This window comes from Paraburkholderia metrosideri (assembly GCF_904848625.1).
Classification (GTDB): Bacteria; Pseudomonadota; Gammaproteobacteria; order Burkholderiales; family Burkholderiaceae; genus Paraburkholderia; species Paraburkholderia metrosideri.
The window spans coordinates 288,358-461,819 of the sequence record NZ_CAJHCP010000008.1 but is presented as its reverse complement, the minus strand read 5'-3'; the positions used below and the strand labels follow the sequence as shown (position 1 = coordinate 461,819).

Here is a 173,462-nt window from a genome sequence, read left to right as displayed (position 1 = left end):
CCGCGGGCCGCTGCCTGAGAAGCGACAGTGCGTTTCTTCTTCATGATTGGCATATCCATGATCTTCATCCTTCATGATATGCCTCGCCCACGAAATTACGGATAGGCCCCCGCACAGGGGCAGTGCTAATAGACCACCGTGAACACAAGGAAAGGCCAACGCCCAAAGAACACACCCAAGGCGGCGCCCGACCAAAGCATCCAGCCATCGGGCAACTTGCCACGAACGCGGAGTGCGCGGGAGCACCGATTCCAGATGTACCACTGCCCCCTCCAAGCCAGGGGACCCACTTAAGAACTAGCGGGGTGAGCCCGCTTTCTTTGCTTACTTTCTTTGCGGCGGCAAAGAAAGTGAGTGCCGCCCCGCACAGGGGCAATGCTAATAGACCACCGTGAATTCAAGGAAAGGCCAACGCCCATGGAACACAAGCAAGGCGGCGCCCGACCAAAGCATCCAGCCATCGGGCAACTTGCCACGAATGCGGAGTGCGCGAAAGCACTGATTCCAGATGCACCACAGCCCCCTCCAAGCCAGGGGACCCACTTATGAGCTAGCGGTGTGAGCCCGCTTTCTTTGCTTACTTTCTTTGCGGCGGCAAAGAAAGTGAGTGCCGCCCCGCACAGGGGCAGTGCTAATAGACCACCGTGAACACAAGGAAAGGCCAACGCCCGTAGAACACAACCAAAACCAACTGCCGCCCTGCACAGGGGCAACGCCAATAGACCACCGTGAAAGCAAGGAGAGGCCAACGCCCAAAGAACACACCGAAGGCGGCTCCCAGCCAAAAAAACCACCCTCAAAACTCACCTCACGGTATACCCCCCATCAATCGCCAAAGCCACCCCACTAATCATCGAAGCCGCATCACTCAATAAAAACATAATCGGCGCAGCCACTTCGCCCGACTCAGCAAACCGCCCCAAAGGAATCGCCTTCAAAGCAGGATCACGCTTAACAGGATCACTCCACGCAAGCACCGCCATCGGCGTTAACGTCACCGTAGGATTAACGCTATTCACACGAATCCCAAACGGCCCCAACTCAATACAAAGAGCACGCGTCACCGCATCCATCGCCGCCTTGGAAGCCGAATAACTCAAATGATCATCCAGCGCGACTAGCGCAGCCTGACTCGACACATTCACAATACTGCCCGAGCGCCTGGCTTCGATCATCCCGCGCGCGACATGTTTGGCAACCAGCACCGCACCGCGCGCATTCACCGCCATCACCCGATCGAAACTCGCCGCCGTCGTATCCACCGCCCGCTCGAGCAGCGCAATGCCCGCGCAATTCACAAGGCCGTCGAACGCTTCGAGCGACCCCAACGCATCGTCAATCGCCGCTTCGTCACTAACGTCGAGCACCAACGGTTCGCAACCGGTTTCCTCCGCGAGCCGCGCGAGTTCGTTCACGTTACGCGCGGCCGCAACGACATTCGCGCCTGCAGCGCATAACGCTTCGACGGTCGCGCGCCCAATCCCGCTCGATGCGCCGGTGACGAGAATCGAGCGGCCAGAAAAATCGAAAGTAGCATTCATGATGATTGCAACCGATGCATGACCGGCTTCAAGGCCGGATAGAGATCCGTATAAACGCCGAAGCGCTGCTCGTATAACGTCATTCGCACAGCATCGGGTTGCGCGCGTTCGACCAGCGTCACCCAGCCGCGTTGCGCGTCTTCACGCGAAACCAGGCCGATGCCCACCGCTGCAAGTAACGCCGCACCCATCGCTGCTTCGACATCCTGCTCGATCGTGTAGACCGGATAGCCGGTGATGTCCGCGATAATCTGCATCCACAAATCGGAATGCGCGGCGCCGCCGACGACAATCAGTTTGTCATCGAGCGATTGCGCGCCTTTGCGTCCCGCTTCGATGTTGTGCTTCAACGCAAACGACACGCCCTCCAGCACCGCGCGATACAGATGCGCACGCGTATGAAACAGGCTCAAGCCAACGAATGCGCCGCTCGCTTTGGCGTCCCACACAGGACTGCGCTCGCCCATCAGATACGGCAGAAACATTACGCCATCCGAGCCGGCCGGCACCTTGTCCGCGGACTCTTCCAGCAAACGGTGTGCATCGCCATGCGGCGTCGCGCGCGCGGCTTCGATCTCGGCCTGGCAGAACTGCTCGCGATACCAGGTGACCGATGCACCCGCCGTAATCGCGCCGCCAAACACATAGATATCGTGCTGCCCGTTGAATACGTGCGGCATGCTGATCAACCCGTGCCGCGCGTCGACGGATTGATTGATGTAGCCCCAGCACATGCTCGTGCCGATCATCGCGACATGTTGCCCCGCTCGCGTGACGCCGGCCGCAAACGTGGCCATCGCCGCATCCACGCCGCCCGCGACGATCGCGGTGCCTGCATCGAGTCCGAGTTGCTCCGTCCATTGCGATAACAGGCCGCCTACGACATCCGATGATTCGACCAGCCGCTCCGGCATCATCGTCGCGGGAATGCCGAGCATGTCGAGCGCTTCGTCGGACCAGTCGCGTTTGCCAATGTCATAAACGCCGCCGATGTTGCCCGCCGAACTATGATCGACCGCGACCTCGCCGGTCAGCATGTAGATCACGTACGCATTCGGCGGCAGGAAATAGCGGGTTTTCGCCCACACGTCCGGCTCGTGATCGCGCAGCCACAACATCTTCGTGTAGCCGTAGTAACTGTCCACGCCGTTGCCGGTGATCGTATAGAGCCGTTCGAGATCGACGTTCTCGCGCACCCATTCGACCTCGCGCGTTGCACGGCGATCCATCCAGATCAGGCATGGCGCGAGCGGCCGCATTTCGCTGTCGACCGGAATGCCCGAGCCACCGTAAAGACTGCTCACGCATAAGGCCTTGATCGACTTCGCCGCGACGCCCGCCTGTTTCCCCTTGGAGACGCACGCGGCGATGCACTCCACCACCGCCTTCAGCCACACGGCCGGCCATTGTTCAGCCCATAGCGGCTTGGGCGTATCCGGCTGATAGCTCGACGCATGTTGCGCGATGATCGTGCCATGCTGATCGACCAGCAGCGCCTTGGTGCTCTGCGTGCCGATGTCGACGCCGATGACGTAGTCCATACAGTCTCCGTTTTATAGTCCGCTGATCCTCGTGCTGCGCACTGCGCAGAAAGCTCACCCGCGAGGCTTCAGCAGTACCTTGATCGAATCGAGCGAATTCGCGATGCTGATCGCCTCGTCCCACTCTTCCAGCGAAAAGCCATGCGTGACGATGCCTTTCGACGTGACGAGCCCGCGTGCCAGCAGATCGATTGCAATCGGATAGCAGTACGGCCCCAGATGCGCGCCGCGCACGTCGAGCTCCTTGCGGTCGCCGATCACCGACCAGTCGAGTGTCGTCTCCGCACCGAACACTGAAAACTCGACAAAGCGCCCGAGCTTGCGAATCAGGTCCATCCCCTGGTTGACGCCAATTGGCGCGCCGGTCGTTTCAATATACACATCGCAGCCGTAGCCGTCCGTCAGCGAGTGGATAATCGCCAACGCATCCTGCTCTTTCGGATTGATGGTCACGTCCGCACCGTATTCGCGCGCCAACGCAAGGCGCTCTTCCACCAGATCGATCACCACCAGTTTCTTCGGCGTTTTCAGATGCGCGACTTGCGTCATCATCAATCCGAGCGGTCCGGCGCCTGCAATCACCACCACGTCGTCGAGTTGCAGATCGCCGCGATTGACGGTGTGAATCGCGCACGCAAGCGGCTCGATAATCGCGGCGTCTTCGAGAGAAATGCCGTCGGGAATCTTGTGAACAATCGCGGTCGGCGGAATGCGCATGTATTCGGCCATGCCGCCGTCCGCCACTTCGCGCTGGAAGCCGAAGATGTTGTGCACTTCGCACATCCAGTATTTGCCGGATTTGCAATAACGGCACTTACCACACGGCACAATCTGTTCGGCGATCACACGGTCGCCCTTCTCGACGCCGAAATGTTCGGCTGCGCCTTCGCCGATTTCTTCGACATAGCCGAAGAATTCATGACCCGGAATCACCGGTGCTTTGACCCACGGGCTCGGGCCGCCCCAGAACATTTTTGCGCCCGAATGGCATTTGCAGTCGCTCGCGCAAATGCCGCACGCCGCGATGCGGATCACCAGTTCGTGCGCACGGGCCTTCGGTTTCGACACCTGTTCGACGCGATAATCTTTCGGCGCGTGACAGACGATGGCGGTCATGTTCTCTTTGTCGGATTGAGTCGTCATTGCATGGTCCTGCTAAAAAGAGTCGAGGGAAAATTACTTTCTACGGTCGCGGCTAATGTAGATCGCGAGCAGAATGATTCCGCCCTTGATCACGTTCTGCACATACGGATTCACGCCGACCATGTTCAGGCCGTTGTTCAGCACGCCGAGCAGCAACGCACCGATCAACGTGCCGATGATCGAACCACGGCCACCGGAGATCGACGTGCCGCCCATCACCACCGCGGCAATCGCGTCGAGTTCGAAGCCGACGCCCGCGTTCGGCTGGCCGCTCATCAAACGCGCGGTCAAGACGATCGAGGCGAACGCGGAAGTCAAACCGGCCAGCGTGTAGACGATCAGCTTCACCCGCGCTACTCGCACGCCGGATAAACGCGTCGCCTGTTCATTGCCGCCAATCGCATACACATAGCGGCCGAACGGCATGCGTTCGAGCAGCACCCACGCGATCACGTAGATCACCACCATGATCACGACCGGTGCCTGAATGCCGAGAATCTTGCCGCTGCCGAAGAAGCTGACCCAGTCGGGCAAGCCGTCGATCGGATAGCCGCCTGTGTAGATCAATGCAAGACCGCGGGCGATGCCCATGGTCGCCAGCGTGACGATGATCGGCGGCATGCCGGCGAACGCAACGAAGAAGCCATTGGCGGCGCCGAAGCCCAAACCGACTGCGATGCCCACTGCGAGCGCAGCCACCGAATTCATTCCGGCGACCATCAGACCGGCGGCAAGGGTGCCCGCCAATGCCATCACCGAGCCCACCGAGAGGTCGATACCGCCAGTGAGGATCACGCACGTCATGCCGACGGCAATGATCGCGTTGATCGACACCTGACGCAGCACGTTCTCGATATTCGCCGCCGAAAGAAAGCTGTCGCTCGCGAACACCATGACGATGCAAACCGCCAGCAGCCCGATGAACGGATAAAACAACGTGGAACGCTTTAACGCGGCCCACGTGAAGCGCACCGGCGCGCCTGGGGTATCACTACTGACCGTCGAAGTCTTCGGCGAAGAAGAAGGATTAGGCGTGTTCATGGGGTGCTCCAAGGGCGCCGGCAGTGGCATAAGTCATCACGGCGTTCGAGTCGATCGCGTCGCCTTCGAGCATCGCTTCGATGCGTCCCTGCCGGAACACGGCGACGCGGTCGCACATGCCGACGATCTCCGGCAATTCGGACGAGATCATGATGATCGAGTAGCCACGCTCGGTGAGTTCGCGCATCAGCAGATAGATTTCGGCTTTGGCGCCGACGTCGATGCCGCGTGTCGGTTCATCGAAGATCAGGATGTTGGTGTGGTGATTCAGCCAGCGCGCAATCACGACTTTCTGCTGATTGCCGCCGGAGAGCGTCGCGACTTCGGTGTGCATCGTCGGCGCTTTGACGCCGACGCGTTTCATGATGTCGGCGGTCGCGCGCGCTTCACTGCGCTGATCGATGAAAAAACGCAGCGACCGATATTTACCGAGGTTGTTGATCGAGATGTTCTGCTTGATCGAGAAGTCGGTAATCAGCCCTTCGGTCTTGCGGCTTTCAGGCAGGATGCCGACACCGGCGCGCAATGCATCGGCGGGATCGGAAAGCTTCGCGGACGCTCCGTTGACGCGAATCTCCTTCACGTGAGCCGGGTCTGCGCCGATCACCGCGAGCGCAGTTTCTGTGCGGCCCGAGCCGACCAGTCCCGCGAAGCCGAGAATTTCGCCTTCACGCAGCGTGAAACTCAACTCGGGACTGTCCTTGAGCAATTGCAGTTTCCTGACATCCAGCACGATCTTCGCGTCGGCCCGCAATGGCGGCTTCGGCGGAAAGCTGCTTTCGATCCTGCGTCCCACCATCATCTGCACGAGATGCCCGACGTCGGATTCCGCGACTTCGGTCATGCCGACGTACTGACCGTCGCGCAACACCGTAATGCGGTCGCACACTTCGAAAATCTCTTCGAGGTGATGCGAGATAAAGATCATCGCGACACCCTGCGTCTTGAGATCGCGCATGATCGCGAATAGATGCCCGGCCTCGGCGGGTGTCAGCGTCGCAGTCGGTTCGTCGAGAATCAGAATGCGCGCTTCGAGCGACAACGCCTTGCCGATTTCGACAAACTGCTGCTGTGCGACCGACAGTTCACGAATCGGTACCGACAGATCGACCGCCACGCCGAGCCGCTGAAAAATCGCCGCCGCCGCGCGCCGCATCTTGCCGCGTTCGAGCAGGCCCAGTCCGCTTTTCATTTCGCGGCCGAGGAAGATGTTCTCCACAGCGTTCAGATACGGAATCAGGCTGAACTCCTGAAACACAATGCCAACGCCCGCCGCGACAGCGTCGTGATAGTTCGTGAAGTGACGCGCGTCGCCGTCGATCGTGATCGTGCCTTCGTCCGGCTGATAGATGCCGCACAGGATTTTCATCAGCGTCGATTTGCCTGCGCCGTTTTCGCCGAGCAGCGCGTGAATCTCGCCGCGTGCAATTTCCAGGTGAATGCCTTGCAGCGCCTTCACACCCGGAAAGCTTTTGGTGATGTTGTCGAGTTTGAGAATGGTGTCCATCGGGTCCTCCTCTGCTGCCGGTTGCCGTGCGTGAAACGAAGCGCGGCAACCGGCCTTCGCGTTACCAGCTAAAGCCCTTGGCATTGCTCTTGTCGATCATCTTCACGTCGACCGGAATGGTCTTCGGCACATTGGCGCCCCACTTCTTGGCGAGTGCAATGCCGAGCGCGATCCGCACCTGGTCAGCCGGAAATTGTGCAGACGTCTCGACGAATTTCGAATTCGGCTTCTGGATCGCGGCGATGGCTTCCGGCGCTCCGTCGACGCTCGTCAGCTTGATGTCCTTACCCGACGATTCGATGGCAGACAACGCGCCCATCGATCCGCCGTCATTCACGCTGAAAATCCCCTTGAGGTTAGGATGCGCCTGAATCATGTTCTCGGTGACGGACAACGCGGTCGCACGTTCCTGCTTACCGTTCTGCGTATCCACGATCTTCACACCGGGCACTTTCGCGAGCGCCGCTTTGCAACCGCGTACGCGTTCGAGAATCGGCACCACCGGAATGCCGTCGAGAATCGCGACTTCACCGCTGCCGCCAATCGATTTCGCAAGGTAATCGCAGGCCATTTCACCGGCGTCGTAATTCTTCGAGCCGACGAACGAATCGACCGGACCATTTGCATTCGCATCGACTGCCACCACGATCACGCCCGCTTTTTTCGCCGATGTCACCGCCGATTGAATGCCGGTCGTGTCGGTCGGATTCACGAGCAGGATGTCGATCTTCTTCTGCAACATATCTTCGACGTCGCTGACCTGTTTGCTGACGTCGTGATGCGCATCGGTGACGACCACCGTCGCGCCGATCGATGCGGCCGCGTCGTTTAACGCCTTCTGCATGGTCACGAAGTACGGATTATTCAATTCCTGAAACGTCATGCCGATTTTCAGCGGCGCGGCCTGTGCAGCCGGCGCGGCGATAAACGACAGACCCAATGCGAGGGTCGCGAAAGCCGCCGTATTGCGTGCGAAACTCTTCATCGTGATCCGCTGTGAAGGCTGTTGAGGGAATTGCGTCATGGTTGTCTCCGTTATTAAGGTTGAACGCGTCCCTCACGCTGTCCTGGGACGGCGCGATACGTGTCGAACGCGGGGTGAAGTAAAGCGCTTCGGCTACAGGCCAGGCGCGCGAACTACGCTACATGGACTACATGAATCAGTTGGATGGCCGCTGATTAGCCGGGGCGCGCTTTAGCGGTGGATACGCGGCGGCAACATTGGGCGGCAAGCCAGGCGCAAGCACGATGGCCGGTGCATCGTCGATACCTGCGCCACGGGCGGCGGCTTCTTCGGACGCATCGCGGCTCGCGTCGTTCAGTTGCTGATAGCGGCGGAATTTCGACGGCGCCATGCCCTTCACCGCCAGAAATTGCCGGTTGAAATTCGACAGGTTGTTGAAGCCCGCCTTGAAACAGATATCGGTGACGCTGAGATCGTCGTCGGTCAGCAACTGACACGCGAGGTTGATGCGCATACGGTTCACGTATTGAACGAAGGGTAAGCCGGTATGCCGGCGGAAATATCGCGAGAACGCACTCACACTTTGGCCGGCGAGTTGCGCGAGATCGGACTCGCGCAATTCATTCGCGAGATTCTTGCCGATATACGACAGCACATGATTGATACGGGTCGATGCAAAACCCGTCGGGTCCGCCTGATACGCAGGACTTGCCAGCGTCTCGCGATCTTCCGCGTTCATCAGGATTTCGAGCATCGACATGAACAACACCAGACGCTGCAATCCACGCGCGGCCAGCAATTCATGGAACAGCGGAAAAATCGCCGCACTGGTCTGCGCACCGAACGACAGCCCGCGCCGCGAGTCCGCGAGCAGAGTTTCGACTTGCCGCCACTCAGGAAAACTGTCGATGCAACTCGACACGAACTCCTGTCCGAATTGCACGACCAGATTGCGTTGCGTGATCGACTCGCCTTGCGGCACGTCGCTGACCCAGTTGTGCGGCAGGTTTGGCCCCATCAGCACGAGATTGCCAGGCGCAAAGCTGCTGATGTGATCGCCGACGAACATCTTGCCCGTCGTCGCCACAATCAGATGAATTTCGTATTCCGGATGAAAGTGCCAGCGCACCGTCCGGTACGGATAACCATGCGACCACACTTTGAACGATTCGTCGCGGCGTACGGCCACGATCTCGAGATCGGGTTGCACTGTCTGCCTCCATGATGCGGTTCGCCGGGGCGCCGCAGAGCTTCATCTTGTATAGCGAAAAGTAACCCTCAACCGCGCGATCCACCACTAGAAATGAGACCGCGGACCAATACTTTTTTGCATTCGGGTTACTCCTGGCGACCTGAATGTCAAGTTTGGTGCAATGCAATACGGATAAAACCCGGCCGCGAAGCGCCTCCCGTCTGACGGCAAGCTCGGCCAGACCACGCTGCAAGCCCCGCCACGCCGCGCTGCGCCACAAAAAAGCCGATGCAGTCGCCTTGACATTCGTTTCAGCGGGTACGATCATTCGCTCACATGCAGAGCAAATGCTCCATATTAAGAAATCGCACGCTCCGTGCCGTGCGAATGAAGACTTTAGGAGACGCACATGAACAGCGGGCAAAGCAGCGGCGCGGCCGCACACGTGATCCTGCACATCGGCGCGGGATCGTTTCATCGCGCGCATCAGGCGTGGTATCTACATCGGCTGAACGAGGCAAAGGTGGCGGGCGAACCGCACTGGTCGCTCACGGTCGGCAATATTCGCAGCGACATGAACGCGGTGCTCGACGCGCTCGCCGCGCAAAAGGGTGTCTATACGCTGGAGACCGTCACGCCGCAGGGCGAGCGCGCGTATGAAACGATTCGCTCGATCGAGCGCGTGGTGCCGTGGACCGAAAGTCTCGACGGATTGATCGAGGCCGGCGCCGATCCGGCCTGCAAGATCATCGCGTTCACGGTCACCGAAGGCGGCTATTACCTCGACGAAGAGGACGAGCTCGATACCGCGAATCCCGACCTCGCCGCCGATCTGAAGGGCGGCCACACGACGATTTACGGCGCACTGGCCGCCATTCTCGATGCGCGGATGAAGCGCGGCGCTGGCCCCGTCACGCTGCAAACCTGCGACAACCTGCGCAGCAACGGCGAGCGTTTTCATGCGGGCATGAGCGAGTTTCTGGAGCGGCGCGGCACGGATGAACTGGCGCAATGGTTCGACGACAACACCGCCTGTCCGAGTTCGATGGTCGACCGGATTACGCCGCGCCCGACGCCGGACGTGAGCGAACGTGTCAAGGCCGCGACCAGGGTCGACGACGCGTGTCCGGTCATGGGCGAAGCGTTTATCCAGTGGGTGATCGAAGACCGTTTTATCGCCGGACGCCCCGCGTGGGAAAAGGTCGGCGCGGAACTGGTCGACTCCGTGATGCCGTACGAGGAAGCGAAAATCCGCATTCTCAACGCGACGCACAGTTGCATTGCGTGGGCGGGTACGCTGGTCGGGCTGAACTACATCCACGAAGGCACGCTCGACGCGGATATCCACAAATTCGCGTTCGATTACGTGAGCGAAGACGTGATTCCGTGCCTCACGCCGAGTCCGCTCGATCTCGAGCGTTATCGCGATGTGGTGCTGGAGCGCTTCGGCAATCCGTATATCCAGGACACGAATCAGCGCGTCGCCGCCGATGGCTTTTCGAAGTTGCCCGGTTTTATCGCGCCGACGCTGTCCGAATGCTTTGAACGCGGCGTCACACCGGCGGCGACGGCGATGTTGCCCGCGCTGTTCTTCCGCTTTCTCGAACGCTGGCATACCGGCAAGTTGCCGTATGCGTATCAGGACGGCGTAATGGACGACAGCGTCGCGCATGGCTTTTTCGCGGCGCCCGATCCGTTGCAGGCGTTTGCTGCCGACCGGCTGCTGTGGGGCAGCATGGCGCAGACCCCGGAGCTGGAATCGGCGCTGGGTGGCGCGCTGGCACGCGTCGACGTATGGCTCGCCAAACGCGGCGCGCTCTGAGCAACGCTTAAACTTCCCTCGATTCACGCGCGGTGCCAGGCTTAATGCGCATGGCACCGCGCGCCATGTGCAGCTAAAGTAGCGCATCTCTAACGACGAAGGTTCCGCGCCCATGTATCTCGGCATCGACCTCGGCACGTCCGAAGTGAAAGTCCTGCTGCTCGCGTCCGATGGACGCGTGATCGGCACCGCAGGCTCCCCGTTTACCGTTTCGCGTCCGCATCAGCGCTGGGCCGAACAGAATCCCGAAGACTGGTGGACCGGCACGCGCGCAGCGCTCGCCGCATTGCGCGCGAAGCATCCCGACGAATTCGCGCAGATTCGCGGCATTGGTCTGTCCGGGCAGATGCACGGCGCGGTGCTGCTCGACGCGCAAGACCGCGTGCTGCGGCCGGCGATCCTGTGGAACGACATGCGCAGCGACAAAGAGTGCGCCGAACTGACCGAGCGCGCGCCCGATCTGCACAGCGTCGCCGGCAATCTGGCCATGCCCGGTTTCACCGCGCCGAAGCTGTTATGGGTCGCGCGCCACGAGCCGGACATTTTCGCGCAGACCGCCTGCGTATTGCTGCCGAAAGATTATCTGCGCCTGCAACTGACTGGCGGCAAGGTATCCGATCCGTCCGATGCAGCCGGTACGTTATGGCTCGACGTCGCCAAACGCGACTGGTCCGACTCCCTGCTCGCCGCGTGCAATATGACGCGCGCGCAGATGCCGGGCCTCGCCGAAGGCAGCGCGCCGTCCGGCACTCTGCTGCCTGCCGTGGCGCGCGAATTCGGTTTGAGCGACGGCGTGGTCGTCGCGGCCGGCGGCGGCGATAACGCGACCAGCGCGATCGGCATCGGCGCGACGCAACCGGGCGACGGCTTCGTATCGCTCGGCACGTCGGGCGTGCTGTGCGTGGTCGGCGACAGTTTCCGGCCGAATCCGGCCTCCGCGGTGCACGCGTTCTGTCACGCGATTCCGGATCGCTGGCATCAGATGAGCGTGGTGTTGTCGGCGGCGAGTTGTTTGCGCTGGGTCTGCAAGCTCACGTCCACCGACGAACCTACGTTACTCGCCGAAATCGAGGCGCTCCCCGCCGATGCGCTGACCACCGCGCCACTGTTCCTGCCGTATCTATCCGGTGAACGCACGCCGCACAACGACCCGTATGCGCAAGGCGTGTTCTTCGGCATGAACCACGCAACCGATCGCGCGTTGCTCGGCTACGCGGTACTCGAAGGCGTGACGCTCGCGCTCACCGACGGCCTCGACGCGCTGCGTGCCGCCGGCACCGAAGCGAAGGCCCTGTCGCTGCTCGGCGGCGGTGCGCGCAGCGACTACTGGGCGCAGCTGCTGGCCGACGCACTCGACACTGCTACGCGCAAGCACGGCGGCGGCGAAACCGGCGCAGCGCTCGGCGCGGCCCGCCTCGGCTGGCTGGCCGCCGGCGGCGATCCGGCCATCGTGCTGACCAAACCGCCCATCGAAAAGGAATTCACGCCGAACCCGCGCCGCCATGCCGAACTGCGCGCGCGGCTCGAAGCGTATCGTGCGCTTTACCGCCACGTGCGCCCGTTGTTCGACCCGGCGCGAGCCCCGCTCGCCTGACCGGTCACTCGCAGCCGGCCCCGTTGAGAGTCGGGACCGGCTGCTATCGTCGGCGCACTTCAAGCGAACCGTTACCGTGCCCAAATCAACAGAAAAATTAGATCTTGCTACCCGTGCGGCGTGGCTGTACTACGTCGCCGGCAATACCCAGAATGAAATCGCCGAGAAGTTGCAGGTCTCACGCCCGGTCGCACAACGGCTGGTCGCCTTCGCTGTCGAAAAGAATCTGATCCGTGTGCGGGTCGATCACAAACTCGCCGACTGCCTGGCGCTCGCCGATCAACTGTCGAAGCGCTATGGACTCTCCATGTGCGAAATCGTCCCGATCGACGGCGACGCGTCGGACGAAGTCGACCGCAAACTGGCCGTGGCCGGCGCGCAGGTGATGGAGCGCTATCTCAATGCGGACAAGCCGATGGTGGTCGCCGTGAGCAGCGGCCGGACCCTGAAGGCCGCAGTCGACCAGATCGCGCAACTGGACCGTCCGCAGCACCGGTTGGTATCGATGGTCGGGGCGATCGCCCAGGACGGCTCCTCGAACCGCTATGACGTCGCGCTGCACATTTCCGAGAAGACCGGTGGCAAGCATTTTCTGCTGCCCGCGCCGCTGCTTGCCGATAGCGAAGCCGAGCGCGCGCAGTGGTGCAATCACCGGCTGTACCGGATCGTCGAATCGCTGTCGGCAGAGGCGGATGTCGCGTTCGTCGGCATCGGCAATATCGGCTTGAAATGTCCGCTGCACGAAGACGGCTTTATTACGTCGGCGGAAGTGAAGGAGTTGATGCAGAACGGCGCGGTGGCCGAAATGCTCGGCCTGCCGATCGACGCCGCGGGCGCGCACGTCGAATCGCCCACGGGCCGGCGCGTCACGAGCATTGCGCTCGACGCGCCGCCGCGTCGTCCGACGATCGGCTTTGCCGGCGGACAACGCAAACGTGAAGCGCTGATCGCGGTGCTGAAGGGCGGCTGGTTGTCGGGGCTGGTGACCGATGAACTCTGCGCACGGGCGGCGCTGGAAGCCTGAGCACCCCGCTGCTTACAAGCCCACTAAACACTAAACCAGCGGTAACCCTTCGGTGATGATGATCCGGTAGTCGCCGCCTTGCAGCCGCGTCTGACTCACCTTCTGATACGCCGGACTTCGGTACCACGCGAGCGCTTCGTCATAGCCGGTGAATTCGAGAATCAGGATCTCCTCGATGGCCGGGCCTTCCACCACTTCCTTGCGCCCGTGACTCGCGAGCATCATGACCGGATGCTGCTCGAAGACGGCGGGCGCGACCTGCTTGTACTCTTCGAGCTTGGCAGGGTCGAGCGTTTTCTCGCGTGTGATGACGACATAGGCGGGCATGAGCGTTTCCTGGTCAGGACAAGAAGGAAAGCTAAATAGAAAACTGCGCGCCCGCCGCTTACTCCATCGTCACGCGGCCAGCACCTCGACGATCTTACGCTGGAATGCTTTCCCTTCGCTGTCGAATAAATGGCAGTGTTCGGGCGTGGCGCCGAGCTTCTGGGTCTCACCTTTGGTATGACGTTCGAGCGGCGGAATCCGTGCGATCAGACCGTCCGGTGCGACGCCCGATTCGGCGTACAGATACGCAGCGTCGCCGAGCGATTCGATGGCCATCGTGCGCGCCGAGATGCCGTCGTCGGTCGTGCCCACGTGCAGATGCTCGGGACGAATGCCGACGGTCACCTTGTCGCCCTGCTTGACCGCGCCGGGTTCCACCGCGACGCGCTGCGTCTCGCCGGTTTCATAGCGAACCGTGACGCCGTCGTGGGTAACCGACTGCACTACGCCTTCCATGAAGTTCATTTTCGGCGAGCCGATAAAGCCCGCGACGAAGCGGTTGGCCGGTGCGTGGTACAGCATCGTCGGGCTCCCCACCTGTTCGAGATTGCCCGCCGACAACACGACGATCTTGTCGGCCAGCGTCATCGCCTCGACCTGATCGTGCGTCACGTAAATCATCGTGGTCTTCAGTTCGTCATGCAGACGCGCGAATTCGAGGCGCATTTTCACGCGCAGTGCGGCGTCGAGGTTCGACAGCGGTTCGTCGAACAGGAACACCTTCGGCTTGCGCGTGATCGCGCGGCCAATCGCTACGCGCTGGCGCTGCCCACCCGACAACTGCTTCGGCTTGCGATCGAGCAGATGGTCGATGTGCAGGATCTTCGCGGCATTGCGTACGGCCGCGTCGATTTCCGGCTTCTTGGTGCCCGCGAGTTTCAGGCCGAATGCCATGTTGTCGTACAGCGTCATGTGCGGATACAGCGCGTACGACTGGAACACCATCGCAATGCCGCGCTTGGCGGGTGCCACGTCGTTCACGCGCACGCCGTCGATGGTGAGATCGCCGCCGCTGATATCTTCGAGGCCGGCAATCATCCGCATCAAGGTCGATTTACCGCAACCGCTCGGGCCGACAAACACGACGAACTCGCCGTCCGCGATGTCGAGGTTGATGTCGCGCATGACTTCGTTGTCGTCGTACGCCTTTCTGATGTTGCGCAGAGTTACGCTTGCCATGATGTGTCTCCGTGTATTGCTGTGCTGTTCTGTGCTGTGTGCTGACTGTCTGTTGCTTCAGCCAGATCACGTACTTTGGTTGGCCCCGCCACCGTCTCGTTCTGCCTGCCGATGCGCCGCGCTCAGGGCGCAGCCGCCGTACTCAAGGTCCATTGTGCGACCAGATCGGGTAATTGACGCATATCGTCGAAAACGTGGCGCGCGCCCGCTGCATGCAGCTTGTCGATCTGCGCGTCACTCGCATGACCACCGCCGATAAATCCCAGCACCGTCATGCCCGCCGCCGTCGCCGCCGTCACGCCCGTCACGCTGTCCTCCACGACGAGACACGACGCAGGCGCAAGCCCCAACCCTTGCGCCGCCGCCAGATAGACATCGGGCGCCGGCTTCGGATTCGGCACTGCATCGGCACAAAACAGCCGGTCGCCGAAAAACTGCACGAGGCCGGTGCGCGCCAGCACGGTCTCCACATACGGACGAAAGCTGTTGCTCGCGCAGCTCTTGACCAGCGGTATCTGTGCCAGCGCGGCCTCGATCCCGTCGACCGCCGGCGCCTGCATCGCTGCGGTTTCCACCGCGCGGCGGATCGCCTCGATATCGTCGGCGCCAAGGCTTTTGCCAAGCTGTGCCGCCGTGCCTTCCAACACTTTCTCGATGCGTAGGCCCAGCAGCGGCAGCACCACCGGCTCGACATCGGTGTGGGGCCAGCGTGCTTCGAGTTCATGCACCAGCATCCGCGCCGCGACCGCTTCGCTGTCGATCAGCACGCCGTCGCAATCGCAGATCAACGCCAGATTACGCTCGTTCGTCCCTGCGGTCATTTCACCGCCCCGAACGTAAGACCGCGCACCAGTTGCTTCTGCGACAGCCAGCCGACGATCAGGATCGGCGCGACCGCCAGCAGCGAAGCAGCAGACAGCTTGGCCCAGAACAACCCCTCAGGACTCGAATACGACGCGATGAACACCGTCAGCGGCGCAGCATTCGAACTCGACAGGTTGATACTCCAGAATGCTTCGTTCCACGACAGGATCACCAGCAGCAACGCGGTCGAGGCGAGCCCCGGCAGCGACATCGGCATCAGCAGATAGACGATTTCCTGCCACGTCGCCGCACCGTCGATCCGCCCGGCTTCGAGAATGTCGCGTGGGATTTCCGCGAAATACGTGAACGACATCCACACCGCAATCGGCAGATTGATCAGCGTGTAGACGATCACGAGACCCGACACCGTGTCGAGCAGCCCGCTGTTTTTCCACAGCAGATAGATCGGCACCAGTACGCCGACCGACGGCATCATCTTGGTGGACAGCATCCACAGCAACACTTTTTGCGTGCGGCGCGTCGGGAAGAACGCCATCGCATACGCGGCGGGCACGGCCAGAATCAGGCAGAGCACCGTCACCCCGACCGAGATCAGGATCGAATTCCACGCGAACGAAAAGTAGTTGCTGCGCGCGAACACCTCGCGGAAGCTTTCGAGTGTCGGCGTGAAAAATAGCGACGATGCGTAGGCCTGCTGCTCGGTCTTGAATGCGGTAATCGTCATCCAGAAGATCGGGAAAAACAGCAGCAGCGCGACGAGCCACGCAATCACGCCAGGAATGCCACGGCGGATTACGTCGAACGGCGACTTGGCCGGCACGGTCATGGGCGTCGTCGACGACGCCGGGGTGGAGGCAACGTGGCTCATTTTTCGTACTCCCCTTTCAGGTTCTTCGCGAGCATCCGCACCAGGAAGAACGACACGATATTAGCCAGCACGACAGCGAGAATGCCGCCCGCCGATGCGAGACCGACGTCGAACTGCTGCAGGCCCAGCGAGAAAATCAGGTACGACAGATTGGTGGTCGCCGTGCCCGGACCGCCGCCCGTGGTCGTATAGATTTCGGCGAAGATCGACAGCAGGAAAATCGTTTCCATCATCACCACCACCGCGATCGCGCGCTTCAGGTGCGGCAGCGTGATGTAGAAGAACATCGAGAACGGACCTGCACCGTCTATCTTCGCGGCTTCCTTCTGCTCCTGGTCGAGCGACTGGATTGCCGTGAACAGGATCAGGAACGCGAACGGCAACCACTGCCACGCGACGATCATGATCACCGCCGTCAGTGGATAGTCGGCGAACCAGTCGATCGGCTGCATGCCCATCGCGCGCATGCCCTGCGCGATCAGGCCATACACCGGATGCAGGATCATGTTCTTCCAGATCAGCGCGCTGACGGTCGGCATCACGAAGAACGGCGCGATGGCGAGCAGTCGCGCGACGCCCTGGCCGTAAAACTTGCGGTCGAACAGAATCGACATCAGCACGCCGCCGACCACCGTGATCACCAGTACGGAGATGATCAACTCGAGCGTGTGCATGATCGACGGCAGGAACGACGGATCGGTGGCGAGATACCGATAGTTGTCGAGACCGGCGAAACCGCGAATGTCCGGATTCAGCAGGTTGTAGCGCGAGAACGAAAACCAGATCGTCATCGCGAGTGGAATCGCCATCCACAACACCAGCACGGCGACCGACGGCGTCGCTAGCCAGCGTGCTGAAGTGGCCTTGCGGGCTTCACGTTCTTGTTCAGTCTGGGGATGGGCATGCATGATAGGTAGGCGCAAAGGACGCATGATTGACCACCTGTTCGGTATTGCGCGGGTCGTTTGCCTGAGCCGTATAAACCGCCCGATCCGGCTGGACGGCATGAGCCACTGCGGCGCCTTCGGTGCCACAACGCCCGCTCGCGGCGGAACAGGTCCGCTGTGCTGCGTGGGCCGGCTGACGGGCGTCAGCCGGCGCGTGCCACATTAACCGTGTGGCTGGTTTCCCAGCGTGGGCGGCTTACTTCTGATAGCCGGCCTGCTTCACTGCGCGATCCGCAGTGGCATTGCCTGCTGCCAGCGCCTGGTCGACCGTCATCTGACCGGCAATCGCACCGGAGATGCTCTGACCGACCACCGTGCCGAACGACTGGAACTCAGGAATCCCGACAAACTGCACACCGGTGTACGGCACTGGCTTGAGCGTCGGATGATCCGGGTCAGCCGTTTCGATCGCTTTCAGCACGAAAGCGCCGAACGGTGCGGCCTTCTGGTACTCAGGACGCGCGTACGTGGATTGACGCGTTCCCGGCGGCACCGAGGCCCAGCCTTCGTCCTTCGCGACCAGTTCGATGTATTCCTTCGAGGTCGCCCACGCAATGAACTTCTTGGCCGAGTCCGCCTGCTTCGACGACTTCGGAATCGCCAGCGCCCAGGCCCACAGCCAGTGCGAACCCTTCGGCGTAACGGCGATCGGCGCCGCGGCGAAGCCGACCTTGTCCGCGATCTGCGACTGGCTCTTGTTGTAGAGCATGCCGGCTGCAACCGTCGCGTCGATCCACATCGCGCACTTGCCCGACGACATCAGCGTGAGGTTTTCGTTGAAGCCGTTCGAGCTGGCTCCCGGAGGGCCGTCTTTACGCAGCAGATCGACGTAGAACGTCATCGCCTTCTTCCATTCCGGCGAGGTGAGCTGCGCATTCCACTTTTCGTCGAACCAGCGGCCGCCGAACGTGTTCACGACCGTCGTGCCATACGCCATGTTCTCGCCCCAGCCCGCCTTGCCGCGCAGACAGATGCCGTACTGGCCGTTGGCCTTGTCGGTGAGCTTGTCGGCGAATTGCGCGATCTGGTCATAGGTCGGCTGATCGGGCATCTTCAGGCCGGCCTTGTCGAACAGGTCCTTGCGGTAGTACGTCATCGAGCTTTCGACGTAGAACGGCAGCGCGTACAACTGGCCGCCGCTGGACAGGCCGTCGCGGGCCGTCTTCACGACGTCGTTCAGATCGTAATCTGCCGGCAGGTTGGTGATCGGCGCGAGCCAGCCGCGCTTGCCCCATTGCGGGGTTTCATAAGCGCCGATCGTCATCACGTCGAACTGGCCGCTGCCGGTCGTGATGTCGGTCGTCGCGCGCTGACGCAGCACGTTTTCTTCGAGAATCACCCAGTTCAGCTTGATGTCCGGATTCGCTTTTTCGAATGCGGGCGAGAGCTTCTTCAACTCGATCATGTCCGGGTTGTTCAGCGTGGCGATCGTCACCGTCCCTGCCGATGCGCTCAGCGTGAAGCACGCGACAGCGCCGGCACTCGCCGCTTTCAGCGCGGATTTGAAGGCTGGTTTCATGTGTTGTCTCCTTTTCTCGTACGTTATGTGGTGCTGCGTCTGTTTTACGAAAATGACGGTGAACCGAGCATGGCTCGCGCCTGAGATCGGCTCATCCGCCTAGCTCATCCAGTTACCGCCGTCGACGTTCAGGGTTTGAGCCGTGATGTAATCGGCGTCCGCCGAAGCGAGAAACAAGGCGGCGCCGGTCAGGTCGTCGGGCACGCCCATGCGCCCGAGCGGCACCGCTTCGCCGACCAGGCGCTTCTTCTCGCCGAGCGGCCGGTTTTCATAACGGGCGAAGAGCGCGTCGACGTCTTTCCACATCGGCGTGTCGACGACCCCCGGCGCAATGCCGTTCACATTGATCTTGTGCGGCGCGAGCGCCAATGCCGCCGATTGCGTATAGCTGAGCACGGCCGCCTTGGTCGCGCAGTAGTGCGACACGAGTGCCTCGCCGCGCCGCCCGGCTTGCGATGACATATTGATGATCTTGCCGCCATGTCCCTGCTCGACCATTTTTCGCGCGACGGTTTGCATCAGGAAGAACATGCCCTTCACGTTGACCGCGAACAGGCGGTCGAACACGTCCCAGGACTCATCGAGGATCGGGCGCATGTCGAACAGCGCCGCGTTGTTGAACAGAATGTCGACCTGGCCGAACCGCTCCAGCGTGCTTGCCAGAATGCGTTCGATATCGTCGCGACGCGTGACATCGGCACTGACGCTCAGCACGCGCTCGCCGTGAGTGGCGCGCAGCGCGTCGCCGAAACTGTCGGCCGGTTTCACGTCGACCAGCACGCAGCGCGCGCCTTCGTCCAGATACCGTTTGGCCACGGCTTCACCGATTCCGCTTGCCGCGCCCGTCAGAATAGCCACCTTGTCTTGCAATCGTGCCGACACTGCCTGTCTCCGGTTCGTTCTGCTTCTTGAGATTCTTGCCGCGCAGTGAGCGAACGCTCGTTGCGTGATCAATTGCTCTGTTTGTGATCGAATGATCGGATACGGACCGGGTCATGTCAAGGCGCTCAATCAGATTTCGATGGTGCAGCGCGGCAGGAGCCTCGCGTGCATTGGCTACCCTCCCCAACCTTGGTACTGGAAGTTGCGGACATCCAATCCGCATTTCTGCACCGCCTGCTGACAAAAATTCGAGATACGTTATATCATTCCGACCTTGCTTCGATTCAGCTACGCGACGAAGCACGAGCGTCTGCTTGATCCGCCTGTTTGATAACCCCTGTTGCCACTGATCGCCACTTCGCGAGGAGGTCCACGCCATGGCTATGTCGATTGCTGAACAGCGCGCCGTGCGACTTGCGCACGCCGAAGCGCATGCGGTATTGCATGGGCTTGCGCTGACGCCGCTGCGTCGTCAGGTGTATGCGGCGATCGTGGCCAGCGAGCGGCCAGTTGGCGCTTATGAGTTGCTGGATACGCTCGAACCGCAGCGCGGCCGGATGCCGCCCACCACGGTTTATCGCGCGCTCGACTTTTTGCTGGCGCACGGCTTCGTCCACCGGATCGAGTCGAAAAATGCGTTCGTGGCCTGCTGCGAGATCGGCGTGCCGCATCGCAGCCAGTTTCTGATGTGCGACGGTTGCGGCGCGACCGTCGAGATTCCCGGCGACGACCTCGCCGATCAGTTGTCGCATAGCGCGCCCGCGCATGGCTTCGAGGTGCGTCGCCAGGTGATTGAACTGAGCGGGTTGTGCGCGTTGTGCGCTAGTGCGGAGCGGGCGGCGGGAGCGTCGGCATGACGTCGGCCTCGACGGGCAGTCTTGAGCGCGGCGGCATGCTTCGCGTTTTGCCGGAGGTTTGCCTGACGTTGGCAGCACGCCACGTCCAGCATCAAAGCCGTCGGCCCACGCCGTTTCGCGCCAGTCGCGAGGTCGCGCTTCAATCCACCCAGCCGGAACGTCTACACGTCAGGCGGCGCGTTCGATCACTCGCCTCAGCTCAACGTCAGTGATTCATTCAACTCTTACGCAGCAGGAAACAACGATGAAAAAAATCGGCTCGATGTGGATGGGCGCGCAGCGTGCGCTGAAGTTGTCGAAGTACCTGGCCGCAGGCGCTGCGGCGTTCGCGCTCGCGCACAGCGCGTTCGCCGCGGACGCGAAAATCCCCGTCGTCGCGGCGGAAAACTTCTATGGCGACGTGGTGCAGCAACTCGGCGGTGATCGCGTCGATGTCACCAGCATTCTCAGCAACCCGGATCAGGATCCGCATCTGTTCGAAGCCAGCCCGAAAACCGCACGCGCGTTGCAACATGCGAGCCTTGTGGTCTACAACGGCGCCGACTACGATCCGTGGATGGCAAAATTGCTGGCCGCGTCGAAGGGAGCGAAGCGCACGGTCATCGTCGCCGCCGACCTCACCGGCAGGAAAGGCGGCGATAATCCGCATCTCTGGTACGACCCGGCGACCATGCCGAAAGTAGCGCACGCAGTGAGCGAAGCACTCATTGCGGCTGACCCGGCGCACAAGTCGGCGTACGATGCGAACCTCGCGAAGTTTCTCGATTCGCTGAAGCCAATCGACGCCAAAGTCGCCGACCTGCATGGCCGCTACGCGGGCCTGCCGGTCACGGCGACCGAACCGGTGTTCGGCTATATGTCGGACGCGATCGGGCTGACCATGCGCAACCAGCGCTTCCAGCTCGCAGCGATGAACGACACCGAAGCCAGCGCGAGCGATATCGCCGCGTTCGAACGTGATCTGCGCGACAAGCAGGTGCGCGTTCTGATCTATAACAGCCAGGCAACCGAGGCCTTGACCCAACGCATGTTGAAACTCGCGCAGCAATCGAAGGTGCCGACCATGAGCGTCACTGAAACCGAACCAGCCGGCAAGACCTATCAGACGTGGATGCTGTCGCAGCTCGACGCGCTGAGCACGGCGCTGGCCGCAGGCGACGCGAACGGCGCGAAAGCAGCGGGTGTCACGTCGGGCGTAAAAGGAAAAACCCAATGACTTCGACTGGCCGCAACGCGCCAGCTAGTGCGCCTGCGGGCGCCTCCCACCCGGCCGCTAGCGGAGCGCCGGCGCCCGTGCTCGAACTCGACCGCGTGACGCTCGAACTCGGCGATCGCACGATTTTGCGCGACACCGGGTTTTCGGTGAATCAGGGCGAATTTATCGGCGTGCTGGGGCCGAACGGCGCGGGCAAGACCACGCTGATGCGCGCTGTACTCGGCCTTGTGCCGGCGGCGCAAGGCACGATCCGCGTGCTCGGGCAGCCAGTGGAGCGCGGTAACGCGTCGATCGGCTATATGCCGCAAACACGCAGCGCGCTCGCGGGCCGGCGCGTGCGTGGCCGCGATTTCGTCGCGATGGCCGCCGATGGGCACCGCTGGGGCTTGCCGCACGCGGACGCGAAAACCCGCGCGGATGTCGAGCGCGTGCTGGATCTGGTCGGCGGTCTGAAGCTGGCCGAACGGCCTTTGTCGGAACTGTCGGGCGGCGAGCGTCAGCGTCTGCTGCTCGCGCAATGCCTGCTCGGCAATCCGAAGCTGCTGCTTCTGGACGAACCGCTGATCAGTCTCGATCCGCATCATCAGAAGAGCGTGGTCGAACTGGTGCGGCGCGTGCAGCGGGAACTCGGCATCGCCGTGCTGTTTTCGGCGCATGAGTTGAATCCACTGCTGAACTCGCTCGACCGCGTGCTGTATCTCGGCAGCGGCGTGGCCGCGCTTGGCACCGTCGACGAAGTGATTACGCGCCCGGTGCTGTCGCGCCTGTACGGTTCGCCGATCGACGTGATGCGCGTGAATGGCCGCATCTTCGTGATGTCGGGCGACGTCGAAGTCGAGAAACACGATCACGAGCACGAACACGACGAAGCCGGCGGTCATTCACACTCACACTCGCACGGACATTCTCACGGGCATTCGCACGACCACGGCGGCGCGCACGGCCACTCACACCACGACTCACGCGACGGACACAAGCACGATGTTTGAATACGATTTCATGGTGAACGCATTCGCGGCGTCGGGGATCGTCGCGGTGCTGGCGGGCGTGGTGGGCTATTTTCTGGTGATGCGCGGACAGACCTTCGCAGGCCACGCGCTGTCGCACGTCGGCTTCACCGGTGCGACCGGCGCGGTGCTGATCGGCATCTCGCCGATCTGGGGGATGATCGGCTTCACGCTCGCGGCCGGCGTCGGCATGGGCGCGCTCGGCGAGCGTCTCGCGGGGCGCGACGTGGCGATCGGCGTGATTCTGTCGCTGTCGCTCGGCTTCGGCTTGCTGTTTCTGCACTTCTTCACCGCGTACGCGACGCAAGTCACGGCGCTGCTGTTCGGCAACGTGCTCGGCGTGAACTCGTCGACGCTGGTTGTGCTGGCCGCGTTGGGCGTGGTCAGCCTGGGCGCGTTGGCCGCGATCATGCGGCCATTGCTGTTTGCGTCGTTGCAGCCGGAACTGGCCGAAGCCAAAGGCGTATCGTTGCGCCGCGTGTCGGTGCTGTTTCTGGCTATTGCGGCGCTGGCTGTCGCCGCGTGTACGCAGATCGTCGGCGTATTGCTGGTGTTCACGCTGATGGTCGGTCCGGCTGCCGCCGCGCAAAACATGACGACGCGCCTGTCGACCGGACTCGTGCTCGCTGCGGTGTTTGCGCTGGTGCAGGCGTGGCTGGGTCTGACGCTGGCGTTCTATACGGACTGGCCGACGAGCTTCTGGATCACCGTGCTGTCGGCGGTGGTGTATGGCGGGAGTTTGTTGCGGCGGCGCTAAGCCGGGAGGTTGTTCGATGACGGCGGCGGGTGCGTCTGCGTACCACCGTCATCGAGACTACGCGATCAGCTGAGCAACACCTTCGCGTGATGCGCGAGATGATCCTCGATGAACGTCGAGATGAAGTAATAGCCGTGGTCGTAACCCGCGTGACGCCGTAACGACAGCGGTTGACCCGCGGCCTGGCAAGCGGCTTCGAACACATCCGGATTCAGTTGCTCAGCGAGGAATTGATCCGCCAGACCCTGATCCACCAGAATCCCTTCTGCGAACTTGCGCGACGCGCGTGCAACCAGCTCGCTCGCGTCGTACTGCTTCCACGCTTCGCGGTCGTCACCCAGATAGCCGCCGAACGCTTTCTCGCCCCACGGGCAACGCGTCGGTGCGGCAATCGGCGCGAACGCCGATACCGACCGATAAATCGCCGGATTGCGCAGCGCCAGCATCAACGCGCCGTGACCACCCATCGAATGCCCGAAGATGCCGAGCCGCGCGCCGTCCACCGGCAGATTCGCGAGCACCGTTTCGCGCAGTTCATCGCGCACATACGAGTACATCCGATAGTGCTGCGCCCACGGCTCCTGCGTCGCATCGACATAGAACCCGGCGCCCACGCCGAAGTCCCACGCCGCGCTTTCGCCCGGCACGCCCGCACCGCGCGGACTCGTATCGGGCGCGATCAGCGCGATGCCATGCTGCGCGGCGAAACGCTGCGCGCCGCCCTTCATCGGAAAGGTTTCTTCCGTGCAGGTCAGACCCGCGAGATAGAACAGCGCGGGCACGTTCGCGTTCGGCTGCAAAGCCTGCGGCGGCAGGTACACCGAGAAGCGCATCGGCAGACCGATGGTCTGCGACGCGTGCCGGTAAAAGCGCTGCTCGCCGCCGTGGCTCGCGTGCGACGACAATAGCTCAGGCGTGTTTTCAGGCATCGCGACGCTCCCCGTTTAGTACAACACGACCGAGCGGATCGATTCGCCCTTCTTCATCAGATCGAAGCCTTCGTTGATGCGTTCGAGCGGCAGACGGTGCGTGATCAGGTCGTCGATATTGATCTTGCCTTCCATGTACCAGTCGACGATCTTCGGCACGTCGGTGCGGCCACGTGCGCCGCCGAATGCCGAGCCCTTCCACTCGCGGCCCGTCACCAGCTGGAACGGCCGCGTGCTGATCTCCTCGCCCGCCGCCGCCACGCCGATGATGAACGACTGACCCCAGCCCTTATGCGTGCATTCGAGCGCCTGACGCATCACCTTCGTATTGCCGATGCATTCGAACGAGTAGTCGGCACCGCCATCGGTGAGTTGCACAATGTGATCGACCACGTTCTCGACTTCGTTCGGGTTGATGAAGTGCGTCATGCCGAATTTCTTCGCGAGTTCGACACGGCCCGGATTCAGGTCCACGCCGATAATCTTGTCCGCGCCCACCATCTTCGCGCCTTGAATCACGTTCAGCCCGATGCCGCCGAGACCGAACACCACGACGTTCGCACCGGCCTCGACCTTCGCCGAATACACGACCGCGCCGACGCCCGTCGTCACGCCGCAGCCGATGTAGCAGATCTTATCGAACGGTGCATCTTCACGCACTTTCGCGACCGCGATTTCCGGCACGACGATGTAGTTCGAGAACGTGGACGTGCCCATGTAGTGGAACAGCGGCTTGCCGTCGAGCGAGAAACGCGAGGTCGCGTCGGGCATCAGGCCCTTGCCTTGCGTCGAGCGGATGGCCTGGCACAGGTTGGTCTTACGCGACAGACAAAATTTGCACTGGCGGCACTCCGGCGTGTAGAGCGGAATCACGTGATCGCCCTTCTTCAGCGTGCCGACGCCCGGACCTGTATCGACGATCACGCCCGCACCTTCATGGCCGAGAATCGCCGGAAAGATGCCTTCAGGGTCCGCGCCCGACAGCGTGTAGTAGTCGGTATGGCAGATACCCGTTGCCTTCACTTCGATCAGGACTTCGCCGGCACGCGGCCCTTCGAGATCGACTTCTTCGATCGTCAACGGGGCGCCGGCTTTCCATGCAATTGCTGCTTTCGTTTTCATCGTGAGTGCTCCTGTGAGTCTGTGAATGCAACGCGTCGCGCTTGCTTTGCTTTGCTGCGCGGCGCGCGGGTGTCGGGCTGTTGCGTTGATGCGTTTTTGTGCTGTTGTGCTGTCGCTGCGTTGTGCTGTCGCTGCGTTGTGCGTCTGAGCTTCTCGCGCCGGTTTCGCATGCGGTGCGACGCTCGCGTACGGGCCTGGCGATTACGGCGCTCGCCTTACGGCTTACGGCAGGCAATCGACCCCGGCAACGCGCCGCCTCCATGCCGCCGGTACTTCCGCGTTCCCGCCTCGACGTTCGAACCTCGCGCTTCAACATAGCGCGCGAAAAGCGTAATGGTATTGCAAAGTGCGTCACGGCATTGTCCATCCCGGACATCGCGCAGGCTAGCGCGGCGTTGTGTCGCCGAACCAGCTTTCTACCCGGCCATAAAGATCGAGGAAACGTTCGTAACGTCCGGCAAGCGCGCCATCGCATCGCACAACGCACGCCACCATGTTTGCACCGCTGTTTCGGCCCAACCGGGACGGGGTGTTTCGAGCGCATACGCGACGCTCGCCACCGCCTGCTCGCGGCCGTGTTCGTCGACGATTGCCACTTTGACGGAACCGGTGCCGAGATCGATGCCGAGGAAACTCATGGGCGATTGCACGTGAAGTGACGGGGATCAGGAAAACGGAAGCCAACGAAAGACACGCGCAACATGCAAAAAAACACGCGAGTCTTCACACGAAAAACATCCGGAAACGCACCGGCAAAAAGCATCGATTTCTATGTTCTCGCGGTCTTGCGCAAACCCGCGCGAAAACGCGCCGAACATCCCAAATCGCGGGTTAACCCCGCCAGACAGCGAGCCATGTCAAAACAGGACTATGCGCTGAGCGGGATACACCTCATTGATTCTCACACATATCCCTTTCACCCGGGCACACCGGGCGCGCGTCGCTGAATCGCCGCTGCAAGGGGCTGAGCGCGTCGGCAGGATTCACACACCTTTAATTCTCCTTTCAATCGACGCCCACCCATATCGTCACCGGGAATGCCGGAATAGGCCCCAGTGGTCTTGTTGCACATTTTCGTCCCCGATACCTTGGAGTCATTCCCAAAACAGATTGGTGGAGACAGAGATATGCAATCGAACACGGTTCACCCGTGCGACGAGAGACTGCCCGCAGCCCAGTTGCTCACCCTCGGCATTCAGCACGTTCTGGTGATGTACGCCGGGGCGGTCGCGGTGCCGCTGATCATTGGCGCCGCGCTCAAGTTGCCGAAAGACCAGATCGCGTTCCTGATCAGCGCCGATTTGTTTTCCTGCGGTATTGCCACGCTGATCCAGACCCTCGGGCTGTGGATCTTCGGCATTCGCCTGCCGGTCATCATGGGCTGCACGTTCGCAGCCGTCGGTCCGATGGTCGCGATCGGCACCAATCCGTCGCTCGGCATTCTCGACATCTTCGGTTCGACCATCGCGGCCGGGGTGGTCGGCATTCTTCTCGCGCCAATGGTCGGAAAATTGCTGCGCTTCTTCCCGCCTGTGGTGATCGGCGTGGTGATCTCGGTGATCGGGTTGTCGCTGATGGAAGTCGGCATCAACTGGGCGGCCGGCGGCGTAGGCAATCCCGATTACGGCAATCCGATCTACCTGGGTCTGTCGCTGCTCGTGCTGATGCTGATCCTGCTGATCAACAAGTTCGCGAAAGGCTTCCTCGCCAACATCTCGGTGCTGCTCGGCATCGTCGCCGGTTTCCTGATTGCGCTGGCGCTCGGTCGAGTCAACATGGACGGCGTCACGCACGCGCCGTGGGTCGGCTTCGTGATGCCGTTCCACTTCGGGCTGCCGCACTTCGATCCGCTGTCGATCGCGACGATGGTCACCGTGATGTTCGTCACGTTCATCGAATCGACCGGCATGTTCCTCGCAGTCGGTGACATGGTCGATCGTCCGGTCGATCAGAAGGCGCTCGTGCGCGGTCTGCGTGTGGATGGTCTGGGCACGCTGATCGGCGGCATCTTCAACTCGTTCCCGCATACCTCGTTCTCGCAGAACGTCGGCTTGATCGGCGTGACCGGTGTGAAGAGCCGCTTTGTCTGCGCGATGGGCGGTGTGATCCTCGTGCTGCTCGGCCTGTTTCCGAAGATGGCGCAGGTGGTCGCGTCGGTGCCAGCCTTCGTGCTCGGCGGCGCGGGCATCGTGATGTTTGGGATGGTCGCGGCGAACGGCATCAAGGTGCTATCGAAGGTCGACTTCGTGAAGAACCACCACAACCTGTTCATCGTCGCGGTGAGTATCGGGCTCGGTCTGGTGCCGGTCGTGTCGCCGCACTTCTTCTCGAAACTGCCGCCGGCGCTGTCGCCGCTGCTGCATAGCGGGATTCTGCTGGCTTCGGTGTCGGCGGTGGTGCTGAACCTGATCTTCAACGGCGTGAAGAGCGAGAAGAAAGCGCGCTGCGAGATTCGTCATGCCGGACATGATTTCGACGGACGTGCGGGAAACGAAGCGCAGGGAGATCAGATGCTGCGCGCGGTGGATTTGCATTGAGGTGATGGAGCCTGCCGCGACGAGTGGCAGTGCGAATGACAGGCAACAAAGAAAAAGCCACGGCATGCCGTGGCTTTTTCTATTTCTCTCAGCTTCAGCGAACTGCGCAGAACGGTTTCGTTAAAACATAACCCGCTCCGCGCACCTGCCGATGCAAGACTCGACTCACCCCGCCGTCGCCGCCGAAGCCGCCACCGGTGCACTTGCTGCACCGTAGTCGACCGGTGCGTCAGCCGGACGCGGTTGATCGCCGGTATGCTCGATCCACCCACCGCCCAACGCCTGATACAGCGTGACCAGGTTCTGCAGGCGCTCCATGCGCGCCGTGATCAGCGATTGCTGCGACGTGTACAGATCCGTCTGCGCGGTCAGCACCGACAGATAGCTGTCGACCCCGTTCGTATAGCGCAGGTTCGACAAATCCAGCCGGCGCTGTTCCGCAAAGGTATTGCGCTCCAGCGACTGAATCTGCTGATCGTAGGTGCCGCGCGCCGCCAGTCCGTCGGCCACTTCGCGGAAGGCCGTCTGGATCGCCTTTTCATACGTGGCGATCTGCACGTTCTTCTGGATGTTGGCGACGTCGAGGCTGGCCTTCAACTGGCCGCCCTCGAAAATCGGCACCGTGATCGACGGTGCGAAACTCCACGCCGCCGAACCCGGCTTGAACAGACCACCCAGCGTCGGGCTCAGCGTACCGACACTGCCCGTCAGCGTGACCTGCGGGAAGAATGCCGCCCGCGCCGCGCCGATATTCGCGTTGGCCGCGAGCAGATTCTCCTCGGCCTCCATGATGTCCGGACGACGCGTCAGCAGATCGGACGGCAGACCGGCAGGGATATCCGTCAGCAGATTCTGATCGTTCAGCTTCAGACCCGGCGCCAGATCGGCCGGCAGCGGTTCACCGAGCAACAGCACCAGCGCGTTCTCGGCCTGAGCCCGCAAACGCGCCTGCGCCTGCAGATTCGCGGCGGCTTGCTCGACCACGGTCTGCGCCTGACGCAGATCGAGTTCCGAACCGGTGCCGTTGTCGAACTGCAGCTTGGTGATGCGGTACGAGTCCTGCGCGGTCTTCAACGTATCTTGCGTGACCTTCAGCAGGTCGTCGAGTTCGAGCACCGTCAGATACTGGTTCGCCACCTGCGAGACCAGCGCGATTTCCGCTGCCTTGCGCGCCTGGGTCGTGCCCAGGTAGGTCGCCAACGCCTGATCCTTCAGACTCTGAACCCGCCCGAAAAAGTCGATTTCCCACGACGCATTCAGACCGACCGAGTACGAGCTGGTGATCGTCTCAGGAACCGACGACAGATCCAGCGGCGTACGCTGCCGGGTTCCCGAGCCCGCGGCTTCGAGCGTCGGCAGCAGACCGGCGCGAACGATCCGATACTGCGCCTGTGACGACTGCATGTTCAGCACCGACACACGCAGATCGCGGTTGTTCTTCAGCGCGATCTCGATCAGCTGCTGCATGCGCGGATCGACGAAGAAATTGCGCCAGCCGATGTCGGCGGCGGCCTGGCCGTTCGCGCTGCGCGCCGCGCTGGTCGAGCCGGGCTGTTGCTGCTGACCCGGCTGGGTCGCGCCCGGCTGCGTGTCGTACACGCCGCCGGTCGGGAAGGTCGACGTCACGGGTGCGTCCGGACGCTGATAATGCGGCGCCATCGTGCAACCCGTGGCGAACAACGCGACCGCCACTGCAATCAAAGAGTGTTTTTGCATCTCAATGTCCGTCCTTGCCCGAACCCTCATCAGCCGCTGAGCCGCCAGCTTGCGGATCATGCGGATGGTGCTGGTTGTAGTGTGCGAGCGCCTCATCCGGGTCTTCCTTCTCACCGCCGAACTTCGCGCGGATCACGACGAAGAACATCGGGATCATGAAAATCGCGAGGAAGGTCGCCGTCAACATCCCGCCGATCACGCCGGTACCGATCGCGTGCTGGCTTGCCGAGCCCGCGCCGTTACTGATAGCGAGCGGCAGCACGCCGAGAATGAACGCGAGCGAGGTCATCAGAATTGGACGCAACCGCAGACGCGCCGCTTCCAGCGCGGCCTCGACCGGCCCCATTCCTTCACCCTGCTGCAACTCGCGGGCGAATTCCACGATCAGAATCGCGTTCTTCGCCGACAACCCGACCGTGGTCAACAGACCCACCTGGAAGAACACGTCGTTCTCGAGCCCACGCAGCGTAGCGGCCAGCAGTGCGCCGATCACGCCGAGCGGCACCACCATGATCACCGAGAACGGGATCGACCAGCTTTCATACAACGCCGCGAGACACAGGAACACGACGAGGATCGAGATGCCGTACAGAATCGGCGCCTGCGAACCCGACTGACGTTCCTGCAGCGACAGACCCGTCCATTCGTAGCCGATACCTGCCGGCAACTTGGTCACGAGTGCTTCCATCGCCGTCATGGCCTGACCGGTCGACTTGCCCGGTGCCGCCGCGCCCTGGATTTCGACCGACGAAATACCGTTGTAGCGTTCGAGCTTCGGCGAACCGTAGATCCACTCCGTGTTGGCGAAAGCCGAGAACGGCACCATCGCGCCCGCGCTGTTGCGCACGAACCAGGCACTCACGTCTTCCGGTTTCATCCGGAAAGGCGCGTCGCCTTGCAGGTAGACCTTCTTGATCCGGCCGTCGGTATCGAGGAAGTTGTTCACATACGCGGAAGCCCACGCAATCGAGAACGTCGTGTTGATGTCGGACACGGCAACGCCCAGCGCCTCAGCCTTCTCCCGATCGATATTCACCTTGAACTGCGGCGTATCGTTCAGGCCGTTCGGACGCACCTGAGCCAGCGTCGGATCTTTCGCGGCCATGCCCAGCAGCATGTTCCGTGCTTCCATCAGCTTTTCATGGCCGACACCCGCGCGGTCCTGCAACTGGAAGTCGAAGCCCGCTGCCGTACCGAGTTCAGGAATCGACGGCGGATTGACCGGGAACACGACGGCGTTCTTGTAGCCGGCAAAATGCATGTACAGCCGGCCCACCAGCGCCTGGACCTTCTGGTCCGAGTGCTGACGCTGCGCGTAGTCCTTCATCCGCACGAACACGAGACCCGCGTTCTGGCCACGACCGGCGAAGCTGAAGCCGTTCACCGTGAAGGTCGATTCGACAATCGCCTTCTCGTCGTTGAGCAGGTAGTCGGACACGTCCTTCAACGCGCGCGCGGTGGTTTCCTGGGTCGAACCCGACGGCGTCTGCACCAGCACGAACATCGTGCCCTGATCTTCATCAGGCAGGAACGACTTCGGCAGCTTCACGAACAGCAGACCCACCGCGAAGATCACCACCATGTAGATGATGAGCCAGCGGCCCGAGCGCTTGATCACGTGGTGCACGCCCGAGTGATACTTGTCGCGGCTCTTGTTGAACGTGCGGTTGAACCAGCCGAAGAACCCGGTGGATTTTTCGTGATGCCCCTTCGGAATCGGCTTGAGGATCGTCGCGCACAGTGCCGGCGTCAGAATCAACGCGACCAGCACGGACAGCACCATCGCCGCCACGATCGTCAGCGAGAACTGCCGGTAAATAGCGCCGACCGAGCCGCCCGAGAACGCGACCGGCACGAACACCGCCGACAGCACGAGCGCCACGCCGACCAGTGCGCCGGTGATCTGGTCCATCGCCTTGCGGGTTGCGTCGCGAGGGGATAAGCCCTCCTCCTGCATCACCCGCTCGACGTTTTCCACCACCACGATCGCATCGTCCACCAGCAGGCCGATCGCGAGCACCAGCCCGAACATGGACAGCGTGTTGATCGAGAAGCCCACCAGACCCATCACCGCGAACGTGCCCAGCAGCACCACCGGCACGGCGATCGTCGGGATCAGCGTGGCGCGCAGGTTCTGCAGGAACAGGTACATGACCAGGAACACCAGCACGATACCTTCGAGCAGCGTCTTGACCACTTCTTCGATCGACAGACGCACGAACGGCGTGGTGTCGTACGGATACTGGACGACCAGGCCGTGCGGGAAGTACTTCGACAGTTCAGCGACCTTCGCGCGGACCGCTTTCGCCGTAGCCAGCGCGTTCGCACCGGTGGCGAGCTGAATACCGAAGCCAGCCGTAGGCTGCCCGTTGTACTTGGTGTCGAAGTTGTAGTTTTCGCCACCCAGCTCGATGTGCGACACGTCGCGCAGACGCACTTGCGAGCCGTCCTGATTCACCTTCAGCAGGATGTTGCCGAACTGTTCAGGCGTGTTCAGCAGCGTGGCCTGCGTGATGGTGGCCTGCAGCACCTGACCCGGCACCGACGGCGTGCCGCCAAGCGAGCCGCCTGCAACCTGCACGTTCTGCGCGGTCAGTGCGGTTTGCACGTCGACAGGCGTCAGGCCGAAGTTATTCAGCTTGTTCGCGTCGAGCCAGATTCGCATCGCGTACTGCGAGCCGAACAGCGTCACCGTACCCACACCGTCGATCCGGCTGACCGGATCCTGAATGTTGGACGCGACGTAGTTCGCCAGGTCGTACTTGCTCATGCTGCCGTCTTCGGACACGAAAGCCATGACCAGCAAGAAGCTGCTGCTCGACTTCGTGACCTTGGTGCCCAACTGCTGCACGGCCTGCGGCAACAGCGGCGTGGCGAGTTGCAGCTTGTTCTGCACCTGCACCTGCGCGATGTCAGGGTTGGTGCCGGCCGCGAACGTCAGCGTGATGGTTGCGGTACCCGAGTCGTCCGAGGTGGACGCCAGATACAGCAAGTGGTCGAGACCACTCATCTGCTGCTCGATCACCTGCGTGACGGTGTTTTCCACCGTCTTCGCCGATGCGCCCGGGTAGGTTGCGCTGATCTGCACAGCCGGCGGCGCGATGGTCGGGTATTGCGCGATCGGCAACGTAAAGACCGACGCGATACCCGCGAGCATCAGAATAATGGCGATCACCCATGCAAAAATCGGGCGATCAATGAAGAACTTTGCCATGAGGCGGGCTCCCTGTTATTACGCGCCCGATGCAGCAGAGGCGGGTTGCGCCGTCTGAGCAGCACCGCTGGCGGCCGGCGCGCCCTGAGCGGCTGCGTCGGAAGCGGGGGTGGCGGGAAGTTGCGCGGCAACTGGCTTGACCTGCATGCCCGGGCGCGCCTTGTCGGTGCCCTGGACGATCACGCGGTCACCTGGCTTGAGGCCGCTTGCGACCACCCAGTTGTTGCCGTACGTGCCGTTGGTGACGAGCTGACGCAGCGTGACCTTGTTGTCGTCACCCACCACCAGTGCGGTCGGTTGACCCTTCTGGTCATGCGTGATGCCGACTTGCGGCACGACGATCGCGTTCTGGTTCACACCTTCGTCGATGCGCGCGCGCACGAACATGCCCGGCAGCAGCACCTTGTCGGCGTTCTTGAAGATTGCGCGAACCGTGACCGATCCCGTGCCCTGATCGACCGTCACGTCGGTGAACTGCAGCTTGCCCTTTTCGGAGTAAGTGCGGCCGTCTTCGAGAATCAGCGAGACTTGCGCCGCATCCGGACCGCTCGTCTTCAGACGCCCTTCCTGCACTTCACGGCGCAGCTTCAGACCGTCGAGGCTCGATTGCGTCAGGTCGACATAGACCGGGTCGAGTTGCTGGACGGTAGCCATCAATGTCGCGGCGCTTGCCTGCACATACGCGCCCGGCGTGACCTGCGACACACCGATCTGGCCGGTGACCGGCGAGGTCACATCCGTATAGCCGAGATTGATCTGCGCGGTGTCGACGGCTGCCTTGCCCGCTGCGACATCGGCAACGGCCTGCCCTTCTGAGGCGACCGCGTTGTCGTAGTCCTGCTTGCTGACCGCGTTCGCGGCGACCAGCACCTTATAGCGGTTGGCCTGCGCCGTCACCGACACGAGGTTCGCCTGCGCCTTCGCGAGCGTTGCCTTCGCATTGTTCAACGTGGCGATGTACGGTGCCGGGTCGATCTTGTACAGACGTTGACCCGCCTTGACCTGGCCACCTTCCGTGAACTCGCGGCGCAGCACGATGCCGTCGACCCGTGCGCGCACTTGCGCGACGAGGAAAGCACTGGTGCGGCCCGGCAGTTCGGTGACGACCGCTACGGTTGTCGGCTGGAGAGTGACGACGCCTACTTCGGGCGTTTGTGGCGGCGGGGCAGATTGTTTTTGTCCGCATGCTGCCAGCAATACGGCAGCCGTCGCGGCACTAATTAAGCGGAATGGAATCCGTTCGACGCGCATGGAGCGACCTCTGTCTAAGACTGAGAATGAAAAAGTGCGCGCATCCCTACCCCGGGGACGACAGCGCACACATGCGTCTTGCGACGCTTGACCGGAAGCCCGTGGATGCAAAGCAGCACCTGCAGAGGCACCCTGATGTAAATGCGCCAAACCGGGAAATGCCGCGCGGCGCCCCCCGTTCAGCGGCGGCGCAAAGCGTTTGAAAGGCAACAGTGACGGATATTAACCGGTCGTCACGGCTTGGGCTATCCGATCGTGGGGTGCTATTATATATACGTTCACGAATGCATGTAAAAGTGCATTTACTTCTCTTGCAGGCGGGGGGCCCGCAAGTTTGCTTCGCAATTTGGTTAAATTGCAGACAGATTGTCATCGGGCTGACTTAATAACGCCCGTGAAACCCCACAGTCAGGGCAGGTCTTACCAACATGGTCAGAAGAACCAAAGAAGAGGCGCTGGAGACGCGCACGAGCATTCTCGACGCAGCCGAGCAGGTCTTCTTCGAAAAAGGGGTATCTCGCACTTCCTTAGCCGACATCGCCCACGCTGCCGGCGTCACGCGCGGAGCCATTTACTGGCACTTCGCGCACAAAGGCGACCTCTTCACCGAAATGTTCGACCGCGTGCTGCTTCCGCTGGACGAACTCAAAGCGGCGTCGCTAGACCCTAACGAGCCCGATCCGCTTGGTCGATTAATGGAAATCTGCGTGGTGTGTCTGCGCGACACGGCTAACGACCCGCGTCGCCGGCGGGTTTTCGACATCCTGTTTCTGAAGTGCGAGTTCGTCGAAGAGATGGGGCCGGTGATGGTCCGCTATCAGACCAATATGCGCGAAGGCCTGGCGAAAATCGAAGGGGGTCTGCGCAACGCGATCTCCAAGAGCCAGTTGCCCGCCGATCTGAATACGAAGCTGGCCGCGGCGATGGTGCACGCGTTTGTCAGCGGGTCGCTGCGCGACATGCTGTTCCTGCCCGACGCAACCGATTTCGGCGCGCATGCGCAACAACTGCTTGAAGGTGTTTTCGACGCGATGCGCCTGAGCCCGGCGTTGCGGAACAAGGCGGCGTAAGCGGCAAGCGGTCCGGAAGCCGGGCTATCAGGTCAGCCTCACCGGGACTCATGCAACCAGGACGGAGGAGTGAGTGAATCCGCCCGTCCTGGTTTTATGCGCGACACTTTTCTCGGAACGCCCCGGCTGCAGTTATCCAGCATCTGAAGCCGCGCCGCTCATTCCGATGCGGCGTGTACAGCCGCCCTATGCAACCGTCTGGCGGGCCCGCGCCGCCTGATTCGACGCATAAATGTTGCCGCGCGCGAGCGGCTCCCCGCTCTTCACCGACGCCAGCCATGCTTCCGTGCTCGCCACCGCCGCGAAGCGCGACTGCATGACCACGCTGAACACGCGATGAATCTCCTCCGCGCTGGCAAAACCCGCGCTGTTTTCATACGGCACCGAACCCGTCGCGTCATCCAGGAACTCGACGGCAAGCCCCGCGTGAACCGCATGGTTGATGGTCGACGCGTCGCAGTTGTGGGTCATGTAGCCGGTGACGGTCAGCGTATCGACCTGCCGGGCGGCGAGCCAGTCTGCCAGATCGGTACCGGTGAATGCGCTCGGCAGCGACTTTTCGACGTAGTGATCGTGAGCACGTGAGCTCACCACGGTATGCAGTTCCGCCGTCGCGCTGCCGCGTGCGAATAGCGGCGAGGTAGCCGGCGCGAAATTCTGCACGACCACGATCGGGATGCCGGCGTCGCGCGCGGCATCCATTGCTCGGGCGATGTTGGCGAGCGAGGTCTGCACGTCCGGGAATTCGATGGGCAGATCGCCGGTCACGTATTCGTTCTGCACGTCGATAACGAGCAGCGCGCGGCGCGGGATGGTCATGGCAAGACTCCTGGCGTAAGGGATAGAGGCCGCACTGCACACTTCGACATGAAGATGCAGTGCTGTCTGGTAACGGGACGGAAGGCTCGGTTGGCCGGCGCTCCGCTCAGCATGAACAGGAACGTGGCATGGCAGAGATGGTACAGGTAGATAGAAGCATTCGAGCATCGTCGCAAACGACGCTTGCGCACCAGCGTTTCGTGGCTGATCAACGGAATTTCGTAGTCGCGCCGACGCGACAGCCGCGCGATTTACGCCGGATGCCCGGCAATCAGCGCGTCAATGTCATTGCTCGCTGATCCAGCGCGCCACATACAACAACAGCGCGACCACGAAAATCATCGCGGCCCAAGCCCAGTTCGGGACTGCGCCCGGACTGATCGAGCGGCGCGAGACGGCGGGCAGCACGCCACGCGGAACACCCGGTGACGCGCTCGCCGCCCGTCCTGCGAGCGCGTTGCTGTGGTCCGCTCGCGTGCGACGCGCAATCCCGCCGAGCGTGACCGGCCGCAAAAACACGTGCTGCCGACGCCCGCCCGACCCACGTGCGCGATTCGGACCATCCCCATGTTTTGCCCGCACCACCGCGTTGAACTCGGTGAAAAAGTCATCGGCCAATTGGCGCAGCGCGTTTTCCAACTGGCGCGCCGGCAGTTCCGCAAGCGGACCGGAGGCTGTCGCCCAGACCGTGTATTCGATCCGCGTGCTGCGCTCCCTACCCGCACCGTGCCCGCCCTCATCCGCGCGCAGCCGCACTTCGATCTGCCCGCGCAACGCGCCGACGCCCTCGGCGCGCGCCTTGAAATTGATGGTGCGGCGCTGCGCCTCCGCCGGCCCGGAATCCTGACCCGCCACATGAGCGCGGGCGTCGTAACGCGCACGCAACGGGCCGAGCGGCACGGTCATGGTCAGCGCATATTCGCCGTGGGAAAGACGGGTGAACGACTCGCAGTTGTCGAGGCTGGCGCGCAACAGCGCGAGATCCTGCAGCGCCTCCCACACGTCGGACGGCGCAAGCGGAATCCGTAACGCGTCGTTCAGCTCCATACCAGCCTCTCCGATGAACGCACGACCACGGGATCAGGACGTCTGATCGATGCGGTCGACGCGCGTTGAGTAAAACGCGAGGTAACCTTTAATTGGCATGGCCGGCTCGAGCGGCGCCTCGTAGCTCCATACAGCGTTTTCGATCAGACCGTCTTCGGTGCGCAGGTGAAAATACGCCGCGTCGCCTTTAAACGGGCAATGCGACGTGTGGGTCGAGCGTTCGAGCCGGGCCATGTTCACGTGCTCGCGCGGGAAATAGAACACGTCCGCCAGACCGGTTTCGGAAAGCGTCAGGCCGGCTTGCGTGTCGGCCATGGTGACGCCGCCGTGTATCACACGCACCCGGTGACTATTGCCGCTGATCGAGATGGAGTGGCCGCCCGTGCTCGCGCCGGTACTACCGTGAGGGGTCTGGGCATCGCTCATGTCTCGCTCCGTGATGGTGTGCGGCAGATTCGCGTGTGGACCAACAGTCAAGCCACGGGACGCGCCCGTGGCTTCATTATCGGCCAAACTTCCGCCACTTGCGCGGCATCGCTGCACCGCGTCCTGGCGCGAACCCGGTGTGACCGGTGCCGCTTGCACGGCATCGCTGCACCGCGTCCTGGCGGGCACCCGTGTGACCGGAGCGCAAAGTCGCTTACTTCCCACCCCAGTAGAACGCGAGTTTGGCCGACCCGTTGCCCGTGACCGTCACGGCTTTCGACTCGTCGTGATCCTTATATTGCGCGTGCACCGTGTAGTGCCCAGGGTGCAGCTTGACCAGCATATAAGGCCCGCGCGATGACGTATTCAATACCTCGTTGTTTTGCGCATCGACCACTCGCACTTTGACGTCGGCGAGAAATTCAGAACTGGGGCCCGTGAAGCGCAGCGACAGCGGCCAGTGGCTTTGCGCCTGCTGCAGTGCTTTCGATTCGTCGAGACCGACGCCGCCCGACACGAACGAGACGTCGCCTTGCTGCTGGGTTTGCGGCATGCCGCCGCCATTGTCGTTGCCCGCGCTGCTTTGGTCGGTGGTCGTGCCGCCAGTCGTGTCGTTTGCCTGTTGTGCATACGCGCCGCCTGCCAGACCGAGCGTGAGCGCTGCGCACACCGCAGCGGCTACGATCCTTCGCTGATTGCGTTGGGTTTTCATCGGTTCGCTCCTTATTGAGGTCCTGTCGTCCGGTACGCCTCGATGGGCCCGGAACAAGGCAGACGCAACCTGCGTGCCAGGCGCTCTATGGTGCGAGTTGGCGAGATAGGAAACCCCCGGTGCGCCGCGCCTGCTGAAGCGGAACGCATGCCGTCGCGGCCTGTCGGCGGCACAAAAGCAAACCGGTCCGTTTGCACTAAGTGCAAACGGACCGGCAAGCGTTACTTCAACGGTGATGCGACACGGGCGACACGTCGGTCAAACTGCCATCCATCCGACCGATTGCGCCGCCTGTTCAGGGCCGCGCCATTAGCCGAGATCGACCGGCACGAAGATCTGCGCGTTGTCACGCTGGATCAGCAACGCGATGCTATTACCCGCGCTGGAGATCATCTGCTTGAGCTGATCGACGCTCGTGACCGGTCGGCCGTTGACCGCCAGAATCACGTCGCCCGGCTGGATCCCGGCGCTTTCCGCCGCGCCGCCCGCCTGCTGCACCAGCAGACCGTGCGACACCGATGCGCCGCTCTTCTCTTCCGGCGTCAGCGGACGCACTGCCACGCCGAGGCGACCTTGCAACTGCGCCGGCGCATCGGCTTTATTCGACGCAACCTTCGCATCCGACAACGAACCGATGGTGACCTTCAGATCCTTCGTGGCCTTGTCGCGCCACACCTGCACGGTGGCCGAACTGCCCGGCGCGAGGCCCGCGACCTGTGCTGGCAGAGCCGACGAGTCGGCGACCGGATCGCCATTCACCGACAGGATCACGTCGCCCGGCTGCAAACCAGCCTTGGCGGCCGGACCCGCCGGATCGACCGAGCTGACCAGCGCACCGTTCGGCTTTTGCAGACCGAACGAGTTGGCCAGCGTCTGGTTCATGCCCTGCACGGCGACGCCGAGACGGCCGCGGCTCACATGGCCGGTCTTGACGATGTCGTCCTTGACCTTGATCGCTTCATTGATAGGAATCGCAAACGACAGGCCCTGGAAGCCGCCGGTCTGCGAATAGATCATCGAGTTAATGCCGATCACTTCGCCTTGGAGATTGAACAGCGGCCCACCCGAGTTACCCGGGTTCACCGGCACGTCGGTCTGAATGAAAGGCGTGTAGTTTTCGTTAGGCAGCGAGCGCGACTTCGCGCTGATGATGCCCGAGGTCACCGTGTTGTCGAAGCCGTACGGCGAACCAATCGCGACCACCCACTGACCGACCTTGCTCTGACGCGGATCGCCGATCTTCACGGTCGGCAGATTGCTGGCGTCGATCTTCAGCACGGCAACGTCGGACTGCTTGTCGGCGCCGACCACCTTCGCCTTGAATTCGCGCTTGTCGGTGAGCTTCACGGTAACGACGTTCGCGCCGTCCACCACGTGCGCGTTAGTCAGAATGTAGCCGTCATTGCTGACGATGAACCCGGAGCCCAGGCTCGCGCTCGGTTGATCCGGCGCGTCGCCGCCGCCGTCACCACCCTGCATGCCCGGCACACCGCCGAAGAAGTGCTTGTAGAACTGATAGAACGGATCGCTCGGATCGATCGGCAGCTGATTGCCGCCTGCGCTGGGGCCATTGCCGCCATTACTGCGCAGCGCCGTCTGCTTGACGACATGCTTTGCGCTGATATTGACGACGGCCGGGCCGTAGGTTTCAACCAGACCCGAGAAATCAGGGATGCCGGTCTTGGCGGCAGCTTCAGCAGGCATCATGGCTGCCTGCGCCGGCGAGATCACCTGCGGTGCGGGCAGGTCGCGATGACCCGCCACATAGCCGGCGGAAAGCGCAACGGCGACAGCGACTGCAACAGCGCTGCGGGACAAGGTTTTCGCGTTCATCGTGTACTCCTGACTGGAGAAAGAGACTTTGGGGATGTCGAGGAGCGTACGTGCTGTCACTTAAAAGAGTCTTAAGCAATCAGCGGAACCTTATTTGTGATGCATCAACGCGTTTAATTAAGGTTTTTCGCGGCGTTTGCGTACGAAACGGCGCCGTTTTCAGAACCGCACATTGACTTGCAGACCACCCGCCGGCGATTCGTCGAGCGTCACGGTTGCATGGTGCTGGGTCGCGATACGGCGCACGATTGCCAACCCTAATCCGCTGCCCGCCACGTCCGTACGCGCGCGATTCGCCCCTGCGCCCGCGCGGTAGAAGCGGTCGAACACGCGATCGCGGTCGGCGGGTTCGATGCCCGGACCGCTGTCGGCAATCCGCACCACCGGGCGCCCGCCCTCATCACGCAGACTGACGTCGACACGCCCGCCGTGCGGGGTGTACTTGGTCGCGTTATCGACGAGATTGTTGAACATCACGCGCAGCGCGTCGGCGTCGCCGGTCACGGTGGCGGCGTCGCTCGTCTCAATGCCCAGGTCGACGCCGCGATTCGCCGCCAGCGGCGCGTAAGCCACCACGCATTCCTGCAACAGCGCGCGCAAATCGATGGTCTTGCTGACGGCCAGCCCGTCCGGTTCGGAACGCGCGAGCGCCAGCAATTGCTCGGCAAGCCGCGTGGCCCGCGTGACGCCGGCCTGTAGATCGGCGAGCGCTTCGCCGCGGGTGGCATCGTCCTTTGCACGGCCCACCAGTTGCGCCTGGATCTGCACGGCAGCAAGCGGCGTGCGCAGTTCGTGCGCGGCGTCGGCGACGAAGGCTTTCTGGATGTCCAACGCGGTCGCGAGCCGATGCAGCAGACCGTTCAACGCGCGCACCAGCGGCTGCACTTCGAGCGGCAGACGCTGATCCGGCAGCGGATCGAGCGCTTCGGGATGGCGCGCGTCGAGCGCACTGGTCACACGCCGCAACGGTTTGAGCCCGCGTCCGACGATCACCCACACCGCCATGCCCATCAGCGGCAGCAGCACGATCAGCGGCCATAAAGTGCGCAACGCGACGTTCGCGGCGAGCCGGTTACGCACGGAAACCGGTTGCGCGAGTTGCACGACGTTATCGCCGACAATCGCGCCATACACGCGCCACTCGCCGCGCTCCGTGTGTTCCGTCGAAAACCCGAGTTCCGCACGCGGCGCCAGCGGTGCGCTAGGCCGCGAGTAATACATGAGCACGCCGTTGCGATTCCAGATCTGCAGCACGATGCCTTCATCGCCGTTATCGCGCGAACCCAGCACCTGCGAGAACGGTTCGGACGGCAGCGCCGCGGCGATCTGCTCCAGCTGGTAATCGAACAGTTCGTTGGCTTCGGCGAGTGCCTGCCGGTAAATCAGCCATCCCGCAATGCCGACGCCGAGCAGCACGAGCGCCAACAACCAGACCAGCAACTGTCGGCGAATCGAACGCATCGGCTCAGGCGTCCTTTGCGATCATGTAGCCGAGGCCGCGCACATTGCGGATCAGTTCCGCGCCGAGCTTCTTGCGCAGCGCGTGAATATAGACTTCGACGGTATTGCTGCCGATCTCCTCGCCCCACCCGTACATCTTCTCTTCGAGCTGACTTTTCGACAGCACCGCACCAGGCCGTGCGAGCAACGCTTCGAGCAGCGCGAATTCCCGCGCGGACAAGGCGACCGGCGCGCCGTCGAGCGTGACCTGATGCGACGCGGGGTCGAGCGTGAGATTGGCGTGACGAATCGTCGAATCGCTGCGGCCCGACTGACGGCGGATCAGCGCGCGCATCCGGGCGCCGAGTTCGTCGAGATCGAAAGGTTTGACAAGGTAATCGTCGGCGCCGGCATCGAGACCCTTGACGCGGTCGGCCACCGCATCGCGCGCAGTGACGATCAGCACCGGCAGCGCGTGGCCACGTGCGCGCAAGGTGCGCAGCACGTCGAGACCGTCGCGCTTCGGAAGACCGAGATCGAGGAGAACCAGATCGTAAGGTTGGCCGGCCGCCGCGCGGATCGCCGATTCGCCGTCTTCCACCCAGTCGACCGCGAAACCCTCGCCGCGCAACGCCTTGCGCACGCCTTCGGCGATCATCCGGTCGTCTTCGACTAGCAAAATGCGCATGGTTATCCGTTCCGAAACTATTTGATGATGCCGCATTCTAGCGCCCGCCCCCACCCTGCGCGCCGCGCACTGCTTTTTTCACCTCAGCCTGGCGGCATGTCACTACAATGGGCGCTTTGTGTCGCACGATGGCGACTGCGGTCTGTGCGCGCGGCTCGCCCACGCACAATGCATCAAATCGCCGACGCGTTCGCGCAACCGTTCCATGCGACTTTTTGCGCGACGCGACGTCTGGCGAGCGCATCGGCCATGCATCGACACGATCTGGATTAACGCGTGCCCCACGCCCTGAAATTTTGCTTCTTCGCCCGTTCATGACGCACGCTTTCCTGTCTTCTCTCGCACGCCGTCTGGTACTGCGTCCACGCCGCTCTTCTGCCTACGCCCTTCACGCGCCCCACCGTATCACGCCGCGCGCGCTGGCCTGGCTGCTTGCTGGCGCAGCACTCAGCTTGGGCGCGATGCTGCCGCCCGCCGCTCAGGCGCGCGTGAAGGCCACGCATCCGAGCGTCAATGTCACGACGGTGCTGCCGCAGTCGGTCATGATCGGCCTGCAGCGCGCGCATGTGCCGTTGTCGTCGATCAGCGTGGTGGTGGAAAAGGTCGGCGACCGCACGCCACTCCTCGCGTTGAATGCCGGCAAGCCGATGATGCCCGCGTCGACGATGAAGCTCTTCACCACCTACTCCGGCCTGTCGATTCTCGGCCCCGACTACCGCTGGCGCACCAGCGCGTACGCGGACGGCTCGCTCGACGCGAACGGCGTGCTGCACGGCAATCTGTACATTCAGGGCACTGGCGACCCGAAGCTCGTGCCCGAAGAACTGATCGATCTCGTGCAGAAGATTCGCAAGGCCGGCATCAACGGAATCGACGGGGCGCTGGTGCTCGACAAGCGTTACTTCGACCCGTCCACCCGCGACCTGCCGCCGTTCGACGACGACGCCACCGCGCCGTACAACGTTGGCCCTGATCCGCTGCTCTATGCGTTTAAAGCGCTGACGTTCACGCTGACGCCGTCGCCCGATGGCACGGTCGCGGTCGACGTGCTGCCCGCGCTATCGCAGTTGCAGATCGACAACCAGATGCGCGCGGTCAACGGTCCGTGCCGGGGTGACGCGGCCTCCGTTTCGCCGACCGTGACGCCGCAGCCGAACGGCACCGTGGTCGCGTCGTTCAGCGGCGAACTCTCGACACGCTGCGAGCCGCGCACGCTCAATGTGGCCGTGCTCGATCACTCGGCATTCTTCGCCGGTGGTTTCCTCGCACTGTGGCAGCAGACCGGAGGCACCTTCAACGGCACGACGCACGAGGGCGCGGTGCCGTTCGGCGCCAAACTGGTCGCGACGCACGACGGGCCCATGCTGTCCGACATCGTTCACGACATCAACAAGTTCAGCAACAACACGATGGCGCGCAACCTGTTCCTGACGATCGGCGCGACCGAAGAAAAGCCGCCCGCGACACCGGCCAAAGCGGCCCGCGCAGTCGAAGCTTTCCTGCGTCGCGACAGCGTCGACATGGAATATCTGACGCTAGACAACGGCTCGGGTCTGTCGCGCGACGAGCACGTCACCGCGCTGTCGCTCGCCGATCTTTTGCAACGGGCCAACGCGAGCCCGGTCGCGCAGGTGTTCGTGGATTCGCTGCCGATTGCTGGGGTCGACGGCACGATGCGCAATCGCCTGACGTCTCAGGGCGCGGGCGGCAATGCGCACATCAAGACTGGCACGCTGCGCGACGTGCGGGCAATTGCGGGCTATGTGGCATCGGCGGACGGTAACAGTTACGTGGTCGTGAGCCTGATCAACGACCCGCATTCGGAAGCCGCGCGAGCCGCGCACGACGCGTTGCTCGAATGGGTGTACGAAGGCCCGTCGCAAGGCTTCTTCACGAAGGTGGCCGATCCGGTCGAAGAGCCGCGCAGCAAGCCCAGGAAAAACCCGCGTAAGCGCGCGGCCCACTGAGGATTCATTCTAGCGAAGGCGAAGCGCGGCAACGCCCTGAGCGTGTACGCTGTCGGGCAGTGTTTGACATGCGTGTGAAACGTGCGACGAACTTGCAACAAGCGCACGACGCGCAGCACAACACGCAGCACAAGCCGCGTAGCCTGAAGGCATCGCGGCACACTCGAACGACAACGACACCACCCGCTGCGACCCACGCAGCGGTCAGGGACCACGGAGGAAGACACCATGCAATTCGATGCTGAATTGCTGCTGCTCGCCATGGCGCCAGTCTTTCTCGCATGCATCGGCTGGGAGGCGTGGCACCTGCGGCGCACCCGGCCGGGCGCGCAGCTTTATAGCTGGCGCGACACGCTGTGCAACGCCGCGCTCGCACTCATGCAACAAGCCGCCGACAAGCTCGCGTGGCTCGCCATCATTCCCGTCTACGCTTTCTTTTACGAGCACTATCGCGTCCACACATGGCCGGCGACGTGGGTCTCGTTCATCGTGCTGTTCGTCGCGCAAGATCTGCTCTACTACGTGTTCCATCGCTGCAGCCATCGGGTGCGCTGGCTGTGGGCCGCGCACGTCGTGCATCACTCGTCGGAGCGGATGAACTTTTCAACCGCGTTCCGTCAGAGCCTGATGTACCCCATCGCCGGCATGTGGCTGTTCTGGATTCCGCTCGCCGTGCTCGGCTTTGCGCCGAAGCAGATCGTCGCGATCGTGCTGATCAATCTCGGCTTCCAGTTTTTCGTGCATACGCAGGCCATCGGCAAGCTCGGCTGGCTCGAATACGTGCTCAATACGCCGTCGATCCACCGCGTCCATCACGCGCGCAACGACCGTTATATCGACCGCAACTATGCAGGCGTACTGGTGATCTGGGACCGGCTGTTCGGCAGCTATGTCGACGAAGACTCACGCGATGCGCCGGTGTACGGCATCGTCGAACCGCTGCACACGTATAACCCGCTGAAGGCGACATTTCACGAATGGGCGTCGATGGCCGCCGACTTCGCGAGCGTGCACGGCTGGCGCAACAAATGGCGCGCGCTGTTCGCACCGCCTGCATGGGCTGCGGAGTTTCACGCGCATCGCGCTGCAACTGCGCCGCTGTCGAACGACGTGTCGGAGGGCGGCGCGCGCGGGCAATCCGGCATCGGTGAAAACCATACGAGCGCGTTTCAAACGCAGCGCAGACCGTGAAAAATTCTGTAAGCTGCGCTCACGCCGCCGACGCGGTGGACGCAGCCTGCAATATATGGCGCAATGGCCACACATACGAGGAGATGTAGTCAACATGAAGCAAACAGCATCGAAGAAGCAGCAATGGCTGCGCGTCAAACAGATCGCCGTGGCCAGCGCGGCGTTCGCCATGCTTGCAGCTTGCGGCGGTGGCAGCGACAACAATAATTCGAGCAGCAGCACGCCGGCAGGGGGCGTCAAATTGCAGGTGGTGTCGTTCGGTGACAGCCTGTCGGACGTCGGCACGTACGCGCCGGTGATCCAGGCGAGCTTTGGCGGTGGCCGCTTCACGACCAACCCCGGCGAAGTGTGGACGCAGAAGGTTGCCGAATACTATGGCGACACGCTGAGCGCGGCGTACCTCGGCGGCTTCGGCCAGCCGCTGGTCGCAGCAGGCGGCCTCGGCTATGCGCAGGGCGGCTCGGACGTCGTCAATGCGCAAGGCGAAGGTTGGGCGCCGGGCAACGCGGCGGCGACGACCGTGCCGGTCGTGACTCAGGTGCAGAACTACCTAGGCGCGCATACGAGCTTCAATTCGAACCAGCTCGTGCTGATTAACGGCGGCGCGAACGATATTTTCCAGTTTGCTGATACCACCGGGAGTCTGGCCGCCCTCGGCGAAGCGCTGCAGACGCAATACCCGCTGCTCGTGCAGGCCGGCAAATTGCCGAACACGCCGGCCGGTCAGGTGACGTTCATCGCTGGCTATCTGCAGCAGTCTGCCCCGCAACTCGCGCAGGCCGCCGCCGCGCTCGCCGCGCAAATCAATACCATCGTGGCCTCGGGTGCGACTCACGTGGTGGTGTCGACGGTGCCGGACATCGGCAATACACCGCTCGGCGTCGCATCTGAAGCGGCAACGCCTGGCGCGGCTGCGCTGTTGACGGGGGTTACCGCGGCCTATAACGGCATCCTGATCCAGGCCCTGACGGCATACGGCCTGGTGGGAACCGGCAAGGTGATCGTGGCCGATGCGTTCACGTGGATCGATGAGCAGTTGCCGAACTACAAGGCTCTGGGCTTCACGGTGTCCAACACGGGAACGGCATGTAACCTGACCAGCATGGTCGCAAACGCCACGGCTTACGGTACGGCGAATCCGGCGGCGACCAACGGTCTCACCGCGGCCGAGTACGGCTCGCAGTTCGGCTCGTCGTTGTTCTGCTCGCCGCAGACTTACACGGTGGCAGGTGCTGACCAGACTTATATGTTCGCCGATACGGTACACCCGAGCACGCATCTGCATGCGCTGTTCGCGCAATATGTGCAGCAGCAGATTGCTGCGAGCGGTTTGGGCAAGTAACGGAAATACGCGCCTGACAGTGCGCAGTATCTGACGTGTCGAAAAAACGCCCGGTGCTTTTATGCCGGGCGTTTTTTATCGTGATGAATGGCGGGACAGATGCCGCAGAAAGTACGTGGTTTTCAGGTGCCAACAAGCTTGCTAAAGGCAAGCCGCTGACAACTCATTCGTGAAAACTCAGAGCCGGATGCGCGTCAGATTCCGGGCATCGCGCACAAGGCAAATTCACGCCGTCAACCCTGCGCCTCGAAAGCCGCAGCCGCACGCCCCAGCCGATCGTTCACCGCGATCCATTCGATCGTATCCGGCAACTTCTCGATCAGAATCTGCGTGACATTCGCACGATCCAACGCGCGCAGTAGCCCGTACAACTCGCGCGCATAAACATGCGGATCTTCAGGCGCGGCGATGAAATGCACGCCTTCCGCGTCGGCCCAATGACCGGCCCGCGATGCGCGCGCCACCAGCGCCACGCGCTCGCCCGCCTCACGCGCGATCAGCAACGGTTCAAGCGCACCGAACGGCAATAACGCCAATGGCGTGCGCGGCGCGTAATGCGCCTTCAACGTGCCGGAAGCCCGCGGTGCCGTTGCGTCGGAACCGTCGGGCAGGCGCGGCGCTTCGCCGAGCACGTCGGCGATATCTTGCGGCGTCACGCGGCCTGGCCTCAGCAATGCCGGAAAGCCACGCGACAAATCCAGAATGGTCGATTCGATCCCGACGTCCGACGCCCCGCCGTCCAGCACATGAATCGCGCTGCCGAACTCGTCGCGGACATGTTGTGCCGTGGTCGGACTCACATGTCCGAAGCGGTTCGCCGACGGCGCAGCGACACCACCATGCCCGCCACGCAAAGCGCTGAACGCCTCCAGCAGCGCTTGCGCCACCGGATGCGACGGACATCGCAGCCCCACCGAATCCTGGCCGCCGCTGACCGCTGCGGGAATCCGCGCGGCGCGCTTCAGAATCAACGTAAGCGGGCCAGGCCAGAACGCGTCGATCAGACGCTGCGCTTCAGCGGGCAAATGCTCGACCCAATAATTCGGATCGCCCTGCGGCGCCAGATGGACGATGACGGGATGATTCGCCGGCCTGCCCTTCGCCGCGTAAATGCGCGCGACGGCATCTGGGCTTTCGGCGTCGCCGCCGAGTCCGTACACGGTCTCGGTCGGAAATGCGACCAGACCACCCGCGTCGAGCAGTGCCGCCGCGTGCCCGATCTGCGCAGCGCTCACGGGCAATGCGCTCGCGGCGTCTTCAGCGGGTTTCTGTTGATCCGGCATGGTGCTCGCGTCAGCTCGTGATGATGTGCAGAAGCCGCGCGCAGTCACGCCCAGCCGTGCGCGCTTCTTCGAGAGACGCCGCTGTGAAGTTGATATGACCCATCTTGCGGCCACAACGCGCCTCTTCCTTGCCGTACAGATGCAGACGGGCCGCCGGCATCGCAGCAACTTCGTGCCACGGCGGCGTGACCGCGGCGCCCTTCGGGCCGCCCGGGAACCACACGTCGCCGAGAATATTCAGCATGACTGCTGGCGAATGCTGACGCGTATCGCCGAGCGGCATACCGGTCATTGCGCGAACCTGCTGTTCGAACTGGCTGGTCGCGCAGGCGTCGACGGTGTAGTGGCCGGAATTGTGCGGACGCGGCGCCATTTCATTGGCGACCAGTGAACCGTCTTCAAGGATGAAGAACTCGACGCACAGCACGCCCACATAGCCAAGCTTGTCGGCGATTTGCAGCGCGGCCTGTTGGGCTTGCTCGACGAGTGTTGCGCTTGCGTCCGGCGCGGGGACGATGGTGTGCGACAGCACGCCGTCGCGGTGCGTGTTCTGCGCCAGCGGATACACCACCGACGCGCCGCTCGACGCGCGCGCGATCAGCGCCGACACCTCGAACTTCAGCGGCAAGCGCTTTTCCAGCACGCACGCTACACCGGCGAGCGACGCATGTGCCTCGCGCACTTCCTCGGCATTGCGTACGCGGATCTGGCCTTTACCGTCGTAACCCATGCGCGCTGTTTTGAGGATACCTGGCAGCACGGCTTCGAGCGCGGCGTCGTCGAGCGCGGCAAGCGCGTCCGACGACTCGATCACGACGTGCGGTGCCACCGTCACGCCCGACGACGCGATAAAGCGCTTCTCGGCGATGCGGTCCTGAGCGACGGCCACGCAGCGGCCCGCCGGGCTCACGAACGTGGTCTTCGCGAGAAAGTCGAGGCTCGCGGCCGGCACGTTCTCGAATTCGGTCGACACCGCTGCGCACAGCCGCGCGAGTTCGGTCAACGATGCTTCGTCGTCGTAAGCCGCGCGCAGGTGGCGATCGGCGACGGCGCCAGCCGGACTGTTTTCGTCCGGATCGAGCACGGCGACGCGATAGCCCATGGACTGGGCGGCAAAACAGAACATGCGGCCGAGCTGGCCGCCACCAACCATGCCAAGCCATGCGCCGGGCAGAATCGGTGAAACCGGTGTGTTGTCTGGGTTCATCTTAGTGGTCGGTCGCGGCCGGGTGCGCCTCGCGAAAAAGCAGGCACCCGGCTGGGGGTCAGACAGGGGGACGTCTTATATCAATCAGCCCGCGCGATTACAGCGCCGGCAACACCATTGCGTGAGCCGCTTCGTTCTGGCGCACGCGGAACGCCGCCAGCTTTTCCGCGTATTCGTCGCTCGTGCCGCTCAGCAGCGACACCGCGAACAGCGCAGCATTCGCCGCACCGGCTTCGCCGATCGCAAACGTCGCGACCGGCACGCCCTTGGGCATCTGCACGATGGAATGCAGCGAATCGACGCCCTTCAGATACTTGCTCGCGACCGGCACGCCAAGCACCGGCACCGTGGTCTTGGCGGCCAGCATGCCCGGCAGATGCGCCGCGCCGCCAGCACCCGCGATGATCGCGCGAATGCCGCGCTCACGCGCACTTTCAGCATAGGCGAACATCTCGTCGGGCATGCGATGCGCCGACACGACCTTCGCTTCGTACGGCACGCCGAATTCCTGCAAAATCGCCACGGCGTTCTTCATGACTTCCCAGTCGGAACTGGAGCCCATCAGCACGCCGACGACCGGCGCGCCATGCGTATGGGCGGTTTGAGCTTCACTCATCTTACGGCTTCCCTGTTTCTCGAACGGTACTGATACGACCTGCGCGTAATCAGGCGAGCTTGTGACCGGTCAGGCGTTCGAGCGCTTCCTGATACTTCTCGCCCGTCTTCGTGACCACGTCGTCCGGCAGCTTTGGTGCCGGCGGTTCTTTCGCCCACGGCTGGGTTTCGAGCCAGTCGCGCACGAACTGCTTGTCGAACGACGGCGGGTTGGTGCCGACCTGATACTGGTCGGCCGGCCAGAAGCGCGACGAATCGGCGGTCAGCGCTTCGTCCATCAGGTACAGCTTGCCGTGATTGTCCAGACCGAATTCGAACTTCGTGTCTGCAATGATGATGCCGCGGGTTGCCGCGTAGTCCGCCGCTTCCTTGTACAGCTTGATCGAGATGTCGCGGATCGTGGCCGACAGTTCGGTGCCGATGCGGCGCTCCATGTCGTCGTACGTGATGTTTTCGTCGTGGTGGCCCATTTCGGCCTTGGCTGCCGGCGTGAAGATCGGCTCGGGCAGCTTCTGCGCGTTTTGCAGACCCGGCGGCAGTTCGACGCCGCACACCGAACCGGTGGCCTGGTAGTCTTTCCAGCCGCTGCCGGCCAGATACCCGCGCACCACCGCTTCGACCAGAATCGGCTCGAGGCGCTTGACGACCACTGCGCGGCCCTTCACCTGTTCGACTTCGTCGGCCGCGACCACCGACTCGGGCGCGACGCCCGTCAGGTGGTTCGGCACCACGTGCGCGAGTTTGTCGAACCAGAAGTTCGCCATTTCGTTGAGCACGCGACCCTTATTCGGAATCGGCTCGCCCATGATGACGTCGAACGCCGACAGACGGTCGGTCGTGACGATCAGCAACTGGTCGTTGCCCACCGCATAGTTGTCGCGGACTTTACCGCGGCCGAGCAACGGCAGCGAGTGGAGCGTAGATTCGTAGAGGGTAGACATCGTCGTGGTTCGCTAAAAGTGAGGCAAAAAGTGTGACCGGAACAAAAGGGAAACGCCGTTCCCCGGATGATGCGGGAACGGCGATCTAACGACAACCTGGCCGGATGGCCAGGTGCACAGCCTGTTATAGCTTAACGGACGACTTGTGCAAGCTCGCCCGACTTGTACTTCTCCGCAATTTTATCAAGCGAAAGCGGCTTGATCTTGCCAGCCTGGCCTTCGCAGCCGAATTGCATGTAACGGTCGACACAGACCTTCATCGCCGCTTCACGCGCCGGCTTCAGGTAATCGCGCGGATCGAACTTGCCCGGGTTGGTCGCCATGTAGCGGCGGATCGCGCCGGTAATGGCCAGACGCAGGTCGGTGTCGATGTTGACCTTGCGCACGCCGTTACGGATGCCTTCCTGGATTTCCTCGACCGGCACGCCGTAAGTTTCCTTCATGTCGCCGCCGAATTCGCGGATTTCAGCCAGCAGTTCCTGCGGCACCGACGACGAACCGTGCATCACCAAGTGCGTGTTCGGAATGCGCTGGTGAATTTCCTTGATGCGCTGAATGGACAGAATGTCGCCCGTGGGCTTCTTGCTGAACTTGTACGCACCGTGCGACGTGCCGATCGCGATGGCCAAGGCGTCGCACTGCGTCAGCTTGACGAAGTCGGCAGCCTGTTCCGGATCGGTCAGCAGTTGCTCGCGCGTCATCTTGCCTTCCGCGCCGTGGCCGTCTTCCTTGTCGCCCGTCATGGTTTCCAGCGAACCGAGCACGCCCAGTTCGGCTTCCACCGTGATGCCGATCGAGTGCGCCGCCTCAACGACTTTACGCGACACTTCGACGTTGTACTCGTACGATGCTACCGACTTGCCGTCCGCTTCGAGCGAGCCGTCCATCATCACGCTGGTGAAGCCGCTGCGAATCGCCGCCATACAGACCGCCGGCGACTGCCCGTGGTCCTGGTGCATCACGACCGGAATATGCGGATACGACTCGACCGCTGCTTCGATCAGATGACGCAAAAACGCTTCGCCTGCGTACTTACGTGCGCCGGCGGACGCCTGCATGATGACCGGCGCGTTGACCTTGTCGGCCGCCGCCATGATGGCCTGCACCTGCTCCAGATTGTTCACGTTGAATGCCGGAAGGCCATAACCGTTTTCGGCGGCATGGTCCAGCAGTTGACGCATTGATACGAGAGGCATGCTTTAACTCCATAGATTGAAACGAATTCTTGTGCCGTCGGCATCTTTTAGGCGATCTCATCGCGACGCAGACTGCATGCCCGTCACACCATTGCTTAAAGCGTCGAGCGTTCCTGTCGCTTCCAGACGCAATTAAAGCCCGTGTGTCGCCTCTCGCGGCGCATGTCAGTCAGCCATCGCTCAATCAGCCTTGCGCCGATCAGGCAGTTACTCAATTACTCGATTACCCATCGACCAGACCTGGCGCCCTGCATGCTGGCCAGAGGCGGCGCTTTTAACGCCTGCTCTGGTCCCTGCAAAGCACCTGTTCAGATCCCGCGGCACGTGGTCGGCCGGAGTGGGCGCTTCGACACGCCCGCCGGGTTCCACGCAACGCAGTTGACCAGAGCCGGCTTGAACCATCGGCAGGCGTTCGCGCTACCTGCACGCTATTCCCGCCTGTCCAAACCCCTCGCTCCGATCACACGCAACCTGGGTTGCGCCCCGCTCAATACGGCTCGCCGACCCGCACGATTTTCAGCGTGTTGGTGCCGCCGGCCTGACCCATCGGCTCGCCGACCGTCAGCACGACCATGTCACCGTGCGACGCGTAACCCTTCTTCACCACGGTTTCCAACGCCTGTTGCAACGCGGTGTCGCGGTCGGTGTTGGTGTCCAGATGCAGCGAGGTGACGTTGCGATACAGCGCCATGGCCCGCTCGCTGCCGATACGCGGCGTGAGCGCGAAGATCGGTACGTGGGTCCAGTGACGCGACATCCACAATGCGGTCGAACCGGATTCGGTCAATGCGACGATCGCCTTGGCGCCCAGATGGAACGCCGTGAACAGCGCACCCATTGCGATCGACTGGTCGATACGGGTGAACGTGCGGTCGAGGAAATCGCGGTCCAGCTCCGACTGCTCCGACTTCTCGGCTTCGACACAGATGGCCGCCATCGTTTCGATGGTTTGCACCGGGTACTTGCCCGCCGCCGATTCCGCCGACAGCATCACCGCGTCCGTGCCGTCGAGCACCGCGTTCGCGACGTCCGACACTTCGGCGCGGGTCGGCACCGGCGCGTAGATCATCGACTCCATCATCTGGGTCGCGGTGATCACGAACTTGTTCGACTCGCGCGCCATGCGAATCATCCGCTTTTGCAGCGCGGGGACGGCGGCATTGCCCACTTCCACGGCCAGGTCGCCACGCGCAACCATGATGCCGTCCGACGCGTCGAGGATGCCTTGCAGCGCCGGAATCGCTTCCGCGCGCTCGATCTTCGCGATCATCTTCGGCTTGATGCCGAACGGCGCGCCGGCGATGTTCGCCAGTTGCCGGGCCATTTCCATGTCGGTCGCGTTCTTCGGGAACGACACGGCGACGTAGTCGACACCGAGCGACATCGCCGTGCGGATGTCTTCCATGTCTTTCGCGGTCAGCGCGGGCGCCGACAGGCCACCGCCCTGGCGGTTGATACCCTTGTTGTTCGACAGCTCGCCGCCGATCTTCACGACCGTGTGAATTTCGTTGCCGATCACGCGTGCCACGCTCAGCACGATCAGGCCGTCGTTGAGCAACAGCACGTCGCCCGCTTTCAGGTCGCGCGGCAGGTCTTTGTAGTCAAGACCAGCGCGGTGTTCGTTGCCGAGCTCACAGTCGGCGTCGAGGACAAAAGGCTCGCCGGTAACGAGCATCACCTTGCCGTTTTCAAATTTGCCGACCCGGATTTTCGGGCCCTGCAGGTCCGCCATGATGGCGACTTCGCGGCCGGCCTGACGGGCCGCCTCGCGCACGAACTCGGCGCGCTGGCGGTGGTCGTCGGCGGTGCCGTGCGAGAAATTGAGCCGCACCACGTCCAACCCTGCCTGAATCATTTGCAGCAGGATTTCCGGCGTGCTGGAAGCCGGTCCGATGGTAGCGACAATCTTGGTGGCGCGATGCATGAGTCTCCTCGTCTGGATGGGATCGCTGGGAAAAGCGCTGCGAGTCGGATGCGGAGGCTGCGCACCGAAAGATGCTGCCGGGGGTTGCGCGCCGGTTGAAACCAGCGTCGCTTTATTGGAAAAGGCGGTGTTCGAGACCAGCACGGGAGGTGCCGGTGGAGGGATGATCTCTGCGTGTTCGTCGGGGAGTTCAGCCTGCGACGGCGCGTTTTGCGACGGCGCGTTTTGCGACGGCGCCTCTTGCGCAACATTGTCAGCGGACGATTCCGCTGCTTCGTCGAGTGTGGCCGTGGTCAACTCCGCGAGTGCGAGAGACGAGCCGGATTGTTCTGTTTCAACAGACGCTGCAGACGCCGCCGGAGTGGCGGCGGAGCGCACTGCACGCTCCCCTGCCGTCGTTGCTGCGGTACCGCGCGCCGGTTTGACGCCGCGGGCTTTGGCAGACTTGGTCGAAGGGGAGCGCGTCGTCACGTTAAGCCCGCGATTCCAGGATTTCGACAGCCGGCAGCTTCTTGCCTTCGAGGAACTCGAGGAAGGCGCCGCCGCCCGTCGAGATGTAACTGATTTTTTCCTGGATGCCGTACTTGGCGATGGCCGCGAGCGTGTCGCCGCCGCCTGCAATCGAGAACGCGCCCGACTTGGCGATTGCGTCAGCCAGCGTCTTCGTGCCGTTGCCGAACTGGTCGAATTCGAACACACCGACCGGGCCGTTCCACACGATCGTGCCGGCCTTTTCGAGTTGCGACGCGAGCGTCTTCGCGGTTTCCGGTCCGATGTCGAGGATCATGTCGTCGTCTTGAACATCGGCGACGGCCTTGATTTCGGCCTTCGCGTTGGGCGAAAACTCTTTGGCGGTGACCACATCGACCGGGATCGGCACCGATGCGCCACGGGCTTTGGCGGCTTCGATGATCGCTTTGGCTTCTTCAAGCAGATCGGCTTCGGCCAGCGACTTGCCGATCTTCAGGCCAGCGGCCAGCATGAACGTATTGGCAATCCCGCCGCCGACGATCAGCTGATCGACCTTGTCGGCCAGCGACTTCAGAATGGTCAGTTTGGTCGACACCTTCGAGCCGGCGACGATCGCCACCAGCGGACGCTTCGGTGCGCCGAGCGCCTTGCCGAGCGCTTCGAGTTCAGCCGCGAGCAGCGGGCCGGCACAGGCAACCGGCGCGTACTTCGCGATGCCGTGGGTGGTGGCTTCTGCGCGGTGCGCGGTGCCGAACGCGTCGTTCACATAGATATCGCAAAGCTTCGCCATTTTCTGCGCGAGCTCGTCGGAATCTTTCTTTTCGCCCTTGTTGACGCGGCAGTTTTCCAGCAGCACGACCGAGCCCGGCGCGACGTTCACGCCGTTTTCAACCCAGTTGGCGACCAGCGGCACGTCGCGGCCGAGCAACTCGGCGAGGCGCTTCGCGACCGGCGCGAGCGAGTCTTCCGGCTTGAAATCGCCCTCGGTCGGACGACCCAGATGCGACGTGACCATCACGGCCGCGCCGGCGTCGAGCGCTGCCTTGATAGCCGGCACGGAGGCGCGGATACGGGTGTCTTCGGTAATGTTGCCTTGATCGTCCTGCGGCACGTTCAGATCGGCGCGGATAAACACGCGTTTGCCGGACAACTTGCCTTCGGCGATCAGATCGGAGAGACGCAATACCTTGTTCATGGGCGTGTGTGTGCGAGTTGATGAGAAGGCGGTGACGGGCGACGCGCGCGCTTCAAGCGCGGCAGACTCCAGCGCTTTTGCACAGCAGCGGCTCCACAGGATCGGGCGCGGGCGGCATGGCCGCGGTTCTCGCGCCTTGCACCGGCGCGCTCAAACCCGAAAACGAGCATTTTAACCGATCCACACTGCCTTCTGACCCGCAACTGGGCGAATGACGCGTATTTGAAGATAAGCGTTGCGTGGTGCAACGCAACATTTTCAGTCATCCAATTACATGAAGACGCGCAACAGAGTGAACACGACCATTCCGGTGACAATCGTGCCGAGCATGCTGCGACGCCACAAAAACCACCCGAGACCGGCCAGGGTTGCGTAAAACTCGTGATTGGATGGCGCGAACGACAGGCCGCCGGGTGTCGCCAGCACGTCGGGCAACACCACGGCGGCCAGCGCCGCAGCCGGAGCGTAGCGCAGCATCCGTTGCACACGGGCCGGCAAAACCGTGCGCTCGCCGCCGATTAGAAACATCGCGCGTGTCAAAGCGGTGACGAAGGTCATGCCAAAAATGGCGAGCCAGATTTGCGCGGATGTCACCGGGAGTCTCCTGTACTGTTGCGGATGCGGCGCAGATCGGCGCGCTCGACCATCAGGTCGGCGGCGCTGCCGGCCACGATGGCCGCGATCACCGCGAGCGGCAGTGCGAGCCGGTACGGCAGGTCGAAAGCGAGCAGAGAAACGATGCCGGCGATGGCGACCGCCACCAGCGTGGAGCGCGTGGCGATCGCCGACACCATGATGGGCAGCAAGGCCAACGTGCCCGCCAGCGCGAGTCCCCAGTTATCGGGGATCAGGCTCGCCAGCAGAATGCCGGCAATCGACGACACCTGCCACGACAACCAGCTCGACAGCGCCATGCCCCAGTAATAGGCCTCCTTGCCCGGCACGTAGCCCGGCTCGAAGCTCTTTTTCTGGAATAGCAGATAGATGACGTCGCCGTTGAAATAGCCGAGCACGATGCGCCGCCACATCGACAGATAGGAGAAGTGTGGCGCAAGGCCGACGCTGAAAATGACGAAGCGGGTATTGACCATGGCTGCGGTGAGCAGCACGGTCCAGACCGGCAGCTTCGCGGCGAGAAGCGGCAAAACCGCCAGTTGCGACGAACCGGCGTAGCACAGCAGCGACATGACGAGTGACTGCGGCAGCGTGAGCACGGACTTGCTCATCGCGATACCGGTGACCAGCCCCCAGGAGAAAATCGCCATCAGCGTGGGCGAGTAATCGCGTGCGCCTTCAAGAAATGCACGGCGATTGAGGTCTGACAGACGAGCAGGCATCAGGCGTAGTGCGCACGCGCAAGGGCGCGGCAAAGAAGGAAGGTCGACGCCAGGAAAGTCGTGCACCCGCTGGCGCATCCGGATTTGATTGAAGCGTGCGCCGGATTATAGCGTCGGGTATGCGGCCAAATGCCCGTTCTGTGTGCAAAAGACGCTAAAATAACGCTCTTGATTAGGCCCCGAAGAAAGTCCCCGTTGGGCAGCACGCCTCGCGGGAAACCGACGGGCCACCCCGGTTTTCTTGCTCCACGGGGAACCTGCGCGCAGCGCCAGGTCTGGGGCACTCATAACGCACTGCTGGAGAATCGTATGTCAATGGCCGACCGCGACGGCAAGATCTGGATGGATGGCAAGCTCATCGACTGGCGCGATGCCAAGATCCACGTGCTCACTCACACGCTGCACTACGGCATGGGCGTTTTTGAAGGCGTCCGCGCTTACAAGACGGCCGACGGCGGCACCGCGATCTTCCGTCTGCAGGAGCACACCAAGCGTCTGCTGAACTCGGCCAAGATTTTCCAGATGGACGTGCCGTTCGACCACGAAACGCTGGCGGCCGCGCAATGCGAAGTGGTCCGCGAAAACAAGCTCGAATCGTGCTACCTGCGCCCGATCATCTGGGTCGGATCGGAAAAGCTCGGCGTGTCGGCCAAGGGCAACACGATTCACGTGGCGATCGCCGCGTGGCCGTGGGGCGCTTACCTCGGTGAAGACGGCATCGCCAAGGGCATTCGCGTGAAAACGTCGTCGTTCACGCGCCATCATGTGAACGTGTCGATGGTCCGCGCGAAGGCGTCGGGCTGGTACGTGAACTCGATCCTGGCCAATCAGGAAGCGATCGCCGACGGCTACGACGAAGCGCTGCTGCTCGACGTCGACGGCTACGTGTCGGAAGGCTCGGGCGAAAACTTCTTCCTCGTGAACAACGGCAAGCTGTACACGCCCGACCTGTCGTCGTGCCTCGACGGCATCACGCGCGATACGGTCATCACGCTGGCCCGCGACGCGGGCATCCAGGTGATCGAAAAGCGCATCACGCGCGACGAGGTTTATACCTGCGACGAAGCGTTCTTCACCGGCACCGCCGCCGAAGTCACGCCGATCCGCGAGCTCGACAACCGCACCATCGGCTCGGGCTCGCGCGGTCCGATCACCGAGAAGCTGCAGTCGGGCTTCTTCGACATCGTGAACGGCAAGAGCGACAAGTACGCGCACTGGCTCACCAAGATCTAACGCGCGCTGCGCTGGTTTCTCCGCCCGGCCCCCATGGCCGGGGCGAGTCCCGGCGCAACGCCCGCACCCTGCATACAACGAGAAAGTCCATGAGCGAAATCAAGGAAATGCCGCTGGTTGAACTGTCGGCAAAAGACCTTCCGGCCTACTGCCCGAACCCGAACATGCCGCGTTGGAGCGCGCATCCGCGCGTCTTTATCGACGTCACGCATGGCGAGGCGAAGTGCCCGTATTGCAGCACGCGTTACAAACTGCGCGACGGCGAAGTGGTCCGGGGTCATTGAACCCGGCACATTGAGCGTTGTTCAATGAGCGTTGTTGTTAGCGGCGCTGCTTGCTGAGCTTCCGGCCTTTGGCCTCGATTTGAAGTGCGTTTGTCGACAGGGCGGCGGTTTGCGCGGGATCGAGCGGAACGATGTTGAGGTCGACATCGATTCGGCGGCTTGCGCCGTCGCCATCGGTTGCGTTGCGTCGTTCGTTGCCCATTCAGCTCCAGACGAAGCCGCCTCAGTCATGCAACGACCAGCAGCCACGCAAACGCGACAACACGCTCAACGGCAAGCGCGACATAGCAGCAAAACCGCCGTCGCGGCGCATCCGGCGTGGCCGGAATCGCGCTACGCAGCGAGCGGTTTTTCCCCTTTTACCTATCCGAGCGCCACGCGCACTGCGCGCGCGGCGTTTCGTTTCGACACCGGACACTCACTCTGATGCGTCGCGCGTTGGTTATCGCACCGAACTGGATCGGTGACGCATTGATGGCGCAGCCGCTGTTTGCGCGCCTCGTGAAATTGCATCCGCGCATCGTCATCGACGCGGTCGCGCCCTCGTGGGTCGCGCCCGTGCTCGAACGCATGCCGGAAATCCGCGACGTCTACGCCACCGACCTCGCGCACGGCAAGCTGCAAATGCTGCGCCGCTGGCAACTGTCGAGCGACTTGCGCGACGTCGGCTACGACGCAGCGTACGTGTTGCCGAACTCGCTCAAATCGGCACTGATTCCGTGGATGGCGGGTATTCCGCTGCGCATCGGCTATACCGGCGAAAGCCGCTACGGCCTGCTGAACGTGCGTCACGCGAATCCGCGCAAGGACGAGCGTCCACCGATGGTCGGCCATTACGCGGCCCTCGCGTACGCGCCGGGCGCGAAGCTTCCCGACGACCTGCCAATGCCGCGGCTCGATGCAGACCTGAACGAAGCGTCGCGCGTGTCGACCCGCTTCAATCTGGACACGCGCGTGCCGCTGCTGGTGTTCTGTCCCGGCGCCGAGTACGGGCCGGCCAAACGCTGGCCGCCCGAGCACTTCGCGGCGCTCGCGCAGATGGTCGGCCAGTCGTTCCCGTACACGCAGATCATCGCGCTCGGTTCGCCGAAAGATTCGCCGCTTGCACAGGCCATCGCCGAAAAAGCGCCGAACGTGCGCAATCTGTGCGGGCAAACCGCGCTGGGCGAGGCTTGCGCGCTGATCTCGCGAGCCAATGCCGTGGTCACGAACGACTCAGGCCTGATGCACGTGGCTGCCGCGCTGCGCCGTCCGCTGGTGGCCGTGTACGGTTCGACCGATCCGCGCCACACCCCGCCCTTGTCGGAGCTTGCGAAGGTACAATGGCTTCATCTCGAATGCAGCCCCTGTTTTGAGCGCGAGTGTCCGCTCGGTCATCTGAACTGCCTCAAGCAATTGAGCGCCGAACAGGTATTCGGCGATTTGCGTGGCATGCTGCTCGCGCAACGCTGAGCCGACCGGTAGACCGATCGACCGTTAGATCGTTAGACCGACATTCGCTGCTTGCAGTACCGCACGCCCCTCAAGCGCGTCGCGTCATGTTCGTGCCTCACGGTGCGACCATGCTGGCGCCAGGGGGCGACAAGTCCGGTTCATCGGACTGTCCCGCTGACCGCTGCCCCGCAACCGCGCGCCGCGCACAAGAGACTGACGAGCCATGCCACGTTTTGCCCATATCTTCGAAGCCGCCGCCGATACCCTGAACGCCTACTATCAGGCCGTCGCCGAGGTCAATATCGACAGCTTGATGGGCCTGTGGATCGACGAAGAGTTCGTTAGCTGCATCTGCGCCGACGGCTCCCACCTGCACGGCCTGGACAGTATTCGCGCCGGCTTGCAGATCCAGCTCGAAGCCGCGCCAGTTTCGATCGAACCGCTCGATATTCGCGTGTACGACAGTCTCGGCACCGTGGTCTATGCGATTGCCGAAGCGCATCGTCCGGCCGACCCGAAAGCCATGCCCAACATGGTGTTCACGACCTACGTGATGGTCCACGAACGCGGCGAGTGGCGTATCGCGCACATTCACGCGAGTCCGATGCCGAACGAGGCCGCCAGCCAGTTCGCCACGAAGATGCGGCATGGCCAGGGCTCGTTGCATTGACGCAGGCCGGCGCTCCCGGTTTGCGTTGTTATTTTTTGCCCTCACGCCGGCATGAGTTCGACGCCCAATAAACCTCTTTCCTCCGACCCCGCCGGCACCGCCCGCGCCGCGGCCGAGGCTGCCGTCGAGGCAACGGTCGAGCTGCTGTACCGCGCGCCGCTCTGGCTGCCGAACCGGCATGTGCAGACCATTGTCCCGTCGTTGTTCGCGCGCCGCCCTTCGGTGTCGTTTCGCCGCGAACGCTGGGACACGCCTGACGGCGATTTCATCGATCTCGACTGGGTCGTGCATGGCGGCCACGCTGAAGCCACGTCGCTCGCGCCCGGTGTCGCCGCGACGCGTCAGATGCCTGCGCCAGATGCCCCTCTATTCGTGCTGTTTCACGGCCTCGAAGGCAGTTCGGCGTCGCACTACGCTGCGTCGCTGATGTCGGCCGCGCATCAGTACGGCTGGCACGGCGTCGTCCCGCACTTTCGCAGTTGCAGCGGATCGTTGAACCGCTTGCCGCGCTTCTACCATCTGGCCGACAGCGCCGAAGTCGATTGGGTGCTGCGACGCTTGCGCGCTGCGCATCGCGGGCCGATCGTCGCGGCGGGCGTGTCGCTCGGCGGCAATGTGCTGCTGCGCTGGCTCGGCGAGCAGCGTGGCGAGGCCGCGTCGGTGGTGTCGGCGGCTGCGGCGATTTCAACGCCGATCGACGTGCAGGCGGGTGGCCGGGCCTTGTCGCAAGGTTTCGGCCTCGTCTACACGCGCAGTTTCCTGAAGACGCTCAAGCGTAAGGCCGAGCAGAAGCTGGTCCAGTTTCCCGGCCTGTTCGACCGCAATGCGATGCTGGCGAGCCGCACGATGTATGAATTCGACAACGTAGTGACCGCCCCGCTGCATGGCTTTCGCGATACCGACGAGTACTGGAGCACGGCGACCACCCGCCCGCTGCTGCCGCATATCGAAGTACCGACGCTGGTGCTGAACGCGCGCAATGATCCGTTCCTGCCGGCCGAGTCGTTGCCGTCGCGGCACGAGGTGTCGGCGGCGGTGGAACTTGATCAACCCGAACACGGCGGTCACGCTGGCTTTATGACGGGGCCGTTTCCGGGCCGGATCGACTGGCTTTCGCGGCGCGTGTTCGGCTATCTGGAGCGGCAAATTCATCATGGATGATATCGTCAGGCAGGCCTTGGCCAAGTGGCCGAACGTTCCCAGTTGCACCGGCTGGCTGATGCTGGACCGGCGCGGCAACTGGCGTATGCGTGACGAAGCCGCTCAGGCGAGCGGTTCACCGGGCACGGCGATCCGGCATGACGCGTTGCTGGGATTCATCAACCGGAACTACGGCGCCGACGAGCGCGGGCAGTGGTATTTCCAGAACGGCCCGCAGCGGGTCTATGTCGAGTTGGGGTACACCCCGTGGGTGGTGCGTTTGTCGGTCGATGCGAGTGGCGCGCTCGTGTTGCAGGACCAGGCTGGCGGCGTGTTCGAGCCAGCCGAGGTGTTCGTCGATGAAGAAGGCGGGATTGTGTTTCGCGATACTCAGACACCCGCCAGAATCGCCGTATTGCACGATCACGATCTGGACATCTTCTCCGAGCACGCTGCGCTGGCAGACGACTCGTTGAGCGGCGAATTTCACTGGAACAACGGGACCGGCCTGTCGCTGCAACCCGTGCGTCGCGCCGATGTCGCTGCGCGGTTCGGGTTTGTATCGAGCCCGGCCGCGCTTGCGTAAGGGCTTATCTGCGCGCTCTGCGGCACCGGCACCGGCATTGGCATCTGCACGGTGCGCCGAAACCTGTCGATAGCAAAAACCGCTAGCTCTTCTCATCAAGCCGCTCTTCCTTATAGCGGCTCTCCATCTCGTGCAGCCTTGCATCGACGGTCGCGAGATCGTAGTAAGCAATCGGCTTCAGATCGCGCGCATCCTTCAGTTGCCGGATCGCCGACGGCCACGCTCCCTCCAGCGCAAACTTTTCCGCCATCGCCCGATGCTGCGTCAACGCATCGCCGCTGCCCGCGCTTGCCTGCGCGAGATAGAGCCACCACGCCGGCTGGTCCGGATGCGCACGCGTCTCTTTCTGCGCGAGCGCTTGCGCGTCGGCAAAACGCTTCAAAGTCAGCAACGTGCGGATGTGCATGTCGATCGCGGCATTTGACTGCGGCCAGCGCTGCTGCGCGAACTCGGCAAGGCTCGCGGCTTCGTCCGCGCGGCCAGCACGGCGGCCGATGTCGGCGGCCAGCACGTCAAGGCTCGGCGAACTGCGCGCGGGTTCACCCTCCGCTTTTTCGCCGTTGGCAAACGTGGCACGCGATGTCGCCAGCGACGCCGCCGCGTCGTCATAACGTTCGAGCAGCATCTGCCCGAACGCAATCCCATACCAGTTGGCTGCGACGTTGAGCGCCGTGTGGTCGTCGATTTCGGTTCGCATGCGCGAAATCTCATCGGCATACTCGCTGCGCGAGCGGTCTTGCAGCAACCGCGCACGCGCCCGCACAAAACCGTATTCGGGCGCTTGATGCGGCTGGCGGTACGCCGCACGTCGCGCGCGATCTTCCATGTCGGCGATCCGTTCGCCAGTCAGCGGATGGGTGCGCGCGTAGGCCGGCACGCCCATGTCGCTCATCGCCGCCCGATCGAGGCGGCCGAAAAACGCGCTCATCGCGTAGGGGTCGTAGCCCGCGCCCGCCAGCAGCAGAAAGCCGACGCGGTCGGCCTCGTGCTCGGCGGAACGCGAGAAGCGCAACTGGTTGTCGACCGCATATGCCTCGCTGCCGAGCGCGATCGCGCTGCCGAGGTCGCCGCTGTGTGCGAGCACGCCCGCCAGCACGGCGAATAGCATGCCGGCGAGCGCCGCGTAGGTGCTGTGCTCGCCGGCGGTGATCATCCGCGAAATGTGCCGCTGCAGCACGTGTCCCATTTCGTGACCGAGTACCGAGGCCAGTTCGGACTCGGTTTGTGTGGTCACGATCAGGCCGGTATTCACGCCGATAAAACCGCCGGGTAACGAAAACGCGTTGATTTGCGAGTCGCGCACGGCGAACAGATCGAAGTCAGGCCGATAGCCGCCGATGTACAGCGCACTCGCCGCCGCCGCGAGTTTGGCGGACACCGAGTTCAGGTAGTCGCGCACCAGCCAGTCGTCGAGGTAGTCGGGATCGCGGCGCACCTCGCGCATCACGCGCTCGCCGAGTTTGCGCTCGGCCTGCGGCGTGAGCGTGCCCTCACCGCCATTGCCAAGGTCGGGTAATTGCTGCGTAACGATCGGGGTGCGCCAGCTCGCGCTGCCGGCATTGCCGGTGAAGCGGCTCTGCGCGCCGCCGTACACGCCGAATACGCCCCGCGCGATGTCGGGCGGCACGATTGGATCGGCGTAGGATTCGCTCGGGCCGCTCACCAGCGGGGGATCGACGGACTGCGCGGAGATTGTGTTGAGCGCGATGCTCGAAGTGGCGGAATACGATTGCGCGAACGCGCCCGGCGGGGCCGCGAGCGCGACTGACAACAACGCACTGAGAAACCGTTTCGGACGCATCGCAGGGTCGGTAACACGGAGTCAAAAAGCGACGCCCGCCGCGCGGACTAGAATAGCGGGCACAGGGCAATTGTAATCAGTCGCGAGAGCGATTCGGCAGGCTTATTGCACAACTCATGCGCCACTCTGCACGACTATCCACCTACTTTCCACCGCAACTCGTTGCTAGCGTATATCGCGGCAGTGCGCGCGTGCCATGCCGCGACGGCATGTTTCAGCTGACGGCAAATGCCGTTACCGCGCTGCTATGATAGGCGCCCTCTGAAGGAGCCCAACCATGCCTGAACTCACTCATTTCGACGCTGCCGGCCAGGCGCATATGGTGGACGTCGGCGGCAAAGAGGAAACGCGGCGCATCGCGATTGCGCGTGGCTCGATCCGCATGCTGCCCGAAACCTTCGCGTTGATCCGCGACGGCAACGCCAAAAAGGGCGACGTGATCGGCATCGCGCGCATCGCGGCGATTCAGGGATCGAAGCGCACCGCCGATCTGATCCCGCTGTGCCATCCGCTCGCGCTGACGCGCGTCAAGGTCGACTTCGAACTCGACGATACGCTGCCGGGCGTGCACTGCACGGTTCAGGTGGAAACGCTGGGGCGAACCGGCGTGGAGATGGAGGCGCTGACCGCCGTGCAGGTCGGTCTGCTCACGGTGTACGACATGTGCAAGGCAGTGGATCGCGGGATGACGATCACCGATGTGCGCGTGCTGGAGAAGCACGGCGGGAAGTCGGGGGATTGGGTCGCGGATTGACGGCGGACTGCGCCATCAACCCACTCCTCGCTTAAAGCTTTGCGTCGCTGAATGCAGCGACGCCGGGGCAACTTCACGGCGACTCAATCGTCGTCGCTGTCGTCGTCCTGATTCACGTCGGATGGCGGCGTGCCATAGCGCTTGACCAGTTGGTCCTTGAAGCCGGCCAGCGACTTCTGTTCGTCGACCAGTTCGTACAGAAAGCCCAGTTGCGACGGCCAGTCCTTCAACTCTTCAGCAAAAATCTTCAGACGGTCGACCGTATCGAGCGCCCCCGCCGTATCGCCACTCAACGCCTGCAGCACTGCATAGCGCCGCAGCACGGTTTCACCCGGCAGCAGCGCAATCGCCTGTTTGTGCATATCGAGCTTATGTTGCAGGTTCATGCTGTTCATCGGCTGAAGTGTAGCGAGACCGTACTCGCCCCACGCCCGAAACAGGAACGACGGATCGGCGGTGTATTGCTCGGCAGGGCGCGAGCCGTAATACAGCACCTCGGCGCGCGCGTAGTCGCGATACACCGGATACAACGCAGCCAGTCCGCCAAACACGACCACAGCAAACCCGCCGAACGACAGGCGTGCGGGCACGAGTCGCAACGGGCGCGTCTCGAGCAAACCGAACACGAACATGGCGGGCAACAGGAAGAACATGTACTGCTGCGGATATTCGACCAACGCGTGCATTGCCAGCACGCCGATCAGCGCGATACCAAACACGCGGGCCGCGCTCTGCGGAGCGCGCACCACGCGCACGAGCCACGCCAGCAGACCGAGCAGCACAATGGCCAAACCGATCAGGCCGGTTTTCGCGAGCAGGTCGATGAAGATATCGTGCGAATTATTCGCGATCTCGACGCCGCCGAGCGTCTTCACATACTCGAACTGATAACTCGGAAACTCGCCCCAGCCAACACCCAACAGCGGATGCGTCTTGAACATCGTCCAGCCGTATTTCCACAGCGCGAGACGCGGCGCGATCTGGCTCGCGTCCTTCATGCGCTCAGCCGCCGACTGCCCAAGTTCGAGGTGATAACGCACATTGGCCCAGCGGATTAACGCGTTGACCACGAAGAACAGCACAGCGAGCGCGATCGGGATAATCCACTCGCGATTGCTGCGCCGTAATAGCGGCTCGCTGCGAGTCTGCGCGAAGGCCATCCAGAAGCCGGCTACCACGATCACGCCCATTTGCAGCCATGGGCCGCGCGACACCGTCAACGCAAGGCCAACTGCGAAAATCGTCGATACGAGCAGCCAGATGCTGACAGCGAGGCGTCGCGTTTGCACGAGAAACAGCGCACCTGCCATCGCAAACGCAATATAGGTCGCAAGGTGGTTCGCCTGCGCCATATTGCCGAACGGCCGCCGTTCGACGATCACGTTATAGGCCACCACCAGCGGCGACACGCGCGTTTCGAGGTGAAACAACTGGATCACCTGACTGAACACCGCAAACAGTCCGCCGACGATCAACGCTCCAGCCGCCCACCGCAACGCCGTATCGCCAAGTTTGGCGCGTGTGAAGCCATAGCCTGCATGCGTCGCCATTAGCGCTGCGAGCAGGAAGCCGCCGCCGAGCCAGTTCATCGAAGGCTGCGACACTGGCAACGCAACCGATTGCGCAACCAGCAGCAGCCCGAACAGCAACGGCACCAATGCGACAACCGGCGAAGCAAACCTGACGCGCGGCTTCGAGGTTGCGATCAGCAGCACGACGCCCGCACCGGTCAGCAAATACAGCGCGAGCGCGGTGAATTCAGCGTAGAAAGTCGGAATCGGATACGTATGGTTGACGACTGCATAAGGCAGCACCAACGCGAGAGCCAACAATATGAGAGACAGGTAACGCGCGAAAGGGGTGGGCATCGATTAACCGGAGGGCGTCAGCAACCGGCGCACTATACAAAAAATTCCTCCTGCTGTGCGCCGGCTGGGCAGAAATAGGCCAAAAATCAGCGTTTTACGTTCGGCCTACGATGCGCCACGCTCTCGCGTCATCGGGCGCCGTCGATCACGAACGGCATTCCGGCGGAGCCAGATTCGACGCGAGAGTGGGCGCATCGGCAGGCGCCGGTCCTGCCCCTGGCGCCGGCAGCGAAGACGCCGTTTTACCACCGGCGAAACACTCCCACGTAAGCGCGCCGCCCCGCGCCGCGTCCTTGCTCAACCCGACCCGCGCGGTGGGTGCATCCGCATTGTCGGGAACTGACGGCACGAGCGTCAGCGTGTTGGAGCCAGCGGCCGCGACGCGGGTCGTGAAGGCAATCGTGATTTGACCTGTGTCGTCGTCGATGTGAATCGATTCGACGTTGCGCGTAGCGGGCGGCGACGCGTAACCGCCGCTCAGCGCATTACCGCTCGCGGCATTTTCGGCCACAGCAAGCCGCGCGGAAGATGCCAGCGACAAGCCCTCGCCTACCCGGCTGCGCGCCAGATAGTCCTGATACGCGGGAATCGCGTACGCGGCAATCACTCCGACAATCGCCAGTACGATCATCAGTTCGATCAATGTGAAGCCGACGCCAAAGCGGCGCAACGCGTTCGCCAGCCGCGCGGGCCAGTTGGCTCGCCGGAATGCGGAGCGCGCGGAAAGCGTGGATTGGGAATAAGGGGAATACGGCAAAGTGACGATCATCGGCAGGCTCCTGAATCGAAAAACGCCTGCCCCACGGTTTGGGGACAGGCGTTTTCAATCGTAGCCAGCGGCACTCGTAACCGACAGTCAGCCAGATGGCTAACGTTGCGGACCCCGGTTGAGCGCCGCTTTGATGACGTCAAGCCGCCGCGCGATTCGCGTTACGGCGCTTGAGCAGGTAACCCACGATCAGCACGAACAACGCGCACGCGATGCTCATTCCATATTCCGCAGCGGGGGTATCGAGAATCGGCCACCGGTCGCCGGCCGGATCGTTGATGATCAAGCCGCCCGCGATCCAGCCGAGCAACGCAGCGCCAAACATGACGACCGCCGGGAAGCGGTCGAGCAACTTCAAAACTAGCTGACTGCCCCACACGATCAGCGGAATACTCACCACCAACCCGAAAATCACCAGCGCCAACCGGTGCTGGTGCTCGGCCGCTTCCGCCGCGCCAGCGATCGCGATCACGTTATCGAGGCTCATCACCGCGTCGGCGACGATGATGGTCTTGATCGCCGAAATCAGCTTATCGGCCGGCTTGACCTTGTCATGCGCATCGTGCGCCGGCGCGAGCAGACGCACGCCGATCCAAAGCAGCAGCAGACCGCCCGCGAACTTCAGCATTGGCACATCGAGCAACGTGACCGCGAAAGCGATCAGCGCCACGCGCAACACAATGGCGCCCGCCGTGCCCCACAACACGCCTTTGAAGCGCTGCGATGCAGGCAGATTGCGACAGGCCAACGCGATCACGACGGCGTTATCGCCACCTAGCAGGATGTCGATGACGATGATCTGAAGGACCGCGCCCCAATGAAGGGTGGCAAAGAATTCGAGCATGACTGAAAGAATAGGAAGGAATTTGACGCGCGGACGAAAAAAAAGCGGGGGAGTTTGCACTCCCCCGCTTTTGGGACCGCTCACTCACGAAAGGACTTCGTAAGCGTATCAAAAAACGCGCCGTTACCGCGCGCGAATTCCGATTTACAGCATCGCCTTCAGAAGACGCGCCATTTCCGACGGGTTCTTCGTGACCTTGATACCGCATGCGTCCATGATTTCCAGCTTGGCTTCAGCCGTATCCGCACCGCCCGAGATCAGCGCGCCAGCGTGGCCCATGCGCTTGCCCGGAGGCGCCGTGACACCAGCGATAAAGCCAACCACCGGCTTCTTCATGTTGTCCTTGATCCACTCAGCAGCATTCGCTTCGTCCGGACCGCCGATCTCGCCGATCATGATGACGGCGTCCGTATCCGGATCGTCGTTGAACATCTGCATCACGTCGATGTGCTTCAGACCGTTGATCGGGTCGCCGCCAATACCGACTGCCGACGATTGGCCGAGGCCGATTGCCGTCAATTGACCGACTGCTTCATACGTCAGCGTGCCCGAACGCGACACGACGCCGATGCGGCCCTTGCGGTGGATGTGACCCGGCATGATGCCGATCTTCAGTTCGTCGGGCGTGATCGTGCCCGGGCAGTTCGGTCCGAGCAGCAAAGTCTTGCTGTTCTTCGCGCGCATGCGTGCCTTGAGCTCGATCATGTCACGGACAGGAATGCCTTCCGTGATACAGATTGCGAGGTCCAGGTCGGCTTCGACCGCTTCCCAGATCGCAGCAGCAGCGCCTGCCGGCGGAACGTAAATCACCGACACGGTCGCGCCCGTTTCAGCCTTGGCTTCAGCGACGCTAGCGTAGATAGGAATGCCTTCGAAATCTTCGCCGGCCTTCTTCGGGTTCACGCCTGCAACGTACGCTTCGCGGCCGTTTGCATATTCACGGCAAGCACGCGTATGGAACTGACCGGTCTTGCCGGTAATGCCCTGCGTGATGACCTTGGTGTCTTTGTTAATCAGAATCGACATGTATAAACCTCTGTTCGTTTGGCGTCGCGGTGGTGCGTGGCGCGGCGGGATGTTCTTCGCCCGCGCCGCTCATGCATCACACGCGCGCCGCCATTCGTAATCCTGGTAAACGCGCTTGGGGCTTGGCTTACGCCTTGCCCGCAGCGGCCGCGACGACCTTCTGAGCCGCTTCTTCCATGCTGTCGGCCGCGATGATCGGCAGACCGGATTCAGCGAGCATCTTCTTGCCCAGGTCTTCGTTCGTGCCCTTCATGCGGACGACGAGCGGCACCTTCAGCGACACGGCCTTCGACGCCGCGATCACGCCTTCCGCGATCACGTCGCAGCGCATGATGCCGCCGAAAATGTTGACCAGAATCGCGGTCAGGTTCGGATTCTTCAGCATGATCTTGAACGCTTCCGTGACCTTCTCGGTCGTGGCGCCACCGCCCACGTCCAGGAAGTTCGCCGGTTCGCCGCCGAACAGCTTGATGGTGTCCATCGTTGCCATTGCGAGGCCAGCGCCGTTCACGAGGCAGCCGATGTTGCCGTCGAGCGAGATGTACGCGAGGTCGAACTTCGACGCTTCGACTTCAGCCGGATCTTCTTCGTCCAGATCGCGATACGCGACGATTTCCGGGTGACGGAACAGTGCGTTCGAATCGAAGTTGAACTTGGCGTCGAGCGCGATGACCTTGCCGTCGCCGGTCAGGATCAGCGGGTTGATTTCGGCGAGCGATGCGTCGGTGTCCCAGAACGCCTTGTACAGGCCTTGCAGGATTGCGCGTGCTTGCGGCAGCGAAGCGGCGGGCACGCCGATCTTCGTGGCGAGCTCGTCGGCTTCTGCGTCTTTCAGACCCGTTGCCGGATCGACGGCGATCTTGTGGATCAGCTCAGGCGTCTTTTCAGCGACTTCTTCGACGTCCATGCCGCCTTCGCTCGATGCCATCACGACGATCTTCTGCGAAACGCGATCGATCACCAGGCCGACATACAGTTCCTTCTTGATGTCAGCGCCTTCTTCGATCAGCAGACGGTTGACCTTCTGGCCTTCCGGACCGGTCTGGTGCGTGACGAGCTGCATGCCGAGGATCTGTTCCGAATACTCGCGAACCTGTTCCAGCGACTTGGCAACCTTCACGCCACCGCCCTTACCACGGCCACCCGCGTGGATCTGAGCCTTCACGACCCATACCGGGCCGCCGAGCTCTTCCGCGGCCTTGACCGCATCATCCACCGAGAAGACCGGCTTGCCGCGCGGTACCGCGACGCCGAATTTCCGCAGGATTTCCTTACCCTGGTACTCGTGAATCTTCATGCGTGATTCCCTTCAGTCTGAGAGTTGGATTGAACATCGTTTCCGCTGCCGTCGTTCATGCCGGACGCGTCGCCGCCTCGTGTTGCATGGCGGACTGCCCCGTCGCCTGACGATGCCGCGCGTTCCGTTGAATACGGTGCGTGGCCATACCAGCGCGGATAAAACTGTTGCACCGCCTCGCCGTCGAAACGCAGCGCGTGGCAGCGTCCCAGCTGGAATGGCGGTTTGTCGTTGGAATGATCGCCTGTGCTGTCAGGCGATTCGTCTCCTGAACCTCCGCCCGCGCCCGACGTGCCGTCATTGGTGTTCCACACGTCGCCGGCGAATGCCTGAATCGCGGCGGTCGGCAAAATTGCGCACAACTCGGTGAGATGGGTGCAACCAGCCGTGCCGCCGAGCAAACGGGCAGCATCGCGACGGAAGTTGTGGCGCAGATTGAGCCCGATGAGGGCACGGTAGGCGGGATTATTGGCTTGGCACAAACCAGGATAGGGCACCCAGTCGGACGACGCCTCGGCGCCGACGACATTGAGATTGCGATCGATGGTGATGCGAAGCCAGAGTTCATGGATCGGCTGACCATTGGGCCGGACGCCCGACGCAAGCTCCACATCGCGTGGTTTTTCGTCGGTCAAGCACGCTTCCACATCCCACAGACCATCGGCTCGCTCAAAGGCTTCCGCTCTGATTGCGCGGCGATGGCGCAACTGACGGGATACTGGCGGGGAGAGCGGCATGCGGGAAGGAAAGGCCGGATTGGAAAACCCAAGAATTTTAGCATACTGGGTATTTGGGACAGGTCGGAATGCGCAATGACTCGCGCCCAGCTCAAAAGGCGCCGCCGAAAGTCAACGTGGCGATTCGTCGCCCTACTCTTCGTCCAGGCCTTTGAGGATTTTTCCGATCGTTGAACCGGAAAAACCGCGTGACGCCAGGAAGCGCATCTGTTTCGCACGTTCGGCGGGTGTCTGCGGGAGTTCGCCGAATTTTTTGCTCCAGACGGCTTGAGCGCGTGCAAGTTCGGTGTCGCGCAGTTGGGCCTTGGCGTCTTCAACCAGCGTCTGGTCGAGTGCGTGCTGCTTCAACTCGCCGAGAATCCGGCTTGCGCCCAATTTCGATGAACGCCGATGGACCAGGCTTTGTGCGAAACGTGAGTCGGAAAGCCAGTTTTCAACTTCCAGTGCGTCGAGCACCGTTTCCAGCGAATCGGTTTCTTCGACGTACGGCTTCAGTTTGCGGGCGAGTTCGGCGCGGCTGTATTCGCGACGTGACAGATAGCCGAGTGCGCGTCCTTTTAGCGAACGTGCCGGGCGTTGGGATTTTTTGACTTCGTCTTCACCAGGCTTTGCTGCGCCGGGCTCGCGACGCGAGCGGGTGTAAGTGGTTTCGGAAGGGTCCGAAACAGAAGCTGCGGAGGGTTCAGACCTGGCGCGCTGCGAGCTACGGCCAGCAGCGCGATCATGCGCGTCGAACGATTCGAACGGGTCGAACGAATCGTCCTCTTCATCACGCGGGCCGTCCGAATGGCGTCCTGCATCGGACAACGACGGCCGGCCCTTGCGTATCACGTGATGGTTACTCTTCTTCGCCAGCGACTTCGGCGCCTGCACCACCGGTCACGGCCTCTGCCATCGCATTGACGCCCAGCGATTCGCGGATACGGTTTTCGATCTCGCGAGCGATATCCGGATTTTCACGCAAGAATTCACGCGCGTTGTCCTTGCCCTGACCAATCCGTTCGCCACTGTAGCTATACCAGGCACCGGCTTTGTCGACGATCTTGGCTTGCACGCCCAAATCGATGATTTCGCCCTGACGCGAAATACCCTCGCCGTACAGAATGTCGAAGATTGCCTCGCGGAACGGTGGCGACACCTTGTTCTTGACGACCTTCACGCGCGTTTCGTTGCCGATCACTTCGTCGTTCTTCTTGATCGAACCGATACGGCGAATGTCCAAACGCACCGACGCGTAGAACTTCAGCGCGTTACCGCCCGTGGTGGTTTCCGGGTTACCGAACATCACGCCGATCTTCATACGGATCTGGTTGATGAAGATGACCAGGCAGTTCGTACGCTTGATCGTGCCGGTGAGCTTGCGCAGCGCCTGCGACATCAGACGTGCTTGCAGGCCCGGCAGCGAGTCGCCCATTTCGCCTTCGATTTCAGCCTTCGGCACGAGCGCCGCCACCGAGTCGATCACGATCATGTCGATCGAGCCCGAACGCACGAGTGCGTCCGCGATTTCGAGCGCCTGTTCGCCGGTGTCCGGCTGCGAGACCAGCAAGTCGTTCACGTTCACGCCGAGCTTGCGCGCGTACTGGATGTCCAGTGCGTGTTCCGCGTCGATAAACGCTGCCGTGCCGCCGACCTTCTGCATTTCGGCGATGACCTGCAGCGTCAGCGTGGTTTTACCCGACGACTCCGGACCATAGATTTCGACCACACGGCCACGCGGCAAACCGCCGACGCCCAACGCGATGTCGAGGCCGAGCGATCCGGTTGAGACCACCTGGATGTCTTCGACTACCTCACCTGCGCCGAGCCGCATGACCGACCCTTTGCCGAACTGCTTTTCGATCTGCGCGAGCGCGGCAGCCAATGCCTTGCTCTTTTCAGCAGTCAGTCCAGCCGAGCCTTTCTTGCTTTCTTCCATGAATCGTCCTTTGCTATGATGAACGGCGTCTGAGGCAGGTGTACGGTCCACTTCTGAAGGACAGCACACGAAACTCAGACACTGTATAAAAAAACAGTAGTTTTGGCAAGCGCGATTCTCATGCGAACGCGCATTTTTACTGTCTCGCTGCCCAGACTACCCACAAAATTTTCGGAGACCGCCGCGCCATGGAACATCCACGGTGCCGGCAACGCCAGGTTGGCGAATCATGCGAATTCTGATTGCCGAAGACGACAGCATACTCGCGGACGGTCTGGTTCGATCACTCCGCCAATCGGCCTATGCGGTCGATCTCGTGAACAACGGAGTCGACGCCGATACCGCGCTGTCGGTGCAAAGTTTCGACCTGCTGATCCTCGATCTGGGCCTGCCGCGCATGTCCGGTCTCGAAGTGCTGCGCCGCCTGCGCGCACGCAATTCCAACCTGCCGGTGCTGATCCTGACCGCCGCCGACAGCGTCGACGAACGCGTCAAGGGGCTCGACCTCGGCGCCGACGACTACATGGCCAAGCCGTTCGCGCTGAACGAACTCGAAGCGCGGGTGCGCGCGCTGACGAGACGCGGCGCGGGCGGCGGCCCGACGGTCATGCGGCACGGGTCGCTGGCGTTCGACCAGGTTGGCCGGATCGCCTATATCAACGAGCAGGTGATCGACCTGTCGGCGCGCGAACTCGGTTTGCTCGAAGTGCTGCTGCAACGGATCGGCCGGCTGGTGTCGAAGGAACAACTGGTCGACCATCTGTGCGAGTGGGGCGAAGAAGTCAGCAATAACGCGATCGAGGTCTACGTGCACCGGCTGCGCAAGAAGATCGAGCCGAGCGGCGTGCGGATCATCACGGTACGCGGTCTTGGCTACTGCCTGGAAAAAGCGACCGCGCCGGGAAGCCCAGCCGTGGGCGCCGCTGCTGTGCCGCCCCCCTCGCCTGCTCAAAACGCGCAACCCGCCTCCCCCGAACCGCCCGCCTCGCCGCCGTCCGCCGCGATGCCCGCGAATCACTCCTACAAATAGAAGACGCCCATGTCCGCACGCGCAGATCGCGCCACGGCGCACGCGGCGGACCTCGACGAGGCGCGTGACGAGCGCTACGCCAACCCGTTCGCACCGCCGGACGAAACAGAAGCCGCCGCCGAAGCACGTCCACGCTCGCTATTCGGCGAAATTCTCGACTGGATGCTCGCGCCGCTGCTGCTGCTCTGGCCGATGAGTCTCGCGATCACCTATCTGGTCGCGAAGTCGATCGCGAACGGCCCGTTCGACCGCGCGCTCGAAACCGACGCCTACGTGCTCGCCCGCCAGATTCATCCGGCCAACGGCGTCGCGGAGCTGTCGCTGCCCGATTCCACCCGCGACTTTCTGCGTGCCGACAACGTCGACAGCGTGTTCTATCAGGTGCTCGGCACGCGCGGCGAGCTGGTGAGCGGCGAGCGCGACATGCCGCTGCCGCACGAAGAGGACCGGCCGCAACCGGGCATCGTCGAATTCCGCGACGACGTGCTGCGCGGCAACGATATCCGCGTCGCTTACACGACGGTCGAGTTTCCGCAGGCACCCGGCGCGCAGCCCGTACTGGTGCAGGTCGCCGAAACGCTCGACAAGCGCAGCGAGCTTGCCAACGACATCATCAAAGGCGTGATCCTGCCGCAGTTCGTGATCCTGCCGCTCGCGATCCTGCTGGTGTGGTTCGGGCTGTCACGCGGCCTTGCGCCGCTGCACGCGCTGCAGGCGCATATTCGCGCGCGTCGGCCGGACGATCTGTCACCGCTCGAGGCACGCCGCGCACCGCCGGAAATCGAGCCGCTGGTGACGTCGTTCAACGATCTGCTGACGCGCCTGGAACAGAACATGGAATTGCAAAAGCGCTTTATCGCCGACGCCGCGCATCAGATGAAAACGCCGTTGGCCGGTTTGCGGACGCAGGCGGAACTGGCGCTGCGTCAGGACGCGTCGGCGGAAGTGCACCGTTCGCTTGAGCAGATCGCCACCAGTTCGGAGCAGGCAGCACGGCTCGTCACGCAGTTGCTGGCGCTGGCGCGCGCCGAAAACCGCATGTCGGGGCAGATCTTCACGCCAGTGGAAGTGACCGAAGTGGCGCGCAGCGCGGTGCGCGAATGGGTGCCGGCAGCGCTCGCCAAACAGATGGACCTCGGCTACGAAGCGCCAGAGGAACTGGTCGAGGTGGACGGCAACCCGGTCATGTTGCGCGAAATGCTATCGAATCTGATCGACAACGCGATCCGGTACACGCCGGCCGGCGGACGCATCACGGTGAGAGTAAGGCCTGACGCGGCAGCGCGGCTCGTACACCTGGAAGTCGAGGACACCGGCCTGGGGATTCCGGTGGCGGAGCGCTCGCGGGTGATCGAGCGGTTCTACCGGATTCTCGGCCGCGAAGGCGACGGCAGCGGGCTGGGACTCGCGATCGTCCGGGAAATTGCCACGATGCACGGCGGCGAGTTGACCATTGACGACAACGTCTATCAACAGTCGCCGAGGCTCGCCGGCACGCTCGTGCGTGTCAGTTTGCCGATGCCCGAGCGGGGCGGGATTTACCCTAACGCCGGCTGAGCGCTCAATTGCGACATCTCGATATTGAGGGAACTTCAATGATAGTTGCGCGATTTTGATATCAAATTGACGTTAATTGACACAATTCACGCTCTGCGCGGCGAGACATCATTTCACCTCATCGCGTCAGTAGGCCGTAAGTTTCCACTCCAATAATCGATTTCACGGGAACGCCTCACCGGCGAACCGCGTGTATATCAATATTGGAGACGACATATGGCTACCGTTGGCGGGCAAATCTCGCACGTGCCGATGACGCACGATGAGAAGCGGGTGATCTTCGCATCGTCGCTAGGCACGGTTTTCGAGTGGTACGACTTCTATCTGGCCGGCTCGCTCGCGGCCTTCATCAGCAAAAGCTTCTTCTCCGGCGTCAATCCAACCGCCGCGTTCATCTTCACCCTGCTCAGCTTTGCCGCGGGCTTCGCGGTCCGGCCGTTCGGCGCGATAGTGTTCGGGCGGCTCGGCGACATGGTCGGCCGCAAGTACACGTTCCTCGTCACGATCGTGATCATGGGTCTGTCGACCTTCCTGGTCGGCTTTCTACCAGGCTATGCGTCGATCGGCATTGCAGCGCCGGTGATCTTCATCATCATGCGGATGCTGCAGGGTCTCGCGCTCGGCGGCGAGTACGGCGGTGCCGCGACCTATGTGGCCGAACATGCGCCGCCGGGACGCCGCGGCTTCTACACCGCCTGGATTCAGACGACGGCGACGCTCGGCCTGTTCCTGTCGCTGCTGGTGATTCTCGGTGTACGCACGGCCATGGGCGAAGACTCGTTCGGCGCATGGGGCTGGCGCATTCCGTTCATCGTGTCGATCATCCTGCTGGCCGTGTCGGTGTGGATCCGCCTGCAACTGCATGAATCGCCGGTGTTCGAGCGGATCAAGGCCGAAGGCAAGACGTCCAAGGCGCCGCTGTCCGAAGCATTCGGTCAATGGAAGAACCTGAAGATCGTGATTCTTGCGCTGATCGGCTTGACCGCCGGCCAGGCCGTGGTCTGGTACACGGGTCAGTTCTACACGCTGTTCTTCCTGACGCAGACGCTGAAGGTGGACGGCAGCAGCGCCAACATCATGATCGCGATTGCGCTGCTGATCGGCACGCCGTTCTTCCTGTTCTTCGGTTCGCTGTCGGACCGGATTGGCCGCAAGCCGATCATCATGGCCGGCCTGTTGATCGCCGCGCTCACCTACTTCCCGCTGTTCAAGGCGCTCACGCACTACACCAACCCGGCGCTGGAAGCCGCGACCGCGCGTGCCCCGATCGTCGTGATCGCGGACCCGGCCGAGTGCTCGTTCCAGTTCAATCCGGTCGGCACGGCGAAATTCACGAGTTCCTGCGACATCGCCAAGGGAGCCCTGTCGAGAGCCGGCCTGAACTACGAGAACGTCGCGGCGCCTGCTGGGACGATTGCGCAGATCAAGGTCGGCGATACGGTGGTCAATACGTTCAACGGCCGCGCCGCCGACGCGAAGGAGCAAGGCAAGGCGTTCGACAAGACCCTCGCCGCAACATTAAAAGCAGCGGGTTATCCGCCGAAGGCCGATCCGTCGCAGATCAACTGGCCGATGAGCGTGGTGATCCTGACGATCCTCGTGCTCTACGTGACGATGGTCTACGGCCCGATTGCGGCGATGCTGGTGGAGATGTTCCCGACGCGGATCCGCTATACGTCGATGTCGCTGCCCTATCACATCGGCAATGGCTGGTTCGGCGGTTTCCTGCCGGCCACCGCGTTCGCGATTGTCGCGACGAAGGGCAACATCTATTCGGGGCTGTGGTATCCGATCGTGATTGCGCTCATTACCTTCGTGATCGGCATGCTGTTCGTCAAGGAGACCAAGGACTCGGACATCTACGCGAAGGACTGACACCCCCTAAACGCGTGATGGCCGAATCAATTTAAAAAAGTTGCGAACCGGGGGTTGACAGCCTTCGGCTCGCTCTGCATAATCTCGCTTCTTTCGGCGAATTAGCTCAGTTGGTTAGAGCGACGGAATCATAATCCGCAGGTCCGGGGTTCGAGTCCCTGATTCGCCACCAGTTGCAAGAAAAAGCCGCTGATCCGCAAGGTTCAGCGGCTTTTTTGTTTTAGCCGTCGCTTTTAGTCGCCCGGCTTTCGAAAACCGCAACGACACTGCCACTTCAAGGAGGTCTCTTGATGACGTTCCGCACCGCCGCGCTTGCCGCAGCTACCGTTTCGATCACGCTACTCGGCGCCACGCCGGCACTCACCGCCCACGCGCAGAGCACGCCTGACAGCCAGTGGCGCAGTTCGCCGCTCACGTTGTCGACGCTGCTTCAGGATGGCTACAAGATTGTCGCCGTGGTGAATAACACTCCGGGGAGCGCGGGCCCAGGCGATACGATTTTTGTTCAGCGCGATCAAAGCGCGTTCAAATGTATCGATCCACAGCAACCGGATTCGAAGGCGCGAACGACCGTAGTGTCGCCGGCATGCTATGAACTGGTTCCGCCGTCAGGGGCTGCTCCGGGCACAGACTCGAAATAACGGCTCGCTCATTCGCACTTGCCGCCAAACCTGCGCTTTAGCTGGCGCAGGCACACACCGCGCCGGCTAAAGCGCGATGAACCCGTCAGCGAAAGCATTACCGATCCACCAGCCGGCTCAGATTCCCACGCACCCGCTGCAACAACGCGATCAACTGCTGCGCCTCTTCATCGCTGAAGCCATCGAGCGCTTCGAGCGCGACCTCATCGCCTACCTTGCGCGCCGTGCCGAGCGTTCGCTCGGCTTTCGGCGTCATCCGCACCTGATGCTCCCGCCGGTCCTGCGGATTCGCGACCCGCTCGATCCAGCCGCCCTCCACCATCCGGTCCACCAGACGGCCCGCCGAGATCGGCGCGACTTCGAGCAGATCCGCGAGACGCGCCTGGTTGACGTCGCCGTAATGCGCGAGGTAGGCCAGCACGCGACATTGCGCGCGCGTCAGATCGACCGATGACTTCGCGAGATCGTCGAAACGCTTGCCTGTCAGGCGGCCGACGTCGGAAATCAGAAAGCCGAAACGCTCTTCGAGTTGGGTTTTCATGCGCGAATTATACGAGCGCCCTCCGCATCGTCAGCGTCGGACCACGCGTAATTCAGTCTCCGCATAAATCCCGATTGTGAGGACTCGCATCACCCATATACTAAGCATGCTTACTATATCGACGACCCTGCCCAGCCATGTCATCCGCCACCACGCCTGCGAGCGCTGCCGCGCCCCTCAACCGGCCGATGATCACGCTCTCGATCATGCTCGCCACGCTGATCCAGACGCTCGACAGCACGATCGCCAATGTCGCGCTGCCGCATATGCAGGGCACGCTGTCCGCGTCGCAGGATGAAATCACCTGGGTTCTCACGTCGTACATCGTCGCCGCCGCGATCGCCACGCCGCTCACCGGCTGGCTGTCGGACCGGCTGAGCGTCAAGCGGCTGCTGATCGTCGCGATTGGCGGCTTCACGGTGTCGTCGGCGCTGTGCGGACTGTCGGAAACGCTGACGCAGATCGTCGCGTCGCGCTTGCTGCAAGGGGTTTTCGGGGCGTCGCTGGTGCCGTTGTCGCAGTCCATCCTGCTCGACATCAATCCGCGCGAAAAGCAGGGCCAGGCGATGGCCGTGTGGGGCATGGGCGTGATGGTCGGGCCGATTCTCGGGCCGACGCTCGGCGGCTGGCTGACCGACAGCTACAACTGGCGCTGGGTGTTCTTCATCAACGTGCCAATCGGTGCGTTCGCGCTGTTCGGTGTGTCGACTTTCCTGCCGAGCCGTGAGCCGAAACACGACGTGAAGTTCGACGCGTTCGGCTTCATCACCTTGGGTCTCGCGATCGGCGCGTTGCAGGCCATGCTCGATCGTGGCGAGCAGCTCGACTGGTTCAGTTCGACCGAAATCGTCATCGAGGCGCTGCTGGCGTCGATCAGCTTTGCATTCTTCCTGGTGCACACGGCAACGGTCGGCGACAAGTCGTTCTTCAAATACAAGCTGCTGAAGGACCGCAACTTCGCGACCGGCACCTTCTTCATTTTCGTGATCGGCGCGGTGATGTACGCGACGCGGGCTTTGTTGCCGCCCATGCTGCAGAACCTGATGAACTATCCGGTGGCGACCACCGGCCTCGTTACCGCACCGAGCGGCGCGGGCACGATGATCGCGATGCTGTTCGCCGGACGCCTGCTGAAACATATCGACGCACGCTTCCTGCTGCTGTCCGGCTTCGTGATTTCGGCATTCGCGCTCTGGCAGATGATGCATTACACGATCGTGCTGTCGGCCTCGAATATCGTGTGGCCGGGTGTGATTCAGGGCTTCGGGCTGGGGCTCGTGTTCGTGCCGCTGAGTGCGCTGACGTTCTCGACGCTCACGCCCGCACTGCGCGCGGACGGTACCGCCACGTATAGCCTGATGCGCAATATCGGCAGCAGTATCGGCATTTCAATCGTGCAAACGCTGATGACGCGCAACACGCAGGTCTCGCATGCGGACCTCGCGGCGAACATCACGCCGTTCAACCCCGCGATCCAGCCGATGCTGAACAGTGGCTCGAACTATGACCTGGCGGCACTGAATGTGTCGATTACGCAGCAGGCGTCGATGATCGCGTATCTGAACGACTTCAAGCTGATGTTCATGGCGACGCTGCTGGTGATTCCGCTGTTGCTGCTGATCCGGCCCGCGCATAGGGCGCCGGATGCGTCGGTTGCGCATGCGGCGATGGATTGAGTGAACGAGGAGAGCGGGCAGAAAAATGTGGATTGGCGTGTGGCTGGCTTTGCGTGGCTGCCTTTGCGTGGCTGCCTTAGCGTGATTGCCTTAGCGTGGTTCGCTTCGCCCGGGCTCGCTTCAATAGCCCCGCGTCACGTCCCGAGCCGCAGCACCTCCGTCACCCCTCGATCCGCCCGCGCGTCACGCCCAACAACCCAGCCATCGCCGCCCTCGCCGCGCTCGCATCCCGCACGCGAATCGCGTCGAACACGGCAGTGTGTTCAGCCAGCGACGCATTGAACACCTCCGCGCGCTTCGCATTTAACCGGAGTTGCGCCTCGAGCGTGCGTTCGATCAGCGTGCCCAGCGGAATCAGCAACTCGTTGCTGCACGCGGTCAGCACGCTCAAATGAAACAGCAGATCGGCACGCACCCATTCATCGACATTACGCGCCGCCACCATCGCCGCGTGCGCCGATTCCAGCGCGCGGAACGTGTGGTCCGTATAGGACGACGCGGCCAGGCTCGCCGCATACGGCTCGATCATCTCGCGCATTTCCTGCAATTTCAGCGCAAACGTCATCGGCTCGGCCACCCGTGAATACCAGTCGAGCACGTCGACGTCGAGCAGATTCCACGCGGGTTTGGGCCGCACACGCGTACCCACGCGCGGACGCGATTCGATCAACCCTTTCGATGTCAGCGTACGCAGCGCCTCGCGCAACACCGTACGGCTCACGCCGAAGGTCTCCATTAACTCCGCTTCGCGCGGCAGGATCGACTCGGGCGCGTAGTCGCCGCGCAGAATCGCGGTGGCCAGCAAATGGGCGACACGCCCATGCAGATCGTGCTGAATAGCTTTCTCCCAGCGGCCTCACGGCGTTTGACTGATATTTTTGATTCGATTCCGGATCGAAGCCAGCACGCTGGCCACTATTTGGCTAATAATACTATTAATAGTACTTAAAGGCGATTTTGTTGTAGCATGAGAATCCTCGAATATTTCGCAGGCGTTGAAGCGCCAAATCTGACCCGCCACAGGCATTGGCCTGAGTAAGCGCTAAAGCTCTAACTCCGACCGACTCGCCACAGGCATTGGCCTGAGTAAACGCTAAAGCTCTAACTCCGACCGACTCGCCACAGGCATGGGGCCGGAGTAAGCGCTAAAGCGCTAACTCCGGCCGACATAGGAGACGTACACCATGAAAATTACCAAGCTCGAAACCTTCATCGTTCCACCGCGCTGGTGCTTCCTGAAGATCGAGACTGACGAAGGTATTGTCGGCTGGGGCGAGCCGGTCGTCGAAGGCCGCGCGCATACGGTCGCGGCAGCGGTCGAAGAACTGTCCGATTACCTGATCGGCAAAGACCCGCTGCTGATCGAAGACCATTGGCAAGTCATGTACCGCGCCGGCTTCTACCGTGGCGGCCCGATCACGATGAGCGCGATCGCCGGCGTCGACCAGGCACTGTGGGACATCAAGGGCAAGCATCACGGCGTGCCGGTCCACGCGCTGCTCGGCGGCCAGGTGCGCGACAAGATCAAGGTGTATTCGTGGATCGGCGGCGACCGTCCGAGCGACGTCGCGAACAACGCGCGCGCCGTGGTCGAACGCGGCTTCAAGGCCGTGAAGATGAACGGTTCGGAAGAACTGCAGATCATCGACACGTTCGACAAGGTGCAAGGCGTCATCAACAACGTCGCGGCGGTGCGCGAGGCGGTGGGCCCGAACATCGGCATCGGCGTGGACTTCCACGGCCGTGTGCATAAGCCGATGGCGAAGGTGCTGGCCAAGGAACTCGACCCGTACAAGCTGCTGTTCATCGAAGAACCGGTGCTGTCGGAAAACGCCGAAGCATTGCGTGACATCGTGAATCAGACCAACACGCCGATCGCACTGGGCGAGCGTCTGTATTCGCGTTGGGACTTCAAGCACATTCTGTCGGGTGGGTACGTCGACATCATCCAGCCGGACGCGTCGCATGCGGGCGGGATTACCGAGTGCCGCAAGATCGCGTCGATGGCGGAAGCGTACGACGTCGCACTCGCACTGCATTGCCCGCTCGGGCCGATCGCGCTGGCCACCTGCCTGCAGATCGACGCGGTGAGCTACAACGCGTTCATCCAGGAACAAAGCCTGGGCATCCACTACAACAAGGGCAACGACCTGCTCGACTACATCAAGAATCCGGAAGTCTTCAAGTACGAAGACGGCTTCGTGTCGATTCCGCAAGGCCCGGGCCTCGGTATCGAAGTCAACGAAGAGAAGGTGCGCGAGATGGCCAAGGTCGGTCATCGCTGGCGCAATCCGGTGTGGCGCCATGAGGACGGCAGCGTCGCCGAATGGTAATCGCCTGAACCAACGCCGCCTGCGGGCGGCGTTTTCGCTTTATCGCGCGAGGCGTCTCGTCACGCGTCTCGCAGCGCGTTCCAGCGCGCCAGCGATCCCGTTTGCAGCGGCCCGTGAGCGCCGCCAGAAATAACATCAAGAGGCTCACCTCAGTGGAGACAACCCACATCCAGACGCAAGCGACCGGCAAGCGCCATCGCCTGCTCGCCATGCTGTTCATCACCGTGGTCATCACGTATCTCGACCGCAGTAATCTGTCGATCGCCGCGACTGCCATTGCGCAAGACCTGCAACTCGATCCAGCGCAAATGGGACTGGTGTTTTCCGCATTCGGCTGGTCGTATGCGCTGCTGCAGATTCCGGGCGGCATGCTGGTCGACCGTACGCGGCCACGACTGCTGCTCGCGCTGGTCATTGGGCTGTGGTCGATCGCGACGATCGTGCAAGGCTTCGCCGGCACGTTTGCGGTGCTGCTGTCGCTGCGCGTGCTGCTCGGCGCGCTCGAAGCGCCGGCTTATCCGACACTCAATCGCGTCGTCACGACGTGGTTTCCCGACAGCGAGCGCGCTCGCGCGATTGCGAGCTACACGTCCGGCCAGTACGTCGGGCTCGCGTTCCTGACGCCCGCGCTCGTTCTGACGCAGCAGCATTTCGGCTGGCAAGGCGTGTTCTTCCTGACTGGCGCGATCGGCGTCGTGTGGGGACTGCTCTGGTATGCGGTGTATCGCGAGCCGTCGGAAGCCAGCGGGATCAACGAGGCTGAACTCGAAACGATTCGCGCGGGCGGCGGCCTGGTCGACCTGAGCGAAGCCGGCAACCGCCCCACTCGCACCCGCTACACCGCCGCCGACTGGCGCGCGGTGCTCGGCAACCGCAAGCTGTGGGGCGTGTACATCGGTCAGATCGCGGTGACATCGACGCTATGGTTCTTCCTCACCTGGTTTCCCACGTACCTGGTCAAGTACCGGCACATGGACTTCCTGAAGGTCGGCTTCATGGCGGCCGTGCCGTTTCTTGCTGCGTTCGTCGGCATTCTCGGTTCCGGGCTGCTGTCGGACTGGATGATCCGGCGCGGCGTGTCGGCCACCGTCGCGCGCAAGGTGCCGATCGTGACGGGCCTGCTGCTGTCTACGGCGATCGTCGGCGCGAATTACGTCGAGACGCCCGCGATGGTGATCCTGTTCATGGCGATCGCGTTCTTCGGCAGCGGCTTTTCGTCGATCACCTGGGTGCTGGTGTCGTCGATGGCGAAGAAGGAATTGCTCGGCCTCACCGGCGGCATGTTCAACCTGATGGGTAATCTGTCGTCGATCTGCGTGCCGGTGGTGATCGGCTTCATCGTCAGGAATAGCGACTTCAAGCCGGCGCTGATGTTCATGAGCGCGGTCGGCGTGATCGGCGCGCTGTCGTATCTGTTCCTCGTGGGCAAGATCGAACGGATTCGCTGAGGCCGGCACTTTACTTCCTTTTAGCGCGCTTTTCTGACGCCCCGCGCGTGTTACGCCGACGTGACGCGCGCGGGGTCGCAGTAACGTAACACGCCGGACCGAAGCAGCCGAAACAGGTGTTTCACGGGCTGCTCCGGGGCTCGTGCCGCTTCTTGCAAAGCCTTATCCACAAAGGCTTTCACGCCGTTTGTTCGGCATCAGACATACGCATGGCCCACTCCTTGCTCAAATGGATGCAAACAACATGCATCGGGGAACATCATGGGCGAATTCCTTCCTGACTATCTGATCCGCGAACAGGCCGCCGTCGGCGCGCTGGTGATGTTCGGCGTATTGCGCGTGCTCGGCGCGGTGCTGGCGTACGAACGCGGCTGGCGCATTTCGGTGATCGAAAAATGCTTCATCGGCGCGGCGGTGCTGTACTGCCTGCCGCAGCTTTTCGACCTGCTCACGCATATGTACGGCTCGCGCGCCGCCGGCGCCGAACTGGAAGGCAAAGCCGCGGGCTGCGCGATCGGGCTGTTCTTTGCGCCGATCCTTGGACATCGGCTCGGCGTCGAATAAGCGCTTCGTCCTGCGAGGCAGACCATGCGACTGGCGAACCGATTCATCCGACGGCCGAAGCCTGCGTATCGCGCCGGCGAGGTTCTGAAGTTGCGATCCGGCAGCCGTCCAATGACCGCGACATGGAGCGGGCCGGTTCTGTTCGCGCCCGGCAACTGGCTGATCTGCCAATGGTTTAGCGATGCGGGCGAACTGCAGCAGGACATGTTTCCGGAGGAGACCCTGGAACGGGCGAGCCGCGACACGCGGGTCGCCTGAAGAGGCAGTAACGGATCTGCTGGCCACCGCCAGGCGACCGTGTGTATTGCGCCGTGCAGCCTCTGCTGTGCGGCGCTTTTTTTATGTGCGACGCGGGTGTGGGATGGGGTTGTTATGCGGGTTCAAACGCGACGCATGCGCTTGTTGCAGAGTTGACGCACGTCGGAAATGGAGGGTGGCGGCTTGCCCGCCGTGGGTGCGGTCAGAGGGTTGTGGGTGCGGAGGAGTTAGATGCCTGGGGCGTTGTGCGAGCAGGCGCGTTGGGTGCCTGAAGCGTTGCGTGAGCAGGCGCGTTGGATGCCTGAAGCGTTGCGCGAGCAGACACGTTGGATGCCTGAAGCGTTGCGCGAGCAGACACGTTCGATGCCTGAGACATCGCGCGAGCAGCCGTGTTGGGTATCTGAGGCATCGCGCGAGCAGACACGTTGGGTGCCCCAGGCGTTGCACGAGGCCCCTCGGATTCCTGATGCGTTGCCGCGCGCCAACCGATGCACCCATAGCGTCGCGGCTTCTGCGCCGTTGCGGCGTGCGTTGATCCGCACGCCACGCCGCACAACTTCAGCCGAGCGCCGCGAACGCCGGCACGCTATGCGACAGCACCGCTGCCGCGACGAACACGCCGATCATCGCCAGCGCTTCGAGATACAGCACGTTGACGAACGTATGCGCGTCCATCGTCGACGCCGTGCGACGCAGGCGCGGCAGCGCCAGCACCCGGTTGAGCCCGCCGAGCACGAGCGCCACCGCGACCAGCGCAAGCTTGAGCATCAGCACATGACCCCAGGTGCTGGACTGGATCGCTTCGAGCGACCCGCCCGAACCCCGCACCGCATTGAAGATGCCGGACACGAGCACCAGCACGACCGCCACCGCCGACACATTCGACACCTGGCTCGCCGTGCGGATCAGCATGCCGCGCGCCGTCGACGTGCCGAGCGCCGGCAGCACGGCCAGCCCCGCCGCCATCGCCAGACCGCCCCACACGCTCGTGACCAGCACATGCAGCGTCTGCATGCTGATCGCCGCCGAGGCCAGGCCAGCGTCGGCGGCATGACCCAGCGACGCCTTGCCCGCCGCGATCACGATCACCGCGAGCCACAACACCGCGTTGCGCAACATGCCCGTGTGACTGGCCATCGCCGTGGCGAGCAACATCAGCGCACCGACAAACGCAACCGTCCAGCCGTAGCCGACATGGGTCTGCGTCAGCACCGTGGGCAATACGCCGATTGCGGCCGGCAACGTGACGCCAGCCATCGACGCCGCCTGATACAGCAGCCAGCCGAGGTCCGCGAGCACCAGCACGACCGTGGCAGTCAGCATTGAACGTTGCGCCCGCAACCACGCGAGACGGGCGGGCGAGATTTTCTGCTGCGCGTCTTTGGCGAGCCACGCGGCCAGCAGCGCCGAACCGACGGCAAACGCAAACGCGACATTCATGAGCGCGGCCATGGCGACCTGCCCGATCCAGAGTCCGTCGACGCTCATTTGACGTTGAACGCGAAGTCACCCTGAGTACGGTGGCCGTCTGTGGCGACCGCAATCCAATGCACCGCGTAGCGGCCTTGGGTCAACTGAGGCAATGCGAGACGCATGAGTTTGGCGTCTTTCCCATCGACTTCCGACGCGGTCGCTACCGCTTCCTTGCCACTTGCATCGTCGAGAGTGATCTTGCTGAAAGCCGGTTCGAGCGGCTCGGTGAAATGAATCGTGACTGCGTCGGGCGCGGCAACTTCGGCGTTGGCAGCCGGTTCGCTCGACACCATATGCGCATGGGCAAAAGCCGTGGATGTCACAACCAGCGCTGCGGTGCCGAGTGTCAACGCGCGCAGCGCCGAACGGGAAAACTGGAATAGCTTCATGTAAGACCGATAGCTGATGAACAAAGAAACAGTGAGTGTCGAGGCGGGCTAGCCCGTGCCGGTGAGCGACCGGCGAGCCCGGAAGTGTACGCTTCGATGGCTCTCGCGGGCATCGGTTCAACCCGCATTGTTGAGAAGGGCAAACTGCACGACCATGGCGACATGGATCGCGTGGACAAAATTGAGACAGTGGGTGTACCGTTGCAGCGACACCGGGCTGCAAACTGTCCGCGCGACAATCTGTCGCATGGTTGTAACAGCCGGAGCATTCTCTCATGCGGCAAATAGTCACTATTAGTCGTCAATGATAGAATGCTGCGTCGCCGCAGCGCCGGCTGCCCTCAACACCGAACCGCCTCGAAGTTCGGTCAGGTCCCCGTTCTGATGGAGTTACGCGTGTCTTCAAGACGCCTTTTCCGCCCGCTGCTGGCCTTGTTGCTGATCGGTTCCGCGGGTGTCTTTAGCGCTGCTCAAGCGCAGACTCAACCGAAGGCCCCTGACACGATGGCAGCGCGCGTGCAAGGGTGTACGGCCTGCCACGGCGTTCACGGGCAAGGCACCGACAACGACTACTTCCCACGCCTCGCGGGCAAGCCGGCCGACTATCTGTTCAACCAGTTGCAGAACTTCCGCGAAGGGCGTCGCAAGTACCCGCCCATGAATTACCTCGTCACGTACCTTTCGGACGACTATCTTCATCAGATCGCCACGTACTTCTCGCAACAGCGTCCGCCGTATCCGCCGCCGGCCAGGCCGACGGTGTCGTCGAGCACGCTGGCGCGCGGCCAGCAGATCGTGCTGAACGGCGACCCGGCCAAAGAAATTCCGGCCTGCGCGGCTTGTCACGGCAAGGCGCTCACCGGCATGGAGCCGGCTATCCCGGGTCTGGTCGGTCTGCACTCCGACTACATCAGCGCGCAGCTTGGTGCGTGGCGCTCGGGCTCGCGGCATGCCATCGCGCCTGATTGCATGCACACCATTGCCACCCGCCTGACCGACGACGACGTGAACGCCGTCGCTTCGTGGCTTGCCACGCAGCAGGCTCCACAGAACCCCGTGCCGGCTCCGGCTCGCTCGATGAAGACTCCGCTTGCCTGCGGCAGCGAACCTCAATAAGCCGCCGGGAGAGACATTCAAATGAAACGCAAGTCTTTGTTCGCCCTCTCGGCAGTCGTCGTGGTTGCGGCTGCCGCACTCGTTCCCGTCCTGTGGTCCGGCGGCGACAACCTGCATAGCGGCGAGGCGATGGCCGCAACGCCCGCCGACCAGGCCGACCTGATCAAGAAGGGCGAGTACCTCGCCCGCGCCGGCGACTGTATCGCCTGTCACACGGTTCGCGGCGGCAAGCAGTTTGCCGGCGGCCTGCCCATGGCCACGCCGTTCGGCACGATGTTCACGCCGAACATCACGCCCGACGACCAGTACGGCATCGGCAAGTGGACTCAGGACGACTTCTATCGCGCGATGCATACGGGCCGCTCGAAAGACGGCAGCCTGCTGTATCCGGGCTTCCCGTTCACGAGCTACACCAAGGTCACACGCGCCGACGCAGATGCGATCTACGCGTATCTGCGCTCGGTCACGCCGGTCAATGTGCCGAGCCGTCCGCATGAACTCAAATTCCCGTTCAACCAGCGCAACATGCTGATTGGCTGGCGCACGCTGTTCTTCCGTGAAGGCGAGTTCAAGCCGGACCCGACCAAGTCGGTCGAATGGAACCGGGGCGCGTACCTGATCGAAGGCCTGGGCCATTGCGGCATGTGCCACACGTCGATCAATGCAATGGGCGGACCGGTCAGCTCGGCAGCGTTTGCCGGCGGCCTGATCCCGCTGCAGAACTGGTACGCTCCGTCGCTCACGTCGAATCGTGAAGCCGGTCTTGGCGACTGGGACCTGCAGGACATCGCCGACCTGCTGAAGACCGGCGTATCGAACCGCGGCGCGGTGTTTGGTCCGATGGCCGAGGTGGTTCACAACAGCCTGCAGTACATGACCGACGACGACATCCGGGCAATGGCGACGTATCTGAAGACGATTCCGCAAAAGAGCGAAGCGCCTGAGCCGCTGCAACTCGAAACGTCGGAAAAGTTCGGCGGCGAACTGTTGAAGCAAGGTCAGAAGATCTACGCTGACAACTGCGCAAAGTGCCACGCGGAAAACGGCCTCGGCCAGCCGCCGGCGTTCCCGCCGCTCGCGAACAACCAGTCCATTCAGATGCCGTCGGCGGTCAACCCGATCCGCATGGTGCTGAACGGTGGGTATCCGCCGAGCACGGAAGCCAACCCGCATCCGTATGGCATGCCGCCGTTCGCGCAAGCGTTGTCGAACACCGAAGTGGCGGCCGTGGTGACGTACATCCGTATGTCGTGGGGCAACCACGGTACGCCTGTTTCGCCGCAGCAAGTGTCCGATCTGCGTTCGGCGCCGCTCGATTAAGCAGCGTCAGTTGCACCTGGGGCGCGGCCTGCGGAAACGCGGCCGCGCCCTTCGTTTTTTCAGGACCGTCGCAGGACCGGTATCATGTGGGTATTTACCCTGATGAAACCGCGCAGGAGGATGAGCCGTGCATGTCGGTGAGCGTTTCAACAGCATTACCCACCTCGTCGGCGCCGTGCTGTCGGTGGCGGGGCTTGCCACGCTCGTCACGATGGGCGCGCTTGCCGGCGACGCGTATAAGGTGGTCAGCTTCAGCGTGTACGGGGCGATGCTGTTCGTGCTGTATGCTATCTCGACGCTTTACCACAGCGTGCGCAGCCCGCGTTTGAAAGCGGTTCTGCAGAAATGCGACCATTCGGCGATCTACCTGCTGATCGCCGGCAGCTACACTCCGTTCACCCTTGTCACGTTGCGCGGGCCGTGGGGCTGGTCGTTATTCGGCGTAAGCTGGGGGCTTGCCGTCCTCGGCATCGTGCAGGAACTGACGCTCGGGCGTCGCACCCGCAGCGTTTCGATGGTGCTGTATGTCTTGATGGGATGGCTCGCGCTCGTTGCCGTCCGCCCGCTGGTGGAAGCTTTACCAGCAGCGGGTACCGCCTGGCTCGTGGCCGGCGGGGTCATCTACAGCGCTGGCATCTACTTCTTCATCAACGACGAGCGCATCCGGCATGGACATGGTATCTGGCACCTGTTCGTTCTGGCAGGCAGTCTGTGTCAATTCGTCAGTGTCGCGCGCTATGTCGCATGACACCCCCACGGCGGCGAAATGCAACTTAACGCCAGTCAACGTGTCTGCATAGCGCGTTGAAGCATTCGGCACGTGTTCGAGCGTGCCGCCGATTTCTCAGCGAACGGAACTGGGCTTTGGCCTCGAACACGCCATGCGGGCGTGTTCAAGCGGCGTTGATGCCGGCCAGCGCCCAGATGTGCCATTCGCGAAACTGCATTGCAAAGAGCATTTATGTCTTTTGATTCTCTCGGCTTGTCCGAACCGTTGGTCCGCGCTGTACACGAACTCGGCTACACCACTCCGACTCCGATCCAGACGCAAGCAATCCCGGCTGTCCTCAATGGCGGCGACCTGCTGGCCGGCGCGCAGACCGGCACCGGCAAGACCGCCGGCTTCACGTTGCCGATCCTGCAACGTCTGAATTCGATGCCCGCCGTCGCCACGGGTTCGGGCAAGCGCGCAGTGCGCGCGCTGATCCTCACGCCCACGCGTGAACTCGCCGCGCAGGTCGAGGAAAGCGTGCGCGCGTATGGCAAGTATCTGAAACTGAAGTCGACGGTGATGTTCGGCGGTGTGGGCATCAACCCGCAAATCGGCGCACTGCGCAGCGGCGTGGACATCGTCGTCGCAACGCCCGGCCGCCTGCTCGACCACATGCAGCAGAAGACCATCGACCTGTCGCATCTCGAGATTCTCGTGCTCGACGAAGCCGACCGGATGCTCGACATGGGCTTCATTCACGACATCAAGCGTGTGCTGGCCAAGCTGCCGCCGAAGCGTCAGAACCTGCTGTTCTCGGCCACCTTCTCCGATGAGATCAAGACGCTCGCCGACAACCTGCTCGATTCGCCGGCGCTGATCGAAGTGGCTCGCCGTAACACGACGGCGGAAACGGTCGCGCAAAAGATTCACCCAGTTGACCGTGACAAGAAGCGCGAGCTGCTCACGCATCTGATCAAGCAGCACAACTGGTTCCAGGTGCTGGTGTTCACGCGCACCAAGCACGGCGCGAACCGGCTTGCCGAGCAGCTGACCAAAGACGGTATCAGCGCGCTCGCGATTCACGGTAACAAGAGCCAGTCGGCCCGTACGCGCGCGCTCGCCGAGTTCAAGGACGGCACGCTGCAGGTGCTGGTCGCAACCGACATCGCGGCTCGCGGGATCGATATCGATCAACTGCCGCACGTGGTCAACTTCGATCTGCCGAACGTGCCTGAGGACTATGTGCACCGTATCGGCCGTACCGGTCGTGCTGGCGCGACGGGTGAAGCGGTGTCGCTGGTTTGCGTCGACGAATTGCAGTTGCTGAAGGACATCGAGAAGCTGATCAAGCGTCCGGTGCCGCAGGAAGTGATCGCCGGTTTTGAACCGGATCCGACCGCGAAGCCGGAACCGATTTTGCGTCGTGGCCAAGGCGGCGGCGGCGGCGGTGGTGGTCGTTCACCGCGTCAAGGTCAAGCTGCGCCGAAGCGTGATGGCGGTGCGGCTTCCAAGCCTGCACAACGTTCGGGGCAACGTCCGTCGAATGGTCAGCAACAGCCGCGGCCGCAAGGTGCAAAGCCGGCCGGTCAGGGTGGCAATGGTGGCCAGGGTGGTCAGTCGCGCCGCGACGGCCAGCGTCATGACGAGCGGCCGCGTGCCGTGGCGCATGAAGGCAGCGCCGCGCAACACGCGCCGCGCAAGCCGCAGGGTAGCAAGCCGCAAGGCAACAACCCGGGCGCGTTGCTGGGTGGCGCGAAGCCGCGCAACGACGCACCGCGCGGTGGTCAGCCGACGCGTAGCGGTCAGCGCGGTCGGTAAGCCTGTTGCGGCTTCCTGGGCCGCTTAACCCAGGAAGCCGGTCAAGCCCCCGTCGATGCAACGCACTACCAGCCGGCGCCACTCAAACTGGCGCTATCGGCTAGCCGCAGCAGCGGCCTGTTTCAGGTGCTCGATCTGTCGTTCCCATCGATCGAGCACCGTCTTCCCCTCCCCTTCAAGCTCGAACGTCACCCCGCTCGTCAGACGCGCATATTGCACGCTCTGCGACTCGGCGGTGTCGATTGAACCGGTCAGATAGACCAGTCCGCTGTCGTCTCCGGCCACTGCAGCCAGCGGCGCGACCAGCAATTGCACCTGATAGAACGCCGCGTCGCAAACGAAGCTAAGCGCGGCCCGTCCATGTTGCGCAATCGCTCGCGTCGCGCGGGCCTGCGGCCACAAGGCGAAACACAGCGTGCGCGAATCGGGCGCGTACAACTCGCCGACGCCCAGCAGCGACGTCCGTACGTGGCCACTCGTATCGACCGTCAGCAACGACGCCGTGAATCCCGTCTTGCTTTCAAGCGACGAGCCGTCGAACAACGTGCGCACGGCGTCGGGCCATTCATCGAACACTCGCTGATCGAGCGGACGTTCGGCTGGGGGGGAATCGTTCATGCTGTCGATCCGGTTTGAAATAGACAAGGCCCAATCATGCCCTGAAAAAAGAATGGCCCGCGAAAGCGGGCCATTCTCCATTGCGGCTGAACCGAAGCTCAGCGGAAGAACACGTGCTGCGTAATCTTCGCGAGCGGATAATGCACGCCCGGTTGAATCCGCGCCGGCAAATCAAGCGGCTTGAGCAGCATCTTCACGCACATGTCGGCGGACAGATTCCGCCGCACCAGCGTATTGATGCGTGCGGCGCGGTCGCGGTTGTAAGCCGAGTCATTCACTCGTTCAGGATAGCGAACCGCGAACACATGCCGCAACGCGATCTCCGAATCCTCGTTCTTGATCTCCATCACGCGACGCATCAAAGCGCCGAGTACCGCGAGCCGGCCATTGCCTTCGATCTTGTTGTACTTCTTGAAGAACCTGAAAAAGTGCTTGTAGTGACGGACTTCGTCGGTGCGGATGTTGTCGGTAATCTGCTTGAGGACCGGATCGTCAGAACATTCGCCGATCGCGCGATACAGCGTAGCGGTGCCGGTTTCCACCACACAGCGCGCGACCATTTCAAGCGCCCGGGTCTTTTCGAAATCTTCCACCGAACAGGTTAGCGAATACTCCTTCATGAATTGACTGAACGCGGTGTCCCAATCGAATTCGGGCCATACGTACGCGATATATGTTTTAAGCGCGCGGCCATGCTGCATTTCTTCCGGCTCCCACTCGTGATTGAGCCAGGCCGAAACTTCAGGGTCGTCGTGAAAAAAAGTACTCAGATTACTGGTGTAAAGATCAGTGCCGCTTTCAATAAACGAAGACGCGCACAGCAGTAAAAGCAGGTCTTCATTTGCGACAGCCTTCTGCCGATCAATGCGGGTGAGGTCGATATCCTCGATCCGCCAGGGCATGACATGGTTCAGCTCTGTGTGCATCGTGTCTTGCTCCGAAAGCCGTACCGACTCGTGGAGCGCGTTTCGTCACGCTCACTCTCACGAAGGCCTTTCGCCGTGTCGGATACAGCGCCTTGAATTAGAGTTAACCCCTTGTATCTTGCATCTTAGCCGGTGTTTCACAACTCTGCAGATAACCCAGCACAGACCATGCCGGATCGCCGCAGTTCCACTTTGCAAGTAGGCGAAAGCTTCGGTTGGACCTACGCGTCGTGTGCGGCGCGCAAAAAAAAACCAGCTCGAAAGCTGGCTTTATGGATGCATGTACTGCTTTGAGTCTCACCTGACACGCCCGGCGGCTCCCCTGGCGAAGCGATGGCCCTGTTTCACGCAGGCTGAACGCCTCGCGCCAGACGCACGCCGCGCATGCGCCACGCGACGATAATCAGCGAAATGCCCGACAGCACGGCCGCCAGCAACACGTAGTAACTCGGCGCGAGTTTGTCGCCGGTCAAGTGAATGAAGGTCTCGACAATCGTCGGTGCAAAACCGCCAAAGATCGTCACGCCGATGCTGTAACCGATTGAAAGACCTGTCGACCGCACCTGGGTCGGAAAGATCTCGGACATCAGCGCGGGCATCGGTCCCGAGTAGGCGGCCTTGAAAATGCCGGCGGTAGCTTGCAGCAACAGCAGCCAGCCGATCGTCGGATGGGTCTGCAGCCACGCGAACATCGGATAGATCAGCGCGCCCATCAGGATCGACGTGGTCAGCATGATGCGAATCCGGCCGATGCGGTCGGACAACGCGCCCATCACCGGCGACAGGATGAACTGCAAGCTGCCGTTGAGCACGACCACGCCGAACGACGCCGCCGCGGACATGTGCAACTGCTTGACCGCATACATCGGCATGTAGAGTTGCAGCACGTACACGCCGACCGTGGACTGCGCAACGATGCCGATGGCAAGCAACAGATTCACCCATTGGTTCGCAAAAGAGGCGTCCTTCGCTTCGCTCTCGGTGGGTCGCTCGCTGGCCGCTTCGCGTGCCTCACGTTCTTTGCGCATCGCGAGGAATTCGGGCGTTTCGTCCAGATGCGAGCGGATGTAATAGCCCACTGGCCCCACCAGCAAACCGAACACGAACGGAATCCGCCAGCCCCAGCTATTGAGTTGCTCGGGCGGCAGCCACGCGGTCAGCAACGAGCCGAAGGCGGCGGCGGTAATCGCCGCCAGCCCCTGGCTCGCAAACTGCCAGCTCGCGTAATAACCGCGACGTGACGCGCTGTGCTCGACCATGAACGCCGTCGCACTGCCAAACTCGCCGCCCACCGCAAAGCCCTGCACGAGACGCGCAAGCAGAATCAGCAGCGGCGCAGCAAGGCCAATCGACGCATACGGCGGCATCACCGCCATCGCGAAGGTGCCGACCATCATCAACGCAATGGCGAGCGTCAACGCCGCCTTGCGGCCCTGGCGGTCGCCATAGAGACCCAGCACGACGGCACCGAGTGGCCGCATCAGAAACGAGATGCCGAAGGTCGCGATCGCGAGCAGGGTCGACAGCCACTCGTCCTGCATTGGGAAAAACTGTTTGGCGATGATCGTCGCGAAATAGCCGTAGACCAGGAAATCGAACCACTCGAGCGCGTTGCCGACCGACGACGAAAACACGATCCGCCGTATAACGGCTTTGGAAAGCGGTGCGGGCGGCGCCGGATGAGGGGAAGCGGTCGCCAGTGGCGACGGGGGGGGTTGCATGATGTCTCCTGCCTTTGTCTCTGATGCGTGATGCGTGATGTTGCGTGGCGAACGGCGGGTCGTACGCCGGTTGATGACCGGCGTACCTGGCGCGCGTGATAGCGCGCTAAAAGTCTGATTTACGCGATCTGGATGTGGATGCCCAGCACCGGTGGCTTGCTTGCGGGACAGGCATCAAAAGCTATGGTGACGACCAGGCCTTACCGATGCCGTCCTCACGGCCAGCCGGGCGGCACATTGGCAAAGCCGTCATAGCCGCCCAACTGATGGCGCCAAGCGATGCGCCTGCGTGCGGCCATGAGCACCGGCACGGCAGCACGTGGACGCGGACGGCTCCGTGAATCAGCCGCCCGGCCCATCGCTCCATCGACGAACGAATCGCCTAGAACCCAGCGGCCAGCCCATCGCGCCGGCTATCGCTGGCCGCCACATAACCACGCTCCGGCTCGTCGCGATCGAGCTTCCAGATGTACTGGCCAGAGCCGAAATCCATATACGGATCGTCGACCGATTTGATCGTGTGGCCAAGCTTCTGCAACGCTTCGGCGGTCTTCGGATCGAGCGTCGATTCGATGTCGATCGTGAAATCCCGGTTGACCTTCCAGCGCGGCGCATCGCAGGCAGCCTGCGGCTGTTGACCGTAGTCGAGCATCCGCACGATGGATTGCAGATGACCTTGCGGCTGCATGTCGCCGCCCATCACGCCGAAGCTCATCACCGCTTCCTGCTGGCCATTCACCTGCTGCGTGAGGAACGACGGGATGATCGTGTGGAACGGCCGCTTGCTGCCTTCCACGACGTTCGGCGACTTCGGGTCCATCGAGAAACCGCAGCCACGGTTCTGCATTGCGATGCCGCTGTCCGGCACGACGATGCCCGAGCCGAAGCCCATGTAATTCGACTGGATGAAGCTCACCATCATGCCGCGCTCGTCCGCGACCGACATGTAGATCGTGCCGCCCGCCTTCGGCATGCCGAAGTCGAATTGCGTCGCGCGCTTGTGGTCGATCAGCTTTGCGCGCGACGTGAGGTACGCGTCGTCGAGCATCTGCTCGGGCGTGACGTCCATCGAACGCGGGTCGGCGACGTAACGGTACACGTCGGCGAATGCGAGCTTCATCGCTTCGATCTGCAAGTGCTGCGACTCGACGTTATCGACGGTCATTTCTTTCACGTCGAATTTTTCGAGGATGCCCAGCGCGATCAGCGCTGCGATACCTTGGCCGTTCGGCGGAATCTCATGCACGGTGTGACCGCGATATTCCTTGCCGATCGGCTCGACCCAGTCCGCGCGGTAATTGCGCAGGTCGTCGAGCGTCAACGCAGCGCCGCCTTCGCGCGCAAACGCGGCGATCTGTTCGGCGATCTCGCCTTCGTAGTACGCACGCGGGCCTTGTTCGGCGAGCTTGCGCAATGTCTTCGCGTGACCGGGGAAGCGCACCAGTTCGCTCACTTCCGGCGCGCGGCCGCGCGGCATGAAGGTTTGCGCAAAGCCCGGCAAGTCCTTCAGTTCGGGCACGGCAGCGGCCCACTTGTACGCAACGATGCTCGCCACCGCGTGACCCCGCTCGGCGATTTCGATTGCGGGCTCCATCAGGTCGGCGAACGGCAGTGTGCCGAACTTCTGATGCAGCGCTTCCCAGCCGGCGATCACGCCCGGCACCGTCACGGCATCCCAGCCGCGCTTGGGCTGCTTGGCGAGACCGTTTTCCTCGCCGTACTTGCGCTTGAAGTAATCGACGTTCCAGGCAGCCGGCGACACGCCCGACGCGTTCAGACCGTGCAACTTCTTGCCGTCCCACACCAGCGCGAACGCATCGCCGCCCAGGCCGCACGATACCGGCTCGACAACCGTGATGGCGGCAGCGGCCGCGATCGCCGCGTCGACGGCATTGCCGCCTTTCCACAGCATGCGCAAACCGGCTTGCGCGGCCAGCGGATGCGAAGTCGAAACGATGTTGCGCGCGAATACAGGCAGACGCGGTGTCGGGTAGGGGTTTTGCCAGTTGAAGCCAGTCATGTCGAACACTCTCGAAAGCGCGGTTCCGGCTGCGAGAAAACGCCGGAAACCAGGGGAACGTGTAAAAGGCGGATAAGGCACGCGTAAAACAGCACGCGTAAAACGCGGAACCCCGGATTGCAGCGCGAACCGGCCCAAAAAACAAATTCATTTATCAAATGAATAAATGCGTAAATTGCCTGAATGGATCGTAGCGCGTGCTTCTCGTGCTTCCTGGGTCTTAGGGACGTCGCACGAGTGAGCGGACAACGTCGTCGGTGGTCTTACAATACGCTCCATCCCTGCTCGTGCGCTGTTCACGCAACAGGCGGCCAACGGCTCAGCCTATGAGCGTTGCCGGTCAGCGCCAATAAAACCCACGTTTTCGACATCCATGACACGAGACCCCCGTCTGACTCTCAACGCCCGGCAACAGGAACTGCTGGAGTGGGTGCAACGCGACGGCTTCGTCACCGTGGACGACCTCGCCGCCCACTTCGACGTGACCCCGCAGACCATCCGCCGCGACGTCAACTGGCTCGCCGACATGAACCTGCTGCGCCGCTATCACGGCGGCGCGAGCCTGCCCACCAGTTCCGAGAACGTCTCGTACACGGCACGGCAGCGCATGTTCCACGAAGAGAAGCGGCGCATTGCGGCGCTAGTGGCCACTCACATTCCTGACCAGGCGTCATTGTTCATCAACCTCGGCACGACCACCGAAGAGGTCGCCCGCGCGCTGAACCGGCATCGCGGCCTGCGCGTGATTACCAACAATCTGAACGTGGCCAGCATGATGAGCGGCTATCCGGATTGCGAGGTGCTGGTGACGGGCGGCATCGTGCGGCCTTGGGACAAAGGCATCGTCGGCGAACTGGCGATCGACTTCATCCGCCAGTTCAAGGTGGACTTTGCGATCATCGGCACGTCGAGCATCGAAACGGACGGTACGCTGCGCGATTTCGACACCCGTGAAGTCCGCGTCGCGGAAGCAATCATCCAGCATGCGCGCACCGTTTTCCTCGCCGCCGACAATTCGAAATTCGGCCGCCCGGCGCTGGTTCGCCAGGGCCATCTCGATCAGATCGACGCGTTGTTCACCGACATCGCGCCGCCTCCCGAGATGACCGAAACGCTCACCGCCGCCAACTGCCAGGTGTACGTCGCCGGTTAGGTTTGCCCGGGGCTCTGCGCCATGTTGCAGCGCACGCGAAACTTCGAGTGAAATCAAGCTTCTGGCCGCGATTGCAAACCGCCGTCCGGGCCTTCGTTTGTCAAAGGGAAAATTTACTGGGACGGATTTGGTGTTTAACGCGCGGTTGACTACACTCCAGTTCCCCGGCGTGCGTTCCGCATTCTGCGTAGCGCCGGTTGCGTGAATCTGTCGTGTAAGCCGTACTTCCCGCCTGATCCTCTAGCGGACTCACTGGCCCCTCGCCAGTTGCCGGCAAGGCTGTCCGCGTATGCCTGACATGGAGAGAACGATGCTGAGTCCGCATGAATTCGCCACGTTGTTGCTCGTCAAGGACGCCCCCCATCAAGTCGACATGGCGCGAGAAGAACTCGACGCGCTACTCGAGCGCCAACTAGTCCAGCTTGAACGGCTCGCATCGGGAAATGAACAATGGCGCGTGACGGAAACTGGCGACAGCGCATTGCGGGCGATCAAACGTCTCTCGTAGTTCTTTCGTGAATATCGTGGAGTTAGCCGGACGCGGCGCTGCTTGCGGCGGTCGCCCTACAGTCCGGCTACGACGGCAAGGCTTACGCTGCTGACGTTACGTTGCGCGCTTTTGCGGTCTTTCAATTTGCTTCGTATTCGTTTCGTGTAGTTTCGTGTGACAGCAGGCCGCCGTGAAGGCGGCCGTTTTGTTGCGTCCCGGACATTAGCCGGATAGGGACGCGATCTGCCCGCGGCCCTCGATGCACAGCGGCGACGCGTTAGCCACGCACAACGCCCAGCGCCCAGCGCGCGAATCGGCGTGATCCTCAGTGTGGCGAGCGCAGCAGGCCGCGCGTCAACCCGAGCGCAAAGTCGGATCAACCGTCGAGCGCCAGCTCAACGCTTTAGCCCGCTGATCGGTGAAAAATACTACCCACTGATTACGCACCTGAGGATCGGCGCTCACGCCTTCGGTCGCGTGACGCTGCGCAATCGACGCCTGAAACGCGCAGAACTCCTCTTTCGACACCCTGCCCCGCCGGTTCGCCACATAAGCATCGAAAAACGCCGCATAGACGTTTTGCGCGTCGCGGCCGTAATCGACCGTTTGCGGGCTGCACATCTGCTGCAACGCTACGAACGACGTCGCGCCCCGAGTCCCCTCCAGGCTTGGCGAGCTGATGCATCCGGTGAGAAGCGCTGCAGCGCCGATCATCAAAAGTCCACGCATTGATTCACCTCGAAATGGCTGCTGCCGAGAGTATCGACCGCGGCAGCGCGTTACGCCACTGCAGCAGATAACCGTCAGTCCGCCCTCAGCCGAATCGAACTTTACTTTTTCGAATATGTTCATTAAAGTTCGAAAACGAACACGACGTGCTTGCACCTCTTATTCGCCGTACTTCTTTCCAGATCCATTCCAGACTCCACGCAAGGACCCAGCAGGTGACGCAAGGCTTGAGATACGATTTGCTCGTCGTCGGTGGCGGGATTAACGGCGCAGGGATCGCTCGCGACGCGGCGGGCCGCGGCCTGTCCGTGCTGCTGTGCGAACAGGACGATCTGGCCGCCCACACGTCGTCGGCCAGCACCAAGCTCATTCACGGCGGCCTGCGCTACCTCGAATATCGCGAGTTTGGGCTGGTGCGCAAAGCGCTGCAGGAGCGCGAAACGCTGCTGCGCGCCGCACCGCACATCATGTGGCCGCTACGTTTCGTGATGCCGCACATGCCCGATCTGCGCCCGGCCTGGCTGATCCGCGCGGGGCTGTTTCTGTACGATCACCTTGCCCGGCGGGAACTGCTGCCGGGTTCGCGCGGCATCACAATGAACCGGCATCCGGCCGGTGTGCCGCTGATCGATTCGATCAAGCGCGGTTTCGTCTACTCGGATGGCTGGGTCAACGACGCACGTCTGGTCGTGCTGAACGCACTGGACGCGCAGGAGCACGGCGCAACCATCGTCACGCGCACGCGGCTCGTCAGCGCGGCGCGCGTGGGCAGCGAATGGCATGCGCAGCTCCAGCGCGCGGACGGCACCACGTTCGAGGTGCGCGCCAGTTCGATTGCAAACGCGGCGGGTCCGTGGGTCGGCGACTTGCTGCACGGCGCGCTCGGCCGCAAGTCGTCGCACAGCGTGCGGCTCGTGAAGGGCAGCCATATCGTCACTCGGCGTCTGTTCGACCACGACCACGCGTACATCTTCCAGAACCCGGACAAGCGGATCATCTTCGCGATCCCGTACGAACACGACTACACGCTGATCGGCACAACCGATCTCGAATATCGCGGCGATCCGTCGAAAGTGGCGATCAACGCCGAAGAAACGCAGTACCTGTGCGACTCGATCAACCGCTATTTCAAGCAGAAGATCTCACCGGCCGACGTGCGCTGGACCTATTCGGGCGTGCGTCCGCTGCTCGAAGAAGAAGGCGCGGACAACCCGTCGGCGGTCACGCGCGATTACTCGCTGGAACTCGATGCACCGGCTGGCGAAGCGCCGTTGCTGTCGGTGTTCGGCGGTAAAATCACGACCTTTCGCAAGCTGGCTGAAGAGGCCGTCGACAAGCTGGCTGGCGCGCTGCACAACGATTCGCCCGCGTGGACGGTCGGCGCGCCGTTGCCCGGTGGCGATATTCCGGATGCGAATTTCGAGCGTTTCCTGAGCGAATTCAAGCTGCAGCATGCGTGGTTGCCCGCCGATCTCGCGCATCGCCTCGCGCGCGCTTACGGCACGCGCGTCACCCATGTGATCGGCGACGCGCGCTCGCTGGCCGATCTTGGCCGCGCGTTCGCGCCGGGTCTTTACGAAGCCGAACTGATTTATCTGCTCGGCATCGAATGGGCGCGCAGCGCGCAGGACGTGCTGTGGCGTCGCACGAAACTCGGGCTGCATGTCGAGCCGGGCACGCTCGAATCGGTCACGCAGGATATCGACGCATGGTTCGCACGCGAACCGGCACAGCAAAGCGCCTAGTTGCCTGGAAAGCGTGTCGACGGGTAGCTTGGGGGCGCCCGAAGCGGGTACGCTGCGGTTGACGCTTTGAGCCACGCCAGCCAGTCAAGCGCCGCAATCAGGCAGATGCATGGCCGGCGCGAACCGGATCACCGTCGTCCTCGCGCTGCATCAACCCGGCCCGGACGCTCGAATCACGCACAATCACAAATCACACACTGTTTTGCAGTCCGCTTAAAGCAACGAGCCGTTACCGTCGCCGGTCAACGATCCGCGGATTTGCAAAATGCATGGAGAAGAGACAATGCAGGATCAGTACATCCTCGCGCTTGACCAGGGCACCACCAGTTCGCGTGCGATGCTGTTCGACCGGGGCGGCAATGTCGTGTCGATCGCGCAGAAAGAGTTTCAGCAAATCTATCCGCACCCGGGCTGGGTCGAGCATGATCCGCTGGAAATCTGGTCGACCCAGGCCGGCGTCGCCGCCGAAGCCGTCACGCGCGCCGGCATGAATGGCGCGTCGATCGCCGCGATCGGCATCACCAATCAACGCGAAACCACCATCGTGTGGGATCGCGAAACCGGTCATCCGATCTATAACGCGATCGTCTGGCAGGACCGCCGCACCGCCGATTTCTGCGACCGGCTCAAGGAGCAGGGTCTCGAAGAAAAAGTCCGCGCGAAAACCGGTCTGCCGATCGACTCGTATTTCTCGGCGACCAAAATCCGCTGGATTCTCGACAACGTCGAAGGCGCGCGCGAGAAAGCGAAGCAAGGCCGCCTCGCGTTCGGCACGGTGGACAGCTGGCTGGTGTGGAATTTCACCAAGGGCGGCCTGCACGTCACCGACGTGACCAACGCATCGCGCACCATGCTGTTCAACATCCACACGCTGAAGTGGGACGACGAACTGCTCGACGCACTCGACATTCCGCGCAGCATGTTGCCGGAGGTGCGGGCGTCGTCGGAAATTTACGGGCCGACCAAAACCACCGTGTTCGCATCGAAGATTCCGCTCGCCGGTATCGCCGGTGACCAGCACGCCGCCCTCTTCGGCCAGATGTGCACGGAATCCGGCATGGTGAAGAACACCTACGGCACCGGCTGCTTCCTCGTGATGAACACCGGCGACAAGCCCATCGAATCGAAGAACAATCTCGTCACGACAATCGCCTGGCAGATCGGCGACCAGATCAACTACGCGCTCGAAGGCAGCATTTTTATCGGCGGCGCGGTGGTGCAGTGGCTGCGCGATGGCCTCGGCATTATCAAGAACGCAGCGGAAATCGAAACGCTCGCGCGCGGCGTGCCGCATTGCGACGGCGTGTACCTGGTGCCCGCATTCGCCGGGCTCGGCGCGCCGCACTGGAATGCGCGCGCTCGCGGCACGCTGTTCGGCGTCACGCGCGGCACGACCTCGGCGCACATTGCACGCGCGGCGCTCGACTCGATCGCCTATCAGTCGCTCGACGTGCTGAAGGCGATGGAAGCCGACTCGGGCATTCGCATCGGCGAACTGCGGGTGGACGGCGGCGCCTGCGCAAACAATCTGCTGATGCAATTCCAGGCCGATATTCTCGGCGTCGACGCGGTGCGTCCGAAGGTGCCGGAAACGACCGCGTTGGGCGCGGCTTATCTGGCTGGCCTCGCAGTGGGCTACTGGAAAGATGTCGACGAATTGCATAGCCAGTGGAAGCTCGACCGCCGTTTCACGCCGGCGCTGCCTCATGCGGATGTCAGGGAGTGCCTCGACGGCTGGAAGCGTGCCATTCGCGCGGCGAAGGCGTGGGCCGATACGCCGTAAGTGACTTGCCACCTCCAGGCCACCGGCGCGTGGCCGCCCGCAAGTGGCCGCCCGCAAGCGATTGAAACGCGACCCCAACCCGGCGCCCCGGGGTCGGCGGTGCCAAAGCACGTATCATGATGCTTTCCACCTACGCGCATGAGCGTGTCCCTACCCGGCTCACGCGCTTCCGCTTTTTGCGTTTTCAGGCATGATCGACCACCTCATCTGTGACTGCGACGGCGTACTCGTCGACAGCGAAATCATTGCTGACCGCGTGATGTTCGAAACGCTGACCAGCACCTTTCCGGGCCTCGACTTCGAACCGGTCGTCAAAACCGCATTTGGTCAACAGACGTCGCGTTTTCTCGAAGGCATCGAGAAGTCTTTCGACATTACGTTGCCCGCTGATTTTCTGAACACCATTGAACATCACGTAGAGCTTGAACTCGCCGCGTCGCTCAGTCCGATCAACGGGGTGCGCGAGGCTTTGCAACGCGTGACGCTACCGGCGGCGGTCGTTTCCAACAGCCGGATGTCGCGTGTGACGGCGTCGGTGCGGCGCGCGGGTTTGCAGCAGATTTTCGGCGAGCGGATTTTCAGCGCCGAACAGGTGGCGCGGCCCAAACCTTATCCCGATGTGTATCTGTTTGCCGCGCAGACGTTGGGCGTGGAGCCGTCGCGATGCATCGTGGTCGAAGACAGCGTGGCGGGTTTGAATGCAGCGCGCGCGGCGGGAATGAAGACCATTGCGTTTGTCGGCGCGAGCCATATTCCCGATGGTTATGCGGACGCGCTGCGCAAGATGGGCATGACGCGGATCATCAAACATATGGATGAATTGCCCGCGCTGATCGAGGCTGGCGTGCGTGGGGAATTTGGGGATGTGCAGTCGTAGGCGGCTGAGTTCTTTGCCACGTTGAGTGGTCGCCATGAAAAAAGGCCGGCTCTGGATGGAGCCGGCCTTCTTTGTTTGAGTGGCTTGTTTGCGCGTTCTACGTTCTACGTTCCGCAAGATCACGCGCCACGCCCGGTGCTTAAGCGTCACACGTCGCGCTTACCACCCTACTCAATTCATCAAACCTCTTCCGCCACGCTCTCACGCACCCGAGCCAGCGCCTCGCGAAACGCCACCAGCTCTGCAATCGTCAGCATCGGCAGATTATGTTGGGCGGCGAAACGTTCGACGTCCGCGCCGCGCGTCATCGTGCCGTCCGCGTTCATCAGCTCGCACAGCACGCCAGCCGGCTTCAGCCCCGCGAGCACCGCCAGATCCACCGTGCCCTCTGTATGGCCGCGCCGCGCGAGTACACCGCCGGGCATCGCCCGCAATGGGAACACATGGCCGGGACTCACGATGTCGGAAGGCTTCGCCGCATCGGCAATCGCGGCACGAATCGTCGTTAAACGATCCACCGCCGACACGCCCGTCGTCACGCCTTCACGCGCTTCGATCGATACCGTGAACGCCGTGCCGTAACGGCTTGCGTTGTTGGTAGTCATCGGCGGAAGTTCTAGCGAGCGGATCTTGTCGTCGGGCAGGCACAGGCAAACAATGCCGCTGCATTCGCGAATCAGCAGTGCCATGGTTTCGACCGAAAGGCGCTCGGCGGATACCACCAGATCGGCTTCGTTCTCGCGATCGTCGTCATCCTGAAGGACGACGGCGCGGCCCTCGCGCATGGCCTGCAACGCAGCAGCGATGCGTGGCGGGACGGCTTCGGTGGCGAGCAGCGGGAGATCGTCGATTGCGTCGCTGGCAATCGTCAAGGGAGCAGGAAATTTAGCAAAAGACATAGTTGAAACGCTCATCGCAAAAGTTGGGCGAAAAACGTTTCAGGGCATTGCAAACAGACAAAGACGCGCCGCTGAACGCCACCCGATTCAACTCGATGCGGCGCTCGCGCACCGCCTGAACTGCGTGGCGGTCACGGCAACGAACATGACTATCTGCACATCTTCTTTCATCCGGACTATGACCGTCGGCTCTGGCTTTTCACCAGATCTGCTGACCCCGCTCCGGTTGCCGATACGCTGGCAACCGCACGACGCGGGCGCTCGCGGGCTCACCGGCACACGCTCTCGCGCTGCCGGCATACCGCCGGTGGGGAATTGCACCCCGCCCTGAAGACGCACTGATTGCCGGATCAACCGGCTGGCAAAGCTTACAGCAGTCGCGCACGGGCTGCTGCGCAACCGGCAAAAGTCAGACAGAAGGCTCTATTTCGATGCGCGCTGTCATGAGGTTCAGAAAACGAGTTCAAACGGGCGAGGCTTCGCGCGCCACACTGTGTTCCGCTTGATGCGGGGTTCCGGCTGGCTGCGCTTCATGCCTCGTCTCGTTCAACGCAGGCACGTCCCAGCGCGGCGGCGTCTCCGCCTTCAACGTCACGCGAAACGCACGCGCTTCGGTATCGCCCGGATTACGCAGGCTATGCGGCTGATCGGCGTCGAACACGATGGCGTCGCCGGTCGCGAGCAACTGGCGCTGATCGTGAACGCTGACCTCCAGCGTGCCTTCGCTGACCACCAGGTTCACCGTCGTGCCCGGCGCGCGGCGCGTGCCGGCTTCGGTGTGCAACGGCGCGATGCGCAACTCGTGAAACTCGGCAGCGGTCGGTTCGGCATCGGGATAAAGCGGCCGCGCTGAATAACGCCCGTTCGAGCTGACGATGCGCTGCGAACGCTCCGCCGGCAGATGCTCGAAGCCGTTGGTCGCGTGACGCCGCAAAAACGCCGCCACCGAGACCTTCAACGCAGCCGCGACCTTGCACAGCACCTTGATGGACGGCACGCTGCGCGCCGATTCGATCTGCGCAAGCATCGCGCGGGACACGCCCGAAGCGCGTGCCAACGCGTCGAGCGACAGTTGCCGTTCGGAGCGCAAACGCGCCAGATTGACGCCGACCAGGTGCTCAAGTGCATCGAAAGGTTCGGCGCCGCGCGGCGGCACATCAACGTCGACCGAGGGATCGCGGACCAGCGCGAGCGGGGAATGCATGATTGCCTCCAAAGCGCCGCCGGACGGCAGCGCATGCGGTTAGTGGAAGCAAGATAGCATCGCGTCCGCCCGCGCCCAACGAAGTTATCTTCACACTGTTATCAGTATTGCGGAGGGCAATTCTGGCAAAGCTTGTGCGGATTTTTCATATGGGCGAGCGGTGCGGATGAGGCGTCTCTGGCCTGCCATGCGGAGCCGCGTCCGCGTAGCCGGTCTCGGCCCTCAAAGGTTCGAGGGCGCAGTGTTCCTGCCGGCCGCGCCCGCCCCCTGCTCGTGAACCCTCAGCGTCAAGCGCCCTCGCGCACTGTCACGCGCTGCTGCGCCGCCTTCGACACCGGCGCATCCTGCCGCGCCGCGAACCACGTGAGCAACAACGCCACCACGCTGACGCCCGCCGCAACCCACGGCAGCGTATCGAGCGAATGACCGTGGTTGATCACCAGACCGCCGAGCCACGCGCCGCCCGCATTGCCCACGTTGAACGCGCCGATGTTCAAGGTCGACGCCAGATTCGGCGCCGCAGCCGCCTTCTCGACCACCCGCATCTGCAACGGCGGCACTGTGGCGAACGCGGCAATGCCCCACACGAAAATCGTGACCGCGGCGGCTACCTGCGAATGACTGGTGCGCGCGAAGATCGCCATCACCACGGCGAGCGCAACTAGAATGCCCATCAGCGACGGCATCAGCGCGCGGTCCGCAAGCTTGCCGCCGACCGTATTGCCGATCGTCAGGCCCACGCCGAACAGCACCAGAATCAACGTCACGCCACGCGGCGAGAAACCGCTCACCTGCTCCAGAATCGGCGCGATATAGGTGAACACGACGAATACGCCGCCGAAGCCGAGCACCGTCATCGCGAGCGCGGTCCAGACTTGCGGGTCTTTCAGCACACGAACTTCGTGACCCAGTCCGACCGGCCCGGAATCGTGACGATTCGGCACCAGCGCCGTCACGCCCAGCAGCGACAGCACCCCGAACGCGCTAACGATCCAGAACGCCGCACGCCAACCGAACTCCTGACCGACGAACGTCCCGAACGGCACGCCGAGCACGTTCGCCAGCGTCAGCCCGGTGAACATCAGCGCAATCGCGCTGGCACGTTTTTCGGACGGTACCAGCGATGCCGCAACCACCGCGCCGATCCCGAAGAACGAGCCGTGCGCGAACGACGTCACGACGCGCGCGATCATCAGCACGGAATAGCTCGACGCCACCGCACACAGCGTATTGCCGACGATGAACACGCCCATCAGTAATTGCAGCGCGAGCTTGCGCGGCATCTTGCTCGTGACTACCGCGAGCAGCGGCGCGCCGACCGCGACGCCGAGCGCATAGCCGCTCACCAGCAGACCCGCCGACGGAATCGACACCGACAGATCGCGCGCGACCTCGGGCAGCAAGCCCATGATCACGAACTCGGTCGTGCCGATCGCGAATGCGCTGATCGCCAGCGCGAGGAGTGGGATGGGCATTTTTATTCTCCAGGGTTTCAGTCTTAAAGTTGAACGTGATCCAGCGTCGTCACGAATTCGATGACGACACCCGGCGCGAGCGCGACGAACACCTGCTGTTCGGCAGGCTGCGCGCCCATTTGCGGGACTTGCGCGGTTTGATGATTGACGCCATGCGCTTGCAGGCGCTCATGCAACGCCTGCCATTGCGCAGCGCTTTCCAGCCGGAACGCGATGTGGTCGATACGTGGCGCTACGCGGCCTGCCGCAGCACTGGCCGGCACCGTCGCGTCGATCAGATGCAGCACCGGACGGCCGTTCGCATACAGCCAGTAGCCGTCCACCGAAAATGGCGGGCGCGCGCCCTCGGTCAGCCCGGCGATATCGACGAAGAAATGTCGGGCGGTTTCGAGGTCGGCGGTAACGATGGTCGCGTGATCGAGTTGCATGGCTTGCGTGGCGTCGGCGATGTCTGCGCTTCACGCGCGCGGCATCAGGGTTTTCGAGGAGTGGATTGTCGGCGCGAAGCGTCGATTTGATAATTGGCGTAGCATTTGAATCATTTTCAAATTCTTTTTGAAAGACCGCACGATGGATAACCTCGGTGACATTCGCCTCTTCGTCGAAGCGGCGCAGCAGGGCAGCCTGTCGGCGGCGGGTCGCAAGATGGGACTGACGCCGGCCGCCGCAAGCGCGCGCCTCGCCAAGCTCGAAACCGGCCTGAAGGCCCGGCTGTTCGAACGCACCACCCGCCAGTTGCGGCTCACCGACGAGGGTCGTCTGTATCTGAATTGCTGCCGCCAGGCACTGCAATCGCTCGACGACGCCGAAGCCGCGCTGCAAGCCGGTCAAGGCGTCGTGCGCGGCAAGGTGCGGATTTCCGCGACCTCCGACTTCGGCCGCAATCTGCTGATGCACTGGCTCGACGAATTCAACGCGCTTTATCCCGAAGTGACGTTCGCGCTGACGCTGTCGGATTCGCTGGCGAATCTCGTGCAGGAGGACATCGATCTGGCGATCCGCTTCGGCGTGCCGCAAGACAGCTCGCTGGTCGCCCGCAAGCTGGCGCCGAACCGGCGCGTGCTGTGCGCGTCGCCGGAATACATCGCCCGCAAAGGCGAGCCGAAAGATCCGCACGATTTGGCGAATTTCGATTGCATCGTGCTCGGCACCGCGTCCGGCTGGGCGAACGAGTGGCACTTCACGCGCGGTGACGAAGAGCAGAACTACACGGTGCCGTTCGAAACCGCGCGCGAGACCAACGACGGCGCGGTCGCCCGCGAATGGGCGCTGCGCGGCTACGGCATCGTGATCAAGTCGATGTGGGATGTGGAAGCCGACCTGCGCGCCGACGGACTGAAAATCCTGCTGCCGGAGTGGCGTTATCCCGACGCGCCGCTGCACGCGCTTTATCACCGCAACCGCTTCATGGCGCCGCGCGTGCGGGTGCTGCTGGATTTTCTGAGCGAGCGTTTCGCGCAGGTGTCGGGCGAACTGGAAAGCCTGCTGGGCTTGCCGCCGGAGCGGCCGCGCACGGTCGCGGTCGATAAAACCGCATCCCGTGAAGGGCTATAATGTTGCGTTACGCTGCAAACGTGTCGAGCCTGCGACCTTCGAGAACAAGAAGGCTTCGGAGCAGGCCAACGCAGGCCAGAGCGCCGTCCGCACGTTTCGCCCCCATTACCTCTTAAACGACGCCCCCAGGTTAACCACTGCGACCGGCGAAATTCGATGACCAAGAAAGTTTATGTAAAGACCTTTGGCTGCCAGATGAACGAGTACGACTCCGACAAGATGGTCGACGTACTCGGCGCGGCCGATGGCCTCATCAAGACCGACACGCCCGAAGATGCGGACGTGATCCTGTTCAACACCTGCTCGGTGCGCGAAAAAGCGCAGGAAAAAGTTTTCTCCGACCTTGGCCGCGTGCGTGAGCTGAAGGAAGCGAATCCCAATCTGATCATCGGCGTCGGCGGTTGCGTCGCGAGCCAGGAAGGCGCGGCGATCGTGGCGCGCGCACCGTACGTCGATCTGGTGTTCGGTCCGCAAACGCTGCACCGTCTGCCGCAAATGATCGACAAGCGCCGTGAAAGCGGCCGCGCGCAGGTCGACATCTCGTTCCCGGAAATCGAAAAGTTCGACCACCTGCCGCCGGCGCGCGTCGACGGTCCGAGCGCGTTCGTGTCGATCATGGAAGGTTGCAGCAAGTACTGCAGCTACTGCGTCGTGCCGTACACGCGCGGTGAAGAAGTGTCGCGTCCGCTAGACGACGTGCTGACCGAAATCGCCGGTCTCGCGGACCAGGGCGTGCGCGAAGTCACCCTGCTCGGCCAGAACGTGAACGCATACCGCGCCGGCCTGACGCTCGGTTCGTCGGAGATTGCCGACTTCGCAACGCTGATCGAATACGTCGCCGACATTCCGGGCATCGAGCGGATTCGTTACACCACGTCGCATCCGAAAGAATTCACGCAGCGCCTGATCGACACCTACGCAAAGGTGCCGAAGCTCGTCAGCCATTTGCATCTGCCGGTTCAGCACGGCTCCGACCGCATTCTGATGGCCATGAAGCGCGGCTACACGGTGCTCGAATACAAGTCGGTGATCCGCAAGCTGCGCGCGATCCGCCCCGACCTGTCGCTGTCCACGGACATGATCGTTGGCTTCCCGGGTGAGACCGAAGAAGACTTCGACAAGATGATGACGCTGATTCACGAGATGAAGTACGACACCAGCTTCTCGTTCATCTACAGCCCGCGCCCCGGCACGCCGGCAGCGAATCTGCACGACGACACGCCGCACGAGGTGAAACTCAAACGTCTACACCACTTGCAGGCCACGATCGAAGAAAACGTGCAGCGCATCAGCGAGTCGATGGTCGGCAAGATCGAGCGAATTCTCGTTGAGCGCCCGGCACGCAAGGACCCGAACGAACTCGCGGGCCGCACCGAAAACAACCGCGTGGTGAATTTCCCGGCGCCAGTGGCGTCGCACGCGCGGCTGATCGGCCAGATGGTCGACGTGAAAATCGTCCATGCGTACCCACATTCGCTTCGTGGCGAACTCGTGCTGGTGCATGACGACGCGCCGGCCACCACGCATTAAGCGACGCGCGACGTAGTAGCAGATAGTTGCAGAACCCCAACCGCGTATCGAAACCGACAGGATCGAACCTCCGCCTTGAAGACCGCTCAGCAGCATCTGGAATTCACCGCACCGCGCGAAGACAACGCGCGGCTCGCCAACCTCTGCGGACCGCTCGACGAGAATCTGCGGCAGATCGAGCAGGCGCTCGACGTGACGCTGCAACGCCGGGCGCACCGCATCACGATCCGCGGGCGCGGCGCGAAACTCGCGCTGACCGCGCTCGAGAACTTCTACAACAACGCGCGCGAGCCGCTGTCGGTCGACGACATCCAGCTGGCGCTCGTCGAAGTGCGTCATCCGGCACGGCATCGCCCGAACGGCAGCAATGGCGACGAAGCCGGCGACCCGCGTTTCGCAGGCAACCCGGACCACCCGTTCGACCAGCCCGCCGACGCTGCCGATGACGACCTCGACTCACTCGGACCGAAGCTGTACACGCGGCGTGCCGACTTGCGCGGCCGCACGCCGATGCAGCGGGAATATCTGAAGCAGATCGTCTCGCACGACGTGACCTTCGGCATCGGACCGGCCGGCACCGGCAAGACCTACCTCGCGGTGGCGTGTGCGGTGGATGCGCTGGAACGTGACCAGGTCAAACGGATCGTGTTGACGCGCCCCGCTGTCGAAGCTGGCGAGCGTCTCGGCTTCCTGCCGGGCGACCTCGCGCAGAAGGTCGATCCGTATCTGCGTCCTTTGTACGACGCGCTGTACGACCTGCTCGGCTTCGACAAGACCGCCAAGATGTTCGAGCGGCAGATGATCGAAATCGCGCCGCTCGCGTACATGCGCGGGCGCACGCTGAACCACGCGTTCATCATCCTCGACGAGGCGCAGAACACCACGCCCGAACAGATGAAGATGTTCCTCACGCGGATCGGCTTCGGCTCGAAAGCGGTGGTCACCGGCGACACGACCCAGGTCGACTTGCCGCGCGGCCACAAGAGCGGGCTGATCGAAGCTCAGCAGGTGCTGACGGACGTGCGTGGTATCGCCATGACGCGCTTTACCAGCGCGGACGTGGTGCGGCATCCGCTGGTCGCGCGAATTGTGGAGGCGTACGATGCGCATTCGCAGAAAATCGCCAGTCCGGCGGATTCACGCTGATCGCCGTCCACTGACCATGCTTCTGCTCCATACGCCACACACGCCTTACCAAGAAACCGCATGAGCCGCGCCCCGAAACTGACGTTGAATCTGCAATTCCCCGCCGCCAAGGCCTTTCCGGAACACAAGGCGCTGCTGCCGCGCGCCACGGTGGCCGGCTGGATCAAGGCGGCGCTTTTCGCGGACGGCGAGCTGACCGTGCGTTTCGTCGACGCCGAAGAAGGCCGCACGTTGAACCGCACTTATCGCGGTAAGGATTACTCGACCAACGTGCTGACCTTCGCGTACGCCGAATCGGAAGACGATCCGGTAACGGGCGATCTGATCCTGTGCTGCCCGGTGGTCGAGAAAGAAGCCGCCGAGCAGGGCAAGCCGCTCGTCGCGCATTACGCGCATCTGCTCGTGCACGGCACGCTGCATGCGCAGGGCTACGACCACGAGGTCGAAGAAGAAGCCGACGAAATGGAAGCGATCGAAACCGAGATTCTCGGCAAGCTCGGGTTTCCGGATCCTTATCAATAGGCTTCAATTACCCTTCCCTAGACGATCAGCTCGGACCCCATCGTGAGCACACTCTTCCCAGAAGCCGATACCCAGTCGCCCTGCCCGGACTATCCACCGGCGCTGGGTGAATCGCGGCTTCTGACGGACGATGAGTTGCGCGCATCGCTCGAATGCACGTTGCGCGACTGGGACCGCAAGAGCGACCTGTGGCTGTTCGGCTATGGCTCGCTGATCTGGAATCCCGGCCTGCCCACCGTCGAAGCAACCCGCTCGAAGGTGCATGGCTACCACCGCGGGCTGTATTTGTGGTCGCGCGTGAATCGCGGCACGCCCGAGCAACCGGGGCTCGTGCTCGCGCTCGATCGCGGCGGCTCGTGTACCGGCATCGCGTTCCGGCTGGCTGCTGACGGATCGGCGCCGCATCTCGAAGCGCTGTGGCGGCGTGAAATGGCGATGGGCTCGTATCGTCCGGCGTGGCTGCCGTGCGTGCTCGCCGATGGACGGCGGGTCGACGCGCTCGCCTTCGTGATGCGCCGCGACGTGCCCAGCTATACCGGCAAGCTGCGCGACGACGTGGTTAAAGCCGTGTTCGGCTGCGCGTGCGGCCGCTACGGCACCACGCTCGATTACGTTAGCCGCACAGTTCATGCGCTGCGTGAAAGCGGAATGCCTGATCGTGCGCTCGAGGCGCTGCTCAAGCGCTGTCGCGAGGAAAATTGCGAGGCGGGTGAACCGGCTAAACAGTCTTCTGGATCGCAGTCCGGGCGCTGAAGCGCTTCGCTTTGCGCCGGGCAGGCGGTGCGCACGGATTCGCGTTGCCACACAGCACGGTCTCCAGGCAGGCGTTACCGGACAAAACCGCGTCACGAACTTCGCAAATCAAACTTCGCAAATCCGCCACCTCTCGCAGTGGCAGCGATGAACCGTCGGCAGTCTGCCTCCGGGATCGCTGCACGCCGTCTGCCAGAACCGGTTGGCCCCTCGCGCGCGTGAGCCATGACTGGCCCTTCGCGCCACTTTTTTTCCCGAAAACGCTTTTCCGCGCGCAATCAGTTAGGATTGACCCACGCCCTGTCCTTTTCGTCAGCGCCGCTTCAACCCGCTTCACCCGGTTTCACCCATCGCCCAGCCCGGCGGGACACGGTCCCGCCATGTGCCTGGTGTATCCTTAATGCTCCGCAACAGCGCGCCCAGTCTTGCCGGGCGCACTACCATGAACGACACGTATCCCAGTCGACGACAAACCGACAAACCGCAGGAAAAGCGCTCCCTTCTCGAGCGTCTGACCGACTTCATCTCGCCCGAGCCCGACTCGCGCGCCGAACTTCTGGAAATTCTGCAGGACGCGCACGAGCGCAACCTGATCGACGCCGACTCGCTGTCGATGATCGAAGGTGTATTCCAGGTATCCGAACTCAGCGCACGCGACATCATGGTGCCGCGCGCTCAAATGGACGCGATCAATATCGCGGACAATCCCGCCGAATTCATTCCCTACGTGCTGGAAAAAGCGCACTCGCGCTATCCGGTCTTCGAAGGCAATCGCGACAACATCATCGGCGTGCTGCTGGCTAAAGACCTGCTGCGCTACTACGCCGAAGAAGAGTTCGACGTGCGCGGCATGCTGCGCCCCGCCGTGTTCATCCCCGAGTCGAAGCGGCTGAACGTGCTGCTGCACGACTTCCGCGTGAATCGCAATCACCTCGCGGTGGTGGTCGACGAATACGGCGGCGTGGCCGGCCTGATTACGATTGAAGACGTGCTCGAACAGATCGTTGGCGATATCGAAGACGAATACGATTTCGACGAGGAAAGCGGCAATATCATCGCGTCGCCGGACGGCCGTTTCCGCGTACGCGCGCTGACCGAGATCGAGCAGTTCAACGAGGCATTCGGCACGCACTATTCAGACGACGAAGTCGACACGATCGGCGGACTCGTCACACATCACTTCGGGCGGGTGCCGCATCGCGGCGAGAAAGTCCGCCTCGACGATCTGATCTTCGAGATTCTGCGCGGCGACGCCCGCCAGATTCACATGCTGCTGGTGCGCCGCGATCCGCTGGCCGGCCAGCGCGAGCGCGAAGCGCAGCACGTGCAAACCTGATCTGGCCGCTAGCCGCGTCGCGTTGCTACGCGGCGAGCGGTCAGCCTGTTCGCAGCATTTTTCCTCAACTCCTCACGCCGACCGCGCAACAATGGCCGACCCGATTACTTCCCGTTCGCGCTCCGGCGTGAGCGCTTCCGCTGCCGGCGACACGCGCGCTCGCACGCTGCCCCGCTGGCACTACCTCGTCGCACTGATCGCCGGTGCGGCCAACACGCTGTCGTTCGCCCCAACGCCGCACGGCGGCTGGCTCCAGCTTGTGATCTTCGCGTTCTTCTTCGCGTGGCTCGCGCGCACCACCAGTTGGAAAAGCGCCGCGCTGACGGGCGGCGCGTTCGGCTTCGGCAACTTCGTGACCGGCGTGTGGTGGCTATACGTCAGCATGCATTACTTCGGCGGCATGGCCGCGCCGCTGGCGGGCGCGGCGCTCGTGCTGTTCTCGCTGTATCTGGCGATCTATCCGGCATTAGCCGCAGGTATGTGGTCGTTCTGCGCCGGCCACGCACGTCACAGCGCAGCAGACGACGACCTGCCGTTCTCGCCCACCTGGCATGGCGCGCTCGCGTTTGCGAGCGCATGGGCGATCGGTGAATGGCTGCGCGGCACGGTGTTCACCGGCTTTCCGTGGCTCGCGAGCGGTTACGCGCAGGTGGATGGCCCGCTGGCCGGTTATGCGCCGGTGGTCGGCGTGTATGGCGTCGGCTGGATGCTGGCGCTAGTGGCCGCGCTGATCGTACAGGCGCTGCTGCGGCTGTTGCGCTCGCGTCACGCCGCGGCCGACACCCGTGGCAGCGACCGCCCAAACGCCAAAGGAAACATTGTGAGCATCGTCGTTCCTGGCGGCGTGGCGCTGGCGCTGATCGTCATCGGCCTGCTGCTGACGCTCGTTCAGTGGACCGTGCCGGCCAATGCGCCGCTGACAGTGCGTCTGCTGCAGGGCAACGTCAAACAGGAAATGAAGTTCGAGGAAGCGGGCATGCGCGCCGCCATCGATCAGTATCAACAGATGATCACCTCGAAGCCAGCCGATCTGATCGTCACGCCCGAAACCGCGATTCCCGTGCTCGCGCAGCAATTGCCGGCGCCGTTCGCGTCGGCGGTGCGTGAGTTTGCCGATTCGACCGGCACCTCGATCCTGTTCGGCGCGATTGGCGGCACGATTACGCCGGAAGGCCAGGTGATCGACTATACGAACAGCCTGTTCGGCCTCACGCCAGGCTCGCACGACGTGTATCGCTACGACAAGCATCATCTCGTGCCATTCGGGGAATTCGTGCCGTGGGGTTTCCGCTGGTTCGTCAACCTGATGAATATTCCGCTCGGCGACTTCTATCGCGGCGCTCCGGTGCAAAAGCCGTTCATGGTGCATAACCAGCCCGTGTCGGTGAACATCTGCTACGAGGATATTTTCGGCGAGGAGATCGCGCGCAATATTCGCGAGAGCGCCACGCCCGCCGGCGTACTGGTCAACTCGACCAATCTTGCGTGGTTCGGCGACACGATCGCGCTCGACCAGCATCTGCAGATTGCACGCATGCGCTCACTGGAAACCGGCCGGCCGATGCTGCGCGCGACCAACACCGGCACGACGGCCGCGATCGACGCGCAGGGCCGCGTGATCGGCCGTCTTGCGCCCTACACGATCGGCTCGCTCGACGTCACCGTGCAAGGCACGTCGGGCAATACCCCGTACGTAACGAGCGGCAACAACACGGTGCTGGCGGTTTCGCTGCTGTTGCTGGCGTTCGGCTTCGCATTCGGACCGGGTATTGCGCGGCGACGCAACGGCAAGTAATCAGCGGGGGGCCGCGTGTGTCCGGCGTGCGCGTTGTTTTATGCGCGAGGCATGAAGAACGCGGCTCGCCAATCACCGGCACACACTTCGCCGGCAAAAAAAATGCGCCTGACGAGCAGGCGCATTTTCAATTCCATCTCAACCGTCAAGCCGGGCCTTCAGAAGCCTGAATCCACCACCCATTCAGCGCTCCGTCCGCCTGCAAACGCCTGGTCGCTCAAGCCACCGGCACCGTATCGATAAACGACTGGCGCAGCGACAACTTCTGGAAATGCTTGTCCAGATTCGCGTGCGGTTCACGCCAGTTCAATTCGGGCATCCGGAAGTCGAGATAGGCCAGCGCACAGCCCACGGCGATATCCGCGAGCGTGTAGCGATTGCCCGCGCACCATGTCTTGCTGCCCAGCCCCTGGGACATCGCCACAAGGCCCTCTTCGATCTTGCGCTGCTGCCGCGCGACCCACGCGTCCACGCGTTGTTCGGGCGTACGTTGAGTGTTCTCGGCGCGGATCAGCACGGCTGCGTCCATTACGCCGTCAGCGAGCGCTTCCCAGCAACGCACTTCCAGGCGCTCGCGCCCTGACTGCGGAATCAGCTTGCCGACCGGCGACAGCGTATCCACGTATTCGCAGATCACCCGCGAATCGAACACGGCTTCGCCGTCTTCCATCACGAGGCAAGGAACTTTGCCGAGCGGATTGAAGGCGTGAATCTGGGTATCTGGCGCCCAGACGTTTTCGGACACCAGTTCGTAGTCGATCCTCTTGTCGGCCAGAACGATCCGCGCTTTACGCGTGAACGGACTGGCGAGCGAACCGATGAGTTTCATCATGACCATCTGCCTTTTCTTGAATCCGGCGAAAGTATAAGTGGTCGGAGGCCATCGCGAGCGCGGCGCGGACGCTTCGCAAGCCGCGTGGGGACCCGCTGTGGGCGGATTGCAACATGCCGGGAGCGTCCCGCCAGCTGTATCTGCGCAAAATGAACCCGCGCTTTGGGCGCTACAATCGCACGATGAACCAGCCGACCGAACTCACCATCGCCATCGACGTTTATCGCACGCGCCGCGAGCGCGTACTCGCCGCGCTGCGCGCAGCGGGCGGCGGCGTCGCCATCGTTCCGACCGCGCCGGAAGCGCTGCGAAACCGGGACGCCGACTATCCGTACCGGCACGACAGCTACTTCTACTATCTGACCGGTTTCACCGAACCCGAGGCGCTGCTGGTTCTCGACGCAAGCGCCGCGCCTGGCGAGCCCACGTCGATCCTGTTCTGCCGCGAGAAAAACGTCGAGCGGGAAACGTGGGAAGGCTTCCGTTTCGGCCCCGAGGGCGCGCGCGCCGCGTTTGGCTTCGACGCCGCGTTTGCGTTTGGCGACGTCGATGCGCAAGTGCCGCGGCTGCTTGCCGACAAGCCCTCGCTGCACTATGCGCTCGGGACCTCGGCGAAACTGGATGAACAGGTACGCGGCTGGCTCGACGCGGTTCGCGCGCAGGGCCGCGGCGGTATCGCCGCGCCAGCCGAGGCGCGCGATCTGCTGCCCTTGCTGGACGAGATGCGGCTGTTCAAGGACGACCACGAACTCTCGATCATGCGCCGCGCGGGTCAGATTTCGGCGCACGCGCATCGGCGCGCGATGGCTGCGAGCCATCCCGGCGTGCGTGAATACGAACTCGAAGCCGAGCTTCTATACACATTCCGCAAATTCGGCGCGCAGGCACCGGCTTATATGTCGATCGTCGCGGCCGGCGCGAACGCCTGTGTGTTGCACTACGCGGCCGGCAACACGATTGCACAAGATGGCGACCTGATCCTGATCGACGCGGCGTGCGAACTCGACGGCTATGCGTCCGACATCACGCGCACGTTCCCGGCGAGTGGCCGCTTTACGCCTGCGCAGCGCGAGCTATACGACCTCGTGCTAGCTGCGCAATATGCCGCCGTCGACGCCACCCGCGCCGGCGTCACCTTCGACGCGCCGCACCAGGCCGCCGTGCGCGTGCTGTCGCAGGGGCTGCTGGATACCGGCATCATCGACCGTGCGAAATTTGCTTCGGTCGACGACGTCATCGCCGAGCGCGCGTACGCGCCGTTCTACATGCACCGCACCGGCCACTGGCTCGGCATGGACGTGCACGATTGCGGCGACTATCGCGAGCGCGGCGCGGCGCGCGACGAAACGGGCGCGTTGCCGTGGCGCACACTTCAGCCGTCAATGACGCTGACCATCGAGCCGGGCCTGTATATCCGGCCGGCCGAAGGCGTGCCGGAGCGCTACTGGAACATCGGCATCCGCATTGAAGACGACGCGGTCGTGACCGCAACGGGTTGCGAACTGCTCACGCGCGACGTGCCGGTCGACGCCGACGAGATCGAAGCGCTGATGCACGAAGCGCGTGCGGCACACGGAACAGGGAAGTAATCGGCGATGAACGACGTTTCCCAGTCGACGGTGATTCTGAAGCCCGCGTCGGCCCGTCACGCATTCGACTTCGACGTGACGATTGTCGGCGCCGGTCCGGTTGGGCTGGCGCTGGCCGGCTGGCTGGCGCGCCGCAGCGTGACGCGAGAGTTGAAGATCGCGCTGATCGACGCCCGCGAGCCGGAAGATTCGATCGCCGATCCACGCGCGATCGCCGTGTCGCACGGCAGCCGGATGATCCTGGAGCCGCTGCGCTGGCCCGCCGACGCCACCGCGATCGAGCGCATTCACGTGTCGCAGCGTGGTCACTTCGGCCGCACGTTGATCGATCACAGCGAGCATGGGTTGCCGGCGCTCGGGTATGTGCTGCGTTATGGGTCGATCGTGCATGGACTCGCCGAGGCTGTGCATGCCACCTCGGTGCACTGGTTCCGCTCGACTTCGGCGGCAGCGCCGGTTCAGGAGGACGACGGCGTCACGCTGCCGATCGAGACCGCTGGCGTGACGCGCCGGTTGCGTACGCGGATTCTGGTGAATGCCGAAGGTGGGCTGTTTGGCGACCAGAAGCCGGGCAAAGGCGCCGATAACGTGGCGACTCAGCGCGCTGGCGTCGACCGGAACGCCGTGACGAATGCCGCTAAAACCGCAGGCAAAACCTCCGTCGGAATCGACACCCGCGACTACGGTCAAACCGCGCTGGTCGGCACGGTCAGCGTGTCCGCGCCGCATCCTCATGTGGCGTGGGAGCGCTTCACATCGCAAGGCCCGATTGCGTTGCTGCCGATGGGTGGCGTGCGCGGCGCCGACTACGCGCTGGTCTGGTGCTGCGCGCCCGACGAAGCCGCGCGCCGCACCCAACTCTCCGACGACGAATTCCTGCGAGAACTCGGCTCCGCATTCGGCGACCGGATGGGCCGCTTTACGCAGATTCGCGGACGCGCGTCGTTCCCCTTGGGCCTGAACGCCGTCGACACGCTCGTGAACGGCCACATCGTCGCGATCGGCAACGCGGCGCAGACGCTGCATCCGGTGGCGGGTCAAGGCCTCAATCTGGGATTGCGCGATGCGCATGCGCTCGCCGACGCGTTGTCGGCGGAAGGCCCCACTCCGGTGGCGCTCGCCACGTTTGCGCAACGCCGCGCGCTCGACCGCCGCATGACGATCGGCGCCACCGACACGCTCGCCCGCCTGTTCACCGTCGATTCGACCCCACTCGCGATCATGCGTGGTCTCGCACTCACCGCGCTCGAATTCGTGCCGCCGGTAAAAACCGCGCTCGCCCGTCAGATGATGTTCGGCCAACGGCGCTAAACACGCCGCCCATGCTCGCGGCGCTGCCTTTTTAGGCAGCCTGGCGAAAGCCCCGCGAGCGCCGCCGGCGCTATGAAAACCAGCACTTTCATAGAAGATTTAATGAGTTACGGCCGACTCAAGTCCGATGTCGGCTATCTGTTAACGCTAAAATAGCGGTTTCCCTCGCTTTTCGCGGTTCTCCGATTGTCAAAAAATCGACGATCGGCTACGCGCGCGTCCACGTCATGCCCACTCTCGGCTCCCACAATCTGCGTAATAACCTGTTCGTCGCGCCCATGGCCGGCGTGACCGACCGTCCGTTCCGTCAACTGTGCAAACGGCTGGGCGCGGGCTATGCGGTGTCGGAAATGGTCGCGTCGAACGCGCAATTGTGGAAAAGCGAGAAGACCATGCGCCGCGCGAATCACACCGGCGAAGTCGAGCCGATTTCCGTGCAGATTGCCGGCGCCGATCCGGCCATGATGGCCGAAGCGGCCCGCTACAACGTGGCGAACGGCGCGCAGATCATCGACATCAACATGGGTTGTCCGGCCAAGAAGGTCTGCAACGTGGCGGCGGGTTCCGCGCTGTTGCAGAACGAGCCGCTGGTGCAGCGCATTGTCGAGGCGGTGGTCGGGGCGGTGGGCGTCGGGCCCGACGCGGTGCCTGTCACGCTGAAAATCCGCACGGGCTGGGACCGCGACAACAAAAATGCGCTCTCAGTCGCGCACCTGGCCGAAAACGCCGGCATTTCGATGCTGACCGTGCATGGCCGCACGCGCGCCGACCTGTATCACGGTGACGCCGAATACGACACCATCGCCGCCGTTAAAGCGTCGGTGCGTATTCCGGTCGTTGCCAATGGCGACATTACGTCGCCGCAAAAAGCCCGCGAGGTGCTGGCTGCCACCGGCGCCGACGCGATCATGATCGGCCGCGCCGCGCAGGGGCGCCCGTGGCTGTTCCGCGAGATCGAGTATTTCCTGCAAACGGGTGAGTTGCTGCCGCCGCCGCGCATCGACGAAATTCAGCAGGTGATGAACGAGCATCTCGAAGATCACCACGAGTTCTACGGGGAATTTACCGGCGTCCGCACTGCGCGCAAGCACATCGGCTGGTACACTCGCGGCCTTTCTGGCGCCAACGTGTTCCGGCATCGCATGAATACGCTGGACACCACTCGCGAACAACTCCTCGCCGTCAACGAGTTCTTTGACGCACAAAAGGCGATTTCCGACCGCCTCGTCTACGTCGACGAATCGCTCAACAAAACGGGCGAGGACCCAACCGACCGACTAGCAGCATGAGCAAGAACAATATCGAACAATCTGTCCGCGACAGCCTGGGAATCTATTTCCAGGATCTCGACGGCTCCAATCCGCATGACGTCTACGACATGGTTATTTCATGCGTAGAAAAACCCCTGCTCGAAGTGGTGCTCGAGCAGGCCGGCGGCAATCAGTCGCTGGCCGCCGAGTATCTCGGCATCAACCGCAATACGCTGCGCAAGAAACTGCAACAGCACGGTTTGTTGTAGTTTTCCGCGCCCCGCCACGATTTTCTTCGGCTTTTCGTCTTCATCATGATCAAGCAAGCGCTCATCTCCGTTTCCGACAAGTCAGGCATCGTCGACTTCGCCAAGTCGCTGTCGGACCTCGGCATCAAGATCCTGTCGACCGGCGGCACCGCGAAACTGCTCGCGGACGCTGGCCTCTCCGTCACCGAAGTCGCCGACTACACGGGCTTCCCGGAAATGCTCGACGGGCGCGTGAAAACGCTGCATCCGAAGGTGCACGGCGGCATTCTCGCGCGCCGCGACCTGCCGGAACACATGGCAGCGCTTGAGAAGCACGACATTCCGACCATCGACCTGCTGGTCGTGAATCTGTATCCGTTCGTGCAGACCGTGTCGAAAGAAGAATGCTCGCTCGAAGACGCAATCGAGAACATCGACATTGGCGGCCCGACCATGCTGCGTTCGGCGGCGAAGAATCACCGCGATGTAACCGTCGTGGTCGATCCGGCCGACTACGCGGTCGTGCTCGACGAAATGCGCGCGAACGGCAACGTGGTCTCGTACCCGACGAATTTCCGCCTCGCGACCAAGGTCTTCTCGCACACCGCGCAGTACGACGGCGCGATCACGAACTACCTGACGAGCCTGACCGACGAACTGAAGCACTCGTCGCGCAACACGTACCCGGCTACGTTTAACCTGGCATTCGACAAGGTGCAGGACCTGCGCTACGGCGAAAACCCGCACCAGAGCGCGGCGTTCTACCGCGACCTGAGCGTGCCGGCCGGCGCACTGGCGAACTACAACCAGTTGCAGGGCAAGGAACTGTCGTACAACAACATCGCCGATTCCGATGCAGCGTGGGAATGCGTGAAGACCTTCGACGTGCCGGCCTGCGTGATCGTCAAGCATGCGAATCCGTGCGGCGTGGCAGTCGGTGCAGACGCGAACGAAGCGTATTCGAAGGCGTTCCAGACCGACCCGACGTCGGCGTTCGGCGGCATCATCGCGTTCAATCGCGAAGTGGATGTGACGGCGGCGCAAGCAGTGGCGAAGCAGTTCGTCGAAGTGCTGATCGCACCGTCGTTCAGCGCTGAAGCACGCCAGGTGTTCGCGGCAAAGCAGAACGTGCGTCTGCTGGAAATCGCGCTGGGCGAAGGCCACAACGCGTTCGATCTGAAGCGTGTTGGCGGCGGCCTGCTGGTTCAATCGCTCGATTCGAAGAACGTGCAGCCGGATGAATTGCGTGTCGTGACGAAGCGTCAACCGACGTCGAAGGAAATGGACGATCTGTTGTTCGCATGGCGCGTGGCGAAATATGTGAAGTCGAACGCGATCGTGTTCTGCGCGAATGGCATGACGCTTGGCGTGGGTGCCGGCCAGATGAGCCGCGTGGATTCGGCGCGTATCGCAAGCATCAAGGCGCAAAACGCCGGTTTGACGCTGGCGGGTTCGGCAGTGGCGTCGGATGCGTTCTTCCCGTTCCGTGACGGTCTCGATGTGGTCGTGGCCGCAGGCGCGACTTGCGTGATTCAGCCGGGCGGCTCGATGCGCGACGATGAGGTGATCGGCGCAGCGGACGAGCACAACATTGCGATGGTGTTGACCGGCGTGCGGCACTTCCGGCATTGATTGCCGAGGCTTGACCTCGGTGACGGCGGCTCCTTTTTGAGGCGGCGTGTTTGAGGCGGCGTATTGCGAGGTCGGCTTCAACGAAAAACGGCTCGATGGGATTTTCCATCGGGCCGTTTTGCTTTTGGTTCTCGGTTTGTCTGACGACGCGAAATCTGTCCAGGCGGGTTTCGCGCTCGCGTAGTAGCTAGAAGGCGGTTAGTTGCGATGGGTGGATTGCAGAGGCCGCCCTACGGCGGTTAGTTGCAATAGCGTTCACCGCAGCGCTGACGCGAGCGCTATCACTCGTCCGCTTCCTTCCTCGCATAACCTTCTTTCACCTCGGCATGCTGGCTGATGTAAGTGCTCAGCCCTCGCCCGCTCAACGCGAGACGCTTCAACGCGGCGAGATGCTGCGCACCGACGCTTTCCTCGGTGTACCAATACACAACGCCCGGCTTGAAGCGAACCTTGACGAAATCATCGCCAATTTCATACGCGTCGACGCCGGAGTGGCCGCTGAGATTCCGATAGCGCTTCATCTGCGATTGCCCTCCTCTCGTCGCCCACAGCAGTTTTTATTCCGCCGACATCGCCTTATGCCACCGTCATCCGGCGCGTTCGTTGTAGTATCGCAAGCACCTGGTTTTTACTGCATCTGCAGCATTTCATGAGAATTCTCGGCATCGACCCCGGCTTGCGCGTCACCGGCTTCGGCGTGATCGACCAAAGCGGCCACACGCTCAGCTACGTCGCAAGCGGCGTCATCAAAACCGCCGACGCCGATCTGCCCTCGCGTCTGGGCACCATTTTCGAAGGTATTTCGACGCTGATCCGCCAGCATTCGCCGGATCAATCGGCGATCGAAAAAGTGTTCGTCAACGTCAATCCGCAATCGACGCTGCTGCTTGGCCAGGCACGCGGCGCGGCCATCTGCGGACTGGTGGCGGGCGGTGTGCCGGTCGCTGAATACACGGCGCTGCAATTGAAGCAGGCCGTGGTGGGCTACGGCCGTGCGACCAAAGAGCAGATGCAGCAGATGGTGGTGCGACTGCTCAACCTGTCTGGCATACCCGGCACCGACGCAGCCGACGCGCTCGGTATGGCGATCTGCCACGCGCACAGTGGAACGACGCTGAGCACGCTGGGTGGAATTGCACCTTCGCTGGCGAAGAAGGGATTGCGGGTGCGTCGAGGGCGATTGGTGGGATAAACCGCGTGTTCAATTCCGCGTAGCCAGCGCCAACCGGCACGCCAGCCCCGCAAACACCGTCCCCAGCAAATACTGCGGCACCCTTGACGGCCGGCGCCCCGCCGACAGCCTGCGGCTCAACTTGCTCGCCAGCAGAATCACGGTGCCGTTCACAACCAGGCCGATCAGATTCAGCACGGTCGCCAGCACCATGATCTGCAACGCGACGGACCCCGCTTGGGGCCGCACAAACTGCGGAAACAGCGCGAGCACGAACACCGCCATCTTCGGATTCAGCAGGTTCGTGAAAAGACCTTGCCGAAAAATCCGGCTGACCGGATAACGGGTCATCGACCCATTCGGTGACAGCGCCGTACCTTGTGCACGAATCGTTTTCCATGCGAGATAAAGCAGATACGCGGCGCCCGCAAAGCGCACGACGTCATACGCTAACGGCACGGCCAGAAAAAGCTGCGACAGACCGAACGCGGCCGCCAACGCATGGCAGTAAGTGCCGACCAGAATACCCGCCAGCGACGCAAACCCCGCCGGGCGCCCCTGACTCACGCTGCGCGAAGCAATCAGCAACATGTCGGGGCCAGGTGTTGCGGTCAACGCGAGACACGCGCCGGCAAACAGCGCGAGAGTGGTGAGGCTCAGCATGGAAGCTCCTTCTGGGTGAATGGGTTGAGAACCCGCCAAAAGGGACCTCAGTCTATGAGACTCGCGCCCGCCGGTCAACGCGATTCCGCCCCCCGCGCCGCTCACTCGCTGCGCTACACTCGCCCTTTCTCTTCAAATTGAATTCGCCATGATCGGTCGCATTGCCGGCGTTCTGCTGGAAAAAAACCCGCCGCATCTGCTCGTCGACTGCAACGGTGTCGGTTACGAAGTCGATGTGCCGATGAGCACGTTCTACAACCTGCCGTCGACCGGCGAGCGCATCGTGCTGCTCACCCAGATGATCGTGCGCGAAGACGCGCATCTGCTCTACGGCTTCGGCACCACCGAGGAACGCGCGACCTTCCGTGAACTGCTGAAAATCTCCGGCATCGGCGCACGCATGGCGCTCGCTGTGCTGTCGGGCATGAGCGTGCATGAGCTCGCGCAGACCGTCACGATGCAGGACGCGGCGCGCCTGACTCGCGTGCCGGGCATCGGCAAGAAAACGGCGGAACGGCTGCTCCTCGAACTGAAGGGCAAGCTCGGCGCCGACCTGGGCGCAATGGCGGGCGCGGCGTCGGCATCCGACCACGCCTCCGATATCCTGAACGCACTGCTCGCATTGGGTTACTCCGAAAAAGAAGGGTTGGCGGCTGTCAAAAACGTGCCGGCCGGTACCGGCGTTTCCGAGGGCATCAAGCTTGCGCTCAAGGCATTGTCCAAAGGTTGACGCACGTACTGCGAGGCCCGACGTGTGCTGGCTCGGGCGGCGTAGATAAAGCTTCCCACAAGGCTCGTCCGAACGCACCCTGGCCGTTCGGACGAGTTTCGCCGCGAGCGGCTCGCGGTACAATGAACTCATGATCGAAACCGACAAACTCGCCACCGAGCGCATCATCGCGGCCACGCCCGTCTCGTCGAACGAAGAAGCGTTCGAGCGCGCGTTGCGTCCGCGCCAGCTCGAAGAATATGTCGGGCAGGAAAAAGTGCGCGGCCAGCTCGAAATCTTCATCGAGGCCGCCAAACGCCGTTCCGAATCGCTCGACCACGTGTTGCTTTTCGGGCCGCCGGGGCTCGGCAAGACCACGCTCGCGCACATCATCGCGCGTGAAATGGGCGTCAATCTGCGGCAAACATCCGGGCCGGTACTCGAACGCGCTGGCGACCTCGCCGCGTTGCTGACCAATCTCGAAGCCAACGACGTGCTGTTCATCGACGAAATTCATCGGCTCTCGCCGGTCGTCGAAGAAATTCTGTATCCGGCGTTGGAGGATTACCAGATCGACATCATGATCGGCGAAGGGCCGGCTGCGCGCAGCGTGAAGCTCGATCTGCAGCCGTTCACGCTGGTCGGCGCAACCACGCGTGCGGGCATGCTGACCAATCCGCTGCGTGACCGCTTCGGTATCGTCGCGCGGCTCGAGTTCTATAACGCAGAGGAACTGGCGCGCATCGTCACGCGCTCGGCTTCGCTGTTGAACGCGCAGATTCATCCAGACGGTGCGTTTGAAATCGCCAAACGCGCACGCGGCACGCCGCGTATCGCCAACCGCTTATTGCGTCGCGTGCGCGACTTCGCCGAGGTGAAGGCAGACGGCAACATCACCGCAGAAGTGGCCGACGCCGCCCTCAAAATGCTCGACGTCGACGGAGTCGGCTTCGACCTGATGGACCGCAAACTGCTGGAGGCGATCCTTTATAAGTTCGACGGCGGCCCGGTCGGCGTCGACAATCTGGCGGCGGCAATCGGCGAAGAGCGCGATACGATCGAAGACGTGCTCGAACCGTATCTGATCCAGCAAGGGTTTCTACAACGCACACCCCGCGGCCGCGTCGCCACGCTTCTGACCTACCGGCATTTCGGTCTCGCCGCGCCAGATTCATCGAGCGCACTGTCCGGCCTGTGGGACTCGGCCGCGAAGTGATGCGCGCGTAACGAGAGGCCGATCCGGATGTCCGACCAGACGAGCCAATCCGACTCATCTAGCGGCCTCGCGCATTTGCTCACACGCCGGTTGCGCTCGAAACTGGCTGCCGGCGTCACGCATCTGACGAGCGGCAGCGGCCCGGTACTCGACTATTCATCGCCGCCAGGAGACCCGGGGCTATTCGGTCCCGACTCGGTGTGCTGGAAAGTCCACGCCGACTTCACATCGATGATGACAGGCGGCATCAGCGCGCTGCTGCTGCAGGCTTTGCACCCGGTGGCGTTGGCCGGGGTCTGGGACCACTCCACTTTCCGCACCGATATTCTTGGACGCTTGCGCCGCACGGCGACTTTCATCGCGGGCACGACCTACGGAAACCGGCACGATGCGCTCGCGCTGATCGAACGCGTCAAGCGCATTCATCTGGGTGTGACGGGCGTGGCGCCTGACGGTCGGCCTTATCGTGCCAGCGAGCCTGCACTATTGACGTGGGTGCACGTCGCCGAGGTCTCGAGTTTCATGACCGCGCACTTGCGCTACGTGAATCCGCTGCTGCCCGTCGCAGCGCAAGACCAGTATTTCGCAGAAACGGCACGCATCGCCGAGATGCTGGGCGCGTCGGATATTCCCCGCTCACGCGCGGAGATCGATGCTTATCTGCTGGCCATGCAGCCTGAACTGGTCGCAATCGAGCGTACCCGTGAACTGGTGACGATTCTGATGAACGCGCCCGCCCCAAGCTTTTCGATGCGGCCGGCCGGCGTATTGATGCTCAATGCCGGCGTCGATCTTCTGCCCGATTGGGCGCAGGGTATGTTGGGATTCAGTCGCTATGCGACAGTTCGTCGTGCGTTGACGCGTCCTGGCGTGCGGCTTGTCGCGCCGGTTATCCGTTGGGCGCTGGTTAATGGCGTATCGAGGCGGGCACGCCGCCGGGTTGCGGCTGTGGCACGGGAAACGGATTGATCCAAGCTCGCCGCTAACCAGAAGCATTCGCTGCGAGCTTGCGTCCCTCACCCCCAAACGCGCCGATCAGCGTCCCGGCTCCGGCACCTGCTTTTTAAATCCATCATCCGAGCTGGGTGTGTCGAGATGCGCGACATCCGCCCACGAAACAATGTTCGCGTGGCCATTTTCGAAATCCACGACATTCACGCTCGTATTCAGCAACGCGTAATCACGTGGCGCATCGAGCGGTAACTTGCACGCAAAACGGCGCACGCAATCAAGCACGCCACCATGCGCGACACACGCAATCCGTCCACCTGGATGCGCCGCGACCAGCGGCTCGATTGCATGCACGACCCGGTGATAAAACGCGCGCAACGACTCGCCGTCAGGCGGCGCAAAACCCGGGTCGCGTGTTTGCCAATGCGCGTATTCATCGGGAAAACGCAGCGCAATCTCGTCGCTGTCATGGCCCTGAAAAGCGCCGTAGGAACGCTCGCGCAAACTTTCGCGTAATTGAAGCGATAAGCCAAGTACATCGGCAATGGGCTGCGCGGTTTGCTGCGCGCGGAGCAGATCACTCGAGTAGATCGCATCGAGGCGGACGCCCTGCTTCGCGTCATCGGCGAAGCGGCGCGCGAGGCGCTGCGCCTGCGCGAGGCCGGTTGTCGCGAGTGGGATGTCGATGTGACCTTGAATGCGCTTGATGCGGTTCCAGTCGGTCTCGCCGTGCCGGATAAACAGAATCTGCGTAGTCATAAGATGGGAGTGGGCGCCGTACGCTTGGTTGTGCCGAGCCGCTATTGTCGCAAAAAGCGGCAGACGGGTTGAGGCGCGCGCGGTGACGCGCATCGGGAGACAACGGCAGAAGCGCGTTGAGATGCAGCCGGAAGCGACGGGGACGCGCAGTAAAAGCGCCGCTGAGACTCAGGCGTTCGTCTGCAACCAGAACGTAACCGGCCCGTCATTGACGAGCGACACCTGCATATCCGCGCCGAACTCACCTGTTTCGACGATCGAATGCTTGGCGCGAGCCGCCGAGACGAAATAGTCGAACAAACGCCTGCCTTCGTCCGGTGGTGCCCCCGGGGTGAAGCTGGGGCGCAAGCCGCTGTTGGTATCGGCGGCCAGCGTGAACTGCGACACGAGCAGCAGGCCGCCCGCACGCCCGGCGCCGTCGAGATTCTGCACGGAGAGGTTCATCTTGCCCGCCGCGTCGCTGAACACGCGGTAGCCGAGCACCTTGGCGAGCAACCGGTCGGCCGCTGCTTCGGTGTCGCCCCGTTCGGCGCACACCAGCGCGAGCAGCCCAGCTTCGATCGCGCCGGTCACACGATCGGCAACGAGCACCTCAGCGCGCCGCACGCGCTGGATCAGCGCGATCATCGGCGATTCGGGCGTGAACGCAGCCGCATCAGGCCGACAGCGTGACGCGTGCGAAGCGGCGTTTGCCAACCTGCACGACGTACTCGCCCGCTTCGACCTTCAGGCCCTTGTCCGACACCGTTGCGCCGTCGATCTTCACGCCGCCCTGCTCGATATTGCGCAGCGCTTCGCTGGTCGACGGCACGAGGTTGGCCTGCTTGAGCAGTTGGCCGATTGCCAGCGGTGCGCCCGTGAGTGCCACTGCCGGAATGTCGTCGGGCACGCCGCCCTTCGCACGATGGTTGAAATCTTCGAGCGCACGCTCGGCATCGGCTTGCGAGTGAAAGCGCGCGACGATTTCCTGACCGAGCAGCACCTTGAAATCGCGCGGATTGCGGCCCGCTTCGATCTCTTTCTTGAAGCCGGCGATTTCATCCATCGGGCGGAACGACAGCAATTCGAAGTAACGCCACATCAGCACGTCGGAAATGCTCATCAGCTTGCCGAACATGTCGGTCGGCTTTTCGCTGATGCCGATGTAATTGTTTTTCGACTTCGACATCTTTTCGACGCCGTCGAGGCCTTCGAGCAGCGGCATCGTCAGGATGCACTGTTGCTCCTGGCCGTACTGCTTCTGCAACTCACGACCCACCAGCAGGTTGAACTTCTGGTCGGTGCCGCCGAGTTCGAGGTCGGCGTTCAGCGCGACCGAGTCGTAGCCTTGCATCAGCGGGTACAGGAACTCGTGGATCGAGATCGGCACGCCGCCCTGGAAACGCTTGGTGAAATCTTCACGCTCCAGAATTCGCGCGACCGTGTAGCGCGATGCGAGCTTGATCATGCCGTCGGCGCCGAGCGGCATCGACCATTCGCTGTTGTAGCGGATTTCGGTCTTGTCGCGGTCGAGCACCAATGCGGCCTGCTCGAAATACGTCTTCGCATTCGATTCGATCTGCTCGCGCGTGAGCGGAGGACGGGTCGCGTTACGGCCCGACGGATCGCCGATCAGCGACGTGAAATCGCCAATCAGAAAAATGACCGTATGCCCCAGATCCTGCAACTGGCGCATCTTGTTCAGCACGACCGTATGGCCGATGTGGATGTCGGGCGCGGTCGGATCGAGCCCGAGCTTGATGCGCAGCGGCTTGGCCGTTACCTGGCTGCGGGCGAGTTTTTGCGCGAATTCGTCTTCGATCAGCAGTTCGTCGACACCGCGCTTGGTGACGGCGAGCGCGTGACGCACTTCGTCGGTGATCGGAAAGGCGGGCGCGGAATTAGGCTTGGTGGACTCGGTGCTCATGCTGGAAACGTGAAGTCGCGAAAAAACAGGATTGTCCCATAGATGCGCGCCGCCGCGCCCACTGGTTCTGGCATATGCGGGAACGGGACGCGTGAATTCCGCACGTCAGGCCGCGCTCATGGCGCTCCGGCGCTTATATTCGACCGCGCTTGCACCGATAATCTGCTAAAACGGATCGCAACGAACCTGGATAGGAGCAGCAACGTGGCGCAAGACACGGCAGACGGCATCTACTTCGGACTGATGTCCGGAACGAGCATGGACGGAGTGGACGGCATCGCCGTGAGGTTTGCCGAAGGGCGACCGCCTGAGGTACTGGCCGAGGCATTTGTCGGCTTCGCAGAGGGTTTGCGCGACGCGTTGTTCGCGCTGCAACAGCCAGGCGACAACGAAATCGAGCGTGAAGCGCTGGCGGCTAACGCGCTCGCAACGCGTTACACCGTGTGCTGCCACGAACTGCTGCGCGGCATCCGTGTTTCCGCTTCGGAGGTCCGCGCGATCGGCGTACATGGGCAGACCGTGCGGCATCGACCGGAAAAGGGTTATACGCGGCAGATCAACAACCCTGCGCTGCTCGCGGAAATGATGCATATCGACGTGATCGCCGATTTTCGCAGCCGCGACGTCGCGGCCGGTGGCCAGGGCGCGCCGCTGGTGCCGGCGTTTCACGCCACGGTGTTCGGCGCGAAAGACGAAACGCGAGTGGTCTGCAATCTTGGCGGGATCAGCAACATCACGATTCTGAATGCGACCGGCAGCGTGCGCGGCTTCGACTGCGGACCCGCGAACGCGTTGCTCGATGAATGGGCTCAACGCCACCTCGGCAAACCGTTCGACGAAAACGGCCATTTCGCGGCGGGTGGTCAGGTGGATCGCACGTTGCTGAATGCATTGCTCGATGAGCCTTTCTTCTCGCAACAGCCGCCCAAAAGCACCGGACGCGACCTGTTCAATGCTGAATGGCTCGACGCCAAGCTCCAACCCTTCACGGGCCTCGATCCCGCCGACGTTCAGGCGACGCTGGTCGCGCTGACGGCGGTGACGGTTGCGCGTGAAATCGAGCGCCACGCGTCGGACGCCAGAGCGGTCTATGTCTGCGGAGGCGGCGCCCGCAATCCAGAGATTATGAAGGCGTTGCAGCAGGCGTTGGAGGACAGCGGCGTAAGCGGCGTGCCCGTGATGACCACCGAAGCGCTCGGCGTGCCGCCAAACCAGGTCGAACCGCTGGCGTTCGCCTGGCTGGCGATGCGTTGCGTGGCCCGTCTGCCTGGCAACTTGCCGGCGGTCACCGGTGCGTCGGCGGAGCGTGTGCTCGGGGCAATTTATCCCCGCTGATCCGCACGCCGTGGAGTTGGTGTGGGCAATAAAAAACGGGGCCTCTCGGCCCCGTTTTCTGTCCTGCTAGTCGCTTACCAAGCCATCAAACCGAGAACGACGAGCCGCAACCACACGTAGTCGAAGCATTCGGATTCTTGATGACGAACTGGGCGCCGTTGATATCGTCCTTGTAGTCGATCTCAGCGCCAACCAGATACTGGTAGCTCATCGAATCGATCAGCAGCTGGACGCCGCTCTTGTTCATGACGGTGTCGTCTTCATTGACGGCTTCGTCGAACGTAAAACCGTACTGAAAGCCCGAGCAGCCGCCGCCCTGCACGAAAACGCGCAGTTTGAGGTCCGCATTGCCTTCTTCTTCGATCAGTTGCTTGACCTTGTCAGCCGCTGCGTCGGTAAAAACGAAGGGGGCGGGCATCTCGGTCACGGGTGTATCGGTGACTGCGTTCATTCGAACTCTCCAAAAAGCTTCTAGCCGCTATTGTAGGGCTGATCTCGATATCGTGCTGAAGCCCACAAAAGCAATGGGTGCTTTGAGCAAAATCAATGGATTGCGGGATTCCCGCCACCCGCCGCCCTGAATGGCGAAATTCGCCACTTCAGCGGCCCAGTTGGCAACGCGGACCGTACCGCGAAACCATAAAAAAAGCCGCCTTCGCGAAAGCGTTGGCGGCTTTTGCAGCGATCCGGCCCGTGAGCCGGTTCGCACCCGAAACGATTAACGCTTCGAGAATTGCTTCCGGCGACGTGCCTTGTGGAAGCCGACCTTCTTACGTTCGACTTCACGAGCGTCACGCGTAACGAAGCCAGCCTTCGACAGTTCCGGCTTCAGCGTTGCGTCGTAGTCCATCAGCGCGCGGGTGATGCCGTGGCGAACCGCACCGGCTTGACCCGTTTCACCGCCACCGTTCACGTTGACTTTGATGTCGAACGTGACGCCGTGGTTCGTGAGTTCCAGCGGTTGACGCACGATCATCAGCGAAGTTTCGCGCGAGAAGTAATCGGCGATAGGCTTGCCGTTCACAATGATCTCGCCCTTGCCTGCCTTGATGAACACGCGTGCGACGGCGCTCTTGCGGCGGCCCGTGCCGTAATTCCAGTTACCGATCATGTGGGCTCCCCTTAGATCTCGAGCGCTTTCGGCTGTTGTGCCGAATGCGGATGCGTTGCTTCAGCGTAGACCTTCAGCTTCTTGATCATCGCGTAGCCGAGCGGGCCCTTCGGCAGCATGCCCTTGACCGCTTTCTCGAGCGCACGGCCCGGGAAGCGTTCTTGCATCTTGCCGAACGTCGTTTCATAGATACCGCCCGGGTAACCCGAGTGACGGTAGTACTTCTTGTCAGTAGCCTTGTTGCCCGTGACCTTCAGCTTGCCTGCGTTGATAACGATGATGAAATCACCGGTGTCGACGTGGGGAGTGAATTCTGGCTTGTGCTTGCCGCGAAGACGGTGTGCCACTTCGCTGGCGACACGCCCGAGAACCTTATCCGTCGCGTCAATCACGTACCATTCACGCGTAACCTCATGGGCTTTTGCGGAAAACGTCTTCATGATCGATCCAAAAAAATTGCTGCGCCCAATGTATTTTTTCCTGCTTGTAGTGTGCGCATCGAGGCGCGTGCAGGCTCTCCCTGGTTCTTCCTCCGCGGGCGCGGATGCGGAAAAGCCTTGAATTATAAAGGACTTTGCGGCAGCAAGTCAAAATGTGCGAGGGTTTTTGAGAAGAAGACGTGGCGAGACGGTTCTCGATGAGCCTTTCTGCCCCCTTCTCGCGCTCGAAATCGCGCTCAAAGCGGATGAGCAGCCCGCAAAGTACGGGCGAAAAAAAACCCGAACAAGTGGTTCGGGTTTAATCCACCAAAGGAGGAGGTGGAGGAGACAGCGGAAGTTGCAGAGCAACTGCAACCAATGAGAGCAATTATACGATTTCGCTTTGTGCGATGCAAGAACATTTGCATCGCGAAATGTGATTTCATCATGTGATAACTTGAAATATTCGTTGGAGGACCGCAGATCCCCTCATGGTTTATGAGGCAGGGGCGGTTTTGCCGGATCCGCCCACGAGAATCGTCTAGAGTAAAACCCCTAAAGCCGCCAGGGCATTCCCGAACCGGCCGCACATGCCGCAGTGCAGCATGCAAGCCGTCATCCGGCATAATTTCGAGCACAAGTCGCTTCGGGTGGATCCGCAGATGCGGGCTACAATGCCGTCTCGATATTTGTGAGCGCGGTGGAGCACAGCATGGAATGCAAAGTAAGCTGGATGGGGCAAGACGGGATGGCATTCGCAGCCGAAACGGGCAGCGGTCATCTGGTGACGATGGACGGCGCGCCTGAAGGCGGTGGCCGCAATCTCGCGCCGCGCCCAATGGAAATGGTGTTACTCGGCACCGGTGGCTGCACCGCGTACGACGTCGTGATGATCCTGAAGAAAAGTCGTCAGGAAATCGCCGGTTGCTCGGTCACGCTGAAAGCGGAACGCGCCAGCGAAGATCCGAAGGTGTTCACCAAGATCCATTTCCACTTCACCGTGACCGGCAAGAATCTGAACCCGGCGACCGTGGAACGCGCAATCAATCTGTCGCACGACAAATACTGCTCGGCGTCGATCATGATCGCGAAGACAGCCGAATTGACGCACTCGTTCGAGATCGTCGCGAGCTAAGCGTTGCGTGGTTGCGCTGGCGCGCCAAGCGCGCTCGGTGCGTACCAAATAAAAATGCCGGCGTCCCGATGGACGCCGGCATTTTTTTTGTCAGGTGGCAAAGCAGGCCGATAAGCCGGATTCTGTGCACGCGCAACGTCCGAAAACGCGACGCGCGTGGCAGCCATTCCTCTAGACGCGCCATTACTGACGCGCTCAAGCTTCCTACCCGCAGACGTGACGGGGGCCCCGTCCTGCATCTCGAAGATGCTAGCCTGCCTACTTGGAATTGCTCCGGGTGGAGGTTACCGTGCCGGTCTGCCTTGCAGCAGCCGCGGTGCGCTCTTACCGCACCGTTTCACCCTTACCTGATCCCGGCTTGCGCCGGGCCATCGGCGGTTTGCTTTCTGTTGCCCTGTTCCGCGTGTTGCCACGGATGGCCGTTAGCCATCACCCTGCCCTGTGGAGTCCGGACTTTCCTCGCCCTCTTTGGCCGAAGCCGCAGAGGCCGCGACTGCCTAGCCTGCTTTGCTGGGACGGATTTTAACATCTACGCGGCCGGCGAACCGTTTCGGCGGATAAGACGGTTGAATTAGCTGAGCGGCCAAGGACAACCAGGTAAGCCGGCCGCTAACGCGGAATTGATTTGCGTAGCGAATCTGCCTAGGCGCCAAAGCGCGTCAACGGTTACGCCGCCCCGGGCGAAACACCGACGTATCGTCGTAAAACGCGGGCAATTCGTTCTCTGCCCACCAATCCGGAATGCCCAGCACAGGAAGCGGTGCGAACATGCGACTCGTCAGCGAGTCGGTGCCCAGCAACGCCGCACTGACCGTTTGGTCCAGCCATGCGTCCCGCTCCGGCCGATCCCATTCAAAATACGCGGACGGCACATCGACGATCCATGCATGCCCCGTGCAGGCCTTGAACGGCGCGATCAGCTTCTCCAACAATGCATGACCGAAACATCGCACTTCACAACGTGCTCCCCACGCGTCACGCCTTGCCACCAACAACGTCTGCCAGTCGAAACCGCGCAGCGCCGCGCTCAACGAAGGATCGGCGCACGCAAACAGCAATGCGTTTTCGTCGAATAAAGTCAGCGTATCGCGCACGCCGCCGCGGGTTGGGCCAATGCCCAACGCATCGATCGCCGTCGATTGCCGCGCGTTCAGCGCCGCTTTGATGCGCGGAAACGCAAACCACATCGATCCGTTGAAGAAGTCGTGCAGGTTGTGGCGCGTCGGCACGCATCCCGTTGACGCGATATGCGCTTCGTATGAGGCGCCAGACGGCAGATCGTCCTGAGCGATGAACCCGAGGCGCTGCCCGCGCCCGGTGGTCTGTCGCATCTCGCTGGCATCGGCGTTCATTTCAGCGAGCAACGCAGCGTAGCTCGCCAGCGCCGCATGTTGCCAGCGCTGCCCGCGTGCGGCGAATTGCGCGAACCACGGCATTGACCAGTCGATGGCGGCGAACTCCGATTTTGCTGTTTCGTCCACCGCCAGAGGCCCCGCCTCACTCGACTGCATTTAACGCAGCCTCAAACGAGGCGCCAACCAATCGACTCACCGCCGCGCAGCGGTACAACAGGCGTGTCGCCAACCGGCAGTTCAGCGGGCAGCATCCACTCTTCGCGACGCAGCGTGACCTGCTCCGTGTTACGCGGCAAACCGTAAAAGTCGGCACCGAAGAAGCTCGCAAAGCCTTCGAGCTTGTCGAGCGCGCCGGCTTTATCGAATGCCTCGGTGTAAAGCTCGAGCGCGTGCAACGCCGTATAGCAACCCGCGCAGCCGCACGCATGTTCCTTCAAACCCTTCGGATGCGGCGCGCTGTCCGTGCCGAGGAAGAAACGTGGATTGCCCGACGTCGCTGCCTCGACGAGTGCCACGCGATGCGTCTCGCGCTTCAGCACGGGCAAGCAGTAGTAATGCGGGCGAATGCCGCCCTGGAAAATCGCGTTGCGGTTATACAGCAGATGGTGCGCGGTAATCGTCGCGCCCAGCAATTCCGGCGCAGCGCCGGCTTCGCGGATATAGTCCACCGCGTCTTTCGTCGTGATGTGCTCGAACACCACCTTCAGCGCCGGAAACGCGCGGCGCAGCGGTGTCATCACGCGATCGATAAACACCTTCTCGCGGTCGAACAGATCGATCTGCGAATCGGTCACTTCGCCGTGCACGAGCAGCGGCATGCCCACTTCCTGCATGACCTCGAGCGTCTTCGCGCATTTCATGATGTCGGTGACGCCTGCGTCCGAGTTGGTCGTCGCGCCCGCCGGATAAAGTTTCACGCCATGCACGAAGCCGCTCTCACGGGCCCGTCGGATTTCGTCGGGCGGCGTGTTGTCGGTCAGGTACAGCGTCATCAGCGGCTCGAATTTCGCGCCCTCGGGAATCGCAGCGATGATCCGCTCGCGATACGCCTGCGCCATTGCGGTGGTGGTCACCGGCGGTTTCAGATTCGGCATGATGATCGCGCGGCCGAACTGGCGTGCGGTGTCCGGCAAGACGGCGGCGAGCATTGCGCCGTCGCGAACATGCAGGTGCCAGTCGTCCGGACGGGCGAGCGTAAGGGAATCGCGGGAGTCGAGGGAAACGTTGGAAGCGGTCATGGCAAGTGGGCACGAGCTCGGCGACAAAAGCCAATCGACCTGGTCAAACCGCCATGTTGCGGCCTAAACACACGTCAATTTTGCTATTTGGCGTTTCTGGCTCGGTGATATGCTTGGAAAATCATCATTGTAACGGCTCGCCCCGTTCACAGGCTTACCTGCAACATGTGCCAACTTCTCGGAATGAACTGCGCCGCGCCGACGGACGTCACGTTCTCTTTCACCGGCTTTGCGGCGCGTGGCGGCGTCACCGATCACCATGCCGACGGCTGGGGTATCGCCTTCTTCGAAGACAAAGCCTGCCGTTTGTTCATCGACCATCAATCGTCGGCCACGTCGCCGATCGCCGAGATGGTCAAGCGCTATCCGATCAAATCGAAGAACACGATTGCGCACATCCGCAAAGCGACGCAGGGGCATATCCTGCTCGAAAACTGCCACCCGTTCATGCGCGAATTGTGGGGACGTCACTGGATTTTCGCGCACAACGGCGATCTGAAAGAATACGCACCTGAATTGACCGGCGTGTATCAGCCGGTCGGCACGACCGACAGCGAACTGGCTTTCTGCGCATTACTGGAAGGTTTGCGCAAGGCTTTTCCGGGCGCGCAACAGCCGCCGCTTGACGAACTCTTTGCCGCGCTCGAAACGATCACGCGCGAAATCACGCAGTTCGGCGTATTCAACTTTCTGATGTCGAATGGCCAGGCGCTGTTCGCGCATTGCTCGACACATCTGCATTACATCGTGCGGCGCTGGCCGTTTTCGACCGCGCATCTGGTCGACGCGGACGTGTCGATCGACTTCGCCAAATACACGACGCCGGAAGACCGCGTCGCGGTGATCGCGACCAAGCCGCTGACCGACAACGAGGTCTGGAGCGCCTTCGAACCGGGTGATCTGATGATGTTCCAGCACGGCGAAGTGATCGATCGTGTGAACGTGCCGGTGCCGGCGTCAGTGCTGGAAAAGCTGCGCAATCCGGCGCTGGATGCATCCGCTTCCGCCACCACGATTGCCGCTTCGATCACGCCGACAGCGTCCGTCGACGACGCGCTTGCCGTGAACGAAATCGACATCGAAGCCGCAGACGATGCCGCAGCGTTCGAGTCCTGACGCGAAGGCATCGCCAACAAAAAAGCCGCTATAAATAGCGGCCTTTTTTTCAACAACCAGAGCACGCGGGCCAGACAACGCCGGCCACGTCATCAAGCTCAATCTCAGTGCAGGATCTTCGCCAGAAAATCCTTCGCACGATCCGACTTCGGGTTCGCAAAGAAATCTTCCTTGCGGTCGTCTTCGACGATCAAGCCCTTGTCCATGAAGATCACGCGATGCGCGACCTTCTTCGCAAAACCCATTTCGTGCGTGACGCACATCATGGTCATGCCTTCCTGCGCGAGTTCGACCATCACGTCGAGCACTTCGTTGATCATTTCCGGATCGAGCGCCGAAGTCGGTTCGTCGAACAACATCGCGATCGGGTCCATCGACAACGCACGCGCAATCGCCACACGCTGCTGCTGGCCGCCCGACAACTGTCCCGGAAACTTGTCCGCATGCGCACGCAGACCCACGCGATCGAGCAGCTTCAGCCCCTTCGCGGTGGCTTCATCGTTCGAACGACCCAACACCTTCACCTGTGCAAGCGTCAGGTTCTGCACGATCGACAGATGCGGGAATAGCTCGAAATGCTGAAACACCATGCCGACCTTCGAGCGCAGCTTCGACAGATTGGTTTTCTTGTCGGTCAGCGACTGACCGTTGATCACGATCTCGCCCTTCTGAAACGGCTCCAGGCCGTTGACGGTTTTGATCAGCGTGGACTTGCCCGAGCCCGACGGCCCGCACACCACCACCACTTCACCTTTTTTGACTTCCGTCGTGCAGTCGGTCAGCACCTGAAACTGACCGTACCACTTCGACACATTCTTGATTGAGATCATCTTGCGACCTTTTTCTGAAGACCTTTGACGAGGCTCGACGCGATCACACAGACCACGAAATAACATGCGCCCGCGAACAGTACCATCTCGACATTCGTACCGTCACGATCGCCAATATTCGTGGCGGTGCGGAAGAAGTCGGCGAGGCTGATCACGTAGACGAGCGACGTATCCTGAAACAGCACGATACCTTGTGTGAGCAACAAAGGCACCATTGCGCGAAACGCCTGCGGCAAAACGATCAGGCGCATGGCCTGCGAATAACTCATGCCGAGCGCGAACGCGGCATTGACCTGCCCGCGCGGCACTGCCTGAATGCCGGCACGAATAATCTCCGAATAATACGCTGCCTCGAACAGCGAGAAAGCGACCATCGCTGACGCCAGGCGAATGTCGATATCCGGCGACAAACCGAGCACGTTCTGCAGCACCTGCGGCACGATCAGGAAGAACCACAGCAGCACCATCACCAGCGGGATCGAGCGGAAAATCGTCACGTAAGCCTTCGCGAACCACTCGAAAGGTTTGAACGACGACAGCCGCAGCATCGCGAGAATGGTGCCCCAGACAATGCCGAACACGATCGCGATCAGCGTGATCTGGAAAGTGACGATGGCGCCGGTCCACAGCGTAGGCAGCGCGCCCGGAATACCGCTCCAGTCGAAATGATGCATCACTTGCCTCCGATATAGCCGGGCAACCGCGTTCTGGCTTCGACCCAGCGCATGAGTTGCATGACAACGAGATTGATCAGCATGTACGCAACCGTGACCGCGATAAACGACTCATAGGTTTGCGACGTATAGTCGACCAGCTGACGCGCCTGCGCAGACAGATCGAGCAAACCGATGGTCGACGCCACCGCCGAGTTCTTGAAAATATTCAGAAACTCGGACGTGAGCGGCGGCACGATGATCCGGTATGCAACCGGCAGCAGCACGTAGCGATACGTCTGCCATTGCGTGAAACCCATTGCCAGACCCGCGGCGCGCTGGCCGCGCGGCAATGCGTTGATGCCCGAGCGCACCTGCTCGCACACACGCGCGGCAGTGAAGAGCCCCAGGCACAAAATGGACGACGAGAAGAACTGCGCGCCGGGCGGCAGTTGTTTGAACCAGTTGCCCATCGACACAGGCAGCAACTCCGGTATCACCAGATACCAGATGAAGAACTGCACGATCAGCGGGACGTTGCGAAAAATGGCGACGTAAAGCGTGCCGATGCCGGATGCCCATTTATTCGGCACCGTGCGCAGCACGCCGAAAAACGAGCCGACGATCAGCGCGATGACCCATGCCGACAGCGACACGGTCACCGTCACCCACAGGCCGGAGAACAACCAGCCCAGATAGGTGGTCGGCTCGCCGGTGGAGACCGGACTCAGCAGAATGCCCCAGTTCCAGTGATATGACATGAGCAAGACTCCAGCAAAAAGAAACGGAAGAAGCGCGTGGCCCCTTCCGTTTCGTTCAGCGATTCAAAAAGACAGCTGAGGGTGAATCGATTTAATCGATTGCCTTGTCGTTCGGATTCTTGAACAGCGCCTTCATGTCGTCGCTTTGCGGGAAGTTCAGGTTCAAGCCCTTCGGCGGAATCGGCGATTCGAACCACTTCTTGTAGATCGCATCGGCTTGGCCCGAGGTCTGGACCTTGGCGATCGCGTCGTCTGCGACCTTCTTGAATTCCGGATCGTTCTTGCGCAGCATGCAGCCATATGCTTCACGCGATTGCGGCGCGCCGACAATCACGAAATCGCCCGGATTGTTGGACTTCGCGCGCTCGCCGGCGAGCAACGCGTCGTCCATCATGAACGCAGCGGCACGGCCCGTGGACAGGGTCAGGAACGACTCGCCATGGTCCTTCGCGCTGATGATGTTCATGCCCATGCTCTTTTCCTGATTCATCTTGCGAAGCAGGCGCTCGGACGTGGTGCCGGCGGTCGTGACGACCGTCTTGCCCTTCAGGTCGGCCCAGTCTTTGATGCCGGAGTCTTTCTTGGTCATCATGCGCGTGCCGATCACGAAAATCGTGTTCGTGAAGGCAGCCTGTTGCTGGCGCTCGAGGTTATTCGTGGTCGAACCGCATTCGATGTCCACCGTGCCGTTCTGCACCAGCGGAATACGGTTTTGCGACGTGACCGGCGTGAGCTTTACCTTCAGGGTAGGCATGTTCAGCTTCTGCTTAACGGCCTCGACCACCGCCAGCGCGTACTCCTGCGAGTAGCCGATCACATTCTGTTTGTCGTCGTAATACGAAAACGGGATCGACGATTCGCGATGGCCCAGCGAAATGACGCCCGTGTCCTTGATTTTTTTCAGTGTGCCGGCTTCTTGCGCTTGCGCGCCAACGGTAAACAAACCGAGTGTTGCGAGCAGCAGCGCAGCTTTTTTAACCTTCATCTTGTGATCTCCTTGGCAAGAACCGGCGCCAGTTTAGCAAAGTAATTATTCTGAAAGTATTGAGAAATGCCCGGCTGTTGCGCAGCCGCCGCTAAGGGTTTTCACAGTACTTGCAGCAGGCCGGTCAACCTACTATGCATACGCGAAGCGGACGGCACCAATACGATGCCGCCCGCCAGGTAAAACACGCCGTCTTGTGGACGGCGTTCAGCCACGAATCGACGGCAAACCCGCTTGTTGGCGGGCCGGCCGTTGTTCAGACATAAGGATCAGGGATACAGGCCGCGCAATTCGCGCGCTTCCAGAATCCGCTTACACGCGACGATAAACGCCGCCGTGCGCACCGACACTTTCTGTTCGCTCGACACCTGCCACACGGCGGCAAAGGCTTCGCGCATCACACGCTCCAGACGCTGGTTGATTTCGTCTTCCGTCCAGAAGAAGCTCGAGAAGTCCTGCACCCATTCGAAGTACGAAACCGTCACGCCGCCCGCGTTCGCCACCACGTCCGGAATCACGAGGATGCCGCGATCGTGCAGGATATCGTCCGCTGCCGTGGTGGTCGGGCCGTTCGCGCCTTCCACGACGATCTTCGTCCTGATCTTGCCGGCGTTCTTTTCGGTGATCTGATTTTCAAGCGCAGCCGGAATCAGAATGTCCGATTCGACCGTCCAGAATTCTTCATTCGTTACGGCGTCCGCTTCCGCGAAACCGCCCACGCCGCCCGTCTTCGCAACGTGTTCGAGCAATGCGCCGGCGTCGATACCCGTCGACTTGTACAGCGATCCAGTGTGATCCTGCACCGCAACCACTTTGGCGCCCGCTTCCTGGAACAGACGCGCAGCGATCCCGCCGACGTTACCGAAACCTTGCACCGCAATGCGCGCACCTTCGATATCGAGGCCGACGCGGCGTGCCGCTTCGCTACCCACCACGAACACGCCGCGGCCGGTCGCTTCGCGGCGGCCCAGCGAACCGCCGAGCGTGATCGGCTTGCCGGTCACGACGCCGGTGGCCGTTTGGCCCTGGTTCATCGAGTACGTGTCCATCATCCACGCCATGATCTGCTCGTTCGTGTTCACGTCCGGCGCAGGGATGTCGGTATTCGGTCCGATGATGATGCCGATTTCGCTCGTGTAGCGGCGCGTCATGCGCTCCAGCTCACCACGCGACAAGGTGCGCGGATCGACCCGGATACCGCCCTTCGCGCCGCCGTACGGCACGTTCACCGCAGCATTCTTCACCGACATCCACGCAGACAGCGCCATCACTTCCGACAGCGTCACGTCCTGGTGATAACGCACACCGCCCTTACCCGGACCGCGCGATACGTTGTGCTGCACACGGTAGCCTTCGAAGTGCGCGACCGTGCCGTTATCGAGTTCGATAGGCACGTCGACGATCAGAATGCGCTTCGGACGCTTGAGGGTTTCGAGCCAGCGGGACAGCGAGCCGAGGTACGGCGCGACGCGGTCGACCTGACGCAGGTAGTTGCCCCACGGGCCGAGGTCTTCGCTATTGAGGTAGGAGGGAACCGAGTGCAACGATGATGCGGATTGTGCGGCTGGCTGCTGGGAAGACATGAACGCTCCGGCGTTGATCGAATACGTGCATTGTCGAAAAACGCCGTTTTGAAATCCAATGCCGTTTCCTTATCCGTTTATGTTTTTTTTGCATAACGTTCGGAAAGGCGCAAATTCGCGTCGTGACAACGCAGGTTATCGGGCCGTGTTTTGCCGTAGTTCTTCGGATACCACGTCCCACAACTGACGCACGAGTACCTGGCGCGCATCGTCGCTTTTGGCGGCGAGCTTGTCGCGATAGAGGCGGATCTCCATGGTCAGCGTGAGCTGTCCTTCCGGCGTGCCGCGCGTCGCGCGATCGAGGCGGATCAGCTTGCCGTCGGCGACCGCATCTTCCACCGCGCTGTGCGGCAGGAACGCAATGCCGTGGCCGGCCAGCGCCATCGCTTTGAGCCCTTCGGCCATGTCCGTTTCATAGAGCCGATCCAGATACAAGCGCGCCGGTGCGTTCGCGAGGATCACTTCGGTCATGCGTCCGAGATACGCGTTCGGCGTGTAGGACAGATACGGCGTGGGCGCATCCGGCGTACCCGGCAACGTGTGACGCGGACGACCCGCGCGGGCCGGCGCGGAGAACGGACTAATCGGCTCGTTGCCGAGCGTCAGCATGTCGTAGCGGCCCGGGTCGAGCGCAACCGGGTGGCTGGGATGGTGATAGCCCATCATCAGATCGCAGCCGCCTTCCACCAACGATAAAGCCGCGTCGTGCACGTTCAACGCGCGCAGACGCGTGTGGATCGGGCCCATTTGCGCTTCGATCCGCTGCAACCAGCGCGGAAAATAAGTCAGCGACAGCGTGTGTGGTACCGCGAACTCGATCGTCGCCTGCGGCGTCGCCGTGTGGCCGCGTAGTAATGCGCGGGCCTCGTGAAACTGCGACAGCATCGCGAGCGCCTGCTCGTTGAACACCTGACCGGCCGCCGTGAGTCGCGTCGGATAGACCGAGCGGTCGATCAACTCCGTGCCTAGCCACGCTTCCAAAGCCTGAATACGCCGCGAAAACGCGGGCTGCGTGACGTGACGCAGTTCGGCCGAGCGGCTGAAACTACGCGTTTCCGCGAGCGAAACGAAGTCTTCGAGCCATTTCAGTTCCATGCGAGTCCTGCTGCCGGCGGGTGGGGAGAAGTCAGCATTCTAGAGGGTGATGCGGGGCGAGGCTGGCGGGATGGCGACGTGTTTGCGCGCTTCGGTCGAGCCACGCGAATCTCGTTTGTCCCGACAAGACCGGTTACGCAGGTGGCCGTGTCGAACTGGGTGCCACCCATGCTGCGCGTACTCAGCGGCGGTATCGCGTCAGCTGCCCGCTGCGCTTGCGCTTGCGCTTACGGGGCCCGCCGCGCTCTGCCATGCCTCCTCGCGCGCGGGCGGCGTGCCCACCCTGCCTTCCGCGCGTCGCGCGCTTCGCTCGAGCGGCCTCTCGCGTCTTCCGTCGTGCTTCCGCCTGCCGCCCTCGCCGTTTCCGGCGGCCAGCACCCAGCCGGACTCGCCCCCACGTAAGCATCGGCGCAAAATCAGGACTCACACCGTCCAGTGGTAAAATTCGCGCTTCCCGCAGTTTCTCCGCTCTTTCAGCGCTCACGCCTCCATCATGTCCGACACCCGCCCCGACACCCTGTTCGCGCTCAACGCGCTCTCCCCGCTCGACGGCCGTTACGCGTCGAAAACCGAAGCCCTGCGCGACTGGCTCTCGGAATCCGCTTTCATGCGCAATCGCGTGACGGTTGAAATCCACTGGCTGATCGCCCTGTCGCGCGCCGGGTTCGCCGAAGTGCCGCGTTTTTCCGAAGCGTCCGAACAATTCCTGCTGCAACTGGCCGAGCGCTTCACCGCGCACGACGCCGCGCGCATCAAGGAAATCGAGCGCGTGACGAATCACGACGTGAAAGCGGTCGAGTACTGGCTGAAGGAGTCGGTCAAGGGTCAGGAAGAACTGGAACGCGCGAGCGAGTTCATCCACTTCGCGTGCACGTCGGAAGACATCAACAACACGTCGCACGGTTTGATGCTGGCCGGCGCACGCGAGCACGTGATTCTGCCGGCGCTGCGCTCGGTGCATCAGCGCCTCGTTGCACTGGCCCACGCTCATGCCGAGCAGCCGATGTTGTCGCGCACGCACGGCCAGCCGGCCAGCCCGACCACGCTCGGCAAGGAAATCGCCAACGTCGCCGCGCGCCTCGAACGCGCGATCGACCGCGTCGCGAAGGTCGAACTGCTCGGCAAGATGAACGGCGCGGTCGGCAACTTCAATGCGCATCTGTCCGCGTATCCGGAATTCGACTGGGAAGCGTTCTCGCGCGAAGTCGTCGAACAGCGCCTGAAGCTCACGTTCAATCCGTACACGATCCAGATCGAGCCGCACGACTACATGGCCGAACTGTTCGACGCGCTGTCGCGGACCAACACGATCCTGCTGGATCTGGACCGCGACGTGTGGGGCTACATCTCGGTCGGCTACTTCAAGCAACGCACGAAGGCCGGTGAAATCGGTTCGTCGACGATGCCGCACAAGGTCAATCCGATCGACTTCGAAAACTCCGAAGGTAACCTCGGCCTGGCAAACGCCACGCTGCGTCACCTCGCGGACAAGCTGCCGGTGTCGCGCTGGCAGCGTGACCTGACCGACTCGACGGTGCTGCGCAACATGGGCGTCGCGTTCGGTTACTCGCTGCTCGCCTACGACTCGCTGATCCGCGGTCTCGACAAGCTCGAAGTGAACGCACAGCGTCTGAACGAAGACCTCGATAACTGCTGGGAAGTGCTGGCTGAGCCGGTGCAAACCGTGATGCGCCGTTACGGCATCGAGAACCCGTACGAGCAGTTGAAGGAGTTGACGCGCGGCAAGGGCATCACGCGTGAAGCGCTGCAAACGTTCGTGACGGGTCTTGCGATTCCGCAAGACGCGAAAGATCGTTTGCTCGCGATGACGCCGGGTTCATATATCGGCAAGGCCGTGGAACTGGCCAAGCGGATCGCCTGAACGCGCACGCTTTTAAATGGCCGCCTCGTTTCACACGAGGCAACGCATAAAAAAAGCCGCTCCTGGGAGCGGCTTTTTTACATCTCTACAACGAGCGAGTCAGCGAACTCACCGCTGCTCGACCTGCTTGAGCACGTCGTCGACGATCTCTTCAGGCGTCAACTCGATGCTCACCGTGATCGCTTCATCCGAGCCCGGCTCTTCGAGCGTATCGAGTTGGCTTTGCAGCAGCGACGGATCGAAGAAGTGTCCGGTGCGCGTCGTCAAACGCTCTTCGAGCACTTCACGCGTGCCCTTCAGATAAACGAAGCACACGTCCTTATCGGCATCACGCAACACGTCGCGATACGAACGCTTCAACGACGAACAGGTGAACACCGCCGTCTCGCCCGCAGTCTGCTTTTCTTCAATCGCCGCGCGAATGGTCTTCAGCCACGGCCAACGGTCCTCGTCGGTGAGAGGAATGCCGTGATGCATCTTTTCCTTGTTGGCGGCGCTGTGGAACGCGTCGCCGTCGGTGAATGCGCAGTGCAGGCGCTCTGCCAGCATTTCGCCAATCTTCGATTTGCCGGCGCCCGACACGCCCATTGCGATCAAAATCATCAAAAACTCCTTACACGACCGCCGCTAGCGCGAAGGTCAAGCCCAAACCCATCAGCGAGATGATGGTCTCGAGGAGCGACCATGTCTTGAAGGTCTGCCCCACCGTCATACCAAAGTATTCCTTGATCAGCCAGAAACCGCCGTCGTTCACGTGCGAGAAGATCAGCGAGCCCGAGCCGGTGGCCAGCACCAGCAGTTCCGGCTCGGCGTGAACGCCGCCGGCCGCCGCGATCGGCGCGACGATGCCGCAGGCGGTCGTCATGGCCACCGTCGCCGAGCCGGTTGCGAGGCGGATCAGCGCCGCGACGAGCCAGCCGAACAGCAGCGGCGACATATGCACCGCCGTCGCCACATTGACGATTTCCTTCGAGATGCCGCTATCCATCAGCACGCGGCCAAAGCCGCCGCCCGCACCGACGATCAGCGTGATGCCCGCGATCGGCGCAAGACACTCGCCGCAGAACTTCTGGATCTGGTCGCGCGTGAAGCCCTGACGTGCGCCGAAGGTCCAGAAGCTGACGATCACGGCCGTCAGCAGCGCGACGTCCGAGTTGCCGAAGAAGCGCAGCAGATCGTTCGGCAAGGTCTTCGGTGTGAATACGAGGTCGGCCCAGCTACCGACCAGCATCAGGATCACCGGCAACAGCACCGTGAACAGCGTGATGCCGAAGCTCGGCAGTTCGCGCTTGGGTGCGTTGTTCTGGGCACCGGTTTTCGCCGCATCGCCGTTTTTATCGTCGTCACGCAGAAACTGTGCGGCCAGCGCGTTTTCTTTCGGCAGCTTGATATAGCGGCTGATCAGCAACGCAAACAGCGGACCGGCGACGATCGCAGTCGGAATCCCGATGATCAACCCATACGCAATCGTGCGACCGATATCCGCGTGATATGCCTGCACCGCGAGCATCGCGGCGGGGTGCGGCGGCAACAGCCCGTGCACGACGGACAGACCCGCGACCATCGGCAAACCGACCAGCAGCAGCGATTTATTGGTGCGTTTCGCGACGTTGAACGCGATCGGAATCAGCAGCACGAAGCCGACTTCGAAGAACACCGGCAAGCCGACGATCACCGCGACGACCATCATTGCCCAGTGAATATGTTTTTCGCCGAAGAAGTCGATCAGTGTCGTGGCGATGCGCTCCGCGCCGCCCGACTCGGCCATCATCTTGCCGAGCATCGTGCCCAGCCCGACCACAATGGCAATGTGCCCGAGCGTATTGCCGTTGCCGGTTTCGAACGATTTGACGATTGTGGCCATCGGCATGCCTGCTGCAAGACCCAGCAGCAGCGACACGATGATCAGAACGAGAAACGGATAAACCTTGTAGCGCGTGATCAGCAGGATCAGCAATGCGATGGCGATCACCGCGATGACCAGCAGCATGCTGCCGTGGACAGCTTCCATGAAGCCCCTCCTTTTTCGTTATTGACTCAGAGTGCAGAACCCGCAGCCAACGCTTCGTCTCACGGCAATCTGCGCGATGCCCTGGAAACCCGGCTGGCCGCGCGGACGCTGAATTTTACTGTTTGTTATCCGAAAGCGCGCGCCAAAAGGGCACAAAACGGACGCTCGTAACAAAAAGGAGCCTCGGCGTTACAACCTGAGCGGCTGTATCGGCGAGGCTCCCTGACGCCGGACCGTGATCCGGCGACGAATGGCGACTAAGGTCACCTGACGGCAACTAAAGTATCTGCGTCAGATTCAATGCGCCGGCGCGGCCAGTTGACTGGCAGCACGCGCAAGACGCGTGACTTCGTCCCAGTTGCCGGCGGCCAGCGCGGCCTTCGGCGTCAACCACGATCCGCCGACGCACACCACGTTCGGCAGCGACAGGAAATGCGTGGCCGTTTCCGCGGTGATGCCGCCCGTCGGGCAGAACTTCAGCGTCGGGAACGGGCCGTGGAAGGCCTGCAACATTGGCACGCCACCGGCTTGCTGCGCCGGGAAGAACTTGACGATTTCGTAGCCGAGTTCGAGCGCGGTGATGATGTCGGTCGGCGTCATCACGCCCGGCAGCAGCGGCAGACCCGCATCCAGCGATGCCTGATGCATGTCCCGGGTCAAGCCTGGCGACACGCCGAACTGCGCGCCCGCCTTCTTCGCCTGAGCGCAGTGCTCGGGCTTCGTGATCGTGCCGACGCCGACCACGATGTCTTCGGCCAGCTGACTTGCGCGTTCGATCGCTTCCAGGCCGGCTGCGGTGCGCAACGTGATTTCCAGTACCTTCACGCCGCCCGCATGCAGTGCGCGCGACACGTGTTCGCCCTGTTCGACCGTGTCGAATGCGAGCACCGGGATCACCGGGCCGAGGCGCACGATATCGCTTACTGTTTTCGCCGTCATAGTCTGACTCCTTGTTTCAGCAACACTTAGCTGGCTTGCGTAGTGCTGGTGTGTTTTTCGGTATGTGCTTTGTGCGCAGCGTGTTGGGTCGTGTGCGACGCAGCGTGCGCGCCCGTGTGCGTGCTGGCCCCTTCGCCCACCATCTTGCCGAACACCGACGCGCCCTGCTCCGCCGGCGCCGCCGCTGCACGGAATACGCCGAACAGTTCGCGGCCAAAGCCCACTTCGTTTTCCGCCTGATGCAGCGGCTCGGCGTTCGGTCGCGCGGCCCATTCGGCTGCGTCGATTTCGATATCGAGCACGCCTGCGTCGGCGTCGATCACCAGCATGTCACCGGTTCGCACTTTGCCGATCGGCCCTTGCAGCAGTGCTTCCGGCGACAGATGAATCACCGCCGGCACTTTACCCGATGCGCCCGACATACGGCCGTCCGTCACCAGTGCCACGTGGAAACCTTGATCCTGCAACACACCCAGCAGCGGCGTCAAACGATGCAGTTCGGGCATGCCGTTTGCACGCGCGCCCTGGAAGCGCACCACCGCAATGAAGTCGCGCTTCAGCTCACCGTTGTCGAACGCCGCCTGCACCGCTTCCTGCGAATCGAACACGATGGCCGGCGCCTTCACCTTGCGATGTGCGGCGGCCACCGCCGAAATCTTGATCACGCCACGGCCCAGCTTGCCCTGCATCAGGCGCAGACCGCCGTCCGGCTGGAACGGTTCGTTGATCGCGCGCAGCACGGCCGTATCTTCGCTGGCTTCTGCGCCCGGCACCCATTGCAGCTTGCCGTCGATCAGCTTCGGCTCTTCGGTGTAATGCTTCAGGCCCTTGCCTGCCACCGTGTTCACGTCTTCATGCAACAAGCCGCCTTCCAGCAGGTTGCGCACGAGGAACGCGACGCCGCCGGCTGCGTGGAAGTGATTCACGTCCGCCTTGCCGTTCGGATAGATCTTCGCGAGCAACGGCACCGATTGCGACAGCGTGTCGAAATCGTCCCAGTCGATCACGATGCCCGCCGCGCGAGCAATCGCAACCAGGTGCAGCGTGTGGTTAGTCGAGCCGCCCGTCGCCAGCAACGCAACGATGCCGTTGACGATGGCCTTCTCGTCGACCACATGGCCGATCGGCATGTAGTTGCCGCGCTCCACCGTCAGATCGAGCACGCGGCGCGCGGCCTGCGCGGTCAGCGCGTCGCGCAGCGGCGTATGCGGATGCACGAACGCCGAACTCGGCAGATGCAGACCCATCACTTCCATCAGCATCTGATTGCTGTTGGCCGTGCCGTAGAACGTGCAGGTGCCGTGGCTGTGATACGCGGCGGCTTCCGCTTCGAGCAGCGCGTCGCGGCCGCAGCCACCGGTCGCGAAAAGTTGGCGCGTCTTCGCTTTGTCGTCGTTCGAGAGGCCGCTGCCCATCGGGCCGGCCGGTACGAAGATGGTCGGAATGTGACCGAATTGCAGCGCGCCGATCAAAAGACCCGGCACGATCTTGTCGCAGATGCCCAGGCACAACGCGGCGTCGAACATGTTGTGCGTGAGCGCGACCGCCGTGCCCATCGCGATGACTTCGCGCGAGAACAGCGACAGTTCCATGCCCGCATTGCCCTGCGTGATGCCGTCGCACATGGCCGGCACGCCGCCCGCCACCTGCGCGACGCCGCCGTTTTCACGCGCGGCCTGCTTGATGATGTCCGGGTAGTTTTTGTACGGTGCGTGGGCCGACAGCATCTCGTTGTACGAGGACACGATGCCGATGTTCGGCTCGCGAATCTGCTTGATGACGAGCTTGTCGTTGCCCTCCATGCCGGCGAAACCGTGGGCCAGATTGGCGCACGACAGTGCGCCGCGCGCCGGGAACTTGCCCTGGGCTTGCTGGATGCGGGCGAGATATGCCTCGCGGGTGGGCTTGCTGCGCTCGACCACGCGTTGCGTGACCTTCAACAATTGCGAATGCGGGGAAACCATCGGAGCTCCTTCGTCGCTGGCTATCGTGCTTACGGTGCTCAGGTGCCCGAGGCGCACATGCACTTTGCCAGGTAGGTATCGCGGGGGCGTCGGTTCAACCGACGACGCCATCTTAGTAGAAAAACTACACGATCGCAACGCCGTTTCCTGTTGCAGCGCCACATCGTTAAATATCGCTGAGCGCCTTACTGGATAGCACTCAGCGCTTATTTAATCAAACCTAGGGATAACACCTAGCCCAAAATATGTAGTTTTTGTACCTTCTTACGCAATCAGCTATAGTCCACGCATTCTTCAGCATAGTGCGAGTTTTCCAATGATGCTGTCTCAGGTGGAAGAGATGCGCGACCAGTTGCGGCCGTCCGAGCGCAAGCTGGCCGATTACGTGATCGAGGCGCCGCGCGAAGTGCTCGACCTGTCGATGACGGAAGTCGCCGCGCGCGCGGGCGTGAGTCAGCCGACCATTGCGCGGTTCTGTCATGCGCTGGGCTTTTCCGGGTTTCGGGAATTCAAGATCCGGCTCGCGCAAGGGATTGCCGCCGAGGTGCCCGCCGTCTATCGCGACGTACGGCCCGACGAGCCGACGCCGGGCGTCGCGGCGAAGGTGCTCGACCGGACCATCGGTGCGCTGATCCAGGTGCGCAACAATCTGTCGTCGGATAGTGTGGCGGCAGCGATCGACCTGCTGGCGCGGGCGCGCCGCATCGAGTTCTACGGCGCGGGCGGCTCGGGGATTGCCGCACTCGACGTGCAGCACAAGTTTTTCCGCCTCGGCATGCCGAGCGTCGCGTATTCGGACCCGCACACGTTTCTGATGTCGTCGGCGTTGCTGGGCGAAGGCGACGTCGTGGTCGCGATCTCGAACACCGGCCGCACGCGTGACATCATCGACGCCGCGAAGGCCGCGCTCAATGCGGGCGCAAAGGTGATTGCGATCACGCATGGCAATTCGCCGCTCGCGCGGCTCGCGACCGTGGGCCTGTTTGCCAACGTGGACGAAGATACGGACATCTTTTCGCCGATGACCTCGCGCGTGTCGCATCTGGCGATCGGCGATATTCTGGCGGTAGGTGTGGCGTTGAGCCGGGGACCGGAGTTACTCGAAAAGCTGTCGCAGACGAAGGAAGTGATTCATCGGCGCAGAGTGGATTCGCACGGGTAACGACGCGCGTCAGAATGACAAAAGGGCAGTTGCCGACACAGACGGCCACTGCCCTTTTTTCTGCGCGACGCGCGGCGCGTTGTCAGAACGGCTTGATCACCACCAGCGCCACCGCTGCCAGCATGCCCAGCACCGGCAACTCGTTGAACATCCGATACCACTTGTCCGAGCGCTTATTCTCACCGCGCTCGAAAGTCCGCAGCAGTACACCGCAATACGCGTGATAGATCACCAGCAGCACGACCACGCCGACCTTCGCGTGAATCCAGCCCTGCCCGCGGCCAATCCCGATGCCGAGCCACAGATATAAACCGCAGGCCAGCGCAGGCACCGCGATGACGGTCATGAAGCGAAACAGCTTGCGCGCCATCGTCAGTAAGCGCGCCGTTGCGGCGGGCTCCGTTTCCATCGCCAGATTGACGAAGATACGCGGCAAATAAAACAGGCCGGCAAACCAGGAGGCAACCAACACGATGTGAAACGTCTTGATCCAAAGCATCAACGATCCCCGAACAGCATTTGACTGGCTGGCGAACGAGGTAGGCGCACGTCGCCGCGCACGCCCTCTCATGCCAGATTGCGGCGGCCTTATTGACGGCCTTCGCCGTGACCCAGCACCACGTATTTCAGCGAAGTCAGCCCTTCCAGGCCGACCGGACCGCGTGCGTGCAGCTTGTCGTTCGAGATGCCGATTTCCGCGCCGAGACCGAATTCGAAGCCATCGGCGAAACGTGTCGACGCGTTGACCATCACGCTCGCCGAATCCACTTCGCGCAGGAAACGCATTGCGCGGTCGTGATCTTCGGTGACGATAGCGTCGGTGTGATGCGAGCTGTATTCGTTGATGTGCTCGATTGCGGCGTCGAGGTTGTCGACCACCTTGATCGCCAGCACCGGCGCGAGGTATTCGGTACGCCAGTCTTCTTCGGTGGCGTCGACGAGCGGCGTGACGCCTGCGTCTGCGAGAATCGCGCGCGCCGCCGGATCGACCCGCAACTCGACTTCCTTGCCGCGATACAGCTTGCCCAGCGGCGGCAGGACTTCCGCCGCAATACCGCGTGCGACCAGCAGCGTTTCCATCGTGTTGCAGGTGCCGTAGCGGTGCGTTTTGGCGTTATCGCACACGTTCAGCGCCTTGGTCAGGTCGGCCCGGTCGTCCACGTACACATGGCAGATGCCGTCGAGGTGCTTGATCATCGGCACGCGGGCCTCGTTGATCAGACGCTCGATCAAACCCTTGCCGCCACGCGGCACGATCACGTCGACGAATTCGGTCATCGTAATCAGCTTGCCGACCGCGGCGCGGTCCGACGTAGCGACCACTTGCACCGCGTCTTGCGGCAAACCGGCTGCCGCCAGCCCTTCGCCGATCAGCTTCGCCAACGCCGTGTTGCATTCGAGCGCTTCGGAACCGCCGCGCAGAATCGTCGCGTTGCCGGACTTCAGGCACAGCGCCGCGGCGTCGATCGTCACGTTCGGACGCGATTCGTAGATGATGCCGATCACACCCAGCGGTACACGCATCTGCCCCACCTGAATGCCGCTCGGACGGTACTTCAGATTGCTGATTTCGCCGATCGGATCAGCCAGCCCCGCGACCTGGCGCAAGCCTTCGAGCATCGTTTTCAGCGCCTTGTCAGACAGAATCAGACGGTCGATGAAAGCCGCATCGTGGCCCTTTTCGCGAGCCCGCGCGACGTCGCGCGCATTCGCTTCCTTGAGCAACGCGGCGTCGCGTTCGATAGCCTGGGCGACGGCTTCGAGCGCGGCGTTCTTCGAGGCCGTCGACGCGCGGGCCATGGCTCGCGAAGCCTGGCGGGCGCGACGACCGAGGTCGGTCATGTACTGGTTGATATCCATGGTCATTCTCATGATGCCGTGCACGTCGAGGTGCAGCGGATAAGCGGAATTAGCGAAACATCAAACAATTGTAAGTCGGGCGCAGGGGCTTTGCTGGGACGGCGGCGTGCGGTTCTGCGAGAGTCGGCGTTGCGGGCGTCAAGGTGCGTGACATCAGTGGATTGAACGAGACATGCCTCGACGTACCACCCGGCGCGCAACCCCGCGCATAACCCCGCGCACAACAATTAACGCCGCAGCCTCCTCCGAACCGTTCACGAAGCCTGACGGAACCCGCTTCGTCACTGCGATTCAGACTGGCCTTCGCGGCGGCACACCTGTTGCGGCACGAGGTCGCGGCGGCGGTGGCGGCACAGGCGAGGTCTTCGGCGCAGCCACCGACATCGCCAGTTCGAACAGACCATCCCACGGATCAGGCGGCGGATCATGACGATGATTGCCAGGCGTGCCGCCCGACAACCCCTTCACCTGTCGATCCAGCCGCGCTGCCAGAGCAAGCGCCTTTTCCAGCGCACCTTCAGTCACACGCGACAACGCGGGCCCGATCAACCGCTCACGCGGGCCCCACACACGGTTTTCGCGGACCAGCATCGCAAGCGGCTTGCCGGCAGACACGCCGCGCTTGATCCGTAGCAGCGTGCGCACTTCTTCGACCACGGCCCACAGCACCAGCACCGACGCCTCACCTTCACCACGCAGCCCATCGAGCATGCGCGACAAACGGCCCACATCGCCCGCCAGCATGGCTTCGTTCAGCTTGAACACGTCGTAACGCGCGACGTTGAGTACGGCGTCCTGAACCTGCTCGAAACTTAACGAACCTGCCGGATACAGCAGCCCGAGCTTCTGAATTTCCTGATGCGCAGCAAGCAGATTGCCTTCCACCCGCTCAGCGATAAACGCGAGCGCGCGCCGCCCTTCTTCGCCGGCGGCCACCCGCTGACCTTGCGCGGCGAGCCGCTGACCCACCCAGTTCGGCAACTGCGCGCGATCGACGGGATCGATCTTCAACGCGATGCCCGCATCGGCGATTGCCATGAACCACGCGGACTTTTGCGTGGCTGCGTCGAGCCGGGGCAGCGTGATCATGGTCAGCACGTCGTCGTTGACGGCGGCGGCGAGCGCCTTCAGCGCGTCCGCACCTTCCTTGCCTGGCTTGCCGGACGGAATACGCAACTCGACCAGTTGACGGTCGCCGAACAGCGACATCGACTGGCTCGCGCCCAGCAGCGAACTCCAGTCGAATCCACGCTCGACGGTGAACACCGAGCGGTCGGTGAAACCGGCCGCGCGCGCGGTGGCGCGAATGCGATCGCACGCTTCCTGCGCGAGCAGGTGCTCGTCGCCGTACACGACGTACAGTCCGGCGAGACCCTTCGCGAGATGCGCTTCGAGCGCGTCAAGTCGCAGTTGCATGGCTACCGATCGGCAAGGTTGAACAGATGCAGCAATTCGGACACGAGAACGACGCTCACAGCGGCGGCGGCGGCAACGGTGCGCGCGGCGCGACTGCAGGGACGCCCTGACCCGGCGCAGGATTCAACGAGCGCACCACACCCAGGCGTCGTATCAACTGGTCGATCGCATCGTTTTCCATATCGGCGAACAGGATGTCGGACTCGGCGGCCTTTGCCTGCGAGAACTGGTCGCTGTAAGTCATTGCGCGGTTCAACGCGATCACGCTCGACGGGATCAGCACGGTGCCGTCCTTTCCGGTCAACGTGTAGGTCATGCTCAGATTCAGTTGATATTCCTGGACGACGCCCAGTGAACTCAACGTCAGCGTGCTGACGCCGCGCCCTTGGGTCAGCTGCAATGTCGCATCGGCATTCGCGGGCGAATTGACCACGACCGTGTCGCTGCCACCTTGCACCATGCGCGTCAGCCGCGCGACAGCGGCCGGCGAACCGCCCGTCACATACAGGCGTTTGAAGGCGTAGTCCTGCTGGCCACGCAACTGGAAGCCGCAAGCGGACAACATCAGCACGCTGCAAGCCAGCGTCAAAAACGATCTGCGAGTCACATTGGCTCCCGGTTCGCAGTAAGTTGCGCGGCGTGGACAGGCGCCGCCGCGCACGGCGGCGTCCTGTCTGCCGACATGTTTTTGTGGACCGTCAAACGACCACGTTCACGAGACGGCCCGGCACCACGATGATCTTCTTCGGGGCACGGCCTTCGCTGAACTTCGCGACCATTTCGTGAGCGGCCGCGAGCTGTTCGATTGCTTCACGGGTGGCATCTTTCGCCACCGTGATCGCGCCGCGCACCTTGCCGTTCACCTGCAGCACGAGTTCGATCTCGGCTTGCTCAAGCGCCTTTTCGTCGACCTTCGGCCACGCTGCGTCGAGCAGCGAGCCGAATTCGTCGGCATAACCGAGTTCCTGCCACAGCTGGAACGTCAGGTGCGGCACCACCGGATACAGCACGCGCAGCATCACACTGTAGGTTTCGCGCAGCACGCCGGGGTTCGCGCCCTTCGCGCTGTCGAGCGCGTTGAGCATCTTCATCGCCGCCGACACCACCGTGTTGTACTGCAAGCGTTGATAGTCGAAGTCGGCCTGCTTCAGCACGTTGTAGATCTCGCGGCGCAGCACCTTGTCGACTTCGCCGAGTTGCGCGGCGTCGAACTTGCCGCCCGCGCGCAACGCTGCCTCGTTGCTCTGACCGAAGCTCCACACGCGACGCAGGAAGCGGCTCGCGCCATCTACGCCCGAACCCGACCACTCGAGTTGCTGCTCGGGCGGTGCGGCGAACATCACGAACAGACGTGCGGTGTCCGCGCCGTGCTGGTCGATCAGCAATTGCGGATCGACGCCATTGTTTTTCGACTTCGACATCTTCTCGACGCCGCCGAGCACCACCGGCTGGCCATCCGAGTTCAGGACTGCGCCAACCGGACGGCCCTTGTCGTCGAACGACACGGTGACGTCAGCCGGGTTGTACCAGGTCTTCTTGCCCGCATCGCTTTCGCGGTAATACGTTTCGTTGAGCACCATGCCCTGCGTGAGCAGGTTCTTGGCCGGTTCGCCGAACTTGATCAGGCCGAGGTCGCGCATCACCTTCGCCCAGAAGCGCGAGTACAACAGGTGAAGAATCGCGTGCTCGATCCCGCCGATGTACTGGTCCATCGGCGCCCAGTAATCGGTGCGCTCGTCGACCATGGTCTTCGCGTCCGGCGCCGCATAGCGGTAGAAGTACCAGGACGAATCGACGAAGGTGTCCATCGTGTCGGTTTCGCGTTTGGCCGCGCCGCCGCAAGTCGGGCACGCGCAGTTCACGAACGCTTCGGACTTCGCGAGCGGATTGCCCGTGCCGTCCGGCACGAGGTCTTCCGGCAGCACCACCGGCAGATCTTTTTCCGGCACCGGCACGTCGCCGCAAACCGGGCAGTGGATGATCGGAATCGGCGTGCCCCAGTAACGCTGACGCGACACGCCCCAGTCACGCAGACGCCACGTGATCTGCTTGTCGCCGAGACCGAGTTCCTTCAGGTCCGCTGCGATCTGGTCGACCGCCGCTTCGTACGCGAGGCCGTCGTACTTGCCACTGTTGATCAGCGTACCGGTCTTCTCGCCGTACCATTCCTGCCAGGCTTCGGTCGAAAATTCCTTGCCTTCAACCGCCACCACCTGCTTGATCGGCAGGTTGTATTTCTTCACGAACGCGAAGTCGCGTTCGTCGTGCGCCGGCACGCCCATCACCGCGCCTTCGCCGTAGCTCATCAGCACGTAGTTGCCGATCCACACTTCGACCTGTTCCTGCGTCAGCGGATGCGTGACGTAAAAGCCGGTGCCCATGCCCTTCTTTTCCATCGTCGCGACGTCGGCTTCAGCCACTCCGCCGCGCTTGCATTCTTCGATGAACGCCTGCAGTTCCGGTTTGCCTTGCGCGAGACGCGTGGCGAGCGGATGCTCGGCGGCGATGGCGCAGAAGGTCACGCCCATGATCGTGTCGGCGCGCGTGGTGAACACGCGCAGCAGCTTCTCTTCGCCGTCGATTTCATACGGGAAACCGAAGTTCACGCCGAAGCTCTTGCCGATCCAGTTCTGCTGCATGATCTTGACGCGTTCGGGCCAGCCGAGGCCGTCGAGGTCGTTCAGCAGTTCGTCCGCGTACTGCGTGATGCGCATGTAGTACATCGGGATTTCGCGCTTTTCGACCAGCGCGCCCGAGCGCCAGCCGCGCCCGTCGATCACCTGCTCGTTGGCGAGCACGGTCTGGTCGACCGGGTCCCAGTTGACGGTGCCGGTTTTCTTGTACGCGATGCCCTTTTCGAGCATCTTCAGGAACAGCCACTGATTCCACTTGTAGTAGTCGGGGCTGCAGGTGGCGACTTCGCGCGACCAGTCGATCGCGAGGCCCATCGACTGCATCTGCTTCTTCATGTAAGCGATGTTGTCGTAGGTCCACTTTGCGGGCGGCACGTTGTTGGCCATTGCCGCGTTTTCCGCCGGCATGCCGAACGCGTCCCAGCCCATCGGCATCAGCACGTTGTAGCCGTTCATCCGCAGATAGCGGTACATCACGTCGTTGATCGTGTAGTTGCGCACGTGGCCCATGTGCAGCTTGCCCGAAGGGTACGGCAGCATCGAGACGCAATAGAACTTGGGTTTGTCGCTGGATTCCGTCGACTTGTACGCGTCAATCGCGCGCCATTGCCCTTGCGCGGCGGATTCGACGTCGGAGGGAACGTATTTTTCGTGCATGGTGTGATGGGATCGCTGGGTCGGTGCTTTCGCACCGGCCGCTTTGGTGCTCTGCTGGATGAAATGGCTTCGATTCCCCGTCAACGGGGAAAGGGCTGATTATACCGTCCGCGGACGGGTACGCCGCGCGGTGTGGCAGGCGGGCTTCGCGTGGTTTGTGCTGCTGCGGCGGTTCGGGTGGATTCGGTGCAGATGGGGTTGGTGCGCGACGCAACCGCAGCAGAGTAACGCCGGGCCGTATTCGGCCGTCCGTCACGGAAGGCCGGCACGATTCGACATGGTCAGTTCGAACGAGCGGCGCTCATCGGCAAACGCTCCACGCGCATTGTCGGCGACGCACTCAGTGCGCGGTGCCGGGCGCTCCAGCCTGCGGCGGCGGCGGGTCCGTGACAAAGCCGATCCGCTCGAGCCCGGCCTGCTGGGCCGCGCCCATCACCTGGGCGATGACTTCGTAACGCGTGGAGCGCTCCGCGCGCAATTGAATCTCAGGCTGCTCGGCCTGCTTGCCGGCCTCCGCGAAACGCGTGCGCAGCTGGTCCGATGTGATGACGCTGCCGTTCCAGTAAAGTTTGCCGGCGGCGTCGATGGAAAGAGAAATGGTTTGCGGCGTCTGACGCGCGGGCGCCGACGCGACCTTGGGCAGATCGAGCCGGATTGCGTGCGAGAACAAAGGCGCGGTAATGATAAAAATCACCAGCAGCACCAGCATCACGTCGATGAGCGGCGTCATGTTGATCTCGGCCATGGGCGCGGCCGCCTGCTTTTTCTCGAGTCCGCCGAATGCCATGTCGCCTCCTTCTGCGAGAGTGGGCTATCTCTTGATGGGCCTTGGCGAGTCATATCCCGCTGGATATGACGCATGAGGCTTGCCCGCTGTACCGCTTGCAGGCAATCCAACTAGCCAGTCAGGCCTGATGCGTCGACGCCTGCTGCACGCGCACCGGCGGCTGAGCCGGCTCTATCGGCGCACAAACGTAAGCATGCAGATCGTGCGCGAAGCCGTCGAGTTCCTCCGACAACTGCCGCACGAGGCGCCCCAGCACGTTGTAAGCAAGCACCGCCGGAATCGCGACCACGAGGCCGAAGGCGGTCATGATGAGGGCCTCGCCCACCGGACCGGCGACGTTCTCGATTTGCGCCTGACCACTCGCGGCGATGCTACCAAGCGCGTGATAAATACCCCACACCGTCCCGAGCAAGCCCACAAACGGCGCCGTACTCCCCACCGACGCCAGCAGCACCTGCCCGAATTCGAGCCGCCGCTGCGACGCGTTGAGCGCCTGACGCAACGCCCGCAGCACACGTTCGCTACGCTCGACGCGCGCCAGCAGCACACCGGGAATATCGACTTCAGCCGCGTGAAGCGCGGCTTCGGCGAGCGGCGCAAACACCCGCTCGCGATCTACCTGCTTTAACGCAGAGACCCCTTCGGACAACGTGGAAGCCTGCCAGAATCGCGCAATGGCGCGGCTAGCCTGACGTTTGGCGCGAGTAAGAATCCAGCTTTTGACGATCAGAAAGCACCAGCTCGCGATCGACATGGCCAGCAGTACATACGCGACACCGTGCGTAATTGCATCGCTGGATTGCAGGTAATGGATGATGCCGCTGCTGCCTGCCATCTGACCTCGCCGGAGAATGTGGTTTCAGGAGCGGGACAGGAGCCGCGATGCCCCCGTCCTGTTTGAAAAACCCTTGCGTAAGATCCGCTTAACGCAGACCGAGCACGTCCTGCATGTCGAAGAAACCGGTCTTGTGATTCTCAAGGAAATGTACAGCACGCAGCGAGCCTTGCGCATACGACAGACGGCTCGACGATTTATGCGTGATCTCGATGCGCTCGCCGATACCCGCGAACAGCACCGTATGATCGCCGACAATGTCGCCGCCGCGAATGGCCGAGAACCCGATCGTGGACGGATCGCGCTCACCGGTCACGCCTTCACGGCCATAGACCGCGCAGTCGTCGAGATCGCGGCCGAGCGCACCGGCGATCACTTCGCCCATGGTCAACGCAGTGCCCGACGGCGCGTCGACCTTATGACGGTGATGAGCTTCGATGATTTCGATGTCGTAGCCGGTCGCGAAATGCTTCGCCGCGAATTCGAGCAGCTTCAGCGTGACGTTCACGCCCACGCTCATGTTCGACGCGAACACGACACCAATGTGGTCGCCCGCCGCACGCAATTGCGCTTTCTGCGCATTGTCGAAGCCGGTCGTGCCGATCACCATTTTCACGTTGTGGCGCTGGGCCGCTTCGAGATGCTGAAGCGTGCCATCAGGGCGCGTGAAGTCGATCAGATAGTCGGATTCGGCGAACACGCGCTCGATGTCGTCGGTCAGCAGAACGCCCGTCGGTTTGCCGAGAAACGCGCCCGCGTCCTGACCGAGAAGCGCGGAGCCGCTACGGACAAGCGCGCCGGACAGCGTGGCGGCGGGATCGTTGAGGACGGTTTCGATGAGCATGCGGCCCATACGGCCCGATGCGCCAGCAATGGCAATTTTCATGGCGATGAGGGTGCAAAAAATGCGAAGAAAGTACAACCCGGCAAATGCGGGCTAATGCGGCGACGGCAGACAGCACACCTGCGCGCCGCGCACATCAAGAGAAAGCGGAAAAGCCGGCGGGCCTGGCGCCCGTCGGCGTTGCCCGCCTTAAGACAGGGACAGCGTGATTAGCCGCCCGTTCCCGACGAAGTAGACGGGGACGACGTAAGCGGCGCGTTGAGCGTCGGGCCGCCATTGCTGCTTTGCGGACCGGTCGGTCCCACCGGATTGCTGTCCGTGTTCGGCTGCGGCGGCGGCGGACGGTGGAACTGGAACTGCGGCTGACCCGCGGCAGTGGGGCCTTGTGACGGGATGCCGCCGCCATTCGCGGTCGGCGCGCTAGGCACGGCCGAGCGCGGATTGCCCGGCGTTGTTTGCACCGCGTCGGTCGCGCGATTGGCGGCCTGCGCGGCTTCCGCGTTTGCGTCCGTGGACGGAACAGCCGCTGCTGTACCAGCGGAGGCCGGCACTGCTGCCGTAGCCGCCGGCGCGCTTGCCGCACTGGCTGCGCTCGGCGCAGCCGCCCTTCTGCCGCCACGACGGTCGCCGTCGATTTCAGCGAGCAGTTCGAGGTTCGACGGCAGATCTTCGCCACCTTGCCAGCTGGTGACGAGGTCACCCGAGAAGAACACGACGAAGTCGCGCTGTTGCACGATGGAAGTCGAGCCGCGCTTGAAATAGAACACGTAATCCCAGCGGTCTGCGTGGAACATGTCGGTCAACAGCGGCGTACCAAGCAACTGACGCACTTGCGCACGAGTCAGGCCGATTTTCATCTGGGCAGCAGCTTCTGCCGAGACGAAATTGCCTTGCACCACTGTAATACGGTACGGCGTGATGCTTTGGGCAACGCGCTGTGTCAGGCTGTCGTAAGTGGAACATCCGGCAAGAACCGCGACAGTCGCAACAGCGATCAAGGTACCCCGCATGCGGCTCCCCCGGTAGATCAATTGAGATTTTGAAATCATTTCACTCACCGTGCGGGCCCGAAGCCGAGCCGCGCGAGTTTCATTCATCGAAGATGACCAGAACAGCAAAAACACATTACTATGAGAGCCCAGCATTGTACTCTAGGGATCCCTTGCCATGACCAATCCAACCGATCTCAAGAATATCGGGCTCAAGGCGACCCTTCCGCGCCTCAAAATCCTTGAGATTTTTCAGCATAGCCCGGTGCGTCACCTGACCGCCGAAGACGTATACCGCAACCTCCTGCACGAAGAACTCGATATCGGCCTGGCAACCGTCTATCGCGTGCTGACGCAGTTCGAGCAGGCAGGCCTGCTCTCGCGCAGCAATTTCGAGTCGGGTAAAGCGGTGTTCGAATTGAACGAAGGGTCGCACCACGACCACCTCGTATGCCTCGATTGCGGGCTCGTCGAAGAGTTTTTCGACCCCGAAATCGAGAGCCGCCAGCAGTCCATTGCGAAGGAACGCGGCTTCAAGCTGCAGGAACACGCACTGGCGCTGTATGGCGCCTGCACGAAGGAGAATTGCCCGCATCGCAAGCACTGATGCGGGTCTGACCGCGGCGGGGAACGCGGTCCGGCATGCAAAAAAAGACCCGGCCGATGCGAATCAGCCGGGTCTTTTTCATGGTCGGCGCGTGCCGCACAGATGCCCGGTTTACGCCGGGGCAACCAGTTCGGCGGTGATCTCAAACTGCAACCGCCAAGGCTCGGTTAATGAGATTTCGTCGCAATTGGGCTGCTCTCCGCCACGGTCCACCACGATGAAATCGCACACTCGATCAAGCGCCAGCAACGGGTGATGCCACACGCCTCTCGCATAGCTCACCCCCTGCCACGAGTCGGTCCAGAAAGCCCGCATCTGCGCCGGGTCGAATTCGCCCGCGGGCGCGACCACCACCAGGTAATGTTCATCGCGTAAGGGAATGAAAGCCTGACTGCCCAGCGGATGCCTTTCCAGCATCGTGATATCGACTGGCAACGCCCGCGGCTGCGCGCGGAACAGGTTGATCAGCGGACGGCCGCCCTGCTCCGTCACGTCGACCCGCGCGAGATCGTGGTAGCGCTCGGTCGTGCCGCCGTTGATCGCGAAATGACGCGCGCCATCCAGTTCGATAACCTCGCCGAACGGCGCGAAAGCTGCGCGTGTCAGGCGTTCCACCTGCAATGTCTTCATCGGCCGATCCTCCGTTAAGCGACTTCGCCCCACAGACGCAGCCGCGACACGCCGCCGTCAGGAAAGATATTGAAACGAACATGCGTCACCGGACCCAGTGATGCAAGGCCGTCCGTGAACGTGTGCACGTGGTCCATCTGCAGTTTCTGTTCGTCGAGCAACAGCGGCCAGAACATCGCCTGGGTGACGAGCGAGTCATCCGTACCGCCTGTGACCGAGGCGGCCTGTAGCGAACAGCGGTCGGGAAAATTGCCCTTGAAGTGCGCGGTATCCACTTCGATCTTGCGGATCAGGCCAGGCCGCGCCAGCGCGACGATCGCCCAGTCATTGCCCGGTTCGCGACGCCGCCGGGTTTCCCAACCGTCGCCCATGTTGACGCCGCGCTCCGGCATCAGCATCTGCGAAGCGGGACCGAAATGCTGGTTGTTCGCGGCCACCAGGTAGGCACCGTTTTCGATGGCGGCGAGATCGAGCAGCGTGCCGCGCTCGACACGCTCCCAGTCGCGCTTCGGCTGGCCGTAGACCCGCAGTCGCGCGAGGCCGCCGTCCGGATACAGATTCACTCGCAGGTGTGTGAAGGCGCGCGAGTTGTTCACGTCGACGTAATGGTGCTGGTTGCCCTGCAACGTGGTCGCCGGCACGAGCGTCTGCCAGTCGGCGTTATCGGGCGGCGTATCGGTGTCCGCGTAACAGGCGTCGATTGACGCAGCCGGCGGGAAGTTGCCCGTGAAGTGGCTCGTGTCCAGATCCACGCCGTGCACGACGCCCGGTCGCGCGAGACGGATCACGCAATAGTCATGACCGGTGGTGCGCTTGCGACGGGTTTCCCAGCCGTCCATCCACTTGCCGTGATCGTCGTATTTGCCGGGGATGAATACCGCCGGCTGGGGTTCGAGCATGCGCTCTTTCGGCGCGAAGAATTCGTCGCTCGCATACAAGGCCTTCGCGCCCAGTCGCGGGTCGGCGAGATTCATGTAGCGACGGGTGAAAGCAGGAGCGTTAGGGTCGAGGATCGGATTAGCCATAGTCTCAGTCAGGCAGCGAAAAGAGAAAGGACAACCGGCGGGTGTGATGCTGTCCGCCGGTGCGGAACGCGCGCTGCATGGGCGCGCGGAATTCGGGATGGGGATGCTGAGGGTTGGGTTGCAGACTGCGGTGGTGTGGAAGCTGTGTTCTTCGCGGCAGGAGCGGCAGCGGCAGCGGCGAATCGCAAGTTCTGCGCGTAGCTACGCCCAAGTTGCCCCAACCGCACCGCCAATAGCGAAACACTTCTGCCTCGCGAACCAACGTTAGACCGCCGGCATACGCTCGCCAGCCAGCGGTTCGACGCTTGCGTCCTCACCGGCTGCCACATAACGCAAAGCCGCATCACGGTTCAGCACGCGATGCGCGCGCGCCCTGTCGATATCGTTTTCCCACACGGCCACGACCACCGTTGCTACACAGTTACCAATCAGGTTGGTCAACGCACGAGCAATGCCGACGAACCAGTCGACAGGAAGAATCAGCACGAGACCGAGCACAGGAATCGCCGGAATCGCGGACAACGTGGCCGCCAGAATCACGATCGCCGAGCCCGGAATACCGTGCGCGCCCTTCGACGTCACCAGCGACACCAGCACCACCACGATCAGGTCATGCAGCGACAACGGCGTGTTGGTGGCTTGCGCGATAAAGATCACCGCCAGCGTGAGATAGATGGAGAAGCCGTCGAGATTGAACGAGTAACCGGTCGGAATCACCAGCCCGACGGTCGAGTCCTTCACGCCCATCCATTCGAGTTTGCGCATGATCTGCGGCAGAACGGCGTCGGACGAAGCCGTGCCGAGCACGATCGACAGTTCCTCGCGCAGGTAGCGAATCAGTTTGAAGATGCTGAAGCCCGCGAGCCGCATGACGATACCCAGCACGACCACGACGAACACCAGGCAGCTCGCGTAAAACACCAGCACCAGCATGCCGAGCTGCTTGAGCGACTCGACGCCATAAGTGCCGGTGGTGAACGCGATCGCGCCGAGCACGCCGAGCGGCGCGAGCTTGATGATGAAACCCATCACACGGAAAAATACTTGCGACAGTTCGTCGATCAGGCCGCTCACGCGCTGCGCCTTATTGCCCAGCAGCGACAGCGCCGAGCCGAACAGCACGGAGAACACGAGAATTTGCAGAATGTCGCCGGTTGCAAACGCGTTGATCGCCGTGTCCGGGATGATCTTCAGCAGGAATCCCGCGGTGTCTTTGAGGCTCTTCGCGTTCTCGGTGTAGGTTGCGAGCGAGGCCGGATCGAGCGAATGCAGATTGATGTTCATGCCGACGCCAGGCCGCGTTGCGTAGGCGAGCACGGCGCCGATCACCAGCGCGATCGTCGTCATTACCTCGAAGTAGACCACGGCCTTCAGGCCGACTCGCCCAACCTTACGCAGATCGCCGGCGTGCGCCATGCCGCTGACCACCACGCAAAACACGATCGGTCCGATCACCATCTTGATCAGCTTGAGAAAGCCGTCGCCGAGTGGACGCAGCGATTGCGCGAAATGCGGATACACCGCGCCGATCACGATGCCCGCGACCAGCGCTATGACGACCCGGCCAAACAGCGAATTGAAAAATTTCAACACGGCTTCCTCCTGGTTGAGATTTACATCTGTTCAGACTGGTCGGACCAGCACTGTTATGGCCAATAGTAGGAAGCCGATATACTGGCGTCAAGGATTTATAAAACAGTGTTTACCCGTCGTTTTTCCAGCTATTTCGGGTCGGAATGTGGGACGCCATCTTCCAACGGGACGAGCGCCTAGACTGCGTATTAGAATGCTGGTCAGACCGCGTCACCCAGTGAGCCACGATGAAAAACGCCCCGCATACCGTTACCGATGCCGCCATCGCGACCATCCGCGAACGGATTGAAGCGGGCGTCTATCCGGTAGGCAGCCTGCTGCCGGCCCAGCGCCAACTCTCCGAAGAACTGTCGATCAGCCGTGCTTCGTTGCGCGAGGCGCTCTCCACGCTGGAGGCGCTCGGTCTGCTGATGATTCGCCCCGGCAAGGGCGTGTATGTGGAAAGCGCCCAGGCAACCGGCGCGCAATCGTGGCGCTTTGCTGAGCAGTCGTCGCTGCCCGATACCTATCAGATGCGCTTCGCACTGGAAGGCTTTATCGCGCGAATGGCGGCGCTGGCGGTCAGCGATTCCGACCTGGCCTGGTTCGAAGAAAACATCACGGCAATGCAGACCGCGCTCGCCTGCGATGAACTCGACGAAGCCGCCCGCCTCGACTACGACTTCCACATGCGGATCGTGAACATTGCCGGCAACGCGGCGATCGAATCGATTCTCAGCAGTAGCGCGGACATCATGAAGGAAAGCCAGCGGATGCCGTTCTATCGGCGCGAACTGGTGCTGTCCACGTACACCGAGCATCGAGTGATTCTGGACGCACTCAAGGCACGAGATTCCGCCGCAGCAGGCAAGGCGATCGAAACGCATATTTCGAACGCCGCGCAACGTGCCGGAGTCTATTTCCCCACGCCGCAGACGTAAAAAAGCCGCTCCGAGGAGCGGCTTTTCATTGCTTCTTTGCCCTGTCCTACGAACGGCGCGTGGCCGGATCGACAGGACAGAAAGCGAACGCGCTAACTTACTTCGCGTTAGCCAGCGCCACAGCCGTGTCCAGCATGCGGTTCGAGAAGCCCCACTCGTTGTCGTACCAGCTCGACACCTTCACCAGACGGCCTGACACCTTGGTCAGCGTTGCGTCGAACGTCGACGAAGCCGGGTTGTGGTTGAAGTCGATCGACACCAGCGGTGCTTCGTTGTAGCCGAGGATGCCCTTCAGCGCGCCTTCCGATGCTTCCTTCATGATCGCGTTGACTTCTTCGACCGTCGTGTCGCGTGCAGCGATGAACGACAGGTCGACGACCGACACGTTGATCGTCGGGACGCGGATCGCGTAGCCGTCGAGCTTGCCGTTCAGTTCCGGCAGCACGAGGCCAACCGCCGACGCTGCGCCGGTCTTGGTCGGGATCTGGCTGTGCGTGGCCGAACGGGCGCGGCGCAGGTCTTCGTGATACACGTCCGTCAGAACCTGGTCGTTCGTGTACGCGTGGATCGTGGTCATCAGACCGTTCACGAGGCCGATCTTGTCGTTCAGCGGCTTGACCAGCGGTGCCAGGCAGTTCGTCGTGCACGATGCATTCGAGATGACCGTGTCCGATGCCTTCAGAACGTGGTGGTTCACGCCGTAGACGATCGTTGCATCGACGTCCTTACCGCCCGGCGCCGAAATGATCACCTTCTTTGCGCCGCCCTTGATGTGCGCGCTAGCCTTTTCCTTGGTCGTGAAAAAGCCCGTGCATTCCAGCACGACGTCGACGTTCAGCTCGCCCCACGGCAGTTCAGCCGGGTTGCGGTTTGCCAGCACGCGAATCTTGTCGCCGTTCACGACCAGGTAGTCACCGTCCACCGACACTTCGCCCGGGAACTTGCCGTGCGCGGTGTCGTATTGGGTCAGGTGAGCGTTGGTCTTGGCGTCGCCCAGATCGTTGATGGCGACGATTTCGATATCGTGCTTTTTGCCGTTTTCGTAGAAGGCGCGCAGCGTGTTGCGGCCGATACGGCCGTAGCCGTTGATTGCGACGCGAATCGTCATGGTCTATCTCCTGATGGCTGAAAAAATTCGTCCAGGTTTCGTCTGACTGGCTGCGTTGCCGCGCGTTCATGCTGATGCGTGAACGTAGACGGCAACGCTCGGCCGAAATCAGCCGAGTGCGGCTTTGGCCGTCTCTACAACGTTTTCGACGGTGAAGCCGAAATGCTTGAACAGCACGCCAGCCGGGGCCGATTCGCCGAACGTGTCGATCCCGACCACGCCGCCTTCCAGACCCACGTACTTGCGCCAGAAATCCGTCACGCCCGCTTCGATCGCGACACGGCGCACGCCATGCGGCAACACGCGTTCGCGGTACTCGGCGTCCTGCTTGTCGAACACGGTGGTCGACGGCATCGACACGACACGGGCGCCGATGCCCGCGCGGGCCAGCGGCTCGACCGCGTTCAACGCCAGTTCGACTTCCGAACCGGTCGCGATCAGGATGATCTTGCGGGCCGGAATTTCGTCATTCCAGTCGCGCAGCACATAGCCGCCCTTCTCGATGTTCGCGATCTGCGCGTCGGTGCGCTCCGAGAACTTCAGGTTCTGACGGCTGAAGATCAGGACCGACGGGCCATGATGTTCGACCGCGTGGGTCCAGGCCACCGCGGTTTCGACGGTGTCGGCCGGACGCCAGACTTGCAGATTCGGAATCAGGCGCAGGCTGGCGACGTGTTCGATCGACTGGTGGGTCGGGCCGTCTTCGCCGAGGCCGATCGAGTCGTGCGTGAACACGAAGATCGACGGCGCTTTCATCAGCGCGGCGACGCGCAGCGCGTTGCGGCTGTAGTCGGAGAACGTCAGGAAGGTGCCGCCGAATGCCTTGAAGCCGCCGTGCAGCGCTACACCGTTGATCGCGGCGCTCATACCGAATTCGCGCACGCCGTAGTTCACGTAGTTGCCGGCTGCCTTGCCTTCCGCGTTCACACGGACCGGCTTTGCTGCTTTCCAGTTAGTCAGGTTCGAGCCGGTCAGGTCGGCGGAGCCGCCAAGCAGTTCCGGCAGAACCGTCGACAGACCTTCGATAGCCTGTTGCGATGCCTTACGCGTGGCGATGGTTTCCGCGCGCTCGTTCGCCCCAGCGATGATCGCCGCCGCCTTTTCCTTCCAATCCGCCGGCAATTGCTTCGCGTCACGGCGCTTGAACTCGGCCGCTTCCTGCGGGTACTTGGCCGCGTATGCCGCGAATGCCTTGTCCCACTCGGATTCGAACTTCGCGCCCGCTTCCTTCGCGTCCCACGCTGCGTAGACTTCCTGCGGGATCACGAACGGCTCCCACTTCCAGCCGATCGCTTCGCGGGTTGCCGCGATTTCCTTGTCGCCGAGCGGCGAGCCGTGCGAATCGTGGCTGCCGGACTTGGTCGGCGCACCTTCGCCGATCACGGTCTTGCAGCAGATCAGCGTCGGCTTGTCGGACAGCTTGGCCTGCTTGATCGCGGCATCTACCGCGTCGACGTCGTGGCCGACCACGTTCGGGATCACGTTCCAGCCGTACGCTTCGAAGCGCTTCGGCGTGTCGTCGTGGAACCAGTGGACCACTTCGCCGTCGATCGAGATGCCGTTGTCGTCGTAGAACGCGATCAGCTTGTTCAGCTTCAGCACGCCGGCGAGTGAGCACGCTTCGTGCGAGATGCCTTCCATCAGGCAGCCGTCGCCGACGAATACGTACGTGTGGTGGTCGACGATCTTTGAGTCAGCCTTGTTGAATTCGGTCGCGAGCAGCGACTCGGCGAGCGCCATGCCGACCGCATTCGCCAGACCTTGACCCAGCGGGCCCGTGGTCGTTTCGACGCCCGGCGTGATGCCGTATTCCGGGTGGCCCGGCGTCTTCGAATGCATTTGACGGAAGTTCTTCAACTCTTCCATCGGCAGATCGTAGCCGGTGAGGTGCAGCAGCGAATACAGCAGCATCGAGCCGTGGCCGTTCGACAGAACGAAACGGTCGCGATCGGGCCACAGCGGGTTCGTCGGGTTGTGACGCAGATGGCGCGACCACAAAGCCGTGCCGATTTCGGCCATGCCCATCGGCATGCCGGGGTGGCCGGAATTTGCTTTTTGAACGGCATCCATGGACAGCGCACGGATTGCGTTGGCCATCAAGGAAGTGGGTGCGGGAGACGAGGTCGTCATGTCGAGTCCGGAGACAGAGTCAGAAAGCGGTGTGCGCTTGAGGACCGGGAGCTCGAATGCCAGTTCGCTTCGGCGCACGATGCGGCGCCAGGAGACGCGAAACGGGCAGAGCAAACGGACAAGGCTGAAAGCGAGACATTCTAGCAGAACGTGACCCGCGACCGGCTCCGAAAGCCGCGTCGACGGATGGTCCATGCGCGCGGCGACGCCTGCCGCTGCGCGGCCCTTTACAATTGCGTACAACCTGAACCACCGCGCTCGTGACCGAGCCCGCCCACCGTGAGCGCTCCGCTGCTGTTCCACCCGAGTCCCGACGCCGTCTACGGGTTTGCGCACGCGCGGTTGATCGAGCGTGTCGACTCGCCGTATCAACGGATCGAGGTGTGGGACACACCGCAGCTCGGGCGGCTTTTCACGCTCGACGCCCGTCCGATGACGTCCACTGGCGACGAGTTCATTTATCACGAGTGCATGGTGCATCCGGTGGCGCTCGCGCATGTTTCGCCGCGTGCCGCGCTGGTTTTGGGCGGTGGCGATGGCGGCGCCGCGCGGCAGTTGCTGCTGCATCCGTCGATTGAGCGAATCGTGGTGGCCGAACTCGATGCCGACGTGGTTCGTCTGACGCGCGCGCATTTGCCCGAGGTGCACGGCGGCGCTTTCGACGATCCGCGCGTCGAAGTGGTGATAGGCGACGCCGCTCAATACGTGGCAGCGGCCATGCCAATGCAATTCGACCTGGTGATTTTCGATCTGACGCCGCCTGACTCCCCTGCCGCCGGCCTTTACACCGCCGCTTTCTACGCTCAGCTCAAGCGCGTGATGAGCCCGGTGTCCGCGCTGTCCGTCCATCTCGGCTCGCCGTATCACCACGCCGGGCGCGTGGCCGCCCTGCTCGACGGGCTGGGCGCCGCGTTCAATACCGTGCGAACGATGAACACCTTCGTGCCGCTCTACGGCTCGCTCTGGATGATGGCGACCGCGAGCGACACGCTCGACCCGGCGGCACTGAGCGCCGATACGCTCGCCGAGCGCCTCGCCAATCGCCGGATCGACGCACTGAAGCACTACGATCCGGCCAGCCATGCAGGACTCTTCTCGGCATCGCGCGCGGTGCGCGATAAACTAAGTCAATTCTTAAAGCCATCAATCTGACGTGTGGGCACAATGCGCGACTGGTCGGACGGCGACGTCGGTGCATCGACATGCGACTGTCGGACCAGGCTTGCAGCAAGTGTTCCGCCAACCCTCTAGATCGGAGAACCCCATGACCGCCTCCCGCCCAGCCGGTGTGCCCTGGTTGACCCCCTATCTGACGGTACGTGACGCGCGTGCCACCACTGCGTTCTTCTCGGCGGCATTCGGCTTCGAAGTGCGCGACAGTGTCCAGGACGACGGCGTCGTCATGCACGTCGAGATGACCTATCAAGGCCAGTTGATCGTGATGTTCGCGCCCGAAGGCGCGTTCGGCTCGGCCGCGCAAACACCCAAGAGCGCGGGTGCAATTGCCCCGCAATCGTTCTATGTCTATGTCGACGATGTCGACGCGGTTTATACGCGGGCGCTGGCGGCCGGCGCAAAATCGCTGAGCGAGCCACAGGATCAGTTCTGGGGCGACCGCTTCGCCCAGGTCGAAGATCTGGACGGCTACCGCTGGGCGCTCGCTCGCCACCTTTCCTGAGCCAATGAGTATTTTTCTGATGCCCCGCTTTTTCGTCGGTACCCCGCTCCAACCCGACGACCTCATGCAGCTTCCCGATGACGTCGTCCGGCACATCCTCGTGCTGCGTTTGCAGCCCGGCGATTCGATCGTGCTGTTCAACGGTGAGGGAGGCGAGTACAGCGCCGAGCTCGTCGAAGTGGAACGCCGCTCGGTCTCGGTCAGAATCCGCGAATTCCGTCCGATCGAAGTCGAGGCGCCGTATCACCTGACGCTGGCGCAAGGCATTGCGGGCGGCGACAAGATGGACTGGCTGATCGAAAAAGCCGTCGAACTCGGCGCCTCCTGCTTTGTTCCGCTGACCACCACGCGCAGTGTGGTCCGCTTATCAGGAGAACGCGCGCAGCGGCGGCACGCGCACTGGCAAGGCATCGTGCGCGCGTCGTGCGAGCAATGCGGGCGCAATCGGTTGCCCGACGTCATGCCAGTACGCGAGATTGCGACGTGGCTCGGCGCGCTGCCACGCGAGCCCGAAGAAGGTGAACTGCGCATTCTGCTGTCGCCGCGCGCGAGCATCAGTTTCACCGCATTGCCTGCGACGCCGCCACGCGGCCGCGTGATCGTACTGGTCGGCCCGGAAGGCGGCTTTTCCGCCGCAGAAGAGGCGGCGGCGACCGATCACGGATTTACGGCCGTTGGCTTGGGGCCACGCGTATTGCGCACCGAAACAGCGGGCATTGCGGTTTTGTCTGGATTGGCGGCGCGTTGGGGCGGGTGGTAAGCCTGAATCCTCGCGTTTTCTGTTGTCGCAAGAAAATGTGAGCGCCTAAAGCAAAAGGCCCGCCGATTGGCGGGCCTTTTGCGTTTTTCTGCAGGCAACACACTGCGATCTACGCGCCAACTTCACGCAAACGAGTAGAACACCCGGAACGCAACCTTGCGTTCGGCCCAGAACTCAGCCGCCTCGCGGAACACGTCGAGCAGCGTTTCGCGCCCTTCCTTGTCGAATTTCTGCGCAACGGGCAGTTGGTCGAGCACGATCACGAAACCCGGCTGCGCTCCGGCCTTATGGACAAGGTCGGTCAGGCTGTCGTACAGCGCGTCGTAGTTCTTGCCGAAATGCTTGGGAAACAGGAACGATGTGGCAATGGTCTCGAGCACTTCCTGTTTGGACGCCGCGTTCGCGCAGTACGCATACAGAAAATGCTGGCCGAGCTGGCTGGCCTCGTCAGCGAGATCCTGCACGCGAAACGCGCGGATCGACTGTACGATGTTCGGTCGTACGGTCTTGAAAAGGCTCATGGGCTCCTCGTTCGATGAAACCACCGTGCCAGCTTCGCTCTGGT

157 protein-coding genes, 1 tRNA gene, 1 other RNA gene, 1 pseudogene and 1 riboswitch (1 of these 161 running past the window's edge) are annotated in these 173,462 nt (G+C 62.4%); of the genes and pseudogenes, 64 read left to right on the top strand and 96 right to left on the bottom strand.

Translation table 11 applies throughout. The features are described 5' to 3' along the window. Positions 1-803: 803 nt before the first annotated feature. The 7 genes from LMG28727_RS20500 to LMG28727_RS20470 form a co-directional block, all read right to left on the bottom strand. On the bottom strand, positions 804-1,541 hold the full coding sequence (locus tag LMG28727_RS20500; protein WP_201644116.1) for an SDR family oxidoreductase: 738 nt from the start codon (positions 1,539-1,541) through the stop codon (positions 804-806). Continuing rightward, positions 1,538-3,082, bottom strand: coding sequence for an FGGY-family carbohydrate kinase (locus LMG28727_RS20495; protein ID WP_201644115.1), 1,545 nt, complete (start codon positions 3,080-3,082; stop codon positions 1,538-1,540). Before LMG28727_RS20495 ends, LMG28727_RS20500 begins: the two co-directional genes overlap by 4 nt. A 54-nt stretch (positions 3,083-3,136) precedes the next feature. Next, positions 3,137-4,225, bottom strand: a complete 1,089-nt coding sequence (locus LMG28727_RS20490) for an alcohol dehydrogenase catalytic domain-containing protein (protein ID WP_201644114.1) — start codon at positions 4,223-4,225, stop codon at positions 3,137-3,139. Between the two features lie 33 nt (positions 4,226-4,258). After that, the gene (locus LMG28727_RS20485) at positions 4,259-5,266 is read right to left on the bottom strand and encodes an ABC transporter permease (RefSeq protein WP_201644113.1); all 1,008 of its coding nucleotides are present in this window, start codon (positions 5,264-5,266) and stop codon (positions 4,259-4,261) included. Beyond that, complete coding sequence (locus tag LMG28727_RS20480; RefSeq protein ID WP_201644112.1) at positions 5,253-6,773, bottom strand: sugar ABC transporter ATP-binding protein; 1,521 nt, start codon at positions 6,771-6,773, stop codon at positions 5,253-5,255. Before LMG28727_RS20480 ends, LMG28727_RS20485 begins: the two co-directional genes overlap by 14 nt. 61 nt (positions 6,774-6,834) lie before the next feature. Then, on the bottom strand, positions 6,835-7,758 hold the full coding sequence (locus LMG28727_RS20475; RefSeq protein ID WP_236592129.1) for an ABC transporter substrate-binding protein: 924 nt from the start codon (positions 7,756-7,758) through the stop codon (positions 6,835-6,837). A 175-nt stretch (positions 7,759-7,933) separates the two neighbouring features. After that, positions 7,934-8,947 carry an AraC family transcriptional regulator gene (locus LMG28727_RS20470; protein WP_201644110.1) on the bottom strand — a complete coding sequence of 338 codons (1,014 nt, stop codon included), beginning with the start codon at positions 8,945-8,947 and terminating at the stop codon, positions 7,934-7,936. 391 nt (positions 8,948-9,338) lie between these two features. Here LMG28727_RS20470 and dalD point away from each other — a divergent pair, with 391 nt between their 5' ends. The 3 genes from dalD to LMG28727_RS20455 all read left to right on the top strand — a co-directional run bounded on the left by dalD (position 9,339) and on the right by LMG28727_RS20455 (position 13,369). Further along, complete coding sequence (dalD, locus tag LMG28727_RS20465; protein WP_201644109.1) at positions 9,339-10,751, top strand: D-arabinitol 4-dehydrogenase; 1,413 nt, start codon at positions 9,339-9,341, stop codon at positions 10,749-10,751. 112 nt (positions 10,752-10,863) lie between these two features. Further along, positions 10,864-12,345: a xylulokinase gene (xylB, locus tag LMG28727_RS20460; protein ID WP_201644108.1), complete on the top strand. Its 1,482-nt coding sequence runs from the start codon at positions 10,864-10,866 to the stop codon at positions 12,343-12,345. A 76-nt stretch (positions 12,346-12,421) separates the two neighbouring features. Further along, positions 12,422-13,369 carry a sugar-binding transcriptional regulator gene (locus LMG28727_RS20455; RefSeq protein ID WP_201644107.1) on the top strand — a complete coding sequence of 316 codons (948 nt, stop codon included), beginning with the start codon at positions 12,422-12,424 and terminating at the stop codon, positions 13,367-13,369. 30 nt (positions 13,370-13,399) lie between these two features. Here the strand turns inward: LMG28727_RS20455 and LMG28727_RS20450 are convergent, their stop codons facing one another. The 7 genes from LMG28727_RS20450 to LMG28727_RS20420 form a co-directional block, all read right to left on the bottom strand. Further along, the gene (locus LMG28727_RS20450) at positions 13,400-13,696 is read right to left on the bottom strand and encodes a DUF1330 domain-containing protein (protein WP_201644106.1); all 297 of its coding nucleotides are present in this window, start codon (positions 13,694-13,696) and stop codon (positions 13,400-13,402) included. Between the two features lie 69 nt (positions 13,697-13,765). Continuing rightward, positions 13,766-14,875 carry an ABC transporter ATP-binding protein gene (locus LMG28727_RS20445; RefSeq protein ID WP_074765520.1) on the bottom strand — a complete coding sequence of 370 codons (1,110 nt, stop codon included), beginning with the start codon at positions 14,873-14,875 and terminating at the stop codon, positions 13,766-13,768. A 122-nt stretch (positions 14,876-14,997) separates the two neighbouring features. Continuing rightward, complete coding sequence (locus tag LMG28727_RS20440; RefSeq protein WP_201644105.1) at positions 14,998-15,696, bottom strand: HAD family hydrolase; 699 nt, start codon at positions 15,694-15,696, stop codon at positions 14,998-15,000. Next, a complete protein-coding gene (locus LMG28727_RS20435; protein WP_201644139.1) occupies positions 15,693-16,526 on the bottom strand; it encodes a carbohydrate ABC transporter permease in 834 nt (277 codons plus the stop codon). Before LMG28727_RS20435 ends, LMG28727_RS20440 begins: the two co-directional genes overlap by 4 nt. Before the next feature lie 38 nt (positions 16,527-16,564). After that, positions 16,565-17,500: a carbohydrate ABC transporter permease gene (locus LMG28727_RS20430; RefSeq protein ID WP_201644104.1), complete on the bottom strand. Its 936-nt coding sequence runs from the start codon at positions 17,498-17,500 to the stop codon at positions 16,565-16,567. Between the two features lie 211 nt (positions 17,501-17,711). Further along, on the bottom strand, positions 17,712-19,034 hold the full coding sequence (locus LMG28727_RS20425) for an ABC transporter substrate-binding protein (protein ID WP_201644103.1): 1,323 nt from the start codon (positions 19,032-19,034) through the stop codon (positions 17,712-17,714). Positions 19,035-19,133: 99 nt separating this feature from the next. Beyond that, the gene (locus LMG28727_RS20420; RefSeq protein ID WP_201644102.1) at positions 19,134-19,916 is read right to left on the bottom strand and encodes an L-iditol 2-dehydrogenase; all 783 of its coding nucleotides are present in this window, start codon (positions 19,914-19,916) and stop codon (positions 19,134-19,136) included. 377 nt (positions 19,917-20,293) lie between these two features. Here LMG28727_RS20420 and LMG28727_RS20415 point away from each other — a divergent pair, with 377 nt between their 5' ends. The 4 genes from LMG28727_RS20415 to LMG28727_RS20400 all read left to right on the top strand — a co-directional run bounded on the left by LMG28727_RS20415 (position 20,294) and on the right by LMG28727_RS20400 (position 23,753). After that, the gene (locus LMG28727_RS20415) at positions 20,294-20,773 is read left to right on the top strand and encodes a Fur family transcriptional regulator (protein WP_201644101.1); all 480 of its coding nucleotides are present in this window, start codon (positions 20,294-20,296) and stop codon (positions 20,771-20,773) included. Positions 20,774-21,017: 244 nt separating this feature from the next. Beyond that, the gene (locus LMG28727_RS20410; protein ID WP_201644100.1) at positions 21,018-21,989 is read left to right on the top strand and encodes a metal ABC transporter solute-binding protein; all 972 of its coding nucleotides are present in this window, start codon (positions 21,018-21,020) and stop codon (positions 21,987-21,989) included. Then, the gene (locus tag LMG28727_RS20405; RefSeq protein WP_201644099.1) at positions 21,986-22,978 is read left to right on the top strand and encodes an ABC transporter ATP-binding protein; all 993 of its coding nucleotides are present in this window, start codon (positions 21,986-21,988) and stop codon (positions 22,976-22,978) included. The genes LMG28727_RS20410 and LMG28727_RS20405 overlap by 4 nt, the downstream gene beginning before the upstream one ends. After that, positions 22,971-23,753, top strand: a complete 783-nt coding sequence (locus LMG28727_RS20400; RefSeq protein ID WP_201644098.1) for a metal ABC transporter permease — start codon at positions 22,971-22,973, stop codon at positions 23,751-23,753. Before LMG28727_RS20405 ends, LMG28727_RS20400 begins: the two co-directional genes overlap by 8 nt. A gap of 65 nt (positions 23,754-23,818) precedes the next feature. Here the strand turns inward: LMG28727_RS20400 and fghA are convergent, their stop codons facing one another. The 3 genes and pseudogenes from fghA to LMG28727_RS20385 form a co-directional block, all read right to left on the bottom strand. Continuing rightward, the gene (gene fghA, locus LMG28727_RS20395; protein WP_201644097.1) at positions 23,819-24,682 is read right to left on the bottom strand and encodes an S-formylglutathione hydrolase; all 864 of its coding nucleotides are present in this window, start codon (positions 24,680-24,682) and stop codon (positions 23,819-23,821) included. A gap of 15 nt (positions 24,683-24,697) precedes the next feature. Further along, the gene (locus LMG28727_RS20390; protein ID WP_042321278.1) at positions 24,698-25,804 is read right to left on the bottom strand and encodes an S-(hydroxymethyl)glutathione dehydrogenase/class III alcohol dehydrogenase; all 1,107 of its coding nucleotides are present in this window, start codon (positions 25,802-25,804) and stop codon (positions 24,698-24,700) included. Between the two features lie 452 nt (positions 25,805-26,256). Next, positions 26,257-26,442: pseudogene (locus tag LMG28727_RS20385) on the bottom strand (FGGY family carbohydrate kinase); the annotation flags it as partial. A 489-nt stretch (positions 26,443-26,931) separates the two neighbouring features. Between LMG28727_RS20385 and LMG28727_RS20380 the strand changes: the two are divergent. Continuing rightward, entirely contained in the window at positions 26,932-28,341 is a 1,410-nt protein-coding gene (locus LMG28727_RS20380) for a nucleobase:cation symporter-2 family protein (RefSeq protein ID WP_201644096.1), read from the top strand. 165 nt (positions 28,342-28,506) lie between these two features. Here the strand turns inward: LMG28727_RS20380 and LMG28727_RS20375 are convergent, their stop codons facing one another. The 3 genes from LMG28727_RS20375 to LMG28727_RS20365 are packed head-to-tail and all read right to left on the bottom strand — an operon-like array spanning position 28,507 to position 34,522. Further along, a complete protein-coding gene (locus LMG28727_RS20375) occupies positions 28,507-30,057 on the bottom strand; it encodes an efflux transporter outer membrane subunit (protein WP_201644095.1) in 1,551 nt (516 codons plus the stop codon). Between the two features lies 1 nt (position 30,058). Continuing rightward, entirely contained in the window at positions 30,059-33,271 is a 3,213-nt protein-coding gene (locus LMG28727_RS20370; protein WP_201644094.1) for an efflux RND transporter permease subunit, read from the bottom strand. An 18-nt stretch (positions 33,272-33,289) separates the two neighbouring features. Beyond that, positions 33,290-34,522 carry an efflux RND transporter periplasmic adaptor subunit gene (locus LMG28727_RS20365; protein ID WP_201644093.1) on the bottom strand — a complete coding sequence of 411 codons (1,233 nt, stop codon included), beginning with the start codon at positions 34,520-34,522 and terminating at the stop codon, positions 33,290-33,292. Between the two features lie 428 nt (positions 34,523-34,950). Between LMG28727_RS20365 and LMG28727_RS20360 the strand changes: the two genes are divergently transcribed. Further along, the gene (locus LMG28727_RS20360; protein WP_201644092.1) at positions 34,951-35,592 is read left to right on the top strand and encodes a TetR family transcriptional regulator; all 642 of its coding nucleotides are present in this window, start codon (positions 34,951-34,953) and stop codon (positions 35,590-35,592) included. 186 nt (positions 35,593-35,778) lie between these two features. On the opposite strand, the gene LMG28727_RS20355 is transcribed toward LMG28727_RS20360, so the two are convergent. The 7 genes from LMG28727_RS20355 to LMG28727_RS20325 form a co-directional block, all read right to left on the bottom strand. Then, positions 35,779-36,411 (bottom strand): cysteine hydrolase family protein, encoded by a 633-nt coding sequence (locus tag LMG28727_RS20355; protein ID WP_201644091.1) that lies wholly within the window; start codon positions 36,409-36,411, stop codon positions 35,779-35,781. Between the two features lie 285 nt (positions 36,412-36,696). After that, complete coding sequence (locus tag LMG28727_RS20350) at positions 36,697-37,458, bottom strand: CoxG family protein (RefSeq protein WP_201644090.1); 762 nt, start codon at positions 37,456-37,458, stop codon at positions 36,697-36,699. 33 nt (positions 37,459-37,491) lie between these two features. Continuing rightward, positions 37,492-37,884, bottom strand: a complete 393-nt coding sequence (locus tag LMG28727_RS20345) for a DUF427 domain-containing protein (protein WP_201644089.1) — start codon at positions 37,882-37,884, stop codon at positions 37,492-37,494. Positions 37,885-38,098: 214 nt separating this feature from the next. Beyond that, positions 38,099-38,596, bottom strand: coding sequence for a peptidase associated/transthyretin-like domain-containing protein (locus tag LMG28727_RS20340; RefSeq protein WP_201644088.1), 498 nt, complete (start codon positions 38,594-38,596; stop codon positions 38,099-38,101). A 309-nt stretch (positions 38,597-38,905) separates the two neighbouring features. Next, the gene (locus LMG28727_RS20335; protein WP_201644087.1) at positions 38,906-40,429 is read right to left on the bottom strand and encodes a DegQ family serine endoprotease; all 1,524 of its coding nucleotides are present in this window, start codon (positions 40,427-40,429) and stop codon (positions 38,906-38,908) included. Positions 40,430-40,588: 159 nt separating this feature from the next. After that, positions 40,589-41,890, bottom strand: a complete 1,302-nt coding sequence (locus tag LMG28727_RS20330) for an ATP-binding protein (protein WP_201644086.1) — start codon at positions 41,888-41,890, stop codon at positions 40,589-40,591. 4 nt (positions 41,891-41,894) lie between these two features. Then, positions 41,895-42,557: a response regulator gene (locus LMG28727_RS20325; RefSeq protein WP_201644085.1), complete on the bottom strand. Its 663-nt coding sequence runs from the start codon at positions 42,555-42,557 to the stop codon at positions 41,895-41,897. A 314-nt stretch (positions 42,558-42,871) separates the two neighbouring features. Here LMG28727_RS20325 and dacB point away from each other — a divergent pair, with 314 nt between their 5' ends. The 3 genes from dacB to LMG28727_RS20310 all read left to right on the top strand — a co-directional run bounded on the left by dacB (position 42,872) and on the right by LMG28727_RS20310 (position 47,057). After that, positions 42,872-44,524, top strand: coding sequence for a D-alanyl-D-alanine carboxypeptidase/D-alanyl-D-alanine endopeptidase (dacB, locus tag LMG28727_RS20320; RefSeq protein WP_201644084.1), 1,653 nt, complete (start codon positions 42,872-42,874; stop codon positions 44,522-44,524). A gap of 228 nt (positions 44,525-44,752) precedes the next feature. Then, positions 44,753-45,715 (top strand): sterol desaturase family protein, encoded by a 963-nt coding sequence (locus LMG28727_RS20315; RefSeq protein WP_201644083.1) that lies wholly within the window; start codon positions 44,753-44,755, stop codon positions 45,713-45,715. 94 nt (positions 45,716-45,809) lie between these two features. Further along, positions 45,810-47,057 (top strand): SGNH/GDSL hydrolase family protein, encoded by a 1,248-nt coding sequence (locus LMG28727_RS20310; RefSeq protein ID WP_201644082.1) that lies wholly within the window; start codon positions 45,810-45,812, stop codon positions 47,055-47,057. 233 nt (positions 47,058-47,290) lie between these two features. Here LMG28727_RS20310 and LMG28727_RS20305 read toward each other — a convergent pair whose 3' ends face one another. The 9 genes from LMG28727_RS20305 to LMG28727_RS20265 form a co-directional block, all read right to left on the bottom strand. Then, positions 47,291-48,340: an L-threonylcarbamoyladenylate synthase gene (locus tag LMG28727_RS20305; RefSeq protein WP_201644081.1), complete on the bottom strand. Its 1,050-nt coding sequence runs from the start codon at positions 48,338-48,340 to the stop codon at positions 47,291-47,293. Positions 48,341-48,350: 10 nt separating this feature from the next. Continuing rightward, a complete protein-coding gene (locus LMG28727_RS20300) occupies positions 48,351-49,547 on the bottom strand; it encodes a 5-(carboxyamino)imidazole ribonucleotide synthase (protein ID WP_201644080.1) in 1,197 nt (398 codons plus the stop codon). 97 nt (positions 49,548-49,644) lie between these two features. Next, positions 49,645-50,163 (bottom strand): 5-(carboxyamino)imidazole ribonucleotide mutase, encoded by a 519-nt coding sequence (purE, locus tag LMG28727_RS20295; protein WP_201644079.1) that lies wholly within the window; start codon positions 50,161-50,163, stop codon positions 49,645-49,647. 49 nt (positions 50,164-50,212) lie between these two features. After that, positions 50,213-51,103 (bottom strand): phosphoribosylaminoimidazolesuccinocarboxamide synthase, encoded by an 891-nt coding sequence (locus tag LMG28727_RS20290; RefSeq protein WP_201644078.1) that lies wholly within the window; start codon positions 51,101-51,103, stop codon positions 50,213-50,215. Between the two features lie 131 nt (positions 51,104-51,234). Further along, positions 51,235-52,299: a class II fructose-bisphosphate aldolase gene (gene fba / locus LMG28727_RS20285; protein WP_201644077.1), complete on the bottom strand. Its 1,065-nt coding sequence runs from the start codon at positions 52,297-52,299 to the stop codon at positions 51,235-51,237. A gap of 487 nt (positions 52,300-52,786) precedes the next feature. Further along, complete coding sequence (gene pyk / locus LMG28727_RS20280) at positions 52,787-54,223, bottom strand: pyruvate kinase (RefSeq protein WP_201644076.1); 1,437 nt, start codon at positions 54,221-54,223, stop codon at positions 52,787-52,789. A 472-nt stretch (positions 54,224-54,695) separates the two neighbouring features. Further along, positions 54,696-55,889: a phosphoglycerate kinase gene (locus tag LMG28727_RS20275; RefSeq protein ID WP_201644075.1), complete on the bottom strand. Its 1,194-nt coding sequence runs from the start codon at positions 55,887-55,889 to the stop codon at positions 54,696-54,698. A gap of 270 nt (positions 55,890-56,159) precedes the next feature. Further along, positions 56,160-56,483 (bottom strand): AzlD domain-containing protein, encoded by a 324-nt coding sequence (locus LMG28727_RS20270; protein WP_201644074.1) that lies wholly within the window; start codon positions 56,481-56,483, stop codon positions 56,160-56,162. After that, on the bottom strand, positions 56,480-57,226 hold the full coding sequence (locus LMG28727_RS20265; protein ID WP_201644073.1) for an AzlC family ABC transporter permease: 747 nt from the start codon (positions 57,224-57,226) through the stop codon (positions 56,480-56,482). Before LMG28727_RS20265 ends, LMG28727_RS20270 begins: the two co-directional genes overlap by 4 nt. Before the next feature lie 309 nt (positions 57,227-57,535). Here LMG28727_RS20265 and LMG28727_RS20260 point away from each other — a divergent pair, with 309 nt between their 5' ends. Continuing rightward, positions 57,536-58,459 carry a branched-chain amino acid transaminase gene (locus LMG28727_RS20260; RefSeq protein WP_201644072.1) on the top strand — a complete coding sequence of 308 codons (924 nt, stop codon included), beginning with the start codon at positions 57,536-57,538 and terminating at the stop codon, positions 58,457-58,459. A gap of 89 nt (positions 58,460-58,548) precedes the next feature. Next, on the top strand, positions 58,549-58,743 hold the full coding sequence (locus LMG28727_RS20255) for a zinc-finger domain-containing protein (RefSeq protein ID WP_074765593.1): 195 nt from the start codon (positions 58,549-58,551) through the stop codon (positions 58,741-58,743). A gap of 37 nt (positions 58,744-58,780) precedes the next feature. Here the strand turns inward: LMG28727_RS20255 and LMG28727_RS20250 are convergent, their stop codons facing one another. Beyond that, complete coding sequence (locus tag LMG28727_RS20250; RefSeq protein ID WP_201644071.1) at positions 58,781-58,945, bottom strand: hypothetical protein; 165 nt, start codon at positions 58,943-58,945, stop codon at positions 58,781-58,783. 224 nt (positions 58,946-59,169) lie between these two features. Here LMG28727_RS20250 and waaF point away from each other — a divergent pair, with 224 nt between their 5' ends. From waaF to LMG28727_RS20230, 4 genes are all read left to right on the top strand, one after another. Then, complete coding sequence (gene waaF / locus LMG28727_RS20245) at positions 59,170-60,195, top strand: lipopolysaccharide heptosyltransferase II (RefSeq protein ID WP_201644070.1); 1,026 nt, start codon at positions 59,170-59,172, stop codon at positions 60,193-60,195. A 205-nt stretch (positions 60,196-60,400) separates the two neighbouring features. After that, positions 60,401-60,847 carry a nuclear transport factor 2 family protein gene (locus LMG28727_RS20240; RefSeq protein ID WP_201644069.1) on the top strand — a complete coding sequence of 149 codons (447 nt, stop codon included), beginning with the start codon at positions 60,401-60,403 and terminating at the stop codon, positions 60,845-60,847. A 51-nt stretch (positions 60,848-60,898) separates the two neighbouring features. Then, the gene (locus LMG28727_RS20235; RefSeq protein ID WP_201644068.1) at positions 60,899-62,008 is read left to right on the top strand and encodes a YheT family hydrolase; all 1,110 of its coding nucleotides are present in this window, start codon (positions 60,899-60,901) and stop codon (positions 62,006-62,008) included. After that, positions 62,001-62,573: a DUF2946 family protein gene (locus tag LMG28727_RS20230; RefSeq protein WP_201644067.1), complete on the top strand. Its 573-nt coding sequence runs from the start codon at positions 62,001-62,003 to the stop codon at positions 62,571-62,573. The genes LMG28727_RS20235 and LMG28727_RS20230 overlap by 8 nt, the downstream gene beginning before the upstream one ends. Positions 62,574-62,655: 82 nt before the next feature. Here LMG28727_RS20230 and LMG28727_RS20225 read toward each other — a convergent pair whose 3' ends face one another. After that, positions 62,656-64,374 carry a M48 family metalloprotease gene (locus LMG28727_RS20225; RefSeq protein WP_201644066.1) on the bottom strand — a complete coding sequence of 573 codons (1,719 nt, stop codon included), beginning with the start codon at positions 64,372-64,374 and terminating at the stop codon, positions 62,656-62,658. Positions 64,375-64,651: 277 nt separating this feature from the next. Here LMG28727_RS20225 and moaC point away from each other — a divergent pair, with 277 nt between their 5' ends. Continuing rightward, positions 64,652-65,128, top strand: a complete 477-nt coding sequence (gene moaC / locus LMG28727_RS20220) for a cyclic pyranopterin monophosphate synthase MoaC (protein WP_201644065.1) — start codon at positions 64,652-64,654, stop codon at positions 65,126-65,128. An 83-nt stretch (positions 65,129-65,211) separates the two neighbouring features. Here moaC and LMG28727_RS20215 read toward each other — a convergent pair whose 3' ends face one another. The 8 genes from LMG28727_RS20215 to recA all read right to left on the bottom strand — a co-directional run bounded on the left by LMG28727_RS20215 (position 65,212) and on the right by recA (position 73,587). Beyond that, positions 65,212-66,996 carry a PglL family O-oligosaccharyltransferase gene (locus LMG28727_RS20215; RefSeq protein ID WP_201644064.1) on the bottom strand — a complete coding sequence of 595 codons (1,785 nt, stop codon included), beginning with the start codon at positions 66,994-66,996 and terminating at the stop codon, positions 65,212-65,214. Positions 66,997-67,141: 145 nt separating this feature from the next. Next, positions 67,142-67,765 (bottom strand): pilin, encoded by a 624-nt coding sequence (locus LMG28727_RS20210; protein ID WP_201644063.1) that lies wholly within the window; start codon positions 67,763-67,765, stop codon positions 67,142-67,144. Between the two features lie 139 nt (positions 67,766-67,904). Next, positions 67,905-68,609 carry a TerC family protein gene (locus LMG28727_RS20205; RefSeq protein WP_201644062.1) on the bottom strand — a complete coding sequence of 235 codons (705 nt, stop codon included), beginning with the start codon at positions 68,607-68,609 and terminating at the stop codon, positions 67,905-67,907. Positions 68,610-68,753: 144 nt separating this feature from the next. Then, positions 68,754-69,635: a succinate--CoA ligase subunit alpha gene (gene sucD, locus LMG28727_RS20200; protein WP_201644061.1), complete on the bottom strand. Its 882-nt coding sequence runs from the start codon at positions 69,633-69,635 to the stop codon at positions 68,754-68,756. A gap of 127 nt (positions 69,636-69,762) precedes the next feature. After that, a complete protein-coding gene (gene sucC / locus LMG28727_RS20195; protein WP_201644060.1) occupies positions 69,763-70,932 on the bottom strand; it encodes an ADP-forming succinate--CoA ligase subunit beta in 1,170 nt (389 codons plus the stop codon). Then, positions 70,929-71,669, bottom strand: a complete 741-nt coding sequence (locus LMG28727_RS20190) for a DUF2889 domain-containing protein (protein ID WP_201644059.1) — start codon at positions 71,667-71,669, stop codon at positions 70,929-70,931. The genes sucC and LMG28727_RS20190 overlap by 4 nt, the downstream gene beginning before the upstream one ends. 132 nt (positions 71,670-71,801) lie before the next feature. Next, on the bottom strand, positions 71,802-72,500 hold the full coding sequence (gene recX / locus LMG28727_RS20185) for a recombination regulator RecX (protein ID WP_201644138.1): 699 nt from the start codon (positions 72,498-72,500) through the stop codon (positions 71,802-71,804). 7 nt (positions 72,501-72,507) lie between these two features. Continuing rightward, complete coding sequence (recA, locus tag LMG28727_RS20180; RefSeq protein WP_201644058.1) at positions 72,508-73,587, bottom strand: recombinase RecA; 1,080 nt, start codon at positions 73,585-73,587, stop codon at positions 72,508-72,510. Between the two features lie 229 nt (positions 73,588-73,816). Between recA and LMG28727_RS20175 the strand changes: the two genes are divergently transcribed. From LMG28727_RS20175 to LMG28727_RS20155, 5 genes are all read left to right on the top strand, one after another. After that, on the top strand, positions 73,817-74,617 hold the full coding sequence (locus LMG28727_RS20175; RefSeq protein ID WP_201644057.1) for a response regulator transcription factor: 801 nt from the start codon (positions 73,817-73,819) through the stop codon (positions 74,615-74,617). 9 nt (positions 74,618-74,626) lie between these two features. Continuing rightward, on the top strand, positions 74,627-76,174 hold the full coding sequence (locus LMG28727_RS20170; protein ID WP_201644056.1) for a sensor histidine kinase: 1,548 nt from the start codon (positions 74,627-74,629) through the stop codon (positions 76,172-76,174). A 216-nt stretch (positions 76,175-76,390) separates the two neighbouring features. Then, the gene (locus tag LMG28727_RS20165) at positions 76,391-78,049 is read left to right on the top strand and encodes an MFS transporter (protein ID WP_201644055.1); all 1,659 of its coding nucleotides are present in this window, start codon (positions 76,391-76,393) and stop codon (positions 78,047-78,049) included. Positions 78,050-78,144: 95 nt separating this feature from the next. Beyond that, positions 78,145-78,221, top strand: a tRNA-Met gene (locus tag LMG28727_RS20160). Between the two features lie 118 nt (positions 78,222-78,339). After that, positions 78,340-78,690, top strand: coding sequence for a hypothetical protein (locus tag LMG28727_RS20155; protein WP_201644054.1), 351 nt, complete (start codon positions 78,340-78,342; stop codon positions 78,688-78,690). Positions 78,691-78,787: 97 nt separating this feature from the next. Here LMG28727_RS20155 and LMG28727_RS20150 read toward each other — a convergent pair whose 3' ends face one another. Then, complete coding sequence (locus LMG28727_RS20150) at positions 78,788-79,231, bottom strand: MarR family winged helix-turn-helix transcriptional regulator (protein WP_201644053.1); 444 nt, start codon at positions 79,229-79,231, stop codon at positions 78,788-78,790. A 137-nt stretch (positions 79,232-79,368) separates the two neighbouring features. On the opposite strand from LMG28727_RS20150, the gene LMG28727_RS20145 reads away from it, so the two are divergent. Beyond that, positions 79,369-80,907 carry a DHA2 family efflux MFS transporter permease subunit gene (locus LMG28727_RS20145; RefSeq protein ID WP_201644052.1) on the top strand — a complete coding sequence of 513 codons (1,539 nt, stop codon included), beginning with the start codon at positions 79,369-79,371 and terminating at the stop codon, positions 80,905-80,907. A gap of 160 nt (positions 80,908-81,067) precedes the next feature. Here LMG28727_RS20145 and LMG28727_RS20140 read toward each other — a convergent pair whose 3' ends face one another. Then, positions 81,068-81,745: a FadR/GntR family transcriptional regulator gene (locus LMG28727_RS20140; RefSeq protein WP_201644137.1), complete on the bottom strand. Its 678-nt coding sequence runs from the start codon at positions 81,743-81,745 to the stop codon at positions 81,068-81,070. 346 nt (positions 81,746-82,091) lie between these two features. Here LMG28727_RS20140 and dgoD point away from each other — a divergent pair, with 346 nt between their 5' ends. The 4 genes from dgoD to LMG28727_RS20120 all read left to right on the top strand — a co-directional run bounded on the left by dgoD (position 82,092) and on the right by LMG28727_RS20120 (position 85,510). Beyond that, on the top strand, positions 82,092-83,240 hold the full coding sequence (dgoD, locus tag LMG28727_RS20135) for a galactonate dehydratase (protein WP_201644051.1): 1,149 nt from the start codon (positions 82,092-82,094) through the stop codon (positions 83,238-83,240). 152 nt (positions 83,241-83,392) lie between these two features. Beyond that, complete coding sequence (locus LMG28727_RS20130; protein WP_407945858.1) at positions 83,393-84,688, top strand: MFS transporter; 1,296 nt, start codon at positions 83,393-83,395, stop codon at positions 84,686-84,688. A 261-nt stretch (positions 84,689-84,949) separates the two neighbouring features. Then, positions 84,950-85,252, top strand: coding sequence for a hypothetical protein (locus LMG28727_RS20125; protein WP_201644050.1), 303 nt, complete (start codon positions 84,950-84,952; stop codon positions 85,250-85,252). Between the two features lie 24 nt (positions 85,253-85,276). Further along, a complete protein-coding gene (locus tag LMG28727_RS20120) occupies positions 85,277-85,510 on the top strand; it encodes a YodC family protein (protein ID WP_201644049.1) in 234 nt (77 codons plus the stop codon). A gap of 558 nt (positions 85,511-86,068) precedes the next feature. Here the strand turns inward: LMG28727_RS20120 and LMG28727_RS20115 are convergent. Continuing rightward, positions 86,069-86,998 carry a CopD family protein gene (locus LMG28727_RS20115; protein ID WP_201644048.1) on the bottom strand — a complete coding sequence of 310 codons (930 nt, stop codon included), beginning with the start codon at positions 86,996-86,998 and terminating at the stop codon, positions 86,069-86,071. Next, positions 86,995-87,372 (bottom strand): copper homeostasis periplasmic binding protein CopC, encoded by a 378-nt coding sequence (gene copC, locus LMG28727_RS20110; RefSeq protein ID WP_201644047.1) that lies wholly within the window; start codon positions 87,370-87,372, stop codon positions 86,995-86,997. Before copC ends, LMG28727_RS20115 begins: the two co-directional genes overlap by 4 nt. A gap of 384 nt (positions 87,373-87,756) precedes the next feature. Here copC and LMG28727_RS20105 point away from each other — a divergent pair, with 384 nt between their 5' ends. From LMG28727_RS20105 to LMG28727_RS20090, 4 genes are all read left to right on the top strand, one after another. Next, the gene (locus LMG28727_RS20105; protein WP_201644046.1) at positions 87,757-88,488 is read left to right on the top strand and encodes a c-type cytochrome; all 732 of its coding nucleotides are present in this window, start codon (positions 87,757-87,759) and stop codon (positions 88,486-88,488) included. Positions 88,489-88,509: 21 nt separating this feature from the next. Continuing rightward, complete coding sequence (locus LMG28727_RS20100; RefSeq protein WP_201644045.1) at positions 88,510-89,808, top strand: c-type cytochrome; 1,299 nt, start codon at positions 88,510-88,512, stop codon at positions 89,806-89,808. A 127-nt stretch (positions 89,809-89,935) separates the two neighbouring features. Further along, positions 89,936-90,556, top strand: coding sequence for a PAQR family membrane homeostasis protein TrhA (trhA, locus tag LMG28727_RS20095; RefSeq protein WP_201644044.1), 621 nt, complete (start codon positions 89,936-89,938; stop codon positions 90,554-90,556). Positions 90,557-90,769: 213 nt separating this feature from the next. Continuing rightward, positions 90,770-92,338: a DEAD/DEAH box helicase gene (locus tag LMG28727_RS20090; RefSeq protein ID WP_201644043.1), complete on the top strand. Its 1,569-nt coding sequence runs from the start codon at positions 90,770-90,772 to the stop codon at positions 92,336-92,338. 93 nt (positions 92,339-92,431) lie between these two features. Here LMG28727_RS20090 and LMG28727_RS20085 read toward each other — a convergent pair whose 3' ends face one another. From LMG28727_RS20085 to LMG28727_RS20070, 4 genes are all read right to left on the bottom strand, one after another. Continuing rightward, positions 92,432-92,956, bottom strand: a complete 525-nt coding sequence (locus LMG28727_RS20085) for a hypothetical protein (RefSeq protein WP_201644042.1) — start codon at positions 92,954-92,956, stop codon at positions 92,432-92,434. Positions 92,957-93,054: 98 nt separating this feature from the next. Then, positions 93,055-93,882: a ferritin-like domain-containing protein gene (locus LMG28727_RS20080; protein WP_201644041.1), complete on the bottom strand. Its 828-nt coding sequence runs from the start codon at positions 93,880-93,882 to the stop codon at positions 93,055-93,057. Between the two features lie 344 nt (positions 93,883-94,226). Then, positions 94,227-95,603, bottom strand: a complete 1,377-nt coding sequence (locus tag LMG28727_RS20075) for an MFS transporter (protein ID WP_201644040.1) — start codon at positions 95,601-95,603, stop codon at positions 94,227-94,229. A 382-nt stretch (positions 95,604-95,985) separates the two neighbouring features. Further along, entirely contained in the window at positions 95,986-97,623 is a 1,638-nt protein-coding gene (locus LMG28727_RS20070; protein WP_201644039.1) for a gamma-glutamyltransferase family protein, read from the bottom strand. A gap of 373 nt (positions 97,624-97,996) precedes the next feature. On the opposite strand from LMG28727_RS20070, the gene LMG28727_RS20065 reads away from it, so the two are divergent. Further along, positions 97,997-98,776: a DeoR/GlpR family DNA-binding transcription regulator gene (locus tag LMG28727_RS20065; RefSeq protein ID WP_201644038.1), complete on the top strand. Its 780-nt coding sequence runs from the start codon at positions 97,997-97,999 to the stop codon at positions 98,774-98,776. A 310-nt stretch (positions 98,777-99,086) separates the two neighbouring features. Beyond that, the gene (locus tag LMG28727_RS20060; protein ID WP_201644037.1) at positions 99,087-99,284 is read left to right on the top strand and encodes a hypothetical protein; all 198 of its coding nucleotides are present in this window, start codon (positions 99,087-99,089) and stop codon (positions 99,282-99,284) included. Positions 99,285-99,620: 336 nt separating this feature from the next. Here the strand turns inward: LMG28727_RS20060 and LMG28727_RS20055 are convergent, their stop codons facing one another. After that, entirely contained in the window at positions 99,621-99,995 is a 375-nt protein-coding gene (locus LMG28727_RS20055) for a hypothetical protein (RefSeq protein WP_201644036.1), read from the bottom strand. 215 nt (positions 99,996-100,210) lie between these two features. Between LMG28727_RS20055 and glpD the strand changes: the two genes are divergently transcribed. From glpD to LMG28727_RS20040, 3 genes are all read left to right on the top strand, one after another. Then, positions 100,211-101,740 (top strand): glycerol-3-phosphate dehydrogenase, encoded by a 1,530-nt coding sequence (gene glpD, locus LMG28727_RS20050; protein WP_201644035.1) that lies wholly within the window; start codon positions 100,211-100,213, stop codon positions 101,738-101,740. Between the two features lie 283 nt (positions 101,741-102,023). Continuing rightward, positions 102,024-103,523, top strand: coding sequence for a glycerol kinase GlpK (glpK, locus tag LMG28727_RS20045; protein ID WP_201644034.1), 1,500 nt, complete (start codon positions 102,024-102,026; stop codon positions 103,521-103,523). A 190-nt stretch (positions 103,524-103,713) separates the two neighbouring features. Beyond that, a complete protein-coding gene (locus LMG28727_RS20040; protein WP_201644033.1) occupies positions 103,714-104,400 on the top strand; it encodes an HAD family hydrolase in 687 nt (228 codons plus the stop codon). Between the two features lie 179 nt (positions 104,401-104,579). On the opposite strand, the gene ribB is transcribed toward LMG28727_RS20040, so the two are convergent. From ribB to LMG28727_RS20020, 4 genes are all read right to left on the bottom strand, one after another. Continuing rightward, on the bottom strand, positions 104,580-105,299 hold the full coding sequence (ribB, locus tag LMG28727_RS20035) for a 3,4-dihydroxy-2-butanone-4-phosphate synthase (protein WP_201644032.1): 720 nt from the start codon (positions 105,297-105,299) through the stop codon (positions 104,580-104,582). A 155-nt stretch (positions 105,300-105,454) separates the two neighbouring features. Next, positions 105,455-105,638: riboswitch (FMN riboswitch) on the bottom strand. Positions 105,639-105,762: 124 nt separating this feature from the next. Beyond that, positions 105,763-106,503 carry a helix-turn-helix domain-containing protein gene (locus tag LMG28727_RS20030; protein ID WP_236592099.1) on the bottom strand — a complete coding sequence of 247 codons (741 nt, stop codon included), beginning with the start codon at positions 106,501-106,503 and terminating at the stop codon, positions 105,763-105,765. Positions 106,504-106,790: 287 nt separating this feature from the next. Further along, entirely contained in the window at positions 106,791-107,978 is a 1,188-nt protein-coding gene (locus LMG28727_RS20025) for an MFS transporter (RefSeq protein WP_201644031.1), read from the bottom strand. Positions 107,979-108,001: 23 nt separating this feature from the next. Then, on the bottom strand, positions 108,002-108,406 hold the full coding sequence (locus LMG28727_RS20020) for a VOC family protein (RefSeq protein ID WP_201644030.1): 405 nt from the start codon (positions 108,404-108,406) through the stop codon (positions 108,002-108,004). A 142-nt stretch (positions 108,407-108,548) separates the two neighbouring features. Between LMG28727_RS20020 and LMG28727_RS20015 the strand changes: the two genes are divergently transcribed. From LMG28727_RS20015 to lnt, 7 genes are all read left to right on the top strand, one after another. Continuing rightward, positions 108,549-109,532: a LysR family transcriptional regulator gene (locus LMG28727_RS20015; protein WP_201644029.1), complete on the top strand. Its 984-nt coding sequence runs from the start codon at positions 108,549-108,551 to the stop codon at positions 109,530-109,532. A 156-nt stretch (positions 109,533-109,688) separates the two neighbouring features. Next, on the top strand, positions 109,689-111,062 hold the full coding sequence (gene miaB / locus LMG28727_RS20010) for a tRNA (N6-isopentenyl adenosine(37)-C2)-methylthiotransferase MiaB (RefSeq protein WP_201644028.1): 1,374 nt from the start codon (positions 109,689-109,691) through the stop codon (positions 111,060-111,062). Positions 111,063-111,137: 75 nt separating this feature from the next. Then, positions 111,138-112,208, top strand: coding sequence for a PhoH family protein (locus tag LMG28727_RS20005; RefSeq protein WP_201644027.1), 1,071 nt, complete (start codon positions 111,138-111,140; stop codon positions 112,206-112,208). Positions 112,209-112,268: 60 nt separating this feature from the next. After that, positions 112,269-112,730, top strand: a complete 462-nt coding sequence (gene ybeY / locus LMG28727_RS20000; protein ID WP_201644026.1) for an rRNA maturation RNase YbeY — start codon at positions 112,269-112,271, stop codon at positions 112,728-112,730. A gap of 42 nt (positions 112,731-112,772) precedes the next feature. Beyond that, on the top strand, positions 112,773-113,483 hold the full coding sequence (locus tag LMG28727_RS19995; RefSeq protein ID WP_201644025.1) for a gamma-glutamylcyclotransferase: 711 nt from the start codon (positions 112,773-112,775) through the stop codon (positions 113,481-113,483). Between the two features lie 442 nt (positions 113,484-113,925). After that, positions 113,926-114,819, top strand: a complete 894-nt coding sequence (locus tag LMG28727_RS19990; RefSeq protein ID WP_201644024.1) for an HlyC/CorC family transporter — start codon at positions 113,926-113,928, stop codon at positions 114,817-114,819. Between the two features lie 91 nt (positions 114,820-114,910). Next, the gene (lnt, locus tag LMG28727_RS19985; protein WP_201644023.1) at positions 114,911-116,614 is read left to right on the top strand and encodes an apolipoprotein N-acyltransferase; all 1,704 of its coding nucleotides are present in this window, start codon (positions 114,911-114,913) and stop codon (positions 116,612-116,614) included. Between the two features lie 217 nt (positions 116,615-116,831). On the opposite strand, the gene LMG28727_RS19980 is transcribed toward lnt, so the two are convergent. After that, positions 116,832-117,446 (bottom strand): glutathione S-transferase N-terminal domain-containing protein, encoded by a 615-nt coding sequence (locus tag LMG28727_RS19980; RefSeq protein ID WP_201644022.1) that lies wholly within the window; start codon positions 117,444-117,446, stop codon positions 116,832-116,834. Between the two features lie 182 nt (positions 117,447-117,628). Between LMG28727_RS19980 and LMG28727_RS19975 the strand changes: the two genes are divergently transcribed. The 5 genes from LMG28727_RS19975 to purH all read left to right on the top strand — a co-directional run bounded on the left by LMG28727_RS19975 (position 117,629) and on the right by purH (position 123,476). After that, positions 117,629-119,035: an aminopeptidase P N-terminal domain-containing protein gene (locus LMG28727_RS19975; RefSeq protein ID WP_201644135.1), complete on the top strand. Its 1,407-nt coding sequence runs from the start codon at positions 117,629-117,631 to the stop codon at positions 119,033-119,035. Between the two features lie 6 nt (positions 119,036-119,041). Further along, complete coding sequence (locus LMG28727_RS19970) at positions 119,042-120,346, top strand: UbiH/UbiF/VisC/COQ6 family ubiquinone biosynthesis hydroxylase (RefSeq protein ID WP_201644021.1); 1,305 nt, start codon at positions 119,042-119,044, stop codon at positions 120,344-120,346. Between the two features lie 227 nt (positions 120,347-120,573). Next, positions 120,574-121,635 (top strand): tRNA dihydrouridine synthase DusB, encoded by a 1,062-nt coding sequence (gene dusB, locus LMG28727_RS19965; RefSeq protein WP_201644020.1) that lies wholly within the window; start codon positions 120,574-120,576, stop codon positions 121,633-121,635. Next, the gene (locus LMG28727_RS19960) at positions 121,632-121,865 is read left to right on the top strand and encodes a Fis family transcriptional regulator (protein WP_006049915.1); all 234 of its coding nucleotides are present in this window, start codon (positions 121,632-121,634) and stop codon (positions 121,863-121,865) included. The genes dusB and LMG28727_RS19960 overlap by 4 nt, the downstream gene beginning before the upstream one ends. Positions 121,866-121,910: 45 nt before the next feature. Continuing rightward, complete coding sequence (purH, locus tag LMG28727_RS19955; protein ID WP_201644019.1) at positions 121,911-123,476, top strand: bifunctional phosphoribosylaminoimidazolecarboxamide formyltransferase/IMP cyclohydrolase; 1,566 nt, start codon at positions 121,911-121,913, stop codon at positions 123,474-123,476. 281 nt (positions 123,477-123,757) lie between these two features. Here purH and LMG28727_RS19950 read toward each other — a convergent pair whose 3' ends face one another. Then, complete coding sequence (locus LMG28727_RS19950; RefSeq protein ID WP_201644018.1) at positions 123,758-123,997, bottom strand: hypothetical protein; 240 nt, start codon at positions 123,995-123,997, stop codon at positions 123,758-123,760. Positions 123,998-124,125: 128 nt separating this feature from the next. Here LMG28727_RS19950 and ruvC point away from each other — a divergent pair, with 128 nt between their 5' ends. Beyond that, positions 124,126-124,668: a crossover junction endodeoxyribonuclease RuvC gene (ruvC, locus tag LMG28727_RS19945; protein ID WP_201644017.1), complete on the top strand. Its 543-nt coding sequence runs from the start codon at positions 124,126-124,128 to the stop codon at positions 124,666-124,668. Positions 124,669-124,677: 9 nt separating this feature from the next. Here ruvC and LMG28727_RS19940 read toward each other — a convergent pair whose 3' ends face one another. Then, entirely contained in the window at positions 124,678-125,310 is a 633-nt protein-coding gene (locus LMG28727_RS19940) for a LysE family translocator (RefSeq protein WP_201644016.1), read from the bottom strand. 148 nt (positions 125,311-125,458) lie between these two features. Between LMG28727_RS19940 and ruvA the strand changes: the two genes are divergently transcribed. The 3 genes from ruvA to LMG28727_RS19925 all read left to right on the top strand — a co-directional run bounded on the left by ruvA (position 125,459) and on the right by LMG28727_RS19925 (position 128,204). Beyond that, complete coding sequence (gene ruvA, locus LMG28727_RS19935) at positions 125,459-126,040, top strand: Holliday junction branch migration protein RuvA (protein WP_201644015.1); 582 nt, start codon at positions 125,459-125,461, stop codon at positions 126,038-126,040. 130 nt (positions 126,041-126,170) lie between these two features. Beyond that, entirely contained in the window at positions 126,171-127,235 is a 1,065-nt protein-coding gene (gene ruvB, locus LMG28727_RS19930) for a Holliday junction branch migration DNA helicase RuvB (protein ID WP_201644014.1), read from the top strand. Positions 127,236-127,262: 27 nt separating this feature from the next. Next, entirely contained in the window at positions 127,263-128,204 is a 942-nt protein-coding gene (locus LMG28727_RS19925; protein WP_201644013.1) for an oxygenase MpaB family protein, read from the top strand. A gap of 66 nt (positions 128,205-128,270) precedes the next feature. Here LMG28727_RS19925 and LMG28727_RS19920 read toward each other — a convergent pair whose 3' ends face one another. From LMG28727_RS19920 to tyrS, 3 genes are all read right to left on the bottom strand, one after another. Then, positions 128,271-128,945, bottom strand: coding sequence for a histidine phosphatase family protein (locus LMG28727_RS19920; RefSeq protein ID WP_201644012.1), 675 nt, complete (start codon positions 128,943-128,945; stop codon positions 128,271-128,273). 168 nt (positions 128,946-129,113) lie between these two features. Further along, positions 129,114-129,572, bottom strand: coding sequence for a D-aminoacyl-tRNA deacylase (dtd, locus tag LMG28727_RS19915; protein ID WP_201644011.1), 459 nt, complete (start codon positions 129,570-129,572; stop codon positions 129,114-129,116). A 28-nt stretch (positions 129,573-129,600) separates the two neighbouring features. Next, complete coding sequence (gene tyrS, locus LMG28727_RS19910) at positions 129,601-130,851, bottom strand: tyrosine--tRNA ligase (protein ID WP_201644010.1); 1,251 nt, start codon at positions 130,849-130,851, stop codon at positions 129,601-129,603. Between the two features lie 204 nt (positions 130,852-131,055). Here tyrS and LMG28727_RS19905 point away from each other — a divergent pair, with 204 nt between their 5' ends. After that, positions 131,056-132,186: an anhydro-N-acetylmuramic acid kinase gene (locus LMG28727_RS19905; RefSeq protein ID WP_201644009.1), complete on the top strand. Its 1,131-nt coding sequence runs from the start codon at positions 131,056-131,058 to the stop codon at positions 132,184-132,186. Between the two features lie 85 nt (positions 132,187-132,271). On the opposite strand, the gene erpA is transcribed toward LMG28727_RS19905, so the two are convergent. The 3 genes from erpA to rplM form a co-directional block, all read right to left on the bottom strand. Beyond that, positions 132,272-132,637 carry an iron-sulfur cluster insertion protein ErpA gene (erpA, locus tag LMG28727_RS19900; protein WP_029968241.1) on the bottom strand — a complete coding sequence of 122 codons (366 nt, stop codon included), beginning with the start codon at positions 132,635-132,637 and terminating at the stop codon, positions 132,272-132,274. Between the two features lie 267 nt (positions 132,638-132,904). Next, entirely contained in the window at positions 132,905-133,297 is a 393-nt protein-coding gene (gene rpsI / locus LMG28727_RS19895; protein WP_007180423.1) for a 30S ribosomal protein S9, read from the bottom strand. A gap of 11 nt (positions 133,298-133,308) precedes the next feature. After that, positions 133,309-133,737: a 50S ribosomal protein L13 gene (gene rplM, locus LMG28727_RS19890; protein WP_020069304.1), complete on the bottom strand. Its 429-nt coding sequence runs from the start codon at positions 133,735-133,737 to the stop codon at positions 133,309-133,311. 691 nt (positions 133,738-134,428) lie between these two features. Between rplM and LMG28727_RS19885 the strand changes: the two genes are divergently transcribed. Then, on the top strand, positions 134,429-134,851 hold the full coding sequence (locus tag LMG28727_RS19885) for an OsmC family protein (RefSeq protein WP_201644008.1): 423 nt from the start codon (positions 134,429-134,431) through the stop codon (positions 134,849-134,851). A gap of 95 nt (positions 134,852-134,946) precedes the next feature. Here LMG28727_RS19885 and rnpB read toward each other — a convergent pair. From rnpB to pyrC, 3 genes are all read right to left on the bottom strand, one after another. Next, an RNA gene (gene rnpB, locus LMG28727_RS19880) (RNase P RNA component class A) lies at positions 134,947-135,360 on the bottom strand. Between the two features lie 150 nt (positions 135,361-135,510). Beyond that, complete coding sequence (locus LMG28727_RS19875) at positions 135,511-136,362, bottom strand: DUF3025 domain-containing protein (protein WP_201644007.1); 852 nt, start codon at positions 136,360-136,362, stop codon at positions 135,511-135,513. Positions 136,363-136,373: 11 nt separating this feature from the next. After that, positions 136,374-137,444, bottom strand: coding sequence for a dihydroorotase (gene pyrC / locus LMG28727_RS19870; RefSeq protein WP_201644006.1), 1,071 nt, complete (start codon positions 137,442-137,444; stop codon positions 136,374-136,376). A gap of 165 nt (positions 137,445-137,609) precedes the next feature. On the opposite strand from pyrC, the gene LMG28727_RS19865 reads away from it, so the two are divergent. Next, complete coding sequence (locus tag LMG28727_RS19865) at positions 137,610-138,560, top strand: class II glutamine amidotransferase (RefSeq protein ID WP_201644005.1); 951 nt, start codon at positions 137,610-137,612, stop codon at positions 138,558-138,560. A 104-nt stretch (positions 138,561-138,664) separates the two neighbouring features. Here the strand turns inward: LMG28727_RS19865 and LMG28727_RS19860 are convergent, their stop codons facing one another. The 6 genes from LMG28727_RS19860 to LMG28727_RS19835 form a co-directional block, all read right to left on the bottom strand. Beyond that, the gene (locus LMG28727_RS19860; protein ID WP_042320997.1) at positions 138,665-139,390 is read right to left on the bottom strand and encodes an amino acid ABC transporter ATP-binding protein; all 726 of its coding nucleotides are present in this window, start codon (positions 139,388-139,390) and stop codon (positions 138,665-138,667) included. Then, positions 139,387-140,064 carry a glutamate/aspartate ABC transporter permease GltK gene (gene gltK, locus LMG28727_RS19855; protein ID WP_201644004.1) on the bottom strand — a complete coding sequence of 226 codons (678 nt, stop codon included), beginning with the start codon at positions 140,062-140,064 and terminating at the stop codon, positions 139,387-139,389. The genes LMG28727_RS19860 and gltK overlap by 4 nt, the downstream gene beginning before the upstream one ends. After that, a complete protein-coding gene (locus LMG28727_RS19850) occupies positions 140,064-140,804 on the bottom strand; it encodes an amino acid ABC transporter permease (RefSeq protein WP_201644003.1) in 741 nt (246 codons plus the stop codon). Before LMG28727_RS19850 ends, gltK begins: the two co-directional genes overlap by 1 nt. A 91-nt stretch (positions 140,805-140,895) precedes the next feature. Continuing rightward, the gene (locus LMG28727_RS19845) at positions 140,896-141,789 is read right to left on the bottom strand and encodes a glutamate/aspartate ABC transporter substrate-binding protein (protein WP_201644002.1); all 894 of its coding nucleotides are present in this window, start codon (positions 141,787-141,789) and stop codon (positions 140,896-140,898) included. 269 nt (positions 141,790-142,058) lie between these two features. Next, positions 142,059-143,372 (bottom strand): Glu/Leu/Phe/Val family dehydrogenase, encoded by a 1,314-nt coding sequence (locus LMG28727_RS19840; protein ID WP_201644001.1) that lies wholly within the window; start codon positions 143,370-143,372, stop codon positions 142,059-142,061. A gap of 135 nt (positions 143,373-143,507) precedes the next feature. Beyond that, positions 143,508-144,467: a LysR family transcriptional regulator gene (locus tag LMG28727_RS19835; RefSeq protein ID WP_201644000.1), complete on the bottom strand. Its 960-nt coding sequence runs from the start codon at positions 144,465-144,467 to the stop codon at positions 143,508-143,510. A 493-nt stretch (positions 144,468-144,960) separates the two neighbouring features. Here LMG28727_RS19835 and purB point away from each other — a divergent pair, with 493 nt between their 5' ends. Next, positions 144,961-146,349 carry an adenylosuccinate lyase gene (purB, locus tag LMG28727_RS19830; RefSeq protein WP_074765736.1) on the top strand — a complete coding sequence of 463 codons (1,389 nt, stop codon included), beginning with the start codon at positions 144,961-144,963 and terminating at the stop codon, positions 146,347-146,349. Between the two features lie 108 nt (positions 146,350-146,457). Here purB and LMG28727_RS19825 read toward each other — a convergent pair whose 3' ends face one another. From LMG28727_RS19825 to edd, 4 genes are all read right to left on the bottom strand, one after another. After that, entirely contained in the window at positions 146,458-146,952 is a 495-nt protein-coding gene (locus LMG28727_RS19825; protein WP_201643999.1) for a gluconokinase, read from the bottom strand. A 10-nt stretch (positions 146,953-146,962) separates the two neighbouring features. Continuing rightward, on the bottom strand, positions 146,963-148,360 hold the full coding sequence (locus LMG28727_RS19820; RefSeq protein ID WP_201643998.1) for a GntP family permease: 1,398 nt from the start codon (positions 148,358-148,360) through the stop codon (positions 146,963-146,965). A 297-nt stretch (positions 148,361-148,657) separates the two neighbouring features. Then, positions 148,658-149,299, bottom strand: a complete 642-nt coding sequence (eda, locus tag LMG28727_RS19815) for a bifunctional 4-hydroxy-2-oxoglutarate aldolase/2-dehydro-3-deoxy-phosphogluconate aldolase (protein ID WP_201643997.1) — start codon at positions 149,297-149,299, stop codon at positions 148,658-148,660. 26 nt (positions 149,300-149,325) lie between these two features. Next, a complete protein-coding gene (edd, locus tag LMG28727_RS19810) occupies positions 149,326-151,263 on the bottom strand; it encodes a phosphogluconate dehydratase (protein WP_201643996.1) in 1,938 nt (645 codons plus the stop codon). A gap of 316 nt (positions 151,264-151,579) precedes the next feature. On the opposite strand from edd, the gene LMG28727_RS19805 reads away from it, so the two are divergent. Then, positions 151,580-152,425 carry a MurR/RpiR family transcriptional regulator gene (locus LMG28727_RS19805; protein WP_201643995.1) on the top strand — a complete coding sequence of 282 codons (846 nt, stop codon included), beginning with the start codon at positions 151,580-151,582 and terminating at the stop codon, positions 152,423-152,425. 82 nt (positions 152,426-152,507) lie between these two features. Here LMG28727_RS19805 and LMG28727_RS19800 read toward each other — a convergent pair whose 3' ends face one another. From LMG28727_RS19800 to LMG28727_RS19760, 9 genes are all read right to left on the bottom strand, one after another. Continuing rightward, positions 152,508-152,924: a CopD family protein gene (locus LMG28727_RS19800; RefSeq protein WP_201643994.1), complete on the bottom strand. Its 417-nt coding sequence runs from the start codon at positions 152,922-152,924 to the stop codon at positions 152,508-152,510. Positions 152,925-153,013: 89 nt separating this feature from the next. Continuing rightward, positions 153,014-154,285 (bottom strand): glutamate-5-semialdehyde dehydrogenase, encoded by a 1,272-nt coding sequence (locus LMG28727_RS19795; protein WP_201643993.1) that lies wholly within the window; start codon positions 154,283-154,285, stop codon positions 153,014-153,016. Positions 154,286-154,576: 291 nt separating this feature from the next. Next, a complete protein-coding gene (gene holA, locus LMG28727_RS19790; RefSeq protein ID WP_201643992.1) occupies positions 154,577-155,701 on the bottom strand; it encodes a DNA polymerase III subunit delta in 1,125 nt (374 codons plus the stop codon). Between the two features lie 55 nt (positions 155,702-155,756). Then, positions 155,757-156,308: an LPS-assembly lipoprotein LptE gene (locus tag LMG28727_RS19785; RefSeq protein ID WP_201643991.1), complete on the bottom strand. Its 552-nt coding sequence runs from the start codon at positions 156,306-156,308 to the stop codon at positions 155,757-155,759. Between the two features lie 91 nt (positions 156,309-156,399). Continuing rightward, the gene (gene leuS, locus LMG28727_RS19780) at positions 156,400-158,991 is read right to left on the bottom strand and encodes a leucine--tRNA ligase (RefSeq protein ID WP_201643990.1); all 2,592 of its coding nucleotides are present in this window, start codon (positions 158,989-158,991) and stop codon (positions 156,400-156,402) included. A gap of 340 nt (positions 158,992-159,331) precedes the next feature. Beyond that, positions 159,332-159,778 carry an ExbD/TolR family protein gene (locus tag LMG28727_RS19775; protein WP_201643989.1) on the bottom strand — a complete coding sequence of 149 codons (447 nt, stop codon included), beginning with the start codon at positions 159,776-159,778 and terminating at the stop codon, positions 159,332-159,334. 118 nt (positions 159,779-159,896) lie between these two features. Further along, positions 159,897-160,613 carry a MotA/TolQ/ExbB proton channel family protein gene (locus tag LMG28727_RS19770; RefSeq protein ID WP_201643988.1) on the bottom strand — a complete coding sequence of 239 codons (717 nt, stop codon included), beginning with the start codon at positions 160,611-160,613 and terminating at the stop codon, positions 159,897-159,899. An 88-nt stretch (positions 160,614-160,701) separates the two neighbouring features. After that, complete coding sequence (gene dapB, locus LMG28727_RS19765; protein WP_201643987.1) at positions 160,702-161,499, bottom strand: 4-hydroxy-tetrahydrodipicolinate reductase; 798 nt, start codon at positions 161,497-161,499, stop codon at positions 160,702-160,704. A 167-nt stretch (positions 161,500-161,666) separates the two neighbouring features. Beyond that, on the bottom strand, positions 161,667-162,467 hold the full coding sequence (locus tag LMG28727_RS19760) for an outer membrane protein assembly factor BamE (RefSeq protein WP_201644134.1): 801 nt from the start codon (positions 162,465-162,467) through the stop codon (positions 161,667-161,669). 157 nt (positions 162,468-162,624) lie between these two features. Between LMG28727_RS19760 and fur the strand changes: the two genes are divergently transcribed. After that, positions 162,625-163,053: a ferric iron uptake transcriptional regulator gene (gene fur, locus LMG28727_RS19755; protein ID WP_169499872.1), complete on the top strand. Its 429-nt coding sequence runs from the start codon at positions 162,625-162,627 to the stop codon at positions 163,051-163,053. 111 nt (positions 163,054-163,164) lie between these two features. Here fur and LMG28727_RS19750 read toward each other — a convergent pair whose 3' ends face one another. From LMG28727_RS19750 to LMG28727_RS19740, 3 genes are all read right to left on the bottom strand, one after another. Further along, positions 163,165-163,683, bottom strand: a complete 519-nt coding sequence (locus LMG28727_RS19750; RefSeq protein WP_201643986.1) for an ureidoglycolate lyase — start codon at positions 163,681-163,683, stop codon at positions 163,165-163,167. A 14-nt stretch (positions 163,684-163,697) separates the two neighbouring features. After that, positions 163,698-164,708, bottom strand: coding sequence for an allantoicase (gene alc / locus LMG28727_RS19745; protein WP_201643985.1), 1,011 nt, complete (start codon positions 164,706-164,708; stop codon positions 163,698-163,700). Positions 164,709-164,972: 264 nt separating this feature from the next. After that, positions 164,973-166,301 (bottom strand): C4-dicarboxylate transporter DctA, encoded by a 1,329-nt coding sequence (locus LMG28727_RS19740; protein ID WP_201643984.1) that lies wholly within the window; start codon positions 166,299-166,301, stop codon positions 164,973-164,975. A gap of 227 nt (positions 166,302-166,528) precedes the next feature. Between LMG28727_RS19740 and LMG28727_RS19735 the strand changes: the two genes are divergently transcribed. After that, positions 166,529-167,221 (top strand): FadR/GntR family transcriptional regulator, encoded by a 693-nt coding sequence (locus LMG28727_RS19735; protein ID WP_201643983.1) that lies wholly within the window; start codon positions 166,529-166,531, stop codon positions 167,219-167,221. 97 nt (positions 167,222-167,318) lie between these two features. Here LMG28727_RS19735 and gap read toward each other — a convergent pair whose 3' ends face one another. Both gap and tkt read right to left on the bottom strand, forming a co-directional pair. After that, positions 167,319-168,329, bottom strand: a complete 1,011-nt coding sequence (gap, locus tag LMG28727_RS19730; protein ID WP_169485299.1) for a type I glyceraldehyde-3-phosphate dehydrogenase — start codon at positions 168,327-168,329, stop codon at positions 167,319-167,321. Between the two features lie 108 nt (positions 168,330-168,437). After that, positions 168,438-170,459: a transketolase gene (gene tkt / locus LMG28727_RS19725; RefSeq protein WP_201643982.1), complete on the bottom strand. Its 2,022-nt coding sequence runs from the start codon at positions 170,457-170,459 to the stop codon at positions 168,438-168,440. Positions 170,460-170,738: 279 nt separating this feature from the next. On the opposite strand from tkt, the gene speE reads away from it, so the two are divergent. The 3 genes from speE (at position 170,739) to LMG28727_RS19710 (ending at position 172,897) form a co-directional block, all read left to right on the top strand. Next, positions 170,739-171,611: a polyamine aminopropyltransferase gene (gene speE, locus LMG28727_RS19720; protein ID WP_201643981.1), complete on the top strand. Its 873-nt coding sequence runs from the start codon at positions 170,739-170,741 to the stop codon at positions 171,609-171,611. A 112-nt stretch (positions 171,612-171,723) separates the two neighbouring features. Then, positions 171,724-172,137, top strand: coding sequence for a VOC family protein (locus LMG28727_RS19715; RefSeq protein ID WP_201643980.1), 414 nt, complete (start codon positions 171,724-171,726; stop codon positions 172,135-172,137). A 19-nt stretch (positions 172,138-172,156) separates the two neighbouring features. Next, entirely contained in the window at positions 172,157-172,897 is a 741-nt protein-coding gene (locus tag LMG28727_RS19710; RefSeq protein WP_201643979.1) for a 16S rRNA (uracil(1498)-N(3))-methyltransferase, read from the top strand. Positions 172,898-173,019: 122 nt separating this feature from the next. On the opposite strand, the gene LMG28727_RS19705 is transcribed toward LMG28727_RS19710, so the two are convergent. Next, positions 173,020-173,462 carry the 3' portion of a barstar family protein gene (locus tag LMG28727_RS19705; protein WP_201643978.1) on the bottom strand. The gene runs 118 nt beyond the window's last position, so only the last 443 of its 561 coding nucleotides appear in the window; its start codon lies off the right edge, out of view — the gene reads right to left on this strand; the stop codon is at positions 173,020-173,022.

Coding starts and splice junctions, on each gene's coding strand:
- LMG28727_RS20315 (WP_201644083.1), top strand. CDS start 44,753: ATGCAATTCGATGCTGAATTGCTGCTGCTCGCCATGGCGCCAGTCTTT.
- LMG28727_RS20025 (WP_201644031.1), bottom strand. CDS start 107,978: ATGCCCATCCCACTCCTCGCGCTGGCGATCAGCGCATTCGCGATCGGC.
- gltK (WP_201644004.1), bottom strand. CDS start 140,064: ATGCATCATTTCGACTGGAGCGGTATTCCGGGCGCGCTGCCTACGCTG.
- alc (WP_201643985.1), bottom strand. CDS start 164,708: ATGGCTAATCCGATCCTCGACCCTAACGCTCCTGCTTTCACCCGTCGC.
- LMG28727_RS20155 (WP_201644054.1), top strand. CDS start 78,340: ATGACGTTCCGCACCGCCGCGCTTGCCGCAGCTACCGTTTCGATCACG.
- LMG28727_RS20400 (WP_201644098.1), top strand. CDS start 22,971: ATGTTTGAATACGATTTCATGGTGAACGCATTCGCGGCGTCGGGGATC.
- dapB (WP_201643987.1), bottom strand. CDS start 161,499: ATGAAAATTGCCATTGCTGGCGCATCGGGCCGTATGGGCCGCATGCTC.
- LMG28727_RS20425 (WP_201644103.1), bottom strand. CDS start 19,034: ATGAAACCAGCCTTCAAATCCGCGCTGAAAGCGGCGAGTGCCGGCGCT.
- sucD (WP_201644061.1), bottom strand. CDS start 69,635: ATGTCGATTCTGATTAACAAAGACACCAAGGTCATCACGCAGGGCATT.
- rpsI (WP_007180423.1), bottom strand. CDS start 133,297: ATGATCGGTAACTGGAATTACGGCACGGGCCGCCGCAAGAGCGCCGTC.
- LMG28727_RS20370 (WP_201644094.1), bottom strand. CDS start 33,271: ATGGCAAAGTTCTTCATTGATCGCCCGATTTTTGCATGGGTGATCGCC.
- waaF (WP_201644070.1), top strand. CDS start 59,170: ATGCGTCGCGCGTTGGTTATCGCACCGAACTGGATCGGTGACGCATTG.
- LMG28727_RS20230 (WP_201644067.1), top strand. CDS start 62,001: ATGGATGATATCGTCAGGCAGGCCTTGGCCAAGTGGCCGAACGTTCCC.
- LMG28727_RS20090 (WP_201644043.1), top strand. CDS start 90,770: ATGTCTTTTGATTCTCTCGGCTTGTCCGAACCGTTGGTCCGCGCTGTA.
- LMG28727_RS20020 (WP_201644030.1), bottom strand. CDS start 108,406: ATGCAACTCGATCACGCGACCATCGTTACCGCCGACCTCGAAACCGCC.
- LMG28727_RS20175 (WP_201644057.1), top strand. CDS start 73,817: ATGCGAATTCTGATTGCCGAAGACGACAGCATACTCGCGGACGGTCTG.
- LMG28727_RS20255 (WP_074765593.1), top strand. CDS start 58,549: ATGAGCGAAATCAAGGAAATGCCGCTGGTTGAACTGTCGGCAAAAGAC.
- LMG28727_RS20240 (WP_201644069.1), top strand. CDS start 60,401: ATGCCACGTTTTGCCCATATCTTCGAAGCCGCCGCCGATACCCTGAAC.
- LMG28727_RS19800 (WP_201643994.1), bottom strand. CDS start 152,924: ATGCTTTGGATCAAGACGTTTCACATCGTGTTGGTTGCCTCCTGGTTT.
- erpA (WP_029968241.1), bottom strand. CDS start 132,637: ATGAACGCAGTCACCGATACACCCGTGACCGAGATGCCCGCCCCCTTC.
- ruvB (WP_201644014.1), top strand. CDS start 126,171: ATGATCGAAACCGACAAACTCGCCACCGAGCGCATCATCGCGGCCACG.
- fghA (WP_201644097.1), bottom strand. CDS start 24,682: ATGCCTGAAAACACGCCTGAGCTATTGTCGTCGCACGCGAGCCACGGC.
- LMG28727_RS20300 (WP_201644080.1), bottom strand. CDS start 49,547: ATGAACCCAGACAACACACCGGTTTCACCGATTCTGCCCGGCGCATGG.
- LMG28727_RS20170 (WP_201644056.1), top strand. CDS start 74,627: ATGTCCGCACGCGCAGATCGCGCCACGGCGCACGCGGCGGACCTCGAC.
- glpK (WP_201644034.1), top strand. CDS start 102,024: ATGCAGGATCAGTACATCCTCGCGCTTGACCAGGGCACCACCAGTTCG.
- tyrS (WP_201644010.1), bottom strand. CDS start 130,851: ATGAGCACCGAGTCCACCAAGCCTAATTCCGCGCCCGCCTTTCCGATC.
- LMG28727_RS19875 (WP_201644007.1), bottom strand. CDS start 136,362: ATGCAGTCGAGTGAGGCGGGGCCTCTGGCGGTGGACGAAACAGCAAAA.
- LMG28727_RS19710 (WP_201643979.1), top strand. CDS start 172,157: ATGCCCCGCTTTTTCGTCGGTACCCCGCTCCAACCCGACGACCTCATG.
- LMG28727_RS20415 (WP_201644101.1), top strand. CDS start 20,294: ATGGCTATGTCGATTGCTGAACAGCGCGCCGTGCGACTTGCGCACGCC.
- LMG28727_RS20290 (WP_201644078.1), bottom strand. CDS start 51,103: ATGTCTACCCTCTACGAATCTACGCTCCACTCGCTGCCGTTGCTCGGC.
- LMG28727_RS19795 (WP_201643993.1), bottom strand. CDS start 154,285: ATGGATATCAACCAGTACATGACCGACCTCGGTCGTCGCGCCCGCCAG.
- LMG28727_RS20205 (WP_201644062.1), bottom strand. CDS start 68,609: ATGCTCGAATTCTTTGCCACCCTTCATTGGGGCGCGGTCCTTCAGATC.
- edd (WP_201643996.1), bottom strand. CDS start 151,263: ATGGTTTCCCCGCATTCGCAATTGTTGAAGGTCACGCAACGCGTGGTC.
- ribB (WP_201644032.1), bottom strand. CDS start 105,299: ATGTCTTTTGCTAAATTTCCTGCTCCCTTGACGATTGCCAGCGACGCA.
- LMG28727_RS20210 (WP_201644063.1), bottom strand. CDS start 67,765: ATGATCGTCACTTTGCCGTATTCCCCTTATTCCCAATCCACGCTTTCC.
- LMG28727_RS19825 (WP_201643999.1), bottom strand. CDS start 146,952: ATGATTTTGATCGCAATGGGCGTGTCGGGCGCCGGCAAATCGAAGATT.
- LMG28727_RS20075 (WP_201644040.1), bottom strand. CDS start 95,603: ATGCAACCCCCCCCGTCGCCACTGGCGACCGCTTCCCCTCATCCGGCG.
- LMG28727_RS20085 (WP_201644042.1), bottom strand. CDS start 92,956: ATGAACGATTCCCCCCCAGCCGAACGTCCGCTCGATCAGCGAGTGTTC.
- LMG28727_RS20190 (WP_201644059.1), bottom strand. CDS start 71,669: ATGCCGCTCTCCCCGCCAGTATCCCGTCAGTTGCGCCATCGCCGCGCA.
- LMG28727_RS19860 (WP_042320997.1), bottom strand. CDS start 139,390: ATGATCTCAATCAAGAATGTGTCGAAGTGGTACGGTCAGTTTCAGGTG.
- LMG28727_RS19975 (WP_201644135.1), top strand. CDS start 117,629: ATGAACCAGCCGACCGAACTCACCATCGCCATCGACGTTTATCGCACG.
- LMG28727_RS19770 (WP_201643988.1), bottom strand. CDS start 160,613: ATGGCAGGCAGCAGCGGCATCATCCATTACCTGCAATCCAGCGATGCA.
- LMG28727_RS20340 (WP_201644088.1), bottom strand. CDS start 38,596: ATGAAAACCCAACGCAATCAGCGAAGGATCGTAGCCGCTGCGGTGTGC.
- LMG28727_RS20115 (WP_201644048.1), bottom strand. CDS start 86,998: ATGAGCGTCGACGGACTCTGGATCGGGCAGGTCGCCATGGCCGCGCTC.
- ybeY (WP_201644026.1), top strand. CDS start 112,269: ATGAGCCGCGCCCCGAAACTGACGTTGAATCTGCAATTCCCCGCCGCC.
- LMG28727_RS19990 (WP_201644024.1), top strand. CDS start 113,926: ATGAACGACACGTATCCCAGTCGACGACAAACCGACAAACCGCAGGAA.
- LMG28727_RS20100 (WP_201644045.1), top strand. CDS start 88,510: ATGAAACGCAAGTCTTTGTTCGCCCTCTCGGCAGTCGTCGTGGTTGCG.
- LMG28727_RS19960 (WP_006049915.1), top strand. CDS start 121,632: ATGAGCAAGAACAATATCGAACAATCTGTCCGCGACAGCCTGGGAATC.
- LMG28727_RS20450 (WP_201644106.1), bottom strand. CDS start 13,696: ATGCCCGCCTATGTCGTCATCACACGCGAGAAAACGCTCGACCCTGCC.
- ruvC (WP_201644017.1), top strand. CDS start 124,126: ATGAGAATTCTCGGCATCGACCCCGGCTTGCGCGTCACCGGCTTCGGC.
- LMG28727_RS20235 (WP_201644068.1), top strand. CDS start 60,899: ATGAGTTCGACGCCCAATAAACCTCTTTCCTCCGACCCCGCCGGCACC.
- LMG28727_RS19835 (WP_201644000.1), bottom strand. CDS start 144,467: ATGGAACTGAAATGGCTCGAAGACTTCGTTTCGCTCGCGGAAACGCGT.
- LMG28727_RS20360 (WP_201644092.1), top strand. CDS start 34,951: ATGGTCAGAAGAACCAAAGAAGAGGCGCTGGAGACGCGCACGAGCATT.
- LMG28727_RS20440 (WP_201644105.1), bottom strand. CDS start 15,696: ATGACCGCAGGGACGAACGAGCGTAATCTGGCGTTGATCTGCGATTGC.
- LMG28727_RS20405 (WP_201644099.1), top strand. CDS start 21,986: ATGACTTCGACTGGCCGCAACGCGCCAGCTAGTGCGCCTGCGGGCGCC.
- LMG28727_RS19980 (WP_201644022.1), bottom strand. CDS start 117,446: ATGATGAAACTCATCGGTTCGCTCGCCAGTCCGTTCACGCGTAAAGCG.
- ruvA (WP_201644015.1), top strand. CDS start 125,459: ATGATCGGTCGCATTGCCGGCGTTCTGCTGGAAAAAAACCCGCCGCAT.
- LMG28727_RS19850 (WP_201644003.1), bottom strand. CDS start 140,804: ATGTCATATCACTGGAACTGGGGCATTCTGCTGAGTCCGGTCTCCACC.
- dusB (WP_201644020.1), top strand. CDS start 120,574: ATGCCCACTCTCGGCTCCCACAATCTGCGTAATAACCTGTTCGTCGCG.
- LMG28727_RS19805 (WP_201643995.1), top strand. CDS start 151,580: ATGATGCTGTCTCAGGTGGAAGAGATGCGCGACCAGTTGCGGCCGTCC.
- LMG28727_RS19940 (WP_201644016.1), bottom strand. CDS start 125,310: ATGCTGAGCCTCACCACTCTCGCGCTGTTTGCCGGCGCGTGTCTCGCG.
- LMG28727_RS20260 (WP_201644072.1), top strand. CDS start 57,536: ATGTCAATGGCCGACCGCGACGGCAAGATCTGGATGGATGGCAAGCTC.
- LMG28727_RS20040 (WP_201644033.1), top strand. CDS start 103,714: ATGATCGACCACCTCATCTGTGACTGCGACGGCGTACTCGTCGACAGC.
- dacB (WP_201644084.1), top strand. CDS start 42,872: ATGACGCACGCTTTCCTGTCTTCTCTCGCACGCCGTCTGGTACTGCGT.
- LMG28727_RS19970 (WP_201644021.1), top strand. CDS start 119,042: ATGAACGACGTTTCCCAGTCGACGGTGATTCTGAAGCCCGCGTCGGCC.
- LMG28727_RS20445 (WP_074765520.1), bottom strand. CDS start 14,875: ATGGCAAGCGTAACTCTGCGCAACATCAGAAAGGCGTACGACGACAAC.
- gap (WP_169485299.1), bottom strand. CDS start 168,329: ATGACGATTCGCGTCGCAATCAACGGCTACGGCCGTATCGGCCGCAAC.
- pyrC (WP_201644006.1), bottom strand. CDS start 137,444: ATGACCGCTTCCAACGTTTCCCTCGACTCCCGCGATTCCCTTACGCTC.
- LMG28727_RS20150 (WP_201644053.1), bottom strand. CDS start 79,231: ATGAAAACCCAACTCGAAGAGCGTTTCGGCTTTCTGATTTCCGACGTC.
- tkt (WP_201643982.1), bottom strand. CDS start 170,459: ATGACGACCTCGTCTCCCGCACCCACTTCCTTGATGGCCAACGCAATC.
- LMG28727_RS20390 (WP_042321278.1), bottom strand. CDS start 25,804: ATGAAAACGAAAGCAGCAATTGCATGGAAAGCCGGCGCCCCGTTGACG.
- LMG28727_RS20070 (WP_201644039.1), bottom strand. CDS start 97,623: ATGACTGGCTTCAACTGGCAAAACCCCTACCCGACACCGCGTCTGCCT.
- holA (WP_201643992.1), bottom strand. CDS start 155,701: ATGCAACTGCGACTTGACGCGCTCGAAGCGCATCTCGCGAAGGGTCTC.
- LMG28727_RS20080 (WP_201644041.1), bottom strand. CDS start 93,882: ATGCACACAGAGCTGAACCATGTCATGCCCTGGCGGATCGAGGATATC.
- LMG28727_RS19715 (WP_201643980.1), top strand. CDS start 171,724: ATGACCGCCTCCCGCCCAGCCGGTGTGCCCTGGTTGACCCCCTATCTG.
- LMG28727_RS19885 (WP_201644008.1), top strand. CDS start 134,429: ATGGAATGCAAAGTAAGCTGGATGGGGCAAGACGGGATGGCATTCGCA.
- LMG28727_RS20165 (WP_201644055.1), top strand. CDS start 76,391: ATGGCTACCGTTGGCGGGCAAATCTCGCACGTGCCGATGACGCACGAT.
- LMG28727_RS20015 (WP_201644029.1), top strand. CDS start 108,549: ATGGATAACCTCGGTGACATTCGCCTCTTCGTCGAAGCGGCGCAGCAG.
- fur (WP_169499872.1), top strand. CDS start 162,625: ATGACCAATCCAACCGATCTCAAGAATATCGGGCTCAAGGCGACCCTT.
- LMG28727_RS20375 (WP_201644095.1), bottom strand. CDS start 30,057: ATGCAAAAACACTCTTTGATTGCAGTGGCGGTCGCGTTGTTCGCCACG.
- moaC (WP_201644065.1), top strand. CDS start 64,652: ATGCCTGAACTCACTCATTTCGACGCTGCCGGCCAGGCGCATATGGTG.
- LMG28727_RS19760 (WP_201644134.1), bottom strand. CDS start 162,467: ATGCGGGGTACCTTGATCGCTGTTGCGACTGTCGCGGTTCTTGCCGGA.
- LMG28727_RS19775 (WP_201643989.1), bottom strand. CDS start 159,778: ATGGCATTCGGCGGACTCGAGAAAAAGCAGGCGGCCGCGCCCATGGCC.
- LMG28727_RS20055 (WP_201644036.1), bottom strand. CDS start 99,995: ATGCGTGGACTTTTGATGATCGGCGCTGCAGCGCTTCTCACCGGATGC.
- LMG28727_RS20225 (WP_201644066.1), bottom strand. CDS start 64,374: ATGCGTCCGAAACGGTTTCTCAGTGCGTTGTTGTCAGTCGCGCTCGCG.
- leuS (WP_201643990.1), bottom strand. CDS start 158,991: ATGCACGAAAAATACGTTCCCTCCGACGTCGAATCCGCCGCGCAAGGG.
- sucC (WP_201644060.1), bottom strand. CDS start 70,932: ATGAAGATTCACGAGTACCAGGGTAAGGAAATCCTGCGGAAATTCGGC.
- lnt (WP_201644023.1), top strand. CDS start 114,911: ATGGCCGACCCGATTACTTCCCGTTCGCGCTCCGGCGTGAGCGCTTCC.
- LMG28727_RS20215 (WP_201644064.1), bottom strand. CDS start 66,996: ATGCCCACCCCTTTCGCGCGTTACCTGTCTCTCATATTGTTGGCTCTC.
- LMG28727_RS19865 (WP_201644005.1), top strand. CDS start 137,610: ATGTGCCAACTTCTCGGAATGAACTGCGCCGCGCCGACGGACGTCACG.
- LMG28727_RS20500 (WP_201644116.1), bottom strand. CDS start 1,541: ATGAATGCTACTTTCGATTTTTCTGGCCGCTCGATTCTCGTCACCGGC.
- LMG28727_RS20305 (WP_201644081.1), bottom strand. CDS start 48,340: ATGCCGGATCAACAGAAACCCGCTGAAGACGCCGCGAGCGCATTGCCC.
- purE (WP_201644079.1), bottom strand. CDS start 50,163: ATGAGTGAAGCTCAAACCGCCCATACGCATGGCGCGCCGGTCGTCGGC.
- LMG28727_RS20330 (WP_201644086.1), bottom strand. CDS start 41,890: ATGCGTTCGATTCGCCGACAGTTGCTGGTCTGGTTGTTGGCGCTCGTG.
- LMG28727_RS20365 (WP_201644093.1), bottom strand. CDS start 34,522: ATGCGCGTCGAACGGATTCCATTCCGCTTAATTAGTGCCGCGACGGCT.
- purH (WP_201644019.1), top strand. CDS start 121,911: ATGATCAAGCAAGCGCTCATCTCCGTTTCCGACAAGTCAGGCATCGTC.
- LMG28727_RS19950 (WP_201644018.1), bottom strand. CDS start 123,997: ATGAAGCGCTATCGGAATCTCAGCGGCCACTCCGGCGTCGACGCGTAT.
- xylB (WP_201644108.1), top strand. CDS start 10,864: ATGTATCTCGGCATCGACCTCGGCACGTCCGAAGTGAAAGTCCTGCTG.
- miaB (WP_201644028.1), top strand. CDS start 109,689: ATGACCAAGAAAGTTTATGTAAAGACCTTTGGCTGCCAGATGAACGAG.
- LMG28727_RS19920 (WP_201644012.1), bottom strand. CDS start 128,945: ATGACTACGCAGATTCTGTTTATCCGGCACGGCGAGACCGACTGGAAC.
- LMG28727_RS20430 (WP_201644104.1), bottom strand. CDS start 17,500: ATGCGTCCTTTGCGCCTACCTATCATGCATGCCCATCCCCAGACTGAA.
- LMG28727_RS19750 (WP_201643986.1), bottom strand. CDS start 163,683: ATGAAGACATTGCAGGTGGAACGCCTGACACGCGCAGCTTTCGCGCCG.
- LMG28727_RS20495 (WP_201644115.1), bottom strand. CDS start 3,082: ATGGACTACGTCATCGGCGTCGACATCGGCACGCAGAGCACCAAGGCG.
- rplM (WP_020069304.1), bottom strand. CDS start 133,737: ATGAAGACGTTTTCCGCAAAAGCCCATGAGGTTACGCGTGAATGGTAC.
- LMG28727_RS20335 (WP_201644087.1), bottom strand. CDS start 40,429: ATGAACGCGAAAACCTTGTCCCGCAGCGCTGTTGCAGTCGCTGTCGCC.
- copC (WP_201644047.1), bottom strand. CDS start 87,372: ATGAAGCTATTCCAGTTTTCCCGTTCGGCGCTGCGCGCGTTGACACTC.
- recA (WP_201644058.1), bottom strand. CDS start 73,587: ATGGAAGAAAGCAAGAAAGGCTCGGCTGGACTGACTGCTGAAAAGAGC.
- LMG28727_RS20310 (WP_201644082.1), top strand. CDS start 45,810: ATGAAGCAAACAGCATCGAAGAAGCAGCAATGGCTGCGCGTCAAACAG.
- LMG28727_RS20060 (WP_201644037.1), top strand. CDS start 99,087: ATGCTGAGTCCGCATGAATTCGCCACGTTGTTGCTCGTCAAGGACGCC.
- LMG28727_RS19925 (WP_201644013.1), top strand. CDS start 127,263: ATGTCCGACCAGACGAGCCAATCCGACTCATCTAGCGGCCTCGCGCAT.
- dalD (WP_201644109.1), top strand. CDS start 9,339: ATGAACAGCGGGCAAAGCAGCGGCGCGGCCGCACACGTGATCCTGCAC.
- LMG28727_RS20485 (WP_201644113.1), bottom strand. CDS start 5,266: ATGAACACGCCTAATCCTTCTTCTTCGCCGAAGACTTCGACGGTCAGT.
- LMG28727_RS19840 (WP_201644001.1), bottom strand. CDS start 143,372: ATGTCTTCCCAGCAGCCAGCCGCACAATCCGCATCATCGTTGCACTCG.
- LMG28727_RS20490 (WP_201644114.1), bottom strand. CDS start 4,225: ATGACGACTCAATCCGACAAAGAGAACATGACCGCCATCGTCTGTCAC.
- LMG28727_RS20105 (WP_201644046.1), top strand. CDS start 87,757: ATGGAGTTACGCGTGTCTTCAAGACGCCTTTTCCGCCCGCTGCTGGCC.
- LMG28727_RS20435 (WP_201644139.1), bottom strand. CDS start 16,526: ATGACCGTGCCGGCCAAGTCGCCGTTCGACGTAATCCGCCGTGGCATT.
- LMG28727_RS20380 (WP_201644096.1), top strand. CDS start 26,932: ATGCAATCGAACACGGTTCACCCGTGCGACGAGAGACTGCCCGCAGCC.
- LMG28727_RS20145 (WP_201644052.1), top strand. CDS start 79,369: ATGTCATCCGCCACCACGCCTGCGAGCGCTGCCGCGCCCCTCAACCGG.
- LMG28727_RS19735 (WP_201643983.1), top strand. CDS start 166,529: ATGAAAAACGCCCCGCATACCGTTACCGATGCCGCCATCGCGACCATC.
- LMG28727_RS20065 (WP_201644038.1), top strand. CDS start 97,997: ATGACACGAGACCCCCGTCTGACTCTCAACGCCCGGCAACAGGAACTG.
- LMG28727_RS19845 (WP_201644002.1), bottom strand. CDS start 141,789: ATGAAGGTTAAAAAAGCTGCGCTGCTGCTCGCAACACTCGGTTTGTTT.
- LMG28727_RS20265 (WP_201644073.1), bottom strand. CDS start 57,226: ATGCCTGCTCGTCTGTCAGACCTCAATCGCCGTGCATTTCTTGAAGGC.
- LMG28727_RS20475 (WP_236592129.1), bottom strand. CDS start 7,758: ATGAAGAGTTTCGCACGCAATACGGCGGCTTTCGCGACCCTCGCATTG.
- LMG28727_RS20325 (WP_201644085.1), bottom strand. CDS start 42,557: ATGCGCATTTTGCTAGTCGAAGACGACCGGATGATCGCCGAAGGCGTG.
- LMG28727_RS19820 (WP_201643998.1), bottom strand. CDS start 148,360: ATGGAAGCTGTCCACGGCAGCATGCTGCTGGTCATCGCGGTGATCGCC.
- pyk (WP_201644076.1), bottom strand. CDS start 54,223: ATGCATCGCGCCACCAAGATTGTCGCTACCATCGGACCGGCTTCCAGC.
- LMG28727_RS20275 (WP_201644075.1), bottom strand. CDS start 55,889: ATGAACAAGGTATTGCGTCTCTCCGATCTGATCGCCGAAGGCAAGTTG.
- LMG28727_RS20345 (WP_201644089.1), bottom strand. CDS start 37,884: ATGAGCGATGCCCAGACCCCTCACGGTAGTACCGGCGCGAGCACGGGC.
- LMG28727_RS20350 (WP_201644090.1), bottom strand. CDS start 37,458: ATGGAGCTGAACGACGCGTTACGGATTCCGCTTGCGCCGTCCGACGTG.
- LMG28727_RS20030 (WP_236592099.1), bottom strand. CDS start 106,503: ATGCATTCCCCGCTCGCGCTGGTCCGCGATCCCTCGGTCGACGTTGAT.
- LMG28727_RS20410 (WP_201644100.1), top strand. CDS start 21,018: ATGAAAAAAATCGGCTCGATGTGGATGGGCGCGCAGCGTGCGCTGAAG.
- LMG28727_RS20480 (WP_201644112.1), bottom strand. CDS start 6,773: ATGGACACCATTCTCAAACTCGACAACATCACCAAAAGCTTTCCGGGT.
- LMG28727_RS20250 (WP_201644071.1), bottom strand. CDS start 58,945: ATGGGCAACGAACGACGCAACGCAACCGATGGCGACGGCGCAAGCCGC.
- fba (WP_201644077.1), bottom strand. CDS start 52,299: ATGCCTCTCGTATCAATGCGTCAACTGCTGGACCATGCCGCCGAAAAC.
- LMG28727_RS20125 (WP_201644050.1), top strand. CDS start 84,950: ATGGGCGAATTCCTTCCTGACTATCTGATCCGCGAACAGGCCGCCGTC.
- LMG28727_RS20355 (WP_201644091.1), bottom strand. CDS start 36,411: ATGACCATCCCGCGCCGCGCGCTGCTCGTTATCGACGTGCAGAACGAA.
- eda (WP_201643997.1), bottom strand. CDS start 149,299: ATGACGGCGAAAACAGTAAGCGATATCGTGCGCCTCGGCCCGGTGATC.
- dtd (WP_201644011.1), bottom strand. CDS start 129,572: ATGATCGCGCTGATCCAGCGCGTGCGGCGCGCTGAGGTGCTCGTTGCC.
- purB (WP_074765736.1), top strand. CDS start 144,961: ATGTCCGACACCCGCCCCGACACCCTGTTCGCGCTCAACGCGCTCTCC.
- LMG28727_RS20120 (WP_201644049.1), top strand. CDS start 85,277: ATGCGACTGGCGAACCGATTCATCCGACGGCCGAAGCCTGCGTATCGC.
- dgoD (WP_201644051.1), top strand. CDS start 82,092: ATGAAAATTACCAAGCTCGAAACCTTCATCGTTCCACCGCGCTGGTGC.